This is a genomic window from Vibrio chagasii, from assembly GCA_041879415.1.
GTDB lineage: Bacteria > Pseudomonadota > Gammaproteobacteria > Enterobacterales > Vibrionaceae > Vibrio.
The window spans coordinates 57,672-244,704 of the sequence record CP090853.1; the positions used below are offsets into that span (position 1 = coordinate 57,672).

Annotated in this window: 183 protein-coding genes and 4 tRNA genes (1 of these 187 running past the window's edge); 77 read left to right on the plus strand and 110 right to left on the minus strand. The window is 45.6% G+C overall.

Going from position 1 to position 187,033, the window contains the following annotated elements; all coding sequences use genetic code 11:
* From L0991_22380 to cysD, 3 genes are all read right to left on the minus strand, one after another.
* Window positions 1-1,399: the 5' portion of an SLC13 family permease gene (locus L0991_22380; GenBank protein XGB65527.1), read on the minus strand. The gene continues 326 nt to the left of window position 1, outside the view; only the first 1,399 of its 1,725 coding nucleotides appear in the window; the start codon lies at window positions 1,397-1,399; its stop codon lies off the left edge, out of view.
* A gap of 65 nt (window positions 1,400-1,464) precedes the next feature.
* Complete coding sequence (gene cysN / locus L0991_22385; GenBank protein XGB65528.1) at window positions 1,465-2,895, minus strand: sulfate adenylyltransferase subunit CysN; 1,431 nt, start codon at window positions 2,893-2,895, stop codon at window positions 1,465-1,467.
* Window positions 2,896-2,913: 18 nt separating this feature from the next.
* Complete coding sequence (gene cysD / locus L0991_22390) at window positions 2,914-3,822, minus strand: sulfate adenylyltransferase subunit CysD (protein XGB65529.1); 909 nt, start codon at window positions 3,820-3,822, stop codon at window positions 2,914-2,916.
* Between the two features lie 448 nt (window positions 3,823-4,270).
* On the opposite strand from cysD, the gene L0991_22395 reads away from it, so the two are divergent.
* From L0991_22395 to L0991_22445, 11 genes are all read left to right on the plus strand, one after another.
* The gene (locus L0991_22395) at window positions 4,271-6,247 is read left to right on the plus strand and encodes a bifunctional 2',3'-cyclic-nucleotide 2'-phosphodiesterase/3'-nucleotidase (protein XGB65530.1); all 1,977 of its coding nucleotides are present in this window, start codon (window positions 4,271-4,273) and stop codon (window positions 6,245-6,247) included.
* 329 nt (window positions 6,248-6,576) lie between these two features.
* Window positions 6,577-7,164, plus strand: coding sequence for a DedA family protein (locus tag L0991_22400; protein XGB65531.1), 588 nt, complete (start codon window positions 6,577-6,579; stop codon window positions 7,162-7,164).
* Window positions 7,161-8,294, plus strand: a complete 1,134-nt coding sequence (locus L0991_22405) for an ATP-grasp domain-containing protein (protein XGB65532.1) — start codon at window positions 7,161-7,163, stop codon at window positions 8,292-8,294. The genes L0991_22400 and L0991_22405 overlap by 4 nt, the downstream gene beginning before the upstream one ends.
* A 19-nt stretch (window positions 8,295-8,313) precedes the next feature.
* Window positions 8,314-8,856 (plus strand): hypothetical protein, encoded by a 543-nt coding sequence (locus L0991_22410; GenBank protein XGB65533.1) that lies wholly within the window; start codon window positions 8,314-8,316, stop codon window positions 8,854-8,856.
* Window positions 8,857-8,858: 2 nt separating this feature from the next.
* Window positions 8,859-9,608: an NRDE family protein gene (locus tag L0991_22415; protein ID XGB65534.1), complete on the plus strand. Its 750-nt coding sequence runs from the start codon at window positions 8,859-8,861 to the stop codon at window positions 9,606-9,608.
* Between the two features lie 12 nt (window positions 9,609-9,620).
* Window positions 9,621-10,058 (plus strand): YHS domain-containing protein, encoded by a 438-nt coding sequence (locus L0991_22420; GenBank protein XGB65535.1) that lies wholly within the window; start codon window positions 9,621-9,623, stop codon window positions 10,056-10,058.
* Between the two features lie 10 nt (window positions 10,059-10,068).
* Window positions 10,069-10,512 (plus strand): hypothetical protein, encoded by a 444-nt coding sequence (locus tag L0991_22425; protein ID XGB65536.1) that lies wholly within the window; start codon window positions 10,069-10,071, stop codon window positions 10,510-10,512.
* A 12-nt stretch (window positions 10,513-10,524) separates the two neighbouring features.
* Window positions 10,525-12,279: a lysophospholipid acyltransferase family protein gene (locus tag L0991_22430; protein XGB65537.1), complete on the plus strand. Its 1,755-nt coding sequence runs from the start codon at window positions 10,525-10,527 to the stop codon at window positions 12,277-12,279.
* A gap of 71 nt (window positions 12,280-12,350) precedes the next feature.
* Window positions 12,351-12,917 carry a Crp/Fnr family transcriptional regulator gene (locus L0991_22435; GenBank protein ID XGB65538.1) on the plus strand — a complete coding sequence of 189 codons (567 nt, stop codon included), beginning with the start codon at window positions 12,351-12,353 and terminating at the stop codon, window positions 12,915-12,917.
* Window positions 12,918-12,974: 57 nt separating this feature from the next.
* Window positions 12,975-13,427, plus strand: a complete 453-nt coding sequence (locus L0991_22440; GenBank protein XGB65539.1) for a GNAT family N-acetyltransferase — start codon at window positions 12,975-12,977, stop codon at window positions 13,425-13,427.
* Window positions 13,427-14,275: a DMT family transporter gene (locus L0991_22445; protein ID XGB65540.1), complete on the plus strand. Its 849-nt coding sequence runs from the start codon at window positions 13,427-13,429 to the stop codon at window positions 14,273-14,275. The genes L0991_22440 and L0991_22445 overlap by 1 nt, the downstream gene beginning before the upstream one ends.
* Before the next feature lie 50 nt (window positions 14,276-14,325).
* Here L0991_22445 and L0991_22450 read toward each other — a convergent pair whose 3' ends face one another.
* Window positions 14,326-14,910 carry a lysine transporter LysM gene (locus tag L0991_22450; protein XGB65541.1) on the minus strand — a complete coding sequence of 195 codons (585 nt, stop codon included), beginning with the start codon at window positions 14,908-14,910 and terminating at the stop codon, window positions 14,326-14,328.
* A 213-nt stretch (window positions 14,911-15,123) separates the two neighbouring features.
* On the opposite strand from L0991_22450, the gene L0991_22455 reads away from it, so the two are divergent.
* Complete coding sequence (locus L0991_22455) at window positions 15,124-15,744, plus strand: FKBP-type peptidyl-prolyl cis-trans isomerase (GenBank protein XGB65542.1); 621 nt, start codon at window positions 15,124-15,126, stop codon at window positions 15,742-15,744.
* A gap of 134 nt (window positions 15,745-15,878) precedes the next feature.
* Window positions 15,879-16,373 carry a DUF2780 domain-containing protein gene (locus L0991_22460; protein ID XGB65543.1) on the plus strand — a complete coding sequence of 165 codons (495 nt, stop codon included), beginning with the start codon at window positions 15,879-15,881 and terminating at the stop codon, window positions 16,371-16,373.
* Window positions 16,374-16,666: 293 nt separating this feature from the next.
* Here L0991_22460 and rplQ read toward each other — a convergent pair whose 3' ends face one another.
* The 39 genes from rplQ to fkpA all read right to left on the minus strand — a co-directional run bounded on the left by rplQ (window position 16,667) and on the right by fkpA (window position 39,247).
* A complete protein-coding gene (gene rplQ / locus L0991_22465; protein ID XGB65544.1) occupies window positions 16,667-17,047 on the minus strand; it encodes a 50S ribosomal protein L17 in 381 nt (126 codons plus the stop codon).
* Between the two features lie 24 nt (window positions 17,048-17,071).
* The gene (gene rpoA / locus L0991_22470; protein XGB65545.1) at window positions 17,072-18,064 is read right to left on the minus strand and encodes a DNA-directed RNA polymerase subunit alpha; all 993 of its coding nucleotides are present in this window, start codon (window positions 18,062-18,064) and stop codon (window positions 17,072-17,074) included.
* A 22-nt stretch (window positions 18,065-18,086) separates the two neighbouring features.
* A complete protein-coding gene (rpsD, locus tag L0991_22475) occupies window positions 18,087-18,707 on the minus strand; it encodes a 30S ribosomal protein S4 (GenBank protein XGB65546.1) in 621 nt (206 codons plus the stop codon).
* A 31-nt stretch (window positions 18,708-18,738) separates the two neighbouring features.
* Window positions 18,739-19,128: a 30S ribosomal protein S11 gene (rpsK, locus tag L0991_22480; GenBank protein ID XGB65547.1), complete on the minus strand. Its 390-nt coding sequence runs from the start codon at window positions 19,126-19,128 to the stop codon at window positions 18,739-18,741.
* 19 nt (window positions 19,129-19,147) lie between these two features.
* Entirely contained in the window at window positions 19,148-19,504 is a 357-nt protein-coding gene (gene rpsM, locus L0991_22485; protein XGB65548.1) for a 30S ribosomal protein S13, read from the minus strand.
* 148 nt (window positions 19,505-19,652) lie between these two features.
* The gene (rpmJ, locus tag L0991_22490) at window positions 19,653-19,766 is read right to left on the minus strand and encodes a 50S ribosomal protein L36 (GenBank protein ID XGB65549.1); all 114 of its coding nucleotides are present in this window, start codon (window positions 19,764-19,766) and stop codon (window positions 19,653-19,655) included.
* A gap of 41 nt (window positions 19,767-19,807) precedes the next feature.
* Window positions 19,808-21,142, minus strand: a complete 1,335-nt coding sequence (gene secY, locus L0991_22495) for a preprotein translocase subunit SecY (protein XGB65550.1) — start codon at window positions 21,140-21,142, stop codon at window positions 19,808-19,810.
* Between the two features lie 20 nt (window positions 21,143-21,162).
* Entirely contained in the window at window positions 21,163-21,597 is a 435-nt protein-coding gene (rplO, locus tag L0991_22500) for a 50S ribosomal protein L15 (GenBank protein XGB65551.1), read from the minus strand.
* A gap of 5 nt (window positions 21,598-21,602) precedes the next feature.
* On the minus strand, window positions 21,603-21,779 hold the full coding sequence (gene rpmD / locus L0991_22505) for a 50S ribosomal protein L30 (protein XGB65552.1): 177 nt from the start codon (window positions 21,777-21,779) through the stop codon (window positions 21,603-21,605).
* Window positions 21,780-21,786: 7 nt separating this feature from the next.
* Complete coding sequence (gene rpsE / locus L0991_22510) at window positions 21,787-22,287, minus strand: 30S ribosomal protein S5 (GenBank protein ID XGB65553.1); 501 nt, start codon at window positions 22,285-22,287, stop codon at window positions 21,787-21,789.
* A gap of 14 nt (window positions 22,288-22,301) precedes the next feature.
* A complete protein-coding gene (rplR, locus tag L0991_22515) occupies window positions 22,302-22,655 on the minus strand; it encodes a 50S ribosomal protein L18 (protein ID XGB65554.1) in 354 nt (117 codons plus the stop codon).
* A gap of 9 nt (window positions 22,656-22,664) precedes the next feature.
* Complete coding sequence (gene rplF, locus L0991_22520) at window positions 22,665-23,198, minus strand: 50S ribosomal protein L6 (GenBank protein XGB65555.1); 534 nt, start codon at window positions 23,196-23,198, stop codon at window positions 22,665-22,667.
* Window positions 23,199-23,211: 13 nt separating this feature from the next.
* Window positions 23,212-23,604 carry a 30S ribosomal protein S8 gene (gene rpsH / locus L0991_22525; protein XGB65556.1) on the minus strand — a complete coding sequence of 131 codons (393 nt, stop codon included), beginning with the start codon at window positions 23,602-23,604 and terminating at the stop codon, window positions 23,212-23,214.
* Window positions 23,605-23,633: 29 nt separating this feature from the next.
* Window positions 23,634-23,939 (minus strand): 30S ribosomal protein S14, encoded by a 306-nt coding sequence (gene rpsN, locus L0991_22530; protein XGB65557.1) that lies wholly within the window; start codon window positions 23,937-23,939, stop codon window positions 23,634-23,636.
* 16 nt (window positions 23,940-23,955) lie between these two features.
* Window positions 23,956-24,495 (minus strand): 50S ribosomal protein L5, encoded by a 540-nt coding sequence (rplE, locus tag L0991_22535; protein XGB65558.1) that lies wholly within the window; start codon window positions 24,493-24,495, stop codon window positions 23,956-23,958.
* 24 nt (window positions 24,496-24,519) lie between these two features.
* A complete protein-coding gene (gene rplX / locus L0991_22540) occupies window positions 24,520-24,837 on the minus strand; it encodes a 50S ribosomal protein L24 (GenBank protein ID XGB65559.1) in 318 nt (105 codons plus the stop codon).
* 11 nt (window positions 24,838-24,848) lie between these two features.
* Complete coding sequence (rplN, locus tag L0991_22545; protein ID XGB65560.1) at window positions 24,849-25,220, minus strand: 50S ribosomal protein L14; 372 nt, start codon at window positions 25,218-25,220, stop codon at window positions 24,849-24,851.
* Window positions 25,221-25,381: 161 nt separating this feature from the next.
* Window positions 25,382-25,636: a 30S ribosomal protein S17 gene (gene rpsQ / locus L0991_22550; protein XGB65561.1), complete on the minus strand. Its 255-nt coding sequence runs from the start codon at window positions 25,634-25,636 to the stop codon at window positions 25,382-25,384.
* A complete protein-coding gene (rpmC, locus tag L0991_22555) occupies window positions 25,636-25,827 on the minus strand; it encodes a 50S ribosomal protein L29 (GenBank protein XGB65562.1) in 192 nt (63 codons plus the stop codon). Before rpmC ends, rpsQ begins: the two co-directional genes overlap by 1 nt.
* Window positions 25,827-26,237, minus strand: coding sequence for a 50S ribosomal protein L16 (gene rplP / locus L0991_22560; GenBank protein ID XGB65563.1), 411 nt, complete (start codon window positions 26,235-26,237; stop codon window positions 25,827-25,829). The genes rpmC and rplP overlap by 1 nt, the downstream gene beginning before the upstream one ends.
* An 11-nt stretch (window positions 26,238-26,248) precedes the next feature.
* Entirely contained in the window at window positions 26,249-26,947 is a 699-nt protein-coding gene (gene rpsC / locus L0991_22565) for a 30S ribosomal protein S3 (GenBank protein ID XGB65564.1), read from the minus strand.
* A gap of 18 nt (window positions 26,948-26,965) precedes the next feature.
* Window positions 26,966-27,298, minus strand: coding sequence for a 50S ribosomal protein L22 (gene rplV, locus L0991_22570; protein ID XGB65708.1), 333 nt, complete (start codon window positions 27,296-27,298; stop codon window positions 26,966-26,968).
* A 10-nt stretch (window positions 27,299-27,308) separates the two neighbouring features.
* Window positions 27,309-27,587: a 30S ribosomal protein S19 gene (gene rpsS / locus L0991_22575; GenBank protein XGB65565.1), complete on the minus strand. Its 279-nt coding sequence runs from the start codon at window positions 27,585-27,587 to the stop codon at window positions 27,309-27,311.
* A gap of 19 nt (window positions 27,588-27,606) precedes the next feature.
* Window positions 27,607-28,431, minus strand: a complete 825-nt coding sequence (gene rplB / locus L0991_22580; protein XGB65566.1) for a 50S ribosomal protein L2 — start codon at window positions 28,429-28,431, stop codon at window positions 27,607-27,609.
* 15 nt (window positions 28,432-28,446) lie between these two features.
* Window positions 28,447-28,749, minus strand: coding sequence for a 50S ribosomal protein L23 (gene rplW / locus L0991_22585; protein XGB65567.1), 303 nt, complete (start codon window positions 28,747-28,749; stop codon window positions 28,447-28,449).
* Window positions 28,746-29,348, minus strand: coding sequence for a 50S ribosomal protein L4 (rplD, locus tag L0991_22590; GenBank protein ID XGB65568.1), 603 nt, complete (start codon window positions 29,346-29,348; stop codon window positions 28,746-28,748). The genes rplW and rplD overlap by 4 nt, the downstream gene beginning before the upstream one ends.
* A 16-nt stretch (window positions 29,349-29,364) precedes the next feature.
* On the minus strand, window positions 29,365-29,994 hold the full coding sequence (gene rplC, locus L0991_22595) for a 50S ribosomal protein L3 (GenBank protein XGB65569.1): 630 nt from the start codon (window positions 29,992-29,994) through the stop codon (window positions 29,365-29,367).
* A 14-nt stretch (window positions 29,995-30,008) separates the two neighbouring features.
* A complete protein-coding gene (gene rpsJ / locus L0991_22600) occupies window positions 30,009-30,320 on the minus strand; it encodes a 30S ribosomal protein S10 (GenBank protein XGB65570.1) in 312 nt (103 codons plus the stop codon).
* A gap of 424 nt (window positions 30,321-30,744) precedes the next feature.
* Window positions 30,745-31,227 (minus strand): bacterioferritin, encoded by a 483-nt coding sequence (bfr, locus tag L0991_22605; protein XGB65571.1) that lies wholly within the window; start codon window positions 31,225-31,227, stop codon window positions 30,745-30,747.
* An 81-nt stretch (window positions 31,228-31,308) separates the two neighbouring features.
* Entirely contained in the window at window positions 31,309-31,497 is a 189-nt protein-coding gene (locus tag L0991_22610) for a bacterioferritin-associated ferredoxin (GenBank protein XGB65572.1), read from the minus strand.
* A 316-nt stretch (window positions 31,498-31,813) separates the two neighbouring features.
* Window positions 31,814-32,998: an elongation factor Tu gene (tuf, locus tag L0991_22615; GenBank protein XGB65573.1), complete on the minus strand. Its 1,185-nt coding sequence runs from the start codon at window positions 32,996-32,998 to the stop codon at window positions 31,814-31,816.
* 147 nt (window positions 32,999-33,145) lie between these two features.
* Window positions 33,146-35,242 carry an elongation factor G gene (gene fusA, locus L0991_22620; GenBank protein ID XGB65574.1) on the minus strand — a complete coding sequence of 699 codons (2,097 nt, stop codon included), beginning with the start codon at window positions 35,240-35,242 and terminating at the stop codon, window positions 33,146-33,148.
* 142 nt (window positions 35,243-35,384) lie between these two features.
* Complete coding sequence (rpsG, locus tag L0991_22625; GenBank protein ID XGB65575.1) at window positions 35,385-35,855, minus strand: 30S ribosomal protein S7; 471 nt, start codon at window positions 35,853-35,855, stop codon at window positions 35,385-35,387.
* A 107-nt stretch (window positions 35,856-35,962) separates the two neighbouring features.
* Window positions 35,963-36,337 (minus strand): 30S ribosomal protein S12, encoded by a 375-nt coding sequence (gene rpsL, locus L0991_22630; protein ID XGB65576.1) that lies wholly within the window; start codon window positions 36,335-36,337, stop codon window positions 35,963-35,965.
* Window positions 36,338-36,519: 182 nt separating this feature from the next.
* The gene (gene tusB, locus L0991_22635) at window positions 36,520-36,795 is read right to left on the minus strand and encodes a sulfurtransferase complex subunit TusB (GenBank protein ID XGB65577.1); all 276 of its coding nucleotides are present in this window, start codon (window positions 36,793-36,795) and stop codon (window positions 36,520-36,522) included.
* 8 nt (window positions 36,796-36,803) lie between these two features.
* Window positions 36,804-37,160, minus strand: coding sequence for a sulfurtransferase complex subunit TusC (gene tusC, locus L0991_22640; GenBank protein ID XGB65578.1), 357 nt, complete (start codon window positions 37,158-37,160; stop codon window positions 36,804-36,806).
* Entirely contained in the window at window positions 37,157-37,546 is a 390-nt protein-coding gene (gene tusD, locus L0991_22645; GenBank protein ID XGB65579.1) for a sulfurtransferase complex subunit TusD, read from the minus strand. The genes tusC and tusD overlap by 4 nt, the downstream gene beginning before the upstream one ends.
* Window positions 37,540-38,265, minus strand: a complete 726-nt coding sequence (locus tag L0991_22650) for a transcriptional regulator (protein ID XGB65580.1) — start codon at window positions 38,263-38,265, stop codon at window positions 37,540-37,542. The genes tusD and L0991_22650 overlap by 7 nt, the downstream gene beginning before the upstream one ends.
* A gap of 205 nt (window positions 38,266-38,470) precedes the next feature.
* Window positions 38,471-39,247 (minus strand): FKBP-type peptidyl-prolyl cis-trans isomerase, encoded by a 777-nt coding sequence (gene fkpA / locus L0991_22655; GenBank protein ID XGB65581.1) that lies wholly within the window; start codon window positions 39,245-39,247, stop codon window positions 38,471-38,473.
* A 131-nt stretch (window positions 39,248-39,378) separates the two neighbouring features.
* Here fkpA and L0991_22660 point away from each other — a divergent pair, with 131 nt between their 5' ends.
* Window positions 39,379-40,356: a hypothetical protein gene (locus L0991_22660; protein ID XGB65709.1), complete on the plus strand. Its 978-nt coding sequence runs from the start codon at window positions 39,379-39,381 to the stop codon at window positions 40,354-40,356.
* 5 nt (window positions 40,357-40,361) lie between these two features.
* Entirely contained in the window at window positions 40,362-40,589 is a 228-nt protein-coding gene (locus tag L0991_22665; protein ID XGB65582.1) for a SlyX family protein, read from the plus strand.
* 115 nt (window positions 40,590-40,704) lie between these two features.
* Here L0991_22665 and L0991_22670 read toward each other — a convergent pair whose 3' ends face one another.
* The 5 genes from L0991_22670 to kefG form a co-directional block, all read right to left on the minus strand.
* Entirely contained in the window at window positions 40,705-41,670 is a 966-nt protein-coding gene (locus L0991_22670; protein ID XGB65583.1) for an isoaspartyl peptidase/L-asparaginase, read from the minus strand.
* Between the two features lie 188 nt (window positions 41,671-41,858).
* Window positions 41,859-42,449 carry a peptidylprolyl isomerase gene (slyD, locus tag L0991_22675; GenBank protein ID XGB65584.1) on the minus strand — a complete coding sequence of 197 codons (591 nt, stop codon included), beginning with the start codon at window positions 42,447-42,449 and terminating at the stop codon, window positions 41,859-41,861.
* A gap of 94 nt (window positions 42,450-42,543) precedes the next feature.
* The gene (locus tag L0991_22680) at window positions 42,544-42,744 is read right to left on the minus strand and encodes a YheV family putative metal-binding protein (GenBank protein ID XGB65585.1); all 201 of its coding nucleotides are present in this window, start codon (window positions 42,742-42,744) and stop codon (window positions 42,544-42,546) included.
* A 148-nt stretch (window positions 42,745-42,892) separates the two neighbouring features.
* A complete protein-coding gene (gene kefB, locus L0991_22685) occupies window positions 42,893-44,689 on the minus strand; it encodes a glutathione-regulated potassium-efflux system protein KefB (protein ID XGB65586.1) in 1,797 nt (598 codons plus the stop codon).
* A complete protein-coding gene (gene kefG, locus L0991_22690) occupies window positions 44,676-45,260 on the minus strand; it encodes a glutathione-regulated potassium-efflux system ancillary protein KefG (GenBank protein ID XGB65587.1) in 585 nt (194 codons plus the stop codon). Before kefG ends, kefB begins: the two co-directional genes overlap by 14 nt.
* Window positions 45,261-45,431: 171 nt before the next feature.
* Between kefG and L0991_22695 the strand changes: the two genes are divergently transcribed.
* The 6 genes from L0991_22695 to crp all read left to right on the plus strand — a co-directional run bounded on the left by L0991_22695 (window position 45,432) and on the right by crp (window position 51,232).
* On the plus strand, window positions 45,432-47,354 hold the full coding sequence (locus L0991_22695) for an ABC transporter ATP-binding protein (GenBank protein XGB65588.1): 1,923 nt from the start codon (window positions 45,432-45,434) through the stop codon (window positions 47,352-47,354).
* The gene (locus tag L0991_22700; protein ID XGB65589.1) at window positions 47,351-47,821 is read left to right on the plus strand and encodes a TIGR02444 family protein; all 471 of its coding nucleotides are present in this window, start codon (window positions 47,351-47,353) and stop codon (window positions 47,819-47,821) included. Before L0991_22695 ends, L0991_22700 begins: the two co-directional genes overlap by 4 nt.
* 270 nt (window positions 47,822-48,091) lie before the next feature.
* The gene (locus L0991_22705) at window positions 48,092-49,072 is read left to right on the plus strand and encodes a hydrolase (protein XGB65590.1); all 981 of its coding nucleotides are present in this window, start codon (window positions 48,092-48,094) and stop codon (window positions 49,070-49,072) included.
* 127 nt (window positions 49,073-49,199) lie between these two features.
* Window positions 49,200-49,412, plus strand: a complete 213-nt coding sequence (locus L0991_22710; GenBank protein ID XGB65591.1) for a YheU family protein — start codon at window positions 49,200-49,202, stop codon at window positions 49,410-49,412.
* A 77-nt stretch (window positions 49,413-49,489) separates the two neighbouring features.
* Window positions 49,490-50,359: a phosphoribulokinase gene (locus L0991_22715; GenBank protein XGB65592.1), complete on the plus strand. Its 870-nt coding sequence runs from the start codon at window positions 49,490-49,492 to the stop codon at window positions 50,357-50,359.
* Window positions 50,360-50,599: 240 nt separating this feature from the next.
* On the plus strand, window positions 50,600-51,232 hold the full coding sequence (gene crp, locus L0991_22720; GenBank protein XGB65593.1) for a cAMP-activated global transcriptional regulator CRP: 633 nt from the start codon (window positions 50,600-50,602) through the stop codon (window positions 51,230-51,232).
* A gap of 175 nt (window positions 51,233-51,407) precedes the next feature.
* Here crp and L0991_22725 read toward each other — a convergent pair whose 3' ends face one another.
* From L0991_22725 to pilM, 18 genes are all read right to left on the minus strand, one after another.
* Window positions 51,408-52,199: a DUF1338 domain-containing protein gene (locus L0991_22725; protein ID XGB65594.1), complete on the minus strand. Its 792-nt coding sequence runs from the start codon at window positions 52,197-52,199 to the stop codon at window positions 51,408-51,410.
* A gap of 215 nt (window positions 52,200-52,414) precedes the next feature.
* The gene (gene astD / locus L0991_22730; GenBank protein ID XGB65595.1) at window positions 52,415-53,872 is read right to left on the minus strand and encodes a succinylglutamate-semialdehyde dehydrogenase; all 1,458 of its coding nucleotides are present in this window, start codon (window positions 53,870-53,872) and stop codon (window positions 52,415-52,417) included.
* 39 nt (window positions 53,873-53,911) lie between these two features.
* The gene (astA, locus tag L0991_22735; GenBank protein XGB65596.1) at window positions 53,912-54,931 is read right to left on the minus strand and encodes an arginine N-succinyltransferase; all 1,020 of its coding nucleotides are present in this window, start codon (window positions 54,929-54,931) and stop codon (window positions 53,912-53,914) included.
* Between the two features lie 107 nt (window positions 54,932-55,038).
* On the minus strand, window positions 55,039-56,250 hold the full coding sequence (locus tag L0991_22740; GenBank protein XGB65597.1) for an aspartate aminotransferase family protein: 1,212 nt from the start codon (window positions 56,248-56,250) through the stop codon (window positions 55,039-55,041).
* A gap of 464 nt (window positions 56,251-56,714) precedes the next feature.
* Window positions 56,715-57,293 (minus strand): aminodeoxychorismate/anthranilate synthase component II, encoded by a 579-nt coding sequence (locus L0991_22745; GenBank protein XGB65598.1) that lies wholly within the window; start codon window positions 57,291-57,293, stop codon window positions 56,715-56,717.
* A gap of 209 nt (window positions 57,294-57,502) precedes the next feature.
* Window positions 57,503-60,097, minus strand: coding sequence for an ExeM/NucH family extracellular endonuclease (locus tag L0991_22750; GenBank protein XGB65599.1), 2,595 nt, complete (start codon window positions 60,095-60,097; stop codon window positions 57,503-57,505).
* Between the two features lie 384 nt (window positions 60,098-60,481).
* Entirely contained in the window at window positions 60,482-61,498 is a 1,017-nt protein-coding gene (trpS, locus tag L0991_22755) for a tryptophan--tRNA ligase (protein XGB65600.1), read from the minus strand.
* A 151-nt stretch (window positions 61,499-61,649) separates the two neighbouring features.
* Window positions 61,650-62,336, minus strand: coding sequence for a phosphoglycolate phosphatase (locus tag L0991_22760; protein ID XGB65601.1), 687 nt, complete (start codon window positions 62,334-62,336; stop codon window positions 61,650-61,652).
* Between the two features lie 120 nt (window positions 62,337-62,456).
* On the minus strand, window positions 62,457-63,131 hold the full coding sequence (gene rpe, locus L0991_22765; GenBank protein ID XGB65602.1) for a ribulose-phosphate 3-epimerase: 675 nt from the start codon (window positions 63,129-63,131) through the stop codon (window positions 62,457-62,459).
* A 185-nt stretch (window positions 63,132-63,316) separates the two neighbouring features.
* Window positions 63,317-64,162 carry a Dam family site-specific DNA-(adenine-N6)-methyltransferase gene (locus L0991_22770; GenBank protein XGB65603.1) on the minus strand — a complete coding sequence of 282 codons (846 nt, stop codon included), beginning with the start codon at window positions 64,160-64,162 and terminating at the stop codon, window positions 63,317-63,319.
* A gap of 69 nt (window positions 64,163-64,231) precedes the next feature.
* Complete coding sequence (locus L0991_22775; protein ID XGB65604.1) at window positions 64,232-65,740, minus strand: AAA family ATPase; 1,509 nt, start codon at window positions 65,738-65,740, stop codon at window positions 64,232-64,234.
* A 79-nt stretch (window positions 65,741-65,819) separates the two neighbouring features.
* On the minus strand, window positions 65,820-66,908 hold the full coding sequence (aroB, locus tag L0991_22780) for a 3-dehydroquinate synthase (GenBank protein ID XGB65605.1): 1,089 nt from the start codon (window positions 66,906-66,908) through the stop codon (window positions 65,820-65,822).
* Between the two features lie 26 nt (window positions 66,909-66,934).
* Window positions 66,935-67,453 (minus strand): shikimate kinase AroK, encoded by a 519-nt coding sequence (gene aroK / locus L0991_22785; GenBank protein XGB65606.1) that lies wholly within the window; start codon window positions 67,451-67,453, stop codon window positions 66,935-66,937.
* Window positions 67,454-67,629: 176 nt separating this feature from the next.
* Complete coding sequence (locus tag L0991_22790; protein ID XGB65607.1) at window positions 67,630-69,345, minus strand: type IV pilus secretin PilQ family protein; 1,716 nt, start codon at window positions 69,343-69,345, stop codon at window positions 67,630-67,632.
* Between the two features lie 35 nt (window positions 69,346-69,380).
* On the minus strand, window positions 69,381-69,899 hold the full coding sequence (locus L0991_22795) for a pilus assembly protein PilP (protein XGB65608.1): 519 nt from the start codon (window positions 69,897-69,899) through the stop codon (window positions 69,381-69,383).
* Entirely contained in the window at window positions 69,886-70,497 is a 612-nt protein-coding gene (pilO, locus tag L0991_22800) for a type 4a pilus biogenesis protein PilO (protein ID XGB65609.1), read from the minus strand. The genes L0991_22795 and pilO overlap by 14 nt, the downstream gene beginning before the upstream one ends.
* Window positions 70,490-71,089: a PilN domain-containing protein gene (locus L0991_22805; GenBank protein XGB65610.1), complete on the minus strand. Its 600-nt coding sequence runs from the start codon at window positions 71,087-71,089 to the stop codon at window positions 70,490-70,492. The genes pilO and L0991_22805 overlap by 8 nt, the downstream gene beginning before the upstream one ends.
* Window positions 71,073-72,098, minus strand: a complete 1,026-nt coding sequence (gene pilM, locus L0991_22810; protein ID XGB65611.1) for a type IV pilus assembly protein PilM — start codon at window positions 72,096-72,098, stop codon at window positions 71,073-71,075. The genes L0991_22805 and pilM overlap by 17 nt, the downstream gene beginning before the upstream one ends.
* Before the next feature lie 151 nt (window positions 72,099-72,249).
* On the opposite strand from pilM, the gene L0991_22815 reads away from it, so the two are divergent.
* A complete protein-coding gene (locus tag L0991_22815; GenBank protein XGB65612.1) occupies window positions 72,250-74,811 on the plus strand; it encodes a PBP1A family penicillin-binding protein in 2,562 nt (853 codons plus the stop codon).
* A 94-nt stretch (window positions 74,812-74,905) separates the two neighbouring features.
* Here L0991_22815 and oxyR read toward each other — a convergent pair whose 3' ends face one another.
* A complete protein-coding gene (oxyR, locus tag L0991_22820) occupies window positions 74,906-75,799 on the minus strand; it encodes a DNA-binding transcriptional regulator OxyR (GenBank protein ID XGB65613.1) in 894 nt (297 codons plus the stop codon).
* Window positions 75,800-76,018: 219 nt separating this feature from the next.
* On the opposite strand from oxyR, the gene L0991_22825 reads away from it, so the two are divergent.
* Window positions 76,019-76,747: a glutathione peroxidase gene (locus L0991_22825; protein XGB65614.1), complete on the plus strand. Its 729-nt coding sequence runs from the start codon at window positions 76,019-76,021 to the stop codon at window positions 76,745-76,747.
* A 208-nt stretch (window positions 76,748-76,955) separates the two neighbouring features.
* On the plus strand, window positions 76,956-78,422 hold the full coding sequence (locus tag L0991_22830) for a dihydrolipoyl dehydrogenase (protein ID XGB65615.1): 1,467 nt from the start codon (window positions 76,956-76,958) through the stop codon (window positions 78,420-78,422).
* A 501-nt stretch (window positions 78,423-78,923) separates the two neighbouring features.
* Here the strand turns inward: L0991_22830 and L0991_22835 are convergent.
* Window positions 78,924-79,271, minus strand: a complete 348-nt coding sequence (locus L0991_22835) for a RidA family protein (GenBank protein XGB65616.1) — start codon at window positions 79,269-79,271, stop codon at window positions 78,924-78,926.
* A gap of 87 nt (window positions 79,272-79,358) precedes the next feature.
* On the opposite strand from L0991_22835, the gene L0991_22840 reads away from it, so the two are divergent.
* Entirely contained in the window at window positions 79,359-79,607 is a 249-nt protein-coding gene (locus tag L0991_22840; GenBank protein XGB65617.1) for a DUF3624 domain-containing protein, read from the plus strand.
* Window positions 79,608-79,826: 219 nt separating this feature from the next.
* Here L0991_22840 and argH read toward each other — a convergent pair whose 3' ends face one another.
* From argH to argC, 4 genes are all read right to left on the minus strand, one after another.
* Window positions 79,827-81,701, minus strand: a complete 1,875-nt coding sequence (gene argH / locus L0991_22845; GenBank protein ID XGB65618.1) for an argininosuccinate lyase — start codon at window positions 81,699-81,701, stop codon at window positions 79,827-79,829.
* Window positions 81,702-82,048: 347 nt separating this feature from the next.
* Window positions 82,049-83,260 (minus strand): argininosuccinate synthase, encoded by a 1,212-nt coding sequence (locus tag L0991_22850; GenBank protein ID XGB65619.1) that lies wholly within the window; start codon window positions 83,258-83,260, stop codon window positions 82,049-82,051.
* A gap of 113 nt (window positions 83,261-83,373) precedes the next feature.
* The gene (argB, locus tag L0991_22855) at window positions 83,374-84,162 is read right to left on the minus strand and encodes an acetylglutamate kinase (protein ID XGB65620.1); all 789 of its coding nucleotides are present in this window, start codon (window positions 84,160-84,162) and stop codon (window positions 83,374-83,376) included.
* A gap of 12 nt (window positions 84,163-84,174) precedes the next feature.
* On the minus strand, window positions 84,175-85,179 hold the full coding sequence (gene argC / locus L0991_22860) for an N-acetyl-gamma-glutamyl-phosphate reductase (protein ID XGB65621.1): 1,005 nt from the start codon (window positions 85,177-85,179) through the stop codon (window positions 84,175-84,177).
* A 154-nt stretch (window positions 85,180-85,333) separates the two neighbouring features.
* Between argC and argE the strand changes: the two genes are divergently transcribed.
* From argE to L0991_22875, 3 genes are all read left to right on the plus strand, one after another.
* The gene (gene argE / locus L0991_22865) at window positions 85,334-86,470 is read left to right on the plus strand and encodes an acetylornithine deacetylase (GenBank protein XGB65622.1); all 1,137 of its coding nucleotides are present in this window, start codon (window positions 85,334-85,336) and stop codon (window positions 86,468-86,470) included.
* 251 nt (window positions 86,471-86,721) lie between these two features.
* On the plus strand, window positions 86,722-89,358 hold the full coding sequence (gene ppc, locus L0991_22870) for a phosphoenolpyruvate carboxylase (GenBank protein XGB65623.1): 2,637 nt from the start codon (window positions 86,722-86,724) through the stop codon (window positions 89,356-89,358).
* A 349-nt stretch (window positions 89,359-89,707) separates the two neighbouring features.
* Window positions 89,708-90,247: a PadR family transcriptional regulator gene (locus L0991_22875; protein XGB65624.1), complete on the plus strand. Its 540-nt coding sequence runs from the start codon at window positions 89,708-89,710 to the stop codon at window positions 90,245-90,247.
* 134 nt (window positions 90,248-90,381) lie between these two features.
* On the opposite strand, the gene metF is transcribed toward L0991_22875, so the two are convergent.
* From metF to L0991_22890, 3 genes are all read right to left on the minus strand, one after another.
* A complete protein-coding gene (metF, locus tag L0991_22880; protein XGB65625.1) occupies window positions 90,382-91,281 on the minus strand; it encodes a methylenetetrahydrofolate reductase in 900 nt (299 codons plus the stop codon).
* A 276-nt stretch (window positions 91,282-91,557) separates the two neighbouring features.
* Window positions 91,558-93,969 (minus strand): bifunctional aspartate kinase/homoserine dehydrogenase II, encoded by a 2,412-nt coding sequence (locus L0991_22885; GenBank protein ID XGB65626.1) that lies wholly within the window; start codon window positions 93,967-93,969, stop codon window positions 91,558-91,560.
* 2 nt (window positions 93,970-93,971) lie between these two features.
* Window positions 93,972-95,153 carry an O-succinylhomoserine (thiol)-lyase gene (locus tag L0991_22890; protein ID XGB65627.1) on the minus strand — a complete coding sequence of 394 codons (1,182 nt, stop codon included), beginning with the start codon at window positions 95,151-95,153 and terminating at the stop codon, window positions 93,972-93,974.
* A 207-nt stretch (window positions 95,154-95,360) separates the two neighbouring features.
* On the opposite strand from L0991_22890, the gene metJ reads away from it, so the two are divergent.
* Window positions 95,361-95,681 carry a met regulon transcriptional regulator MetJ gene (gene metJ, locus L0991_22895; GenBank protein XGB65628.1) on the plus strand — a complete coding sequence of 107 codons (321 nt, stop codon included), beginning with the start codon at window positions 95,361-95,363 and terminating at the stop codon, window positions 95,679-95,681.
* Window positions 95,682-95,824: 143 nt separating this feature from the next.
* On the opposite strand, the gene L0991_22900 is transcribed toward metJ, so the two are convergent.
* Both L0991_22900 and rpmE read right to left on the minus strand, forming a co-directional pair.
* Window positions 95,825-97,114 (minus strand): malate dehydrogenase, encoded by a 1,290-nt coding sequence (locus tag L0991_22900; GenBank protein ID XGB65629.1) that lies wholly within the window; start codon window positions 97,112-97,114, stop codon window positions 95,825-95,827.
* A 333-nt stretch (window positions 97,115-97,447) separates the two neighbouring features.
* Window positions 97,448-97,666 (minus strand): 50S ribosomal protein L31, encoded by a 219-nt coding sequence (gene rpmE / locus L0991_22905; protein XGB65630.1) that lies wholly within the window; start codon window positions 97,664-97,666, stop codon window positions 97,448-97,450.
* Window positions 97,667-97,996: 330 nt separating this feature from the next.
* Between rpmE and priA the strand changes: the two genes are divergently transcribed.
* From priA to rraA, 7 genes are all read left to right on the plus strand, one after another.
* On the plus strand, window positions 97,997-100,198 hold the full coding sequence (gene priA / locus L0991_22910; protein ID XGB65631.1) for a primosomal protein N': 2,202 nt from the start codon (window positions 97,997-97,999) through the stop codon (window positions 100,196-100,198).
* A 240-nt stretch (window positions 100,199-100,438) separates the two neighbouring features.
* Window positions 100,439-101,443, plus strand: coding sequence for a DNA-binding transcriptional regulator CytR (gene cytR / locus L0991_22915; GenBank protein ID XGB65632.1), 1,005 nt, complete (start codon window positions 100,439-100,441; stop codon window positions 101,441-101,443).
* A gap of 122 nt (window positions 101,444-101,565) precedes the next feature.
* Window positions 101,566-102,105 carry a cell division protein FtsN gene (gene ftsN / locus L0991_22920; protein ID XGB65633.1) on the plus strand — a complete coding sequence of 180 codons (540 nt, stop codon included), beginning with the start codon at window positions 101,566-101,568 and terminating at the stop codon, window positions 102,103-102,105.
* A gap of 201 nt (window positions 102,106-102,306) precedes the next feature.
* Window positions 102,307-102,855, plus strand: a complete 549-nt coding sequence (hslV, locus tag L0991_22925) for an ATP-dependent protease subunit HslV (GenBank protein ID XGB65634.1) — start codon at window positions 102,307-102,309, stop codon at window positions 102,853-102,855.
* Window positions 102,856-102,911: 56 nt separating this feature from the next.
* On the plus strand, window positions 102,912-104,252 hold the full coding sequence (gene hslU, locus L0991_22930; protein XGB65635.1) for an HslU--HslV peptidase ATPase subunit: 1,341 nt from the start codon (window positions 102,912-102,914) through the stop codon (window positions 104,250-104,252).
* 189 nt (window positions 104,253-104,441) lie between these two features.
* On the plus strand, window positions 104,442-105,359 hold the full coding sequence (locus L0991_22935) for a 1,4-dihydroxy-2-naphthoate polyprenyltransferase (protein ID XGB65636.1): 918 nt from the start codon (window positions 104,442-104,444) through the stop codon (window positions 105,357-105,359).
* A gap of 73 nt (window positions 105,360-105,432) precedes the next feature.
* Window positions 105,433-105,951: a ribonuclease E activity regulator RraA gene (rraA, locus tag L0991_22940; protein ID XGB65637.1), complete on the plus strand. Its 519-nt coding sequence runs from the start codon at window positions 105,433-105,435 to the stop codon at window positions 105,949-105,951.
* A 101-nt stretch (window positions 105,952-106,052) separates the two neighbouring features.
* Here the strand turns inward: rraA and zapB are convergent, their stop codons facing one another.
* Window positions 106,053-106,295 carry a cell division protein ZapB gene (zapB, locus tag L0991_22945; GenBank protein XGB65638.1) on the minus strand — a complete coding sequence of 81 codons (243 nt, stop codon included), beginning with the start codon at window positions 106,293-106,295 and terminating at the stop codon, window positions 106,053-106,055.
* Between the two features lie 324 nt (window positions 106,296-106,619).
* Between zapB and glpX the strand changes: the two genes are divergently transcribed.
* Complete coding sequence (glpX, locus tag L0991_22950) at window positions 106,620-107,627, plus strand: class II fructose-bisphosphatase (GenBank protein XGB65639.1); 1,008 nt, start codon at window positions 106,620-106,622, stop codon at window positions 107,625-107,627.
* Between the two features lie 112 nt (window positions 107,628-107,739).
* Here the strand turns inward: glpX and L0991_22955 are convergent, their stop codons facing one another.
* Window positions 107,740-108,075 carry a NirD/YgiW/YdeI family stress tolerance protein gene (locus L0991_22955; protein ID XGB65640.1) on the minus strand — a complete coding sequence of 112 codons (336 nt, stop codon included), beginning with the start codon at window positions 108,073-108,075 and terminating at the stop codon, window positions 107,740-107,742.
* Window positions 108,076-108,093: 18 nt separating this feature from the next.
* Entirely contained in the window at window positions 108,094-108,741 is a 648-nt protein-coding gene (locus tag L0991_22960; protein ID XGB65641.1) for an AcfA family outer membrane beta-barrel protein, read from the minus strand.
* Between the two features lie 182 nt (window positions 108,742-108,923).
* Here L0991_22960 and L0991_22965 point away from each other — a divergent pair, with 182 nt between their 5' ends.
* Both L0991_22965 and L0991_22970 read left to right on the plus strand, forming a co-directional pair.
* On the plus strand, window positions 108,924-109,550 hold the full coding sequence (locus L0991_22965; GenBank protein XGB65642.1) for a transcriptional regulator: 627 nt from the start codon (window positions 108,924-108,926) through the stop codon (window positions 109,548-109,550).
* A gap of 117 nt (window positions 109,551-109,667) precedes the next feature.
* On the plus strand, window positions 109,668-110,015 hold the full coding sequence (locus L0991_22970; protein ID XGB65710.1) for a DUF3135 domain-containing protein: 348 nt from the start codon (window positions 109,668-109,670) through the stop codon (window positions 110,013-110,015).
* A 65-nt stretch (window positions 110,016-110,080) separates the two neighbouring features.
* On the opposite strand, the gene L0991_22975 is transcribed toward L0991_22970, so the two are convergent.
* Entirely contained in the window at window positions 110,081-110,503 is a 423-nt protein-coding gene (locus L0991_22975; protein XGB65643.1) for a DUF805 domain-containing protein, read from the minus strand.
* 76 nt (window positions 110,504-110,579) lie between these two features.
* Window positions 110,580-110,927, minus strand: coding sequence for a 5-carboxymethyl-2-hydroxymuconate isomerase (locus L0991_22980; protein ID XGB65644.1), 348 nt, complete (start codon window positions 110,925-110,927; stop codon window positions 110,580-110,582).
* Between the two features lie 235 nt (window positions 110,928-111,162).
* On the opposite strand from L0991_22980, the gene tpiA reads away from it, so the two are divergent.
* Window positions 111,163-111,933, plus strand: a complete 771-nt coding sequence (tpiA, locus tag L0991_22985) for a triose-phosphate isomerase (protein XGB65645.1) — start codon at window positions 111,163-111,165, stop codon at window positions 111,931-111,933.
* Between the two features lie 149 nt (window positions 111,934-112,082).
* Here tpiA and pfkA read toward each other — a convergent pair whose 3' ends face one another.
* From pfkA to L0991_23000, 3 genes are all read right to left on the minus strand, one after another.
* Complete coding sequence (pfkA, locus tag L0991_22990; GenBank protein XGB65646.1) at window positions 112,083-113,045, minus strand: 6-phosphofructokinase; 963 nt, start codon at window positions 113,043-113,045, stop codon at window positions 112,083-112,085.
* 316 nt (window positions 113,046-113,361) lie between these two features.
* Window positions 113,362-114,270: a CDF family cation-efflux transporter FieF gene (gene fieF, locus L0991_22995; protein XGB65647.1), complete on the minus strand. Its 909-nt coding sequence runs from the start codon at window positions 114,268-114,270 to the stop codon at window positions 113,362-113,364.
* Between the two features lie 163 nt (window positions 114,271-114,433).
* Window positions 114,434-114,943, minus strand: a complete 510-nt coding sequence (locus L0991_23000; protein ID XGB65648.1) for a CpxP family protein — start codon at window positions 114,941-114,943, stop codon at window positions 114,434-114,436.
* A 180-nt stretch (window positions 114,944-115,123) separates the two neighbouring features.
* Here L0991_23000 and L0991_23005 point away from each other — a divergent pair, with 180 nt between their 5' ends.
* The 4 genes from L0991_23005 to trmL all read left to right on the plus strand — a co-directional run bounded on the left by L0991_23005 (window position 115,124) and on the right by trmL (window position 118,443).
* Window positions 115,124-115,813: a response regulator gene (locus tag L0991_23005; protein XGB65649.1), complete on the plus strand. Its 690-nt coding sequence runs from the start codon at window positions 115,124-115,126 to the stop codon at window positions 115,811-115,813.
* Window positions 115,813-117,192 (plus strand): envelope stress sensor histidine kinase CpxA, encoded by a 1,380-nt coding sequence (gene cpxA, locus L0991_23010; protein ID XGB65650.1) that lies wholly within the window; start codon window positions 115,813-115,815, stop codon window positions 117,190-117,192. Before L0991_23005 ends, cpxA begins: the two co-directional genes overlap by 1 nt.
* 76 nt (window positions 117,193-117,268) lie before the next feature.
* Window positions 117,269-117,886 carry a superoxide dismutase gene (locus tag L0991_23015; protein ID XGB65651.1) on the plus strand — a complete coding sequence of 206 codons (618 nt, stop codon included), beginning with the start codon at window positions 117,269-117,271 and terminating at the stop codon, window positions 117,884-117,886.
* A gap of 77 nt (window positions 117,887-117,963) precedes the next feature.
* Complete coding sequence (gene trmL / locus L0991_23020; protein ID XGB65652.1) at window positions 117,964-118,443, plus strand: tRNA (uridine(34)/cytosine(34)/5-carboxymethylaminomethyluridine(34)-2'-O)-methyltransferase TrmL; 480 nt, start codon at window positions 117,964-117,966, stop codon at window positions 118,441-118,443.
* A 131-nt stretch (window positions 118,444-118,574) separates the two neighbouring features.
* Here the strand turns inward: trmL and fxsA are convergent, their stop codons facing one another.
* A complete protein-coding gene (gene fxsA, locus L0991_23025; protein ID XGB65653.1) occupies window positions 118,575-119,099 on the minus strand; it encodes a membrane protein FxsA in 525 nt (174 codons plus the stop codon).
* 284 nt (window positions 119,100-119,383) lie between these two features.
* Here fxsA and aspA point away from each other — a divergent pair, with 284 nt between their 5' ends.
* The 11 genes from aspA (at window position 119,384) to L0991_23080 (ending at window position 133,957) form a co-directional block, all read left to right on the plus strand.
* On the plus strand, window positions 119,384-120,835 hold the full coding sequence (gene aspA / locus L0991_23030; protein XGB65654.1) for an aspartate ammonia-lyase: 1,452 nt from the start codon (window positions 119,384-119,386) through the stop codon (window positions 120,833-120,835).
* A 180-nt stretch (window positions 120,836-121,015) separates the two neighbouring features.
* Entirely contained in the window at window positions 121,016-122,323 is a 1,308-nt protein-coding gene (locus L0991_23035) for an anaerobic C4-dicarboxylate transporter (protein XGB65655.1), read from the plus strand.
* A gap of 508 nt (window positions 122,324-122,831) precedes the next feature.
* Window positions 122,832-124,280 (plus strand): YfcC family protein, encoded by a 1,449-nt coding sequence (locus L0991_23040; GenBank protein XGB65656.1) that lies wholly within the window; start codon window positions 122,832-122,834, stop codon window positions 124,278-124,280.
* Between the two features lie 766 nt (window positions 124,281-125,046).
* On the plus strand, window positions 125,047-126,270 hold the full coding sequence (gene arcA / locus L0991_23045) for an arginine deiminase (protein XGB65657.1): 1,224 nt from the start codon (window positions 125,047-125,049) through the stop codon (window positions 126,268-126,270).
* Window positions 126,271-126,341: 71 nt separating this feature from the next.
* Window positions 126,342-127,253 carry a carbamate kinase gene (gene arcC, locus L0991_23050; protein ID XGB65658.1) on the plus strand — a complete coding sequence of 304 codons (912 nt, stop codon included), beginning with the start codon at window positions 126,342-126,344 and terminating at the stop codon, window positions 127,251-127,253.
* Between the two features lie 141 nt (window positions 127,254-127,394).
* Window positions 127,395-128,405, plus strand: coding sequence for an ornithine carbamoyltransferase (locus L0991_23055; GenBank protein ID XGB65659.1), 1,011 nt, complete (start codon window positions 127,395-127,397; stop codon window positions 128,403-128,405).
* A 482-nt stretch (window positions 128,406-128,887) separates the two neighbouring features.
* Window positions 128,888-129,817, plus strand: a complete 930-nt coding sequence (pyrB, locus tag L0991_23060; protein ID XGB65660.1) for an aspartate carbamoyltransferase — start codon at window positions 128,888-128,890, stop codon at window positions 129,815-129,817.
* A 15-nt stretch (window positions 129,818-129,832) separates the two neighbouring features.
* A complete protein-coding gene (gene pyrI / locus L0991_23065) occupies window positions 129,833-130,297 on the plus strand; it encodes an aspartate carbamoyltransferase regulatory subunit (protein ID XGB65661.1) in 465 nt (154 codons plus the stop codon).
* A 327-nt stretch (window positions 130,298-130,624) separates the two neighbouring features.
* Window positions 130,625-131,113, plus strand: a complete 489-nt coding sequence (locus L0991_23070) for an arginine repressor (protein XGB65662.1) — start codon at window positions 130,625-130,627, stop codon at window positions 131,111-131,113.
* A gap of 174 nt (window positions 131,114-131,287) precedes the next feature.
* A complete protein-coding gene (locus L0991_23075) occupies window positions 131,288-133,117 on the plus strand; it encodes a protein-disulfide reductase DsbD (protein XGB65663.1) in 1,830 nt (609 codons plus the stop codon).
* Between the two features lie 210 nt (window positions 133,118-133,327).
* Window positions 133,328-133,957 (plus strand): response regulator transcription factor, encoded by a 630-nt coding sequence (locus tag L0991_23080; protein ID XGB65664.1) that lies wholly within the window; start codon window positions 133,328-133,330, stop codon window positions 133,955-133,957.
* Here L0991_23080 and L0991_23085 read toward each other — a convergent pair.
* Window positions 133,954-135,705, minus strand: coding sequence for a potassium/proton antiporter (locus L0991_23085; protein XGB65665.1), 1,752 nt, complete (start codon window positions 135,703-135,705; stop codon window positions 133,954-133,956). The two genes, L0991_23080 and L0991_23085, sit on opposite strands and share 4 nt — an antisense overlap.
* 401 nt (window positions 135,706-136,106) lie before the next feature.
* On the opposite strand from L0991_23085, the gene L0991_23090 reads away from it, so the two are divergent.
* The 4 genes from L0991_23090 to L0991_23105 all read left to right on the plus strand — a co-directional run bounded on the left by L0991_23090 (window position 136,107) and on the right by L0991_23105 (window position 140,074).
* Window positions 136,107-136,373, plus strand: a complete 267-nt coding sequence (locus tag L0991_23090; GenBank protein XGB65666.1) for a DUF4212 domain-containing protein — start codon at window positions 136,107-136,109, stop codon at window positions 136,371-136,373.
* A 10-nt stretch (window positions 136,374-136,383) separates the two neighbouring features.
* Window positions 136,384-138,087, plus strand: a complete 1,704-nt coding sequence (locus tag L0991_23095; protein XGB65667.1) for a cation acetate symporter — start codon at window positions 136,384-136,386, stop codon at window positions 138,085-138,087.
* 202 nt (window positions 138,088-138,289) lie between these two features.
* Entirely contained in the window at window positions 138,290-138,676 is a 387-nt protein-coding gene (locus L0991_23100) for a hypothetical protein (protein XGB65668.1), read from the plus strand.
* Window positions 138,677-138,688: 12 nt separating this feature from the next.
* On the plus strand, window positions 138,689-140,074 hold the full coding sequence (locus L0991_23105) for a class II fumarate hydratase (GenBank protein XGB65669.1): 1,386 nt from the start codon (window positions 138,689-138,691) through the stop codon (window positions 140,072-140,074).
* Between the two features lie 93 nt (window positions 140,075-140,167).
* Here L0991_23105 and L0991_23110 read toward each other — a convergent pair whose 3' ends face one another.
* Together L0991_23110 and L0991_23115 are read right to left on the minus strand one after the other, a co-directional pair.
* Window positions 140,168-143,599 (minus strand): hybrid sensor histidine kinase/response regulator, encoded by a 3,432-nt coding sequence (locus tag L0991_23110; GenBank protein ID XGB65670.1) that lies wholly within the window; start codon window positions 143,597-143,599, stop codon window positions 140,168-140,170.
* Between the two features lie 131 nt (window positions 143,600-143,730).
* A complete protein-coding gene (locus L0991_23115; protein ID XGB65671.1) occupies window positions 143,731-144,912 on the minus strand; it encodes a 3-phenylpropionate MFS transporter in 1,182 nt (393 codons plus the stop codon).
* Window positions 144,913-145,144: 232 nt separating this feature from the next.
* On the opposite strand from L0991_23115, the gene L0991_23120 reads away from it, so the two are divergent.
* The 9 genes from L0991_23120 (at window position 145,145) to fis (ending at window position 154,966) form a co-directional block, all read left to right on the plus strand.
* Window positions 145,145-146,977, plus strand: coding sequence for a DUF294 nucleotidyltransferase-like domain-containing protein (locus L0991_23120; protein ID XGB65711.1), 1,833 nt, complete (start codon window positions 145,145-145,147; stop codon window positions 146,975-146,977).
* 11 nt (window positions 146,978-146,988) lie between these two features.
* Window positions 146,989-147,621 carry a 3'-5' exonuclease gene (locus L0991_23125; GenBank protein ID XGB65672.1) on the plus strand — a complete coding sequence of 211 codons (633 nt, stop codon included), beginning with the start codon at window positions 146,989-146,991 and terminating at the stop codon, window positions 147,619-147,621.
* 222 nt (window positions 147,622-147,843) lie between these two features.
* The gene (gene acs / locus L0991_23130) at window positions 147,844-149,793 is read left to right on the plus strand and encodes an acetate--CoA ligase (protein ID XGB65673.1); all 1,950 of its coding nucleotides are present in this window, start codon (window positions 147,844-147,846) and stop codon (window positions 149,791-149,793) included.
* 319 nt (window positions 149,794-150,112) lie between these two features.
* Window positions 150,113-150,562, plus strand: coding sequence for a type II 3-dehydroquinate dehydratase (gene aroQ / locus L0991_23135; GenBank protein XGB65674.1), 450 nt, complete (start codon window positions 150,113-150,115; stop codon window positions 150,560-150,562).
* Between the two features lie 72 nt (window positions 150,563-150,634).
* Window positions 150,635-151,102, plus strand: coding sequence for an acetyl-CoA carboxylase biotin carboxyl carrier protein (gene accB / locus L0991_23140; protein XGB65675.1), 468 nt, complete (start codon window positions 150,635-150,637; stop codon window positions 151,100-151,102).
* A gap of 15 nt (window positions 151,103-151,117) precedes the next feature.
* Complete coding sequence (gene accC, locus L0991_23145; protein ID XGB65676.1) at window positions 151,118-152,461, plus strand: acetyl-CoA carboxylase biotin carboxylase subunit; 1,344 nt, start codon at window positions 151,118-151,120, stop codon at window positions 152,459-152,461.
* A gap of 189 nt (window positions 152,462-152,650) precedes the next feature.
* Entirely contained in the window at window positions 152,651-153,538 is an 888-nt protein-coding gene (gene prmA / locus L0991_23150; protein XGB65677.1) for a 50S ribosomal protein L11 methyltransferase, read from the plus strand.
* 139 nt (window positions 153,539-153,677) lie between these two features.
* Window positions 153,678-154,646 (plus strand): tRNA dihydrouridine synthase DusB, encoded by a 969-nt coding sequence (gene dusB / locus L0991_23155; protein ID XGB65678.1) that lies wholly within the window; start codon window positions 153,678-153,680, stop codon window positions 154,644-154,646.
* A 23-nt stretch (window positions 154,647-154,669) separates the two neighbouring features.
* Entirely contained in the window at window positions 154,670-154,966 is a 297-nt protein-coding gene (gene fis, locus L0991_23160) for a DNA-binding transcriptional regulator Fis (GenBank protein XGB65679.1), read from the plus strand.
* Between the two features lie 130 nt (window positions 154,967-155,096).
* Here the strand turns inward: fis and zntR are convergent, their stop codons facing one another.
* A complete protein-coding gene (gene zntR, locus L0991_23165; GenBank protein XGB65712.1) occupies window positions 155,097-155,528 on the minus strand; it encodes a Zn(2+)-responsive transcriptional regulator in 432 nt (143 codons plus the stop codon).
* Window positions 155,529-155,853: 325 nt separating this feature from the next.
* Here zntR and purH point away from each other — a divergent pair, with 325 nt between their 5' ends.
* Together purH and purD are read left to right on the plus strand one after the other, a co-directional pair.
* Window positions 155,854-157,446: a bifunctional phosphoribosylaminoimidazolecarboxamide formyltransferase/IMP cyclohydrolase gene (gene purH / locus L0991_23170; protein ID XGB65680.1), complete on the plus strand. Its 1,593-nt coding sequence runs from the start codon at window positions 155,854-155,856 to the stop codon at window positions 157,444-157,446.
* Window positions 157,447-157,742: 296 nt separating this feature from the next.
* The gene (gene purD / locus L0991_23175) at window positions 157,743-159,032 is read left to right on the plus strand and encodes a phosphoribosylamine--glycine ligase (GenBank protein ID XGB65681.1); all 1,290 of its coding nucleotides are present in this window, start codon (window positions 157,743-157,745) and stop codon (window positions 159,030-159,032) included.
* 160 nt (window positions 159,033-159,192) lie between these two features.
* Here the strand turns inward: purD and L0991_23180 are convergent, their stop codons facing one another.
* Together L0991_23180 and hupA are read right to left on the minus strand one after the other, a co-directional pair.
* A complete protein-coding gene (locus L0991_23180; GenBank protein XGB65682.1) occupies window positions 159,193-159,897 on the minus strand; it encodes a DUF1481 domain-containing protein in 705 nt (234 codons plus the stop codon).
* Window positions 159,898-159,944: 47 nt separating this feature from the next.
* Entirely contained in the window at window positions 159,945-160,217 is a 273-nt protein-coding gene (gene hupA / locus L0991_23185) for a DNA-binding protein HU-alpha (protein ID XGB65683.1), read from the minus strand.
* Between the two features lie 270 nt (window positions 160,218-160,487).
* Here hupA and L0991_23190 point away from each other — a divergent pair, with 270 nt between their 5' ends.
* Window positions 160,488-161,639, plus strand: a complete 1,152-nt coding sequence (locus L0991_23190; GenBank protein ID XGB65684.1) for a hemolysin family protein — start codon at window positions 160,488-160,490, stop codon at window positions 161,637-161,639.
* A gap of 81 nt (window positions 161,640-161,720) precedes the next feature.
* On the opposite strand, the gene L0991_23195 is transcribed toward L0991_23190, so the two are convergent.
* Entirely contained in the window at window positions 161,721-162,308 is a 588-nt protein-coding gene (locus L0991_23195; protein ID XGB65685.1) for a DUF416 family protein, read from the minus strand.
* Between the two features lie 71 nt (window positions 162,309-162,379).
* On the opposite strand from L0991_23195, the gene L0991_23200 reads away from it, so the two are divergent.
* The gene (locus L0991_23200; GenBank protein XGB65686.1) at window positions 162,380-163,306 is read left to right on the plus strand and encodes a D-2-hydroxyacid dehydrogenase; all 927 of its coding nucleotides are present in this window, start codon (window positions 162,380-162,382) and stop codon (window positions 163,304-163,306) included.
* Window positions 163,306-163,899 carry a uracil-DNA glycosylase family protein gene (locus tag L0991_23205; GenBank protein ID XGB65687.1) on the plus strand — a complete coding sequence of 198 codons (594 nt, stop codon included), beginning with the start codon at window positions 163,306-163,308 and terminating at the stop codon, window positions 163,897-163,899. Before L0991_23200 ends, L0991_23205 begins: the two co-directional genes overlap by 1 nt.
* Before the next feature lie 106 nt (window positions 163,900-164,005).
* Here the strand turns inward: L0991_23205 and hemE are convergent, their stop codons facing one another.
* Complete coding sequence (gene hemE, locus L0991_23210; protein XGB65688.1) at window positions 164,006-165,073, minus strand: uroporphyrinogen decarboxylase; 1,068 nt, start codon at window positions 165,071-165,073, stop codon at window positions 164,006-164,008.
* Window positions 165,074-165,372: 299 nt separating this feature from the next.
* Complete coding sequence (gene nudC, locus L0991_23215; GenBank protein XGB65689.1) at window positions 165,373-166,182, minus strand: NAD(+) diphosphatase; 810 nt, start codon at window positions 166,180-166,182, stop codon at window positions 165,373-165,375.
* 165 nt (window positions 166,183-166,347) lie between these two features.
* On the opposite strand from nudC, the gene rsd reads away from it, so the two are divergent.
* Window positions 166,348-166,845 (plus strand): sigma D regulator, encoded by a 498-nt coding sequence (gene rsd / locus L0991_23220; protein ID XGB65690.1) that lies wholly within the window; start codon window positions 166,348-166,350, stop codon window positions 166,843-166,845.
* A 267-nt stretch (window positions 166,846-167,112) separates the two neighbouring features.
* Here the strand turns inward: rsd and rpoC are convergent, their stop codons facing one another.
* The 13 genes from rpoC to L0991_23285 all read right to left on the minus strand — a co-directional run bounded on the left by rpoC (window position 167,113) and on the right by L0991_23285 (window position 181,031).
* Window positions 167,113-171,315 (minus strand): DNA-directed RNA polymerase subunit beta', encoded by a 4,203-nt coding sequence (gene rpoC / locus L0991_23225; protein ID XGB65691.1) that lies wholly within the window; start codon window positions 171,313-171,315, stop codon window positions 167,113-167,115.
* Window positions 171,316-171,407: 92 nt separating this feature from the next.
* Window positions 171,408-175,436 (minus strand): DNA-directed RNA polymerase subunit beta, encoded by a 4,029-nt coding sequence (gene rpoB, locus L0991_23230; GenBank protein ID XGB65692.1) that lies wholly within the window; start codon window positions 175,434-175,436, stop codon window positions 171,408-171,410.
* Window positions 175,437-175,670: 234 nt separating this feature from the next.
* Complete coding sequence (gene rplL, locus L0991_23235) at window positions 175,671-176,039, minus strand: 50S ribosomal protein L7/L12 (protein XGB65693.1); 369 nt, start codon at window positions 176,037-176,039, stop codon at window positions 175,671-175,673.
* 57 nt (window positions 176,040-176,096) lie between these two features.
* Window positions 176,097-176,591, minus strand: a complete 495-nt coding sequence (gene rplJ / locus L0991_23240) for a 50S ribosomal protein L10 (GenBank protein XGB65694.1) — start codon at window positions 176,589-176,591, stop codon at window positions 176,097-176,099.
* A 238-nt stretch (window positions 176,592-176,829) separates the two neighbouring features.
* Complete coding sequence (rplA, locus tag L0991_23245; GenBank protein XGB65695.1) at window positions 176,830-177,534, minus strand: 50S ribosomal protein L1; 705 nt, start codon at window positions 177,532-177,534, stop codon at window positions 176,830-176,832.
* A gap of 4 nt (window positions 177,535-177,538) precedes the next feature.
* Window positions 177,539-177,967 carry a 50S ribosomal protein L11 gene (gene rplK, locus L0991_23250; protein XGB65696.1) on the minus strand — a complete coding sequence of 143 codons (429 nt, stop codon included), beginning with the start codon at window positions 177,965-177,967 and terminating at the stop codon, window positions 177,539-177,541.
* 212 nt (window positions 177,968-178,179) lie between these two features.
* On the minus strand, window positions 178,180-178,728 hold the full coding sequence (gene nusG / locus L0991_23255) for a transcription termination/antitermination protein NusG (protein ID XGB65697.1): 549 nt from the start codon (window positions 178,726-178,728) through the stop codon (window positions 178,180-178,182).
* 13 nt (window positions 178,729-178,741) lie between these two features.
* The gene (secE, locus tag L0991_23260) at window positions 178,742-179,119 is read right to left on the minus strand and encodes a preprotein translocase subunit SecE (GenBank protein ID XGB65698.1); all 378 of its coding nucleotides are present in this window, start codon (window positions 179,117-179,119) and stop codon (window positions 178,742-178,744) included.
* A gap of 223 nt (window positions 179,120-179,342) precedes the next feature.
* Window positions 179,343-180,527, minus strand: a complete 1,185-nt coding sequence (gene tuf / locus L0991_23265; protein ID XGB65699.1) for an elongation factor Tu — start codon at window positions 180,525-180,527, stop codon at window positions 179,343-179,345.
* Between the two features lie 95 nt (window positions 180,528-180,622).
* Window positions 180,623-180,698, minus strand: a tRNA-Thr gene (locus L0991_23270).
* 13 nt (window positions 180,699-180,711) lie between these two features.
* Window positions 180,712-180,786: transfer RNA gene (locus tag L0991_23275), tRNA-Gly, on the minus strand.
* 39 nt (window positions 180,787-180,825) lie between these two features.
* Window positions 180,826-180,910, minus strand: a tRNA-Tyr gene (locus tag L0991_23280).
* Between the two features lie 45 nt (window positions 180,911-180,955).
* A tRNA-Thr gene (locus L0991_23285) sits at window positions 180,956-181,031 on the minus strand.
* Window positions 181,032-181,241: 210 nt separating this feature from the next.
* Between L0991_23285 and coaA the strand changes: the two genes are divergently transcribed.
* Window positions 181,242-182,165 carry a type I pantothenate kinase gene (gene coaA / locus L0991_23290; protein ID XGB65700.1) on the plus strand — a complete coding sequence of 308 codons (924 nt, stop codon included), beginning with the start codon at window positions 181,242-181,244 and terminating at the stop codon, window positions 182,163-182,165.
* A gap of 7 nt (window positions 182,166-182,172) precedes the next feature.
* On the opposite strand, the gene birA is transcribed toward coaA, so the two are convergent.
* Window positions 182,173-183,138 carry a bifunctional biotin--[acetyl-CoA-carboxylase] ligase/biotin operon repressor BirA gene (birA, locus tag L0991_23295; protein XGB65701.1) on the minus strand — a complete coding sequence of 322 codons (966 nt, stop codon included), beginning with the start codon at window positions 183,136-183,138 and terminating at the stop codon, window positions 182,173-182,175.
* Window positions 183,135-184,181 (minus strand): UDP-N-acetylmuramate dehydrogenase, encoded by a 1,047-nt coding sequence (gene murB / locus L0991_23300; protein ID XGB65702.1) that lies wholly within the window; start codon window positions 184,179-184,181, stop codon window positions 183,135-183,137. The genes birA and murB overlap by 4 nt, the downstream gene beginning before the upstream one ends.
* A gap of 66 nt (window positions 184,182-184,247) precedes the next feature.
* Here murB and L0991_23305 point away from each other — a divergent pair, with 66 nt between their 5' ends.
* On the plus strand, window positions 184,248-184,679 hold the full coding sequence (locus tag L0991_23305) for a GNAT family N-acetyltransferase (protein ID XGB65703.1): 432 nt from the start codon (window positions 184,248-184,250) through the stop codon (window positions 184,677-184,679).
* A gap of 91 nt (window positions 184,680-184,770) precedes the next feature.
* Entirely contained in the window at window positions 184,771-186,111 is a 1,341-nt protein-coding gene (gene pssA, locus L0991_23310) for a CDP-diacylglycerol--serine O-phosphatidyltransferase (protein XGB65704.1), read from the plus strand.
* The last annotated feature ends 922 nt before the right edge of the window (window positions 186,112-187,033 follow it).

Consider the following 187,033-nt stretch of genomic DNA (forward strand, 5'->3'; position numbering starts at 1 on the left):
AGCCATTAAATGCCTCAATGAACATCTGCCCCATACGTTCAGACAAACCCGATGAAATCATCAGCTGAGCAATAGAGAGTGCAGAGCCAACAATCACAACGATATCAACAGGAAAGCGGCGGCGAAGCTCACTCAGCTGCACGATGCCAAATGCCACCAGCAATAATAAAAAACCAGCTAAGCCTTTAATTATCGGCACTATATCAAGCAGTGCTAAACCAATCACGCTGGTGAAGCCGAGTAGTACAAGTGCCGATTTATCGGCATCAAGCTTGGCACTTGAATCCAAATCATTCATCAACACAAACTCTTTGTTGTGTTGTTGTCGCTGCTCTTCAAAGCGTTTGCCAGGCACCAGAATCAAGGTATCGCCGGCCGTCAGCGTGATGTTACCCAAGCCACCTTCAAGGCGTTCATGACCGCGACGAATCGCCACCACCACCGCATCAAAGCGGTCTCGGAACTGGCTGGTTTTCAGTGTTTTATTACAAAAGCTTGCCGATGAGCTCACCACTACTTCAACAAAGCTCTGACCGTTGAGGTGATGTTGACCAAACAGAGTTAGCCCTTGGATTTCTTGCAGCGTCGCGACACTCTCTACATCACCACAAAACAGCAGTCTATCACGAGCCTGCAATACAAAATCAGGGTCAATTGAGGCGGTGGTTTTACCATCACGAATCACTTCCGCTAAGAACAACTTTCGCAGTGCTCTTAGGTTATTCTCACTCACACTGCGACCAACCAACGGAGAGCCTGGTTCTACTCTAGCTTCTAAGAAGTAAGGCAGATCATCTTGCGATCCATCATCGTAGCTTGGTAGGAAGTAACTCAGAGGAATAAGGATCAACACCCCACCCGCTAATACCGCTAAACCGATCAAAGTTGGTGTGAAAAAGTTTAGACTCGGCAATCCTGCATCTTCAACAAAGCTATTGATGATCAAGTTGGTTGAGGTGCCGATCAATGTCAGTGTTCCACCAAGAATAGCGGCGTATGACAATGGAATAAGGAGTTTGGATGGCGCGTGTTGTTGGTTACGTTTGATCGCACCGATCAAAGAAACCACCACTGCCGTGTTATTGGTAAAAGAAGAAAGCAAGGCTGTGGAAATACCCAACTTTGCCACCACTGTGCCCAACCGTCCTTCAGAGATATTGCGGCTAACCCAGCTAATTAAGCGAGTTTTTTCCAACGCACTTGATGCCAAGATCAGGAGAATTAGAGTCAGTAGTGAGGAGTTAGTAAAATTGTTGGCTACGCTCGATAGGTCGATCATCCCCCCCATAAAAGCAATGAACGCCGCGCCAGCAAAGATAAAGCTTGGCTTAATACGGGTAACGAGCAGGCAAGTAATGATGCCGAGCAAAATCGCTAATACAAATCCTTGTTGCCACATATACCCGTCCTTTGTGGCGGAAACTATCGATTTCCGCCTGATTCAATAAGCTGCTACTTAACCGTTTATGACTTAAGTAGTTGGCTTAAATCTTTGGCATCCCAATGAGGGAAGTGCTTGCGAACCAATGCATTAAACTCAAGTTCAAATGCAGAGAAGTTACCGACTTGCTGTTCAACAGAGTCCAAACGGTCTCGAATCAAACCCGCGCCAACTGTCACGTTAGTTAGACGGTCAATAACGATGAAGCCACCGGTATCGGCACTTTCACGGTATTTATCCAGCGCGACTGTCTCGTTCAGTGACCACTCACACAAGCCAATACCATTCAGTGGTAACTCTTCAACCTCATGCGTCGACAGGTTGTTGATGTCGTATTGATGGCGAACAGTTTCCACCTGACCAACGGTTTTCTTGCCTGCGATCTTGATGTCGTAAGCTTTACCCGGTTGCAGTGGTTGCTCAGTCATCCACACAATATCTGCCAATACGTGGTTAGTAGATTCAATCTGAGCGTTTTCTAGCACAATCAAATCACCACGACTGATATCGATTTCATCTTCAAGAGTCAGTGTTACCGCCAAGCCCGCTTGCGCCGTCTCCAAATCTCCATCAAAGGTTACGATACGAGCAACCTTAGAAGTTTTTCCCGATGGTAGCGCCTTGATTTCATCACCGACTCTCACACGACCAGAAGCCACTGTCCCAGCAAAGCCGCGGAAGTCTAAGTTAGGACGATTCACATACTGCACTGGGAAACGGAACTCACCCACAGAACGTTTTTGGTCAATATCAACGTTCTCTAACACTTCCAGTAGAGACGGGCCTTCGAACCATTCTAGCTCTTTACTTGGTGCCGCAACGTTGATGCCTTCAAGCGCCGAAACCGGCAAGATCTGAATGTTCGTTTCACCTTCTAGGTTTTCTGCAAACTCTAGGTATTCATCGCGAATCTCTTCAAAACGATCTTGGGAATAGTCCACGAGATCCATCTTGTTCACTGCAACGATGAAATGCTTCAAACCAAGCAAGTTAGATATAAACGAGTGACGACGCGTTTGATCCAGAACGCCCTTACGAGCATCAATCAAGATCACTGCCAGATCACAAGTTGAAGCGCCTGTTGCCATGTTGCGCGTGTACTGCTCATGCCCTGGGGTATCAGCAATAATGAATTTACGTTTTTGTGTCGAGAAGTAGCGGTAAGCAACGTCAATGGTGATGCCTTGCTCACGCTCAGCCTGCAAGCCATCAACAAGCAGTGCTAAATCAGGCTTCTCACCTGTGGTACCCACTCGTTGGCTATCCGAGTGAACCGCAGCTAGCTGATCTTCATAAATCTGTTTTGTATCATGGAGTAAGCGACCGATTAACGTACTTTTACCGTCATCTACCGAGCCACAAGTTAAGAATCTAAGCATAGATTTATGCTGATGCTGACTCAGATAACCTTCAATCCCTAGTTCAGCCAATTCGGCTTCTACTGCACTATTCATTTTTCTTTCCTTAGATTCTTAGAAATAACCTTGGCGCTTTTTCAGCTCCATTGAGCCAGACTGATCATGGTCAATCGCTCGACCTTGACGCTCACTGGACGTCGCCACCAGCATCTCTTCAATAATGCCTGTTAGCGTATTCGCCTCAGATTCAACCGCTCCGGTTAGTGGGTAACAGCCTAAAGTACGAAAACGAACGCTTTTCTCTTCAATCACTTCACCTTCTTGCAGTTCCATACGGTCATCATCCACCATGATCAGCATCCCATCACGCTCAACCACCGGACGCTTATCTGAAAGGTAAAGTGGAACAATATCGATGCTCTCTAGATAGATGTATTGCCAGATATCTAACTCAGTCCAGTTTGATAGAGGGAACACGCGAATGCTCTCGCCCTTATTAACTTGACCGTTATAGGTATGCCACAGCTCTGGACGCTGGTTCTTTGGATCCCACGTGTGGTTCTTATCGCGGAAAGAGTAAACGCGTTCTTTCGCTCGAGATTTTTCTTCATCACGACGAGCACCACCAAAGGCTGCATCGAACCCATACTTGTTTAACGCCTGCTTAAGGCCCTGAGTTTTCATGATGTCTGTATGCTTAGAAGAGCCATGCACAAATGGACTACATCCCATTGCTAGACCTTCAGGGTTCTTATGTACCAAAAGGTCAAAACCGTACTTTTCTGCAGTGCGGTCACGGAACTCAATCATCTCGCGGAATTTCCAGTCTGTATCAACGTGTAACAGCGGGAATGGAATCTTGCCTGGGTAAAACGCTTTGCGAGCTAAATGAAGCATCACAGAAGAATCTTTACCGATGGAGTACATCATTACTGGGTTATCAAACTCAGCCGCCACTTCACGGATAATATGAATACTTTCCGCTTCTAGCTGTTTTAGGTGGGTTAAACGTTCTTGGTCCATTTCAGTGCTTCCTTTAAGGCTCGCGTTACGAGCAATTCATTACTTGGTCTCACCAAGCAAGGGATTTAGCTCATCCACTTAGTGAATGGGAGTATTGGCACTAGAAGAAAACAGAAGCTTCGATTGAGCTATCCTTGCTATTCATCTGCCTGATACGTCCTTGATATAGGCATTATGACGAGCCGCTCATATTACTGGAAATTCTAAAATTTCATTTTTTATTCGAAAAGCTGATAAGGAGTGTAATAAATAGATAAGCAAGTGAAATGAATGAACTAATCTTATCGATACCATTTGTACATAGATCGACCAGGTTTGGGAGGCATCTTGCAGAACACCATAAAGTAATCGATCTAAGTCACGAATTCACATTCGTTGTAATCATTGTTTCATTCTGTTTTGTTACATTACGCAACGAATTTTCTACCATCCACTTTGGAGCTACAAAATGAAAGTTGCAATGAAACCTTTATCATTGGCTGTACTTGCGGGTCTTGGTCTGACACTCGCAGGCTGCACAACAACACCAGATACCGATGAAGTGATTAAACTACGTGTCGTAGAGACGACTGACATCCATACTAACCTAATGGATTACGACTACTACAAAGACAAGCCATCACAAAAAATTGGCTTAGCACGTACTGCAACTCTAGTAAAAGAAGCTCAAAACGAAGTAACAAACAGCGTATTAGTTGATAACGGTGACCTACTGCAAGGTAGCCCAATGGGTGACTACATGGCAGACAAAGGCATCGTTGCCGGTGAAGTTCACCCTGCTTACAAAGCAATGAACCAGCTAAGCTATGATGCAGCGAACATCGGTAACCACGAGTTCAACTACGGCCTAGAGTTCCTAGAAGAGTCTATCAACGACGCTGATTTCCCATACATCAGTGCTAACGTTTACGATGCTGAAACGAAAGAGCACTACTTCACGCCTTACATCATCAAGACGCACACATTCGCAGATACAGCGGGCGTAGAGCACGAGATCAAAGTAGGTTACATCGGCTTTGTTCCACCACAAATCATGACGTGGGATAAGAAGAACCTTGAAGGTAAAGTCATCGCTCGCGACATCGTTGAGACAGCGAACGAGCTAGTACCTCAAATGAAAGCTGAAGGCGCAGACGTTATCGTTGCGATCCCTCACTCTGGTGTATCTCAAGACCCATACAAAGCAGGCGAAGAGAACTCGACGCTTTACCTATCTGAAGTAGAAGGTATCGATGCGATCGCATTTGGTCACTCTCACGCCGTATTCCCAGGTAAAGGCTTCGACAACATCCAAGGCGTTGACAACGAAAACGGCACTATGAACGGTGTTGCGGCAGTAATGCCAGGTCGTTGGGGTAGCCACGTAGGTGTTATGGACCTAACACTGGCGCAAAAAGACGGTAAGTGGGAAGTAGTTAAAGGCCAATCTGAAGCTCGCCCTATCTACGACAAGATTGAGAAGAAATCGCTGGCTGCAGCGGATGAAGGCATCGTAACTGCACTAGAAAAAGACCACCAAGGTACTCGTGATTTTGTGAACCAGCCTATTGGTAAAGCAGATGACGTGATGTACAGCTTCCTGTCTCTAGTTCAAGACGATCCAACAGTACAGATCGTTAACCTTGCACAAAAAGATTACGTTGAGCAATTCATCCAAGGCGACCCTGATCTAGACGGTACACCAGTACTTTCTGCAGCGGCACCATTCAAAGCGGGCGGTCGTAAGAATGACCCTGCAAACTTCACTGAAGTTGAATCTGGTCAACTAACCTTCCGTAACGCGGCTGACTTGTACCTTTACCCGAACACGCTAGTTGCGATGAAGGTAACGGGTCACGAAGTAAAAGAGTGGCTTGAGTGTTCTGCTGGTCAGTTCAACCAAATCGATGTGAATTCAACTGCACCACAACAGCTAATTGAGTGGGATAACTTCCGTACTTACAACTTCGATGTTATCGACGGTGTGGATTACCAGATCGACGTAACTCAACCTGCGAAATACGATGCAAACTGTAAAGTGGTTAACCCTGATTCTCAGCGTATTGTTGGCCTAAATTACCAAGGTAAACCAATCGACATGAAGCAAGACTTCCTGATCGCAACCAACAACTACCGTGCTTACAGTGCTAAATTCCCAGGTACAGGTGAAGAGTTCATCGCATTTGATGCACCAGATGAAAACCGTACTGTACTGGCGAACTACATCTCTCGCGTAAGCAAAGAGCAAGGTCAAGTGAGCCCAACAGCTGATAACAACTGGTCATTCGCACCAATCAAAACGGATAAGAAACTAGATATCCGCTTTGAAACGTCACCAAGTGAGAAAGCTGCTCAGTTCATCAAAGATAAAGGTCAATACCCGATGAAACGCGTGGCGACTGATGATGTTGGCTTCGGTGTTTACCAAATCGACCTAACTAAATAGATTACTTAAGTAATCGATAGTTAACCTTCCAAAGGCTGAGTTTCACGACTCAGCCTTTTTTGTTTTTAAAACAACTTAAGCAATTGAATAGCAGATAGATTAGTTCTTAATTTCAAATAATTCGTCACTCTCAAACTGTTTTTCAAATCACAGCCTCTTATCTAATTCCCTCATCGAAACATCACTACGCTTACACCTATCGCTACTCAACCAGATTAAAAAATCCGCCATTCGCTGTAAGTTTTTCTCAGCTCCTCCTGTCTATTTAATTTACTACACTCAATGAATGGTCAAAAACCATTCATCTATAGGATAAATAGGGACATTTGATGAGTACCGCCGAGAGCATTCAAGCATGGTTACATTCAGGAGAAGAGTCGCTGCTATGGCTAATGCTTGGCATCATCGCGCTTTCTTACCTGCTTGAAGATCTAGCGATTGTGACCGCTGCTGGTTTGGCGACTCAAACACTCATCCCACCTCAATACGCACTGCTTGCGATTTTCATCGGCATTGCCACTGGTGATCTTGGGCTCTATTACCTTGGGAAGTCAGGGCGTTACTTTCGGGGAGTTCGTTATAAGGCGCTAACCAACCGACACTTTCGCGCACTTCGCACCAAACTACGTAAAAACGCATTCAGTAGCCTTTTTGTGATTCGCTTTATTCCCGGACTGCGCACGGTTGGTTTTACCTTAAGTGGATTTTTCGCTATCCCGCTTCCAACTTTCTTACTGGCTGTAATCAGTGCTACCGCGTTATGGACCGGCGTTGTCTTCTCTGTCATCTACTATTTGGGGACATCAGCCTGGCTGCAAGCCTCTGAATATCAATGGGTCATCATCCCATGTGCCATCGCTTTGCTGCTTGTCGGTAATCGATTAATGAATAAAACCTACTCTCGAGGATTATCATGAGTTCATCGCTAGATATTCGCGTTATTCCCGCACATCAAATCAATGCAGGTATGCCGCTGCTTGAAAAAGATACTGTACGCAGTGTCTCACCTTATGAGTTTCTTCCGACTTGGTTTTTCTATACACCTGTCGTGATTCAGAGCCTGATTCAAGGGTTACGGCACTTTGATTGGGCACTGCCACTCATTGCCAACCCGAGTATCAAACTCAGCGGTATGGTTGGTGAATCAAAACACGAGATATTGAGCCTTGCCGGATCGTCGAGCAAGCGTTGGATCTCTCCATTTATCACTTTAACCAAAACCGATCTCAGTAGTAAGAAGCAAGCTGAAGATGCACGTACAGCACTAGTACAAACGGAGCTTAATTTCCCTATCGTGGCCAAACCGGATCTTGGTTGTCGCGGAGTTGGAGTGAAGCTGATCAACAGCCAAGATCAACTTGAGCAATATATTGAATCCTTCCCAAATCACGCTCGTTTTCTACTGCAAGAAAAAGCGCCATACCAGGCTGAAGCGGGTGTGTTCTATGTTCGTTATCCGAATAAAAAACAGGGTGAGATCATCTCGATCACCCTCAAATATGCACCAATGGTCACTGGCGATGGCACTTCAACACTCAAGCAATTAATAGAAAATAACCCACGAGCCGGACAGCTCAGTCACCTCTATCTGCCGAGGCATGAAGACAAGTTAGAACAAGTGCTTGATGAAGGTGAAGAGTTCCAACTTGCCTTTGCAGGTAGCCATAGCCGTGGGTCTATCTTCCGAGACGGTAATCAATACATCACTCAGGCTTTAACCGAACGTTTAGATGAGATATTCGACGACTTCGACGGTTTTCATTTTGGTCGACTAGACGTCAAGTTCAAAGACATCCATAGCCTAATGCGAGGCGCAGATTTTACGATTCTTGAAGTCAATGGCGCGAGCAGCGAGGCCGGACATATCTGGGATCGTAATACACCGCTGCGAGAGATTTTTTCTACGCTACTTCAACAATACCGCATTCTTTTTGACATAGGTGCTCAGCAGAAACAACGAGGCCACCAGCCTCCATCTTTCAAGAGCCTGTTTAACGCATGGCAAGAAGAACGACGCCTAGTTCAACAATATCCAACCACCGACTAACTTTGTACGAGGAACATGCATGAACCCGATAGCCCAGCCGAGCGCCTTTGCCGCTGTCTCTCCTAGTATCAAGGGAGCGGTAGAGATACTGAATCAAGGCCTAGAGTTTCTGACAGCAATTTCTGATAGTGATTATCTAACGAGTGCTAAGCCACACGTCACTAGCTCTATTGGTGAACATACTCGCCATACGCTGGATCTTTTTCACGCTTTGATTTTGAAAGAGGATGCGTCCATTGATTACAACACTCGCCGTCGTGGTCACCCAGTCGAATACGATAGATCGATGGCAATCAAAGAGATCCACTACGTGATCAACTGGCTGGAGCGACTAGAACATCATGATCTAGAAGCACCTATCACGATCCAAACTGAGGTTTCGATGGATACTCAAGTGTTTGCTAGCCTGCCTTCAACACTAGAAAGGGAGATAACCTTTGCAGCGCTGCACGCTAATCATCATTACGCGATGATCAAAGTGATCACCACCTTCCTTGATGTTGAAACCTGTAACACCTTTGGTTATGCCCCAACCACTAGCAGCTATCTGAGGGAGCAATAATCATGTGTTCAGTATCTTGGTTGCTTGAAGAAAATGGCTATCAGGTCTTTTTTAATCGTGATGAACAAAAGACCCGAGCATTGGCCATGCCCCCTAAACAATACCAGGTTAACGGTGTCGATATCATCATGCCACTCGACCCAACGGGCGGTGGTAGCTGGATCAGCATTAACGAGTTTGGGCTTTCACTATGTCTACTCAATAACTATCAAGGCATGGTTCCAGTTGGCCCATTGGTCAGCCGTGGTTTATTACTGAAGAACCTATCCTCGAGTCGTAAGGTTAGTCAGCTTTCTGAGGCTTTTAATAGGCTCAACCTACACTCGTTTGCCCCATTTACCCTACTGGCTTTTGCTCCAAATCTAACGCAGCACAATGGTGTGGTGATTGCCTATATGTGGGACGGCATCCAACAGAAAATAATGGAAACCGACTCACCACTATTCTCATCCGGTGTTGATTTAGAACGAGTACAAGCCTACCGACAAGCCCAATACGATCAACTCGTTGCAACAGAGAAAAGTCAGCAAAACTTACTTAAGTTCCACTCTCACCATCACAGTGAACAGCCCCATTTAGCAACCTGTATGCATCGTGAAGACTCGCACACAGTCAGTTTTACCCATTTACGTAATCTGCATGGTCATGCCTCGATGTTTTATGCACCCGGCTCACCTTGCGAACCAATCAAACCACGCCAGATAAATCAGCAGCGTTTTACCTTCGATTTATCACCAGCAATCAATCTATAGATGGAGTCCATCATGAGAAAACTAATCACCATGGTCATGCTACTTGTTAGCCCGTACGTATTTGCCGCCGATGAAATCTATACCGGCTTCTTTAGCAGCAAGGCACTCGATGGCTACGATACCGTGGCTTATTTCACCTCAGGCAAGCCTGTTAAAGGCAGTAAACAATTCAGCACTGAATACAAAGGTGCGGATTGGTATTTTTCTTCTGAAAAGAATCTGACTTTATTTGTTAATAATCCTGAAAAATATGCCCCTCAATATGGTGGTTATTGCGCATGGGCCGTTTCTGCCAAAAACGACTTTGCACCAGGTGACCCACAATATTGGACCATAGTGGATGACAAACTTTACCTGAACTACGACCAAGAGATTCAAGAGACTTGGGAGAAAGACCGTGCACAGCACATTCAACAAGCCGATAAAGCTTGGCCGAAGCTGATTAAGTAAGGGAATAGCCATGACATTCACTCCAGCTAAACATCTTCCGGCAGCATTTATCGCTTTTGTGTTCATTCAGTCGCTGTTTTTTAAATTCACCGGCTCATACGAGACAGAACATATCTTTGGCACGCTCGCGACATGGTCAGGCTTAAGCTGGTTCGGTTCGTTTGGCGGCTATTTGATAGGCATCGCTGAATTGATTGCAGCCATTCTACTGTTCACTCGCTGGCATGGCCTGGGTGCCATTATGAGTGTAGGGATCATGAGTGGCGCAATTTTCTTCCACCTGTTTACGCCACTCGGTATTCAAATGCCTGAGTTCAATGCAGCAGGCGAGATAGTCGGTTACGACGGCGGGTTGTTGTTTGGCATGGCATGCCTGGTTTGGTTATGCGGTGCGTTTTTAAGTGTGAAAGATTTCAAGAATCAAGACGGTTTCCTAAATAACTTTAGTCAATAAGGTAGCTTCATTATGATTGATAGTCCTTTTCGTTTACCACGTTACACGCCTTTTGGTTTGGGTGAGTCTGTTGTCGAGTGGGCAACTGGGCTATCTAAGCTAGACCGACTCTATCAAGATCGACAAGATAAGTTATCTAGTTTTGAATTCATGAATTACACCTTGTCGGCGCTCAATATCGACTACTCCATTGCATCAGGAAGCACGGAAAACATTCCTGAAGAAGGCCCTGTCGTGATTGTAGCGAACCACCCACTCGGCGCGATTGAAGGAGTGATCTTAGCTGATCTCGTAGGATCAGTAAGAAAGGATGTGAAGGTGTTGGCGAATGAGTTACTCAAACGGCTACCTGAACTGGATGATCTTTTCATTGGTGTTGATGTCTTTAATGGTAAAGAGTCGAAAAGGACCAATGCCAAGGCCATCCGAGATGCCAATCATCACCTAGCTGATGGTGGGCTGCTGATCGTGTTCCCAGCCGGAGAAGTATCCAGTTACCGCAAAGGGGCAAAAACACTTACCGACATAGAGTGGAGCAAATCGGTCGCTAAGTTTGTTAAGCGCCATCAAGCAACGACGGTTCCAATTTTTATCAATGGCAAAAACAGTGAGCTGTTCTATCAAGCCGGTCGAGTGCACCCACTATTGAGAACCGCTCTACTCGGGCGTGAACTTCTCAATAAACAGGCGACAACTATCTCTATCTCGATTGGCTCATCGATTCCGTATTCAGAGATAAAATCGTTTGAAAAAGAGATGGATATCGTCAACTATCTAAGGCTCAACACCTATCTTATGAGTCAACAAGATAGCCCGAACACGCAGATCCACGCCCCCTCTTTCGATACCCAAGTGATTGCGCCAATATCACCAGAAGTATTGGCAATAGAGATAGACTCACTACCTCAAGAAACGATGCTACTCGAACAAGGTGACTTCGAGGTCTACTGTACGCCAAGCCAATCTATTCCCAATTTAATGCGCGAAATTGGTCGAGTCAGAGAAGAGAGCTTTCGAGAAGTCGGTGAAGGTAGCGGGCTTGCTTGTGACTTGGATGAGTATGACCTTTACTACCATCAACTGTTTGTGTGGAACAAAGCTAAGGCCGAATTAGTCGGTGCTTATCGACTGGGTATGGTCGACAAGCTAATTACCGAACACGGATTAGACCAACTCTATTCCCGTAGCCTGTTCAACTACAATCAAGAGTTCATCGATACCCTAGATAACAGTATTGAACTTGGTCGCTCTGTAGTGAGTAAACCTTATCAAAAGAGCCTCAATTCACTGTTACTGCTATGGAAAGGTATTGCGACTTTTGTCTCTCGACACCCTCAATATACTCACCTCTTTGGCCCGGTCAGTATCAGTAATGATTACAGCCACAATGCGCGCCTGTTGATCGCGACTACCTTATCGATTCACCATTATGATGAAGAAAAGGCGAGTCTGGTTTCTCCTTCGTCACCGCTCAATACCAGCAGTCATGTGTTCTGGCAAAATCACCTATTGTCTTCACTAGCAAGTGTGCCTCTACTATCCAAAGTGTTAGCTCGTATGGAGCAAGGAAAAGGATTACCGGTACTACTGCGCCAGTATCTTGGGATGAATGGCAAGCTAGTGTGCTTTAACGTCGACCCATCGTTTAATGATGCGCTAGATGGCTTGATTGTGGTTAACCTTAAGAAGGTACCATTGAAAACCTTAGGTAAGTACATGGGGCGAGAGCTTGCTCAAGATTACCTAGAGCAGCACACTCAACGCTGATTTAGCCCGAACTGTACCTACACTCAAATAAGTGCGATGATTTCAGCACTTATTTGGGTTAGGTTATTTTCATGCACACCTCTTTTATCGAACAACTGCAAAGCTTCGACTTCTCAGAAAATCAGATTGAATCGCTAGTCGCTGTCGCCAAGCCTCTTGAGCTACCAACCAGACACATCCTTATTAACCAAGGAGAGATGGCAGACTCAATTTACTTCGTGCTTGAGGGCTTATGCCACGCTTGTTACCTCACTAATGAAGGCAAGCAATACAGCAAAGAGTTCTACTGGGAACAAGACTGGATCATCGGCTTTGAGAGCTTGATAAAAAACCAAGCGTCCCCTTACCTACTTGAAACCCTCACTCCTATAACGCTATTAGAACTGCCAATGAAGGCCGTAATCGAGTGGCGTGCCTCTAATAATCCTTTGTATTTAAAGTTGTTAGAAACCCAGCTGATGCACAAGGAAAACAAAGAGCGATTCATGTTGCTCTATACCCCAGAGCAACGTTACCAGCTTTTCTGTGAACACTACCCCGATCTAGAACAACGCCTCAACGACAATCAAATTGCTGCCTACCTAGGAATAACGGCGATAAGTTTGAGTAGAATTAAAGGTCGAATTAACAATAGTTAATGCCAACGGTCAGTGTGCATAGTACATTCAAAGCATCGATAATCTCTGGATGTAAACATGATCACTTGGCACTCTATTCCCTTTTCTGAACTTTCAACACAACAGCTTTATCAACTGCTGCAACTACGAGTCGACGTATTTGTGGTTGAGCAAACCTGCCCTTATCCAGAGCTCGATGGCAAAGACACCCTTGAAGGTGTCCAGCACCTAATGGGCTATGCAGACGGAGAACTCATCGCTTGTGCTCGTTTATTGCCACCTGGCACCACTTATGACAATGCCAGTATTGGCCGAGTGGCCACCAAGCAATCAGCAAGAGGCAACGGTTTAGGGCATAAATTGCTGGTAGAAGCATTAACTCGTTGTGAGGCATTATGGCCGAACACGACCATCGATATTGGTGCGCAAGAGCACCTAGAAAGCTTCTACGCAAGCCATGGATTCAAAACAGTCTCAGATATGTATTTGGAAGATGATATTCCACACGTAGACATGAGATTAGAGAAGTAATGTCGAATATCACTGTCGGTATCCTACTTTTGATTGCGGGAAACCTGTTTGCCTCGCTCTCTGACGTAACTGTGAAGTTACTGAACGGCGAAGTCTCACCTCTTCAGTATATTTTTTTCCGTCAGTTGATATCTCTGTTACTCATTACTCCTTTGTGGCTGCGACAAAGCAAGGAGCAACGCCGCCTACAACAAGCCAAGGTCACCTTAATCCGTGGGCAACTGATCTTAATCGGTAGTGGATGTATGGTGGTCGCTATCACCCATATGTCTTTAGCGACAGCTAACGCGGTATTTTACGTCGCCCCATTATTGATGCTACCTCTGTCAGTACTTCTGCTAAAAGAGCAGCCTGCGCTTGGCAAAATCATCGCCACTACTGTCGGCTTTATTGGCGCGCTAATCGTGTTACGACCTTCTCAGTTCCACTGGGCAGCACTATTTGCATTAGGCACAGCACTAACTCTTGCCCTGTTTAATGTACTGGTAAGAAAACTTCCTAGTGAGCAATCCGTCGTGACGACGCTATGGTGGACAACCCTCTTCTCCATCCCCGCATCGTTACTACTGTGCTTATTGTATTGGCAGCCTGTGTCTTTAGAACATCTTGGATACATAGCACTAAGTGCAACGCTAATACTGAGTTACAACGGGCTTGCAGTTGCCGCCTACCAAAAAGCTCACTCAAGTCAGATTGCTCTCGCGGAATATTCAGGCTTAGTGTTTGTCGCGTTAATTGGCGCCATATGGTTCGATGAGATCCCTGATACGCTAACCTTTATTGGCATTATGCTGATCATCCTACCGCTCGCGCCTTTCAAGCGACCAAAAAAAAGAGCTAATGCTTAGCTCTTTTTTACCTCGTTCGTGCTGTTGAGTTCGTAACTCACGCAAAATGTCTATTTGCTGCGGCCAAAGCCACCATCCGACAGACGGAAGAACATGACTGATGTATCGCCCTTCTCTAACTGTAGAATATCAAGTTGCCCAGTTTCAGCTAATTTGAATCGAACTAACTGACCTTTACGAATTTGGCTGAGTGGTTTGTCTGCCCCTTCAATGCGGACTAGCGCATTTAAATCAGACAGCGGTAAATCGTTGTTTCGGAAAACTTGAGCCAAAGTATCACCTTGCTTAACCAGGTACTCTTGCCAATTATTGTTCGTCGGCTCTGATGAGTTACTCTTAGTATTGTGCTGCTCGCTCAACCCAACGGTATTGATCTCAAGCGCAACGCGAGATGTAACCGGGGTTGTTTCTACTTTAGGCTCAGGTAACGGCACAACCAGTAGGATAAGAACGATCGGCGAAATCACCGTTAATAGTCTTTGGTGTAGCTTAGGTAATAAACCCCAAGTCTGGACAACCGAGGTTTTGATTTCTTTTATATCGATCGAGCTCAATTTCTCTTTGACCTGGTTCAGTCGATCCTTGAGTTCTGCTAAGTGGTCAACTTTCTGCTTTTTCTTTTGACGACGATTCATACCACTGCGTCCTATACATTGAATAACTACAGTATAAAAACCAAAGTACCAACAGTATAGATCTTTCCGTCACAACGGGGCTCAATGCAAGAAAATTGACATGGCTGTGATTTGGACGCGGTAAAGCGCAAGTGATCAGGGACTAGCCGTTTCTTCACGCTGCTAATACTGGTATTCTTACCTTTTTCGTACTGACAAAAAGAGTGACTTTTCATGTCTGAAGTAAAATTTGAAACTGTAGAGCAAAAAGCTAGCTACGGTATCGGTCTACAAATGGGCCAACAACTTGCTGGTTCTGGTCTTGAAGGCCTAAACGTTGACGCAATCGCTGCTGGTATCGCTACAGCTCTAGTTGGTGACATGCCAGCTATCGAAGTTGACGAAATCAACAACGCACTACAAGAGCTACACACTCGCGGTGAAGCTGCACGTCAAGAACTAGCTAAAGCTGCAGCTGCAGACGGCGAAGCTTTCCTAGCTGATAACGCTCTTCGTTCAGAAGTAACCGTTCTTGAGTCTGGTCTTCAATACGAAGTACTAACTGAAGGCACTGGCGAAATCCCAACTGCAGACAAGCAAGTACGTGTTCACTACCACGGCGAACTAACTGACGGTACTGTTTTCGACAGCTCTGTATCTCGCGGTCAACCAGCTGAATTCCCAGTAACTGGCGTAATTCAAGGTTGGGTTGAAGCTCTACAAATGATGCCTGTTGGCTCTAAGTGGAAGCTATACATCCCTCAAAACCTAGCATACGGTGAGCGTGGCGCAGGTGCTGCAATCCCACCATTTGCTGCTCTAGTATTTGAAGTAGAACTTCTAGCTATTCTTTAATTTTTATAAAAACCTATGGTAAAACAAAATACTATAGGCAAATAAAATTAAAATAATGTAACGGCGATGTGACTACATCGCCGTTTTTCGTTTATAGTGAAAGAGTAAATTACTTTATTACTTAAGGACGAATAATGAAGAAAGTACTCATCACCGTTTTAAGCAGCCTTGCTGTTGTCTCTTGCGCTAGCACTAGCAATTCTGAACAAACCAGTTCTGATTCTGATACCAACTACTCTCAACTATCACAAACTGCATTGATGGCAGCAGTGAACATGTGGTCTCAACAAAACGAAACAACACCACTTGCCGATACCGTTGCTGACCAAGCTTCAGTAACTAGCGATCAAGCAATTGGTGGCATCGGCTCTATGTTGGCTCTTGCACAGAACTCACTAGATACTGCTGACAACAAAGAACTCGCAACACTTATTCCAGGCATGTCTAGCTTGGAGTCAACAGGCCTATCATCACTACTGAACTCACAAGGTGCAGTTGAAAGTGCTTTTTCTAGCCTAGGTATGGACCCATCAATGGTTTCTACATTTGCACCAATTATCCTTCAAGCACTGCAATCGCAAGGCGCAACAAGTGGTTTGATGGATTCGCTAGCAGCGATTTGGAAATAAGTTAAGTAACAAGACTGTAGATTGAAATGATAAGGGCACTTCGGTGCTCTTTTTTGTGGGCGTAAGAAACTGAGATACGAGATACGAGATACGAGATACGAGATACGAGATACGAGATACGAGATACGAGATACGAGATACGAGATACGAGATACGAGATACGAGATATTTTGAGAGCGACGCTTATTCTAAGCAAGAGAAAGTGCCGAGTATTATGATGCCAGATCGAAAAATAATAGATACAAAAAAGCCGAGCTAGTGCTCGGCTTTTTGTATTAAGAATCTAGTATAGATTACTCAGCAGCTTCTTCAGCAGCTGGGCGGTCTACAAGCTCAATGTAAGCCATTGGAGCTTTATCACCAGTACGGAAACCACATTTAAGAATGCGAGTGTAACCACCTTGGCGAGCCGCGAAACGCGGGCCTAGTTCATTAAATAGTTTTGCTACCACTTCGTTATCACGAGTGCGAGCGAATGCAAGACGACGGTTAGCAACACTGTCTGTCTTAGCTAGGGTAATCAACGGCTCAATTACGCGACGTAGTTCTTTTGCTTTAGGCACGGTAGTTTTGATAACTTCGTGACGAACAAGAGAGCTAGCCATGTTGCTGAACATCGCTTTACGATGACTGCTGTTGCGGTTGAGTTGACGACCACTTTTACGATGGCGCATGACCTAATCCTTCTAACTTTTCGATTAATCTTCAGCGATTGACGCTGGTGGCCAGTTTTCTAGACGCATGCCTAGAGAAAGACCACGTGAAGCAAGCACATCTTTAATCTCTGTAAGAGATTTCTTACCAAGGTTTGGCGTTTTAAGTAGCTCAACCTCAGTGCGCTGTACAAGATCACCGATGTAGTGAATCGCTTCTGCTTTCAAACAGTTAGCAGAGCGAACTGTTAGTTCAAGATCGTCTACAGGACGTAGTAGGATAGGATCGAATTCTGGCTTCTCTTCCTTCTCCTCAGGTACACGTACATCACGAAGATCTACGAACGCATCCAGTTGTTCAGCTAGGATAGTAGCTGCGCGACGGATTGCTTCCTCAGGTTCTAGAGTACCGTTCGTTTCCATATCGATAACAAGCTTGTCTAAGTCAGTACGTTGCTCTACACGTGCCGCTTCTACAGCGTAAGCGATTTTATCAACCGGGCTGTAAGTAGCGTCAACAAGTAGACGACCGATTGGACGCTCATCTTCTTCAGTATGGATACGAGCTGAAGCTGGAACGTAACCACGACCACGTTCTACTTTGATACGCATAGCGATCTCAGCGTTGTCATCCGTTAGGTGACAAATTACGTGCTCAGGGTTAGCGATCTCTACATCACCATCGTGGGTGATGTCACCTGCAACAACAGGGCCTGAGCCTGATTTGTTCAGTGTAATAAACACTTCATCTTTGCCTTCAGCAACGCGCACAGCCAAACCTTTAAGGTTTAGAAGGATTTCCAGGATATCTTCCTGAACGCCTTCTTTAGTGCTGTATTCGTGTAGCACACCTTCGATTTCAACTTCTGTTACGGCACAACCCGGCATAGAAGATAGAAGAATGCGGCGAAGAGCATTACCTAGAGTGTGGCCGAAACCGCGCTCTAATGGCTCAAGAGTTACTTTCGCGTGTGTCGTATTGATCTGTTCAATGTCAACAAGACGCGGCTTAAGAAATTCTGTTACAGAACCCTGCATTGTGTCCTCTCTTTTTTTAACCTTACTTAGAGTAAAGTTCGACGATCAAGTGTTCATTGATGTCAGCTGATAGGTCAGAACGCTCAGGCATACGCTTGAATGTACCTTCCATTTTGCCAGCATCTACTTCAATCCAAGTTGGCTTTTCACGTTGTTCAGCAACTTCTAGAGCCGCTTTAATACGAGATTGCTGTTTAGCTTTCTCGCGGATAGAAACAACGTCGTTTGCCGCTACTTTGAAAGAAGGAACGTTTACAACTTTACCGTTAACTAGGATAGACTTGTGGCTAACTAGTTGACGAGATTCAGCACGAGTTGCGCCAAAGCCCATACGGTAAACTACGTTATCAAGACGACCTTCAAGAAGCTGAAGCAGGTTTGCACCCGTGTTGCCTTTTAGACGTGCAGCTTCTTTGTAGTAGTTGCGGAATTGTTTTTCTAGAACGCCGTAGATACGACGAACTTTTTGCTTCTCACGAAGCTGAACGCCATACTCAGATAGACGACCGCGACGAGCGCCGTGTACACCTGGTGCGTTATCAATTTTACACTTGGTATCGATCGCACGGACACCAGACTTAAGGAATAAGTCAGTACCTTCGCGACGGCTAAGCTTTAGCTTAGGACCCAAATATCTTGCCATGATCTTTCTCCAATATTCCTAGAAACGAAACTTAAACGCGACGTTTCTTAGGTGGACGACAACCGTTATGAGGGATTGGTGTCGCATCAACAATGTTAGTGATACGGAAACCAGCAGCGTTCAGTGCGCGAACAGTAGATTCACGACCTGGACCTGGACCCTTAACCATAACTTCCAAGTTCTTTAGGCCATATTCTTTAGCCATTTCACCACAACGCTCAGCTGCAACTTGTGCTGCGAACGGAGTAGATTTACGAGAACCACGGAAACCTGAACCACCTGCTGTAGCCCATGCAAGAGCGTTGCCTTGACGGTCAGTGATAGTTACGATTGTGTTGTTGAAAGAAGCATGAATGTGCGCTACGCCATCAGCTACTTGCTTGCGTACGCGCTTACGCGCGCGAGTTGGTTGTTTTGCCATTGTACTCTACCTTATCCGACTATTTCTTGATCGGCTTGCGCGGACCCTTACGGGTGCGAGCGTTGGTTTTAGTACGCTGTCCACGTAGTGGTAGACTGCGACGATGACGAAGACCGCGGTAACAGCCAAGGTCCATAAGACGCTTGATGTTCATCGATACTTCACGACGTAGATCACCTTCTACAGTGTACTTAGCTACACCATCACGCAGTTGATCGATCTGCTCTTCAGTTAGTTCACTGATCTTAGCATCTTCAGCAATACCCACTTCAGCTAGAATAGCTTGAGAGCGAGTTTTACCGATACCGTAGATTGCAGTAAGTGCAATTACAGAATGCTTGTGATCAGGAATGTTAATGCCGGCTATACGGGCCATTATTCACTCCTAAGGGGTTCATAAAAGAATTATCCGCAGCAAAGCCCGTTATGGATACGCTGCGGCATACTACTTCTTTTGCACGCAAAAGGTAGGCCGAGGAATATACTCGACTCTACCTTGTATTTCAAGTAAAAATTTCTGCTGATTAGCCTTGGCGTTGCTTATGCTTTGGCTCACTGCAAATCACGCGAACGACACCGTTACGCTTGATAACTTTACAGTTACGGCAGATTTTTTTAACGGAAGCACGAACTTTCATTGCTAAACTCCGTAAATGGAACTGAAATTATTACCACCGAATTAACGGCCGTAACCTTTCAGATTCGCTTTCTTTAACACAGAATCATACTGTTGTGACATCAGATGAGTCTGTACCTGTGCCATGAAATCCATGATAACTACCACTACGATTAGTAGTGAAGTGCCGCCGAAGTAGAAACGAACGTTCCACGCGACCATCATGAATTCAGGAATCAGACATATAAAAGTAATGTATAGAGCGCCCGCAAGGGTTAGTCTAGTCATCACTTTATCGATATATTTCGCTGTCTGCTCACCTGGGCGGATACCGGGTACGAATGCACCAGACTTCTTCAAGTTATCAGCTGTTTCACGTGGGTTAAACACCAACGCTGTATAGAAGAAACAGAAGAAGATTATAGCTGCTGCATAAAGCATTACATACAGAGGCTGACCTGGGCTAAGAGCTAATGACACGTCAGTTAACCAACCGAACGCGCTGCTTTCACCATTTTGACCAAACCACTGTGCTAATGTTCCTGGGAACAAAATAATGCTCGATGCGAAAATCGCTGGAATAACACCTGCCATATTAATTTTAAGTGGCAAGTGAGAGCTTTGTGCTGCAAAAACCTTACGACCTTGTTGACGTTTCGCATAGTTAACGACGATACGACGTTGACCACGTTCCATGAAAACTACGAAGTAGATAACAGCAAAAGACAATACAGCAATCAACAGCAGAAGAAGCACATGCAATTCACCTTGACGCGCTTGCTCGATTGTTTGACCGATTGCAGAAGGCAATCCAGCAACAATACCTGCAAAAATCAGAATGGAAATACCATTACCGATTCCTCGCTCAGTGATTTGTTCACCTAACCACATTAAGAACATGGTACCAGTTACTAAACTCACGGTAGCAATAAGCGTAAACATGGTTTGGTTGATAACAACCAGATTGTCGACCATGTTTGGTAAGCCCGTTGCAATACCAATAGCTTGGAATGTTGCAAGTACAAGCGTGCCGTAGCGTGTATATTGGCTTATCTTACGACGGCCTGCTTCACCCTCTTTCTTGAGTTCCGCTAACGCTGGATGAACTACAGTTAACAATTGGACTACGATCGATGCCGAAATGTACGGCATGATACCCAATGCTAATATAGATGCACGCTCAAGAGCACCACCGGAGAACATGTTAAACATTTCAACGATGGTACCTTTTTGCTGATCGAACAAATCGGCAAGTACAGCTGCGTCAATACCAGGGATCGGCACAAAAGAGCCGGCTCGGAATACTAAAAGTGCACCAATTACGAATAATAAGCGCGACTTTAGTTCACTTAAGCCGCTCTGAGCACTACGAAAATCTTGTCCTGGTTTCTTAGCCATCTGTACCTCGTTCCTCGAGATTATTCCTCGATTTTACCGCCTGCAGCTTCGATTGCAGCTTTAGCGCCTTTAGTCACGCGTAGACCTTTAACAGTCACAGCTTTGCTTAGGTCACCAGAAAGAACGATCTTAACGAATTCGATGTTCTTAGTGATAACGTTAGCAGCTTTAAGGCTGTTAAGATCAACTACGTCACCTGTTACTTTCGCTAGCTCAGCTAGACGAACTTCAGCAGACACTAGGCTCTTACGAGAAGTGAAACCGAATTTAGGTAGACGTTGTTTTAGAGGCATTTGACCGCCTTCAAAACCTGGACGTACAGAGCCGCCAGAACGTGACTTTTGACCTTTGTGACCGCGGCCACCTGTTTTACCAAGGCCAGAACCGATACCACGACCTACACGCTTCTTAGAAGGTTTAGAGCCAGCAGCCGGTGATAGAGTATTCAAACGCATTCTGATTACTCCTCAATCTTAACCATGTAGTAAACCTTGTTGATCATACCGCGTACGCACGGAGTATCTTCAAGTTCTACTGTATGGTTGATGCGACGAAGACCTAGACCTTTAAGGCACGCTTTGTGCTTAGGTAGGCGACCAATTGAGCTTTTAGTTTGAGTTACTTTAATAGTTGCCATCGTGTGCTTACTCCGAAATAGATTCAACAGTTAGACCACGTTTAGCAGCAACCATTTCTGGTGACTTAACGTCTACTAGAGCACCAATCGTTGCACGAACGATGTTGATAGGGTTCGTAGAACCGTATGCTTTAGAAAGTACGTTATGTACGCCCGCAACTTCAAGTACAGCACGCATTGCACCACCGGCAATAACACCTGTACCTTCTGCAGCTGGCTGCATGTAAACTTTAGAGCCCGAATGACGACCTTTCACCGGGTGGTGAAGAGTGCCTTCGTTCAGCGCAACAGTAACCATGTTACGACGCGCTTTTTCCATTGCTTTTTGAATCGCAGCAGGTACTTCACGAGCTTTGCCGTAACCGAAACCTACACGACCATTACCGTCACCAACTACTGTTAGTGCAGTGAAGCTCATGATTCGACCACCTTTAACCGTCTTAGATACACGGTTAACAGCGATTAGCTTTTCTTGCAAATCATTAGCTTGTTGTTGTTCTTTAGCCATCTTCCAACCCTACCTTAGAATTTCAGACCAGCTTCGCGAGCAGATTCTGCTAGCGCCGCTACTCGACCGTGGTATTGGAAACCAGAACGATCGAATGCAACTGAAGCTACGCCTTTTTCAAGAGCGCGCTCAGCAACAGCTTTACCAACTGCTTTAGCTGCATCAACGTTACCAGTGTTCTTAACTTGCTCACGGATCGCTTTTTCTACAGTAGAAGCAGCTGCGATAACCTCAGAGCCGTTTGCCGCGATAACTTGTGCGTAAACATGGCGAGGAGTACGGTGTACTACCAGGCGAGTTGCACCAAGTTCTGCAATCTTACGACGTGCACGTGTAGCACGACGGATGCGAGATGCTTTCTTATCCATAGTGATACCTTACTTCTTCTTAGCTTCTTTAGTACGCACATTTTCATCTGCGTAACGAACACCTTTACCTTTGTAAGGCTCAGGAGCACGGTAAGAACGAATGTCAGCCGCAACTTGACCAACTAGCTGTTTGTCACAACCAGTTACAACGATCTCAGTTTGGCTAGGGCACTCAGCTTTAATACCTTCAGGTAGAGCGTGCTCTACTGGGTGAGAAAAACCAAGAGTTAGAGCTACAGAGTTGCCTTTCATAGCAGCACGGTAACCAACACCCTTTAGAGTTAGCTTCTTAGTGAAGCCTTCTGTAACACCCACAACCATGTTGTTAACTAGAGCGCGAGCTGTACCAGCTTGTGCCCATGCGTTAGCAACACCTTCTTTCGGACCGAAAGTTAGGTTGTTTTCTTCCTGTGCAATAACTACGGCGTTGTTAAGAACGCGAGTAAGCTCACCTTTGCTACCTTTTACAGTAACTTCTTGGCCGTTTAGTTTCACCTCTACGCCAGCTGGAATAGCGACAGGTGCTTTAGCAACACGAGACATAATCTACTCCTTATTAAGCTACGTAACAGATGATTTCACCGCCAAGACCTGCTTTACGAGCAGCACGGTCAGACATTAGACCCTTGGAAGTAGAAACAACTGCAATACCAAGACCGCCCATCACTGTTGGTAGAGAGTCTTTATTTTTATAAACTCTTAGACCAGGACGTGATACACGCTTGATTTGCTCGATTACAGGTTTAGCTTGGAAGTACTTAAGAGTAACTTCTAGCTCAGGTTTTGCTTCGCCTTCAACAGCGAAGTCTACGATGTAACCTTCAGCTTTTAGTAGTGCAGCAATTGCAACTTTAAGCTTTGAAGAAGGCATTTTTACAGCAACTTTGTTTGCTGCCTGACCGTTACGAACGCGGGTCAGCATATCCGAAATCGGATCTTGCATGCTCATAAGATTTACTCCAAATGATTAAGTGGCAATTACCAGCTAGCCTTACGAAGACCCGGAATCTCGCCTTTCATGCAAGCTTCACGAACCTTAATGCGGCTTAGACCGAATTTACGTAGGTAACCGTGTGGACGACCAGTTTGGTTGCAACGGTTACGCTGACGTGATGCACTTGAATCACGTGGAAGAGATTGCAGTTTAAGAACCGCATTCCAACGATCTTCTTCAGATGCGTTTACATCGCTAATGATAACTTTTAGCGCAGAACGCTTTTCAGCGAACTTAGCTACTAGTTTTGCACGTTTAGCTTCACGTGCTTTCATTGATTGTTTAGCCATAACAGTAACCCTACCCTTACTTACGGAATGGGAAGTTAAAGGCAGCCAGCAGAGCTCGGCCTTCCTCATCGGAACCCGCAGAAGTCGTGATAGTGATATCAAGACCGCGGACACGATCGACTTTATCGTAGTCGATTTCCGGAAAGATGATTTGCTCGCGAACGCCCATGCTGTAGTTACCGCGACCGTCGAAAGACTTAGCGCTAACACCACGGAAATCACGTACACGTGGAAGTGCGATAGAGATTAAACGCTCTAAAAATTCCCACATGCGCTCACCACGCAAGGTTACTTTACAACCAATTGGGTAGCCTTCACGAATTTTGAAACCAGCTACAGATTTACGCGCTTTAGTGATAAGTGGCTTTTGACCAGAGATCGTTGCCATATCAGCTGCTGCGTTTTCTAGCAGTTTCTTATCGTTGATTGCTTCACCAACGCCCATGTTTAGGGTGATTTTCTCAATCCTAGGGACTTGCATGACGCTTGTGTAGCTGAACTCTTTGGTAAGCTCAGCGACTACAGACGACTTGTAGTAATCATGCAGTTTCGCCATAGTAGAACTCCAAATTACTTCTAATTAGTTAGAAACAGTTTCGCCGTTAGATTTGAAGAAACGAACTTTCTTGCCATCTTCGATACGGAAACCGATACGGTCTGCTTTACCAGTAGCCGCGTTAAAAACTGCAACGTTAGAAGCGTCAATAGCTGCTTCTTGTTCAACGATGCCACCTTGTTGACCTAGAGCCGGAACCGGCTTTTGGTGTTTCTTAACAAGGTTGATGCCTTCAACGATAACTTTACCAGTTGTCAGAACCTTAGTTACTTTACCTTTCTTGCCTTTATCTTTACCAGCAAGAATGATTACTTCGTCATTACGACGGATTTTAGCTGCCATATTGCCGCTCCTTACAGAACTTCAGGTGCTAGTGATACAATCTTCATGAATTTCGCGTTACGAAGTTCACGAGTCACAGGACCAAAGATACGTGTGCCGACTGGTTGCTCAGTAGTGTCGTTTAACAATACACAAGCATTACTGTCGAAGCGAATGACAGAACCGTCTGGGCGACGAACGCCTTTACGGGTGCGCACTACTACCGCCTTCAGAACATCACCTTTTTTTACTTTACCGCGAGGAATTGCTTCCTTAACTGTAACTTTGATGATGTCACCGATATGTGCATAACGGCGGTGAGAGCCACCCAGAACCTTAATACACATTACCTTGCGCGCGCCAGAGTTATCTGCTGCGTCAAGTGTACTTTGCATCTGGATCATTGTTAGTGCTCCGCTAAATATTAAAACTAGACCCTCTCGGGTCGGGCTGCCTCTTTAAAAGGGACGCGAATTGTACCACCCTTTTTTTAAATTGGGTAGACAAAAAACAAGCGGCCCCAAAAATAATTTGGAGCCGCTTATAAGTTATAGAATTACAAAGATTAAATCTTCGCTTTTTCTAGAACTTTAACCAATGTCCAAGACTTAGTCTTAGACAGAGGACGACACTCAGCGATTTCAACTTTGTCGCCTAGGCCACAAGTGTTGTCTTCGTCGTGTGCGTGTACTTTAGTCGTGCGTTTAACGTATTTACCGTAAATTGGGTGTTTTACAGTACGTTCGATAGCAACAACGATAGACTTGTCCATCTTGTCACTTACTACACGGCCTTGCTGGATGCGGTTAGTTTCGCTCATTATGCGCCTGCCTTTTCAGTCAAAACAGTTTTCACACGTGCGATATCACGGCGTACAGCTTTTAGAGTATGAGTTTGCTGAAGCTGACCAGTTGCAGCTTGCATGCGCAAGTTGAACTGTTCACGTAGCAAATTCAATAGCTCAGCGTTAAGCTCTTCAACGTTCTTTTCGCGTAGATCTTGTGCTTTCATCACATCACCTGCTTAGTTACAAAAGTAGTTTTAACAGGCAGTTTACGTGCCGCTAGGCGGAACGCTTCACGTGCCAACTCTTCAGGTACGCCATTCATTTCGTACATAACTTTGCCAGGTTGGATTTGAGCAACCCAGTACGCTACTGAACCTTTACCTTTACCTTGACGAACTTCAAGAGGCTTTTCAGTAATCGGTTTGTCTGGGAATACACGAATCCAGATTTGACCTTGACGCTTAATGTGACGTGTCATAGCACGACGTGCCGCTTCGATTTGACGTGCAGTCAGACGACCACGGCCAACAGCTTTAAGACCGAATTCGCCGAAGCTTACTTCAGTACCTTTAGCTAGACCACGGTTACGACCAGTCATAACCTTGCGGAACTTAGTACGTTTTGGTTGTAGCATCGTTCGACTCCTTACTTACGGCCTTTACGCTGCTTCTTAGGCTTATCGCCTTTAGGCTCTACTGCGTTAGCAGCTGGCATACCGCCTAGAATCTCACCTTTGAAGATCCAAACTTTAATGCCGATCACACCGTATTGAGTGTGAGCCGAAGAAGTTGCGTAATCAATGTCTGCACGTAGAGTGTGTAGAGGCACACGGCCTTCACGGTACCACTCAGAACGTGCGATTTCAGCGCCGCCTAGACGACCACTTACTTCCACTTTGATACCTTTAGCGCCTAGACGCATAGCGTTTTGTACTGCGCGCTTCATAGCACGACGGAACATAACACGACGCTCTAGTTGAGACGCGATGCTATCAGCTACAAGCTGACCATCTAACTCAGGCTTACGTACTTCAGCGATATTGATTTGCGCTGGTACACCTGCGATTTTAGCTACAGCTGCGCGTAGCTTCTCTACGTCTTCACCTTTCTTACCGATAACAACGCCAGGACGAGCAGTGTGAATAGTCACACGGATGCTCTTAGCTGGACGCTCGATAACGATACGAGATAGTGATGCTTTTTGTAGTTCCTTTGTAAGGAACTGACGTACCTTGAAGTCGCCGTCTAGGTTGTCAGCGAAATCTTTGGTATTAGCAAACCATGTAGCATTCCAAGGCTTAACGATGCCAAGACGAATACCATTAGGATGTACTTTCTGACCCATTGCTTACTCTCCTAGTCTTTAGCGATCTGCTACAACAATAGTGATGTGGCTTGAACGCTTCAAGATACGATCCGCACGACCTTTAGCACGAGGCATAATACGCTTCATGATAGGGCCCTCATCTACGAAGATTTTAGCGACATTTAGATCGTCGATATCTGCACCTTCGTTATGTTCCGCGTTAGCGATAGCTGACTCTAGAACTTTCTTAACTAGAACAGCAGCTTTTTTGTTGCTGAAAGTTAGAATTTCTAGAGCTTGGTCTACCGACTTACCGCGAATTTGGTCTGCAACTAAGCGAGCTTTCTGTGGAGAAATACGAGCAAAGTTATGTTTAGCTAAAGCTTCCATCATCTACTCCTTACTTCTTCTTAGCTTTCTTATCTGCAGCATGACCGCGATAAGTACGAGTTGGTGCAAATTCGCCCAGTTTGTGACCGATCATTTCTTCGGTAACGAAAACTGGAACGTGCTGACGACCATTATGGACAGCGATGGTCAAACCAATCATTGTTGGGATGATCATTGAGCGACGGGACCAAGTCTTAATAGGCTTTTTGTCTCCGCTTTCCACCGCTTTCTCTACCTTCTTCAGCAAGTGTAGGTCAATAAAAGGACCTTTCTTGAGAGAACGTGGCATGGCGATTCCTCTTTATAAATTATTTAGTGCGACGACGTACGATGTACTTGTCAGTGCGCTTGTTCTTACGAGTCTTGAAGCCCTTAGTAGGAACGCCCCAAGGAGAAACTGGGTGACGACCACCAGATGTGCGGCCTTCACCACCACCGTGTGGGTGATCCACCGGGTTCATTACTACACCACGTACGGTTGGACGTACGCCGCGCCAGCGTGAAGCACCAGCTTTACCAAGTTCACGTAGCATATGCTCAGAGTTACCAACTTCACCGATCGTTGCACGACCTTCAGAAAGTACTTTGCGCATTTCACCAGAACGTAGACGGATAGTGATGTATGCACCGTCGCGAGCAACGATTTGAGCATAAGCACCAGCCGAACGAGCTAGTTGAGCACCTTTACCAGGCTTAAGTTCAACACAGTGTACAGTAGAACCTACTGGGATGTTGCGCATCGGCAGAGTGTTACCTGCTTTGATTGGCGCATCAACACCAGATTGGATCTGGTCACCGGCTTGAATGCCTTTTGGTGCAATGATGTAACGACGCTCACCGTCTGCGTACAGAACTAGAGCGATGTTAGCGCTACGGTTTGGATCGTATTCTAGACGCTCAACTTTCGCTGGGATGCCATCTTTAGTACGTTTGAAGTCAATTACACGGTAGTGGTGCTTGTGACCACCGCCGATGTGACGTACTGTGATACGACCGTTGTTGTTACGACCACCGTTCTTAGAGTTTTTCTCTAGAAGAGGTGCGTATGGCTTACCCTTGTGTAGGTCAGCGTTAACAACTTTAACGACGTGACGACGACCAGGGGAAGTCGGCTTACATTTAACAATAGCCATTTTTAACTACTCCTGTTATTCCGCGCCGCCAACGAAGTCAAGATCTTGACCTTCTTTCAAAGTAACGTAGGCTTTCTTAACGTCTGAACGACGGCCTTCACGCATACCTTGACGTTTGGTCTTACCCTTTTGAACAAGAGTATTTACAGACTTAACTTCAACTTCAAATAGCTTTTCTACAGCTGCTTTGATCTCTTTCTTAGTTGCATCTTTAGCTACTTTGAAAACGATAGTGTTCGCTTTCTCAGCTGCCATAGTTGCTTTTTCAGAGATGTGCGGAGCACGTAGAACTTTTAAGATACGCTCTTCAGTGATCATGCTAGCATCTCCTCAACTTGCTTAACTGCGTCAGCAGTCATTAGAACCTTGTCGAATGCAATTAGAGATACTGGATCAACACCAGCAACGTCACGTGCATCAACTTTGTATAGGTTACGAGCAGCTAAGAATAGATTTTCATCTACTTCGCCAGTAACAATCAGAACGTCGCTTAGCTCAAGCTCTTTAAGCTTAGCTACAAGTTCTTTTGTTTTTGGTGCTTCTACTGAGAAGTTATCAACAACGATTAGACGCTCTTGACGAACAAGCTCAGAAAGAATGCTCTTCATAGCACCGCGGTACATTTTCTTATTTACTTTTTGGCTGTGATCTTGTGGTTTCGCAGCAAAAGTAACACCACCTGTACGCCAGATTGGGCTACGAATTGTACCAGCACGTGCGCGGCCAGTACCTTTTTGACGCCATGGCTTAGCGCCACCGCCAGATACTTCAGAACGAGTCTTTTGAGCACGAGTACCTTGACGAGCACCTGCTGCATATGCAACAACTACTTGGTGTACAAGAGCTTCGTTGAAGTCACGTCCGAAAGTAGTCTCGGAAACAGTTAGTGCATCAGCACCTTTAACCATCAATTCCATTACTTACTCCTAGACGTTATGCTTTAACAGCAGGTTTTACGATCACGTTGCCGCCTGTTGAGCCTGGTACTGCACCTTTAATAAGAAGCAGATTGCGCTCAGCGTCAACACGTACGATCTCTAGGTTTTGAGTCGTTACACGCTCAGCACCCATGTGACCTGCCATTTTCTTGCCTTTAAACACGCGACCTGGAGTTTGACATTGGCCAATTGAACCCGGTGCACGGTGAGACAAAGAGTTACCGTGAGTCATATCTTGAGTAGAGAAGTTCCAACGCTTAACAGCGCCTTGGAAGCCTTTACCTTTAGATGTACCAGTAACGTCTACTTTTTTAATTTCGTTGAAAAGTTCTACGTTTAGCTCAGCGCCAACTTCAAACTCTTCGCCGTTTTCTAAACGGAATTCCCAAAGACCGCGACCTGCTTCTACACCCGCTTTCGCGAAGTGACCAGCTTCAGGTTTAGTTACACGGTTAGCTTTCTTAGCACCAGTAGTTACTTGGATTGCTGCGTAGCCGTCGTTCTCTAGAGTTTTAACTTGAGAAATACGGTTCGCTTCAACCTCAACAACAGTTACTGGGATAGAAACGCCTTCTTCAGTAAATACGCGGGTCATACCCACTTTACGTCCGACTAGACCAATCATTATTCTTATCTCCCTTAACCTAGGCTGATTTGAACATCAACGCCAGCTGCAAGATCAAGACGCATTAGAGCATCAACAGTTTTGTCTGTTGGCTCAACGATGTCGATCAAACGCTTGTGAGTACGGATTTCGTACTGGTCACGTGCATCTTTGTTGACGTGTGGAGAGGTAAGAACAGTGAAACGCTCTTTACGAGTAGGTAGTGGGATAGGACCACGAACCTGTGCGCCAGTACGTTTTGCTGTTTCAACGATTTCCGCAGTTGAAGCATCGATTAGCTTGTAATCAAACGCTTTAAGGCGGATACGAATACGTTGGTTCTGCATGAGACAGAGCTCCAATTATTAAAAATTACACAAACAATATCGCCACTCAAACTCGATAAAACGAGAGAATGCCGATTGATTTATGTGAAACCGTAGCATCCAAAATTAGGACGCATTGTCAGTTAACTTTTGAAGTAAAGACAAGCCTTACTATTTTTATTAACCGCGAACATAAGCTGAGTATACATTACTAGGTAAAACCTACTCCTCAGTGCTCATTGGTTCACAACCAGCTTAAGCCAGTGCGGTGCATTATACAGATCACACTTTAACTTGCAAGCTGTGTTTGAAAAATAATCGCAGAATCTATTAAGAGGGGTGATTGGAGGATTTTTAGTTCTTGGTAGTGCCCTACCGTCTGAAAAAGAAATGCAAGGTAGCCACTAGGATGCGCCTGAGCAGCTACCCTTGTTATCGATATATTTTAGCCTTCGTCTTCATCGACATATTGAGCTTGTAGGTAATTTTGAATACCCGTCATTTTGATGAGGCCAAGTTGGGTTTCTAACCAATCGACATGCTCTTCTTCATCTTCCAAAATCTCAAGAAACAGATCTCGTGACACATAGTCATGAATATCTTCTGCATAAGCGATGGCGTTTTTCAGATCCGGAATGGCTTCCATCTCTAACGATAAGTCACACTCCAGCATTTCTTGAGTATCTTCACCGATTTTAAGTTTGCCTAGATCTTGCAGGTTGGGTAGCCCTTCGAGAAACAAGATTCGTTCAATCAGATGGTCGGCATGTTTCATTTCGTCGATGGATTCATGATACTCCTTGTCGGCTAGATGCTTTAATCCCCAGTCTTTGTACATGCGTGCATGCAAGAAGTACTGATTTATTGCGACAAGTTCATTACCAAGAATTTTGTTGAGATGTTGAATGATGATTGGATCGCCTTTCATGACATAGCCCTCCTCTTTGGCTCTTCTAACTGTAGAACCAAATCGAGAAGTGTCAAAAAAGCTACTGCTCTTTGAGCAGAATTAGCTTGCCTGTTTAAACAGGTCTTTCGCGGTGTCGTTAATGACTTCTTTTGCTGAACGTACACACTTGCCACATTGACTGCCAAGTGCTGTACACTTTTTAATTCCTTTTATGTCAGTAATACCCTCTTCTAATACCAACTTGCGGATTTTCTTATCCGAGACCCCATGGCATAAACAAACGTACATAGTAAAACCTAACCCCTTAACTTGAAGTTAAATATAAAAAGGAATCATTCTTATTACCAGTCAAAATTTGCCGTATGTTTATATCGATTGGTTATAGTGTTTCGTCGAAAAGAGAGATTAACGGGCTTTGAAGAGGAGAGAGTTTAGGCGGGCGACTTAAGCGCTAAGTAAACAACTGTATTTAAAACGGAATATAAACTGTGGATATTACGTGTTAGGAATCTCCCTTATAACCAAAATAAAAAAGGGAAGCCGAAGCTCCCCTTTTTTTGATGCGTGCTCTTCTAATGAAGAGAGTGCAAAAATCTAAATGCTATTAAGCGAAGATTTTAGCTACAACACCAGCACCTACAGTACGGCCACCTTCACGGATAGCGAAACGTAGGCCTTCGTCCATTGCGATTGGAGCGATTAGCTCAACAGTCATTTGAACGTTGTCACCTGGCATTACCATTTCTACGCCTTCTGGTAGAGTGATGTCGCCTGTTACGTCAGTTGTACGGAAGTAGAACTGTGGACGGTAACCTTTGAAGAAAGGAGTGTGACGGCCGCCTTCGTCTTTAGAAAGTACGTATACTTCAGACTCGAACTTAGTGTGTGGGTTGATAGAACCTTTAGCAGATAGTACTTGGCCACGTTCAACTTCGTCACGCTTAGTACCACGTAGTAGTGCACCAACGTTCTCACCTGCACGACCTTCGTCAAGCAGCTTACGGAACATTTCAACACCAGTACAAGTAGTAAGAGTAGTCTCTTTGATACCAACGATTTCTACTTCGTCACCTACACGTAGGATACCACGCTCGATACGACCAGTTACAACAGTACCACGACCTTGGATCGAGAATACGTCTTCGATTGGTAGTAGGAACGGTTGGTCAACTGCACGCTCTGGCTCAGGGATGTAAGAATCTAGTGCTTCTGCAAGCTCAACGATCTTGTCTTCCCACTGCTTCTCGCCGTTTAGTGCGCCAAGTGCAGAACCTTGGATAACTGGTAGGTCATCACCTGGGAAGTCGTACTCAGAAAGAAGTTCACGAACTTCCATTTCTACTAGCTCAAGTAGCTCTTCGTCATCAACCATGTCACATTTGTTCATGAATACGATGATGTAAGGGATACCAACTTGACGACCAAGTAGGATGTGCTCACGAGTTTGAGGCATTGGGCCGTCAGTCGCAGCAACAACTAGGATACCACCGTCCATTTGCGCAGCACCAGTGATCATGTTTTTAACATAATCCGCGTGTCCTGGGCAGTCTACGTGTGCGTAGTGACGTGATGGAGTGTCGTACTCAACGTGAGAAGTAGCGATTGTGATACCGCGCTCACGCTCTTCTGGAGCGTTATCGATAGATGCGAAATCTTTAGCAACACCACCGTACACTTTTGCAAGTGTAGTACAGATAGCAGCAGTTAGAGTTGTTTTACCGTGGTCAACGTGGCCGATAGTACCAACGTTTACGTGCGGTTTCGTACGTTCAAATTTTTCTTTAGACACAATCGTGTTCCTTCCTAGTTATGATTCGCCACGTTCATTATTGAGCGAGACGCGCCAGAAATTGCTATTTTATGCGCCAACTCTCGTTAGCGCAATATTTGGACGCATTAGATCTTTCAAAAAATGAAAAAAATGCGTTCCTTTTGTTTAACCACGCTCTGCAATGATTGCTTTTGCAACATTGTTAGGCACTTCAGCGTACTCACTAAACTCCATAGAGTAAGAAGCACGACCTTGTGTCGCAGAACGTAAATCAGTTGAGTAACCGAACATGACAGACAACGGAACTTGTGCACGAATTATCTTCAGGCCAGCTGTCCCCTCGTCCATACCTTCGATGATGCCGCGACGACGGTTAATATCGCCAACAACGTCACCCATCCAGTCTTCTGGAGTAGTCACTTCAACTTTCATCATAGGCTCAAGCAGAACTGGTTGCGCTTCAAGTGCACCTGCTCTGAAAGCCATAGAGGCAGCGATTGTAAACGCCATCTCACTTGAATCTGTTTCATGGTAAGAACCATCATATAGTGTAGCTTTGATATCCAGAACTGGATAGCCAGCAAGCACACCATTGTTCATCTGCTCTTCAACGCCTTTAGCTACTGAAGCGATAAACTCTTTTGGTACTGTACCATCGGCAATTTCATCCACGAAGACAAAGCCTTCGCCAACTTCTGATGGTTCCAGTTTCAGCCATACATGACCGTACTGACCTTTACCACCGTGTTCACGGATAAATTTACCTTCCGCTTTCGCTGTACCACGAATTGTTTCACGGTAAGCCACTTGCGGGTTACCAACGTTGCAGTTCACGCTAAATTCGCGCTTCATACGGTCAACGATGATATCTAAGTGTAGTTCACCCATACCAGAAATCAGTGTCTGGCCTGTTTCGTCGTCCATATCAACGCGGAACGATGGGTCTTCTGCCGCTAATTTACTTAGCGCGATAGTCATTTTATCTTGATCGGCTTGTGAGCTTGGCTCTACAACGATCTGAATAACTGGATCTGGGAATTCCATGCGCTCTAGAACAATCTTATGGTTCTGGTCACACAGAGTTTCACCAGTGGTCACATCTTTTAGGCCGATAATAGCCGCGATGTCACCTGCTCGTACTTCTTTTACTTCTTCACGCTTGTTTGAGTGCATTTGTACAATGCGACCTAAACGTTCACGTTGTTTCTTCACAGAGTTGTAAGCTGTTTTACCGCTTTCAACAACACCAGAGTAAACACGAATGAAAGTTAGAGTACCAACGAATGGGTCTGTTGCGATCTTGAATGCTAGCGCTGAGAACGGTTCTTTGTCGTCCGCGTGACGCTCTGCTTCATTCTCGTCTTCATCGATGCCCTTAATTGCAGGTACATCAACTGGAGAAGGAAGGAAATCAACCACTGCATCTAGAACAGCTTGTACACCTTTGTTTTTGAATGCACTACCACAAGTTGCTAGTACGATTTCATTGTTAAGGGTACGAGTACGAAGACCTTGTTTGATTTCAGCTTCTGTCAGTTCCCCTTCTTCAAGGTACTTATCCATTAGCTCTTCAGAGGCTTCTGCCGCTGCTTCAACAAGTTCTGTACGATATTCTTCAGCCATTTCTTGCATGTCTGCAGGAATGTCTTCGTACGTAAAAGTCATGCCCTGGTCAGCTTCGTTCCAGTTGATTGCCTTCATCTTGATAAGATCGACAACACCTTGGAAGTTTTCTTCAGCGCCAATGTTCAGTTGAATCGGAACAGGAGTCGCGCCTAGACGGTCCTTGATCTGCTCGATAACGCGCAAGAAGTCTGCGCCAGTACGGTCCATTTTGTTAACGAAAACCATACGAGGAACTTGGTACTTATCAGCTTGACGCCAAACTGTCTCTGATTGAGGCTCAACACCAGATGAACCACAGAACACAACAACGGCACCATCAAGTACACGTAGAGAACGTTCTACTTCGATAGTGAAGTCAACGTGTCCAGGAGTGTCGATGATGTTGATACGGTGATCTGGGAATTGCGCTTCCATACCACGCCAGAACGTAGTGGTTGCTGCTGAAGTGATCGTAATACCGCGCTCTTGCTCTTGCTCCATCCAGTCCATGGTTGCTGCACCATCGTGAACTTCGCCGATTTTGTGAGAAAGACCGGTATAGAACAGAATACGTTCACTTGTGGTTGTTTTACCTGCATCTACGTGAGCAACGATACCAATGTTACGGTACTGCTCAATAGGAGTTTTACGAGCCACGGTTGAATCCTCTTATTAGAGACTTAGGGACTATTGCTATACCTAGGATAAAAATTGCCTGCCCTAGAAATAGCAATAGTTCCTAGCATAAGCATAGGAACTAAAGAAGTGCTGCAAGGAACCTTGCAGCACTAAAAAGGTATTACCAACGGTAATGTGCGAACGCTTTGTTTGCGTCAGCCATGCGGTGAACGTCTTCACGTTTCTTAACCGCAGTACCTTTGTTCTCAGACGCGTCTAGCATTTCAGCAGCTAGGCGTTGAGCCATAGATTTTTCACCACGCTTACGCGCAGCTTCAACTACCCAACGCATAGCAAGTGCGTTACGGCGAACCGGACGAACTTCTACAGGTACTTGGTAAGTTGAACCACCTACACGGCGAGATTTAACTTCTACCGCTGGGCGAACATTTTCAAGAGCTTCTTCAAATACAGCTAAGTGGTCTTTACCAGACTTCTCAGCCATTGCATCTAGTGCAGTGTAAACAATTTTCTCTGCAGTAGATTTCTTTCCGTCAACCATTAGGATGTTAACGAATTTTGCCAGCAGTTCAGATTTGAACTTTGGATCTGGAAGGATCTTACGCTGACCTATTACGCGACGACGTGGCATGGATATTCTCCGTTGTCTTCTTCAGGTTTTTTCCAAAACTTTTCAGAATAATAAATAAAATAGTGTTTGGCCTTACTTAACGATTTCTTTTTAAAAAAGAGAATCAATTAAGACTTAGGACGTTTCACACCGTACTTAGAACGACCTTGTTTACGGTCATTAACGCCAGCACAGTCAAGTGCGCCGCGAACAGTGTGGTAACGAACACCCGGAAGGTCTTTTACACGACCGCCACGGATTAGTACAACACTGTGCTCTTGTAGGTTGTGGCCTTCACCGCCGATGTACGAAGTTACTTCGAAACCGTTAGTTAGACGTACACGACATACTTTACGTAGTGCCGAGTTAGGTTTTTTAGGTGTAGTAGTGTAAACACGAGTACATACACCACGTTTTTGTGGGCACGCTTCTAGTGCAGGCACGTTGCTTTTAACAACTTGCTTTACACGAGGTTTGCGAACCAACTGGTTAATAGTTGCCATTAACTAGCTCCTGAAATTTACTTGAAAGTAAGCTTTGTGAAAAATCTATCCCTAACTACATGTCGCAATTAGGGACGCAAAATTCTATTCAGCAGTGGGATGTGTGTCAAGAAATATACAGATCTTTTTTAGCCGTCTAGAGCTCAGGATGGTCTAGTTTTGACCAAACTGATAGAACATAGCTACCAAGTGACTGATTTGTCGTTTAAAACCGTCAATTCAACAAAGCCATCAAAGCCTATTTGCGGGATGACTTCAGAGGCCAACTGTTGTAGGCCGCGACTCTCTAAATCGGGTTTTAATACCGACATGTGCTCGACTGCACTGATTTGAGTGAATAACTCATGATTTGGAAGGCAAACATACACTGCATCTTCAACTAACAAGAACTGATCCTGTGGTTGAGAGTAGACGAGTGCAAGCTTTAGTTTATCCGCTGTTTTAACAATATGAAGCATAGCGTTTCCTAGAAAGTCAGTATCTGTTGGCACTGGGCTAACGTCTGCGCTAACTCATCAGCTTCAGCGACGGTGACATCAATCAACAAGTCGTCAGCTGAAAGGCCAAACTGACTCAGGCTTCGCTGACAAACGTACACCTGTTCTATGTCGTACAGATCCATCAACTTAAACGCCGAGATGTAGTCTCGGGACAGTGTCTGTTCAGGCTGCTGTGCTTTGAGAAGTTGTGTCACACCATCACCAACAAAAAACACGGCGATATCTTCACTATAAGCGGACGCAGCTAATAACGCGTCTAACCCTTCCCTACCCGCAGCGGTAGTATGAGGAAAGCTATTAAATACAAAGGCTAATTTTCTCAAAACTGTACCACTCTGTCTTGCGTGAGTAGCGCTTCGGATAGGCTGCCTAAACCAGCCTGTGTAAATCCAGTAGCTAAGTTAGAGCCACTAAGCTGATGCTGCTCTGCTTCTTCAGAACTGATGATGCCACGTCTTAATGCCGCCGCAACACAAGTCTCAAGGCTCACATTGTGTTCATTTGCCAATTTCTGCCAAGCCGCAGCCAAATCAAACTCATCATTGGCTGGCACTGTAAGGTCAGAGCCGTTACTTACGCCGTCTTGATAAAAGAATACACTATGGAGTTTGTGGCCCTGTTGAAGCAGAGCCACGGCAAACTGGTAAGCACTTCTTGCTGACTGTGAACCGTAGAGAGGCCCATTAACTAGGAGTGTATAGCTTAACAACCCTCTTCATCCTCTGTTTTACGCTGACGGATATATAGGTATACGGTGTGCTTAGAAATATTCAATCGCTCAGCAACACGGTTAATCGCATCTTTGATATCGAAAATACCTTTGTCGTACAGCTCCATCACGATTTGACGGTTCTTGGTATTATTCGATACTGACTTGTCGGCATTGATCTCTTCAATAGTGCGCTCAACCGTTTGGTCGACAAGCTCTTCAACGTCGCTTGCAAAGTTAACCGATGAGGCAGCTTCGTCTGCGTCTTGTGTCGGCATGAAAGATTGCAGCACTTGTGAGAAAGGCGCATCCAGGTTCACGTTAATACACAGCAGGCCAATCACTCGGTCTTCACCATTGCGGATAGCCACAGTGATCGACTTCATCAACACGCCGCCTTTAGCACGGGTGAAGTATGAGCGTGAGAAGTTACGTTTAGAACCTTCGATATCTTTTAGCATCTTCAATGCAAGGTCAGTAATTGGCGAGCCAACCTGACGCCCGGTATTCTCACCGTTAGCAATTTTAATTGCAGAGGTGTTGAGGTCTTCTAAAGAGTGCAGAACGATCTCACAAAATGGGCCAATTAGACTCGCAATGCCGTCTACCACCGCTTCATAAGATCTTAGAATGATTTTATCGTGTTCACTGAATGGCATGACATTGACTGATTCCATTTCAAGTAACACATCTGCATTGACTGTTTCTGTAGTAGTCACTTATTCCTTACCTTCGTGTGAAAAATCAACAAATTTATGTAAGTTTATCAGAAAATTTTAATTGCACACCTAGCTAACATTGCAACTAGTGATTTAGAACAAGTTTAAAAATCAAATACTCATATTCGAATCATAAAAAAAGCCTAACTTGAAGTTAGGCTTTTTATTCAATCTGCGCTTTTTACAGCGGGATGTCTTTCAGCTATTACTGAGCAGCAGGTGCTTCAGCGTTATCAATGCTTAGTAGTTCAACTTCGAACACTAGCGTTGAGTTAGCTGGGATAGTCGGTGTGTCTTGCTCACCGTATGCTAGCTCTGGCGGGATTACGAATTTGTACTTAGAACCAACTTGCATTAGTTGTACGCCTTCAGTCCAGCCTGGGATTACGCGGTTTAGAGGGAATGTTGCTGGTTCGCCACGGTCGTAAGAGCTGTCGAACTGAGTACCGTCAGTTAGTGTACCTTTGTAGTGTACTTGAACAGTATCTGTATCTTTTGGAGAAGCGCCTTCACCTTGTGTCATTACTTGGTAAAGTAGGCCAGATTCAGTTTGCTTAACGCCTTCTGTTTTAGCGAACTCAGCACGGAAGTCGTCACCTGCTTTCTTAGTTGCCGCTGATTTCTCTGCCGCTTGTGCTTGCATAGTTTCAGCAACACGCTTGTCTAGAGCTTCAAGCGCTGCACGAGTTTCTTCTTCGTTAAGTGCAGTTTCCTCTGCGAATACGTCTTCAATACCTTGAAGAACCATGTCTTTGTCTAGGTTAATGCCTAGCTCGCTTGGCTTATCAATGCTTGTGCTCAGGTAGTTTGCGAAAGATACGCCGATTGCGTATGCCGCTTTGTCATCTTCGGTTTTAAAGTTTACTGCTTCTACTTTAACTTCTTCTACTTGAGGTGCTTCTGCCTTTGGTTCTTCTTTCTGACAACCAACTGCTAGCATAACCGTTGCGGCAAGCAGTGATACTTTTAAAACTGATTTCATTGAATACTCCAATTAATGGCCAAGCCATTGGTTATTGTGCACAAATCTAATGATTAGATTGGTGTGAATACGTTAGTTATAACAATATACTAGTCATATGTCTTTCGACACAAACCGGATTATTAGAAGTGATGCAAATATTTTTCCATTCCTTGATATGTGCAATTGTCATCACCTTGTTAAATGGATGCTTTTTCTTTCAAGACGATGAGCAGCGTTGGGAAATAGAGCCCAGCGGCGCCACCAGCTTTGCTTTAAGTAGAGACGGACGCTTCGCCCTACTCTACTCTCAGCAGAAACAACTGCTGCTTTGGGACCTTGCCGAAAACAAAGAGTTAGCTCAACTCGGCCCTCAAGATCAGTCCGAAAACCAAGTGTCGCGTATTCGAATCTCTGACAATGGCCGCTTTGCCATTACTGCTAGCCAAATGAACTTCGCCGTTTGGGACCTATCTTGGACCCAAGCTGAAGGACTATGGTCTATCTCTGACGGCTTGATTCGCGATGTTGACATCTCTAGCAATGGTGAAAAAGTACTGCTCGGTTTATCGAATGGTAAAGCCATCTATGTGGACTTAGTCACCGGACGCCGTCTGGAGTTCCTTGCTCATAGAGAAAAAGTTAATTCCGTCGCCCTTTCTTCGAACGGTCGCTATGCGCTTTCTGGTGGTAACGACTACAAAGCCTACCTGTGGGACACCGAAACTGGCTTGGTATTGCGCACCTTTGAGCACGAGCAAAGAGTCGTACGTGTCGCCTTACAACGGGATGGCGAATTAGCCTTTACTTCTGATGGTGGCAATCAAGCGATGATTTGGGATCTTAAAACGGGAGAACCTCAAGCTCAGCTACAGAGTTGGTCGAGACAACTGATATTCTCCAGTGCTCGTTTTTCCGATGATGGCAGCCTGTTAGTGACGGGAACTCCATCCAGCCAAGTGAGCGTTTGGAATACTCAGGATGGCAAACGACTTTCACGACACGATGCTGAGCCACTAAAAGATACTCGCCCTCCTCGTGCGGTAGTGTATGATGCAGCCTTTGATGATAAAAACCGTGTAATATCGGGCACCTCTGCGGGCATCGCCCAAGCTTGGAATGTGGATTAAGAACGATGACAGAAAAGCGAGTTGAACAGTTAGAAAGCCGCGTGAATGACTTAGAATGTCAGCTAGCTTTCCAAGAGCAAACCATTGAAGAACTTAATGAAGCGCTTAGCCAACAACAGATGTTGATCACTAAGATGCAAGACCAAATGAAATATGTCGTAGGTAAAGTGAAGAACATTGACGGTTCGAACTTAGCTGACGCATCTGAAGAGACGCCACCACCACATTACTAATATGCGTTGCCAATGAGCTGCAGCTTGCTGGTCTGGTTGAAAAACAAAAGGCGACAGAGGATATCTGTCGCCTTTTGTGTATCTGATTGGGAATTTGAGTTACACCGCAGCTTGGCTAGTCATCGGCATAGATCTTAACTTCCACTCGTCCTTCAGTATCAACGCTAGCACGGTACATACCGGAACTGTTCATGCCGAAGTGAATATCACCTTGGCCATCAATCGCAATCAAACCACCTTCGCCACCCATGGTTTTCAGCTCACCTTGGATTATGTGTTCACATGCGGTATGAACATCTTCTTTAAGATAACGCATGCGCGCAGCTACATCACTGGCAACCATTTTTCTTAAGAAGAACTCACCCATGCCAGTGGTAGAAACCGCAACATTACCATTCTCAGCAATTGTGCCCGCACCAATGATTGGCGAATCACCGACTCGGCCGTACTTCTTGTTTGTCACCCCACCAGTACTGGTCGCTGCTGCCAAGTTGCCTGATTGGTCTAATGCCACAGCGCCAACCGTGCCGTACTTTTTGTCATCTGGATATTTCTCAGCTTGCTGTTCATCGTATTTCGCTTCAGACAGAGCAAATATGCCTTTTTCTTTCATCGATTGAAGCTGATCGTAACGACGTTCAGTGAAGAAGTAGTCTTGCTCAGTAAAGGTATAATCGTGTTCAAAGGCAAACTTCTCCGCCCCCTCCCCAATCAACAGTACATGGTCGCTTTTCAACATCACATCGCGAGCTAATTCGATCGGGTTTTTAATATGGCGAACACCAGCAATAGCACCGGCATCCATTTCACGACCGTGCATCACCGACGCATCCATCTCCACAAACTCATCATGCGTAAGAACGGACCCCTTACCAGCGTTGAAATGTGGGCTGTCTTCCATCACCTTTACCGATGCCACTACCGCATCCAAAGCATCACCGCCCGATTGCAGCACTTGGTAACCAGCTAACACTGATTTTTCTAAAGCCTCAGTAATGCCCGCTTTTAGCTCATCACTCATTTGCTCTCGCAAGATGGTTCCTGCACCACCGTGAATGGCAATTGAAAAAGGTTGCGACATGTATACTCTCCACTGACGTATTCTTGTTATCTATCGCTATCAATATCATATCCAAAGCCCGATGTCTGATAGCAACAACAAATCTTTCACTAGCGGTCATGTTCACGCCAGAAAGCACACCCCCCAATACGAAAAAAGCCTCCACAAGGGAGGCTTTCATATTCTAAAACTAAACCGTCAACTCGGTATTAGTGAGAACCACAGCTACCGCCGCCGCAGCAGCCGTCTTTTTTCTCTTCACCGTGGTCGTGGCCTTCGCCACCGCAGCAACCGCCTTCGTGATCATGGTCGTGACCGTGACCGCCACAGCCGCCTTCTTGGTGTACGTGACCGTGTTGAACTTCTTCTTCAGTCGCTTCACGAACCGCTACTACTTCAACGTCAAACGTTAGAGTTTGGCCAGCTAGCATGTGGTTGCCATCAACAACAACTTCGTCGCCGTCTACTTCAGTTACTTCTACAGGGATTGGACCTTGATCAGTATCCGCAAGGAAGCGCATGCCAACTTCGATTTGTTCAACACCTTGGAATACGTCAGCAGGAACACGTTGCACTAGTGCATCGTTGTGCTCGCCGTAAGCGTCTTCTGGAGTAACAGTTGCAGAGAACTTGTCGCCAGCAACTTTGCCTTCAAGCTCTTTTTCAAGACCTGTAATTAGGTTGTTGTGACCGTGAAGGTAATCTAGTGGAGCTTCTGCAGTTGATTGGTCAACTACTACGCCATCTTCAAGTTTCACTTGATATGCAACACTAACTACTACGTTCTTTTCAATTTTCATGAGAGCTCCAAGGAGGTTTGGACTAAGCTCCAACAATTGAGCTTAGGAAAAATTCTGTACCCGGATATTATGGGGATCAATTATCGAAACTCAATCACTCAGGCTTAAAAATACCGATCATTTCTTGATTCGCGTGTTCAGATTTCTCTACAGTTTTCGGTTTACGTTGCTCTGAGAAGTCACAATCGACACATTCCACCAGCTCGATATTATTCTCAATCCACCAACGAAGCGTGTCTTGAGTATTGCAGCTAGGGCAGCTCGCCCCTGCGATAAAGCGTTTTTTCTGTTTCACGTTAATATCCTTTACTACTCTGGATTCGCGGTTCTCTATGCTTGATATGAAAGCGAATAGGAACGCGTTTATTATTTGGTTTCTCTTGGCAATAACTTTTGGCTCAAAGCATGAATTAGATACTCGAGCCATTCACTCTAAACAGAGGCTATTGCCAATAGTTACGAGATTGGTGGTCATTCTCCATCTCGTGTCCAAAGATCTCTTCAAGCTCTTTACGAGCCTCTTTCGCTCTTTGGGCTAACTCTGCGTCTTCATTATGCTGAGGCAGTAATTCTTTCAGCATACCATTATCCAACTTCCTAAAATGTGCTTCTGCTCGCTTCGCTTTGTATGGATGCATGCCAAGTTCAGTAAGAGTTTGACGGCCAAGGTCCAGTGCTCCAAGGAAGGTTTCACGCGAGTAATTGTTTACCCCGTGATTAAGCAATTGGTACGCTTCAACACGGCTTCGTGCACGTGCCAAGATTTTAAGGCGTGGGAAGTGCTGCTTACACAAGTCGACGGTTTTCATGATTTCATCAGGAGAGTCAGTACACAACACAATCGCTTCGGCCTTATCTGCCCCCGCTGCGCGTAACAACTCTAAGTGAGTGGAATCACCGTAAAATACCTTGTAACCAAACTTTCTCAGGATGTGGATTTGGCTTGCGTCACTTTCCAAGATCGTAATGCGGATCTTATTGGCGTACATCAGACGACCGATGATCTGACCAAACCGGCCAAAGCCAGCAATAATCACTCGAGGGCTGCGGTCAACCACATCCGAAGACATCGCATTTTCGCTGATTTGATTCAATTGGCGAGCAAAGAACTTATCTTGCAGCTTAAGCATTAATGGCGTGGTCACCATTGAGAGACTCACCACAACTAGCAAAAATGACACTTGCTCACCACTCAAGATGCCTTGTGCACTTGCCGCTGTGAAGATAACGAAAGCGAATTCACCACCTTGGCTGAGAATCATCGCCATACGGCTGCGCGCTTTAGCCTGAGTACCAAACATTCGAGCAAGGGCGTACAAAACCAAACCCTTTAGTACGACCAACGCTAGAACAGCGATCAATATTGCAAACGGGCTTTCGGCTAATAAACCTAAGTTAACGGCCATACCGACTGAGATGAAGAACAGACCAAGTAACAGTCCTTTAAATGGGTCAATCGCGATTTCCAGCTCATGTCGGTATTCACTTTCCGCTAGAAGTACGCCCGCTAAGAAAGTACCCAATGCCATCGACAAGCCAATTTGTTGCATGATAACGGCAATACCAATCACCAATAGCAGAGCAGCAACGGTGAACAACTCACGCACACCACTCATTACCACATAACGGAAAAGAGGCCTCAACAAGAAGTGTCCACCGACTAGTAAACCAACCACACCACCTAACATCCACAACATGTCTGCCCAGCTGCCGCCGGTGTTACCTGCAAGTAAAGGCAACATCGCCAACATAGGTATTACAGCAATATCTTGGAAAAGTAGTACTGCAAAACCTGACTGGCCTGCTTCCTTACCACCAAGCTCTCGCTCTTCAATGACCCTCAAAGCGATCGCGGTCGAAGATAGGGCTAAACCCATGCCTATTACTAGGCTTGTTTGCCACGTTAAGCCAAACATACAGGCGATAGCAGTAATAATCAGAGTGGTAATCAGCACTTGCGCACCACCGAGCCCGAGAATGGGCGCTCGCATCTGCCACAGTTTTTTAGGGTTAAGCTCTAAACCAATCAGGAAGAGCAGCAGCACCACCCCGAATTCGGAAAAGTGCAGAATCGCTTCTACATCGCTGATTAAACCGAGTCCCCATGGGCCAATTGCCACACCAGCTAATAGATAGCCTAATACCGAACCTAAACCGGCGCGCTGCGCGATAGGTACCGCAACCACCGCTGCAGCTAGGAATATAACGCTACTTTGCAAAAAATCATTAGTCAGAGCCATCGTTCGCTCCTATATCTTGTAGCGGGTCTCGCAACCAGTTTCGATAAGCCTCTGCGTGTTGATAACGTGTCATGTCTGAGACATTTCGTGCCCAGTGTAAAACCAAAGGTGGAATCCAGTTCATCTGACACAAAGCGGCTGTGAGTTCGAAAGGTTGTAAAATCTCTTGTAATGGATATTTATTATAGCCTGCTGCTCCAAACGCCTCTTCTTTACCACCCGTAGTGATAACGCTACGCCAGTGTTTACCTTTCAATGCACTTTGCTCACCAAACGCAAAGCCTTTACCCAAGACCCGGTCAAACCACTCTTTTAGCAATGAAGGACAGGAATACATAAACAGAGGGTGTTGGAACACAATCACATCATATTCAAGGAGCAGAGAATGCTCATACGGCACATCGATAAAGAAATCAGGATAGATGGCATAGAGATCGTGAATTTTAACGTGCCCGAGCGACTCTATTTTCTTAACCATCATCTGATTGGCAATAGAGGTTTCTGGCTCTGGGTGCGCGTAGATAACCAATACTTTGGGCACTACTTTGTCTGTCGAGGGAGTATTACTCATTCCTTTGAAGCATTCCTTTTAAGGCTAAACGGTGGCAAGGCCACAAGAATTTAAGCAAAAGTTATTAATATGTTATTGGCATCATAACGCAAATTGCATTGTGATCGACTTTTATCTGGTTTCAGCCTACTATGCAGGCGTCTGTTCATCTCTAATTTCTATGCTATTTCTATGATTACTTTCTCTGATATTCAATTGCTACGCGGCGGTAAGCCCCTCCTCGACCAAGCATCTGCGACTCTTCACCCTGGCGACAAGATTGGCTTGGTAGGTAAAAACGGCTGTGGTAAATCGACGCTGTTCGCTTTAATTAAAGACGAACTATCGATTGATGCTGGCTCATTCAGCAAACCTGCTCATTGGGAAATGGCGTGGGTTGCTCAAGAAACCCCAGCGTTAGAAAGAACAGCAATTGAGTACGTGATTGATGGTGACCGTGAATATCGTGGCCTTGAAGATCAGCTGCAAAAAGCAGAAGTAGCCGACAACGGGACGCTAGTTGCAGAGATTCACGGCAAGATAGAAACCATTGGTGGTTACAGCATTAAGGCTCGCGCAGCAGAATTGCTAGACGGCCTAGGCTTTAGCCAAGAACAAATGACGTGGAACCTGACCCAATTCTCAGGTGGTTGGCGTATGCGCTTGAACCTAGCGCAAGCCCTACTGTGCCGCAGTGACTTACTGCTGCTCGATGAGCCAACCAACCACTTGGACTTAGATGCGGTAATGTGGCTAGAGCGTTGGCTACAAAGCTACCCTGGCACACTGATTCTTATCTCGCACGATAGAGACTTCTTAGATCCTATCGTCAACCGCATCGTGCACGTAGAAAACCAAAAGTTAAATGAGTACACAGGTAACTACTCATCGTTTGAGAATCAACGAGCGCAAAAACTGATTCTGCAACAGGCGATGTACCAGAAGCAGCAAAAGCAGATGGCTCACATGCAGAGCTACATCGACCGTTTCCGTTATAAAGCTTCAAAGGCTCGCCAAGCGCAAAGTCGTATTAAAGCGCTAGAGAAAATGGAACAAGTACTGCCTGCTCAGTTTGATAACCCATTCAGCTTTGAGTTCAGAGAACCAGACGCACTACCAAACCCAATCATGATGATGGATGAGGTCTCTGCAGGTTACGATGACAAATTAATCCTAGAGAAGATTCGCCTTAACCTTGTTCCGGGTAGCCGTATCGGTCTACTGGGTCGCAACGGCGCAGGTAAATCGACACTTATTAAGCTGCTTTCTGGCGAACTTAAACAGCAAGGTGGCGAGCTGAGCTACTCACAAGGCGTTAAGATTGGTTACTTCGCACAGCATCAACTAGAAACGCTGCACCCAGAAGAGACACCACTGCAACACATGATGCAGATTGCGCCTAAACACACCGAACAACAGCTGCGTGATTATCTAGGTAGCTTTGGCTTCCAAGGCGAGAAAGCACTGGATAAAGTGGCTCCTTTCTCAGGTGGTGAGAAAGCACGTTTAGTATTGGCGCTGCTGGTATGGCAAAAGCCGAACCTGTTGCTACTCGATGAACCAACCAACCACTTGGATCTCGATATGCGTCAGGCACTGACATTCGCTCTACAAACATTTGAAGGCGCGATGGTTATCGTATCGCACGACCGTTACCTACTTCGTGCAACTACCGATGACCTGTACCTTGTGCACGACCGCCAAGTTGCGCCGTTTGACGGTGACCTGAACGATTACTACAAGTGGCTAACCGAACAGCAAAAAGTGGAACGCAAAGAAGCACAAGCGCAGGCTCCAGCGAAAGATGGTGCCAACAGTGCTGCTGCGAAAAAAGAGCAAAAGCGTAAAGAAGCGGAGTTCCGTAAGTTAACCGCACCAATCCGTAAAAAGCTGACTCAATTTGAAAAGCAGATGGATAAACTGACGCTTGCTCTTGAAGAAGCCGAGCAACAATTATCCGACACTTCACTGTATGAAGCTGAAAATAAGGCTAAACTGAATGAAGTACTCGCCCTACAAGCGAGCAGTAAGTCACAACTTGAAGAAGTTGAAATAGATTGGATGTCCACTCAAGAAGAGCTTGAGCAGATGGAACAGGATATGGATAACTTATGAGCCCAAAGCACGCCCCAATATCACTAACACTGGAACGACTATGGCAATTTAGCCTTCAGTATTACAGTGTGCGCGGTGTTAAAGATGCGTGCTTAACTTTGCAAAACCAGTTCCACGGCAACGTCAATCTACTGCTGCTCCTCAAATGGCTCGATGAGCAGCAAGTGTCTTTTGCAGAAGAAGAGTGGCACAAAGTACAGCAGTGCTTAAGCCGCTCAGAAACCCTACTTCATAGTTATCGAGAGTTACGTAAGCATCTAAAAGAGCATGTTGTCGACTCTCTCTACCGTGAAGCCTTACAGTTTGAACTGCAACTTGAGAAGCAGCAGCAATCCGACCTTGTCGACTGTATCAACTCGCTGCAACTTTTCACCAATCAACAAGCGCCACTGGCTCTGCAATATTGTCGTCTACTCGGGGCAGAAAACCTCTATGACGCATTTTCTGAACCCGCCCCTCAGCCTTAACTCATTTTCTTTCTCTTTTGAGTTGTTCCGGTACAAGCTTACTCTCGTATTGATATTTCGCTCCACCTAACAAAACGAGTGCTCATAGCAAGCAGAGGCTAGCTCGTACAAGTTTGATAATATTCAATCAGTTACTCACAACATGTTTTTACATTGAGTCTCAGCGAAAGGCTTGCGCTTGCACCGAGAATCAACCAAGCTCAAATAAAAACGTGGGCGCATCGTAATACTTAGTACTTTTCAAAGCCCATAAAAAGCACGGACTGTTTTATGACCATATTTACCGCAGCGGCTGGTTTATCTAACCCACACTTACAAACTTTAGTGCCAAGGTTTATCAGAAAGCAGGCGTTGTTCCATCCTACATGGCAAACCTTAGAAACGCCTGATGGTGATTTCCTAGACCTTGCTTGGAGTGAATCACCAGATAACGATGAACTGACGAGCAACAAACCTATCTTTATTCTGTTTCACGGATTAGAGGGCAGTTTTGAGAGCCCTTATGCCAACGGGCTGATGAATGCATTTGCGAAGGATGGTTGGTTGTCCGTGATGATGCACTTTAGAGGTTGTAGCGGTAAACCGAATCGCCTGGCTCGCGCATATCACTCAGGTGAAGTTGAAGATGCTCGCTTTTTCCTGAGGCACCTGCACGCACAGTTTCCTAATAACCCTAAGGTGGCAGTCGGCATCTCTTTAGGTGGAAACATGTTGGCGAATTATCTGGCAGAATATTCAGACGATCCCCTGCTATCAGCGGCAACCATAGTGTCAGCTCCGTTTGATCTGGCTTGTTGCGCGAGTCGCATTGAGAAAGGCTTTTCTAAGCTCTACAAGAAGTACCTGCTCAGCTCTCTCAAATCAAACGCCCTAAAAAAGATTAACCTGCTGCAAGAGAAGCTCGACATCACCGTTGAGACAATCAAGAAGATTGATAAGTTGTATGAGTTTGATGAACGAATCACCGCGCCTCTGCATGGATTCAAGAACGCTCAAGACTATTACGCACAGTGCTCTGCACTTCCCAAACTCAATAAGATAAAGCTACCGACTCAGATCATCCATGCTAAAGACGATCCTTTCATGACCGATGATGTGGTTCCTAAGTTCGTGCTGCCAGATAACATCGATTATCGCTTGTTTCAGAAAGGGGGGCATGTTGGATTCATTACTGGTAGTACACTAAAACCAAGGTTTTGGTTAGAAGAAGCACTGCCTGCCTACTATGAAAGTATTCAAGGTTCAGCATAACGGTTAAGCCTGCTAAATATATAAGTGAAACCTTGATAAGATTGCGCAGCCCCTAATTGGTGTTGTACTAAAACATCACTAGACACACTCATCAACATATCAATGAACATAAAAGAGAGAAGTATTTATGATCATCCCATGGAAAGACATCGAGCCTGATACGCTGGAAAACCTCATCAAAGAATTCGTACTGCGTGAGGGGACAGACTACGGCGACGTGGAGATCTCTCTACAAAACAAGATTGACCAAGTGAAACATCAATTAGCTTCTGGTGAGGCCAATATCGTGTTTTCCGAACTGCACGAAACCGTTGATATCCAGCTCACAAAACGCTTCTAAGCTGCGCTTAACACAGAGCCGTGTTATAGTGGAAAACGATTGCTAACAAGTAAGTTACTCATAAGACAAGGGTTGTCATGTCCGCTAAACATCCAATTATTGCGGTGACGGGTTCTTCAGGAGCCGGCACCACCACTACCTCAGAAGCCTTCCGAAAAATGTTCAATATGATGGACGTGAAGGCTGCTTGGGTTGAAGGGGATAGTTTTCACCGCTTCACTCGACCAGAAATGGACGTCGAGATCCGCAAGGCACGTGAGCAAGGTAAGCACATCAGCTACTTCGGCCCACAAGCCAACGACTTCGCAGCATTAGAAGAGTTTTTCCGTAAATACGGTAATGAAGGTACTGGTAAAGTACGTAGTTACCTACATACGTTCGATGAAGCTGTGCCTTATAATCAGATGCCAGGCACCTTTACGCCATGGCAAGATATCCCTGAAAATTCAGACGTGATGTTTTACGAAGGCCTACACGGCGGTGTGGTTGATGGCGACATTAATGTCTCTCAACACGTCGACCTGCTGATTGGCATGGTTCCTATCGTAAACCTAGAGTGGATTCAAAAGTTCGTTCGTGACACACGCGATCGTGGCCACTCACGCGAAGCAGTAATGGACTCCATTGTTCGTTCAATGGATGACTACCTTAACTATATTACCCCGCAATTTTCGCGTACTCATATCAACTTTCAGCGTGTCCCAACCGTAGATACATCAAACCCACTTAATGCCAAAGGGATTCCAAGTTTAGATGAAAGCTTCGTTGTTATACGTTTGCGCGGCATCAAAAACGTCGATTTCCCGTACCTTTTGGCGATGATTGATGGCTCATTCATGTCTCGTCATAACACACTAGTGGTGCCAGGTGGCAAGATGAGTTTTGCTATGGAGCTCATTGTGAGGCCAATCCTACAACAACTCATCGAAACCGGGAAAATAGGTTAACAAAACGACATTCTGGCTGATTACTTTTCATACCGTGATCATGTGCACAATTTTGCGTAAAAAATCGTAGCTTGGTCACGATTAAAATCAAGAAATAGTACCTGAAAAAGGATACTATTCTTAAACGAAACACAAGATAGCTTGCAGCGCTCATCGAGTGCTCTTATCCTAAGAAGTCAATTCAGGCTTAGCTAAAATACGGAAAGCGGCAAGCATACCCTGCAGAGGAAGTGAGATATTATGGTTCTAGGTAAACCTCAAACCGATCCAACATTAGAGTGGTTCCTTTCACACTGTCATATTCATAAGTACCCTTCAAAAAGTACTTTGATCCATGCTGGTGAAAAGGCAGAGACCTTGTACTACATCGTTAAAGGTTCTGTGGCAGTTCTTATTAAAGACGAAGAAGGTAAGGAAATGATTCTTTCTTACCTAAACCAAGGCGACTTCATCGGTGAGCTAGGCTTGTTCGAAGAAGACCAAGAGCGTACAGCTTGGGTTCGTGCTAAATCTCCTTGTGAAGTAGCTGAAATTTCTTTCAAGAAGTTCCGTCAACTTATCCAAGTGAACCCAGACATCCTAATGCGTCTTTCAGCGCAAATGGCAAGCCGCCTACAAGTAACTAGCCAAAAGGTTGGTGACTTAGCGTTCCTTGACGTTACAGGTCGTATCGCTCAAACGCTACTAAACCTAGCGAAACAGCCAGATGCAATGACTCACCCTGACGGCATGCAAATCAAGATCACTCGTCAAGAGATTGGCCAAATCGTTGGTTGTTCTCGTGAGACAGTAGGTCGTATCTTGAAGATGCTAGAAGAGCAGAACCTAATTTCTGCACACGGTAAGACTATCGTGGTATACGGCACTCGTTAATTTCGATTAACTGAGTCAAAAATATGAAAGCCACCAAATGCGAATTTGGTGGCTTTTTCTTTATTGAGAGAAGATACGAGATACGAATGGAACACATGAGGCTCTCGCCTTGTAAACATTCTCGAAGCGAAGCGTACCCGCTTCCCTAAGGCAAAGCCCTTGCTCGTATCTTTCGTTAACCGTTGGTGCTTTCGAAGATCTTGTCCGCCGATGCAGCAACAAAACCAGTATAAAGCTCACCATTGGCCATCGCATAACGCTTAGCGAACTCATAGAAGCCACCAGGAATCATCTCATTGCCTTCAACAAATGCCACTGGCACTTTGTCTGCCATGGTTGATGATTGCTCTAACAACACCTCTGGAGAGCCTTTCACCTCACCACCTGATGCGTTAATCGTAAAGCCAGCATCACTCAGGTAGTCATTCACTGCTTGTACTTCATCGAACTTGTTCAGTTGATTGACACTAACCGTGAAGTGGTTGGCACCGTAACCGTGAGCCGCTAACCAAGAGGCGTATTCGCTCTCCTTCGCTAATAGTTGGAAATCAGCGAAGCTCAAATCCCAAAGGCGGCCACCAAATAGGAATTCATGTCCCTCTAACTTACTTGCATCAACCTGCTCAACCAATTTGGCAACGATCTGCTGTAATTCACTAGAACACTCTTCTACCTTCAACTCACTAATAAACACTTTCGGTTGTTTTGGATCTGGATGTTCGTAGTGTTTAGCCACTAGCTTCTTACTTTCAAACAAGTAATCACCACATGCTTTGTAACCCAGCTCAAGGAATGGCTTAGCTAATGTTTCAATACCTAGAGGGGCAACATTAAAAGTACGCAGTGCAATGTGATCATTGATCAGCGCTTCATCTTCTTTTAGCAAGTGATGTACTTTCTCTGCCGACGGGCAAAGTCTGTGAATGTAATCGTCCCATAGTGATTTAAAGAGTAGATCGGGCGTCATGGTGACTCCTTGTCAGAGGTTCTAGCAAGCTAGTAATTTGGATTAGAAAGGGAGAGACTGAGACACAAAGTCAGCAGCCATCAGCCTGTGACATACTTGTTCTATTATTATCTGCCGCCCAACCTTGATGCTGAGCGTGGTTAAAATAAGGAAGCGATACGCCGCTCCCCTATCTCATAACTATCGAATAAGCCTGAGCTTAATATCAACCTAAACTACAGCTCGATACCTGGGCTAAATGTTGCTGGCAGCTGAGTTTCACCACCTTCCATTGAAGCCATTGGGTAAGCACAGTAGTCCGCTGCGTAGTAAGCACTTGGACGTAGGTTACCTGACGCACCCGGGCCACCAAATGGTGCATCACCACTTGCGCCTGTTAGCTGACGGTTACGGTTAACAATACCCGCGCGAATATGGTCAACGAAGTATTCCCACTCAGCATCGTCGGTTGAGACCAGGCCTGCAGACAGACCAAAGCGAGTGTCGTTAGCTAACTCAACCGCTTGCTCTAGCGATTGGTAACGAACCACTTGCAGCAATGGGCCGAAGTACTCTTCATCTGGTAGCTCAGCAATGTTGGTTGCATCGATAATGCCTGGAGAAACAAATGCTGCTTCGCCCGCTTTTGCCTCCACTAGGCTGATACCACCTAGAGATTGCAGGTTAGCTTGTGCCTCTAGAATAAACTTAGCTGCAGCTTCAGAGATTTGCGGTCCCATGAAAGGAGCTGGTTCTGCGAATGGCTGATCAACACGAATCTTTTGCGTCGCTGCGACCAGTTTTTCGAGTAGCAGATCACCCTTCTCGCCAACAGGAACATACAGGCGACGAGCACATGTACAACGTTGACCAGCACTGATGAACGCTGATTGAATAATGGTGTATACCGTTGCGTCTGCATCACCGTATTGGTCACTGATCACCATAGGGTTATTACCACCCATCTCTAGTGCCAGCATCTTGCCCGGTTGACCCGCGAATTGACGGTGAAGGATGTGACCCGTATTAGCACTACCCGTGAACAGCACACCATCAAGACCTTTAGCATCCGCTAATGCGATACCTGTCTCTTTAGCACCCTGCACTAGGTTGATTACACCAGCAGGAAGACCCGCTTCTTGCCATAGCTTCATCGCAAATTCACCTGTCCAAGGTGTCTGCTCTGAAGGTTTGAATACCACAGTGTTACCCGCTAGCAATGCAGGAACAATATGACCATTAGGTAGGTGGCCCGGGAAGTTGTAAGGACCAAACACCGCCATCACGCCCAACGGACGGTGACGGAGTACAATTTGGTTACCCGCTGCTTCACGTGATGCTTCACCAGTACGGTCGTGATAAGCACGAATAGAGATGGCGATCTTGCCCGCCATTGCGCCTGCTTCAGTGCGAGTTTCCCAAATAGGTTTACCCGTCTCTTTTGCGATAATTTGCGCGATCTCTTCGCTGTTCTCTTTTACCTTTTCCGCGAACTTCAACACGATCGCTTCACGCTCAGCAAAGCTCAGTTTTTTCCAAACTAGAAACGCTTCGCGAGCTGCTGTCACTGCAGATTCAACCTGTGCAGGTGTTGCACTATCACCCTGCCACACTACTTCGTTGTTGTATGGGCTTACTGATGTCATGGCGTCACCTTGACCTGCCACCCATTGTCCTGCTATCCACTGAGTCATACTTCTATCCTTAAAATCTTCGACAGATAATCGCCGCTCTTATTGAGCCAGCATGCGAACGAAATCGCCTTCTTTCACTTCAAGAGCGCTTGCTACTTCAGATGATAAAATCACTGTGTCGCTTGCTTGGTCATACGCACCTTTCGCGGCTACTGCGCGGAAGTTTTCAAACGAGGTATTACCAATTAGGAAGTCTTTAGAGCTAGAGTGCTCTGCAATTTGAACCTGTGCTCGAACGGAGTGACGCACAGATTCGATGTTTCTTAAATCACACTCAACCGTTGGTCCCGCATCAAAGATGTCGACGTAACCACGATTAGTGAAACCTTCACGTTCCAGCAGTTTCAATGCTGGGCGAGTGTTGTCGTGCACTTGACCAATCACCGCCTGAGCTTCTTCACTCAATAGGTTTACATAGATTGGCAGCTTCGGCATAAGATCCGCGATGAAGCCTTTCTTACCAATACCCGTTAGGTAATCGGCGAGTGTGAAATCAATCGAGAAGAAGTGCTCTTGCAACCATTTCCAGAATGGCGAGTTGCCTTCTGCATCTGATACACCACGCATCTCAGCAAAGATCGTTTTCGAGAAACGCTCTGGGTGCTCAGCCATCAGTAGGAAACGACACTTAGACATCAGTCGACCGTTCAAGCCTTTGCGGTAATCAGGACGTAAGAACAACGTACAAATTTCGCTGCAACCTGTGTAGTTATTACCAAACGTCAACAGCTTAACCACGTTATTGACTTTAAGGCGTTGTGAAGAGTGAACCACTTTACTGATGTGGTACGAGTAAAAAGGCACGTCCCAGCCAATCGAAGCTTCGATACCTGTTGTACCAGCGACTTCACCTGTTTCAGCGTCGAAACCCACCATTAGGTAGCCTTCATCACCAGGTTCAATCACGTCTGCTTTCGCAAAGCTGTATTCAGAGTGGGTAATTCGGTTAGTTAACAATTCTTCGTTAACCGGAAGAGATGTGAATCCATGACCTGATTCAACTGCACAGGTGTGCAGCGCATCGTAATCAGACAGTTTTATTGGGCGAACAACTAGCATCAATATTCCCTCCAGATGCAAAATAGGCCCAAAACCAGAAGCTTGGGCCTTTAGCAGTACGTCATGGGATCGCTCTAGTGGCGACCATTCCTATGACGCCGCTCAGGCTAAACTAGCGTAGCGATTGCTTTGTCTAGTTTTGATAAGCCTTCTTCAATTTCTTGTTTAGTGATAACCAGTGATGGAGTAAAACGAACCACGTTTGCACCCGCAACCAGTACCATCAGACCTTGCTCGCCTGCTGCTACCAATACGTCGCGCGCACGTCCTTGCCATTCGTCATTTAGTGCAGCACCCAACAGTAGGCCTTTACCACGAATCTCACTGAAAATTTGGTATTTATCGTTAATCTTAGTTAGACCATCACGGAATAGCGCTTCGCGCTCTTTCACGCCAGCCAGAGTTTCAGGTTGACTAACTACGTCAACTACAGCTTCTGCTACCGCACACGCCAGTGGGTTACCACCGTAAGTAGAACCGTGCGTACCAACCTTAAGGTGTGTTGCCAGTTCAGATGTCGTTAGCATTGCGCCGATAGGGAAACCGCCACCTAGTGACTTAGCCGTGCTTAGGATGTCTGGTGTTACACCTAGACCTTGGTAAGCATAGAAATCACCAGTACGGCCGTTACCTGTTTGTACTTCATCAAAAATCAGCAGTGCATTGTGTTTGTCACACAGTTCACGAACCGTATTAACGAATTCAGCCGTTGGAGAAATGATACCGCCCTCGCCTTGCAGAGGTTCCATCATGATTGCACAAGTGCGATCAGAGATATGCGCTTCTAGAGCCGCAATATCGTTGTAAGGCAGGTGAGTTACATCGCCAGGTTTTGGACCGAAGCCATCAGAGTAAGCCTCTTGACCACCAACGGTTACAGTAAAGAAAGTACGACCGTGGAAACCTTGTTTGAATGCAATGATTTCAGATTTCTCAGGACCGTGAACATCTGCTGCCCAACGACGAGCTAGCTTAAGTGCTGCCTCATTCGCTTCTGCGCCAGAGTTCGCAAAGAATACTTTTTCTGCAAAACATACGTCAGTTAGCTTCTTCGCTAAACGCAGTGCAGGTTCGTTAGTCATTACATTACTTAGGTGCCAAATCTTGTTTGCTTGCTCAGTAACGGCATTCACCATTGCAGGGTGACAGTGACCCAAACAGCTCACAGCAATACCACCAGCAAAGTCGATATACTCTCGGCCTTGTTGGTCCCATACGCGTGCGCCTTCCCCTTTTACCGGGATCATTTCCATTGGGTTATAACAAGGCACCATCACCTCATTAAACAGACTACGTTCTACATTATTTTCCACTGTCATCGTACATTCCTTCTCGATACCGCAAGCTTCGCAAATAAGCGTAATGATTCATAAGTGAGACGAAAAAATTTTGTCTCGCTACAATCCCGCTGCAGCATTATATTTACATTTAATTAACGTTTTCAATAGTAGATTATTCTTTAGCCATCCCTCACAACCAGCTAAACCTCACTACCTATGACTATTTATGCATCAATCAACCTGTTTTATGAAGCTTTTTTTACGTATACGCCTATCCTGCAAAGGCAAAGCCTTACGGGCACAGCGGTATATTGGGTTCAAAAGGAAATACGGCGAATAACTTTGCATAGGCTAAAAACTTAGCCTGATGAGGAAGAAATGTTATAAAAAGTGATCAGCGTCAGAAGGATCGAGCTCGGTAAAACTCGAATTAAAACGTATAACGAGGGAGTTCGCAGGTTAAACTCACCTATTTAGGAGAGTAAAACGCCTGCTTTAAACACTTAACGTGCTAAAAAGTTAGCCAGAAGTTGGTGCCCTTGCTCTGTTTTAATCGATTCAGGGTGGAACTGAACCGCATCAATTGGCAAGGTTTTGTGTTGATAGCCCATGATCTCATCCATACTGCCATCTTCAAGCTCTGTCCAAGAAGTCAGTTCAAAGCAATCTGGTAGTGTGCCGTTTTTCACCACAAGGGAGTGGTAACGCGTGACGGTTAGTGGGTTATTCATCCCTTGGAAAACACTCTTACCATTGTGGCGTATCGGTGAAGTTTTACCGTGCATCACTTGTCTTGCTCTCACTACTTCACCGCCAAACACTTGAGCAATGGCTTGATGGCCAAGACACACACCTAAGATCGGCAACTTGCCAACGAAGTGTTCTATGACTTGTAGAGAGATACCCGCATCATCGGGTGTACAAGGCCCCGGGGAGATCACAAGGTGACTAGGATTCAGCGCTTCAATACCCGCAATATCAATTTCATCGTTGCGTACAACTTTTACAGTTACCCCTAACTCACAGAAATACTGATATAAGTTATAGGTAAAAGAGTCGTAGTTATCGATGATAAGTAACATGGGTGAAATCGTTTGCTAAATACTAAATGATTGGGAGATATAGGGGCGGTATTGTGCAATACCCATAGCGAAAGGCAAGTGGAAACTGCATTTCACCAATAATTAAGGCCAACCTAAGTTGACCTTAATTGTTTACAGATAACTGTCAATTACCCGCATTCGGTGACGTGTACTCACTGTCACCGTTAGCAGTAAAGCTGATTTGCTTACTACTTACGACGACGCCACATCGCTAGACCAAACAGCGACATTAACGCGCCAAAACCAAACGAACCACCGACTTTTAGCTCAAGAACCGCTGGATCATGATCCGATGAGCGGAAGTGGTCTTGGTACTTAGGTAGGTCGCCTTTGTACTCTTCGTTGTAGTCAAACAGCGTCGATTCACCACCATTGATATGCCAATCGGTCGCATCCACCACCATGTCTTTTAAGCTCTCGCTCACCAATAAGTGGTCTAACGCACCCACTTCATCATTGTATGAGTAGCTCCAGCTGTCTGGATGCTTCTGCGCGACCGCATTAGCATAGCCGTAGTTCTTAGTAATCACAGCACCGTTATCACCAAACTGCTCAACGCCATTAATGTAAGTGTTACGCGCCGCTTTGATCTGCTTGCCGTACTTCTCTTCAGAGTAATCTGTCAGCACCAGCATTGGATCTTCCATGCCATACGAGTTCATATCACCCAGAATCACTTTGTGACCTTCAATGCCATCGAGTGCTTCACCCAGTGCAACCGCCGCTGCAACACGGAAGTTCTCACATGAACCTTGCTTATCGGCATCTACGCCACCTTGACCGCCTTGCTCAACAGGTGCTGCATCTTCCCAACACTTAGAACCTTTCGATTTAAAGTGGTTAATCGCTACAGTCAGTTTCTCTTTGGTGCCCTTCACCTTAAAGGTTGGCGCCAGAGAGTCACGTTGGTAGTTCTTACCATCTTCAATCACCTTACCAGAGTCGTCTAACACCTCTGGTGCTTGCTGGCTTGGCATCGCGATTACACGGCTGTCTTTAAGCTTAACCACCTTCTTACGGTAGATAACACCCGTAGTAATTACATCAGTGCCGATCGAGTCCATTTCGTCGGTCACGCCATCTTCATTAGAGTCGACAGCGACGAAGGTGTAACGGTCTTTCTTATGCTCAATGCGGTCATTCAGTTGATTCACAAGCTGTTGAATTGCCGAACCTTCACCAAAGCCGTTGTTCTCAATTTCCATCAAGCCAATGATGTCAGCATCCAAGCGAAGAATCGCGTTTACAATCTTCTCTTGCTGTACTTCAAACTCAGTGATGGTGTTTGCACCACGGTTATTACCATGCTGGTTCGCATCACCGCCAAATGGAGAGTTGAAGTAGTTCAGGACATTAAAGGTCGCAATACGTAAGTCGCCTTCATCCATATCTGGTTTGTCGGTACGTGGGTCGTTGCGAACGAAGTTTTCAGCGGTGATCTGGTTAGTCGTGATCAGGCGGTATTCACCATAGCTGTAGGTCAACACACCTTCTAGACCAACAATAGTGTCATCAATACGGATGTAGTCTTCCGTTGAGCCATCTTGGTCGATGTCAGTACGGCCAAAGTCTGGGTAGAAAGGAACTTGTCCATCACCTGCTTTTTGGTCAGTTTCTACGAAAAGACGACGATCAGCATTGTCTTCCATTTGCTGTTTCGCTTCATCAGAACCCGCTGCGAAAAGTTGGTTTGGTTGCATGTTGATACGCTCATGCGCCAAAACCATGTTGTTACGACGACCAGCGTAGTCATAACCGAAAGTACGCGTCACACGCATATCAAGTGCTTCGGTTGTTTTCACCAACATGCCTTCATAGCGTTCAAGTGTCGCCGCAAAGTTCTCGTCTGTATCTAATACTTCAATGGCTGTCGCTTCAGGCGCATCCTGCTCGCCTTGCTTTAACCATTGATTGTTTTCAACTTTAAGCTGAGTGTGGCTGTAGTATTCTTGCACTTTACCTTTCACACACACTACATCGCCTGCAGCTAATTCAGAGCTAGATTGATTGGTATGAACAAATAGACCTTCAGAAGTGCTTGGGTTGAAATCATCCTCAAGAGCTTGCAAGTAGAAACCTTTAGTTAGGCCGGTAGTAACTGCGCTTACCACTCCTTTTACGAAATACTCATCGTCGGTGATGTACGGGTAGCCATCGATGAACGGCGATGTTGCGCCCTCGCCTTGGATTTCTTGAATGGTGGTAAATACTGGAGCAGCACCGTCTTGCGTACAAGCGAAGGCTTCTGGCAGCTCAACATTATCTAGAGAACCTAGACCTTCAATACTGTCCTTCGGTAGCGATACCCATTGTGAAGCATCAAACGTCGCCGATGGGGTTTGCTCAGCACGAACTAAGGTAACATCTTTACCCCAGTCGACATCGCCCATCACGCCAACCATGTCCAACACGCTTGAGTCTGCATTCAGGATAGCCAACGGGTCATCACCATTGTGATTAGCCAATGAAGCATTAAGAATGTCAGCGACCGCTTTAATCTCATCGCTTGCACTGCTATGCGCAACAACAAGTACCTCACCAGGCGCTAAAACGTGGCCATCTAAAGGTAAAGTGGCTCCCCATGATCCGTTGCCATTCGCTGATTTAGCCAGTGAATAACCATCTAAATTAATGCTGCTGTCGCTGTTATTGGCGATCTCAACCGCTTTGTTATAGCTGCCGCCTTCCACGTATTGTGAAATAAACAAATCAGCGTGTGCGCTTGTGGTTAACAAGCTACCAATTGCCACTGCTAGCAATGAAGGTTTGTGTAAAAGAGCCATCCGTTTCACCTGAGTTCATCGATTTATAATTACTGCCATCTATGGGCAGTCATGTATTTTGTGGTAACTATCAGGTTTATTTATGAAAGGAATAAGTCAGTTGGCAAGAAAATGAGGAACTTATCACTTTGGAATCATCAATTGTTTGGCACGCAATATATTTCCAACACAAATAGAAATGAGTAAAAATTTATAAAACCAAAACTCATTTAATAAGATATCCTGCACAACACAGATGTTACAGATGTGTTAGCCATTACATGCGTAAATCATCAATTAAAACAGCACGATTATTGGGAAGCCTTAACTAGCGGGCACTAAAAAGCCCAAATTAAACGCAGTTACTTTGGGCTTAGATTTTACAGCGGAAGGTGTTGAGTCACCCTATGGGCGAGTTACAAAACCTACTGCTTCGTATGCTTTCTTCAGCGTTACTGCTGCGCGCTCAGAAGCTTTTTCTGCACCCGCTTTCATTACTGCGTCCATGTAGGCACGGTCAGCACGGATACGGTGGTATTCCGCTTGAATCGGCTCAAGCATCTCAACAATCGCTGCACCCACATCTTTCTTGAACGGGCCGTACATTTCAACGCCTTGGTACTGCGCTTCAATCTCTTCGAATGTTTTACCTGTTGCTGCCGAGTAAAGGCCCATCAGGTTAGAGATACCCGCTTTGTTTTCCCAATCATGGGCAATGCGTGGTGGTGTTTCTGCATCCGTTTGCGCTTTGTTGATCTTCTTAATGATCGACTTAGGCTCTTCTAGCAGAGTAATTACGTTCTTGCGGTTGTCGTCCGACTTAGACATCTTCTTCGTCGCATCTTGTAGGCTCATTACACGTGCATTCACTGTTGGGATGTACGGTTCTGGCACTTCGAAGATTGGTTGCTCTGGCGAGTAGATGTTGTTGAAGCGAGTTGCGATATCACGCGCTAACTCTAGGTGTTGTTTCTGGTCGCTACCTACAGGTACTTGGTGAGCACCGTAAAGCAGAATGTCCGCAGCCATCAGTACAGGGTAATCAAACAGACCTACGTTCACGTCGTTTGAGTGACGCGCAGACTTGTCTTTAAACTGAGTCATACGGCTCAGTTCACCCATTTGTGTGTAACAGTTAAGAAGCCAACCAAGTTGAGCATGCTCTGGTACGTGAGACTGAACAAATAGCGTGCTCTTCTTTGGATCAACACCGACAGCAAGACAGATAGCTAGTGCGTCTAGAGTCGCTTCATGCAGTGCTTTCGGATCTTGGCGAACCGTAATTGCGTGAAGGTCTACCACACAGTATTGGCAATCGTAGTCATCTTGCATCTGTTGCCATTGACGTAGAGCACCCAAGTAGTTACCGATACTTAGTTCACCAGATGGTTGAACACCACTCAATACGATGGGCTTGCTCATGGTTTTAATTCCTTTGCTTATTCGCTAAGTCAATTGATGGCTTAGCTTCTTAACTTAAATATAGAAAAGCCGCACAGCTCTTTCTGCGCGGCTCATCCAGTGTACTCATTGATAAGTATTTTGCTAGTGGGTTAGCTAACTTTTGTCCGCTTTATGCAGAAACTAGAACGACGTCGAGCAATTGCGCGACATTATCTGCCACATAGTCAGGGTTTGATGCTGAAATAGGCTCACCGTGATTGTAGCCGTAAGTCAGGCCAAATGAGTGACAACCCGCGTTCTTTGCCGCTTTAATGTCGTTGCTTGAATCACCAACCATTAGCATCTCTTCTGCTTTCACATTGTGCTTTTCTAGCAACCAGTTTAGCGCTACTGGGTTCGGTTTTTTCTCTGGGAAAGAGTCACCGCCAAGTACATCTACAAAGTACTTATCGATGCCGTGTTGCGCTAGTACGTCTGGCACAAACTTCGATGGCTTGTTGGTTACTAATGCCATAGTAAAGCCAGCTTGGTGCAGCTCTGCCAACGTCTCTTTTACTGATGGGTAAAGGTGGCTCAGCTTATGACCGCCCTGTTCGTAGAAATCATCGAACAAGATACGCGCTTTTTTCAGCAGCTCGGGTTCTAAGCTTGGATCCACCGTTAGGTTGCGGCTTAGTGAACGACCGATAAGCACGTCAGCACCATTACCTACATAGTCACGAACTTGCTCTTCACTCACTGAAGGGAAGCCTAACTCCTGACAAGCTTGGTCAGCAGCTACTGCCAAATCAGGCACGCTGTCTAACAAGGTTCCATCCAAATCAAAGGCGATCAGTTTTATTGAGCTTAATGACATCTTACTTTCCTATTAATTATATTCGTCTCATATGTTGAGCAATAAGACGTAAAAAAGGGGCCAATCAGCCCCCTTAATCTAAATTTTTTGATTTTAGGTCAACTGACCCTAGTTCTACTTTTATGCGTTTACTTTTGCAAGCTCTGCACGCATCTCATCAATCACTTCTTTATAATCTGGTTGATTGAAGATAGCTGAACCAGCAACGAACATATCTGCGCCCGCTTCTGCGATTTCACGAATGTTATCAACCTTTACACCACCGTCGATCTCTAGGCGAATATCACGACCAGACTCGTCAATCAGCTTACGAACCGCGCGCAGCTTATCAAGCGTGTGAGGAATGAAAGATTGACCGCCGAAACCTGGGTTCACAGACATCAATAGAATCATGTCTACTTTGTCCATGATGTAATCTAGGCAAGATAGTGGTGTTGCAGGGTTTAGAACCACGCCCGCTTTACAGCCGTGCTCTTTGATCAATTGTAGAGTGCGATCGATGTGCTCTGATGCTTCTACGTGGAAGGTAATCATCGATGCGCCAGCTTTTGCAAACTCAGGCACGATGTTATCAACTGGCTTCACCATTAGGTGAACATCGATTGGAGCAGTAATACCGTAGTCACGCAGTGCTTTACAGATAGGCGCGCCAAAAGTCAGGTTAGGTACGTAGTGGTTATCCATCACATCAAAGTGCACAACGTCGGCACCGGCTGCGAGTACTTTTTCAACGTCTTCACCAAGACGAGCAAAATCTGCAGACAAAATTGATGGAGCGATTAGAAAATCTTTCATACCAAACCTCTTAAGAGTAAGTAAATTGCGAGTTCACCGCCTTGGTGGCACCTCATACGCATACAAGATTCAACCCCAAGACTATTTGGTGTGCAATTCTACCTAAGCACCTAGGCAGATCCTAGCAGTTCGAAAGATTAGTTTAAGAAAGTACCTGTTGGTCACTCAATTTGAGGTGTTCGAGGTTATTCTGCTGCAGCGTGTTGCTGGTTTTTATCTTGATGAAACAGTGCGAGTAGCTCATCCACTTTATTACGACCAGCGCCATTTCGGCTGATGGTGCGTTTAACCTTCACTACGTTCAACTCTGCACCATGATACAAGCGACGCGTTAATGTCGTGTCGTGGTTAGAAATCAAAACAGGGATGCCGCGTTCAGTCGCCGCTTTTTCAGCAACGTCAGCCAGTGCTGCTTGATCATCTAAGCTGAAGCCATTACCTGCGTAAGAGGTAAAGTTAGCGGTATTTGAGAGCGGTGCGTACGGAGGATCGCAGTAAACCACGCAACCTTTACGGGCACGGCTAAAGGTCTCATGGTATCCCTCACACACGAAGGTGGCCTTTTTCGCTTTCTCAGCAAAAAACTCCAGCTCGGCTTCTGGGAAGTAAGGTTTTTTGTAAGAACCAAACGGAACGTTAAAACCGCCTTTCTTGTTGTAGCGACACAGGCCATTGAAGCCAAATCGGTTCATGTACAAGAAAGCAAGTGAGCGATACATAACATTGTCAGTATCGTTGAACTGAGCTCGAATATCTAAGAAGGCTTCTTTGCGGTTGTTCTCAGGGCAGAACCAACGCTTTGCTTCCGCAATGTAGGTCTCAGGGTCGGTTTTAAGTAGGTTGTACAGGTTGATAAGATCGGGATTGATATCAGCCAGTAGGTACTGTTCGTAGTCCGTGTTCAAAAACACAGAACCAGCACCAACAAATGGTTCTACCAATTTACGAGCAGGTGGCAGGTGACGTTGGATGTCTTCAACTAGGCCATATTTACCACCAGCCCATTTTAGAAAGGCACGCTGCTTTTTCATTTACTGCTCTATCTATCAACACAAAAATACGGCTGCGGAATGTAACATATTTTGAGACTAAGCTCAGGGTTATTTCGCACGTTCTATCTCTCGATGCACCTGATTCATCGATTTTGCCCAAGGTTCTAACTGTTGAAGTGGTTTCGAGAGTGTACTTACCGCATCTCGCGCCACCTGAATCGTCGGGTAATCTTGGTAAGTGATAATAAACCACTTGGTATCGCTACGCAGAGTTGGGTAAATACGAACCTTGTTCTCTAGGTCGTATTCTTCGATGAAAGATTGCACATCCTCCAGTGAAGTCATCGCACTCAGCTGTAAGGTGTACGCTCGTGGCGAGATAGCTTGTAGCTCCTCTCGAGCAAACGAGAAGGTGATCTTCTTAGTCGGAGGCGTTGATTCAGTTAAGTCAGACTCTTCATCAGCTGGAGCAACCGCTTCAGCGTCAGCCTGTGAATTAGCCTCTACTTGAGTGTTCTCTTCAACCGCAGCATCAATGGCGCTGGTATCAGCACTCTGAGCTTTATCATCCAGTAGAGCATCAACCACATCCGAAGTAATCACGACACGCTGTTGGTCTTGCTCAACCTCACCTACGCTAGCCGTCTCTTCCACTACAACCGGTGGCAAAGATGAACTGTCATCATCAGCGCCTTGATAACTGATGTCAGTTGACGTTTCAGTGTCTACCACTCCCTCAACACCAGCTTGTTCTGAGCCACTGTCCACTTCAAAGGTTGGAATAGCAGTCTGCTCGATTGGTGCGATCAGAGATTGCGCTTTGTCATCCGGGGTCGGTTGGCTGAACATCCACCAATAACCACCACCAATTAACAACAGCAACAGGGCTACCACAATCGCGATATTGATTGGTGAGCCAATGATTGAGCGAATAATAATCCTTTTTTCCACTTTCAATTCTCCTAAAGCCATTAACTCGCCAGGCAGAGGTTGCGCTTTGTTAAACGCACGTCGCACACGAGTTTCAGACTCATCATCCACATATCGAATCACCAGTGATTCAAAGAAATGTTCAGCTTCTGGTTGCGAAAGGTCATCGATCTCAAGATCGATAGGCTTGTGTTGTTGGCCGTAACTTAGACGTGTGAGTAAGGTATCTAGGTGACCAATTTCTGAGAAAAGAACGACATTGATCGTCCATTGGGGATTAGCTTGAGCTTCCAGTACCAACATCCATAGTTCGGATACCAATAGCTCAGAGAGTCGGTGGGCATCATCGACAACGATAACCACACTACACGGCTCACCATCCAGCAACCTTGCTAGGCTATCAGATAAGGAGTCATGTTGATTAAATAGCGGATCAGAAACAATTTGGCTAAGAATAAGCGCGCGGCGTTGTTGGTCGTCTTGGCTTGGATGACAAAGCAGTAAACACTGATTTTTTTCTGTCGCCCACGCTTCGAGATAACGCTGTGCTAACCAAGAACGGCCAGAGCCAGGTTTACCAGCCACCGTTACTAGATTTGAACCAAAGTTAGTCAAAAGCTGTAAGCGCTCTAGCAGCTCAACTTGAGACTCTAACTCTAATACTCTTAATTCATGAGCCAAACTCATTGCGGATCCCTACTGATTAGATCGATCAGTAAAACGCTTCAGTTGCCTAGAGTTTAACTAGGCAACCTCACAACCAAATTTAAAGAGTACGGCAGAAATCAATCGCTTGTTTAATGATGTCCTGAGGAACATCAGCAACCACTTCAGCAGTACCAATACTTGTTGGCAATACCAGACGTAATTGACCAGACAGCACTTTCTTATCACGCATCATGTGCGTCATAAAGTCTTCAAAAGACATGCTTTCTGGCGTATGAACTGGCAGTTTCGCATTCTTGAGTATAGAAATAATTCGCTCAAGCTGCTGCTGAGTGATCAGTCCCTGTAACTGAGCAGTTTTCGCTGCCATTACAGTACCTGAAGACACAGCTTCACCATGTAGCCAATTACCATAGCCTAGTTCTGCTTCGATCGCATGACCAAATGTATGACCTAGGTTCAATAACGCTCTGATTCCTGACTCTTTTTCATCTAGAGCAACCACTTCAGCCTTAATTGCACAACAACGAGCAATTGCAGTAATCAGTGCTTGTTCATCAAGTTGATAAAGTTTCTCTAGATTCTGCTCCAACCAATCAAAGAAGGCTTCATCGTAAATGATGCCGTACTTGATGACTTCAGCAATGCCCGCTGCAAACTCACGCTCAGGAAGCGTTGATAAACAGTTGGTATCGATGATCACAGATTTTGGTTGGTAGAATGCACCGATCATGTTCTTACCAAGAGGGTGGTTTACTGCGGTTTTACCACCAACAGAAGAGTCCACTTGAGAAAGAAGCGTTGTCGGGATTTGAATGAAATCAATACCACGCTGGTAACAAGATGCAGCAAAGCCGACCAAATCACCGATAACCCCACCACCTAAAGCAATCACCACCACATCGCGGCTGTAATTTCCTTCAAGCATGTAGCTCATCACTGAATTGAACGTTTCAAGCGTTTTGTATTGCTCACCATCAGGTAACTCTAGAAGAGATGTCTGACAGCCAACTTGATCCAGTAAAGATAGAATTTTATCAGCGTAAAGAGGCGCTACTGTCACATTACTGATAACAACGACTTTCTGCTTGCCTGATAAAAAAGAAAGGTACGCCGGGTCGTCAAATAACCCGGCGCCGATAGAGATAGGGTAGCTACGCTCAGCTAGATTGACCGTAATCCGTTCCATGGGTTTGCTCTCCGAAAAAAATGAACTTAACGTTCTTCTAGCATTTTTACGATCTGGTTGGCTACCACTTTTGCACTTTGGTCGTCAGTACGAACTGTGTAGTCCGCCACTTCTTCGTATAGTGCATTGCGAGATACAGCTAGATCTTCTAGCACATCACGCGGGTTGTCTGTTTGAAGTAGAGGGCGTTTCTTGTCGCGGTTTGTGCGAGCAAGTTGCTTTTCAATTGTTGTCTCTAGGTATACAACAATGCCTCGTGCAGATAGACGGTTACGGTTTTCTTTGCTCATCACTGAACCACCACCTGTCGCTAGAACAATACCTTGCTCTTCAGTCAGATCGTTGATTACAGATTCTTCGCGCTTACGGAAACCTTCTTCGCCCTCAACATCAAAAACCCATGCGATGTCTGCGCCAGTGCGCTCTTCAATCACAGTGTCAGAGTCTAGAAACTCCATATGAAGTTGGGAAGCTAGGTGTCTACCAATTGTACTTTTGCCGGCGCCCATTGGGCCAACAAGAAAAATATTGCGTTTCTCAGCCATGTTTTTAGCAGTAATTTACAACGTTAATTCAATGACATCGCCACAAGGTAGGTCAGTACAAGTACTGAAATTAAAAGGCCCGTGGCACCGATTCCTCACAGATAATTCGTGATAAGACCCGAAATTATCAAGGTTAGGTGCCACTAATGCAACTTTATTTTTAATCTAATTGTACGTTACTGAATCACAACTTTAGGTGTAACAAAGATAAGCAGTTCACTTTTACCCACATTTTCGTAGCTGCGGCGGAACAATGCACCCAATAAAGGAAGGTCTCCCAACAGAGGAACTTTATCGACTGTACTACTGACACTGTGTTGAAATATTCCACCAAGAACAACGGTTTCACCATTATTAACAAGCACTTGCGTACCTATCCTTTGGGTATCTATCGCGACCGCCTCCCCAGTTCCTGTTTTCACCACTTGCCCAGGCCTATCCTGAGTCACACTCAAATCCAGAACCAAGCGATTGTCTGGCGTGATTTGAGGGGTAACTTTCAAACTCAACACAGCTTTCTTAAATGCGACGGACGTTGCACCACTCGAAGAGGACTCTAAGTAAGGAATTTCAGTACCTTGCTCAATGTAAGCCGGCTTTTTATTGGTGGTGATTAAGCGTGGGCTAGAGATGATCTCCGCCTTAGACTCTTGTTGCAGTGCCGATAACTCAAGATCGAGCAGCGTATCTGAGCCTAACTTGGCCACCTGAAACGCAATACTCGAGGCATTTGGCGATGTCGCCGCCAAATTCACATTAAGGTAATCATCAATCACGCTGCTGCCACCATCATCATAAGGTGTAATGGCTGACGGGTGGTTGCCTTCAATTGAACCACCAACAGTGAAGCTTCCGTTGGTCGATGAAACGCCCCAGCGCACGCCGAGTTCATCAAGGTTACCTTCGGTGACGGTAACAATGCGCGCCTCTATCTGAACCTGCTTCACGGGAATATCTAGCGACTCAATAATGCCGCGAATCACCGCAATGTTCTCTTCCAACTCGCGAATCAGCAAAGAGTTCGTGCGTTCATCTATGGTAATTGAGCCGCGATCAGACAACATGCTCACCGCCCCTTCACCGCCAATCATGTCGGCAATATCGGTGGCTTTGGCAAAGTTAATCTTGATGATTTCTGATTTAAGTTCCCCAAGCTCTTCTTCTAAGCGGGATTTTTCGAGCGCTTGCTGTTCTCTCAGATCCAGTTCTGCTTTGGGAGCGACCAAGATAACGTTGCCATCAACGCGCTTATCCAAGCCCTTAACTTGCAAGATAATGTCGAGAACTTGCTGCCAAGGAACACCATCCAAACGTAGCGTCAGGTTACCCGCGACCGAGTCTGATACCACCAAGTTGAACTCATTGTAGTCAGCAATCAACTGAAGGACATTTCGAACTGGGATATCTTGGAAGTTAATCGATATCAGCTTACCTTCTTTTTCAAGTACGCTTTTCTCCGTCGCAACTTCTTCAATTGTAGGCTTACTGATCACCACCTCGATAAATCGCCCCTTGAGGTCATATTCGTATTGATAGTCACTGTTAATCGTTGCCAATAACCGAGTGCTTGGTGTCTCTTTGTATACTTCAATACCCTCAACCAGAGTCGCGAAGTCTTTGACGTCCAAAAGGTAGAGCTTGTCATCATCCACTTCTGTATTGATAAGTTCGATGCTCAAGCCTTCTTGTGCTCGCTGAACATCAACGACCGCGCTGCTGGTTGCTAGCTCAATAATAATGACAGCGTCTTTATCCTTGTTAACTCTAAAATCAATGTTCTCTAATTTATTGGACGAGCTCTCTGCGTAGCCAAATACGCTAAAAACCAACATCATAGACACAGCAAAACCTTGTAGAGCTTTGCTCACTAATCCACTTATTCCTTTATTCATATTTACATCTCATATCCACATCATGTGACATTGGTTTATTTCAGAGCCAGCCTAACGTTGCGCTTATGCCAACAACCTAAGCCATCTGGAAGAGTTTCATTAATCAGAACGTACTGGCTCGTCACCTTAGTAACTCGCCCGTTGTTTAAGCCGATAAACTGGCCTTTTTTCACATTGACGACATTGCCCTTAGGCGTCTGTACAAGCCCAAACACACTCGTTCCACTGCCCATCACACCTTTCAAGCGCAATTTACTCAGTGGATATTTCTCCAACTTGCCACTGCGAGCACGGGCGCTGGGTTGCCAGCAATCTTTCTTCACCAAGGGCTGGTTTTGCACAATCGCTTCTTTGGGTAACTCAAAGGGGGGGCGAAAAGCACGTCGTTGATAGGTAGCGGCTGAGAACTCAGTCGCAGGAACAAGCTGCTCAACTTCTTTTTTCGCTTTGAGCTCAACCTGCACCACGAAGTCTTCTAGTGAGTCTTGATTGGCTTTGCAGCCTGACAAGATCAGCAGTAACAACGTTGAATAGAGCGCGCTATTGAGCCTCATCGTTGACCTCCGACTTAAACTGGTAGGTATAAGCTCGAACCCTAAAGTGAAGTGTGCTGCTTTCTTGGCTAACTCTCTGCCAACTCACATCATCAAAGCTGATGATTCGCGGGAGCTTGGCGATAGCTGCAGAGAAATCACCAATCTCGTGGTAATCACCCGTCAGTTCAATGTTAAGAGGTAAACGGTATAGAAAGGCTTTGTTCTGTTTTTCGCCCCAGTCGATTCGGGTAAAGGTGAGTGAGTTGTCTAAGCCAAGCTCATTAACTGATGCCAACATGCTCGCCAACTCCTTTTGCACAGGCAGCTGTTCTAACAGGTAATCATAGCGACTGGTTAGTTCATCCAGTTGGCCTTGAAGTTTAGGTAAAGCGGCAACCTTATTGGCTTTGATGCGCAGTGTTGCTTTCAAGGTCTGCTCTTGCTGCTTCATCTGTTGTAGCTCATCATTCAAGGGCAGAATATAGAACCAGGTTCCCAGCCCTTGAATGAGCGCCACCAGCAATAGAATCACCAATAACTGAGGCAACAGTGGCCACTCGGTGATCTCATCAATATCAAGCTCTTGCAGGCTCATCATGTTTTGAAAGCTAGCCATGGTTAGCCCCCTTACCCTTTCGATGTGCAGTTGTGCTCTCTAATGACACAGGGCTGAACACGAAAGACACCTTGAAGGTCTGAAACTCTTTATTGAATCGCTTACGGTTATGGACAATAGAGTGCATCTCGACCCCTTTGAGGGATTCAGAGCGTTCTAAGTTATCCAGCATGGTGGCGAGACGAGCGGTACTGTCACTGATGCCCGCCATCTCAATCTCTTGGCCGTTCATCTTTATCTTGTCGACATACACGCCCTCAGGAATCAGCTCCGGCATCAAGTTCATAAAGTCGGTGGTTTTATTGCGACCGAGCTGCAAAGACTCCACGACATCAAGTCGAGTCAAAATGGCTTTGTGCTCTTGCTCCGCGACTTTGAGTGACTGAATCTGTCGGTCGAGCCCTGCAATGTATTGGTTGAGATAATTAAGACGAGCTTGCTGTTTAGCCTGTTGATCATGGAAATAGTTTCCGACGGCCCATTGCCCAGCCCCAGCCACAATCACGCCAAGGATAACTAAATGGATAAAACGCTTTCGGTGTTGAGCACGAATCTCATCTCGCCAAGGTAGCAGATTAATTTGATGCAACATGCTTCTCTCCCTGCCATTTAAGTCCGCTCATTGCCATACCCGCAGCAATACCAAAATGTTGCCAATCCATTTGCAGGCGGCGCTTCCTCGCGACCTTATTTTCAAACAGGGATAAAGGATTCAATGATTCACAGCTCAGCTGAAAATGGCGCTCAAGCTCTTCAGTCACCATTGGCGTACTGGCCCCCTCGCCCATTAACCAAATACCAGAGATAGGTTGGTGAGCATTCACCGAGGAATAGAGCTGCAACTGACGTTTGAGCTTTTCAATCAAGTTAACGATAAATTGATGAGTGTCCTGAGCACTGCCAAACGCAGCCTCGATATCATTGGGATTCTCGATACTGCAAAGGTCTTGCGTGCCAAAGGCGATGTCTTTATAGAAAGGGGCTGCTCCGTGAGGAATGATGCCCAGCGAGGTTTGATCAACACCAATGTCCACCAACAGCCAATTGTTTTTCTCTGGGTACAAGCGTGAGGCAAGCTGCCACACATGAAGCAAACCATGCGCCTGCGTATCAACGACAACAGGTTTAAAGCCAGCCTTGGTTAATGCCTCTGCTCGGCTATCGACCACTTCTTTACGTGTAGCATAAACCTGATAACTGCTCGTCGAACCTTTACCAAATCGTTTGTCTTCCAGCTTCACAAAATCTAAACTCAGCTCCTCGATGGGAAAAGGAGATTGATGGGCGAAGGTTTGATAAATCGAAAACTCTTTCTCTCTGTCTTCGAGTTCACTCTCAATTTGCAGTACCTTGCTGATCACCGTGTTATCAGGTACCGAAATGGCGACATTACGACAGCCGAAAGGCAGCCCTTTCCTAAGTTCTTTGAGTTTCTTAACAGTTTTCTGATACTCCAAAGTATGGTTAGCTGTAAAAATGTCGTCCGAAATCGGCAGCTCTTTGTATCCCACTAGGGCATACAATTCCCCCACGGGTTTTAGCACCACAGCTTTGATGCTGTGGTGATTTATATCTATACCTGTAATTAATGATGAACCCATGTGACCTAGCTCCTGAAGTGCCAAGCATTTCGTTGATTATCTAGGGGTTGTGATTATTAGTTAAATAAGCGTTAATAAACGAAAGCTAATTTTTTAGCCTAGAGTACAAGGGTTTGCTGCTTATCAGCCTTAACTAATCAGGGATTATCCGGTGAAGTTCATAAAGCGATTATTCATATTTACATTGATTTGCATGATTCTTGGAGTCAGTACAATTTTTGGGTTTTATTACTACGTAAAACCAGAGTTGCCTGATGTTGCCACTTTGCGCGACGTAGAACTCCAAACTCCAATGCAGGTCTTCAGCCAAGACGGTAAGTTGATCTCCCAATTTGGTGAAAAACGTCGTATTCCAGTGACTTATGACGAGATCCCTCGCCACTTAGTTGAGGCTTTGATTGCTACCGAGGATAGCCGTTTCTACGAACACCCTGGTATTGACCCAATCGGCATTACTCGTGCAGCTATCGTAGTCGCGATGTCAGGTTCGGCAAAACAAGGTGCGAGTACCATTACTCAGCAGCTTGCGCGTAACTTCTTCTTATCTAATGAGAAAAAGATCATGCGTAAGATTAAAGAGATCTTCATTGCGATCCATATTGAGCAACTGCTGAGCAAAGAAGAGATCATGGAGCTTTACGTTAACAAGATCTTCCTTGGTCACCGTTCGTATGGTTTTGGCGCAGCAGCACGCGTTTACTTTGGTAAAGATCTTCCGGATCTTACGCTGAGTGAGATCGCAACTCTGGCTGGTATGCCGAAAGCACCATCAACCATGAACCCTATCTACTCTATTGAACGTGCGACTAACCGTCGTAACGTTGTATTGCGTCGTATGCTCGACGAGAAATACATCACTCAAGCCGAGTTTGATGAAGCGAGTAATGAACAGCTTGTATCAAAGTACCACGGTGCAGAGATCGAACTGAGCGCACCATACGTGGCAGAAGTAGCCCGTGCTTGGATGGTTGAACGCTACGGTGAAGACGCATATACCTCTGGTATGAAGGTCTACACAACCGTTGATTCGAAGCTGCAAAAAGCGGCAAACCAAGCTGCGATTAAGAACCTACTTAGCTACGATGAGCGTCACGGTTACCGTGGTGCTGAAAAAGTACTTTGGCAAACCGCTCAATCGGCTTGGGATCACGACAAGATCGTTAAACACCTTAAGTCTCAACCAACTTATGGTGACTTAGTTCCTGCTGTAGTGACTGCTGTTGATTCAAAAAGCGCTAAAGTATGGGTGAAGAATCAAGGCGAAGGCACGATCGAATGGCAAGGTATGAATTGGGCGCGTAAGTTCCTAACAGACGACCGCCAAGGTCCAGCACCTTCTCAAGCAAAAGAGATTCTTGCAGTTGGTGAACAAGTTTGGGTACGTCATGAGGCGATCACAGGTGACGAAGTCTCTGAGGAAGCAACAGAAGAGTCAGTAACAGCAGAATCTGACACTCCAGTGGTTTGGCGTCTAAGCCAAGTACCAAATGCCAACACTGCATTCGTGGCAATGAATCCAAACAACGGCGCTGTATTGTCGATGGTGGGTGGCTTTAACTTCGTACACAACAAATTCAACCGTGCGACGCAATCTATTCGTCAAGTGGGTTCTGGTATCAAGCCTTTCATTTACTCAGCTGCAATTGAAAAAGGTTTAACGCTAGCTTCTCTTATCAACGATGCACCAATCAACCAATGGGATAAGAGCCAAGGTACTGCATGGCGACCAAAGAACTCGCCACCAACTTACGTCGGCCCTACTCGTTTACGTATTGGCTTAGCTCAATCGAAAAACGTAATGGCGGTACGTGTACTGCGCGAAGTTGGCTTAGATGACACTCGTAACTACCTAACTCGCTTTGGTTTTGATATCGATGAAGTGCCTCGTTCTGAAACTATTGCACTAGGTGCTGGTAGCTTAACGCCAATGAAAGTAGCGCAAGGTTACTCAGTATTCGCTAACGGTGGTTACTACGTTGAACCTTTCTACATCAGCCGCGTTGAGACTCCATTTGGCGAGACTGAGTTTGAAGCAACACCAAAAGTGGTCTGCAAAGAAGATTGCAAACAAACCATCACGACCGATCCAATGGCGGATGAATTTGCCGAGCAAGATGTGGATGCGAAAGTTCAATACGCTCCTCAAGTTATCTCTGAGCAGAACGCATTCCTAGTTCGTGAAATGATGTACAGCAACATCTGGGGCGGCGGTGATTGGAGTGCGGGTACAGGTTGGAACGGTACAGGTTGGCGTGCTCAACCACTGAAACGCCGTGATATTGGCGGCAAAACAGGTACAACTAACGACTCGAAAGATACTTGGTACAGCGGCTATGGCCCAGGCATGGTTGCAACAGTATGGGTTGGTTTTGATAACCACAACCGTAACCTAGGTCGTACTAAAGCGAACTCTAACCTTGGTAAGAATCAGATTACTGGTGCGGAAGCTGGTGCTAAGACAGCAGAGCCTGCATGGGTAGACTTCATGGGTACTGCACTGGCCGGTGTTCCAGCGCAACGCAAAGAGATTCCAGAAAACATCGTTCGTGTTCGTATTGACCGTGATACAGGCTTACTGACCAACAAGTACGATAGCTCATCAATGTTTGAGTACTTCGAGAAAGGCACGGAGCCAACTGAGTACATCACTGAGCGCTTCAATGATGATATCTACTCCACCTCTTCAGGTGAAACGGTAGAAGAACTGTTCTAGGTAGGATTTGTTAAACCTAGCCACTTGAACAAATAAAAAGGGTTGATATGAATTCATATCAACCCTTTTTTGTATCTATTATGCGGAGGTTAAGCTAAACGATCTTCTCCAACTGAGTGCGAATCGTCTCTGCCAATTGCTCAAAGCGCCCTTTCAATGGAGAGCCCGGACGGTACGCAACCACAATGCGACGTGAAGGCGTTGGGTTTACCGCAGGCACGTAACACACACCATCTTTCTGCTTTTCTTTTGGTACTGATAATTGAGGTAGCAAGGTAATCCCCGCGCCTGCCGCAACCATGTTACGCAGCGTCTCTAAGCTGGTCGCTTTAAAGCGCTCATCATCTTTTGCTCCCGCAGCAAAACAGAACCCTAGGGCTTGGTCTCTTAAACAGTGACCATCACCTAATGCTAAGACTGTCTGTCCATTAAGTTGAAGCATATCTACTGTGTCCTGCTGAGCCCATTCATGGCCACATGGAACCGCGACACTTAATGGCTCGTCATACACATCAATCTCTTTGAACACCGCCGTTTCATCAACCGCCGCCAGTACCAAGCAGTCAAGCTTGCCATCTTCCAATTGGCTCACTAATTGATGAGTTTGCGCTTCATGCAGGTACAGCTCTAACTCGGGAAAGCTCTCTTTCAGGTGAGGAACAATCTTAGGCAGAATGTAAGGACCCACGGTTGGAATGAAACCAATGTGCATTGGTCCGGTCATCGCTTCACCGTGACCACTCGCCATATCCTTAAAAGTCTTCACTTCGTTGAGAATACGCTTGGCTTGTTCAACAAGTTGTAACCCTGATTCTGTAAATATGACCTTCCTTGGACTACGCTCGGTTAACTGAAGTCCGATTTCATCTTCTAGTTTGCGTATTTGACCGCTTAGTGTTGGCTGACTGACAAAGCACGCTTCTGCCGCTTTACGGAAGTGTTTGTGCTCTGCGAGCGCCACCAAGTATTCAAAGTCACGAATGTTCATGATCAGTCTCTTACCTCAGGTTTAATAAGAACAAGGGTTTTCATAGCAACATTTAAAAGAAAATGCTATTGATAGAATTTACCTATCAAAACCATAACATCAAACGATTAGAGCTATCAAAGAATTTATCTAATAATGGGCTCAACAAAACGAAACAGAGCAGCGAAAAGCGTTAAGCTCTACTAGAACAAAATTAAAATATCATTTAAGGAAATCAATATGTTTGCATCTAAAGAAGGTCAATCAATCCCTCAAGTAACATTCCCAACTCGCCAAGGTGATGCATGGGTTAACGTAACGACTGAAGAGCTATTCAAAGACAAAACAGTTATCGTATTCAGCCTACCAGGCGCGTTTACTCCAACTTGTTCGTCAAGCCACCTTCCTCGTTACAACGAACTACATTCAGTGTTCAAAGAGAGCGGTGTTGATGACATCCTTTGTGTTTCTGTAAACGATACGTTCGTAATGAACGCATGGAAAGCAGACCAAGAAGCAGAAAACATCACATTCATCCCAGATGGTAACGGTGATTTCACAGACGGCATGGGTATGCTAGTTGAGAAAAACGACATCGGCTTCGGCAAACGTTCATGGCGCTACAGCATGCTAGTCAAGAACGGCGTGGTAGAGAAAATGTTCATCGAAGAAGACGTACCAGGCGACCCGTTCAAGGTTTCTGATGCAGACACTATGCTGAACTACATTGCTCCAGAGCACAAAGAGCAAGAGTCAATCACAGTATTCACTAAGCCAGGCTGTCCTTTCTGTATGAAAGCGAAACAGAACCTAATCGACAAAGGTCTAAACTACGAAGAAGTAGTACTAGGTAAAGACGCTACTACTGTAAGCCTACGTGCAATCTCTGGTCGCACAACGGTTCCTCAAGTATTCATCGGTGGTAAACACATCGGTGGTAGCGAAGAGCTAGAAGCTTTCCTAGGCTAATCACTGCCAAAAGGCTAACCCACTCACTTGTGGGTTAGCTAACCCTATCGGGTTGAATCAAGCTTGTGGCTCGCATTAACCACAGTCACAAGCTAAACCTAATAAAATAGAACCACAAAACTGACCCGCTATCCTGACTCACTAAAAAGTATCACATGAGTTGGAGGGGTTCGTTCAAACTAAATTTAGCCATTGCGAGAAAATTATTATGAAACGAGTCAATGTAGATGTAGCAGTTATCGGGGGCGGTACGGCAGGTCTAGGATCATACCGCGCTGCAAAAGCACACACTGACAGTGTCGTGATGATTGAAGGCGGCCCTTACGGTACAACCTGTGCTCGTGTTGGTTGTATGCCATCTAAACTGCTTATTGCAGCTGCGGAGAGCGTACACCAAATCGAGAAAGCTCCGGCTTTTGGCGTTCACCCACAAGGCGATATCGTAATTAACGGTCGTGAAGTCATGGACCGAGTGAAGTTTGAGCGTGACCGTTTTGTTGGTTTTGTTTTAGAAGGCGTCGATGAAATCCCAGAGCAAGATAAAATCTCTGGCTACGCAAAATTCTTAGACAACAACACACTTCAAGTTGATGACCACACGGTGATCACGGCAAAGCGTATTGTTATCGCAACCGGCTCTCGCCCTGCATACCCTGCTGTTTGGAATGAACTTGGCGACCGCCTCATCATTAACGATGACGTGTTCAGCTGGGATGATTTACCAGAATCAGTTGCCGTATTTGGCCCAGGTGTAATTGGTTTAGAGCTTGGTCAGTCGCTACACCGCTTAGGTGTGAAAACCAAACTGTTCGGTTTGGGTGGTCAAGTTGGCCCAGTAACTGACCCAGAGATAATGGCTTACGCAGATAAAGCCTTCAATGAAGAGTTCTACCTCGATGCCGACGTGAAAATCGAAAGCATGAAGCGTATTACCACTGAATCGGGTGAGCCACGTGTCGAAATTCAGTTCATCAATAAGCAAGGTGAGCTAGAAACCAACATCGTTGAATACGTATTGGCAGCGACAGGCCGTCGCCCTAATACAGATAAACTTGGTCTAGAGAATACCTCTCTAGAGCTTGATGAGCGCGGTGTGCCAGTTGCAGACCACTACACACTGCAAACGTCGTTACCATCAATCTTTATTGCGGGCGACGCTAGCAACCAACTACCTTTGTTACATGAAGCAGCAGACCAAGCGCGCATTGCCGGCGACAACGCAGGTCGCTTCCCTGAGATTCGTGCAGGCCTACGTCGCTCTAAAATCTCAGCGGTTTTCTCTGACCCGCAAATCGCGATGGTTGGTGAAACTTACAAAGAGATCACTACCCGCTTAGGTACATGTGGTTGTTTCGCAACAGGTGAAGTTTCTTTCGAGAACCAAGGCCGCTCACGAGTGATGCTACGCAACAAAGGTATCCTGCACGTTTACGGCGAGCAAGGTACAGGTCGCTTCCTTGGTGCTGAAATGATGGGACCAAATGCAGAACACTTGGCGCACTTGTTAGCATGGGCACACCAAAACAAGATGACGGTTTCTGAAATGCTAGACATGCCGTTCTATCACCCAGTAATCGAAGAAGGCGTACGAACTGCACTACGTGACCTGAATGCGAAACTGCACCTAGGTCCAGAGATGGTGAAACACTGTCTAGACTGTGGTCCAGGTTGTTAATTTCGGTCGATTGAGACAGAACGCATAGATTAGATACTAAAAAGGAAAGCCATTGGCTTTCCTTTTTGTTTTTTGGCGACGAGCAAATAACAAATTCCCGATTACGCTCCTTCGTCGCTTTCGGGAATGACGTTGATTTAGTTAAGCAACTAAGCCAAAACTAATTCCGTCATTCCAGAACTAAGGGAAGAAGTATCTAGAGTCTCTGTCACACGTAAACAGAGATCCCCGACCACGCTCCTTCGTCACTATCGGGAATGACGTTGATTTATTTAAGCAACTAAACCAAAACTTAATTCGTCATTCCAGAACCGAGGGACGAAGTATCTAGAGTCTCTGTCACACATAAACAGAGATTCCCGACTACGCTCCTTCGTCACTATCGGGAATGACGTGATTTAGTTAAGCTACTAAGCCTAAACTTAATCCGTCATTCCAGAACCGAGGGACGGGGTATCTGGAATCTCTTAAAACCGTTACTTATCGCTAAATGCGAGATAATTACTTCTCAGCTGCAATCACAGAGATCTCAACCAGTAGTGCTTCGCGAGCCATGTCGCCAGTCACACATGCGCGAGCAGGAGCGTGACCTTCTGGAACCCATGCATCCCATACTGCATTCATTTCTTGGAAATCTTTCATGTCTTTCAAGTAAATCGTTGCTGACAGCATGTGCTCTTTGTCACTGCCAGCTTGCTCAAGTAACGCTTCCACTTTATCTAACATTGTCTGTGTTTGTTCTGTAATGCCTTTTGTTGCATCCGCACAAACTTGGCCACATAGGTAGATAGTACCGTTGTGTTTAACAATACGGCTCATGCGTTGCTTGGTTTCTTGGCGCTCAATCATCGATCTTCTCTCTCTATGTCACCGTGATCCAATATCTTGTGACGTGTTATTATCAGGGCAATAAGCATAACGCGAATCAAGCCCAAGATGACATGTCTTCATTGCAATAAAAATGAAAAAATCTTCAACAAACTCGGTCGTTGCCAACGTTGTATGAATCAGCTCACGGTGTTGTCGATATTGAGTTGGGGAATATGGTGGCTGTTTTTCAGGGAAGACCCAAAAACCATCAACGCCATCGCTTTGATGGTGGCAGCTTTCGCATTCAGTGGTTTATTGTCGCTGCATTGGATAATGAAGTTTTTGGTACTACCTTTGAGAAGCAAAAAGCGTTAGCTGAGGTATTTGTAGGACAGGCGATCATCTCAATTATCGAGCTATCACCTTTCACCAAACAGCAGATAGAAAAAAGCCCCAAAACCAATCGGTTTTGGGGCTTTCTTAGAAAATTCTAAGAAAAAGCAGTGGTACTTTAATAGACCGGGCTTTTCTTAGTTTGTTCCCAAAAAAGATCAGATTTTTGATCTTTTTTTTAGGACCCATAAAATCAAGGTGTTATGCAACATTAACCTTAGCAATTATCTGCTCGACTAAGTTCACTTCCAACGCGACTTCATCACATGCATGTTGGCGAGGGCACTGGTCACAATCTTTCAGTACCTTCTCAGGCAGCAGAGATTTCGATGTTGGTAAGAAGTCATGCTTCATAAAGAACTCAGGTGTACGAGTCAGTACAAACACTTTCTTAATCGCCATTTGGCGTGCTTTCTCAACCAAGTGCTGAACAATTGCGGTGCCCTGCCCTTGACCTTGCCAGCCAGCTTCAACGCCCAGTGAACGAATTTCCGCTAAACCAGAGTCATAGACATAGAGCGATGCACAACCGGTCACTTCACCATGATGTTCTGCGACGGCGAATGAGCCAATATCACGAACCAGTTCATTACGAGAGCGAGGCAGGTTTTCACCCATATTCGCCCAGTAAGCGACCATGCCTTCCAACGCTTCAATATCAGTCAAACGAGCAGGACGAACCTTAACGATAGAGGTATCACGCTGCGCCAAACGCTTCTCAGCTTGGTCAACCGCGTAAGCCACTTGCTTCGGTGATACACCACCTAGCGCACTACGTTTCTCAAGACACGATTCAATGGTCAGGATGTCGTACACATCCTCTTCTATCACCTCAGAGAACTCTTTCATCTCTGCGATGGTTAATTCTTCTAGCGCGCAGCCTTTCGCAATCGCCGCGACGACGGTTACACCAACAATATGGTGAGCTTCACGGAAAGGAATGCCTTTCGCTACTAGGTAATCAGCCAGTTCCGTAGAGTTTGCATAACCTTGCTTCGCCGCTTCAAGTGTACGCTCGCCGTTCACTTTGATGCCGTCAAAACACAGTGCCGCCATTTCCATACAGTCATTCCAAGTATCTAAAGCGTCGAACAGACCTTCTTTATCTTCTTGCATGTCTTTGTTGTAAGCCAAAGGCAGTGCTTTCACTGTCATCATCATGCCAGCAAGTGAACCGTATACACGGCCCGTTTTACCACGGATAAGCTCTAGTGCGTCTGGGTTTTTCTTCTGTGGCATCAGAGATGAACCTGATGTCACGGTATCCGCTAACTCGATGAAGTTTGATTCACCAGAGTTGTAGAAAATCATATCTTCCGCAAGACGCGAAAGGTGAAGCATAGAGATAGAAGCGATAGACATCAGTTCCATCACATGGTCACGATCAGATACTGAATCTAGAGAGTTGCGCGTTGCACGACGGAAACCTAAGTTGTGAGCTAACTCTTCACGGTCCATCGGGTAAGCAGTGCCAGCAAGGGCACCAGAACCCAGCGGACATGTATCTAGACGCTTAATCGCATCATTCAAACGCGAGTAATCACGCTCAAACATTTCAACGTAAGCTAAACACCAGTGAGCAAACGTTACTGGCTGAGCACGTTGAAGGTGAGTGTAACCAGGAAGCACGGTACCTTGATGCTGAGAAGCAACATTAACCATTTGGCTCTGCAGGCGATCAAGCGCTAGCAGTAGTTGGTTACCTTGCTGACGACACCATAATTTCAGGTCCGTCGCCACTTGGTCATTACGAGAACGACCTGTGTGAAGCTTCTTACCCAAATCACCGACTTTGCCGATAAGTTGTTGTTCAACCCAGCTGTGAATGTCTTCTGCATCAGAACGTAGAATCTGTTCAGGATCTTCCATCACCTCAAGTTTTAGCTCATTCAGCGCTAACTCAAGCTTCTGCTGCTCTTCTTCTGTTAATACGTTGACCGACAGTAGAGCTTTAGACCAGGCAATTGAGCCCACAATGTCTTGCTCAGCCAATCGGTAATCAAAACGAAGAGAATCGTTAAAATCTTTAAACCGTGTGTCTGCTGCTTGGGTAAATCTACCGCCCCATAATGCCATTGTGTATCTCCTAATTGCACAGTGCTCACTGTTTTTGCAAATGATAATTCTGATTAAGATTCAGTATTTTTCTGATGGTTTAAACTTACGGCAATTCAAAATGAAAATAAAGTATTAATTCATTTTTTTCACATATTTATTCACCAAAAGATTCATCCATTGATTCTTTACAGCGTAGAGCGCGAATTATATGCCATCCCATAGTAAAAACCGAAGCTGATTTATTAGGCGATTAGAAAGTAAAAGGCCCACTCACTAATCAATAGTGAGTGGGCTTTGCATAATCATGTCTGTTTACTGGCCTTCAATATTTCAGTGAAGGCTAGCTCACTAACTCATTGTTAGTATTACTTTTGACTATTTAGAGCACGGATACGGCTTGATAGCGAGTAAAGACGGATGAAGCCTTCAGCATGGCTTTGGTCGTAAACTTCATCTTCACCAAAGGTTGCAAACTCTTCTGAGTATAGGCTGTTGTCAGAACGCTTCTGAGTTACCGTTGCTTGGCCTTTGTAAAGCTTAACAACTACCTCACCGTTAACGTCTTGCGCTAGCTCTTCTGTCGCAGCAAGAATTGACTTACACAGTGGAGTGAACCAACGGCCATCGTACACAAGGTGAGAAGCTTTAACGCCTAGCTCTTCACGGAATTCAAATGCTGCTTTATCAAGAACCAGTTGCTCTACTGCACGCAGTGCTTCCATCATGATAGTGCCACCCGGAGTTTCGTAACAGCCACGTGACTTCATACCTACAAGACGGTTTTCTACGATATCGATACGACCAACACCGTGCTTAGCGCCCTTCTCATTTAGGTAAACCAGTGCGTTGTATGGCGTCATTGTTTCACCATCAACCGCAACCACTTCACCTTTTTCAACTTTAAGCGTCACTGTTTCAGATTCGTTTGGCGCTTGCTCTGGGTCTACCGTCCAAGCCCAACAATCTTCGTTTGGCGCATTCCATGTATCTTCTAGAACACCACCTTCTGTAGAGATGTGCCATGCGTTTGCATCACGCGAGTAGATCTTAGTCAGAGAAGCAGTACAAGGGATGTTACGCTCAGCTAGGTAATCCAGACACTCTTCACGGCTCACTAGATCCCATTCACGCCATGGTGCAATTACGTGTAGGTCTGGTGCTAGTGCAGCGAATGCACCTTCAAAACGAACTTGGTCATTACCTTTACCCGTACAACCGTGACACAGTGCGTCTGCACCTACTTTACGCGCAACTTCAACCTGTGCCTTAGCAATGATTGGACGAGCCATTGAAGTACCTAGTAGGTATTTACCTTCGTAGTAAGCACCGGTTTTTAGCGTTGGGAAGATGTAATCAGCAACCATTTCTTCTTTAAGGTCAGCGATGTAACACTCAGAAGCACCTGAAGCTTTTGCTTTTTCTTCAATACCTTCTAGCTCTTCAGCACCTTGGCCAACATCCGCGACAAAGGCCACTACTTCACAGTCATAGTTCTCTTTCAACCATGGAATAATTACTGATGTGTCTAGACCGCCAGAGTAGGCTACTACAACTTTCTTTACGTTAACTTTGCTCATTTTCTTTCTCCTAGTTTCCATACTGCACATGGCGGTCAGCGTTGGAAATGACTTCATAATTATATGTTTATTTAATTTGTCTAAATTCTTTAAGTAGTGGCTCGCAGTGAGACCTACTGAGGTAAAAACTGTGTTCCTATGCTTTTACCTGAAAACAGTTGTGTTAGCTTTTCTGGGTATCGCCACGTCGCGACTTCGATTGGTCGACCAAGGTCGTTAGCAGCTTCTAGTGCGGCTTGAACCTTTACGATCATGCCATCAGTAATCACTTTACCTTCGATAAGGTCATCAGCTTGCTGCTGGTTAAGGCTTGGAATTAGGTGACCCTTGCCATCTAGTACGCCACTTACATCAGAAAGCAGTACCAGCTCAGCATCAAGTGCACCAGCAACAGCAACCGCAGCTTGGTCAGCATTCACATTCATCAGTTGCCCTTGCTCAGTTAGACCAATTGAACTGATGATTGGCAGTGCGCCCGCATTCAGAATGGCTTGTAGAACGGTTGAATCACCTGGTTCAGCTTTGCCAACTGCGCCCAATTCAGGGTTCAATTCGCTCACTTTGCATAAACCACCATCTGCTAGGCTCAAGCCAACGGCATTAATACCGTCTTTAATCGCCTGACCTTGCAGTAATTTATTCGCCGTGCCCGCTAGCGCGCCAGCAATAACAGGGATCTGATCATAAGGAGTAACGCGCAGACCTTCTTTCTTAACGGTCTCAAGGTTCAACTTATTCATCAAATCATCAACAAGGTAACCACCGCCGTGAACAATCACGATAGGTCGTTGTGCTTGTTGTTGGTAAGCAGAGATAGCACCAAATAACTTGCTAAGTGTTTCACCACAAGATAGCGCAGCGCCACCTAACTTTATGATTAATGGTTGATTATTAAGGCTCATATCTAGATTCCTTTACACTAACGCAGTTAATGGCGCAAAACCATAACGTAAATTTAAACACTGCATCGCTTGGCTAGATGCACCCTTCAATAAGTTATCAATCGCTGAAACAACGATGATGTGTTGACCTTGTACCTTCCAACCTAAATCGCAGAAAGGTGTCTGTTCTACATCTTGGATTCTTGGCAATGTCTCTTCGAGTAACCTTACGGCTGGCTTGCCTTGGTAAGCTTGTTCAAAGGCATCTTGTACCTGTTGTTCTGTCACGCCTTGAGCCAGCTTCATAGTAATGGTCGCTAAAATGCCGCGCTTAAAGTTTCCTAGGTGCGGAGTGAAAATCACATCACATCCTAAATGTGCAGCCATTTCAGGTTGATGACGATGGTTAAACACACCATAAGCTTGCAGGCTCACTTCACAGAAGCTGTTGACCATGGTCGCCTTGCGCCCTGCTCCGCTTACGCCACTAGTCGCGTTAATCACAGGCCACTGGTTCTCGTCCAGTAACTTAGCTTCAACCAAAGGCTTAATCGCCAGTTGTGATGCCGTTGGATAACAACCTGCGACTGCAACAAGCTGAGCTTCTTTTATTTCTTGTTCGTTCCATTCAGCTAAGCCGTAAGCCGCTTTATCTAGCCACTGTTCGTGTTGGTGTTCAAAGCCGTAAAACTCCTGGTAGAAGTTTTCGCCTTTAACTCTAAAAGCACCCGATAGGTCGAATACTTGGCAATCATTCTCTAAAAAAATTGGTGCGAGGTCATGACTCACTTCATGTGCTGTCGCTAGGAAAATCACATCAGACTGTTTTGCCACTTCTTCTGGATTAGTCAGCGGCTGAACTGGCATATCAATCAAGCCTGCTAGCTTACCGTGTAGCGATGCAATAGGTTTACCTGCGTCTACACTATTGGCTGATACATACAAACCTGATAGCGTGAGCTCAGGGTGTCTGTTTATCATTAGAGCCAGTTCTGCTCCTGTATAGCCGCTTGCGCCAATGATCGTGGTTTTCAACATCTCAACACATCCATTTCTGAGGTAAGTTACATTTCAAAATTTGACTATTCATACTTAATTTTTAGCTTTATTTGATTTCTTATGCATTAAATATGATTTAATATGTGTTTTACCGACTTATAGTTTTCCTGTCAATAGTAGAAGTGAAGATATTATGCAATTACCGAGTTTCCTTGAGGTCTATAAAGGCCTAATTTCCACCGACTCTATTAGTTCTACGGATCCAAGCTGGGATCATGGCAACGAGAAAGTGATCGAAAAAATGGCTCAATGGTTTAAAGACCTTGGCTTTAGCGTAGAAGTCGTGGAAGTTGAGCCTGGCAAGCATAATATGATCGCTAAAATGGGCTCAGGTGAAGGCGGCTTATTATTGGCTGGACACAGCGATACCGTGCCATTTGATGAGGGGCGTTGGAATTTCGACCCTCACGCACTGACAGAACACAACAATCGCTTCTACGGATTGGGCACTGCCGACATGAAAGGTTTTTTCGCCTTTATTTATGAAGCAGTAAGAAAGATGGATTGGAGTAAACAGACCAAGCCACTTTATGTATTGGCAACCTGTGATGAAGAGACCACCATGCTAGGTGCGCGTCACTTCACTGAAAATGCACCGTTTAAACCGGATTACTGCATCATTGGTGAGCCAACTAGTCTAGTGCCGATTCGTGGTCATAAAGGCCATGTGGCGAATGCAGTGCGCGTAACCGGTAAATCAGGTCACTCTTCAGATCCAGCATTAGGCGTTAATGCCATCGAGATCATGCATGAAGTGCTGTTTGCTTTAATGCAGCTGCGCGACAAACTCATCAAAGAGTACCACCACCCGGGGTTCGCCATTCCAAGCCCAACACTAAACCTAGGCCATATTCATGGTGGTGACAGCGCTAACCGTATCTGTGGCTGCTGTGAGCTGCACTACGACGTACGCCCTCTGCCGGGTATCAGCTTAGACGGTTTAGATAACATGCTGCGCAGCGCGCTAAAAGAAGTAGAAGCGAAATGGCCGGGCAGAATTGAAATTACACCACTGCATGAACCTATCCCGGGTTACGAGTGTCAACACGATCATCCGTTTATCGGCGGCATGGAGTCGGTGTGTGAAGTTGAATCGCAAACCGTCAACTACTGCACTGAAGCGCCTTTCCTACAAGAACTATGTCCAACCTTGGTATTAGGCCCAGGTTCGATTGACCAAGCCCACCAACCAGATGAATTCTTAAGCTTTGATTTCATCGACCCAACGATTGATATTTTAGGTAAATCAATCCGTAAATATTGTTTCTAGTTATTGCTACCTCTACGATACTTTTTTATAAAAGCTGCCCCAAAAGGTGGCTTTTATTCTGTTATCCTCGCTATAAGCTGATCTTGTAATTAAATTTCACTTTATTCCTAAGTATTGAAAAATTTACTTCTCCCGCATTTCGAAAACTAATAATTGCAAACTTAGAATGCTTTATTTGACTAGATACAGCAGTTTTCGCTAGATTGTGTACTTAACAAGGAACAATGGATGTAATTTTTTTACGAGGCAGGATGACAATGAACGAGAAATACGCCGCTCTCAAGAGTAACGTAAGCATGCTAGGACGCTTGCTAGGTAACACAATCCAAGATGCACACGGTGACGTTATCTTAGAGAAAGTGGAAACTATCCGTAAACTTTCCAAATCCGCCCGCGCAGGCAACCAAGCTGACCGTGACAGCTTAGTTGAAGAAATCAAAAACCTGCCAAACGAACAACTGACCCCTGTTGCTCGTGCATTTAACCAATTTCTCAACCTCACTAACATGGCAGAGCAATACCACACTATCTCTCGCCACTGTGAAGAGCATGTTTGTGAACCAGACGTGCTGCAATCTCTATTTTCCAAATTAAGCCAAAACGACATCAGCAAGCTAGATGCGGCTCAAGCCGTTCGCGACCTGAACATTGAACTCGTTCTAACGGCACACCCAACAGAAATCACTCGTCGCACCATGATCAACAAGTTGGTAAAAATCAACGAGTGTCTGTCTAAATTAGAATTAAGCGACCTATCACAAAAAGAGCGTGCGAAGACCGAACGTCGCCTAGAGCAGTTGATCGCTCAAGGTTGGCACTCAGATGTGATTCGTCAGCAACGCCCTACGCCACTTGATGAAGCGAAATGGGGCTTTGCAGTAGTAGAAAACTCACTATGGGAAGCCGTTCCTGACTTCCTACGCGAAATGGATGGCCGACTAAAAGGCTACCTTGGCGAAGGGCTGCCAATTGATGCTCGCCCTGTACACTTCTCATCTTGGATGGGCGGTGACCGCGACGGTAACCCATTCGTAACGCACACCATCACCAAAGAAGTACTGCGCCTATCTCGCTGGAAAGCTGCAGACCTTTACTTGGGTGACATCAACGAGCTGATTACCGAACTATCGATGACTAAATGCAATGATACCGTTCGTGAACTAGCTGGTGATGAGCACGAAGCTTACCGTGCCATTCTGAAGAACCTACGTACTCTGCTGAACAACACACTAGAAGTACTCGATGCAAAATTGCATGACACTGAAGTTCCGAAGAAAGAAACACTACAGAACATCGACCAACTTTGGACTCCGCTTTACGCGTGTTACCAATCGCTGCACGAGTGTGGCATGGGCGTAATCGCAGACGGTTCTCTGCTTGATACCTTGCGCCGCCTAAAAGCATTCGGTGTACATCTAGTTCGTCTCGATGTTCGTCAAGAAAGTACCCGTCACTCAGATGTACTGTCTGAACTGACTCGCTACCTAGGCATTGGCGATTACGACCAGTGGAGCGAGCAAGACAAGATTGCTTTCTTAACCAATGAATTAAGCTCTAAGCGCCCGCTACTTCCTCGCGATTGGGAACCATCTGAACAGGTTAAAGAGGTTTTAGACACCTGTAAGGTCATTGCAGCTCAACCTCGTGAAGCCTTCGGTGCTTACGTAATCTCAATGGCTCGTACTGCATCAGACGTGCTGGCCGTTCATCTACTGCTACAAGAGTCTGGTTGTCCTTATCGTATGGACGTGTGTCCACTGTTTGAAACACTGGACGACTTGAACAACTCAGAAGCGGTGATGAAGCAGCTGATGAGCATCGACCTGTACCGTGGTTTCATCCAAAACCACCAAATGGTGATGATCGGCTACTCAGACTCAGCAAAAGATGCGGGCGTAATGTCTGCTGGTTGGGCGCAGTATGATGCGATGGACAAGCTAGTTAAGGTTTGTGAAGAAGAAGGCATTGAGCTGACACTATTCCACGGTCGTGGCGGTACGGTTGGTCGTGGTGGTGCGCCAGCACACGCTGCACTGCTTTCTCAACCACCTAAGAGCTTAAAAGGCGGCTTACGTGTAACTGAGCAAGGTGAAATGATCCGCTTTAAGCTTGGCTTACCAGATGTTGCTGTAAACAGCTTCAACCTTTATGCAAGTGCGATCCTAGAAGCGAACCTTCTGCCGCCACCTGAGCCGAAACAAGAGTGGCGCGACCTAATGGAAGTGCTATCTCAAGTCTCTTGTGAGGCTTACCGCAACGTGGTTCGTGGTGAAGAGAAGTTTGTTCCTTACTTCCGTCAAGCAACACCAGAGCTAGAGCTAGGTAAACTGCCTCTAGGTTCTCGCCCTGCTAAACGTAACCCGAACGGCGGCGTAGAAAGCCTACGTGCAATTCCATGGATCTTCTCTTGGAGCCAAAACCGCTTGGTACTTCCTGCATGGTTAGGCGCTGGTGAAGCGATTCAATACTCAGTAGACCAAGGCCACCAAGCCCTACTGGAAGAAATGTGTCGTGAATGGCCATTCTTCTCTACTCGCCTGGGTATGTTGGAAATGGTGTACTCGAAGTGCAACATGGAGATCGCTAAGTACTACGACCAACGTCTTGTTGACGAAGAGCTATTGCCTCTGGGTGAGTTACTGCGTGAACAGCTGCAAAAAGACATCAAAACCGTGCTAAATGTAGAGAACAACGAGAACCTGATGCAGAGCGACCCTTGGGGGCTTGAATCAATTCGCCTACGTAACATCTACGTAGAGCCATTGAACATGCTTCAAGCTGAGCTGTTGTACCGTACTCGTAAGAGCGAAACACCACCAGCAGAGCTAGAAGAAGCACTAATGGTGACCATTGCAGGCATTGCTGCAGGCATGCGAAATACTGGTTAATTAGTGATTCATACCGCAAAATAGACAAAAGGTCGCCTAGTGCGACCTTTTTATTTCAAGAAAATGAACATAATGAGTTTTTTGTCAGTTTTTTGGGTTATTTTATCCATGTATTCTACTTTATGCTTATTATTTAGATATACTACTGCTCCACTGCGGAAACACTCAATAATCATAATCTGCAGTACTTTGACCAATAAACTGGTCGACCTAGGTGATAAACGGCTTTGTAAGGTGACATAACCAACCCATGAGTTGGTACAACTTAAACATAACCAATATAACGTGCCACTAGAAGCACACTTGATGTTTAAGTATTTGTTTACTGTTTACCATTTGGATTTCAGACATGTCATTACCACACGTAATTTTAACCGTTCTAAGTACACGCGACGCTACTGGTTACGATATCACAAAAGAATTCTCTGCAAGCATCGGTTACTTCTGGAAAGCTAGCCATCAACAAGTTTACCGCGAGCTAAATAAAATGGCTCAGAACGAACAGGTAACTTGCGTGCTTGAACCTCAAGAAGGCAAACCTGATCGTAAAGTTTACTCTATCACCGATGCTGGCCGTAGTGCTCTGGGTGAATGGTTTGAACAGCCGACTGCACACCCAACTGTTCGTGATGAGTTCTCAGCTAAGCTAATGGCTTGTGCTGTACAACCTTCTGACGCGTACCGTGTACAACTTTCTGAGCTTGTAGAAGAGTCTCGCAAACTGGTTTCTCACTATAAAGAAATCGAAGCAGCTTACTACGCAACGCCATCAACTCTAGACAAGCAAGCTCGCCTTGAGCGCCTAACACTTCGTCGTAACCTACTTATCCGTGAAGCATGGATTGTATGGGCTGAAGAAGTACTGCTTGAACTTGGTGCTATCGCTTAAGCAGAAACTAGAAACTAGAAACTAGAAACTAGAAACTAGAAAAGTAAAAGGCTTGAACTCTTAGAGTCCAAGCCTTTTTTGTATCTATAGGATTTGAATTTACAGCGCTCTTTCTACTAGGGCTCAGGCTTTACTTAAAGCGCAGCAACCTGTGGACGTACACCTAACGTATGGCACAGTGCATAAGTCATTTCAGCACGGTTTAGCGTGTAGAAGTGGAAGTCTTTTACCCCTTCACGGCTCAGAGTACGAACCATATCGATCGCTTGGCTAGCACCAACTAATTGGCGAGTCGTTGGGTCATCATCCAAGCCTTCAAATTGCTTCGCCATCCAGCCCGGTACTTTTACGTTGTTCATAGCTGCAAAGCGAGATGCTTGCTTAAAGTTAGAAACCGGTAAGATGCCCGGTACAATTTCAACATCAACGCCAGCCGCTACACAACGATCACGGAAACGCAGGTAGCTTTCTACATCAAAGAAAAACTGGGTGATAGCTCGGTTAGCACCCGCATCTACTTTACGTTTTAGGTTGATAAGATCAGATTGAGCGCTTTTTGCTTCAGGGTGAACTTCAGGGAATGCCGCGACTGAAATATCAAAGTCGTGGCGAGATTTCAGTAGCTCAACTAAGTCAGAAGCGTACATTTCTGGTGCACCACCGCCAGGGGGAATATCACCACGCAGCGCAACGATGCTCTCAATACCATTTGCCCAGTAGTCGTCAGCAATTTGGATTAGCTCTTCACGGCTCGCATCAATACACGTTAGGTGCGGAGCAGCTACTAGACCTGTTTGGTTTTTGATCTCTTTAATGATTGAGTGGGTACGGTCACGCTCACCCGAGTTTGCACCGTAGGTCACTGATACAAATTTTGGTTGAAGCGTTTTAAGACGGTGAACAGAATTCCACAGAGTCTCTTCCATCTTTTCACTGCTTGGTGGAAAAAACTCAAATGACACATTGATGTTGTCAGAAAGCTCAGCGATATTCTGATTTAAAGCGTCGATATGACTAGCGTGTGTGTATCCCATCTTACTCTCCCTGTGGCAAAAGCAACCACTAAAATCTCAAATCCTCAAACGACGTTTAGACGTCTATATGTCCACAGAATGTATTGAATACGATTTAATGTCAACAGATCCATTATGAATTTTTCTCAAGTAGATCGTGAGTAAAACTCAAGTCGTTAGATGGGTCGCAAAGCAGAAATAAGGAAGAAAAAAGGCTGAGAAACACATCGTGCTTTCAGCCTTATCTATCTTAGTGAATAGTATGCTATTTAAGTGTCATAGCAAATGATCTGAGTATTAGAACAAGCTCGACATTCGGTTCAAATCAGACTGAATTGCACCAGCCGTTACTTCACGTCCAGCACCTGGGCCACGAATAACCAATGGGTTATCTTTGTACCATTTACTCTCAATCGCAAAGATATTGTCGCAAGGCAGCAAGTTCGCCAAAGCGTGCTCTTTCGATAACGCTTCAACACCTACTGTTGCTTTGCCATTCTTCTCTAAACGCGCGACGTAACGTAGCACCTTTTGCTGAGAATGCGCTTTCTCCAAACGCTCCGCTAGCTCTTCACTCAGAACAGAAGCTTTGTCAAAGAAGTCATCCACCGATAGGTCTTGTAACTCTTCAGGAACCAGTGATTCTACTTTTACGTTTTCAGGTTCAATATCTAAGCCCGATTCACGCGCCAGAATCACCAGCTTACGCATTACGTCTGAACCATCAAGGTCAGCACGAGGGTCTGGTTCCGTCAGGCCTTGTTGCCATGCTAAGTCAACCAACTCGCTGAATGGCACTGTGCCATCAAACTGTTGGAACAACCAAGACAGTGTGCCCGAAAAAATACCAGACAACGCAATGATGTCATCGCCACTTTCACGCAGGTCACGTACCGTGTGGTTAATCGGTAAGCCCGCACCGACAGTCGCGTTATACAACCAATGACGGCTGATCTTAGCAAATGCATCTTGTACCTGATGGTAATACTCGCTTGATGCCGAACCTGCAACCTTGTTCGCCGAGATCAGATGAATCCCTTGCTGAGCAATCTGCAGATACTTTTCTGCAAGTGCTTGGCTGGCAGTCACATCGAGTACAACTGCTTCGTCGTATCCCTGAATAGACCCCAAACGCTCTAGCCAGTCGTTACCATTGTTAGCAATCGCTTCATCATCAAAGCGCTCACCGACAGAGGTTGCATCAATACCTTGGTCGTCGAACCAATAAGTTTGGCTATCAACCACAGCAACTAACTCGAAGTTCATTCCGCGGCGCTTTTCAAGTTCAGCCTTTTGCTCAGCAAACAGACTCAGCCAGCTTGAACCAATATTACCCTTACCACACAAGGCAATCGCAACACGCTTCTGAGCTTGGAATAGTTGAGAGTGAATGCCTTTCACTAGGCTTGATGTTTCACTCTTACGAATCACCGCCACTAAGCTCAGGCCAGAGTTCGCTTCTGAGATAAACTCAACCGATGAACTCTTTAATTGCTGGTAAAAACCGTAACAGTGGTTCGGGTTCTTCGTCACACCTGCACCAACGGCAGCAATTAGAGAGAACCCCTCTTTCAGCTTAATCTCAGCGTCAATTGCGTGATCTTGTAGATATTCCAGAGCACCACCGGCAATTTCTTCTGTGTAAGCAAGACGCAAACAGTGCTGATCCGGTTCTAGTTCGTAAGCCAACGGCTCTAGTTGAGCACGCTTAAGCCCTTCAAGCACTTCACTTTCTAGACGGTCAAAATCGTGTCCATGTCCAAAGGTCAGCTGCACGATAAGCACTTCATCCAGAGAAGTAATGATTTTTGCACCGCGACCTGATGCCAGAACACGCTCAATTTGAGTTGAACCTGACTCAGGCTGGTAGCTGCAACGTAAGCTAAGGTCCATCGCACTTTGCGCGACAGGTTGTAATGTACGGCTATGAAGCACAGGAGCCGCTAGACGAGCGAGTTCACTTGCTTCATCAAGGCGAAGCAGAGGCAGTAAACACGCATCCGACACCAAGCGAGGGTCGGCACTGTACACACCAGCTACATCACTCCAAATCGTTACGCGATCCACCTCAGCCAAAGCGCCAATCACAGTTGCTGAATAGTCTGAGCCATTGCGACCGAGCAATACCGTTTCACCATCGCTGTTTTGTGCCATAAAACCGGTAATCACCACACGACAATGAGCATGCTGCGCCAACGCTTCTTTAATAAGAGGGTAAGAACGTGCACGATCCACCTCTGGTTGTGCACCCACTTCAGCACGCAAGAAAGCACGAGCATCTTGCGCGACAGCTTGTAAATCATGTTGGCACAACAAAGCAGCTAACAAACGTGAAGACCAAACCTCACCGTGACCTAGGACTTGTGCTTTTTGTGCTTCGCTTAGAGGGGCTGTTAGCTCACCCAAAGCGGTAAATTCTTGTTGGATAGTCGCCGTAAGCTGCTCTGCAGGTTCACCTTCAAGCAGTGCTTCAATCAGTTCAAGCTGAAACTGACGAAGGGTTTGTAGGCACTCATGAGCAATACGCCCATCTTTATCAAGCGCTTCTACAAACTCAATCAAACGGTTAGTGGTTTTGCCTGCTGCCGAAACAACCACTAAGTCGGTTGGTGATGAATACTCTCTAAGAATGTTTACCACACGTAGGTAACACTCAGGGTCAGCTAAACTGCTACCACCAAATTTATGTAGCTGGCGAAAGGTTGCCATTATTAACCCTCCCCTTCAGCGATAAAGTGTTGTGTCTTTTCAAACGCCTGCTTAAGGTCATCAATCAGGTCTTCTGCATCTTCAAGGCCAACAGAAAGACGTAGCAATTGTTGAGAAACGCCCGCTTCTGCCAGTGCTTCTTCACCCATCGCACGGTGAGTCATCGACGCAGGGTGGCAAATCAGGCTCTCTACACCACCAAGCGATTCCGCTAAAGAGAACAGCTCTAATTCGCCAACAAAATATTTGAGCGCCTCGAATGAACCTGCAAACTCAAAGCTCAACATTGAACCAAAGCCTGACTGCTGCTTCTTCGCGATCTCGTGACCTGGATGTTCAGGAAGGCTTGGGTGGTAAATCGCACCGACAAGATCTTGCTGTTGCAACGCAGTCAGAATTTCACGCGAACTTTCTTCGTGAACACGCATACGCGCACCTAGCGTACGGATACCACGAAGCGTCATGTAGCTATCAAATGGAGTACCGGTCGCACCAATGCAGTTGCCCCACCATGCTAGCTCTTCAGCATGCTCTTCTGTCTTAGTGATCACCACACCACCAATAACGTCCGAGTGACCGTTGATGTATTTGGTCGTTGAGTGGATAACAAAGTCAGCACCAAGCTCTAAAGGCTTTTGAAACACAGGCGTCAAAAACGTGTTGTCGACAGCCACCAGCGCACCTACTTCTTTCGCTTTTCGGCAGGTTTCTGCAATATCGACTACACGAACCAACGGGTTTGATGGTGTCTCTAATAAGATCAACTTTGGCTTAAGTGCGATCGCCGCATCTAATGCCTTTTGATCCGATTGATCAACAAACAGAACTTTGAAGTCACCTTTAAGAGAGCGAGTGTTAAACAGGCGGTAAGTACCGCCGTAGCAGTCGTGTGGTGCAACGATCAGATCATCGCTACCTAAGAAAGCCGAAACCCATAAGTTCAGTGCCGAAGTACCACAGTTCGTGACTACCGCGCCTTTGCCCGATTCGAGCTCAAACAGTGCTGTTTCTAACAAACCACGGTTTGGGTTACCAGAGCGGGTGTAATCATACTTTGGCACTTCACCAAAAGCGGGAAACCCATAGTTAGTCGAAAGATAAATTGGTGGGACAACGGCATGGTGTTGCGTGTCTGACTCGATACCAGTACGTACTGCGATTGTTGCTGGCTTCCGGCTGCTCATAGGTGCTTCCTTACAAGTTTGCGTCTGAGAGTCACAGCTGCTTGTCGGCATTTTGCGGCTGTGTTAGATATATGTTATTCACTTTACTTTCATAAACGTGAGACGTCAACACTTCTAGACGTCTATATGTCTTTGCTTATGGCGGTAAATCCCGCTAAAATCACCACTATTAATTTAATCTAACAACTAAAGTGATGAAGGTACGCAATGGCCGACTGGAATGGTGAATACATAAGCCCATATGCTGAGCATGGAAAGAAAAGCGAACAAGTAAAGAAGATTACAGTTTCTATCCCTTTAAAAGTGCTAAAGGTTCTTACTGACGAGCGTACTCGCCGCCAGATCAACAACCTTCGCCATGCAACAAACAGTGAGCTACTGTGCGAAGCCTTTCTACATGCGTACACAGGCCAACCACTGCCAACGGATGAAGACCTTCGTAAAGACCGCCCAGATGATATTCCTGCAGAAGTGAAAAAGCTGATGACAGAGATGGGTATCGAGTTCGAAGCGTTTGACGAAGAATAACAATAACTCAGTCACTGCCTTCAATATTGATTCGCTTTAGCTGAATGTTCACATTACTGATTCGTATTTTCAGTGTTCTGTGAATAAGAGACATAAAAAAACCGACTCCAGATGAGTCGGTTTTTTATTATTTTGTTTAGCTTCTATGCCATGTAGTTAGCAGGCATCTCAATACGTGCAACGCCAGATTCAACGGCCGCTTCTGCTACTGCTTTCGCTACGCGAGGAAGTAGACGTGGGTCCATAGGCTTAGGAATGATGTAACCCTTACCGAACTCAAGTGACGTCTCACCCGCTGCTTTTAGTACTTCCGCTGGTACTTCTTCTTTCGCTAGGTCACGAATCGCTTTTACTGCCGCTAGCTTCATTTCGTCATTGATTTCGCTTGCACGTACATCAAGTGCACCACGGAAAATGAATGGGAAACAAAGTACGTTGTTTACTTGGTTAGGGTAATCACTGCGGCCCGTACCCATAATAAGGTCAGAACGAACTTCGTGTGCAAGCTCAGGTTTGATCTCTGGATCTGGGTTTGAACATGCAAACACAACTGGCTTATCAGCCATCAAGGTTAGTGCTTCTGCTGGAAGCAAATTAGGACCTGATACACCCAAGAATAGGTCAGCACCTTCGATTACATCTTCAAGCGTGCGCTTATCTGTGTTATTTGCGAACAGCTCTTTGTATTCGTTTAGGTCATCACGACGAGTGTGGATCACGCCTTTGCGGTCAAGCATGTAGATCTTCTCACGCTGAGCGCCACACTTAATCAGCAGTTCCATACATGCAACCGCTGCTGCGCCAGCACCTAAACAAACGATCTTACATTCTTCTAGCTTCTTACCTTGAAGCTCAATCGCATTCAGCATACCTGCAGCTGTTACGATCGCAGTACCGTGTTGGTCATCGTGGAATACTGGTACATCACAACGCTCAATCAGGCGACGTTCAATCTCAAAACAGTCTGGTGCTTTGATGTCTTCTAGGTTAATACCACCGAATGTATCTGCGATGTTCGCAACCGTATCGACAAACTCATCGATTGTGCGGTGTTTTACTTCAATATCGATAGAATCTAAACCAGCGAAACGCTTAAACAGTAGCGCTTTACCTTCCATTACTGGTTTAGAAGCAATTGGACCAAGGTTACCTAGGCCAAGAATCGCTGTACCGTTAGAGATAACTGCAACCATGTTGCCTTTACCTGTGTACTTGTAAACGTTATCTACGTTCTGTGCGATCTCACGAACTGGCTCAGCCACGCCTGGGCTGTAAGCAAGTGCTAGGTCTTCTGCAGAGTTTGCAGGCTTCGTCAGCTCAATGGCAATTTTGCCTGGAACTGGGAACTCATGATAATCAAGAGCTTGCTGACGGAATTGTTCTTGAGGTGATAATTCTTGAGAGGATTGGTCTTGGCGGCTGTCTTCAGACATAGGTGTAGGTTCCTAGGATATTATTATTAGGGGGATCTTGTTCATGTTAATGGATGTACTTCAAAGTTCCTAGGTGGTAAAGGCCTCTGTCTCATTAAAAAACGAGATTTCACTACTAATAAGACCAGTGAGCAGTTGAAATTACTATCGCTTGTTGAACTTTCGAGCGGATTTGCAGTGATGAGTAATAAGCTAAGAATTACCCTTCAATATTGAGGTAAGCCGCTTAGTGCAGGAGAGAATGAAAGCTTGAGGGGAAAGTTTGTATTTTCTCGAATTTCAGGCAACAAAAAAGGACACCGAAGTGTCCTTTTTATGTCTAAATAGCGAGAATTACTTCTTGCTAGAAAGAGCACCGAAACGCTTGTTGAAGCGATCAACACGGCCGCCTGTATCTACGATACGTTGCTTACCAGTGTAGAACGGGTGACATTTGTCACATACGTCTAGGTGGATTGATTCTTTTGCTAGCGTTGAGTTGAACTCAAATGTGTTGCCGCAAGAACAAGTAGCAGTAACTGCTTTGTATTCTGGGTGGATACCAACTTTCATGGGAAAACCTCAATTAGGCCGTGTCGCCATCCGATTCTAAGCCGGACACCACACGTTGTTAAAAAATAAAATAAAGACACCGCTTATCACTAAAACGCGATGAAGCCATACCTTTAAGGCGCAGTATAGTAATGAATCTGTGAGGTAGGATCAACTGATTTGATACATTTTTCGCCAATATTGATATTATTTTCTTCATCTATTGAAATTCTTTGGCGGCAGCGACTTTCAGGCACTCACTTCCCCTTGTCAGCCAAACTGTTTCTCGAATTTAACCGCCTTATCCTTTAGACTGTTCGCTCTCGTCAACTCAGATAAAGCCGTCCCTTTATGCGTCCAATGATTGCCCGTGTGGCGCTGCCTGTCCCACTCGACAAGCAGTTCGATTACAAGATTCCAAGCCACCTATTTCCGATTATTGGTGGTCGAGTCTCTGTGCCTTTTGGACGACAAACCTTAACTGGGATTGTCACGGCTCTGGTTAACGAATCAGAATTCGAACTAGACAAGCTCAAACCGATAAAAGCGTTACTAGATAACCAGCCTGTTTGGCCGGATTCTGTCTACTCACTATTAACCTGGTGCAGTCAGTTCTATCAGTACCCACTTGGCGAAACCTTTGCCAATGCCCTGCCCAGCGCTTTACGTAAAGGCAAAGCGGCAGACTTCGCAACTTTGGTTGAGTGGCAGCTAACGCCGTCAGGTAGAGATCAGTTGATGCAAGGCTTTGGTCGCGCGGTCAAGCAAGCCAAAGTCATGCACATGTTGGAGCACGGTGCCGTTCCTCATCAAGAGTTCATCGACCAAGAGGTAGGAAGTACTGTTCTCAAAACACTGGAAGAGAAAGGTTGGATTGAATCGGTTGAGAAAAAGCCGAAACGCCAACCGTGGCCAGCCGACCTCGAAGACGACCAAGACAAACCTAAGCTCAACGAAGAGCAAGCCATCGCAATTGCAACGGTAAATAGTCAAAACAGCTTTGGTTGCTTCCTTTTAGAAGGTGTCACGGGATCAGGCAAGACGGAAGTCTACCTGAATATGATTAAGCCGATTCTCGACCAAGGTAAACAAGCTTTAGTGCTAGTGCCAGAGATTGGCCTAACACCACAAACCATCAACCGCTTTAAGCGACGCTTTAATGTGCCTGTTGAGGTTATCCACTCAGGTCTAAACGATTCAGAGCGCCTAAATGCGTGGTTATCAGCTCGCGATAAAATTGCCGGCATTGTGATTGGTACTCGTTCAGCTCTGTTCACTCCGTTTGCCGATTTGGGCATTATTATTGTCGATGAAGAACACGACGCCTCATATAAGCAGCAAGATAGCCTACGCTACCATGCTCGTGATGTGGCGATCATGCGTGCGCACAAAGCGCAGATTCCAGTGGTATTAGGCTCTGCAACCCCTGCTTTCGAAACACTGCACAACGCGCAAATCGGTAAGTACAGCCACCTGACTCTGACCTCACGTGCCGGTGTCGCACTACCCACCACCAATAAAGTGTTGGACGTAAAAGGTGAATATCTGGAAAGTGGCTTGTCTGCGTCACTCATTGCCGAGATGCAACGACACTTAAAATCAGGTAACCAGGTAATGCTGTTCCTCAACCGCCGAGGATTTTCTCCGGCATTGATGTGTCACGATTGTGGTTGGACAGCAGAGTGTAAGCGCTGCGATGCCTACTACACCTATCACCAATACAGCAACGAGATGCGCTGCCACCATTGTGGCTCACAACAACATATTGTGCATAACTGCCAAGGCTGTGGATCAGCAAACTTGGTAACGGTCGGTGTAGGTACCGAACAATTGGAAGCGCAGCTTGGTCAGTTATTCCCCGAATACAAAACCATTCGTATTGACCGCGACAGCACTCGCCGTAAAGGCAGCCTAGAAAGCGCACTCGAATCGATTCGCAAAGGTGAATACCAGATTCTTATCGGCACCCAGATGTTAGCTAAAGGCCACCACTTCCCTGACGTGACACTCGTGGCGTTATTGGATGTCGATGGTTCTTTATACAGCAGTGACTTTCGAGCCTCTGAGCGCCTTGCTCAGCTATTTATTCAAGTGGCAGGGCGTGCAGGGCGTGCGAGTAAGCCTGGTGAGGTGATCTTACAAACCCATCACCCAGAGCACGGATTACTGCAAGCACTGCTGCACAAAGACTACAACCACTTTGCTCAAACGGCCTTAGCAGAGCGTAAACAAGCGATGTTGCCGCCTTATACCTTTATGACGCTGTTCCGAGCAGAAGCGAACGACACTCGCTTGGTGGAAGAGTTCTTACGTCAGGTTCGTCATACACTGGAGTCACACCCACTGTTTGACCAGTATTGCATGGTGTTAGGGCCAACCCCTGCGCCACTGGCGAAGCGAGCGGGTAAATCTCGCTGGCAATTGATTTTACAAACACAGACTCGCTCACTTATGCAGAAGCTATTAATGAGTGCGAAGCCGGCAATTAATATGTTACCTGCCGCGAAAAAAGTTCGTTGGTCGCTCGATATAGAGCCGCAAGACTTGAGCTAAACCCCTTCGGGTTAAAACTAATGATAAATTTGTTCACAAATATTTCATATTTCTCGTGAGCAAGTTCACACGAGTCATGTGATTTTTGTTAATCTAGCCGTAACTTTACGCAGATGAAACGAATAAAATATTGCAATAAAAAAAGTGTTAGCAACACTTTCATAATATCTATTCGATTACATTTATTATTCACGCCTTAGATACTTAGGCAGCAAAGGAACTTAAAAGAGGGTTTAATTTATGGCGACAATGAAGGATGTTGCCCAGCTAGCAGGCGTCTCAACGGCTACCGTATCACGAGCTTTGATGAATCCTGAGAAAGTCTCAGTTTCGACTCGCAAACGAGTGGAAACAGCCGTACTTGAAGCTGGATACTCACCCAATACATTAGCTAGAAATTTACGTCGCAACGAATCAAAAACCATCATTACTATCGTTCCTGATATCTGTGACCCGTATTTCGCAGAAATCATTCGTGGTATCGAAGATGCTGCTGTCGAAAATGATTACCTCGTCCTACTGGGTGATAGTGGCCAACAGAAAAAACGCGAATCTTCGTTTGTTAATCTCGTTTTCACCAAACAAGCAGACGGCATGCTACTACTAGGCACCGACCACCCGTTCGATGTCAGTAAGTCTGAACAAAAGAACCTACCTCCTATGGTAATGGCGTGTGAGTTCGCACCAGAGCTTGAACTTCCTACGGTACACATCGATAACCTGACTTCTGCATTCGAAGCCGTGAACTACCTTGCTCAATTGGGTCATAAGCGTATCGCTCAAATCTCTGGCCCAATGTCAGCAACCCTATGTAAGTTCCGTCAGCAAGGTTACCAACAAGCGCTGCGTCGTGCTGGCGTGTCAATGAACCCAGCCTACAGCACCATCGGTGACTTTACCTTCGAAGCGGGTGCTCAAGCAGTTCGTCAACTGTTAGCGCTACCAGAGCAACCAACCGCTATTTTCTGTCACAACGATGCGATGGCAATTGGTGCGATTCAAGAAGCTAAGAAACTCGGTTTACGAGTGCCTCAAGATTTGTCTGTTGTTGGCTTTGATGATATTCAATTCGCTCAGTACTGCGATCCACCGCTAACCACCATTTCTCAACCTCGTTATGAGATTGGACGCCAAGCGATGTTGATGATGCTAGACCTACTAAAAGGCAACGATGTGCAAGCAGGTTCGCGTCTGCTAGAAGCCAGCCTAGTGGTTCGAGGCAGTACGGCACCACCTCGAATGTAAATCTTAGAAATACCCATATAAATCTGCGGCACATTTTGATGTGCCGCTTCCATTTCTACACTATTATCCTCGCGCAATCTGGATTACCATGAGAGCAGAATTACCAACTACTGAATTGTCTTGTGGCTAATAGAGATTATGTGAAGCGTGGTCGTGGCACGAAAAAACCGACCAAAAAACAAGCCCCTCGCCGTAAACCATGGCGTAGTGGTCTTTTGGCGATCCTCCTTGTTGGCGGGTTTGGTTACGGACTTTACCTATTGAGTAATGACCCAGAGCCACCAGCACCGGCTCCAGTAGTGAGCAAACCAAAGCCTAAGCCAAAACCAGCTAAAGTAATTCCGCCACCTCCAGAAGAGAAGTGGGACTACGTTGAAACGCTGCCAAGTCGCGAAATTGAAGTGAAAGCCAAAGAGCAAGAGGTCTCGAAGATCCCTTACATCATGCAATGTGGCGCCTACAAAACTTCAGCTCAGGCAGAAGCACGTAAGTTAGATATCGCCTTCCAGGGTATCTCGAGTGAAATCCGTAAGAAAGATGGCAGCAGCTGGTATCGCGTGGTACTAGGACCATACAAACTTAAGCGTGATGCAGAGCGAGACCGCCACAAGCTGCAGCGTGCTAAAATAGAGCCTTGCGCTATCTGGAAAGACACCGAGTAATTCCAGTAAAACAGTCGCAAAAAAGACAAACAACGAAAGCCTCCCATTGTGGAGGCTTTCTTTTATTCAACGCTTTTTCTATCTTCTCTTAAACTTACACCGATAAGTTGCGCGACATCACTTGTGATTCCTTGAATTATCCGAGCACCATCCTCATATACTTTTTATACCCAAAGATAAGAACATTAAGAGGCCCTACTCGTGACTACCATTGTATCTGTACGTCGTAATAATAAAGTCGTCATCGCGGGTGATGGACAAGTATCTCTAGGCAACACTGTAATGAAGGGCAATGCTCGTAAAGTGCGTCGCCTATACAATGATAAAGTACTGGCTGGTTTTGCTGGCGGTACCGCTGATGCTTTCACGCTATTCGAAAAATTTGAAAGCAAGCTGCAAATGCACCAAGGCCACCTGACCAAAGCTGCCGTTGAGCTAGCGAAGGATTGGCGTAGTGACCGTGCTCTACGTAAATTAGAAGCACTACTAGCGGTAGCTGACGAAACCGCTTCACTGATCATCACAGGTAACGGTGACGTAGTTCAACCTGAGAACGACCTGATTGCGATCGGTTCAGGCGGTAACTTCGCTCAAGCAGCGGCTACGGCACTATTAGAAAATACTGATTTAGATGCACGTGAAATCGCAGAAAAGTCGCTGAATATTGCTGGCGATATCTGTGTGTTCACCAACCATCACCACACTGTTGAAGAACTAGAAAGCACTGTTGAGCTACCAAAGCCAGAATAACAAACGCTTCTACCCAAAACTTGTATCAACAGTGATTAAAGAATTAAGGAAAAACCATGTCTGAGATGACTCCTCGCGAAATTGTTCACGAACTCAATCGCCACATTATCGGCCAAGACAACGCTAAGCGTTCAGTGGCTATCGCACTACGTAACCGCTGGCGTCGTATGCAGCTTGAAGAGAGCTTGCGTGTTGAAGTATCACCAAAGAACATCCTGATGATCGGCCCAACTGGTGTTGGTAAAACCGAGATTGCTCGCCGCCTAGCGAAGCTAGCAAACGCACCGTTCATCAAAGTAGAAGCAACCAAGTTCACTGAAGTTGGCTACGTTGGTAAAGAAGTTGAGACCATCATCCGCGACCTAACGGATGTTGCGATCAAGATGACGCACCAACAAGCGATGGAAAAAGTAAAATACCGCGCTGAAGAACAAGCTGAAGAGCGCATCCTTGACGCCCTTCTACCACCAGCACGCGATGCTTGGGGTCAGAACGAGCAATCAAGCGAAAATTCTACTTCTTCAAACACTCGCCAAATTTTCCGCAAGAAGCTGCGTGAAGGTAAGCTAGACGACAAAGAGATCGAAGTCGATGTAGCAGCACCACAAATGGGCGTTGAAATCATGTCACCTCCAGGTATGGAAGAGATGACGAACCAGCTACAGGGCATGTTCCAAAACCTAGCTGGCGACACCAAGAAAAAGCGTAAGATGAAAATCAAAGACGCATTCAAAGCCCTAACGGAAGAAGAAGCCGCTAAGCTTGTGAACCAGGAAGAGCTGAAAGAGAACGCGATCTTCAACGCTGAAAACAACGGTATCGTATTCATCGATGAAATCGACAAAATCTGTAAGCGTGGCGACAGCTCAGGCCCAGACGTATCTCGTGAAGGTGTTCAACGTGACCTACTGCCTCTTATCGAGGGCAGCACAGTATCGACTAAGCACGGCATGGTGAAAACTGACCACATCCTATTCATCACATCAGGTGCATTCCAAGTGGCTAAGCCATCAGACCTGATCCCTGAACTGCAAGGTCGTCTACCAATTCGTGTTGAACTTGAAGCACTTTCAGCGAATGACTTCAAACGCATTCTAACTGAGCCAAAAGCGTCTCTTACAGAGCAATACATTGCCCTAATGAAGACGGAAGATGTGAACATTGAGTTTACTGAAGACGGCATCAACCAGATCGCTGATGCAGCATGGCGCGTAAACGAAACCACTGAGAACATCGGTGCACGTCGTCTACACACTGTGATGGAGCGTTTGATGGATGAGATTTCATTCGATGCAACAGACAAAGCTGGTAGCACGCTAGTGATCGATGAAGCTTACGTGAACTCGAAGCTTGGTGAATTCGTTGAAGACGAAGACCTAAGCCGCTTCATCCTGTAGCACACGAAACTCCAACTTATTGCTCTATCTCAAAGAAATAGCAGCTAATAAGCGAATTCAAGGCCCACTTTCGAGTGGGCTTTTTATTACCTGAAAAATGGGCGTATACTCAAATCACCGCATGAAACCAATACTTACAATATAGGCGCCCTGCTAATCAAGGTGTCCTTACAACGAAATAGACTTACGATGAAACAATCTCTTATGATTTGGCTTGATGCCGCACGACCAAAAACTCTGCCTCTCGCACTCGTCTCTATTCTTACAGGAAGTAGTTTAGCGTTCGCCAACGGTCAGTTCTCTTTATCGATCGCTCTGCTGGCCTTTTTAACCGCCACCCTATTACAGATTTTGTCGAACCTGGCGAATGACTACGGTGATGCAGTAAAAGGTACAGACAACGAAAACCGCTTAGGTCCAATGCGCGCCATGCAATCCGGTGCGGTGACGGCTCAAACCATGAAGCAAGCAATCATCCTCAACATCGTGTTTACCATGATTGCTGGACTGATTTTGATTTTCCATGCCTTAACCTCAATTGAAAGTATTCTGTCTTTCATCGCATTAGGTGTATTAGCTATTGTTGCCGCGATCGCTTACACCGTGGGTAATAAGCCTTATGGTTATATCGGCCTTGGCGACTTATCGGTATTTATCTTCTTTGGCTTATTAGGCGTTTCAGGTACTTACTTCCTACATACAGGTCATGTTGAACCAAGCCTGTTCCTTCCTGCATTGGGTTGTGGATTGATGGCGGTTGCAGTACTCAATATCAACAATATGCGTGATATCGAAAACGACAGTGAATGTGGTAAACGCACCATGGCGGTTCGCTTGGGGCAACGTAAAGCTAAGCAATACCATTTTGCTCTGCTTGGTTGTGCACTTGTCTCTTTCGCGATTTACCTACTGATTCAAGAAAAACCCGTTTGGATCAGCCTGCCGTTTTTACTCAGTATTCTTATTGTCTACAAACATGGTAAAGCGGTTTGGGAAACAGAAAAACCCGCTCAAATTGCACCTATGATGCCTGTTATCGTGAAATGCTCGCTGGTCACTAACCTATTGTTTGCAGGGGTTGTCGTAGCTCAAACTCTATTGAGTTAATTGAGACTAATCATTGCAAAGGGATCAAGCACCGATATACTCAAAGTAAGCTCATTGTTCAAAAGGTATACTAATGGAATACAACACTTCAGCACTGTGCGACATATATTTGGATCAAGTTGATGTCGTGGAGCCAATGTTCAGCAACTTTGGTGGACGTGCCTCTTTTGCAGGACAGATCACGACATTAAAGTGCTTTGAAGACAACGCTTTGATTCGCTCGGTACTAGAGCAAGACGGTCTAGGGCGTGTGTTGTTAATCGATGGTGGCGGCTCACTGCGTAAAGCATTGATTGATGCCGAGATGGCCCTACTTGCCGAAGACAATGAATGGGAAGGTATTGTGGTGTATGGCTGCGTTCGCGAAGTCGATGAGCTGGAAGACATGAACCTAGGTATTCAAGCACTGGCTTCTATTCCTGTTGGAGCAAGCCAAGATGGTGTCGGTGAGCTAGATGTACCCGTTAACTTTGGCAGCGTAACCTTCTTACCGGAAGATTACCTCTACGCCGACAATACGGGCATTATTCTTTCAGCCGAACCTTTAGACGTTGAACTTGACCTTGATGTTGATGAAGAAGAAGTCGAGTAGTTCTAGCTCTTCATAAGTCACTCACAATAACCAAGAACACAAACAGAAACAGAAACGCCCGCTACTGAGTAGCGGGCGTTTTTTTAAATCTGAAGAGTAAATTACTCTACTTCATCCATTTTACCAAGAAGGTTACGGATGCGGTCTTGCCATGCAGAGTGCTCTTCTTGCATCTGTTGAGTTTTTTGCTCTAGCTCTTGACGGCTTGCTTTCAGTTCACCAGCTTCTGTTGCTAGTGCTTGTTTCTCTTCTTTAAGCTCTTCCACTTCCATTTGAAGAAGTGCAATCGTATCTACTGCTGTTTGAATTTTTGCTTCTAGTTGCTCTAGTACTTCAAAAGACATTCTGGCCTACCTTTAAGTTATCCATTTGATGGTGAAGGTTCACTCCACTTATTTCCCCATTCTACTCAGCAGAGCAAGGATAAACACTCAATATATTCGATATTTTGCGCCATTCGATGAAAAAAACAGCGCTTTTTACCGAATATTGACGTTAATTCTTACAGCCACACTCGCAAACTAATTATTTTGATGAATATTAGTGGTTTTTCACTGCTCATTGATCAAAAGCAATCTGCAAAAAGCAAAAAGGCAAACGTTTCCTTTTGGATATGGTAAAATCCGCCGCGAAATTTCTATTCCCCCTTTGAAAATTTTGGAGTCCGCATGAAACGCGATTTAGCAATGTCATTCTCTCGTGTCACAGAAGGTGCAGCACTGGCTGGTTACAAGTGGCTTGGCCGTGGCGATAAAAACGCTGCAGATGGCGCTGCTGTAGAAGTCATGCGTAGTCTACTAAACAAAACCGAAATCAGCGGTGAAATTGTTATTGGTGAAGGCGAAATCGATGATGCACCTATGCTATACATCGGTGAAAACGTAGGTGTGGGCGGCGACGCTGTCGACATCGCAGTTGACCCAATTGAAGGGACGCGCATGACAGCAATGGGCCAATCAAATGCATTGGCAGTATTGGCTGCAGGCGAAAAAGGTAGCTTCCTAAAAGCGCCTGATATGTACATGGAAAAATTAGTAGTTGGCCCTGGTGCTAAAGGCGCTATCGACTTAGCTCTACCGTTAAAAGAAAACCTAGTAAACATTGCTAAGGCTCTGGGTAAAACACTCGATACGCTAGTAGTAACCACACTGGCTAAGCCACGTCACGACCAAGTAATTGCAGAGATGCAAGCGATGGGCGTTCGTGTATTCGCAGTGCCAGATGGTGATGTAGCAGCATCTATCCTAACCTGTATGCCAGACAGCGAAGTTGACGTAATGTACTGCATCGGCGGCGCACCTGAAGGTGTAGTTTCTGCCGCAGTAATTCGCGCACTAGATGGTGACATGCATGGTCGTCTCCTACCTCGTCACGAAGTGAAAGGCGATACAGAAGAGAACCGTAAACACGGTGAGCTTGAGCTAGAGCGTTGTACTGAAATGGGCGTAACCGCTGGTATCGTGTTAAAGATGGAAGACATGGCTCGCAGCGACAACGTAGTATTCTCAGCAACGGGCATCACTAAGGGTGACCTGCTAGAAGGCATTTCTCGTCAAGGCAATATCGCGACCACCGAAACCCTGCTTATCCGTGGCCGCTGCCGTACGATTCGCCGCATCAAATCAATCCACTACCTAGAGCGTAAAGACCCAGAAGTGGTTGGTCATATCCTGTAATCCACCTCCGGTTTACAGCGAATAGACAATAGCCTTAGAGTGCAAGTGCCTCTTCGGCTTATACAAAAATCCCCATTAACTGAGTTAGTGGGGATTTTTTAACAAATAGCGATTAGATTTTTTGGATCATATCGACATCAATCTGAGTCGTCGTCCACTCAGAATCGACCTCACCACGGATTGTCACGGTATCTTGTGGCGAGACCTCTTGTCCCATCCAGTTTTCATGATCGATCTCCACTTCAATCTCACCACTCGCGTCTTTAAACAAGTAGAGCTCACCTCCTAGAGATTGCACAATATGGCCAGTTAGCACCACAAAACTATCATCTGCCGCGCTCTTAGCTTGTTCAACATTACTCACCGCCGGAGCGCTCGGGCCATTAAACGCAGCCATTGCCGAACTCGACATCAGAGCAAGTGTCATAGTGAAAAGTAGTTTGTTCATAATGATGATTCCCTAGCGTTAAAAGTAGTAAGTCGAACTAACATTCAGTGAAGCGGTATTAGCATAGCTATCCAGTTGGTATTTGGCGTTGGCACCCACAGTGAAACCAGCAGTGATTTCGTATTCCGCACCAATTGAAACCATAGCACCAAGCTCATCATTTTTTTCTGAACGATGGGAAAGTGTGTTATTCAGTTCGACATCATCGTTGACTACAAGCTCGAACTCTTCTGACTTACGTACCGAAGACTCATATTGCGTGTAAGTCACGCCCGCCTTAATTTTCGTTGTCCATTTGTCGTTAACGGCATAGCTAAACACCGGCGAAAGCGTGATTTGTTTGGCTTTGATTGAAGAGTCCCACTCCATTTCGTGCTGATACATCTGGCCTTCAATATCAACAATACCCATATTTTTTGAACGCTCATCATCAAGTTCAAATTGGCTGTAACCCAACTCAATCGCCCATGATTCATTGATAGAGTAACCAACGAAGCCACCTAAAATACCGTCTTCTAGTTCAGGGTTAAGGTTCACGCCATCAGCCTGAAAAGACGTTTCAAAATCGTGGTCTGTCGAACCAAATCCGTATTCCAAACCAACATAAGGCGCAGCAGCAACTGAAAATGAGTTTAGGGCAAGGGCTACTAGGATTGTTTTTTTCACAGTGTTTCTACCTCTTTATTTCGATAGAGGCATTATCAGAAAACGCTCGTGAAGTGATCGTGAAGAAAAAGAAAATTCTCAGATATTTATAAACATAGCGTAGAGAAAATGACAAAATAGTAAATGGTTTGCTTTATAAACACCTTGCCTCATAATAGTAAGGTTCATGAGGTAGGGATAGTATGAAAACAAGCGACAAAATCTTACAGACCATTAAGCGTCAAGGCGCAGTTACGGCCAAACAGCTATCTGAAGAGTTTGGTATGACGACAATGGGTGCAAGGCAACATCTGCAAAGCCTGGAAGATGATGGCATTCTCGCGTTTCATGACGTCAAAGTGAAAGTCGGTCGTCCGACCCGTCACTGGTCTCTTACTCAGCACGGCCATAGTCAGTTTTCAGACCGTCATGGTGAACTTACGATTCAAGTCATTGATGCGGTAGAAAATCTATTCGGAAAAGAAGGCCTAGCTAAAGTCGCTGCCGAGCGTGAACAACACACCTTAAAACAGTATCAATCTGCCCTGTCTGATTGTGAAAATCTAATCAGTAAGCTGGAAAAGCTCACCCAACTTCGTGAAGAAGAAGGCTACATGGCAGAACTGAAAGAACACGACGATCACTACATCTTGATTGAAAACCACTGCCCTATTTGTAAAGCTGCGACTCGTTGCCCAAGCTTGTGTCAATCTGAGCTCAACGTGTTCACCGAGCTACTAAAAGGTGAGTGCCATGTCAGCCGAACTGAGCATATTATTGCTGGCGAACGACGCTGTACCTACACCTTAGTGCCTGTCGCTACCGCTTAACGCTAAGTTATTGATCTTGTCTCAATATTGAGAAACCAAAAGATCGAACAAAATTTACACAAAAATCTTTCTTAAGCTTAAAGCATATGAAACATGCTTAATGCTAAGGAAGGAATGATGGCACATCCACAACCAGAGCAAAAACTGCCCCCTTTTGATGAACTGGTTCAACTTGCTCAAAACGATCCTAAAGCATTCAACCAATTCAAACACGAGATGTGTGAGCAGATGATCTGCTCCGCTTCTGAAAGTATGCAAGGCAGACTTCGCGCTCAGCAAAGCCATCTCGATTTAGTCGTCAGCCGTTGTAAAAACCCTCACCACGTCAATGTCGTGCTAATGCAAGAGCTGCGCTGTCAGGTTTGCAAGTTCCAAGACGCACTCCAAGGACGCTGTACCTTAGAAGAGCCTCAGCCTGAAAATGTGGTTCCATTCAGACCTAACACTGAACCAAAAATGTATTAGTTCTGATAGTTCCAGAACGCAAAAAGGGAGCCTGATGCTCCCTTTATATTAACTGCTGAAAACTCTTATACTGGATCTTCACCGTAATCGTTGCGGCCTTCTGTGCCTTTCAACAAACCACATTCAATCAAAATCCATAAGCCACACACTAATGCTGCTACCGTTGCCACCATGTGCATTGGTGATACCGAATCCGCCGTTGTTGCTGCAGCAGGTGAAACCAAGCGCCCTAGTACCAACGGAACATTCAATAGTAGCCAGTAGTTAGACTTGTTACGGTCATGCCAACGCTTGGCCGTTACCGCCAAGTCTGGAATCACCAGGAGCAATAAGAAGATTGGTAGTAGGATATAAGAGTACGCTGGAAACAGTACCGAAATACCAGAGGCAAAACCGGTGATCGCGACATAGTAGAAAATGTTCCACATCCAGTAAGTCTTACGACCAATTCTCCCTTTGAAAGAGAGCAGTAAATCTTTCATCGACATCTAAAAATACTCAAAAAATTAATACGCTACCAAAAAGTTAGCAGCTAATAGCCCGTTTATCACTTTCTTAAGCGAATCAGTTAATCACTTTCTGAAAACAGCTTTTATCCATATCGCGAATATTAACCGTTAGGCTTCGAACATGGCTCGCCTGTTCTTGTAAGATTTGCATTAACGAGCGTGACAATTCCCGCTTCTGTTCTTCGGTACGCCCGGAAAGTAACTCAAAGCTGATATGAATAAAGTCCACACTGTCTTCTTCATCACCGACTAGCCAGTTATGACAACGCAGAGAACGTGATTTCACAGACGGAACATCAAACAAGCCACAGTTTAATGTAACTTGATGAAGATCTTCTAGTAAACCTTGGATATTCACTCGCTCATCCACTGAATTTGAGTACTCTAGAACTAGATTCGGCATTATTACTTCCTATTGTTAACGCAAACGTTTGTCCCTTAATACCAACTAACGATGAAAAAACCGAGAAGTTAGCTATTATTCTGTCTGTCGGATCACTGATATAAGGTCAGTATCTACTCTGACCAATCGATAAGATCCCATAAAGACATGACCACAATCATGATCTAACGCGTTTTATCTGTTATATTCTTACGAAGATTTTTTACATTAATTGATTAAATACGGAGATATTCCTATGCGTCGTCCTGTAGTGATGGGTAACTGGAAACTTAACGGTAGCAAAGCAATGGTAACTGAGCTGCTAACTGGTCTTAACGCTGAACTTGAAGGCGTTGAAGGTGTAGACGTAGCAGTAGCTCCACCAGCACTTTACATCGATCTAGCTGAGCGTCTAATCGCTGAAGGCGGTAACAAAATCATCCTAGGTGCTCAAAACACTGACCTAAACAACAGCGGTGCTTTCACTGGCGACATGTCTCCAGAAATGCTGAAAGACTTCGGTGCGACTCACATCATCATCGGTCACTCTGAGCGTCGTGAGTACCACAACGAATCAGACGAGTTCATCGCTAAGAAATTCAAATTCCTACAAGAGAACGGCCTGAAGCCAGTTTTCTGTATCGGTGAATCTGACGAGCAAAACGAAGCTGGCGAAACTGAAGCAGTATGTGCACGTCAAATCAACGCAGTTATCGACGCTTACGGTGTTGAAGCTCTAAACGGCGCAATCATCGCTTACGAACCAATCTGGGCTATCGGTACTGGTAAAGCAGCAACAGCTGAAGATGCACAACGCATCCACGCTTCTATCCGTGCAATGATCGCTGAAAAAGACGCAGCAGTAGCTGAGCAAGTAATCATCCAATACGGTGGTTCTGTTAAGCCTGAAAACGCTGAAGCTTACTTCGCACAACCAGACATCGATGGTGCTCTAGTTGGCGGCGCAGCTCTTAACGCAGCTGGTTTCGCAGCTATCGCTAAAGCAGCAGCTAAAGCAAAAGCTTAATTTAGACATCACTGTTTAAATTGAATGAAAGGTCAACTTAGGTTGGCCTTTTTTGTTGCTTGCCACTTATGAATCTAAGCAAGCAGGCACAAAAAAACCGCTGATAAATCAGCGGTTTTTAAATTCTATAAGCTTACGCTCGGCGTGGCTTAGAACAACTCTTCAGCTACGCGGAATAGCTCAGAACGGTCTGGGTTCTGCATGTTCTCGATACAGTCGATGATGTCGTGGTGAACAAGCTCTTCTTTCTCGATACCAACACAACGACCACCGTGACCTTCTTGAAGAAGGTGAACAGCGTAGTTACCCATGCGAGAAGCAAGTACACGGTCAAACGCAGTAGGACGACCACCACGTTGGATGTGACCAAGAACCGTTGCACGAGTTTCACGACCCGTTGCTGCTTCGATCTCTTTAGCCAGCTCGTTCGCATCCATCATTAGCTCAGTTAGAGCGATGATTGCGTGCTTCTTACCTTTAGCAATGCCATCTTGGATGTTGCCGATTAGCTGCTCTTTATCTAGACCAGTTTCAGGGGTGATGATGTACTCACAACCACCTGCGATTGCTGACATAAGCGTAAGGTCACCACAATGACGGCCCATGATTTCAACAATAGAAATACGTTGGTGAGAAGAAGACGTGTCACGTAGACGGTCGATAGAATCAATAACAGTGTTAAGCGCTGTTAGGTAACCGATTGTGTAGTCAGTACCAGCGATGTCGTTATCGATTGTGCCTGGAAGACCGATACATGGGTAACCCATTTCAGTCAGTTTCTTAGCACCCATGTAAGAACCGTCACCACCGATAACAACAAGTGCTTCGATACCGTGCTCTTTTAGGTTCTCGATACCTTTCTCACGAACAGCAACGTCTTTGAACTCAGGGAAACGTGCAGAGCCTAAGAAAGTACCACCACGGTTGATCACATCAGACACGCTTGAACGGTCAAGCTTTACGATACGGTTCTCAACAAGGCCTTGGTAGCCATCGTAAATACCGTAAACTTCAATGCCAAGTGATAACGCGGTACGAACTACGCCACGAACTGCTGCGTTCATGCCTGGAGCGTCACCACCACTGGTCAAAACACCGATCTTCTTAATCATGCTCACCCTCGATTTTTGGGAATCTATTATTCAATTCTTGTTCTTGCTGATTGTATATCAACAAGATTTTAAATCTATATTTGTGCGTTATGTTACATTTCCTCAACAGGAATAGCACTTAAATCGCGAAAAATTATGTAACATTTCTACTTCTGTAAGAGTATTACAGTTTTACTCAGTAACTTTGTTGATTCACATCAGAATCAACATTAATTGTTACTAAGGTGGTTTTTGAATCACCAAAGAGTTCGCAATTTCTACTCACTCTAGTTCAAAAGCCACCCACTTACCATTTGCTGCCTAGTTTTCGTGCTCGTTACCACGAATGAAATTTTTGTTGCTTCTCAGGCCCAAACACCACCGAATACGGGTCTTGGTGAATTAATACATCAGCATCAGGGAACACTGAGATAAGCTTAGCCTCTACTTCGTCAGAAATGCGATGCGCTTCAATAAGTGGCATCTCATCTTCCAACTCTAAGTGCAATTGAATGAAGCGAATCGGACCTGAACGACGAGTTCTGAGCTGATGCACACCGAGTACTCCTTCCACACTCAAGGATGTCTCTTTTATCTGCTTTAGCTCTTCATCAGGCAACTTGTGATCGAGCAGAGATTGAATCGCCTCCATCGCCATTTGGTAAGCGCTATAAAGAATATAAATACCAATGCCTACCGCAAATACTGAGTCCGCCTGACCAATGCCAAACCAGCTTAACCCCAGAGCCAACATGATGGCCGCGTTCATATACAGGTCAGATTGATAATGCAGTGAATCCGCAGCAATAGCCTGGCTGCCCGTTTTCTTAACGACGTGTTTTTGGAATCGAACCAGACCAAATGTCATCACTATCGCGAACAAGCTGACATAAATACCGATTTCTGGAGAGTTGAGCTCATGAGGTCTAAAGAAGCGCTCGACACCATTAAGAATGAGGAAACAGGCAGAGCCCGAAATAAACATCGCCTGTGCTAATGCAGCGAGTGATTCCGCCTTACCGTGACCAAAGGTATGTTCTTTGTCGGCAGGCTGAAGAGAGTATCGAACCACCAATAAGTTAACGACCGAAGCGGCAATATCTAACATGGAATCGACCACGGAAGCCAACAGGCTCACCGAACCTGTCACCCACCACGCCGCGACTTTCACTATTAACAAAATAGTGGCAATGGTGGTCGCAGCCCAAGCGGCCAGCGTAACTAAACGTGCGTATTCTTGTTTCATAACTTGGCTATAAAGTGACTGATAGCACAAAGTATAACCTGCAAACAATCAATTGAATATGACAGCTAGGATGTAAGACATTCATTTTTAGGGATCAAAAAAGCGGCTCTCGGCCGCTTCTTTTTAAACACTTTCATTCAAACTTGCTTTATCCAGCTTTGAATTACTTGTCTCTGTTCATGTGCTTTTCCATCTTTTCAGCACATTTCGCCATGCGCTCTTGCTGGATTTCTTTCAGTTGAGTTTTTTGCTCAGGCGTTAGCACGCTCATCATTTCGTGTTGTTTCTTAAGCATTGCTACGCGACGCTCAGTTTGCTTCTCAACCATTTGGCTTGCTAGATCATTTGCCGCTGCTTCATCGAAGTTGTCAGCTAGTACCAACGCTTGAACTTTCTCGTGGTGCGCTTTCATTTGCGCCATTTTGTCTGACTTGTTGCCCGCGTGTTTTGCTTTCATCTCAGCACGGTTCGCTTCACGCATCTCTTTTAACTGTTCTTTTTGTGCGTCAGTTAGGTCTAGTTGACGCATTACTTTCTTGTCGAAGCCACCACATTTACCGTGCATGCCTTTATGGTCGCCCTTGTCACCGCCGCCAAATGCATACGCACTTGCTGTACCTAACATAAGTGGAAGTGCCGCAGCTGCTAGTACAAGTTTCTTCGTCATTTTCATAATTGTTGCCTCAATTCGGTATAATAAGTCATGTATTGCGTCTGTATCTCAGCGCTTGAATATAGATTAGTCTTTCCCTCGTAAAGTGACGTTTAGAAAGCGTAAAGAATCGTAAAGAGTGAAAGCTGACGAATAATTAGCAGTATTATTAACCTGTAACTAACCGATTAAGGCTTTCCCATGGCGAACATTCTTCTTATTGATGACGACACTGAGCTAACGAGCTTACTTAAAGACATTCTTAGCTTTGAGGGCTTCACCGTTTCTGAAGCCAATGATGGCTACGCAGGGCTCGAAGCGATCAATGATGAGATCGATTTGATTCTTTTGGATGTAATGATGCCGCGCCTGAATGGCATGGAAACACTCAAAAAGCTAAGAGAACATTGGGAAACGCCAGTGCTGATGCTGACGGCAAAAGGTGAAGAGATCGACCGTGTGATCGGCCTGGAGCTTGGCGCGGATGACTACTTACCAAAGCCATTTAGCGACCGCGAATTACTCGCACGTATTCGCGCCATCTTGCGCCGCACACAAACCACGAGCACTCCAAAAGCCACCAGCGATAGAATCCAATATCAAGACATTGAAGTGTTCCCTGGCAAACAAGAAGCGTACTGCAATGGCGAGATCATCGACCTGACCACTACCGAGTTCGCTCTACTAAGCCACCTTATCCAAAACCCGGGGCAAGTGATCACCAAGGAAGCGCTAAGCTTAGATGTACTTGGCAAAAGACTTGCAGCATTTGACCGTGCGATAGACATGCACATCTCTAACCTACGTAAGAAGATTCCAGAACGTAGCGATGGCAAATCACGCATCAAGACCTTGCGTGGTCGTGGCTACCTATTGGTAGAGGAGGATTAATGCGCATCCCTAAAATCACTAGCTTATATGGACGTATCTTTGCCATCTTTTGGTTCACCATGTTACTGGTGCTTTTATCCGTACTCTCACTACCACATCTAGACCCGCGAGTAGCGCGTGATGTGCCCGCTGACCATCTCAGCAAACTGGAACGCATCGCCAAAGCTACAGAGAAACGCTACGCCAGAGAGCCTAACCTCGGCAAAATTGTCTTCCAACTTGAGGCGCCACGTAGCCGCAAAGATTCTCGTGCACGTATCTATCTGACCGATCTTGAGGGCGCAGTCCTAACTTCAAAAAGACATTCAGACTACAAACTTAAGGCGATTCGCAACTTTGTAACCTCAATTGATAACCCAGAAGTACCAAAGCAGAAGCTTTACGGGCACTACATGGTTGCTGGCCCTGTGCCAATCAAACTGGCAGGTGAAGAGCTACTGATGTACGCCGGAGTAAAGTGGAATCAGCCACCGCCGTTCTTACTGCGACTATTTGATAGACCACTGCAGCTGTTGCTTGCCGTGATGCTAGCCAGTACCCCACTATTACTTTGGTTAGCTTGGGCACTCAGCCAGCCAGCTCGCCGACTTGAGCGTGCTGCACAACGTGTAGCGAAAGGCGAATTCGAGGTCGATCCAACCCTTGAAAAAGGCACATCAGAATTCAGACAAGCAGGCGAAAGCTTTAACCAAATGGTTGAGGCCGTAAACCAGATGATCTCAGGGCAACAGCGCTTGCTTTCTGATATCTCACACGAGCTGCGCTCTCCTTTAACACGGCTTCGTATGGCCAACGCACTAGCGATTCGTAAACAAGGTGAGAGCCCAGAACTTGAGCGTATCGATACAGAAGCACAACGCTTGGAACAGATGATCAGTGAACTACTGACCCTCTCACGGATGCAGGTTGATAGCCACATTACTCGTGAAGTTCAGCCGATATCGAGCTTGTGGGAAGAGATCTTAAAAGACGCGCAGTTCGAAGCTGAACAGATGGGTAAAGAGCTGACATTCTCAGAAATCCCTGAGCGTTCAATTTCAGGTAATCCTAAGCTACTGATGAGTGCCTTAGACAACATTACGCGTAACGCCATTTACTACGGTAAAGACCAAGTCGATGTGCAGTTCCACGTGGTGCAAGATCAGCTAACTATTTGCGTCAATGACAACGGTGATGGTGTGCCTGATGATGAACTCGATTCTATCTTCAGACCTTTCTACCGTGTTTCTACCGCTCGTGACCGTAATTCTGGTGGCACTGGACTTGGGCTGACTATTACCGAGAGTGCGATTCGTCAACATAGCGGAACGATTACCGCGAGCCGCAGTAAACTCGGCGGATTACAGCTCGAAATTACTCTGCCTATCCTGCCACTGTAATACCCCCACAAAGATCACAGTTGATAATGATTGTTATTATCATTATGGTAAATCCTCTAATTAAGGAGGATTTACCATGTCTCACATTTTCCCAGAACTACCCTACGCCTACGATGCTCTAGAACCGTACATCGATGCACAAACGATGGAAGTGCACTACAGCAAGCACCATAGAACCTATTACGATAAGTTTGTCGCAGCGGTGTCTGGTAGCGAACTTGAACAGCAATCTCTAACTGAAATCTTCGCGAATATTTCTCAGCACAGCCCTGCCGTGCGCAACAATGGTGGCGGCTACTACAACCATATCTTGTATTGGAACTGTATGTCGCAAGACGGCGGTGGCGAACCAACTGGCGAGCTTGGTGAAGCGATTAAAAGCACATTCGGAGATTTCGCAACGTTCCAAGATCAGTTCGCTCAAGCGGCAATCAACACCTTCGGCTCTGGCTTCGCTTGGTTAGTAGTAGAAGAAGGACAACTGAAGATCATCTCAACCTCAAACCAAGACAATCCTTGGATGGATACGGTGGCCAGCAACGGTGAACCGATCCTTGCGTTAGATGTGTGGGAACACGCCTACTACATCAGCTATCAAAACCGCCGACCTGACTACATCAACGCTTGGTGGAACGTGGTCAACTGGACTGCCGTATCAGAAAACTACGCACAGGCACTCGCCAACCAAGCCTAAGTGGGTGGTGGCAAACTGTACTCACACAGCTTGCCACCGTATACTCTGGCTATCTTTGATTACTCTTGTGAACCCACATGTTTGATATCGCTCTATACGAACCAGAAATTGCACCCAATACGGGTAACATCATCCGCCTATGTGCTAACTGCGGCGCAAACCTGCACCTGATTGAGCCACTTGGCTTTGATTTTGAAGAGAAGAAAGTGCGTCGTGCTGGTTTAGATTATCACGACCTAGCGCGAGTGAAACGTCACAAGAACCTAGAAGCTTTTATTGAGTATCTAGAGAACGAACGTGAAGGTGATTACCGTATCTTTGCGTGTACCACCAAGACCACAGGTCATCACGTGGATGCCAAGTTCCAACAAGGCGATGTGTTGATGTTCGGCCCTGAGACACGCGGCCTACCTGCTGAGTTCATCGAAAGCATGCCGATGGAACAACGTATTCGTATTCCAATGATGCCAGACGCACGCAGCCTGAACCTATCCAATGCTGTAGCAATCATCGCGTTTGAAGCATGGCGACAAATGGGCTTCGAAGGCGCGGTATAACCAAACCCTCAAACACCTATTATCTGTCATCGCTAATAGACAATAAAAAAGGCTCTTACCATTATCTCTTTCTTACGAAGGATAAAGGTAAGAGCCTTTTCAGTTGTTGTCTTTCTATCTAAACAGCAGGATTAGTTTAAGCGGTTACGATCGTTGTCGTCGTCTTTCTTCTCAAACTCACCTTCAAAGGTGTTACCGCCTTTTGATTGGTCAAATGGGTCGCGGTTGAATGGATCATCTCCAAATGGACTCTGACCAAAGCCAGCTTGTCCACCAGCGTGGAAACCACCAGACATATTTTTAACCACCATTTTTTCCATCATTTTCTTAGCGATCATGGCTCTTGGTGCTGGCAACAATACCAACATACCCAGAGCGTCTGTCATAAAGCCTGGAGTCAGCAGCAATACGCCAGCCACTGCCAGCATCACGCCTTCAAGGATCTGCTGTGCCGGCATCTCGCCTTGCTGTAGTCGACCTTGAACGGACATCAGTGTTTGAATACCTTGGCTACGAACCAGCGATGCACCAACAAATGCCGTGATCAAAACCAATGCAATAGTTGGCCACAATCCTAAGAAGCCACCAACTTGAATAAATAGCCCAATCTCAATGATGGGTACGAAGATAAATAGTAATAATAAGATAGGAAACACACGCCCTCCTTTGTTGCTTTCAGTTTACGCTGAAAGGTCTATCAATCTCAAATTTATCCTGTAAATAAGCGTGTTTATTGACCCAAATTAACTTTGCAAAATATTGACTAAACAAAAGCGAAAAAGGTGATCAACTTACTATTTTTATGCGCTAGGTACAGTATCATGTGCCACATAAGTCAGGACGGATTTATCAGCCCAATATTCTAGCGAACGGAGTATTTGCACACAGAATAGGCTAATAACTAACTATATAATCAGAATTATTCTCTAAGGATCCTGTTATGGCTACTCTATCAGAAGCACAAGTTGATGCTCCTCAAGCTACTCGTCTCGAAGAAGATCTTTTAGGTCAACGTCATGTTCCGGCTGATGCTTACTACGGCATCCACACTCTACGCGCAGTTGAAAACTTCAACATCTCAAATGTAACGATCTCAGATGTACCTGAATTCGTTCGCGGTATGGTGATGACAAAAAAAGCAGCGGCTTTAGCAAACAAAGAGTTAGGTGTAATTCCTAGCGAAGTGGCTAAATACATCATCCAAGCTTGTGACCTAATTCTAGACACTGGCAAGTGCATGGATCAGTTCCCATCAGACGTTTTCCAAGGTGGTGCTGGTACTTCTGTAAACATGAACGCGAACGAAGTTGTCGCGAACGTTGCACTTGAGCTAATGGGCAAAGAAAAAGGCCAGTACGAGTTCATCAACCCGAACGACCACGTAAACCGCAGCCAATCAACTAACTGTGCTTACCCAACTGGCTTCCGTATCTCTGTTTACAACAGCGTACTAAAACTGATCGATGCAATTGAATACCTTAAAGGTGCATTCGAGCTTAAGAGCCAAGAATTCAACACCGTTTTGAAGATGGGTCGTACTCAACTTCAAGATGCAGTTCCAATGACGGTTGGCCAAGAGTTCCACGCTTGGGCGGTAACCATCAATGAAGAAATCAAAAACCTAGAATACACATCTAAGCTACTGCTTGAAGTTAACCTAGGCGCAACAGCAATCGGTACTGGTCTAAACGCAGCACCAGGTTACCAAGGCCTTGCTGTTAAACACCTAGCTGAAGTAACTGGCCTAGAGTGTGTTCCAGCAGAAGACCTAATCGAAGCAACTTCAGACTGTGGCGCATACGTAATGACGCACGGCGCACTTAAGCGTCTAGCAGTTAAGCTGTCTAAGATTTGTAACGACCTACGTCTACTGTCTTCAGGTCCTCGCGCAGGCTTAAACGAGCTGAACCTACCTGAGCTTCAAGCAGGCTCTTCAATCATGCCAGCTAAAGTAAACCCAGTAGTACCTGAAGTAGTAAACCAAGTTTGCTTCAAAGTTCTAGGTAACGACAACACAGTTTCTTTCGCAGCTGAAGGTGGTCAACTTCAACTGAACGTTATGGAACCTGTTATTGCACAAAGCATGTTTGAGTCTCTAGACATCCTAACTAATGCTTGTGTGAACCTACGCGACAAGTGTGTAGACGGCATTACGGTAAATAAAGAAATCTGTGAAGCGCACGTATTTAACTCTATCGGTATCGTAACTTACCTAAACCCATACATTGGCCACCACGAAGGTGACATTGTGGGTAAGATCTGTGCAGAAACAGGTAAGAGTGTTCGTGATGTGGTTCTAGAGCGCGGTTTATTAACCGAAGAAGAACTTGATGACATTTTCTCTGTTGAAAATTTGATGCATCCTCAGTATAAAGCAAAACGCTACGAGTAACGCTAGCGAGAAAGGGCTCCAAACGGAGCCCTTTTTTAGGCTCCAATACGGTTAACCCTGTTTATTTTGTGGTTTTCTGTATGTTGCGCTTTTGCTTAATTGAATCTAAACCATAGAACTATTATCTGAACATTCTCTCAACGAGTGGTCACATAATAAAATCTACATGAGGTGTTAATTATGATTGCAGTAGAACTGTTTATCGTCCTGCTCTTTATCTTCTTAGGGGCCAGAATTGGCGGCATCGGTATCGGCTTTGCCGGTGGTGCTGGTGTTATTGCTCTTTCACTTATTCTTGGCGTACCAACAAGCCAATCTTTTATCCCAATTGATGTAATCCTGATCATCATGTCGGTTATCACCGCAATTGCTGCAATGCAGGTTGCTGGCGGTATGGACTGGTTGGTGCAAATTGCAGAAAACTTTTTGCGTAAGCACCCAGAACGCATCACCTTTTACGCACCGATTGTGACCTTTTTAATGACGCTAATGGCGGGTACTGGCCACACAGCATTCTCAACTCTGCCAGTTATTGCGGAAGTAGCGAAAGGCCAAGGTGTACGTCCTTCTCGCCCACTGTCTATTGCTGTTGTTGCGTCTCAAATTGCTATCACGGCTTCACCAATCTCGGCAGCGGTTGTAGCTTTCGCAGCCATGCTTGCACCATTCGGTGTTGATTACCTAACACTGCTGATGGTTTGTATTCCTACAACCTTCATCGCTTGTATGGTGGGTGCTGTTGTTGCTAACTACATGGGTAGCGAACTTAAAGACGATCCTGTTTACCAAGAGCGTCTAGAGAAAGGTCTCATCAAACTAGCGTCAGATGAGAAGCGCGAGATCCTTCCAACAGCGAAGAAAGCAACTTACATCTTCCTAGCAGCAATTGGTTTTGTTGTTTGTTACGCAGCGGCTATCTCTAGCTCTGTTGGCCTAATCGAGAACCCTGCACTAGGTCGTAACGAAGCGATCATGTCGGTAATGTTGGCAGCAGCAGCGGCAATCGTAATGTTCACTAAGATCGATGCAGCGAAAATTTCTTCAGCACCTACGTTCCGCTCTGGTATGACTGCGTGTGTATGTGTACTTGGTGTGGCTTGGTTAGGTTCTACGTTTGTAAACGCACACGTTGCTGAAATCAAAGACGTTGCGGGTGCACTACTGGCTGACTACCCATGGATGCTGGCTCTTGTTCTGTTCTTCGCTTCTATGCTGCTTTACTCTCAAGGCGCAACAACGGTTGCATTAATGCCTGCAGCACTAGCAATTGGCGTAGCACCACTAACAGCCGTTGCTTCTTTCGCTGCGGTAAGTGCACTGTTCGTTCTTCCTACTTACCCTACGCTACTGGCTGCAGTTGAGATGGATGACACAGGCTCAACGCGTATCGGTAACCTAGTATTCAACCACCCGTTCTTCATTCCAGGTGTGGTAACAATCAGTACTGCGGTAGCACTAGGCTTCGCATTCGGTGGTCTGTTTATTTAAAATCCACTGATGATATGACTCTAAAAGGAAGCTTCGGCTTCCTTTTTTGTTTGTGGGTTAATGTGATTTTTGATGCCCGTCAAATAACCATGACAAATTTTAAAACGCGTTCAAAAATAAAGTTTGAATAAAATTCCAAGACTATCCAATCCATTCTCTATCAATACCTATCAAATCAACCCTCCCCTATTTACCAACTAACCAAACCGAATATTAATCCAAGCTAATTAACCAAAAAACCTTACGATTTTTCTCACATTTTTTAGCCCTTTTACTGGCCACTATTTTTGTGAACAGCACCAAACTTAAATGATTAAGTAAAGAATAAAATAACCGCAGCTAAATTAAATACAACTTCATCTGGATTAGTAAATATCAAATAACTTTAATTTAAAGCCCGCAATTTTATATCGTTGGGTAATTTATAAGTGTCAGTGTATTTACAGTCTATAAATCATTAGTCGCTAATTCACATCACTTCTATTTAAGATGATGTAAGGAGATAGCCATGACAACTCAAACGATGCCAAGCGAGAAAAAAAAGGGCGGCTTCTTTGCCAACTTTAAATTCCCTTCTGCTTATACCATTCTATTTATTTTAATTGCATTCGTTGCTCTACTGACCTGGATTGTTCCAGCGGGTCAATATGACCGAGCAATGAATGAAGAATTAGGCCGAGAAGTGCCGGTCACCGGAACCTATCAAGCGGTTGAAGGTAACCCTCAAGGAGTGATTGACGTACTGCTAGCGCCGATTGACGGCTTCTACGACCACAATAGCTATGAAGCTGCTGCAATCGACGTTTCACTGTTCATTCTCATCATTGGTGGCTTCTTAGGGCTAGTCACCAAGACTGGTGCGATTGATGCTGGTATCGAACGCGTCACCGCACGCCTCGAAGGGCGAGAAGAGTTGATGATACCAATACTGATGGCACTGTTTGCTGCTGGCGGTACTGTCTATGGTATGGCGGAAGAATCACTCCCATTCTATACACTTCTTGTACCTGTCATGATGGCGGCTCGCTTTGACCCTCTAGTGGCAGCAGCAACTGTACTTCTAGGCGCGGGCATAGGGGTGCTAGGTTCCACCATTAACCCATTCGCAACGGTTATCGCTGCTAACGCCTCTGGCATCCCATTTACCGACGGTATCGTGCTACGTGTAGCAATGTTGATTATTGGTTGGGGTATCTGTGTCGCTTACGTCATGCGTTACGCAAGAATGGTGCAAGCTGATCCAAGCAAGTCGATTGTGTATGACAAATACGAAGAAAACAAAGCGCACTTCCTTGGCAACTCAAGCGGAGAAAAACTTGAATTCACTGCGACTCGTAAGCTGATTCTGACTATTTTTGGTGGCTCATTCGCAGTAATGATTTACGGTGTATCCGTTGCAGGATGGTGGATGGCAGAGATCTCTGCAATGTTCCTAGCAGCGACCATCATTGTCGGTATTGTGGCTCGCATGAGCGAAGAAGAGTTTACCTCAAGCTTCATTGACGGTGCACGTGACCTGCTCGGTGTAGCGCTGATCATAGGTATTGCTCGTGGTATTGTAGTGGTGATGGATCGCGGTATGATCACCGATACGATTCTATTCTCTGCAGAGCAGATGGTCACCGGGCTCTCATCCGTTATCTTTATTAATGTGATGTTCTTCCTAGAGATTCTATTGTCATTCCTAGTGCCATCGACATCTGGCCTAGCAGTACTGACCATGCCTATCATGGCACCATTGGCTGACTTCGCAGGTGTTGGTAGAGACCTTGTGATTACCGCTTACCAATCGGCTTCAGGCTTGGTAAACCTTATTACCCCAACCTCTGCGGTGGTAATGGGTGGCTTGGCGATAGCTCGTGTACCTTACGTACGCTGGGTGAAGTGGGTCATGCCATTGATCGGTATCTTAACCGTGTTCTGCATCGTCGTACTGAGTATTGGTGCGCTTATCTAGCATCCCTTAAGCAAACACATTTCCATTCAAAGCCGCTTCCATAGCGGCTTTTTTAGCTCTATCGCTAGCTCAGCTAGTTTTACCGTTACTGCAGCCCATAGCGAACTCAGCAACTCCCGAGAAGCCCCATCTCAACACTCCTACTCATCTGCAAACATCACAGACAAAGTTAACAAGACCACTCATTATTTACCAAGGTGATATATGGCGAAATATTTAGTCATTTATTAGCGTTAATTATATTTACAGGTTAATTAAAAGTAACAGCAAAATATAAATAAACGACTAAACCTAATTAAAAACACCCTCATAAGTCCTATTTTAAAATGTGACCCAAATAACTTTATACGAATTTAATTTGTTAACAGATAATTAATTCCACATTCAAAATTAAATATCTAAATAAAAACACTGCATACTTCCATCTTAAGCTCACTTTTATCAATTAAAGTACATTGCATATAAACCCTCACTATTTGGATTTTACTAATCTGGATTAGAAAAACATGAATAATGTTCCCCCAGGATTAACTATTTAGAAGCAATCGATGATCGTTCAAAGTGCATAAAATTTGTTAAAACCCTTGTTTTTAAAGGGCTGAGGGATAAAAAATGATTTGTGATAGATCTCTAAGAATACCTGAGCAGCAGGCGTAATATTAATTCCAGACAAGAGATATGAATAAATAATTCATTCTTCTCACCTGAAAATAAATAATTACTCTTAGCAATAAAAGTAATTCAAATATATAAGAGAGAGACGATCATGAGTAAGTTCTATGTAGGTTCTGAAATAGGTCAATTGCGTCGTGTTCTAGTTCATCGCCCAAGACGCGCACTGACTCACTTAACACCATCTAACTGTCACGATTTGCTGTTTGATGACGTACTGGCTGTTGAGCGTGCAGGTAAAGAGCATGACGTATTCACTCAAACGCTACGTGATCAGGGTGTTGAGGTTCTTCTTCTTACTGACCTACTAGCAGATACGCTAGCTGTGCCGGAAGCGAAAGATTGGCTACTGAACTGCCAAGTATCTGATTACCGTTTGGGTAAAACTTTTGCTAACGACGTACGCTGCTACTTAGGTGACTTACCAAACCTAGAACTTGCAAAAATCCTAACCGGCGGCCTGTCTTACGCTGAAATGCCGATGAAGTCTTCTTCAATGATGCAAGGCATGTTCACACCAACCGACTTCATTATTGAGCCTTTACCAAACCACCTATTTACTCGCGACACTTCTTGCTGGGTTTACGGTGGTGTATCGATCAACCCAATGGCGAAACCAGCACGTCAACGCGAAACCAACCACGTGCGTGCGATTTACCGTTGGCACCCAACCTTTGCAGGCCAAGACTTCATTAAATACTTCGGCGATGAAGAGAGCATCAACTACGACAACTCAACGATTGAGGGTGGTGACGTTCTGGTTATCGGCCGTGGCACAGTGCTTATCGGTATGTCAGAACGTACCACGCCACAAGGTGTTGAACACTTGGCTTCTAGCCTATTCAAACACGGCCAAGCGAAGCAAGTTATCGCTATGCAGCTGCCAAAACACCGCTCTTGCATGCACCTAGATACGGTAATGACACACATGAACGAAGATACGTTCTCTGTTTACCCTGAAGTGGTGAGTAAAGATGTGAAGTGCTGGAACCTAACCGGTGATGAGTCTGGTGCCGTGAAAGTGAAAGAAGAAGGCTACTTCGTTACCGCTATCGAAAAAGCATTGGGCGTAGACAAGCTAAACCTGATCACTACTGGTGGTGACAATTTCCATGCAGAACGTGAGCAGTGGAACGATGCAAACAACGTACTGACCGTTAAACCTGGCGTCGTTATTGGCTACGAAGGTAACACTTACACCAACGAGAAATACGACAAAGCTGGTATCACAGTACTGCCAATTCCTGGAGATGAGCTTGGTCGTGGCCGTGGTGGCGCACGTTGCATGAGCTGCCCTATTGAGCGTGATGGTATCTAATCACTAAGACGAAACGGCCAAGTTGACGAACGCAAATAACCTCAACTTGGCCACAATGAGAGAACACAATTATGACTAAACAAACTGTTGTTGTTGCACTCGGTGGTAACGCCCTACTTCGTCGCGGTGAGCCGTTAGAAGCTGACGTTCAGCGCCGTAATATTGAAACAGCGGTGAAAACCATCTCGGAAATAGCCAAAGAGTACAACGTGGTATTAGTGCACGGGAACGGCCCACAAGTTGGCTTACTTGCTCTGCAAGGTTTGGAGTACAAGAAAGTAAATCCATACCCACTGGATGTATTGGGCAGCGAAACTCAAGGCATGATCGGCTACATGCTGATGCAAGAGTTCAAAAACTATCTGCCGAACCGCAACATCTCATGCATGTTGACCCAAATGACGGTTGATCCAAATGACCCTGCATTTGCAGATCCAACCAAGCCAATCGGCCCAATCTACGAAGAAGCAGAAGCGCGTGAATTGGCAGAGAAGTTCCACTGGATCGTAAAACCAGACGGCCAACACTTCCGTCGTGTTGTGCCAAGCCCAAGACCAACCGGCATCGTTGAACATGAAGCGATCACCCAGCTTATCGAGGCGGGTCACCTAGTGATCTGTACTGGCGGTGGCGGCATTCCAGTGAAAAAAGAGCATGGCAAATTGGTTGGTGTCGAAGCGGTTATCGACAAAGACATGTCAGCTGCTTTCTTAGCAAAACAATTGAATGCCGATGCACTACTGATTTTGACTGATGCAGACGCGGTTTACCTAGATTGGGGCAAACCGACTCAACACGCGCTGCGCAGCACTACGCCAAGTGAACTAGCGAAGTTCGAATTTGATGCTGGCTCCATGGGACCAAAAATTGAAGCGTCATGCGAATTTATCCAACAAGGCGGCAAAGTCGTCGGTATTGGTGCGCTCGAAGATGGTTTGCAAATTCTGCAAGGCCAAGCGGGTACCAACATCACCAAAGGTTAATCCACTCGCGAGCTTTTCAAACCTTGCGAGAAAACTGAATCACCGTTTGAACTGAAATTAATACACAAAAATTGAATCGCGCTTTCTTGAATTTTCTTTCCCTGTAACAGGAAAGCGCCTAAATCTAAGAAGGAATACATCATGGCTTTTAACCTACGCAATCGTAACTTCCTAAAACTACTAGATTTCACTCCACGCGAAATTCAACACTTATTAGATCTTTCAATGGAGCTTAAAAAAGCGAAGTACAACGGTTACGAACAGCCAAAACTGACTGGCAAAAATATCGCACTTATCTTTGAGAAAACCTCAACTCGTACTCGCTGTGCATTCGAAGTGGCAGCATTCGACCAAGGTGCTCGCGTCTCTTACTTAGGCCCATCTGGTTCTCAAATTGGCCATAAAGAATCGATGAAAGATACCGCTCGCGTTCTTGGCCGTATGTACGATGGCATTGAATACCGCGGCTTCGGTCAAGAGATTGTCGAAGAGCTAGGCGCTTACGCTGGTGTACCTGTATGGAATGGTCTGACTGACGAATTCCACCCAACTCAAATCTTGGCAGACTTCCTGACCATGACTGAATACGGCCGTGGTAAGCAACTGCATGAAATCAAGTTTGCTTACCTAGGTGATGCTCGCAACAACATGGGTAACTCTCTAATGGTTGGTGCAGCGAAAATGGGCATGGACATTCGCCTTGTTGCTCCTAAGCAATTCTGGCCAGAAGAAGGGCTATTGGCTCAATGCCGTGAAATCGCAGAACACACTGGCGGCAAAATCACCCTAACTGAAGATGTTCAAGAGGGCGTGCAAGGTTGTGACTTCCTATACACCGACGTTTGGGTATCGATGGGTGAAGCGAAAGAAGCATGGGCTGAGCGTATCAACCTAATGATGCCTTACCAAGTGAACATGGAAATGCTAAAAGCAACCGGTAACCCACATGTGAAATTCATGCACTGTCTACCAGCTTTCCATGGCGAAGACACCACGGTAGGCAAACAGCTTGCGGCTGAATACCCACAGCTAAAAGACGGTGTGGAAGTGACTGATGAAGTGGTCGAATCTGAATACTCTATCGTGTTCGATGAAGCTGAAAACCGCATGCACACCATCAAAGCAGTGATGGTTGCAACACTAGGCAGCTAATAAACCAAACAGTTAAAAAACTTAGAAGCAAAGCACTCTCTTATTTACAAACAAGTCGATAGTTTGAGTGCAATAACAGGGAAATGCGGGTGGCGTGCATGGGAATTTTCTCTTGGATAAAACCCGCATTTTTTTTCATTCGTTTGAAAAGATTATTGCCTAAAAAAGTCGAAGTTTTTCTGCTTCAACAAAGGCTTAAAAAGAAGTAAAAGCACGGACTAATTTGGAATAAATATCCATAAAATGAATACTTTACATAAACTATTGCGCGCTGTTTTTATCTGAGTATAATCCTCCGCAATTTGTCTAAAGAGAGCAAAAAATGAACCGCAGTTTTGTCGCACATGATTGTCAAACTACACGCCAGAGAATGGCGTTGGTGTCATTTTTATTTTGTTCTATTGATCGTTTCGAAGCCTCCTATTTTTAGGGGGCTTTTTTTTGTCCGCAATTTGACTGTATGCATAGAAGGAAGACCCGTTATGGCGCATTCGTTATTTAACAAGCACATCATCTCCATTCCTGAGCTCTCTCGTGATGAACTGGAGCTTATCGTCGATACCGCAGCAAGGCTCAAGGCTGAACCAAATCCAGAGTTGCTGAAAAATAAAGTCGTTGCGAGCTGTTTCTTTGAGCCTTCAACTCGAACTCGCCTCTCATTCGAAACCGCAGTTCAACGCCTTGGTGGCACAGTCATCGGTTTTGATAATGGCGGTAACACATCACTGGCTAAGAAAGGCGAAACACTTGCTGATTCAGTGCAGGTGATTTCATCGTACGTTGATGCCTTTGTGATGCGTCACCCACAAGAAGGGGCTGCGCGCTTGGCGTCTGAGTTCTCTAACGGTGTGCCAGTGGTGAATGGCGGTGATGGCGCGAACCAACACCCAACTCAAACCCTGCTAGACCTGTTCTCGATTTACGAAACACAAGGCACTCTCGACAACCTCAATGTGGCGTTTGTCGGCGACCTTAAATATGGACGTACCGTGCACTCACTGACGCAAGCACTATCAAAATTCAATAACGTACGTTTCTTCTTTATCGCACCTGAAGTATTAGCGATGCCGGATTACATCTGCGAAGAACTGGAAGAGATGGGCATTCAATACAGCACACACAGCAGCATTGAAGAAGTAGTACCGGAACTGGATGTGCTATACATGACTCGCGTACAGAAAGAGCGCTTTGATGCATCAGAATACGCACACATGAAGTCGGCTTACATCCTCACCGCCGACACATTGAAAGACGCCCGCCAAAACATGAAAGTGCTTCACCCACTGCCACGCGTTGACGAGATCACCACCGACGTTGATAAAACACCACACGCTTACTACTTCGAGCAAGCTGAAAATGGTGTATACGCTCGCGAAGCCCTATTAGCTCTAGTTCTAAACGACACTTTATAAGCAGGAGACACAGTCATGGTTAAACAAACTCAGCTACAAGTAGAAGCGATCCGTAACGGCAGCGTCATTGACCACATCCCTGCTCACCTTGGTATCAAAATCCTTAAACTGTTCAAGATGCACAAAACAGAACAGCGCATCACCATGGGATTAAATCTGCCATCATCTGCGTTGGGACACAAAGATCTGATCAAGATTGAGAACATCTTTCTAACCAAAGAACAGGCGAACCAATTGGCTTTGTATGCGCCACAAGCGACGGTCAATCAGATTGAAGAGTACAAGGTCGTAAACAAACTCACGCTTGTACTGCCAGAGCAAATCAACAGCGTATTCTCATGCCCAAATAGCAACTGTATTTCACACGGTGAACCCGTTGAAAGTAGCTTTAAAGTTCAGCTAAAACAGGAAAATGTGCAGCTAAAATGCCATTACTGTGAAAAAGTATTCTCTCGCGAGATCATGAGTGAAATTCGCTAACCCTTATCTTCATTAGTGCCTAGGTCAAAAGCTTCCCAAGCACATGGATATTTATTCCCAATGCGGAATAAATATCCACTCACTTCAAGAATAAAGCACCAAAATACAAGCAAATAACCAGAATTTTGTTTGGTGATCGCCTTCAAAAAGATAACTATCCTTTAGTGGTAGACTAGATGCATAGATGATCATACATCTCGCATACCCGCCCTTCTTTACTTCAGGATTCGTCGGTAAGCCCTAATTAACAAATCGTACTCTACGGCTTTGGGAGTGCGCACGACGCTATGGACAAGCGGTATCACTGTTGACCTTAAGGAGTTGTTCATGAACCCGATCACTGAGCACGGTTGCTTGTATTCAGCTGAAGATAAAACACTGACTGCAGCGTGCAAACGCTTACTACAACAACAAAGCTTCTCAACCCAAAACCAGCTGCGCGAAAAGCTGGTCGAGATCGGCTATACCGGTATTAGCCAATCGACGGTATCTCGTATTTTGTCACAGCTCGGCGTAGTCAAAATCCAGAATGCCTGTGGTAAAAAAGTCTACTGTATTACGGTTGAAAGCGCGCCTGTACGTGTCGATGCCTCCATCTCTTCGCAAATCGAATTAATCACTCATAACCAAGCAATGGTGATAGTTAAAACCCACCCAGGTTGTGCGCAGTTAGTTGCAAGATTAGTAGATATCGACCCACATACTGAGATTATCGGTACTGTTGGCGGCAACGACACCGTGTTAATCATTCCAAAAGACACAACCAATATCGATGCTTGTGAGCAAGTGGTAAAAGCACGCTTAGGTGTCGCTTAAATGGATTACTGGCAAGGGCTCCCTATGCCTGCTGCAAGGCTGACCCTCTCCCGATTACCTAAGAAAGTGGATTTCCCGCCCTAAGGGATATTTACGAGCCAATGAAACTAATAGCAAACTATTACGGTCTGATTGAGTTAAGATACCCATAACTCCATTAAATGACTAAATAGTATGCGACGACTTGCCACATTACTTTTTGTTTGTATTTCCCTATTCACCCAGCCTGCGTGGGCGCTTTTTGGAAATGACAACGCCGAGCCAAGCTTCGGAGGCAATAACAACGGTTTTGTTCCTGTTGACCAAGCTTTCCCTTTCAATTACTACCAGCAAGATGGCAAGGTGCTTCTCGACTGGCAGGTAAAAGAAGGCTACTACCTCTATCAACATAGCCTCTCTTTTAGCGGCCAAAATCTCGCTATCGGTAATGTTGAGTTAGAAGATGGTAAACCACACCAAGACGAATTCTTTGGTGAAGTGAGTGTTTATACTCAACCGCTATTCGTACAAGTTCCCCTGCAAAGTTACCAAGACGGCTCACAGCTGATCGTTAAGTACCAAGGCTGTGCCGAGGCTGGCTTCTGCTACCCTCCAGAAACTCGAGTCATCGACATTGCACCGTTTGAAGCAACGGGTTCAAGCGACACTGCAGCTAAAACTACCAGTAACCAAGCGAACACCTCACCACAAGTTGCTTCTCCAAAAGCAGAGGTGGCAAATAACACAACACCACAATCAAGCGCACCCGTTTCAAAGGAAGCGAGCCTAGCCGATAAACTCGGTGACAGTTGGTGGACCCCATTACTGTTCTTAGCGCTCGGTGTTGGCTTAGCCTTCACACCGTGTGTTCTGCCTATGTATCCAATCCTAACGGGCATAGTGTTAGGTGGTGGCAAGCTCAGCCAAGGTCGCGCGTTGATGTTGTCCTTCATCTACGTGCAAGGCATGGCGCTAACTTACACCCTACTGGGTTTGGTGGTGGCCTCTGCGGGTATGCAATTCCAAGCTGCGATGCAACATCCTTATGTGCTGATTGCGTTGAGCGTTCTCTTCGTAGCATTAGCGATGTCGATGTTCGGCGTATATAACCTACAACTGCCGAGCAGTGTCCAAACTTGGCTCAACAACCAAAGCAACAAGCAGCAAGGTGGCAATACCTTGGGCGTGTTCGCTATGGGTGCTATCTCTGGTTTGGTATGTTCGCCTTGTACTACAGCCCCACTCTCGGGTGCGCTGCTGTATGTTGCTCAAAGTGGCGACCTATTTACCGGTGCGATTGCTCTGTACGCGTTAGCCATGGGTATGGGAATTCCGCTCATCTTGGTAGCGGTATTCGGCAATAAGCTACTGCCAAAAGCGGGCAGCTGGATGGATAAAGTGAAGGTCGTATTCGGCTTTATCTTGCTGGCAGCACCTATCTTCCTGCTAGAGCGCATTATCCCAGAACTATGGGCAACTGCGCTTTGGTCTGCCCTTGGTTTCATCGCCTTCGGTTGGTTGTATCACAGTAAGAACGCACTGCCATTTGGTGGCTGGAAGCAAAGTGCAGTAGGTATTATCGCGATGCTTGGTCTGTTTGCTTCTGCACAACCTGCACTAAATTACTGGTTTGCAGAAAAGAGCGTTGTAGTGGAACAGCAGATCCAGTTTGCACGCATTAACACTGTTGAAGAACTTGAAATTCAGCTCATTGAAGCGAAGAAACTGGGTAAACCGGTAATGCTCGATTTCTACGCCGACTGGTGTGTGGCGTGTAAAGAGTTTGAGAAGTACACCTTCCATCAAGCAGATGTCGAGAACAAACTGTCTGACTTCGTGTTACTTCAAGCAGACGTGACTCGAAACATGCCACAAGACATTGAACTACTTAAGCAGTTGCAGGTACTTGGCTTACCAACCATTGAGTTCTGGGATAGCGAGGGTAACCATGTTCCAAATGCTCGAGTGACTGGTTTTATGCCTGCCGATGTATTCTTAAAACACATGCAAGACCACCAGCTATAACGGCAACATTGGTCTAAATGTAACACCAGACAAAGCCGCACCGCCCCTCATAACGAGATGGCAGTGCGGCTTTTTTGTTATAGCAAGAAACGCTTTCTTAGAAAGGGGATAAAAGTCGATATGGTTCAGACTTTTAATGCATAGATATTGTCCACATACTCAATCAGGATGATAATAAATATTAACTAAATTGTTAAAAGTATGGACGTCATGGACTCGACCTACACCATCATCATTGCTGATGACCACCCTCTCTTCCGCAACGCCCTATTTCAGTCGGTTCATATGGCGATCAGCGGTGCGAACCTACTTGAGGCCGACTCTCTCGACGCGTTACTGACTCTGCTTAAAAAAGAAGATGAACCCGACCTACTGCTGCTCGATCTAAAAATGCCGGGAGCCAACGGAATGTCTGGTCTGATTCAGCTTCGTGCAGAATACCCAGACCTACCGATTGTCGTGATCTCGGCAAGTGAAGACGCTAGCGTGGTCACTCAAGTGAAAAGCCATGGTGCGTTTGGTTTTATTCCAAAGTCGAGTGACATGCGTGAATTGGTAAGTGCACTGAATCAAGTGCTGAATGGCGACCCGTTCTTTCCTGAAGGGCTGATTACTAACAATGCGGCTTGTAGCGACCTTGCAGAAAAAATTGCCACACTGACGCCACAACAATACAAGGTGCTAGGGATGCTTTCCGACGGCCTGCTGAACAAGCAAATCGCCTATGAATTGAATGTTTCGGAAGCGACCATCAAGGCGCACATGACAGCCATCTTCCGAAAACTGGACGTAAAAAACCGAACTCAAGCGGTTATCTTACTGCAAGAAGTCCATAATTAAGCGCCGCTGACATCCTCATCTAAAGTCGTCTTAGGCAAACATAAACCCAGCTTGACGACTTTATGATCTTCTATCTCTGCAACCACCCAATTGATGTCATGCCACTCAAAACTATCACCCAATACTGGATGAGGACCAAGTTCGCGTTCAGCCAGCTCTTTTAGCGTCATCTCTCGCTCTTCTTCAGAACCAAGCTCAATGCCATAGCAATCACTCACTGCCGCAATCGACAAGCCAACCTCAAGGAAGAAATCACCAAAGAATCGTGCAGCCTCTTCAGCTTCCGGTGCTTCACTGAACAGCTCACTTAAACTGTCTAGGTCTTGGTCTTGGCCAAGCACACAAAGAATATCGTTCGCTTCTAACACTGTGCTACCCGATGGGTGAAGCAAAGCGTCTTGTCGAAACAGTGCAGTAATACGTGTGCCTTCCGGCATCGACAAGCGCTTGAGCGGCTCACCGACACACCACTTCTCTTCTTTCAGCTTGTAGACAAACATCTCCCACTCACTGGTCGGGTAAATCTCGATACCAGTGCGTGAAATAGGTGTCGGTGTTGGTGGCAAGGTGACTTGAGCCAGCCTCGCAACTTTCATCAAGCTACCACCTTGAACAATCAACGACACCATAACCACGAAGAACGCGATATTGAAATACAATTGAGCATTAGGCAGGCCTGCCATCATCGGGAACACCGCCAAAATGATCGGCACCGCGCCACGTAAACCTACCCAAGAAACAAACCAGCGCTCCTTGGTGGTAAAACGTCGAAATGGCAACAGACCTAACCAAACCGACAGCGGACGAGCAAACAGGATCATACCGAAAGCTAGCGCCAAAGCAGGGAGTGCGATTTCCATCAATGTCGATGGTGTGACCAAGAGACCGAGAACCAAGAACATCACAATCTGGCTTAGCCAGGTCATGCCATCAAGGACATTGAGAATCGAGTGTCGAGCGCGCGTTGGACGGTTACCAATGAACAAGCCCACAAGGTAAATCGACAAGATGCCACTGCCGCCAAGCATATTAGAGAAAGCGAACAGAGCCACACCGCCGCTCAGTACCAGAATCGAGTAAAGACCATCAGCCAGCTGTATTCGGTTGATTAAACTCCACAGAACCCAACCGCCACCAAGACCAATAAGCGTACCAACACCAAATTGCATCGCGAAGCTTTTCAGCAGAAAGTTCATCCCCATCTCAGCATCTGGGGTGCCAAGTAGCGCGATTAAGGTCACCGTTAGGAAGACCGCCATTGGGTCGTTGGTACCAGACTCTATCTCTAAGGTTGAGCCAACACGCTCGTTGAGGCTCTGCCCTTTGAGCAGAGAAAATACCGCCGCAGCATCGGTCGAGCCCACAATCGCGCCCACTAGAATGCCTTGCATCAGTGATAGGTCGAATAGCCAAGCCGCCATTAAGCCGGTGAGGGTAGCAGTACAAGCCACACCTATGGTGGCTAACGACAGCGAAGGCCAAAACGCGACCTTAAAACTCGCCACCTTAGTGCGCATACCACCATCAAGCAGGATCACGGCAAGCGCGAGGTTACTCACCAAGTAAGTTAATGAATAGTCATCAAAATTGATGCCGCCGGGGCCATCTTCGCCCGCCAACATACCAACAAACAAAAAGATCAAAAGAATCGGAACGCCCAATCGTGAGGACACTTGTGAGAAAAGCACACTGATGGCGATAAGCACTGCACCAGTTAAAAATAAGTGATTAATAGTTATTGCGTCCAATTCGTTCCCCCAAAGAATAAAACTCGTGATTAAAGCATGTCTAATTTCTGCTATTAAGCAAGAAAAGGGCTCTAAAAGCAGCGTAATTACTATAACAAACTTATATTTCCCTTCGTGTCATATGCAGGACTAAATAATGATTCTCTGTCATTTAGTTGTTAAATTTTATTACTCACTCATTAATTCATCCCTTTTTGTTAGACCTTTGGCTAATTTAACAACCTTGTAACATCACATTTTTATATGGTTTTGTCTCCCAACTCCCATATTTCAGTGGATTAGGGCTAATACCGTCCCGACTAAAGTTGCACAGATCCCTTGACTTATCCTTGCTACATTTCAAATCGTAACATTACGTTAACACAACGACATTCTACGGAAACGGAATAAAGGAGAAGGCAATGGCGTTCGAATCTACGGAACATGCTCAAGCCTACTGGAAGGAAAACTTGGGAATTATGGGAACACTGCTCGCGATCTGGTTCGCAGTGTCTTACGGCGCAGGCATCTTATTTGTTGATGCCCTTAACACCGTTCAGTTTGGCGGGTTCAAGCTCGGCTTTTGGTTCGCTCAACAAGGCTCGATATACACCTTCGTGGCGCTGATATTCATTTACGTTGTCCGCATGAATGCGCTCGACAAAAAATACAACGTACAGGAAGACTAGAGGCTAGAACATGGATATTCAAACTTGGACGTTTATTCTCGTCGGTATCACTTTCGCACTGTATATCGGCATCGCAATCTGGGCTCGCGCAGGGTCTACCAGTGAATTCTACGTTGCGGGCGGTGGTGTACACCCAGTAGCAAACGGTATGGCAACAGCCGCTGACTGGATGTCGGCAGCGTCATTCATCTCAATGGCAGGTATCATCTCATTCGTTGGTTACGACGGTGCGGTTTACCTGATGGGTTGGACAGGTGGTTATGTACTACTTGCGCTATGTTTAGCACCTTACCTACGTAAGTTCGGTCAGTTTACGGTTCCTGATTTCATCGGTGAACGTTACTACTCGAAAACAGCACGTATGGTAGCGGTATTCTGTGCAATCTTCGTATCATTCACATACGTTGCGGGCCAGATGCGTGGTGTGGGCGTAGTATTCTCTCGTTTCCTAGAGGTCGACATTAACCTAGGTATCATCATTGGTATGGGTATTGTGTTCTTCTACGCAGTACTTGGTGGCATGAAAGGCATCACTTATACGCAGGTAGCTCAATTCTGTGTCCTCATTTTCGCCTTCCTTGTTCCAGCAATCTTCACGTCAATCATGATGACAGGTAACCCGCTTCCACAAGTTGGTATGGGTTCAACGATTTCAGGCACAGACGTTTACCTACTCGATAAACTGGATGGACTCACCGAAGAACTCGGATTTACCGCCTATACCGAAGGTAACAAGAGCATGGTGGATGTATTCTTCATCTGTGCAGCTCTAATGGTAGGTACTGCAGGTCTTCCACACGTAATCATCCGTTTCTTCACAGTACCTAAAGTACGTGATGCGCGTATCTCAGCAGGTTGGGCACTACTGTTCATTTCATTGCTATACACAACAGCACCAGGCGTTGCAGCATTCGCTCGTGTAAACATGATTGAAACGATTAACGGCCCAGACATGCAAGGTGTCGCAGCAGCAGACGCACCTAGCTGGTACAAAAATTGGGAAAGCACTGGCCTAGTAGGTTGGGAAGATAAGAACGGCGATGGCAAAATGTTCTACTCGGGCGATGAGCGCAACGAGATGAAGATCAACCGTGACATCATCGTACTGGCTTCTCCAGAGCTAGCGAAACTACCAAACTGGGTTGTAGCACTACTGGCAGCCGGTGGCCTAGCAGCCGCACTATCAACAGCCGCAGGTCTACTACTAGTAATCTCAACATCGATTTCGCATGACTTGTTGAAGAAAGGCTTCAGACCAAACATGACCGACAAGCAGGAGCTACTAGCCGCTCGTTTGGCAGCAATGGTCGCGATTATCGGTGCAGGTTACTTGGGTATTAACCCTCCAGGCTTCGTAGCTCAGGTAGTAGCGTTTGCCTTCGGCTTAGCCGCAGCATCCTTCTTCCCAGCAATTATCCTAGGTATCTTCTACAAGAAGATGAACAAGGAAGGCGCGATTGCAGGTATGTTGACAGGTATTGCCTTCACGGCAAGCTACATCATCTACTTCAAGTTCGTTAACCCAGCAGCAAGCACACCTGAAAACTGGTGGTTTGGTATCAGCCCAGAAGGCATCGGTACGCTAGGTATGTGTCTAAACTTCGTAGTTTCAATTGCGGTAAACAAAGTGACTGCTGAAGTACCACAAGACGTACAAGAGATGGTTGAAAACATCCGTTACCCTAAGGGTGCTGGTGAAGCTCACGACCACTAAACGCGACTACTAAACCGAGATGTTTAGCAAAAAATGACTCAGTACTTACATTGTAGGGATTAGGTACTGAATCTCAGAAAGCCGATACGTTATGTATCGGCTTTTTTCTTTTGCCTACCGTTTTATAAAAACAGAAACAAAGGGTTGTTTTTAAAGTTTCATTTGATAATAATTATCATTAACATCCAATAAAGAGATGAAGATGATGATGAAAGAGCAGCAGGTCCTCTATTCGAGGTTCTATAAAGCGCAGGATCGCTTTACCTCCTCAGAGCAAGTTCACGGCCACGAGCCGTTTGTAATTCGAGACTACATCGAGTGTGCACAAACGCTTGCCGCATACTATGAAAAACACGCCGCCCAAGAAAATATCTTGCTATGCGAGCTGTACCTGCGCCAAGTTTTCTTCCATCTGATTGAAGCGATTGAGTCACCTGAGCGCAGTTTTACCTTTCGTCATATCTGCCTAGACTCAATTCACTCACCACTATTTTATCTAAAACGCCACTACTGCCAGCAACCACATGGCCAAGCGCGTTTTTTGAATCTCAGCCAGACACTACAACAAGTCCAAGCCCCACTTGGCTAACAAGGATAGAAGATGACCCTACAATATCGAATTGAAAAAGACAGCATGGGGGAAGTAAAAGTCCCTGCTGATGCGCTGTATCAAGCACAAACTCAACGTGCCGCAGATAACTTCGCGTTTAGCTCCCACAAAATGCCCACCAGCTTTATTCAAGCACTGGCATTAATTAAACAAGCCGCTGCTGACACCAATGCTCAATTAGGTTTATTGGAAGGCGATATTGCCAATGCGATCGCTGATGCGAGCCAAGAGATCATTGATGGTAAACATCTCGATCAATTCCCGATCGATGTTTATCAAACCGGCTCAGGTACTAGCTCCAACATGAACGCCAACGAAGTGATTGCGACACTCGCATCAAGAAGTTTGCAAGGCGACGTGAACCCAAACGATCACGTCAATATGGGCCAAAGCAGCAACGATGTGGTGCCAACCGCGATTCAAGTCAGTGTCGCACTCACTGCTGAAAACAAGCTGCTACCAGCACTAAGCCACCTGTCTGAAGCACTGAGCGTTAAACAGCAAGAGCTTGCTGAGGTCGTGAAAACCGGCCGCACTCACCTAATGGATGCGATGCCGATTACCTTTGCGCAAGAGTTGGGTGGCTGGAAATTCCAGATTGAACACGCTAAACAAGCAATTGAAAGCACCTTGCCCGCTATTAAAGCACTTGCTCAAGGTGGAACGGCGGTAGGTACAGGCATCAATGCTGACCCTCGCTTTGCCGATAAGTTTGCAAGTAACCTGTCGCAGTCGACAAAGATCGGCTTTAACTCGAGTGAAAACTTCTTTTTCAACCTCAGTAGTCAAGATGCGATCGTTGCCTTTTCGGGTCAGCTCAAAACTGCAGCAGTTGCGATCATGAAGATCGCAAACGATCTTCGTTGGATGAACTCTGGTCCATTAGCTGGCTTAGGAGAAATTGAATTGCAGGCGCTACAGCCAGGCTCATCCATCATGCCTGGTAAAGTGAACCCTGTAATACCAGAAGCTGCAGCGATGGCCGCTGCACAGGTGATTGGTAACGACACCACCATTACGGTAGCTGGCCAGTCTGGCAACTTCCAACTGAATGTGATGCTGCCAGTGATTGCTCATAACGTATTAGAAAGTATCGAGCTTTTAGCTAACAGCTCTGTTGCGCTGGCAGATAAAGCAATTGCGACTTTCACTGTACGCCAAGACAATCTTGATTTAGCGCTTTCAAAGAATCCAATTCTGGTGACGGCGCTTAATCCTGTAATTGGTTACCTAAAGGCAGCAGATATTGCCAAGAAAGCCTACAAAGAAGGTTTGCCTATCCTTGATGTTGCAGAAAGAGAAACCGACCTAAGCCGAGAAGAACTCAGCAAGTTGCTTGACCCAACCGCGCTCACTCAAGGTGGTATCGCAGGTTAAACCAGTCATTCATAACATGTCTATCGGATCAAAAAAGGCCTCATCTGAGGCCTTTTTAGGATCTAATAGTTAATGGAAAATAGGTTAATTAAATTAACTCACACGATTCAATACCGCTCTGAGTTTTAGCGGCTTCACAGGCTTGGCAATAAAGCTAAAACTATTGGCTTTTATCGCTGCCAACATGTCATCGGTTCTATCGGCACTGATAATGACTCCCTCAAAAGAGTCACCCAGGCGTAAGCGACACTGCTGCAACACCTCAAGCCCTGTTCGCCCATTATCGAGACGGTAATCAGAGAAGATCACATCGGGTTTCCAGTCACCATCGAGGCACTTCAAACTCTCAACTAAATCAACTGCGGTCTTAACCTCACAGCCCCAGCGACCGATCAGATTCTCCATACCCACTAAAATCTCTCGTTCATTATCGACACACAAGATTTTAAGGTGCTCGATATCACTGCTTGCCACTGGCGCAGCAGCTTGCACAACCGGAGCCACTTGTTCCGCTCTTGCTAAGGTAATAGAAAAGACACTGCCTCGTCCCGGCCATGAACGCATCGATATTTGATGACCAAGCACATGAGCAATACCTTTAGAAATCGCGAGCCCCAGCCCTAAACCTTGATCAGAACGCACTTGGCTACCACGAGTGAACTCTTCGAAGATCTCTTGTTGCTTGTCTTCATCAATACCGGTTCCGTTATCCCACACATCGATTCGCACCTGCCCGTTGACTCGTCTTGCTCCGAGCACCACTTTGCCTTCTGGGTTATAGCGGAAGGCATTAGTCAAAAAGTTCTGAATCACTCGTCTCAGCAACTTAGGATCAGATTGAATAAACAAGGATGATGGGATCATCTTGAAATCAATTTTTTGCTGCGTCGCTAAAGCACTAAATTCCGCATTCAAGTTCGCAAGCACATCATGCACCGCAATGGCGTGGATGTTGGTTTCCAGTTTGCCAGACTCTAATCGTGAAATATCTAGCAAGTCGCCTATCAAGTCCTCGGCTGCACCCAATGCACTTTCAATATGAGACGAAAGCTGCTTCACTTCCTGCTCTTTTGCTACCTCCGAAAGTGACGAAGCAAACAAACGCGCGGCATTCAGTGGCTGCATCAAATCGTGGCTCACCGCCGCTAAGAAACGACTCTTTGATTGGGATTCTTGATCAGATATCTGCGTTGCTTTAACCAAGCGATGGTTCAGCTTTTCGAGCTCTTGAGTTCGTTCGTGTACTCTTGATTCCAAGCTTTCATTCGCGTCTTTTAACGCCTGTTCTGCTTGTCTAAATACCGTGATATCGGTAAAGCTCATCACAAAGCCGCCGCTTGGCATTGGGTTACCTTGCACCTCAATCACTCGACCATCAGGACGAATGCGAGAAGAGGTGTGTCGTGTACCTTGTTCCAAGTGATAAACACGGCGACGCACGTGATCTTCAGGGTCACCCGGACCACACAAACCTTGCTGCGCATTGTGACGAATCACATCGGAGATCGGCCTGCCCACTTGTATCAAGCCAGCAGGGAATTCAAACAGTTCTAAGTAACGCTGATTCCATGCCACCAGCCTCATCTGTTTGTCCACCACTGCAATCCCTTGACCAATGTGCTCAATCGCTCCTTGTAGCAAACCACGGCTGAAATCGTACAACTCCGAGGCTTCATCAACGATGGTCGCCACTTCTTCAAGCTGCATATTTCTGCCCTGTAAAGCAGAAGTGAGTACTAACTTTGCAGATGAAGCACCAAACACACCCGCCAACACGCGCTCAGCATGTCGAATCAAGCTTGCAGGGGCTTGCTGATTAGGAAGCAGTGGCTGACCTTGTTGTTGCCAGTAGCTTTGAATAGCGCTTTTCGCTCGCTTGCGACCGACAAAACGCGACGCCAACATCTCTAGTTCCGCAACTGTCACACGGTTTTGATAGAGGCTAATATTTTCATTTTCAGGTAGTGGCGTACCAACGAATGCCGCCGATTGTAAGCGCTCACTTAGGCTTGGTCTGGTAGAGATCGAGACCACAGCATAGCAAAGAGTATTAAGCACAATACTTAGCACTATCCCCCAATTTGAACTACTGATATTCCAACTACTGAGCAGCTCTGGCGGTGTGATAATCCACAACAATAGGTTACTTTCACTGTCTCCAGCCAACATACTGGTTTGACTCATCAGGGTAATGAGCCAAATCACCGAGCCAACCATTAAGCCGACATAAACACCCTTACGATTGCCCGGGCGCCAATACAAACCACCAATAAGTGCCGGTGCAAATTGAGCAATCGCAGCAAACGAAAGAAAGCCGATAGCAGATAAAGAATGTATGGTATCGAGCGCTTGATAGAATAACCAAGCACCAAGTAGAAGCAGTAAAATAAGCCCGCGACGAATCACCAATAGCAACCCAGAGAAATGGCGATGAGTCCTTTGAGTGAGTCGCATACGGCGCAGCAATAGTGGCATCACTAAATCGTTCGACACCATGATCGCCAACGCGATGGTCGATACGATCACCATGCCACTGGCCGCCGACGTACCGCCAAGGAACGCAAGCAAAGCAATGTGATTGGCACCTTCAGCCATCGGCAGGCTAATCACATACGTATCTGCGGGCATGCTTGGAAGCAGTCCTTGCCCCGCCCATGCAATCGGAAGAACAAACAGCCCCATCAAAATCAGATAAAGCGGAAATAACCAGCGAGCGGTGTGCAGGTCTTGAGGTCTTTCATTCTCAACAACCATGGTATGGAACTGACGCGGTAAGCAGACAATCGCCAACATGGTCAAAACAGTATGGATAATTAAGGTCGGAATATTCGGCGATTCATAAGTGCTCGCGGCCACGTCGAGCAGGTCAATCTTGTCGCTGCTCATCGCCAGATACATGATAAACAGGCCAACAATCAAAAATGCCGCCAGCTTAACGATGGATTCAAACGCCACCGCCATCATCATGCCACGGTGGTGTTCCGTGTTATCAATGTGCCTTGTACCAAACAGCATGGTAAAAATGGCCAGCGCACCGACCACAAACCAAGAAACATGGTAATCCTGATAGCCAAAATCTTGCGTCAAACTAGGTGCGACAATATCTAACCCCATGGTGATGCCACGCAGTTGTAAGGCAATATAAGGAAGAATACCGATCACAGCAATCACGGTGACGGCTACCGCTAAGCCCTGAGACTTTCCGTAACGAGCCGCGATGAAGTCGGCAATTGAGGTAATGTGTTCCCGTTTCGCTATCAGAATCAGTCGCGCTAAGATCCGCCACCCAAGAGTGAAGACCAAAATCGGTGCAAGATAGATGGGTAAGAAAGACCAAGGGTTATTACTCGCCTGACCCACCGTTCCATAGAAGGTCCACGAAGTACAATACACCGCAATAGAAAGACTATAGATCCACGGTCGCCAACGCGATAGCCAACGAACCTGCCTGTCTCCATACCAAGCGATCAGAAATAACACGCCCAAGTAGGCTAAAGAGACTGGAATTACTACCCATCCTTGCATTGAAAACCCTTTCTTCATCCATAAAAAAACCTCTCCATAAGGGAGAGGTTTCATTTAACTAAGGATGAGTCATTAACTCAATCGCATCGCTTAAATTCTGTGCTTTAGACTCTAATAATCACGATTGGTTATCAGCTATGAACTTCTGACTCAGGTTGATTAACTTCAACCACAGAGCTTCTTTCATCAAGCTTGATAAACAGGGCAATTGCACCCATCGCAGCCATTCCCCAGAAGATATTCGCCCCCCACAATTCGTAGCCCCAACCACTTAAGGTCGTCATTAACGCGATAAAGGCGCCAAGTGGTATCGCATTGTATAGAGCTTGCAGTGCCACCATTTTGTTCGACTCTTGAGACTGAATGTACTGAATCGCCGCGATATGTGCCATGGCGAAAGTCACCCCGTGCAACAACTGAACCAATATCAATACTGGAATCGCAGTCGTTGACGCAGTAATACCCCAACGAGCCATGACCCCAATCGCGGCAATCACAAACAGAGTACGCAACGCTAACCCAGCAAACAGTCGCTTGCTCAGAGCAAATACTGCCACTTCAGCAACCACGGCTAAGCTCCACAGATAACCGATGATCGCCTCAGAGTGGCCCGCCTCTTTCCAGTAAATCGCACTAAAGCTGTAATACGCGGCGTGGCTTCCTTGAAGCAATGCCATCAATGCAAGAAACTTAACTACCGATGATTCACGTAACAGTTGACCAAGTTTAGGTCTTTCAGCCACCTGCTCTGATTCTGTCACCGGCATCACGTTCGGGTTTCTCATCGCAAACAACAGAGAAACCAACACACCTGCCAGCGCAGTATATAGAATCATATCTGTGCCAAATTCAGCCACCAGATAACCAACTACGGTAGAGCCCGCAATAAATGCCACTGATCCCCACAGACGCGTACGTCCGTAATCAAGCATATTAAGTCGGCTGTAATGGTTTGCCATTGCATCTGAAAGTGGAATCACAGGACCACAGCAAAGGTTGAAAAGTACCGTTGCCAACAACATCAGTACAAAGCTACCGCCGGTGAAAAAGTGGAAGCCAACAAATAGCAGTGCCGCAAAACTCAACCAGCGCAGAGCTGGCATCAGGTGTTCAACCTTGTGTATACGAGGTGTGATTAATAAATTTGCCACACAACGCGTCGCAAAACCCACACCAATCAATACGCCAATGTCCCCCGCAGAAACACCTTGGTCTTCAAACCATAACGCCCAAAATGGCAGATAAACGCCATAGGCAAAAAAGAAACCGAGAAAATACTGGGATATCCAGCCATAAGGGGAAGGTTTAAACATAGGCAACCTATAAAAATGTGCGGAACAAGGAAGCGCCAATTATGCCTAGGTCACAAAAGATGAAAAAGGGAATTATTGCGGGGATAGTATTCCCATATTCAATTAGTTCAGATATCGCATTTCAGCAAGATATCTAAGCTCTCCAAGTCGCCACTCTCTCACTTAGACTAAAGTCGTCTGGAGCTTCGCTAGTAATTTGTCAGACTGAAAAGAGACTCCCATTTCTTTGCCATTGCTTATGCCTGATAAATTTAATATGCAGCACCCGCCTTTCGATAGCTTGTCTGAAACTGAACAGTTAACGCTGCGCTCGGCTTTGGACGTGGTTTACTACCGAGCACACGAAGTGATATTGGAAGCAGACCGCCCGAGTCGACACCTGCATATTCTGATTAAAGGTGCTGTTGAAGAGCGTTCCAGCAGTGATGGAGAGATCTATGCGCACTATGCCAATGACGATATTTTCGATGTACGCAGCCAGTTCGAGCCTCATACAAAACATCAATATATCGCGCTGGAAGACACACTAAGTTACCTATTACCAAGCGACGTTTTTCTTGAGCTATACCACGCCAACGGCCAATTCGCCGCTTACTTTGATAGCAACCTCTCAACCCGAAAAGCATTGATTGAAGCCGCTCAGCAACAGCAGAATCTTGCCGAGTTCATACTGACCAAAGTCGATGATTCGATTTATCACCCACCACTGATACTTGAACCCGACCAACCTATCAATCAAGTGACTCAAACCCTTAAAGAACAAGGCTTAGACTCGGCCTTGGTTCATTTGGAACATGATAATCCAAAAGCTTTTGGATCATCATGTTCCTTTCCGTATGGAATCGTCACGCGGACCAATTTATTGCACGCGGTGATGCTCGATGATCGCCCACTCGATACACCTGTCGGCGAGATAGCAACCTTCCCTGTTTTGCATGTTAATCATGGTGACTTCTTGTTTAACGCCATGATTACCATGACAAGGAATCGTGTAAAAAGGCTGATGGTGTGTGATGGTCTCAATGCGGTCGGCATGGTAGATATGACGCAAATACTCAGTGCGTTTTCCACTCACTCGCATGTTCTTACGTTGCGTATTGCTCGAGCCACCAGCATTGAAGAATTGGCGATGGCTTCCAACAAGCAACGTCAACTGGTCGAAAGCCTGCTCAGTAATGGTATTCGCACACGTTTCATCATGGAGCTGATTTCTGCCGTCAATGAACAGATTATTGAAAAGGCATTTGAACTGGTGATTCCCCCTGCGCTACACAACCATTGTTGTCTCATCGTGCTAGGTTCAGAAGGTCGCGGAGAACAGATACTCAAAACCGATCAAGACAATGCGTTGATCATTCAAGACGGATTAGAGTGGCACCAATGCCAAAATGCGATGAATGATCTCACTCATACGTTGCAACAATTAGGTTATCCACTGTGTCCTGGCAACGTAATGGTCAACAACCCGAAGTGGGTTCATTCAGAACAAGAATGGAAACAAACTCTGACGAGTTGGGTAAAAAAAGCGACGCCAGATACGGTGATGGATATTGCCATTATGGCGGATGCACACGCAGTTGCAGGCAATAGAGATCTGCTACTCCCTGTTAAGCAGCACTTGAGTGATTTAATGCTAGGGCAAGAGCTAATTCTGACCGAATTCTGCCGCCCTGCATTGAACTTCTCAGTACCTCTCACTCTGTTTGGCAACGTGAAACAGTCCAAGTCAGGACTAGACATCAAACAAGGCGGTATTTTCCCAATTGTCCACGGTGTAAGAGCACTGAGCCTTGAACACGGCGTGACGGCCAATAGTACCTTCGAACGCATTGAACAACTGGTGAACAAGAAAGTGTTGGAGCAAAGCACCGCAGACAACCTCAGTGAAGCACTCAAACAATTCTTCAAATGGCGCTTAGCACAACGCCTGTCACAACAGCACAGCAGTAACAAAATAGACGTCAAACTGATGGAGAGAGCGGATAGAGATCTGCTTCGTCATAGCCTGCATGTGGTTAAGAAGTTCAAACAATGGCTTGGATACCACTATCAGATAAGAGATTAGGCACTTCAACGATGAATAGACTGGTTCGCTATTATTGGCATTACAAGCTCAAAGGCTCTCCCTACCAGCCTCTGTTTACTGCGCCTGTTCATCAAGAATATGTCTCACTCGATTGTGAAACCACCAGCCTCGACCCTAATCAGGCTGAACTAGTCACCATTGCCGCGACCAAGATCATCGGCAACCGCATCATCACCAGTAAGCCCTTCGAAGTGCGGCTACGAGCCCCTCAATCCCTCGACTACAATTCAATCAAAATTCACCGTATTCGCCACCAAGATTTAAAACACGGCATCGAAGAGAAGCAGGCTCTGATTGAATTACTTAACTTTATTGGTAATCGTCCTTTAGTCGGCTATCACATCCGCTATGACAAAAAAATTCTCGACCGCACCTGTTTAAAACAACTCGGATTCCCGCTGCCTAACCGCTTAGTCGAAGTGAGCCAGCTCTATCAAGATAAATTGGAAAGACAGCTGCCGAATGCTTATTTCGACCTCAGTATGGATGCGATTTGTCGCCAACTCGACTTACCGATTCCAGTCAATAAACATGATGCATTACAAGACGCTATCTCTGCTGCTCTGATCTTTGTTCGTCTGAAACATGGCGATCTACCCCGTTTCAACTCTTCATACACCTAATTCAACCCCTGCATCTCGACATAGAGAGCAACATCTCAAAAATGAACTTAACTCGCTATTTTTTAAGTGAAAAGCGGCGTCTCATCCTAAAGTCTAATTGTGGAAATCGCCGTCCTAGCCGAGAGTGATAACACAAAGACGGTTCTGTAATAGACCTAGAAACTGAACGAACACAAAGGAAGTTGCCAGTTCATTAGGAATGTAGGCACAAGGAGAGATGCAATGAGTGAAGCCCACGTTTATCCGGTAAAAGAAAATATTAAATCAACCACACACGCGGATAATGACACTTACCTAGCCATGTACCAACAATCTGTTTCTGACCCAGAAGGCTTTTGGGGTGAACACGGAAAAATCGTGGATTGGATTAAGCCATTCACAAAAGTAAAAAATACCTCTTTCGATCCAGGCCACATCGATATTCGCTGGTTTGAAGATGGCACACTCAACGTGTCTGCTAACTGTATTGACCGACACCTTGCTGAGCGCGGTGATGAAGTCGCAATCATCTGGGAAGGCGATGACCCTGCTGATGATAAAACCCTCACTTTTAATGAATTGCACAAAGAAGTGTGTCTGTTCTCTAACGCTCTAAAGGAGCAAGGCGTACGTAAAGGCGACGTAGTTTGTCTGTACATGCCAATGGTACCTGAGGCTGCGGTTGCTATGCTGGCGTGTACTCGTATTGGTGCGGTTCACACAGTAGTATTCGGTGGTTTCTCACCAGAAGCTCTGTCAGGTCGTATTATCGATTCGAATGCTAAAGTCGTGATCACAGCCGATGAAGGCGTGCGTGGCGGCCGAGCTGTTCCTCTTAAGAAAAACGTCGATGAAGCACTGACTAACCCAGAAGTGAAAACCATCGAAAAAGTGATGGTGCTTAAGCGCACTGGCGGCGATGTTGCATGGCATGAGCACCGTGATATTTGGTGGCATGAGGCGACAGCAAACGTATCAGCAGACTGCCCACCAGAAGAGATGAATGCGGAAGACCCACTATTTATCCTTTATACATCAGGCTCAACAGGCAAACCAAAAGGTGTAATGCATACTACCGGTGGTTACCTTGTTTACGCAGCGATGACCTTTAAATACGTATTTGATTACCAAGAAGGCGAAACCTTCTGGTGTACTGCCGATGTGGGTTGGATTACTGGCCACACATACCTTGTTTACGGACCACTGGCTAACGGCGCTAAGACAATCCTGTTTGAAGGTGTACCAAACTACCCGAACACAAGCCGCATGAGCGAAGTGGTTGATAAGCACCAAGTCAACATTCTTTACACTGCACCAACAGCTATTCGTGCATTAATGGCGAAAGGCAATGAAGCGGTTGAAGGCACATCTCGTGACAGCTTAAGAATCATGGGCTCGGTAGGTGAACCTATTAACCCAGAAGCGTGGGAGTGGTACTACAAAACGATTGGTAACGAGCAATCTCCAATTGTTGATACATGGTGGCAAACCGAAACGGGCGGTATCCTAATTGCCCCACTACCGGGCGCTACCGACCTAAAACCGGGCTCAGCGACTCGTCCATTCTTCGGTGTACAACCTGCGCTAGTAGATAACATGGGTAACATCATTGAAGGCGCTACCGACGGCAACCTCGTCATTCTAGACTCGTGGCCTGGTCAAATGCGTACCGTTCATGGCGATCATGACCGTTTTGAGCAGACATATTTCTCTACCTTCAAAGGCATGTACTTCACCAGTGATGGTGCTCGTCGTGATGAAGACGGCTACTACTGGATTACTGGTCGTGTTGATGACGTACTGAACGTATCTGGTCACCGTATGGGTACTGCTGAGATTGAGTCAGCGCTAGTTGCATTCGATAAGATTGCAGAGGCTGCGATTGTCGGTATTCCTCACGACATCAAAGGCCAAGCGATTTACGCTTACATCACGCTTAATGATGGCGAGTTCCCAACCGCAGAGCTTCATAAAGAAGTGAAAGACTGGGTACGTAAAGAGATCGGCCCTATTGCGACACCAGATGTACTGCACTGGACCGATTCATTACCGAAAACACGTTCAGGTAAGATCATGCGTCGTATCCTACGTAAGATAGCAACGGGCGATACCGGCAACCTTGGTGATACTTCAACGCTAGCTGACCCAAGTGTAGTTGATAAGCTGATCGCAGAGAAAGCTGAATTGGCATAACAGCTATCACATCAGAATCACTGTTTAAAACAGAACATTTCCAAACCGTCACCTATGTGGCGGTTTTTTTATGGCTGATCTTGCTCTCAAATATCCACATTACAATTAAGGCAATAACGCTTTTTTGTTAAGTTGGTAACAATTTCACTTGCTATCAATAGGAGATTAGACCAGTAAATTGCTGCGATTTGCGCTGAATTAGCTATAATCTGGTTCTAATTTTTAAATTTGGGTTTTTCTCACTGGAAATTAACCTCAAATTTTCAATAAAATGGCAACATTCACGGTCGTAATCACGATAAAGGAAGATAGCCCCACGATGTCTACAAAGTTTCGCATTCTAGTTTTAAATGGCCCAAACCTTAACCTGTTAGGCCTAAGAGAACCGGCACACTACGGCTCTCAAACACTTGACCAGATTATTAGCTCACTAACCGAGCAAGCGAAAACACAAGATGTTGAGCTATCGCACTTACAGTCAAATCGTGAGTATGAACTGATCGAAGCTATCCATAGTGCATATCAAGATATTGATTTCATTATCATCAACCCAGCAGCCTTTACACATACCAGTGTGGCGTTGCGTGATGCACTACTTGGTGTAGCGATCCCATTTATTGAAGTGCACCTATCGAATGTTCACGCACGTGAACCTTTTAGGCACCACTCTTACCTCTCAGATAAAGCAGAAGGGGTAATCTGTGGCTTAGGCGCACAAGGCTACCAATTTGCTTTGACTGCTGCGATTCACAAGTTGCAGTCAAAATAACGAACATAACCGAACTAATAGACACCAGCTCTAGTCATAGAGCATGGTTAATTAACAAAAGAGAAAGAAACGATGGATATTCGCAAAATCAAAAAGCTGATCGAATTGGTTGAAGAGTCTGGTATCGCAGAACTAGAAATCTCTGAAGGTGAAGAGTCAGTACGCATCAGCCGCAACGGCACTGCACCTGTAGCAGCACCAATTCAATACGCAGCAGCTCCGGCTCCAGCAGCGGCACCAGCTCCTGCAGCAGCTCCAGCTCCAGCGGCGGCTCCAGAAGCAGCTGAAGCTCCAGCAGCAGTAACTGGCCACCAAGTTCTTTCTCCAATGGTTGGTACGTTCTACGGCGCACCAAGCCCAGACGCAAAACCATTCGTAAAAGTTGGTCAACAAGTTAACGCTGGCGACACACTATGTATCGTTGAAGCAATGAAGATGATGAACCAAATCGAAGCTGATAAGTCTGGTGTTGTAACTGCAATCCTTGTTGAAGACGGCCAACCAGTTGAGTTCGACCAAGCTCTAGTAATTATCGAATAATAGAGAAGCCTCATTATGTTAGATAAATTAGTAATCGCGAACCGTGGTGAGATTGCACTACGTATTCTGCGAGCATGTAAAGAGCTAGGCATTAAAACGGTTGCTGTTCACTCAACAGCTGACCGTGACCTTAAGCACGTACTGCTAGCAGACGAAACCATTTGTATCGGTCCTGCTCGTGGTATCGATAGCTACCTAAACATCCCTCGTATCATCAGCGCAGCTGAAGTTACGGGCGCTGTTGCTATCCACCCTGGTTACGGCTTCCTATCTGAAAACGCAGACTTCGCTGAACAAGTTGAACAAAGCGGTTTCATTTTCGTTGGTCCTAAAGCAGAAACTATCCGCATCATGGGTGACAAAGTTTCAGCAATCACGGCAATGAAGAAAGCAGGCGTACCTTGTGTACCTGGTTCTGACGGTCCGCTAAACGACGACGAAGCAGCAAACAAAGCACATGCTAAGCGCATTGGCTACCCAGTGATCATCAAGGCGTCTGGCGGCGGCGGCGGTCGTGGTATGCGTGTTGTTCGCACTGAAGGTGAACTAACAGAAGCAATCGCAATGACACGTGCTGAAGCAAAAGCATGTTTCAACAACGACATGGTTTACATGGAGAAATTCCTAGAAAACCCACGTCACGTTGAAGTACAAGTAATTGCTGACGGTCAAGGCGGTGCTATCCACCTTGGTGAGCGTGACTGTTCAATGCAGCGTCGTCACCAGAAGGTTGTTGAAGAAGCGCCAGCTCCAGGTATCACTGAAGAGATGCGTAAATACATCGGTGAACGTTGTACTCGTGCATGTCTAGAAATCGGCTACCGCGGTGCAGGTACATTTGAATTCCTATACGAAAATGGCGAATTCTACTTCATCGAAATGAACACTCGTATTCAAGTAGAGCACCCAGTAACAGAGATGGTAACTGGCGTTGACCTAATCAAAGAGCAACTACGTGTTGCTGCTGGTCAACCTCTATCTTTCACGCAAGACGATATCAAGATCAAAGGTCACGCGATCGAATGTCGTATCAACGCGGAAGATCCAGAGAAGTTCCTACCTTCACCTGGTAAGATTGAGCGCTTCCACGCTCCTGGTGGTATGGGCGTTCGTTGGGACTCTCACATCTACACTGGCTACACAGTTCCACCACACTACGATTCAATGATCGGTAAGCTAATCACTTACGGTGAGAACCGTGATGTTGCGATTTCTCGTATGAAGAACGCACTAGGTGAGATGATTGTAGAAGGCATCAAAGTAAACATCTCTCTACAAGAGTCGATCATGAACGACGAGAACTTCCAACACGGTGGTGCAAACATCCACTACCTTGAGAAGAAACTTGGTCTTCAATAGAAACTAGCCTCGTGTAATTTGTTCTTAAATGAACAAAATAAAATGCTCACTTTGGTGGGCATTTTTTGTTTTTAAGCGTCCAAAAAACGCAATCAATATTCCCCATTATATTCCTTGGGGTTTTGGTGAATTTGCTCATATTTTCTGCTAGACTCGCCATCCAATTTTTCTCATATAGAAGATTCAGCCATGCCTTGGATTCAAATCAAGCTTAATGCTACCAATGAAAATGCCGAACAAATCGGCGACATGTTAATGGAAGAGACTGGTGCTCTATCTGTAACTTTCCTGGATGCACAAGATACCCCTGTATTTGAGCCTCTGCCGGGTGAAACTCGCCTTTGGGGTGACACTGACATTCTTGCGCTTTACGACGCTGAGATTGATACAGGTGTCGTTCTAGCGCAGATTAAAGCAAGCAACATGTTCCCTGCAGACTTTGCTCATAAAGTTGAGCAAATTGAAGACAAGGATTGGGAACGTGAATGGATGGACAACTTCCACCCAATGAAGTTTGGTGAGCGTTTATGGATTTGCCCAAGCTGGCGCGATATCCCTGAACCTGACGCGGTAAACGTAATGCTAGACCCTGGCCTTGCATTCGGTACTGGCACTCACCCAACAACAGCATTGTGTCTTGAGTGGCTTGAAGGATTAGATCTGACAGGCAAAACCGTTATCGACTTCGGTTGTGGCTCAGGCATCCTAGCGATCGCAGCGATCAAACTAGGCGCAGCAAAAGTTATCGGGATCGACATTGATCCTCAAGCACTACTAGCATCAAAAGACAACGCAGAGCGCAATGGCGTTGCAGAGCAACTTGAGGTGTTCTTGCCACAAGATCAGCCTGAAGGCTTGCTAGCAGACGTTGTCGTTGCCAACATTCTTGCCGGTCCACTGCGCGATCTTTCAGGCATCATTAAAGGCTTAGTTAAGCCAAATGGTGTGCTTGCGATGTCGGGTGTTTTAGATACACAAGCGGAAGATGTTGCGACTTATTATCGTGATGAGCTTCACATTGATCCGATTATCGAGCAGCAAGAGTGGTGTCGAATCTCTGGTCGCAAGCAAGGCTAGACAAGACTTTGGGCGCTAATTGATTGAATTTTATGCAAATTACAAAAACAAATTGTAAATGCTCAAATATTAGTCTTTTCACGCAGCGAAAAAATGCGTAAAATGCGCGCCCTTGCTGGTACAGAACTGTGATGACGTTTTGAAAATCGGAAATTATCAACTTAAGAACAATCTAATCGTCGCTCCAATGGCTGGCGTAACGGATAGACCATTCCGTGAGTTGTGTCTTCGCTACGGTGCGGGGATGGCAGTCAGTGAAATGATGTCCTCCAATCCAAAGGTTTGGAAAACGTCGAAGTCTCAGCAGCGTATGGTACATGAAGGCGAATCGGGCATTCGTTCAGTACAAATCGCTGGTGCAGATCCACAGCTTATGGCCGAGGCTGCGCAATTCAATGTAGATAACGGTGCGCAAATCATCGATATCAACATGGGTTGTCCAGCAAAAAAAGTGAATAAGAAGCTTGCGGGCTCTGCCCTACTTCAGTATCCAGACCTCATTGAAGAGATCTTGAAAGCTGTAGTAAACGCAGTCGACGTTCCAGTAACGTTAAAGACTCGTACAGGCTGGGATACAGATAACAGAAACTGTGTCCAAATCGCTAAAATAGCCGAAGACTGCGGCATACAGGCACTTGCCCTTCACGGGAGAACTCGCGCTTGTATGTACAAAGGTGAGGCAGAATACAAACACATTAAAGCGGCGAAACAAGCTGTATCTATTCCGGTTATTGCTAACGGTGATATCGATAGCCCGGAAAAAGCGAAGTTTGTGCTGGAGTACACCGGCGCTGACGCTTTAATGATTGGTCGTCCTGCCCAAGGTCGTCCATGGATTTTTAACGAAATCCTACACTATTTGGAAAACGGCACCACGATGGACCCACTCCCGATTTCGGAAGTGAAAGACATCATGCTTGGCCATGTTCACGCTCTACATGAATTTTATGGAGAGTTTTTAGGCCCTCGCATCGCTCGTAAGCATGTGGGTTGGTACCTAAAAGAACATGAACAAGCGAGTGAGTTTCGCCGTACCTTCAACGCACTCGAAGCAGGTGATCTGCAGCTTGAGGCGTTAGAAGGTTATTTTGATAACGTTGCACCATAATTACGAGAAGAGCTAGACCGAATATGTTCGAACAAAATCTGACTTCAGAAGCATTGACAGTGACTACAGTAACATCACAAGACCAAATCACGCAGAAACCACTACGTGATTCAGTGAAAGCATCATTGAAAAACTACCTTGCTCAATTAAACGGTCAAGAAGTCAGCGAGTTATACGAACTAGTATTAGCTGAAGTTGAACAGCCACTACTAGACACCATCATGCAGTACACTCGCGGTAACCAAACTCGCGCAGCAACTATGATGGGTATCAACCGCGGTACTCTTCGCAAGAAACTTAAAAAATACGGCATGAACTAATCGTTCTTTCGTAATTAATTGAATTGAAAGCCAAGCTCATTCATTGAGTTTGGCTTTTTTTTGGCTTGTAGATTGGAAAACGAAGAAATGGGTAATGAGAGATAGGCTTTCCTTTAAACTAATGAGCCTATCAGCTACAACAACGGCCTTTTTCAACATTTTCTGAATCTAGTGCAGCCAGAATCGAACAATGGCTAGCGTTGTCATCTATGTGGCCACAACACGCATCGTTAATCTTTTTAAGCGCAGTGCGAATCTTGGTTAACTCAGTAATCTTCTCATCAATCATCTCCAACTTGGCGGTGGTGATGGACTTCACTTCGGCACAGCTATGTTGCGTCGCTTCCAAGCGAATCTCGAGCAATTCTTTAATCTCATCTAAACTAAGCCCCAACTCTTTAGATTTGAGAATAAAGGTCACCTGTTTTTGGTTATTTTCATCATATAGGCGATAACCCGATTCACTGCGGCTCGCTGGGGCAATCAAATTATTTTTTTCATAAAAGCGTAAGGTATCGGCTGTCACACCGCATCGTTTCGCTAATTCACCGATCTGAAACATGTTTTTCCCTAATCCTTCGTCCATTTCACAATTAACCTTATCGTTACTTTTTAGGCTGAAATGGCACTTTTCATAATTATTTTTGAGATGCCAAACGATTGCGCGAGCTTTTTTGTAATAAATTAGTTAGAATCTGCGCCATCAAATTTGGAGTTGGTTATCTTATAGCTTAATCGTAAGACTAACCTCAAAGGTCTTTACCAAAACTGGCCAATATTTTATCTCTTACTGGAATCTAGAATAATCCACGTTGAGAAGATAGAAACAAGTTCTTTTTTGGCAAATATCTTTATTTTAACCCCATGAATTTGAGGAAGATGGAAGCATGAATAACGCTCGTCCAATTCGCCGCGCTCTAATCAGCGTATCAGACAAAACTGGTATCGTTGAATTTGCACAAGCTCTTGCTAACCGTGGTGTAGATATCCTATCTACCGGTGGCACTGCTCGCCTGCTTGCTGAAAAAGGCATCTCTGTTACAGAAGTATCTGACTACACTGGTTTCCCAGAAATGATGGACGGCCGTGTTAAGACTCTGCATCCAAAAGTTCATGGTGGTGTTCTAGGCCGTCGCGGCCAAGACGATGACGTGATGGAAACACACGGTATCAACCCTATCGATATGGTTGTTGTAAACCTATACCCATTCGCAGAAACCGTTGCCAAAGAAGGTTGTACGCTTGCTGACGCTGTTGAGAACATCGACATCGGTGGTCCAACAATGGTTCGCTCTGCAGCGAAAAACCACAAAGACGTAACTATCGTTGTTAACGCTCACGACTACGACCGTGTTATCGCTGAAATGGACGCGAACGAGAAGTCTCTAACACTAGAAACTCGTTTCGACCTAGCTATCGCAGCATTCGAACATACAGCTTCTTACGACGGCATGATCGCTAACTACTTCGGCACTATGGTTCCATCTTACGGTGAGAACAAGGAAGGTGATGAAGAGTCTAAATTCCCTCGCACGTTCAACCAACAGTTCGAGAAGAAACAAGACATGCGCTACGGTGAGAACAGCCACCAAGCAGCAGCATTCTACGTTGAAGCAAACCCTGAAGAAGCATCAGTTTCTACTGCTCGTCAAATCCAAGGTAAAGCTCTTTCTTACAACAACATCGCTGACACAGATGCAGCACTTGAGTGTGTGAAAGAGTTCGACGAGCCAGCATGTGTGATCGTTAAGCACGCTAACCCATGTGGTGTAGCACTAGGTGAAAATATCCTAGAAGCTTACGACCGTGCGTTCAAAACAGACCCTACGTCTGCATTTGGCGGCATCATCGCATTCAACCGCGAACTAGACGCAGCAACAGCAACGGCTATTACTGAGCGCCAATTCGTTGAAGTTATCATTGCTCCTTCTGTTTCTGCTGAAGCAGTAGAAATCGTAGCGGCTAAGAAAAACCTTCGCCTACTTGAGTGTGGTGAGTGGACAACTAAGACAACTGGCTTTGACGTGAAGCGCGTTAACGGCGGCCTACTGGTTCAAGACCGCGACCAAGGCATGGTGTCTGAAGATGACCTGAAAGTAGTTTCTAAGCGTCAGCCAACGGCTGAAGAGCTAAAAGATGCCCTATTCTGCTGGAAAGTAGCGAAGTACGTGAAATCTAACGCGATCGTTTACTCGAAAGGTGACATGACTATCGGCGTAGGCGCAGGCCAAATGAGCCGCGTTTACTCTGCGAAAATCGCAGGCATCAAAGCTGCAGACGAAGGTCTACAGGTTGAAGGTTGTGTAATGGCATCAGACGCATTCTTCCCATTCCGTGACGGTATCGACGCGGCTGCAGAAGCTGGCATCAAGTGCGTTATCCAACCGGGTGGCTCTATGCGTGATGACGAAGTTATCGCAGCAGCAGACGAGCACGGCATGGCGATGATCTTTACTGGCATGCGTCACTTCCGCCACTAATTTCCTCTTCGTATTTGGCACTGTGGCGTCGTTAGCTGCTTTCGCCCACCCCGGTCACATAGCGGGCTATGCTCCCCGGGGATGGGCTCAATTGCTGCCTAGCCACATCACCAACTACTTTGAGCAAAACTTATTTAATTTAGCTAATTTGAAATACTCTTATTTTTAGGAATTTTTCATTTTAGAGCAAAGCCATATTGATAAGGTCAAGGAGAGCTCGCGGAGTTTATAACTATAAATGAGCAAGCTCGACGCAGAGATTAACAATATGGCGCAGCTATCAAAGGATAAATAAAATGAATGTATTGATTATCGGTGCTGGCGGTAGAGAACATGCTTTGGGTTGGAAAGCAGCACAAAACCCAAACGTTGAAACAGTTTTCGTCGCTCCAGGTAACGCAGGGACTGCACTTGAGCCAAAACTTGAGAACGTAAACATCGGAGTTGAAGACATTGCTGGTCTAGTGGCGTTTGCTCAAGAGAAAAAAATCGAACTGACTATCGTTGGTCCAGAAGCACCACTGGTTATTGGTGTGGTTGACGCGTTCCGCGAAGTGGGCCTGCCAATCTTTGGTCCAACTCAAGCGGCGGCTCAGCTAGAAGGCTCTAAAGCATTCACTAAAGACTTCCTAGCTCGTCACGATATCCCAACCGGTTCTTACGCGAACTTCACTGAGATTGAGCCAGCTATCGCTTATGTTCGTGAGCAAGGCGCACCAATCGTTGTTAAAGCTGATGGCCTTGCCGCTGGTAAAGGCGTTATCGTTGCGATGACTCTTGAAGAAGCAGAAGACGCAATCAAAGACATGCTAGCAGGCAACGCATTTGGCGAAGCTGGCAGCCGCGTGGTTATCGAAGAGTTCCTTGAAGGCGAAGAAGCAAGCTTCATCGTGATGGTTGACGGCTCTAGCGTTCTGCCTATGGCCACCAGCCAAGACCACAAACGTGTTGGCGACAAAGACACTGGTCCTAACACGGGCGGCATGGGTGCTTACTCTCCAGCTCCAGTGGTAACGCCTGAAATCCACAACCGTATCCTTGAAGAAGTTATCTACCCAACAGTACGTGGTATGGATGCAGAAGGCGCACCTTACACTGGTTTCCTTTATGCGGGCCTAATGATCGACGCTGACGGCACTCCGAAAGTTATTGAATACAACTGCCGCTTCGGCGATCCAGAAACGCAACCTATCATGATGCGTATGGAGTCAGACCTTGTTGAACTTTGCCTAATGGCTATAGACGAGAAGCTGGACGAAGCAGAATCTAAGTGGGATCCACGTGCTTCTATCGGTGTTGTTCTTGCGGCTGGCGGCTACCCTGCTGACTACGCAAAAGGTGACGTAATTTCACTGCCAACAAGCGAAGTTGAAGGTCAAAAGATTTTCCACGCTGGTACTGCAAATAACGAAGCTGGCGATGTTGTGACAAACGGTGGTCGTGTACTTTGTGCAACAGCACTAGGTAACACGGTTTCTGAAGCTCAAGAGCGTGCTTACGCGCTAACTAAGCAAGTGAGCTGGAATGGTATGTTCCACCGCAATGACATTGGTTACCGTGCGATTGCGCGCGAGCAAGAGCAGTAATCACTGTTATCACTCGCTTACTTTCCAATAACAGTAAGTAAATGACAGCAAGCCAAGAATAGAAAAAGGCGCCTTAGTGGGCGCCTTTTTTATTGTCCGACATACACATGTACAGACTAATAAGTATTTAGCCTACCGTAGGCCAAATGCTTTTAATGATCTATTCGCTACTCTTCAGCAGTGATGGTCTTGCAACACAATCATGGCTTTCTTCCGCTAACATCAATAGCTCCTCTACCGTGATTTTTCCTAGTGAGTCACTGCCAAGAAACGCCGCATAACTTTCCACTGATGCCAAACGGTTAATCACAAAGTTGGGTAAGGCTTGGTTAATATCGATGCTTGAAAACTCTTTACCCGAGCAAGTTTCGAAAGATTGACCGTTCCAATAACCTTGGACCAATTTGAACCCTTCGTCATTCTGCTTAGCCGTGGTCTCTAAGACCTGTGAGGCTTCTTTCTTATAGTTCTCTAACTGTGAAGAGCGGATAGGTAGAATTTTGCCAGCAATGCGGTACTGCTGGTACACAGCTTCGCCTGACTTGTTGAAACGTACATGAACACGATATGGGGCCAGTTCATTCGATGCGTTGCGTTGCTCGCCTTCACGGATAAACTCGCGAAGTACACCTTCCGACCAGGCATAATCAGTTTGATACAAACCGTAATCACCGACGGTAACGTAATCTGCTGATGTATGAGGTTGCGTGAGCTTGTTGGTCACCCAGTAAAAACTTGTCGCGTCGCCCATGACTTGGCCGCCGGTGTAAGTTTCAAATTGTTCTAGGTTTTTGCGAGGGCTTGTTGAAGAACAGCCAATGAGAAATGTAGATAATAGTGAAACGAGGAGAAATGCTTTTTTCATAAAAACCTGTACCGAGGTGGAATACGACTACCTCGGTACAGTTTAGATTATTTCACTGAATCTTTCAGCGCTTTACCTGCAACAAATGCTGGAACGTTTGCAGCAGCGATTTGGATCTCATCACCAGTTTTTGGGTTACGACCAGTGCGAGCTGCACGGTGGTTTACTTTAAAAGTACCAAAACCAATTAGCTGAACTTGATCGCCATCTTTAAGAGCATCTGTTACACCACCAAGAGTCGCTTCTAGAGCAGCTTTAGCTTGTGCTTTAGAAAGGTCCGCTTTTTCAGCAATAAAGTCGATTAATTGAGTCTTGTTCATTTTAGGTTTCCCTTCTTTGTATTTTTGAATTCAATTCACTCTAAAACATAAATGCCCCATCTGGCAAAGGTTTGTCGCCGATCTTTGACTCTAATGCCGTAGTTTTAGCCATAATATGAGTAATAACTCACAATTTGTTACTGATTTTATTAAGCAAGCCCTTGTTTAAAAGGGGCTGAGCGCAAAATTAATGATGACCTAGCCACTACTTTTTCTCTATAATCCACGCTGAATCGCTGATAAAGCGTACAATTTAATTTAAGGGCAAACATGCTGCTGCTAACTATTTACGTCTCCATCGCCATTGGAGTTTCTTTCATTTGTTCTGTTTTGGAAGCTGTACTTTTGAGTATTAGTCCGAGCTACATCGCTCAACTAAAACAAAATGGGCATCCTGCAGCAGAGTCGTTAGACAAACTGAAAACAGACATCGACCGCCCACTGGCGTCAATTTTAACGCTTAACACCATCGCGCACACAATCGGTGCTGCAACTGCAGGTGCACAAGCGGCGGTTGTTTTTGGTAGCCAATGGTTAGGTGTATTCTCTGCCGTACTGACTCTAGGTATCTTAGTACTGTCTGAAATCGTTCCAAAAACAATTGGTGCAACTTACTGGCGTCAACTTGCGCCAGCATCGGCAACCGTACTTCGTTGGATGGTGTTCTTCCTAACCCCGTTTGTATGGTTCTCAGAGCAAATTACTAAGCGCTTGGCTCGTGGTCACGAAGCACCAAAAATGCGTGACGAGCTATCTGCAATGGCAATTTTGGCAAAAGAAAGTGGTGAGTTTGCAGAAGGTGAATCGAAAATCCTAAGTAACTTATTAGGCATTCAAGATGTGCCTGTGACTCAAGTAATGACACCACGTCCGGTTGTGTTCCGTGTCGATGCTGAAATGAGCATCAATCAGTTCCTTGCGGACCATAAAGACACGCCATTCTCACGTCCGCTGGTTTACAGCGAGCAGAGTGACAACATCATCGGCTTTGTACACCGCTTAGAGCTGTTCAAGCTGCAACAAGCGGGTTGTGGCGAAAAGCCACTAGGTGACGTAATGCGCCCTATTCACGTATTACTGAATAACCTGCCATTACCAAAAGCGTTCGATCAGATGATGGCTCAACGCCTTCAGCTATCTCTTGTAGTGGATGAATACGGCACAATTCAGGGCATCATTACCCTAGAAGACATCTTTGAGCACCTAGTAGGTGAAGAGATTGTTGATGAAGCGGATAAAACGACCGACATGCAAGAGTTGGCGTTCCAACGCTGGGAAAAATGGAAAGAGAAACACGGCGTAATTGAGAGCCGCGATGAAGAAGACGAGTTGGAAGAAGAAACTCAAGCAGATAGCGATACTTCAGATTCGAAGGCAACCGACAAAGAGCAAGCGTCTAAAGAAGAGAAAAAAGACGCTTAATCTGAATTGGTTATCAATAGATACAACAAAGGCTCCCAAGGGAGCCTTTGTTTTTATATGTACTTTGGTTCGATTGCGGACTTATAGAGTAACGCCAATGTTACTTACTGGTTCTTCACGCAGTTCGTGGCGTAAGTCTTTAATCAACTCGATATCACGTTCCGTCGCTTCACGCAGTGGCCTGAAAATGGCCCACTGAACGTCCCACTCTTCACATACCGCTTCGTTTTCTTTCTGATTTTCGTTGGTCACTTCTTCAGCGCCTTGAGCAAACTCAAGCTCAGCAACCGTTTTAACCGACTGTTGGCTTACTTTAATTACAGCCTCAAACATATGCTCGCGGTCAAGCAGACCATGAACAAGCGTTGCCAAACCTTGGCAAGCGTCCATTGCAGGGTAAACACCATAGAAGTCAAAATCGTCTGCGCTAGGGAAAAGTTCTTCAACCTTCTCTAATTGGCGTTCAAAGTTCACCTTCGCCGTTTTAACCGTTAGGATTTCCCAAATACTATCCAAAACATCACGATAGATTCGAGCTTCCGCAAATTCTGTATTCTCACAAAACATGGCATAGTTAGGGTACATACGCTCGCATAGACACGCCATAAAGGTAATTTGTTGCCAAGGTTCTAACTTTTCAAGACGAACCTGCAGTGGATTCTGAAGCATAGTCACTCAATAATTGCAGAAAAAGACAGCGAAAGTGTACTTGATAAACCCTGGGGGGAAAAGGTAAGCCGATGAACAATTTTACTAATAAGCTCTATATTGCTACTGAGCATGACGATACTTACGTACAACTGATTCTAAACCAAGATTTACCCGACCTAGAAATCACTCAAAACCCAGAGTCTGCAGAGATCGTATTAGCCTCACCTCACCTCATCGCTGATCGTCTGGATGAATTTACGCAGTTAGATTGGCTACAAAGTACCTACGCTGGTATCAATAAACTCACTCAGCCCAACCTGCGCCATGATTACACCCTAACTAACGTGAAAGGTATCTTCGGGCCAGCGATCGCAGAGTACGTACTAGGTTATACCATTAGTCACTTCAGACACTTTTTCCACTACCACCAGCAACAACAGCAACAAAATTGGCAACCTCAGCTTTATACTAGCCTTACCGATAAAACCATGGTGGTTTTAGGTACGGGTTCAATTGGCAGTCATCTAGCGCAAGCCGCATCAGCCTTTGGTATTCACACCATAGGAGTCAATCGCACAGGCATTCCCCCAAAGCACGAAGCCTTTAAAGATACTTTCCATATCAATGAACTAGAGGCGGCTCTCAAGCAAGCGGACATTGTGGTCAACACGTTACCTTCAACCGCTGAAACCTATCAACTGCTCAACCAAACGACCCTTGGCTACTGCTCTAACGTACTGCTGTTCAATGTTGGGCGAGGCGAAAGCATCGATAACAAAGCGCTGTTATTGGCGATTAAAAACCGTTGGGTTGAGCATGCATTCCTTGATGTGTTTGAACATGAGCCTCTTTCTCAAGATCACCCTTTCTGGAAACTGCCACAAGTCACTATTACACCGCACATTGCCGCACTCAGTGAACCGAGACAGGTGGTCGAGATCTTCGCAGAGAACTACAAGCAGTGGCGAGATGGATTTACCCTAAACCATGTCATCGACTTTAATAAAGGTTACTGATGAGCTCACCATTACTCACCGAGATAAGACAGTGCCGAGCTTGTGAACCCCACCTTTCACATGGTGCTAACCCGGTTATCCAAGCCCCCCCAAATGCACGCTTGCTGATCATTGGGCAAGCGCCAGGTATCAAGGTGCATGAATCCTCCATCCCGTGGAATGACGCCAGTGGCGAGCGATTAAGAGAATGGCTAGGGATAGACAGCGATACCTTTTATGACGAACAAAAGGTCGCGATTGTACCTATGGGTTTCTGCTACCCAGGTAAAGGAAAGAGTGGCGATCTGCCACCACGTAAGGAGTGTGCTGAGCTCTGGCATAAGAAAGTATTGCAGTCACTGCCCAATGTTCAAATGACACTTTTGATTGGGCAGTATGCGCAAAACTACTATTTGAAAGAAAGAGCCACCAAGACACTGACAGAGACTGTCAAAAACTGGCAGGTTTGGGCACCAGAGTTTTTACCACTTCCCCACCCTTCACCACGCAATAATATTTGGCTCAAGAAGAACCCATGGTTTGAAAGTGAGGTTATTCCTTACATACGCAAACACATCTCAGAGCATTTGGCCTACCATGATCCAAATGCCTAATGAGCTGCACACAGCCGAAATTAAACGAGTATAGAATTACCAATCTGAAGGAAATAAAAAAGCGCTGCCAGTTACCCAGCAGCGCTTTCAATTATCTTACTCAGAATTACTTATGGTACGGCTTAGATAGTTCGTGAACAGCATCAACGAACACACCAGCGTTTTCTGGCGGCACATCTAAGTGAATACCGTGGCCTAGGTTAAATACATGGCCAGTACCAGCATCACCAAAGCCTTCAAGGATAGTCGATACCTCTTCACGAATACGCTCTGGAGAAGCGTAAAGCATTGAAGGATCCATGTTACCTTGCAGAGCAACCTTATCACCCACACGCTTAACTGCGTCTTGGATGTTGATAGTCCAGTCTAGGCCAACTGCATCACAGCCCGTTGCAGCGATCTGCTCTAGCCACATACCACCGTTCTTAGTGAATAGTGTTACTGGTACACGACGACCATCGTTTTCACGGATTAGACCATCAACGATTTTGTGCATGTATTGCAGTGAGAATAGGTTGTAATCACGAGGAGTCAGTACACCACCCCATGTATCAAATACCATTACCGATTGAGCACCCGCTTTGATTTGCGCATTTAGGTATTCGATAACGCTGTCTGCTAGCTTATCTAGAAGTAGGTGCAGCGTTTGTGGTTCTGCGTACATCATCTTCTTGATTTTAGTGAACGCTTTAGAGCTTCCGCCTTCAACCATGTAAGTCGCTAGAGTCCATGGACTACCAGAGAAACCGATCAATGGAACTTCGCCGTTCAAATCTTTGCGGATCTGACGTACTGCGTTCATTACGTATTGCAGCTCACCTTCTGGATCTGGCAGGCCAATTTTTTCTACGTCAGCTTTGCACGTGATAGGACGCTCAAACTTAGGACCTTCACCTGTCTCAAAGTACAAACCTAGGCCCATAGCATCAGGGATCGTTAGGATGTCAGAGAACAAGATTGCCGCATCAAGCGGGAAACGACGTAAAGGTTGAAGGGTTACTTCTGATGCAAGTTCCGCGTTTTTGCACAAAGACATGAAGTCGCCTGCTTCTGCACGCGTTGCTTTGTACTCTGGAAGATAGCGGCCAGCTTGGCGCATCATCCATACCGGTGTGTAATCAACAGGCTGCTTTAAAAGTGCGCGTAAATAGCGATCGTTCTTTAATTCGGTCATTCCGTTAAATTCCAATTCAATCTTGTCTAGTTTTGATGGCAAGTATTCTAACACTGATTGAGGGGTAAAAGCTGTGTGCTTTGCAACCTAGATCAAGTTATTAACTTTTAAATCAATGCTTAATTTGCACCCAATTAAGGGAGCATGTTAAAAATTTGTTCGCTAGCGAAAATTACAATTATAACACCTGAGTAGTCACTACTCAGCATCTCATAACGACATCTTACTTACCCCCTCCACTTGTGGAGGGTTTTTTTTAGCTTTTGACCACCCATAGGCCAAATACTATTACAGGCGATTTAGTGCTCCAACGCTTGTTCTGCTACGCCCGCTTTGATCACGTCATCAACCGTTTTCTCTATCAATTGTCTCGCAATGGTGCCCACAGGAGCCACATCTGGCAGGGTCGTCACATCAAACCATTGCGCGTCGGATAGCTCGCTATAATCTGGCTTGAGCGTACCACCAGCATAATCAGCAAGAAAGCCCATCATCATACTCGACGGGAATGCCCAGGGTTGGCTGCCAAAATAGCGAATATTATCCACATCAATCCCCGTCTCCTCTTTCACTTCACGAGCAACACACTGTTCCAAGGTCTCTCCGACCTCTAGAAAGCCCGCTATAACGGTATACATGCCCGTTTTATGCCTTGGGTGCTGCGCGAGTAATATCTTGTTGTCGTTGCGTACAGCGACAATGATGCATGGGAAAATACGCGGGTAATGAAGAGTACGACAGTCTCCACATTGCATCGCCACTTGATTATGGTTTAGGTGATTACGGCCACCGCACTGCGGGCAAAAACGCATGCTCTGGGTCATGTGACCATATTGGATGGCTTTACTTGCAGTAAGAAAACTCGATTCAGGCCAGTGTAATAACTCTCTTAGGTTGACCATGGTCAGCTCTGCCTCAACGTCACAGTCGTTCAACCAATAGACTTTACGACCTTGATGCTGACCAATACAGATTGCATGCTCAACACTCAGCCCTAGCTCGTCGGCAGAGCCGAAAGGAAACTGATCATTATTAACCCAAATATCACTACCGGAAACGACGCACCAATAAGCTTGCTCTGTCATTTTCTTATCACTTTTTTTTAACATCCCTATGCCTCATTGCTTGCAGTTCGTTCATTTTACTGGCAATCTAATTTCATACTAGAGTTGTGGCAGAGAATATTTCAAGCTATTACTTTTAGTAGATATCGATAAACGGACCCTGCTTAGGCAATTTCAATGATCACACGGTTGTGATCAGATCATGAGGACATGGTCATGCTAAATAAATTTAAACAAATACAAGAACAATGGGGTGGCTCAAGCGAGGTCATCGATCATTGGCTCGAAACTCGACAAGCTCTCATCGTCGAATATTGCAAGCTAGGTGCCTTGCAGCCAGCTAGCAACGGGCAATCAAACGTTGTTGAACTCCCTTCTCCTAAAGAAATCAGCTCATTCTGCGATCATGTTGTCGATTATATCTCAGAAGGCCATTTTAAGATCTACGATATGGTCATGAAGAAATGGCAAGCAACAGGCTTTAAAACCAATGACGAGATTGATACAACTTACGCGAAGATCGTACTCACAACCGAGCCGCTTCTAGAGTTCAATGATAAGTACGTTAAAGTAAGTGCAAACGATGAGTTGCCTAACTTCGAAGGAGATATGTCGAAAGTAGGTGAACTACTCGAAGTACGTTTTGAAGTCGAAGATACTCTTATCCAGCTTATTGCAGACAGCTTAGCGATTCCACCAGGCGCTTAGTTAACTGAACCCTTAATAAGCTTGCCTCTGTGCAAGCTTTTTGTTTTGCCTATAACTCCCCTGCCCACTCAACTCTGTTGAAGCCTAATTACCACCAGCAAACCATCAATCCGTATCTACGACCCATCCACGATTATCCTCTTGCCACCGATGCTTGTGATTCACCGGCTAGCATCAGTAAAAGCACGCACGAATCCACATACCAATAACCCAAACGCCAGATACAAAAAAGGCACCCGAAGGTGCCTTTTTGTTATCTCTTAGAGATTACTCTTCTGAAGAGAAACCTGCATTTAGAAGTGCTGCTAGGTTGTCAGTAGCTTGTTCAGCTGATGGACCTTCCTGCTCTTCTTCACGCTTAGCTTGACGCTCTTGGTGGTATGCGAAACCAGTACCAGCTGGGATCAGACGACCAACAATTACGTTCTCTTTCAGACCGCGAAGGTCATCACGCTTACCAGAAACCGCAGCTTCTGTTAGTACGCGAGTCGTTTCTTGGAACGATGCAGCTGAGATGAATGACTCAGTTGCAAGAGATGCTTTAGTAATACCTAGTAGATCACGTTCGAAACGTACTAGTTCTTTACCTTCAGCTTCTAGCTTACGGTTAGCAATCTTCACATTGTGGTACTCAACTTGTTCGCCAGGTAGGAACTGAGAGTCACCAGAGTGTGTGATTGTACACTTACGTAGCATTTGACGAACGATAGTCTCAATGTGCTTATCGTTAATCTTAACACCTTGTAAGCGGTAAACTTCTTGAACTTCGTTCGCGATGTACTGAGTTACTGCGTGGATACCACGTAGACGCAGGATATCGTGTGGAGTTTCAGGACCGTCGGCGATTACATCACCACGTTCAATCTTCTCACCTTCGAACACGTTCAATTGACGATGCTTAGGAATCATCTCTTCGTAAGTGTCACCACCTTCACGAGTGATTACTAGACGACGCTTACCTTTCGTTTCTTTACCGAAAGACACAGTACCTGTGTGCTCAGCAAGGATCGCAGGCTCTTTAGGCTTACGAGCTTCGAATAGGTCTGCTACGCGTGGTAGACCACCGGTGATATCTTTGTTACCGCCAGATTTCTGAGGGATACGAGATAGTGTGTCACCAATGCCAACTTCAGCGCCATCTTCGATGTTTACAATCGCTTTACCAGGTAGGAAGTAGTGAGCTGGCATTTCAGTACCAGGGATCATTACATCGTTACCTTGCTCGTCAACAAGTTTGATAGCTGGACGCATATCTTTACCTGCTGCTGGACGAGCCGCTGCGTCTGTAACTTCAGAAGAAGAAAGACCAGTTAGATCATCCGTTTGACGAGAAACAGTTACGCCATCGATCATATCAACGAACTGGATGCGACCTGCCACTTCAGTGATGATTGGCATAGTGTGCGCTTCCCAGTTAGCAACAACTTCGCCAGCTTCTACTGCGTCGTTGTCCGCTTTGCTCAGTACAGAACCGTAAGGAAGTTTGTGCTTCTCTTTAGTACGACCGAACTCATCAACAATCGTCATCTCAGATGCACGAGAGGTGATAACCAGCTTCTTATCTTTGTTGATTACGAACTTAGCGTTGTGAAGTTTCACAGTACCAGTTGTCTTAGCTTGGATGCTGTTCTCTGCTGCTGCAGTAGATGCCGCACCACCGATGTGGAACGTACGCATCGTTAGCTGTGTACCCGGTTCACCGATAGATTGTGCAGCGATAACACCAACTGCTTCACCTTGGTTCACTAGGTGACCACGTGCTAGGTCACGACCGTAACACTGTGCACAACAACCGAAGTCTGCATCACAGGTAACAACAGAACGCACTTTCATGCTATCTACAGAGTTGTCTTCCATGATCTGACACCACTTCTCATCAATCAGAGTATTACGTGGAATCAGTACATCTTCAGTACCAGGCTTAAGAACGTCTTCAGCTACTACACGACCTAGAGCAAGCTCAGAAAGTGCAACTTTAACGTCACCACCTTCGATGTGAGGCATCATGTCGATACCTTCGTGCGTGCCACAGTCATGTTCGTGAACTACAACGTCTTGAGCAACGTCTACTAGACGACGAGTTAGGTAACCCGAGTTCGCTGTTTTCAGTGCTGTATCCGCAAGACCCTTACGAGCACCGTGCGTTGAGATAAAGTACTGAAGGACGTTTAGACCTTCTTTAAAGTTCGCTGTGATCGGCGTTTCGATGATTGAACCATCTGGACGCGCCATCAGACCACGCATACCTGCTAGCTGACGAATCTGAGCTGCAGAACCACGTGCGCCTGAGTCGGCCATCATGTAGATGCTGTTGAACGATTCTTGCTGTTCTTCTTCGCCGTCACGGTTGATAACTGTTTCAGAAGATAGGTTATCCATCATCGCTTTCGCAACGCGGTCATTCGTAGATGCCCAGATATCGATAACTTTGTTGTAACGCTCACCCGCTGTAACAAGACCAGATTGGAATTGCTCTTGGATTTCGCGAACTTCTTCTTCAGCAGATTCAATTTCATCGTATTTCGCTTGAGGTACAACCATATCGTCGATACCTACAGAAACACCTGAAAGTGCAGCGTATGCAAAACCTGCGTACATGATTTGGTCAGCGAATACTACTGTGTCCTTAAGACCAAGCTTACGGTACGCTTCGTTAAGCAGGGTAGAAATTTGCTTCTTACCTAGCTTTTGGTTAACGATGCTGTACGGTAGGCCAGCTGGAACGATTTGCCATAGCATTGCACGGCCAACCGTTGTATCAACCAGCTTCGTTTCAGTAGTGCTGTTACCATCTTCGTCTACTACGGTCTCAGTGATACGAACTTTAACGCGAGCGTGTAGCTCAGCAGTCTTAGTACGGTATGCCTTCTCAGCCTCTTCAGGGCCAGCAAGGTACATACCTTCGCCTTTCACGTTGATCTTTTCACGAGTCATGTAGTAAAGACCCAATACAACGTCCTGAGAAGGTACGATGATCGGATCACCTGACGCTGGCGACAGAATGTTGTTTGTCGACATCATCAGAGTACGTGCTTCAAGCTGTGCTTCTAGAGTTAGAGGCACGTGTACCGCCATTTGGTCACCATCGAAGTCGGCGTTGTATGCCGCACACACTAGTGGGTGAAGCTGAATCGCTTTACCTTCGATTAGTACTGGTTCAAACGCTTGGATACCTAGACGGTGAAGTGTAGGTGCACGGTTAAGTAGTACTGGGTGTTCGCGGATTACTTCGTCTAGGATATCCCAAACGATAGCTTCTTCGCGCTCTACCATCTTCTTAGCAGCTTTGATTGTCGTAGCCATGCCACGAGTCTCTAGCTTGCTGTAGATGAACGGCTTAAATAGCTCAAGTGCCATCTTCTTAGGAAGACCACACTGATGTAGACGAAGGTATGGACCTACTGTGATTACAGAACGGCCAGAGTAGTCTACACGTTTACCTAGAAGGTTCTGACGGAAACGACCTTGCTTACCCTTGATCATATCAGCAAGAGATTTCAGAGGACGCTTGTTCGAACCTGTGATTGCACGACCACGACGACCGTTATCTAGAAGTGCATCAACAGACTCTTGCAGCATACGCTTTTCGTTACGTACGATGATGTCCGGAGCAGCTAGCTCTAGAAGACGCTTCAAACGGTTGTTACGGTTGATCACACGACGGTAAAGGTCGTTCAGATCTGAAGTCGCAAAACGACCGCCATCTAGAGGAACTAGAGGACGTAGATCTGGCGGAAGAACCGGAAGTACAGTCAGAATCATCCATTGCGGATCGTTACCCGATGCAATGAACGCTTCAACTAGCTTCAGGCGCTTAGTGATCTTCTTACGCTTAGTTTCAGAGTTAGTTGTTTCCAACTCTTCGCGCATTTCTTCCACTTCTTGATGAAGGTCCATTGTTGCAAGCAGATCTTTGATCGCTTCTGCACCCATCTTAGCAGTGAATTCATCACCCCACTCTTCTAGACGATCCAGATACTCTTCTTCAGTAAGCATCTGAGATTTTTCTAGATCAGTCATACCTGGTTCAGTTACTACGTACATTTCGAAGTAAAGAACACGTTCGATATCACGTAGAGGGATATCCATTAGTAGACCGATACGAGACGGTAGCGATTTTAGGAACCAGATGTGAGCAACTGGTGAAGCAAGCTCGATGTGGCCCATACGGTCACGACGAACTTTAGTTTGTGTAACTTCTACGCCACACTTCTCACAGATAACACCACGGTGTTTCAGACGCTTGTATTTACCACAAAGACATTCGTAGTCTTTAACTGGACCAAAAATACGCGCACAGAACAGACCATCGCGTTCAGGTTTGAACGTACGATAGTTGATCGTTTCAGGTTTTTTAACTTCACCGAAAGACCATGAACGGATCATGTCTGGTGAAGATAGACCGATTTTGATTGCATCAAATTCTTCGGTCTTATGCTGCGCTTTTAGAAAGTTTAATAAGTCTTTCACAATCAGCTCCTGTAAGGAGTTAAAAGGGGCTCACCCGCAAAAGTGAGCACCTTCAACCAAATAATCTCTTTTCTCTAGAAAGAAAGAAGGGATTACTCTTCGTCTTCTAGCTCGATGTTGATACCTAGCGAGCGAATCTCTTTCAACAGTACGTTGAACGACTCTGGCATGCCAGGTTCCATGCTGTGGTTGCCATCTACGATGTTCTTGTACATCTTAGTACGGCCGTTAACGTCATCCGACTTAACTGTTAGCATTTCTTGAAGCGTGTAAGCAGCACCGTATGCTTCTAGTGCCCATACTTCCATCTCACCGAAACGCTGACCACCGAACTGAGCTTTACCACCAAGTGGTTGCTGAGTTACTAGGCTGTACGAACCAGTAGAACGAGCGTGCATCTTGTCATCAACAAGGTGGTTCAGTTTCAGCATGTACATGTAACCTACAGTTACAGGACGCTCAAACGAGTCACCAGTACGACCATCAAACAGTTTAAGCTGACCAGATTCTGGCAGATCACCCAGTTTAAGTAGTTCTTTGATTAACGTTTCAGAAGCACCATCGAACACAGGAGTAGCAATCGGTAGACCGCCACGTAGGTTCTTGATCAGTGTACGAACTTGATCATCAGACAGTTCAGCAATATCAACTTTCTGACGAGTATCACCAAGATCATAAACCTTCTGTAGGAACTCACGGAACTTATGAAGTTCTTGCTGTTCCTTAACCATTTGGTTGATCTTGTCACCGATACCTTTCGCTGCCAGACCTAAGTGTACTTCTAGGATCTGACCGATGTTCATACGCGATGGTACACCCAGTGGGTTAAGTACGATGTCTACAGGCTGACCTTTCTCATCGTATGGCATGTCTTCAACAGGGTTAATCTTAGAGATTACACCTTTGTTACCGTGACGACCCGCCATCTTATCACCAGGCTGGATACGACGTTTAACCGCTAGGTAAACTTTAACAATCTTAAGAACGCCAGGCGCTAGATCATCACCTTGAGTGATCTTACGACGCTTAGTTTCAAACTTCTTATCGAAGTCTGCTTTTAGCTCATCCCACTGCTCAGCAAGTTGCTCAAGCTGTGTTTGTAGCGCATCGTCTTCTAGAACTTGCTCTAGCCATTGCTTACGACCGATCGTATCAAGCTTAGCTTCAGAGTAACCACCAGACAGAAGTACAGCTTTAACACGGTTAAGAAGGCCGCCCTCAAGAATTTGGAACTCTTCAGTTAGGTCTTTCTTAGCTTCTTTAAGCTGCATCTGTTCGATTTCAAGTGCACGCTTGTCTTTCTCTACGCCATCGCGAGTGAAGACTTGTACATCGATGATAGTACCCGAAACAGAGTTTGGTACACGTAGAGAAGTATCTTTAACATCAGATGCTTTCTCACCGAAGATTGCACGTAGTAGCTTCTCTTCAGGAGTCAGTTGAGTTTCACCTTTAGGTGTTACTTTACCAACTAGGATGTCGCCACCCTTAACTTCAGCACCAATGTAAACGATACCTGACTCGTCTAGTTTAGACAGAGCAGACTCACCTACGTTTGGAATATCAGCTGTGATCTCTTCAGAGCCCAGCTTAGTATCACGAGCCACACAAGATAGTTCTTGGATGTGGATAGTCGTGAAACGGTCTTCTTGAACTACGCGCTCAGATACTAAGATCGAGTCTTCGAAGTTGTAACCGTTCCAAGGCATGAACGCGATACGCATGTTTTGACCAAGTGCTAGCTCACCAAGGTCTGTTGAAGGACCGTCAGCTAGTACGTCACCACGTGATACAGGTTCACCTGGAAGCACGGTAGGACGTTGGTTGATACATGTGTTCTGGTTTGAACGCGTGTACTTAGTTAGGTTGTAGATGTCGATACCAGCTTCGCCAGGTACTAGCTCATCTTCGTTAACCTTAACTACGATACGAGAAGCGTCCACAGACTGAATCATACCGCCACGTTTAGCAACCGCTGTAACACCAGAGTCAACTGCGATGTTACGTTCAATACCAGTACCTACTAGAGGCTTGTCAGCCTTAAGTGTTGGTACCGCTTGACGTTGCATGTTCGCACCCATCAATGCACGGTTCGCATCATCGTGTTCTAGGAACGGGATAAGCGATGCAGCGATAGATACTACTTGGTTTGTCGCAACGTCCATGTAGTCAACGTGGTCGCGTGGGTGAAGACCAGATTCACCTTTTTGACGAGCAGTGATTAGCTCATCTGCGAACGTACCGTCTTCAGTAAGAACGGTGTTCGCCTGCGCGATTACAAATTGACCTTCTTGGATTGCAGACAGGTAATCAACTTCGTCTGTTACTACGCCATCTACTACACGACGGTACGGAGTTTCTAGGAAACCGTAATCGTTACAACGTGCAAATGCAGATAGTGAGTTAATTAGACCGATGTTTGGACCTTCAGGCGTTTCGATCGGACATAGACGACCGTAGTGAGTTACGTGAACGTCACGTACTTCGAAGCCTGCGCGCTCACGAGTAAGACCACCAGGACCTAAAGCAGAGATACGACGCTTGTGCGTAACTTCTGACAATGGGTTGTTTTGGTCCATGAACTGTGAAAGCTGTGAAGAGCCAAAGAATTCTTTAACTGCAGCAGAGATAGGCTTAGCGTTGATTAGGTCTTGAGGCATGATTGCATCAAGGTCACCAAGGCTTAGACGCTCTTTAACGGCACGTTCTACACGAACTAGACCAACACGGAATTGGTTTTCTGCCATTTCACCTACAGAACGGATACGACGGTTGCCAAGGTGGTCGATATCGTCCACTTCGCCTTTACCGTTACGGATGCCGATCAGTTTCTTCATCACTTCGATGATGTCTGATTCATCCAGAGTACCGCGCTCTTCTTCTTCTTCACGCTCGATAGAGCTGTTGAACTTCATACGGCCTACAGTTGATAGGTCGTAGCGTTCTTCTGAGAAGAATAGGCTTTCGAATAGAGACTCTGCAGCTTCTTTCGTTGGTGGCTCGCCAGGACGCATCATGCGGTAGATTTCTACCAATGCAGAGATGCGATCTACTGTGCTATCTGCACGTAGAGTGTCTGACATGAATGGACCATGGTCTAGGTCATTCGTGAACAGTACTTCTAGAGCTTTGTGACCTGCTTGAGATAGGTTAGCAAGTGCCTCTAGGCTGATCTCTTGGTTCGCGCCAACGATGATCTCGCCAGTTGCTTCGTTGATGTAATCTTTAGATGCAACTTTACCAACGATGTACTCTACAGGTACTTCGATGTGCTCAACGCCATCTTTCTCAAGTTGACGGATGTGGCGAGCAGTAACACGACGACCAGTCTCAACGTAAACTTTACCGTTTGCTTCGATGTCGAATGACGCAGTTTCACCACGTAGACGATCAGGAACCAACTCCATAAGAAGAGTTTGGTCTTTCACTTCGAAGTTCACCTTGTCGAAGAACAGATCTAGGATCTCTTCAGTTGACTTACCTAGTGCACGAAGGATGATTGAAGCTGGTAGCTTACGACGACGGTCGATACGTACGAATAAGTTATCCTTAGGATCGAACTCAAAGTCTAACCATGAGCCACGGTAAGGAATTACACGTGCGTTATAAAGAACTTTACCAGATGAGTGGGTCTTACCCTTATCACTGTCGAAGAACACGCCTGGGCTTCGGTGCAGCTGGGATACGATAACCCTCTCGGTACCATTAATTACGAAAGTACCATTGTCTGTCATAAGCGGAATTTCGCCCATGTAGACTTCTTGTTCTTTAATGTCTTTTACAGTACCTGCTGGCGCATCTCGATCAAAGATAACTAGACGTAGCTTAACGCGTAGTGGCTTTGAGTAAGTTACACCACGGATTTGACATTCTTTAACATCAAAAACTGGCTCACCAAGACGGTAGCTAACGTATTGCAGCTCAGAATTGCCGTTGTAGCTCTGAATTGGGAATACAGAACGAAAAGCAGCCTCAAGACCGTATTGACCTTCTGGATCCTGTTCGATGAATTTATCGAAAGAATCAAGCTGGATCGATAACAGGTATGGAATGTCCAAAACTTGTGGACGAGTACCAAAGTCCTTACGGATGCGCTTTTTCTCGGTATAAGAGTAAACCATGGGGTTCCTCAGCTCGCTGATAAGTGACCCAAACTACCCAAAACACTCCTCGGAGGGGGTAGTGACTAACAGCTGTTTAATGTAGTGAACAATCATATCGAAAACATGACTGTTTTTTTGCTCGGGTTATGACGCTTAAACAGCGGAAAATTCGTCATAGCCCTACAGCGCAAAAAGGCCGGTGGTTAAATAACCACCAGCCATTAGCCTTGCGGCTAAGAAATTAAGTAATAATTACTTAACTTCAACAGAAGCGCCAGCTTCTTCTAGCTGTGCTTTAAGAGCTTCAGCTTCAGCTTTGTCAACGCCTTCTTTTAGAGGTGCTGGAGCTGAGTCTACAAGACCTTTAGCTTCTTTAAGACCTAGGCCAGTTGCGCCACGTACAGCTTTGATAACTTGTACTTTGTTAGAACCAGCAGAAGTTAGGATAACGTCGAATTCAGTTTGCTCAGCAGCAGCGTCGCCGCCAGCAGCGCCACCAGCTACAACTGCAGCAGCAGCTGATACGCCGAATTTCTCTTCCATAGCTTCGATAAGCTCAACAACTTGCATTACAGACATTTCTGCAACTGCGTCTAGGATTTGCTCGTTAGTAATAGACATAACAATTCTCTTTTAAGTCAACAATAAGTTTAATTTGCAACCAGTGAAAAGCAAGGCTTAAGCCGCTGCTTCTTCTTTTTGGTCACGTAGTGCAGCGATAGTACGAACCAGCTTGCCAGCAGAAGCTTCTTTCATGCACATCATTAGGCGTGCGATAGCTTCGTCGTAAGTTGGTAGTGTCGCTAGTACTTCAGCATCAGTAACTGCGCCTTCAAATGCAGCAGCTTTGATCTCGAAATCTTTGTTCTCTTTAGCGAAGTCTTTGAAAAGACGCGCTGCAGCACCTGGGTGCTCGTTAGAGAACGCGATCAGAGTTGGACCAGTGAAAGTGTCAGTTAGACACTCGTAGTCTGTACCCTGAACCGCACGGCGTGCTAGTGTGTTACGAACAACTTTCATGTAAACACCCGCTTCGCGAGCTTGTTTACGTAGAGAAGTCATTGCGCCAACTTCAACGCCACGAGAATCAGCTACAACTGCAGAAAGTGCACCATTAGCTGCTTCGTTGACTTCAGCAACAATTGCTTTTTTGTCTTGAAGATTTAAAGCCATTTGGATTAACCTCTGGTTGTGATTACAGCACCCATTACAGTGTGTAATGAGCGTTTACGATGCTAATAAATATGAATCACTTCATTTAAATTAGGCACCGCCTACGTAGGTTTTATTAAGCTGTAACTCCGAAAAGTACAGCGCCTACGGTCTTGGGATAGATAATTTGAATTGCTTCAAATCACCCAACCACAAATATTAGGCGCAGAAGTATACACTAAATCTGCGCCTAAGCAAATTAGTTTGCTTGAGTGTTCAGGCTAGCCTGATCAACAGCAACACCAGCACCCATAGTAGTAGAGATGCTTACTTTCTTCAGGAAAGTACCTTTCGCTGAAGAAGGCTTAGCTTTCTTAAGAGCAACTAGAAGAGCTTCTAGGTTCTCTTGAAGCTGGTTAGCTTCGAAAGATGCTTTGCCGATAGTAGTGTGGATGATGCCGTTCTTGTCGTTACGGTAACGAACCTGACCAGCTTTAGCGTTCTTAACAGCTTCAGCAACGTTAGGAGTTACAGTACCAACTTTAGGGTTTGGCATAAGGCCGCGTGGACCTAGGATAGTACCTAGTTGACCAACAACACGCATTGCATCTGGAGAAGCAACAACAACGTCGAAGTTCATTTCGCCTTTCTTCACTTGCTCAGCAAGATCTTCCATACCAACAACATCTGCGCCAGCTTCTTTAGCTGCTTCTGCGTTTGCACCTTGAGTGAACACAGCAACGCGGATTTCACGGCCAGTACCGTGAGGTAGCACAGTTGCGCCACGTACGTTTTGGTCAGATTTACGAGCATCGATGCCTAGGTTAACAGCAACGTCTACAGACTCAACGAATTTAGCAGTAGCTAGTTCTTTAAGAAGAGCAACAGCTTCGTTGATTTCGTATTCTTTAGTCGCGTCAACTTTGTCGCGGATTACGCGCATACGCTTAGTAAGTTTTGCCATCTTATTAACCCTCTACCACTAGGCCCATTGAACGAGCAGTACCAGCGATTGAACGCTTCATTGCTTCGATGTCAGCACCAGTCATATCAGCAGCTTTAGTTTCTGCGATTTCTTGGATTTGAGCGTCAGTTACAGTACCCACTTTTTCAGTGTTTGGACGACCAGAACCAGACTTAACGCCAGCAGCTTTCTTAAGAAGAACAGCAGCAGGTGGAGTCTTAGTTACGAACGTGAAAGAACGGTCGTTGTATACAGTAATAACTACTGGAGTCGGTAGACCTTTCTCAACAGATTCTGTTTTTGCGTTGAACGCTTTACAGAATTCCATGATGTTAACACCGTGTTGACCTAGAGCAGGACCAACCGGTGGCGACGGGTTTGCCATACCAGCTGCAACTTGCAGTTTGATATAAGCTTCAACTTTCTTAGCCATGATATTTCCTAATATTTGGGTACATGCGCTAGCCGTAAGGCAAGCTCCCCATAAATTCAATTAACGCTTTTTACTTCCATAGAAGCAAAAAGGCGCGAAATTATAATCATAATTCGCGCCTTAAACAACCCTAAAAAGGTGATTTTTTATACTCTTTTATTTTGAACAAGTTGCTAATAAGTTATCCACAACTTAGTTCAACTAATCGAGTCTTAGTCCAGTTTTTCAACCTGACCAAATTCAAGCTCAACCGGTGTTGCACGACCAAAGATCGATACAGATACCTTAATGCGGCTCTTCTCGTAATCTACTTCTTCAACAGTACCGTTGAAGTCAGCAAATGGACCATCGTTAACACGAACCACTTCACCTGCTTCGAACATCGTCTTAGGACGTGGAGCTTCGCTCGCTTTCTCTAGACGGTTCAAGATAGCATCAGCTTCTTTATCAGTGATTGGTGCTGGACGATCAGAGGTACCACCAATGAAGCCCATAACACGCGGAATGCTGCGTACTAAGTGCCATGATTCATCATTCATGATCATTTGAACTAATACGTAGCCAGGGAAGAATTTACGTTCACTTTTACGACGTTGCCCAGCACGCATTTCCACTACTTCTTCAGTAGGTACTAGCACATCGCCAAATAGTTCTTCCATGTTGTGCATTTTAATATGCTCGCGTAGCGATTGTGCAACACGACCTTCAAAACCAGAAAAGGCTTGAACTACATACCAACGTTTTTTTGGAGCTTCACTCATGAATCAGAACCCTCTACACCCCAGTCGCTAGAGAAACTAAACGGACCATAATGCCGTCAATTCCCCAAAGCACTAGAGACATAACAATACATACAGCTAAAACGATCAATGTAGTTTGCATAGTTTCTTGGCGAGTAGGCCAAACCACTTTACGAATCTCCATACGAGATTCTTTTGCAAAATCGATCGCAGCTTTACCTTTAGTTGTTGTTGCTGCAACGCCTAGTGCGGCAGCAATCAGCACAACTACACCTGCAGCGCGAATTACAACAGACAATTCACCATACAGGTAATTACCCACAACAGCAGCGGCTAACAGTACAAAAGCGACTACCCACTTCATTGTATCTGCTGCACTTGAGCTATCAGGAGTTTCAGCGTTTGCTTTCATAAAACCAACCTGTGATAAGTCTTAAATATAGACGACAATAACCCCGCTGTTGCAGGGCACATTCCTTTGCGTTGCAGAACAACACATCTAACAGTCATTTTAGTCAAAAAGACTGTTTAATTCTTTACTAAGAGCTGAAATTGATGCCAATTCGCTCAACTCTTTTTTTAGCGCAGAAAAAGGGCATCAAATGATGCCCTTTTTACTAGTGGTTCGTCAAATCTTATGCAAAGATTTTAGCTACAACACCAGCACCAACTGTACGGCCACCTTCGCGGATTGCGAAACGTAGACCTTCGTCCATTGCGATTGGAGCGATTAGCTCAACAGTCATTTGAACGTTGTCACCTGGCATTACCATTTCTACGCCTTCTGGTAGAGTGATGTCGCCTGTTACGTCAGTTGTACGGAAGTAGAACTGTGGACGGTAACCTTTGAAGAAAGGAGTGTGACGGCCGCCTTCGTCTTTAGAAAGTACGTATACTTCAGACTCGAACTTAGTGTGTGGGTTGATAGAACCTTTAGCAGATAGTACTTGGCCACGTTCAACTTCGTCACGCTTAGTACCACGTAGTAGTGCACCAACGTTCTCACCTGCACGACCTTCGTCAAGCAGCTTACGGAACATTTCAACACCAGTACAAGTAGTAAGAGTAGTCTCTTTGATACCAACGATTTCTACTTCGTCACCTACACGTAGGATACCACGCTCGATACGACCAGTTACAACAGTACCACGACCTTGGATCGAGAATACGTCTTCGATTGGTAGTAGGAACGGTTGGTCAACTGCACGCTCTGGCTCAGGGATGTAAGAATCTAGTGCTTCTGCAAGCTCAACGATCTTGTCTTCCCACTGCTTCTCGCCGTTTAGTGCGCCAAGTGCAGAACCTTGGATAACTGGTAGGTCATCACCTGGGAAGTCGTACTCAGAAAGAAGTTCACGAACTTCCATTTCTACTAGCTCAAGTAGCTCTTCGTCATCAACCATGTCACATTTGTTCATGAATACGATGATGTAAGGGATACCAACTTGACGACCAAGTAGGATGTGCTCACGAGTTTGAGGCATTGGGCCGTCAGTCGCAGCAACAACTAGGATACCACCGTCCATTTGCGCAGCACCAGTGATCATGTTTTTAACATAATCCGCGTGTCCTGGGCAGTCTACGTGTGCGTAGTGACGTGATGGAGTGTCGTACTCAACGTGAGAAGTAGCGATTGTGATACCGCGCTCACGCTCTTCTGGAGCGTTATCGATAGATGCGAAATCTTTAGCAACACCACCGTACACTTTTGCAAGTGTAGTACAGATAGCAGCAGTTAGAGTTGTTTTACCGTGGTCAACGTGGCCGATAGTACCAACGTTTACGTGCGGTTTCGTACGTTCAAATTTTTCTTTAGACATGGGGTGTCCCTCTAGGTACGGATTAGGTGGCTTAAAATAAGACCACGCAACCAAAAAAAATGGTTTTCTTTATTAAAGGAGAAGAAGCTTTAGACTGGTGCTAATACCCAGAGTCGAACTGGGGACCTCACCCTTACCAAGGGTGCGCTCTACCGACTGAGCTATATCAGCACACAAAATGAGTTGGAGCGTGCAGCGGGAATCGAACCCGCATCATCAGCTTGGAAGGCTGAGGTAATAGCCATTATACGATGCACGCAACACGTAACTCTGTTTGAGCTATTTAACCTTTAGAATATGGTGGAGAGGGACGGATTCGAACCATCGAAGGCAGTGCCAACAGATTTACAGTCTGCTCCCTTTGGCCACTCGGGAACCTCTCCAAATTTTTGAGCTTTCTCTCGCTTGCCTCAAAGGAAGGGAGAAAGTGGTGCCGACTACCGGAATCGAACTGGTGACCTACTGATTACAAGTCAGTTGCTCTACCTACTGAGCTAAGTCGGCACAAGTGGGGCGCATTTTATTGAATGATTTTCCACCTTGCAATAGTAAATTGAAAAAAAGTGCAAAATTCTCTGCCCAAACTCCGACATACGGCTATTTAGCTCAAGGTTTCCGTCTTTAACCCGCATCTAGTACAGGAAGATATTTTATTTATCTATCGCTTGATGTATTTTCCATGCACTTGTTTTGTTATCCACTATAGAGTTTTGTATGAGCCCATTCATGTCATTTGACCGTACACACTGGTCTGAACTAAGGAATTTAGTTCCGATGACACTTTCTGAAAGCGACTTAAAAGAGCTTCAAGGCATCAATGAAAAGCTCACCATGGAAGAAGCTGTAGAGATCTACCTGCCGCTTTCTCGTCTATTGAACCTCTATGTGGCAGCCAGACAAAATCGTAATTCAGTGCTTCATCAATTCCTTGATAAAAAAGAGAAAGCGCCACCATTCATTATTGGTATTGCTGGTAGTGTTGCAGTGGGAAAAAGCACAACTGCGCGTCTACTTAAGGCACTACTCTCTCGTTGGGAAAACCACCCGAAAGTAGAGCTAGTCACCACCGACGGTTTCTTATATCCAAATGAAGTATTGGAAGAGAAAGGCTTGATGAGTAAGAAAGGCTTCCCTGAGTCTTACGATATTAAGCGTCTAGTTAATTTTGTCTCAGACGTTAAAGCGTGCAAAAGAAACGTCACAGCGCCAGTTTACTCGCATCTAACCTACAACATTACTGATGATGTTAAGTGTGTTGACCTACCTGACGTGTTGATCATTGAGGGCCTAAACGTATTGCAGAGTGGAATGAACTACCCACACGAGCCACACCGTGTGTTCATTTCTGACTTCCTGGACTTTTCACTCTATGTGGATGCAGACAGCCAGCAAATCAAAGAGTGGTACATCAACCGCTTTATGAAGTTTAGAGAAGGGGCATTTACCAAGCCAGGCTCTTACTTTAGTCATTACACTAAATTATCGAACCAAGCGGCATTGGATAAAGCAGAAGGGATCTGGAGTTCAATCAATGGGTTGAACCTAGAGAAGAACATCCTTCCAACCAGAGAGCGAGCGCACCTAATCCTACGAAAAGGTGCAGATCACATGGTTGAAGAAGTATTACTAAGAAAATAGGAAGGTCTTAACTACCCTTCCTAAGTGAGATTTCACCGCCGATATAACTTTCGATACCATTCTCAGTTTTGAGTAATACAGCACCCTGCTCATCAATACCTTGTACGACCCCTTCAATTTCTCTAGGTCCAATAATCAGCTTCACATTGCGACCTAAGAAATTATCCAAGCGATTCCAACGCTCAACAAAGTTCGACATCCCTTTCATTTCATAATCAACCAGTGCTTTATCCCAAGCGTTAATCAGGGATTGTGCAAGCTGATTACGATCAGGTACCTGACCATCACACACTTCTTTAAGTGAGGTCCATGGTTGACCAATACCAGAAGTTGAAGGATCCATTGAAAGATTAAGCCCTAACCCAATGACAATATGAGCAGCACCGCCAGATTGCCCAGACAGCTCAACTAAGATACCCGCAAGTTTCTTATCGTTATGGTAAAGGTCATTAGGCCATTTGAGCTTCACGCCTTCAACGCCCATCTCTTCCAGAGCCTCAACAACCGCAACGCCAACAACAAGACTTAGACCCATCGCAGCTGCCATCCCAGCGTCAAGTCTCCAGTACATAGAAAGGTATAGGTTGGCTCCAAATGGTGACACCCACTCCCTGCCACGACGACCGCGACCAGAGGCTTGGTATTCAGCAACACAAACCGAGCCAGATTCTAGCTCATTGGCGCGCTCCAATAAGTGTTGGTTGGTTGAACCTATAATAGGGATAAGCTCAAGAGAGGCGTTGCTATTGGCAGCAGATAGTCGCTCATGATCCAGCATGTCTAATCGGTTCGCTAGCTTGTAGCCTTTACCCTGCACACGGTAGATATCCAAACCCCACTCTTGAATACCCTTGATGTGCTTGCTTATAGCGGCTCGAGATACGCCAATCACTTCACCGAGGTCTTCGCCAGAATGAAATTCACCATCAGCAAGGCATTTTAAAAGTGCTAGCTTGGTGCTGTGCTCTCTCATACTAACGCCTCCAAAGCCTTATCAAGATTTGTCTCACCATCACGTCCCATAAAACGAACCTCATGTTCAAGGCGAATATCGAACCTGTCTAATACGGCTTGACGAACTCGGTCTGCTAGCTTAAGCACATCCACTGCCGTCGCCTCATCATAGTTGATGATCACAAGTGCTTGATTTGGGTGAACCTGAGCACCACCTTGATTAACGCCTTTAAACTGACATTGATCGATCAGCCAGCCAGCAGCGACTTTGATCATATCGTTACTCGCGTAACCAACAATAGTCGGATATTCTGCCTGCAAGCGATCAAAGTGATCTTTGCTGATCACCGGGTTTTTGAAGAAGCTGCCAGCATTACCTTGAACGGTAGGGTCTGGCAATTTGCTCGAGCGAATTGCGCATACTTCACCAAATATCGTTTGAGGAGAAAGTGTCTCTTCAGACAGACTTTTCAAGGGGCCATAGTGATTACATGGCTGCCATGTTTTCGGTAAAGTTAAGCCAATCGCAACCACAATAGCTTTGCCGTAAAGGGCGTGTTTAAAAATCGAATCTCGGTAACCAAAGAGACACTCCTCTCTGCTTAATCGCTTAACTGTATAAGTATCCAGACAAAGAATATCGACGTATTCACACACATCCTGTAACTCGACACCATAAGCACCGATGTTTTGAATTGGAGCCGATCCGGAACAACCTGGAATCATTGCTAAGTTTTCTAAACCACCAAGCCCTTGATCAACGGTCCACTTAACTAAGCTTGGCCAATCCTCACCACCATTAACATGAAGCAAGTGATGGCTATCCGACTCCGTTAAGGTAATACCAGACAGCTTATTGATAATGACAAGGCCTGCAAAATGCTCAGTAAAAAGCATGTTGCTGCCCTTTCCTAACATCAGCTTAGGCGTAGACTGCCATTTAGGGTTCTGATAAACCGAGATCAACTCTTCAATCGTGGTCACTTCAACTAAAGCATCACAGGTTTGATCAATAGAAAAGGTATGAACGTTTTTTAAACTAGCATTGAGATGGAATTGCATGGCGATATTCAATTAACTTACACTGCGTTCATTCTACAGCAGATAAACCAGTGGCGCAGTGACTGAATGAACAATGTCATCATTACTCAATTAGACCCAGTAAAGGTTCCCCTTGTTAAACGCTTCTATAAAGAGCATTACCCAACAGGGAAAGCCAATAAAAGTGAGCTAATTTATTCACTCTTACTTGATGACGAACTTTGTGGCGTCGTCCGTTTCCGTACTATAGAAGACTCGCGCTTACTGACAGGTATGGCAATCTCAAAGCAACATCGCGGTAAACAGTTAGGTTCTCAGCTAATGGAGTATTGTGCAAAGCATACACTCACAGAGAACGATTACTGCTTTGCCTATGCCCACCTCACGAGCTTTTACGGTCGACACCGATTTGTGCAGATCGATCCGAAACAGCTACCGAACGCCTTACGGGGTTTATATGAGCGTTATTCAAATAGCGGGAAAGATCTCATTCCTATGCAATATCAGCAAAATTGTTAGAGAATGCCTCGATTTTCTAGTATTTGGGGCTGTGCCTTTGGTAAAATTAAAGGTTCGCAATTTTGCATATTTTTAAGGTAAAACAGTCAATATGATTGCCAGTAGGAATCCATTCATACAGTTGCCAACCATAGCGCAGAATCCTGACAAGTTTGAAGTACTACTATCAGCGCAAGAGTTTCGAACTCGCCTTCTTGACGAGATATCTCGTGCAACGACCCGCATTAGCTTAGTCGCTTTATATCTTGAAGATGATGAGGCTGGCCGTGAGATCCTAACTGCCTTATATGAAGCAAAACAAAAGAATCCAGATCTTGATGTAAGCGTTTGTGTTGATTGGCACAGAGCTCAACGCGGATTGATTGGTGCAGAGTCTTCTGAAGGCAATGCAGCCATGTACAAAGAGTTTGCTGAAAAGTATCAGCATCCAGTTCCTGTCTATGGCATTCCTGTTCGCGGTAAAGAAGTCTTCGGTGTGTTGCACTTAAAGGGCTTTATCGTTGATGACAGCGTGATCTACAGTGGTGCAAGCCTTAACAACATCTACCTGAACTATCACGACCGTTACCGCTTTGACCGATACCATGTTTTAAACAACGCAGCACTGGCAGACTCAATGTTTGCCTACGTTCATGAGCAAATGATCTCTGACAGCGCTGTTTACGACTTAGCAGACAAGAATAAGCCAGCAACTAAAGAACTAAAGCCAGCGATCCGCCAGTTTCGTGCATCTCTAGCCAGATCTCAGTACCAATTTGATGGTCAGGAAGTTTCACCAGAGCAAGTAGCCGTAACGCCGTTAGTAGGCATTGGCAAACGACGTAATCGTCTTAACCAAGGCATCAACCAACTGGTCGCTCAGGCTAAAGACGAGATCTTCATTTGTACTCCTTACTTTAACTTCCCTCCTAGCCTAGCTAAAGAAGTTAAGAAGGCGCTTAAGCGTGGTGTAAAGGTCAGCATTGTTGTTGGTGACAAAACGGCTAATGATTTCTTCATCTCTCCAGAAGAAGAGTTTAAAACGATTGGTGGCTTACCATACCTTTATGAACTGAACTTACGTCGCTTTGCTAAGGCCAATGAAGCACATATTGCAAGCCGCAATCTATCTATTCAACTTTGGCGACACGACTCTAACAGCTTCCACCTGAAAGGTATTTGGGTCGATAAACGCTACATGCTACTTACCGGTAATAACCTAAACCCAAGAGCTTGGAAATTAGACCTAGAGAACGGAATCTTTATCCAAGATAACTATCACCACCTAACTGACAAGTTCCAAGCTGAAGTAGATAATATTCTTCAACACACTCAACTTATTTGTACTTATAAGCAGTTAGACAAAGTAGATAGCTATCCAGAAGAAGTTCAAAAGCTGATTCGCAAGATCACGCGAGTGAAAGCTGACAGAGTACTTAAACAGATACTCTAGTGAATATACACAAGACATGATTTACCAACGCCTAGCAAACGCTAGGCGTTTTTGTATTTGTAAGTACCCGATAGGTCTCTCTACCTTCAGCCCAAGAAGGAAACAACAGTTGGGGACAGAAGAGCTATAGTCGTACTCGGTCAGAGCAGAACTATGGACAGCAACCTTTACCATAAATCGCTTCTCTGTAAGTACTCTCAAACATAGTGAGCAACTACTAACTCAATCAGTACTCACATATGTAATTGAGGTATTCAGTTCCACTGAGTACCAGCAGAAAGCATAGGTTACACATCAGCTTTGGTAGGAAAGCATCAAGGTGTCGTGTTACTGGGCCATCAGGCAGAAACTAACGTTGTACTACCGCATACACCAAGTAACAGATGACCGATAAGCTTGGAGCTAGAACCTGCAAGACCAAACATCGTAAGCTGAAACCTATGCATTCCTAACACGAATAGGCGTATAGGCTCATCGGTTTAATATGGCGGACTAACCCAGATAATCCTCAGTAATAGTAATGAACTTAATCTAAAACTGATTAGAGCCAAGTCGTAGGCTAAGCACCCTAATAAGCAGCAAAGTAGTTCTATCCATGCACTAATCAAAGAAGCCTACGTTTAAACAAGAGGGGTTATGGGACAAATACCGATACCGATACCGATACCGATACCGATACCGATACCGATTATAAGTCTGAGATAACTTAAGTTGAAATGGCTGGGATTTGTTAGTCGAAGAGCAAAAGCTCATAGCCTAGAAACGACGAAAGCCTAGTCGTAAGACTAGGCTTTCTAAAAGGTATGATGTAGTTGGGTTGTCATTCTACCTATTCACCAATCAATTACTGAATATAGCCTGATACCACATACGTTTTTGATAGATGTAAAAAAGCCCTGCTATTTCTGGCAGGGCTTTTCTA

Coding starts and splice junctions, on each gene's coding strand:
- cysN (XGB65528.1), bottom strand. CDS start 2,895: ATGAATAGTGCAGTAGAAGCCGAATTGGCTGAACTAGGGATTGAAGGT.
- cysD (XGB65529.1), bottom strand. CDS start 3,822: ATGGACCAAGAACGTTTAACCCACCTAAAACAGCTAGAAGCGGAAAGT.
- L0991_22395 (XGB65530.1), top strand. CDS start 4,271: ATGAAAGTTGCAATGAAACCTTTATCATTGGCTGTACTTGCGGGTCTT.
- L0991_22400 (XGB65531.1), top strand. CDS start 6,577: ATGAGTACCGCCGAGAGCATTCAAGCATGGTTACATTCAGGAGAAGAG.
- L0991_22405 (XGB65532.1), top strand. CDS start 7,161: ATGAGTTCATCGCTAGATATTCGCGTTATTCCCGCACATCAAATCAAT.
- L0991_22410 (XGB65533.1), top strand. CDS start 8,314: ATGAACCCGATAGCCCAGCCGAGCGCCTTTGCCGCTGTCTCTCCTAGT.
- L0991_22415 (XGB65534.1), top strand. CDS start 8,859: ATGTGTTCAGTATCTTGGTTGCTTGAAGAAAATGGCTATCAGGTCTTT.
- L0991_22420 (XGB65535.1), top strand. CDS start 9,621: ATGAGAAAACTAATCACCATGGTCATGCTACTTGTTAGCCCGTACGTA.
- L0991_22425 (XGB65536.1), top strand. CDS start 10,069: ATGACATTCACTCCAGCTAAACATCTTCCGGCAGCATTTATCGCTTTT.
- L0991_22430 (XGB65537.1), top strand. CDS start 10,525: ATGATTGATAGTCCTTTTCGTTTACCACGTTACACGCCTTTTGGTTTG.
- L0991_22435 (XGB65538.1), top strand. CDS start 12,351: ATGCACACCTCTTTTATCGAACAACTGCAAAGCTTCGACTTCTCAGAA.
- L0991_22440 (XGB65539.1), top strand. CDS start 12,975: ATGATCACTTGGCACTCTATTCCCTTTTCTGAACTTTCAACACAACAG.
- L0991_22445 (XGB65540.1), top strand. CDS start 13,427: ATGTCGAATATCACTGTCGGTATCCTACTTTTGATTGCGGGAAACCTG.
- L0991_22450 (XGB65541.1), bottom strand. CDS start 14,910: ATGAATCGTCGTCAAAAGAAAAAGCAGAAAGTTGACCACTTAGCAGAA.
- L0991_22455 (XGB65542.1), top strand. CDS start 15,124: ATGTCTGAAGTAAAATTTGAAACTGTAGAGCAAAAAGCTAGCTACGGT.
- L0991_22460 (XGB65543.1), top strand. CDS start 15,879: ATGAAGAAAGTACTCATCACCGTTTTAAGCAGCCTTGCTGTTGTCTCT.
- rplQ (XGB65544.1), bottom strand. CDS start 17,047: ATGCGCCATCGTAAAAGTGGTCGTCAACTCAACCGCAACAGCAGTCAT.
- rpoA (XGB65545.1), bottom strand. CDS start 18,064: ATGCAGGGTTCTGTAACAGAATTTCTTAAGCCGCGTCTTGTTGACATT.
- rpsD (XGB65546.1), bottom strand. CDS start 18,707: ATGGCAAGATATTTGGGTCCTAAGCTAAAGCTTAGCCGTCGCGAAGGT.
- rpsK (XGB65547.1), bottom strand. CDS start 19,128: ATGGCAAAACAACCAACTCGCGCGCGTAAGCGCGTACGCAAGCAAGTA.
- rpsM (XGB65548.1), bottom strand. CDS start 19,504: ATGGCCCGTATAGCCGGCATTAACATTCCTGATCACAAGCATTCTGTA.
- rpmJ (XGB65549.1), bottom strand. CDS start 19,766: ATGAAAGTTCGTGCTTCCGTTAAAAAAATCTGCCGTAACTGTAAAGTT.
- secY (XGB65550.1), bottom strand. CDS start 21,142: ATGGCTAAGAAACCAGGACAAGATTTTCGTAGTGCTCAGAGCGGCTTA.
- rplO (XGB65551.1), bottom strand. CDS start 21,597: ATGCGTTTGAATACTCTATCACCGGCTGCTGGCTCTAAACCTTCTAAG.
- rpmD (XGB65552.1), bottom strand. CDS start 21,779: ATGGCAACTATTAAAGTAACTCAAACTAAAAGCTCAATTGGTCGCCTA.
- rpsE (XGB65553.1), bottom strand. CDS start 22,287: ATGGCTAAAGAACAACAACAAGCTAATGATTTGCAAGAAAAGCTAATC.
- rplR (XGB65554.1), bottom strand. CDS start 22,655: ATGGATAAGAAAGCATCTCGCATCCGTCGTGCTACACGTGCACGTCGT.
- rplF (XGB65555.1), bottom strand. CDS start 23,198: ATGTCTCGTGTTGCTAAAGCACCTGTCGCTATTCCAGCTGGCGTAGAG.
- rpsH (XGB65556.1), bottom strand. CDS start 23,604: ATGAGCATGCAAGATCCGATTTCGGATATGCTGACCCGCGTTCGTAAC.
- rpsN (XGB65557.1), bottom strand. CDS start 23,939: ATGGCTAAACAATCAATGAAAGCACGTGAAGCTAAACGTGCAAAACTA.
- rplE (XGB65558.1), bottom strand. CDS start 24,495: ATGGCGAAACTGCATGATTACTACAAGTCGTCTGTAGTCGCTGAGCTT.
- rplX (XGB65559.1), bottom strand. CDS start 24,837: ATGGCAGCTAAAATCCGTCGTAATGACGAAGTAATCATTCTTGCTGGT.
- rplN (XGB65560.1), bottom strand. CDS start 25,220: ATGATCCAGATGCAAAGTACACTTGACGCAGCAGATAACTCTGGCGCG.
- rpsQ (XGB65561.1), bottom strand. CDS start 25,636: ATGAGCGAAACTAACCGCATCCAGCAAGGCCGTGTAGTAAGTGACAAG.
- rpmC (XGB65562.1), bottom strand. CDS start 25,827: ATGAAAGCACAAGATCTACGCGAAAAGAACGTTGAAGAGCTTAACGCT.
- rplP (XGB65563.1), bottom strand. CDS start 26,237: ATGCTACAACCAAAACGTACTAAGTTCCGCAAGGTTATGACTGGTCGT.
- rpsC (XGB65564.1), bottom strand. CDS start 26,947: ATGGGTCAGAAAGTACATCCTAATGGTATTCGTCTTGGCATCGTTAAG.
- rplV (XGB65708.1), bottom strand. CDS start 27,298: ATGGAAGCTTTAGCTAAACATAACTTTGCTCGTATTTCTCCACAGAAA.
- rpsS (XGB65565.1), bottom strand. CDS start 27,587: ATGCCACGTTCTCTCAAGAAAGGTCCTTTTATTGACCTACACTTGCTG.
- rplB (XGB65566.1), bottom strand. CDS start 28,431: ATGGCTATTGTTAAATGTAAGCCGACTTCCCCTGGTCGTCGTCACGTC.
- rplW (XGB65567.1), bottom strand. CDS start 28,749: ATGATCACTGAAGAGCGTATCTTAAAAGTTCTACGTGCTCCGCACATC.
- rplD (XGB65568.1), bottom strand. CDS start 29,348: ATGGAATTGATGGTTAAAGGTGCTGATGCACTAACTGTTTCCGAGACT.
- rplC (XGB65569.1), bottom strand. CDS start 29,994: ATGATTGGTCTAGTCGGACGTAAAGTGGGTATGACCCGCGTATTTACT.
- rpsJ (XGB65570.1), bottom strand. CDS start 30,320: ATGCAGAACCAACGTATTCGTATCCGCCTTAAAGCGTTTGATTACAAG.
- bfr (XGB65571.1), bottom strand. CDS start 31,227: ATGAAAGGCGATCCAATCATCATTCAACATCTCAACAAAATTCTTGGT.
- L0991_22610 (XGB65572.1), bottom strand. CDS start 31,497: ATGTACGTTTGTTTATGCCATGGGGTCTCGGATAAGAAAATCCGCAAG.
- rpsG (XGB65575.1), bottom strand. CDS start 35,855: ATGCCACGTCGTCGCGTAATAGGTCAGCGTAAGATCCTTCCAGATCCA.
- rpsL (XGB65576.1), bottom strand. CDS start 36,337: ATGGCAACTATTAACCAGTTGGTTCGCAAACCTCGTGTAAAGCAAGTT.
- tusB (XGB65577.1), bottom strand. CDS start 36,795: ATGCTTCATATTGTTAAAACAGCGGATAAACTAAAGCTTGCACTCGTC.
- fkpA (XGB65581.1), bottom strand. CDS start 39,247: ATGAAATCAGTTTTAAAAGTATCACTGCTTGCCGCAACGGTTATGCTA.
- L0991_22660 (XGB65709.1), top strand. CDS start 39,379: ATGCAAATATTTTTCCATTCCTTGATATGTGCAATTGTCATCACCTTG.
- L0991_22665 (XGB65582.1), top strand. CDS start 40,362: ATGACAGAAAAGCGAGTTGAACAGTTAGAAAGCCGCGTGAATGACTTA.
- L0991_22670 (XGB65583.1), bottom strand. CDS start 41,670: ATGTCGCAACCTTTTTCAATTGCCATTCACGGTGGTGCAGGAACCATC.
- slyD (XGB65584.1), bottom strand. CDS start 42,449: ATGAAAATTGAAAAGAACGTAGTAGTTAGTGTTGCATATCAAGTGAAA.
- kefB (XGB65586.1), bottom strand. CDS start 44,689: ATGGCTCTGACTAATGATTTTTTGCAAAGTAGCGTTATATTCCTAGCT.
- kefG (XGB65587.1), bottom strand. CDS start 45,260: ATGAGTAATACTCCCTCGACAGACAAAGTAGTGCCCAAAGTATTGGTT.
- L0991_22695 (XGB65588.1), top strand. CDS start 45,432: ATGATTACTTTCTCTGATATTCAATTGCTACGCGGCGGTAAGCCCCTC.
- L0991_22700 (XGB65589.1), top strand. CDS start 47,351: ATGAGCCCAAAGCACGCCCCAATATCACTAACACTGGAACGACTATGG.
- L0991_22705 (XGB65590.1), top strand. CDS start 48,092: ATGACCATATTTACCGCAGCGGCTGGTTTATCTAACCCACACTTACAA.
- L0991_22710 (XGB65591.1), top strand. CDS start 49,200: ATGATCATCCCATGGAAAGACATCGAGCCTGATACGCTGGAAAACCTC.
- L0991_22715 (XGB65592.1), top strand. CDS start 49,490: ATGTCCGCTAAACATCCAATTATTGCGGTGACGGGTTCTTCAGGAGCC.
- crp (XGB65593.1), top strand. CDS start 50,600: ATGGTTCTAGGTAAACCTCAAACCGATCCAACATTAGAGTGGTTCCTT.
- L0991_22725 (XGB65594.1), bottom strand. CDS start 52,199: ATGACGCCCGATCTACTCTTTAAATCACTATGGGACGATTACATTCAC.
- astD (XGB65595.1), bottom strand. CDS start 53,872: ATGACTCAGTGGATAGCAGGACAATGGGTGGCAGGTCAAGGTGACGCC.
- astA (XGB65596.1), bottom strand. CDS start 54,931: ATGCTAGTTGTTCGCCCAATAAAACTGTCTGATTACGATGCGCTGCAC.
- L0991_22740 (XGB65597.1), bottom strand. CDS start 56,250: ATGACAGTGGAAAATAATGTAGAACGTAGTCTGTTTAATGAGGTGATG.
- L0991_22745 (XGB65598.1), bottom strand. CDS start 57,293: ATGTTACTTATCATCGATAACTACGACTCTTTTACCTATAACTTATAT.
- L0991_22750 (XGB65599.1), bottom strand. CDS start 60,097: ATGGCTCTTTTACACAAACCTTCATTGCTAGCAGTGGCAATTGGTAGC.
- trpS (XGB65600.1), bottom strand. CDS start 61,498: ATGAGCAAGCCCATCGTATTGAGTGGTGTTCAACCATCTGGTGAACTA.
- L0991_22760 (XGB65601.1), bottom strand. CDS start 62,336: ATGTCATTAAGCTCAATAAAACTGATCGCCTTTGATTTGGATGGAACC.
- rpe (XGB65602.1), bottom strand. CDS start 63,131: ATGAAAGATTTTCTAATCGCTCCATCAATTTTGTCTGCAGATTTTGCT.
- L0991_22770 (XGB65603.1), bottom strand. CDS start 64,162: ATGAAAAAGCAGCGTGCCTTTCTAAAATGGGCTGGTGGTAAATATGGC.
- L0991_22775 (XGB65604.1), bottom strand. CDS start 65,740: ATGAGTTTGGCTCATGAATTAAGAGTATTAGAGTTAGAGTCTCAAGTT.
- aroB (XGB65605.1), bottom strand. CDS start 66,908: ATGGAACGGATTACGGTCAATCTAGCTGAGCGTAGCTACCCTATCTCT.
- aroK (XGB65606.1), bottom strand. CDS start 67,453: ATGGCTGAGAAACGCAATATTTTTCTTGTTGGCCCAATGGGCGCCGGC.
- L0991_22790 (XGB65607.1), bottom strand. CDS start 69,345: ATGAATAAAGGAATAAGTGGATTAGTGAGCAAAGCTCTACAAGGTTTT.
- L0991_22795 (XGB65608.1), bottom strand. CDS start 69,899: ATGAGGCTCAATAGCGCGCTCTATTCAACGTTGTTACTGCTGATCTTG.
- pilO (XGB65609.1), bottom strand. CDS start 70,497: ATGGCTAGCTTTCAAAACATGATGAGCCTGCAAGAGCTTGATATTGAT.
- L0991_22805 (XGB65610.1), bottom strand. CDS start 71,089: ATGTTGCATCAAATTAATCTGCTACCTTGGCGAGATGAGATTCGTGCT.
- pilM (XGB65611.1), bottom strand. CDS start 72,098: ATGGGTTCATCATTAATTACAGGTATAGATATAAATCACCACAGCATC.
- oxyR (XGB65613.1), bottom strand. CDS start 75,799: ATGAACATTCGTGACTTTGAATACTTGGTGGCGCTCGCAGAGCACAAA.
- L0991_22825 (XGB65614.1), top strand. CDS start 76,019: ATGTTTGCATCTAAAGAAGGTCAATCAATCCCTCAAGTAACATTCCCA.
- L0991_22830 (XGB65615.1), top strand. CDS start 76,956: ATGAAACGAGTCAATGTAGATGTAGCAGTTATCGGGGGCGGTACGGCA.
- L0991_22835 (XGB65616.1), bottom strand. CDS start 79,271: ATGATTGAGCGCCAAGAAACCAAGCAACGCATGAGCCGTATTGTTAAA.
- L0991_22840 (XGB65617.1), top strand. CDS start 79,359: ATGACATGTCTTCATTGCAATAAAAATGAAAAAATCTTCAACAAACTC.
- argH (XGB65618.1), bottom strand. CDS start 81,701: ATGGCATTATGGGGCGGTAGATTTACCCAAGCAGCAGACACACGGTTT.
- L0991_22850 (XGB65619.1), bottom strand. CDS start 83,260: ATGAGCAAAGTTAACGTAAAGAAAGTTGTAGTAGCCTACTCTGGCGGT.
- argB (XGB65620.1), bottom strand. CDS start 84,162: ATGAGCCTTAATAATCAACCATTAATCATAAAGTTAGGTGGCGCTGCG.
- argC (XGB65621.1), bottom strand. CDS start 85,179: ATGTTGAAAACCACGATCATTGGCGCAAGCGGCTATACAGGAGCAGAA.
- argE (XGB65622.1), top strand. CDS start 85,334: ATGCAATTACCGAGTTTCCTTGAGGTCTATAAAGGCCTAATTTCCACC.
- ppc (XGB65623.1), top strand. CDS start 86,722: ATGACAATGAACGAGAAATACGCCGCTCTCAAGAGTAACGTAAGCATG.
- L0991_22875 (XGB65624.1), top strand. CDS start 89,708: ATGTCATTACCACACGTAATTTTAACCGTTCTAAGTACACGCGACGCT.
- metF (XGB65625.1), bottom strand. CDS start 91,281: ATGGGATACACACACGCTAGTCATATCGACGCTTTAAATCAGAATATC.
- L0991_22885 (XGB65626.1), bottom strand. CDS start 93,969: ATGGCAACCTTTCGCCAGCTACATAAATTTGGTGGTAGCAGTTTAGCT.
- L0991_22890 (XGB65627.1), bottom strand. CDS start 95,153: ATGAGCAGCCGGAAGCCAGCAACAATCGCAGTACGTACTGGTATCGAG.
- metJ (XGB65628.1), top strand. CDS start 95,361: ATGGCCGACTGGAATGGTGAATACATAAGCCCATATGCTGAGCATGGA.
- L0991_22900 (XGB65629.1), bottom strand. CDS start 97,114: ATGTCTGAAGACAGCCGCCAAGACCAATCCTCTCAAGAATTATCACCT.
- rpmE (XGB65630.1), bottom strand. CDS start 97,666: ATGAAAGTTGGTATCCACCCAGAATACAAAGCAGTTACTGCTACTTGT.
- priA (XGB65631.1), top strand. CDS start 97,997: ATGCGTCCAATGATTGCCCGTGTGGCGCTGCCTGTCCCACTCGACAAG.
- cytR (XGB65632.1), top strand. CDS start 100,439: ATGGCGACAATGAAGGATGTTGCCCAGCTAGCAGGCGTCTCAACGGCT.
- hslU (XGB65635.1), top strand. CDS start 102,912: ATGTCTGAGATGACTCCTCGCGAAATTGTTCACGAACTCAATCGCCAC.
- L0991_22935 (XGB65636.1), top strand. CDS start 104,442: ATGAAACAATCTCTTATGATTTGGCTTGATGCCGCACGACCAAAAACT.
- rraA (XGB65637.1), top strand. CDS start 105,433: ATGGAATACAACACTTCAGCACTGTGCGACATATATTTGGATCAAGTT.
- zapB (XGB65638.1), bottom strand. CDS start 106,295: ATGTCTTTTGAAGTACTAGAGCAACTAGAAGCAAAAATTCAAACAGCA.
- glpX (XGB65639.1), top strand. CDS start 106,620: ATGAAACGCGATTTAGCAATGTCATTCTCTCGTGTCACAGAAGGTGCA.
- L0991_22955 (XGB65640.1), bottom strand. CDS start 108,075: ATGAACAAACTACTTTTCACTATGACACTTGCTCTGATGTCGAGTTCG.
- L0991_22965 (XGB65642.1), top strand. CDS start 108,924: ATGAAAACAAGCGACAAAATCTTACAGACCATTAAGCGTCAAGGCGCA.
- L0991_22970 (XGB65710.1), top strand. CDS start 109,668: ATGGCACATCCACAACCAGAGCAAAAACTGCCCCCTTTTGATGAACTG.
- L0991_22975 (XGB65643.1), bottom strand. CDS start 110,503: ATGTCGATGAAAGATTTACTGCTCTCTTTCAAAGGGAGAATTGGTCGT.
- L0991_22980 (XGB65644.1), bottom strand. CDS start 110,927: ATGCCGAATCTAGTTCTAGAGTACTCAAATTCAGTGGATGAGCGAGTG.
- tpiA (XGB65645.1), top strand. CDS start 111,163: ATGCGTCGTCCTGTAGTGATGGGTAACTGGAAACTTAACGGTAGCAAA.
- pfkA (XGB65646.1), bottom strand. CDS start 113,045: ATGATTAAGAAGATCGGTGTTTTGACCAGTGGTGGTGACGCTCCAGGC.
- fieF (XGB65647.1), bottom strand. CDS start 114,270: ATGAAACAAGAATACGCACGTTTAGTTACGCTGGCCGCTTGGGCTGCG.
- L0991_23000 (XGB65648.1), bottom strand. CDS start 114,943: ATGAAAATGACGAAGAAACTTGTACTAGCAGCTGCGGCACTTCCACTT.
- L0991_23005 (XGB65649.1), top strand. CDS start 115,124: ATGGCGAACATTCTTCTTATTGATGACGACACTGAGCTAACGAGCTTA.
- cpxA (XGB65650.1), top strand. CDS start 115,813: ATGCGCATCCCTAAAATCACTAGCTTATATGGACGTATCTTTGCCATC.
- L0991_23015 (XGB65651.1), top strand. CDS start 117,269: ATGTCTCACATTTTCCCAGAACTACCCTACGCCTACGATGCTCTAGAA.
- trmL (XGB65652.1), top strand. CDS start 117,964: ATGTTTGATATCGCTCTATACGAACCAGAAATTGCACCCAATACGGGT.
- aspA (XGB65654.1), top strand. CDS start 119,384: ATGGCTACTCTATCAGAAGCACAAGTTGATGCTCCTCAAGCTACTCGT.
- L0991_23035 (XGB65655.1), top strand. CDS start 121,016: ATGATTGCAGTAGAACTGTTTATCGTCCTGCTCTTTATCTTCTTAGGG.
- L0991_23040 (XGB65656.1), top strand. CDS start 122,832: ATGACAACTCAAACGATGCCAAGCGAGAAAAAAAAGGGCGGCTTCTTT.
- arcA (XGB65657.1), top strand. CDS start 125,047: ATGAGTAAGTTCTATGTAGGTTCTGAAATAGGTCAATTGCGTCGTGTT.
- arcC (XGB65658.1), top strand. CDS start 126,342: ATGACTAAACAAACTGTTGTTGTTGCACTCGGTGGTAACGCCCTACTT.
- L0991_23055 (XGB65659.1), top strand. CDS start 127,395: ATGGCTTTTAACCTACGCAATCGTAACTTCCTAAAACTACTAGATTTC.
- pyrB (XGB65660.1), top strand. CDS start 128,888: ATGGCGCATTCGTTATTTAACAAGCACATCATCTCCATTCCTGAGCTC.
- pyrI (XGB65661.1), top strand. CDS start 129,833: ATGGTTAAACAAACTCAGCTACAAGTAGAAGCGATCCGTAACGGCAGC.
- L0991_23070 (XGB65662.1), top strand. CDS start 130,625: ATGAACCCGATCACTGAGCACGGTTGCTTGTATTCAGCTGAAGATAAA.
- L0991_23075 (XGB65663.1), top strand. CDS start 131,288: ATGCGACGACTTGCCACATTACTTTTTGTTTGTATTTCCCTATTCACC.
- L0991_23080 (XGB65664.1), top strand. CDS start 133,328: ATGGACTCGACCTACACCATCATCATTGCTGATGACCACCCTCTCTTC.
- L0991_23090 (XGB65666.1), top strand. CDS start 136,107: ATGGCGTTCGAATCTACGGAACATGCTCAAGCCTACTGGAAGGAAAAC.
- L0991_23095 (XGB65667.1), top strand. CDS start 136,384: ATGGATATTCAAACTTGGACGTTTATTCTCGTCGGTATCACTTTCGCA.
- L0991_23100 (XGB65668.1), top strand. CDS start 138,290: ATGATGATGAAAGAGCAGCAGGTCCTCTATTCGAGGTTCTATAAAGCG.
- L0991_23105 (XGB65669.1), top strand. CDS start 138,689: ATGACCCTACAATATCGAATTGAAAAAGACAGCATGGGGGAAGTAAAA.
- L0991_23110 (XGB65670.1), bottom strand. CDS start 143,599: ATGCAAGGATGGGTAGTAATTCCAGTCTCTTTAGCCTACTTGGGCGTG.
- L0991_23115 (XGB65671.1), bottom strand. CDS start 144,912: ATGTTTAAACCTTCCCCTTATGGCTGGATATCCCAGTATTTTCTCGGT.
- L0991_23125 (XGB65672.1), top strand. CDS start 146,989: ATGAATAGACTGGTTCGCTATTATTGGCATTACAAGCTCAAAGGCTCT.
- acs (XGB65673.1), top strand. CDS start 147,844: ATGAGTGAAGCCCACGTTTATCCGGTAAAAGAAAATATTAAATCAACC.
- aroQ (XGB65674.1), top strand. CDS start 150,113: ATGTCTACAAAGTTTCGCATTCTAGTTTTAAATGGCCCAAACCTTAAC.
- accB (XGB65675.1), top strand. CDS start 150,635: ATGGATATTCGCAAAATCAAAAAGCTGATCGAATTGGTTGAAGAGTCT.
- accC (XGB65676.1), top strand. CDS start 151,118: ATGTTAGATAAATTAGTAATCGCGAACCGTGGTGAGATTGCACTACGT.
- prmA (XGB65677.1), top strand. CDS start 152,651: ATGCCTTGGATTCAAATCAAGCTTAATGCTACCAATGAAAATGCCGAA.
- fis (XGB65679.1), top strand. CDS start 154,670: ATGTTCGAACAAAATCTGACTTCAGAAGCATTGACAGTGACTACAGTA.
- zntR (XGB65712.1), bottom strand. CDS start 155,528: ATGTTTCAGATCGGTGAATTAGCGAAACGATGCGGTGTGACAGCCGAT.
- purH (XGB65680.1), top strand. CDS start 155,854: ATGAATAACGCTCGTCCAATTCGCCGCGCTCTAATCAGCGTATCAGAC.
- purD (XGB65681.1), top strand. CDS start 157,743: ATGAATGTATTGATTATCGGTGCTGGCGGTAGAGAACATGCTTTGGGT.
- L0991_23180 (XGB65682.1), bottom strand. CDS start 159,897: ATGAAAAAAGCATTTCTCCTCGTTTCACTATTATCTACATTTCTCATT.
- hupA (XGB65683.1), bottom strand. CDS start 160,217: ATGAACAAGACTCAATTAATCGACTTTATTGCTGAAAAAGCGGACCTT.
- L0991_23190 (XGB65684.1), top strand. CDS start 160,488: ATGCTGCTGCTAACTATTTACGTCTCCATCGCCATTGGAGTTTCTTTC.
- L0991_23195 (XGB65685.1), bottom strand. CDS start 162,308: ATGCTTCAGAATCCACTGCAGGTTCGTCTTGAAAAGTTAGAACCTTGG.
- L0991_23200 (XGB65686.1), top strand. CDS start 162,380: ATGAACAATTTTACTAATAAGCTCTATATTGCTACTGAGCATGACGAT.
- L0991_23205 (XGB65687.1), top strand. CDS start 163,306: ATGAGCTCACCATTACTCACCGAGATAAGACAGTGCCGAGCTTGTGAA.
- hemE (XGB65688.1), bottom strand. CDS start 165,073: ATGACCGAATTAAAGAACGATCGCTATTTACGCGCACTTTTAAAGCAG.
- nudC (XGB65689.1), bottom strand. CDS start 166,182: ATGTTAAAAAAAAGTGATAAGAAAATGACAGAGCAAGCTTATTGGTGC.
- rsd (XGB65690.1), top strand. CDS start 166,348: ATGGTCATGCTAAATAAATTTAAACAAATACAAGAACAATGGGGTGGC.
- rpoB (XGB65692.1), bottom strand. CDS start 175,436: ATGGTTTACTCTTATACCGAGAAAAAGCGCATCCGTAAGGACTTTGGT.
- rplL (XGB65693.1), bottom strand. CDS start 176,039: ATGTCTATTACTAACGAGCAAATCCTAGACGCAGTTGCAGAAATGTCT.
- rplJ (XGB65694.1), bottom strand. CDS start 176,591: ATGGCTTTAAATCTTCAAGACAAAAAAGCAATTGTTGCTGAAGTCAAC.
- rplA (XGB65695.1), bottom strand. CDS start 177,534: ATGGCAAAACTTACTAAGCGTATGCGCGTAATCCGCGACAAAGTTGAC.
- rplK (XGB65696.1), bottom strand. CDS start 177,967: ATGGCTAAGAAAGTTGAAGCTTATATCAAACTGCAAGTTGCAGCTGGT.
- nusG (XGB65697.1), bottom strand. CDS start 178,728: ATGAGTGAAGCTCCAAAAAAACGTTGGTATGTAGTTCAAGCCTTTTCT.
- secE (XGB65698.1), bottom strand. CDS start 179,119: ATGAAAGCAAACGCTGAAACTCCTGATAGCTCAAGTGCAGCAGATACA.
- tuf (XGB65699.1), bottom strand. CDS start 180,527: ATGTCTAAAGAAAAATTTGAACGTACGAAACCGCACGTAAACGTTGGT.
- coaA (XGB65700.1), top strand. CDS start 181,242: ATGAGCCCATTCATGTCATTTGACCGTACACACTGGTCTGAACTAAGG.
- birA (XGB65701.1), bottom strand. CDS start 183,138: ATGAGAGAGCACAGCACCAAGCTAGCACTTTTAAAATGCCTTGCTGAT.
- murB (XGB65702.1), bottom strand. CDS start 184,181: ATGCAATTCCATCTCAATGCTAGTTTAAAAAACGTTCATACCTTTTCT.
- L0991_23305 (XGB65703.1), top strand. CDS start 184,248: ATGAACAATGTCATCATTACTCAATTAGACCCAGTAAAGGTTCCCCTT.
- pssA (XGB65704.1), top strand. CDS start 184,771: ATGATTGCCAGTAGGAATCCATTCATACAGTTGCCAACCATAGCGCAG.